General features: G+C 59.4%; 204 protein-coding genes, 1 tRNA gene and 1 pseudogene (2 of these 206 running past the window's edge). 132 read left to right on the forward strand and 74 right to left on the reverse strand.

Going from position 1 to position 230,686, the window contains the following annotated elements; genetic code table 11:
- The 5 genes from NSND_RS18940 to NSND_RS18960 form a co-directional block, all read left to right on the forward strand.
- Positions 1-310, forward strand: the 3' end of a protein-coding gene (locus NSND_RS18940; RefSeq protein WP_080880475.1) for a sigma-54-dependent Fis family transcriptional regulator. The gene continues 1,211 nt to the left of window position 1, outside the view; only the last 310 of its 1,521 coding nucleotides appear in the window; the start codon falls outside the window, past its left edge; the stop codon is at positions 308-310.
- 445 nt (positions 311-755) lie between these two features.
- Positions 756-4,196: a molybdopterin-dependent oxidoreductase gene (locus tag NSND_RS18945; protein WP_080880476.1), complete on the forward strand. Its 3,441-nt coding sequence runs from the start codon at positions 756-758 to the stop codon at positions 4,194-4,196.
- Between the two features lie 239 nt (positions 4,197-4,435).
- Positions 4,436-5,674, forward strand: coding sequence for an IS21 family transposase (istA, locus tag NSND_RS18950; RefSeq protein ID WP_159450537.1), 1,239 nt, complete (start codon positions 4,436-4,438; stop codon positions 5,672-5,674).
- Complete coding sequence (gene istB, locus NSND_RS18955) at positions 5,671-6,462, forward strand: IS21-like element helper ATPase IstB (RefSeq protein ID WP_080877024.1); 792 nt, start codon at positions 5,671-5,673, stop codon at positions 6,460-6,462. The genes istA and istB overlap by 4 nt, the downstream gene beginning before the upstream one ends.
- Positions 6,463-6,778: 316 nt before the next feature.
- Positions 6,779-7,024, forward strand: a complete 246-nt coding sequence (locus NSND_RS18960; RefSeq protein WP_080880477.1) for a DUF2934 domain-containing protein — start codon at positions 6,779-6,781, stop codon at positions 7,022-7,024.
- A gap of 269 nt (positions 7,025-7,293) precedes the next feature.
- Here the strand turns inward: NSND_RS18960 and NSND_RS18965 are convergent, their stop codons facing one another.
- Positions 7,294-9,111, reverse strand: a complete 1,818-nt coding sequence (locus tag NSND_RS18965) for a M3 family oligoendopeptidase (protein ID WP_080880478.1) — start codon at positions 9,109-9,111, stop codon at positions 7,294-7,296.
- A gap of 152 nt (positions 9,112-9,263) precedes the next feature.
- Between NSND_RS18965 and NSND_RS18970 the strand changes: the two genes are divergently transcribed.
- Entirely contained in the window at positions 9,264-9,593 is a 330-nt protein-coding gene (locus NSND_RS18970) for a hypothetical protein (protein ID WP_143833627.1), read from the forward strand.
- 137 nt (positions 9,594-9,730) lie between these two features.
- Here NSND_RS18970 and NSND_RS18975 read toward each other — a convergent pair whose 3' ends face one another.
- Positions 9,731-10,048 carry a tetratricopeptide repeat protein gene (locus tag NSND_RS18975; protein WP_159450883.1) on the reverse strand — a complete coding sequence of 106 codons (318 nt, stop codon included), beginning with the start codon at positions 10,046-10,048 and terminating at the stop codon, positions 9,731-9,733.
- A 145-nt stretch (positions 10,049-10,193) separates the two neighbouring features.
- Here NSND_RS18975 and NSND_RS18980 point away from each other — a divergent pair, with 145 nt between their 5' ends.
- From NSND_RS18980 to NSND_RS19005, 6 genes are all read left to right on the forward strand, one after another.
- Positions 10,194-11,138: a histone deacetylase family protein gene (locus tag NSND_RS18980; protein ID WP_080880481.1), complete on the forward strand. Its 945-nt coding sequence runs from the start codon at positions 10,194-10,196 to the stop codon at positions 11,136-11,138.
- Complete coding sequence (locus tag NSND_RS18985; RefSeq protein WP_080880482.1) at positions 11,135-12,409, forward strand: hypothetical protein; 1,275 nt, start codon at positions 11,135-11,137, stop codon at positions 12,407-12,409. Before NSND_RS18980 ends, NSND_RS18985 begins: the two co-directional genes overlap by 4 nt.
- A 28-nt stretch (positions 12,410-12,437) precedes the next feature.
- Entirely contained in the window at positions 12,438-13,331 is an 894-nt protein-coding gene (locus NSND_RS18990; protein ID WP_159450884.1) for a sulfurtransferase, read from the forward strand.
- A gap of 80 nt (positions 13,332-13,411) precedes the next feature.
- Positions 13,412-13,768, forward strand: a complete 357-nt coding sequence (gene smbP / locus NSND_RS18995; RefSeq protein ID WP_080880484.1) for a small metal-binding protein SmbP — start codon at positions 13,412-13,414, stop codon at positions 13,766-13,768.
- Positions 13,769-13,852: 84 nt separating this feature from the next.
- The gene (locus NSND_RS19000) at positions 13,853-14,644 is read left to right on the forward strand and encodes a nitrilase-related carbon-nitrogen hydrolase (protein WP_080880485.1); all 792 of its coding nucleotides are present in this window, start codon (positions 13,853-13,855) and stop codon (positions 14,642-14,644) included.
- Between the two features lie 64 nt (positions 14,645-14,708).
- Positions 14,709-15,269 carry a YqgE/AlgH family protein gene (locus NSND_RS19005; RefSeq protein WP_080880486.1) on the forward strand — a complete coding sequence of 187 codons (561 nt, stop codon included), beginning with the start codon at positions 14,709-14,711 and terminating at the stop codon, positions 15,267-15,269.
- 315 nt (positions 15,270-15,584) lie between these two features.
- On the opposite strand, the gene uvrA is transcribed toward NSND_RS19005, so the two are convergent.
- The gene (gene uvrA, locus NSND_RS19010) at positions 15,585-18,386 is read right to left on the reverse strand and encodes an excinuclease ABC subunit UvrA (protein WP_080880487.1); all 2,802 of its coding nucleotides are present in this window, start codon (positions 18,384-18,386) and stop codon (positions 15,585-15,587) included.
- 143 nt (positions 18,387-18,529) lie between these two features.
- On the opposite strand from uvrA, the gene NSND_RS19015 reads away from it, so the two are divergent.
- From NSND_RS19015 to NSND_RS19050, 8 genes are all read left to right on the forward strand, one after another.
- Positions 18,530-19,339, forward strand: coding sequence for an arylamine N-acetyltransferase family protein (locus tag NSND_RS19015; protein WP_080880488.1), 810 nt, complete (start codon positions 18,530-18,532; stop codon positions 19,337-19,339).
- Between the two features lie 3 nt (positions 19,340-19,342).
- Complete coding sequence (locus NSND_RS19020; RefSeq protein ID WP_080880489.1) at positions 19,343-20,350, forward strand: helix-turn-helix transcriptional regulator; 1,008 nt, start codon at positions 19,343-19,345, stop codon at positions 20,348-20,350.
- Positions 20,351-20,537: 187 nt separating this feature from the next.
- A complete protein-coding gene (locus tag NSND_RS19025; protein WP_159450885.1) occupies positions 20,538-21,794 on the forward strand; it encodes a hypothetical protein in 1,257 nt (418 codons plus the stop codon).
- 36 nt (positions 21,795-21,830) lie between these two features.
- Complete coding sequence (locus NSND_RS19030) at positions 21,831-22,070, forward strand: hypothetical protein (RefSeq protein WP_080880491.1); 240 nt, start codon at positions 21,831-21,833, stop codon at positions 22,068-22,070.
- 31 nt (positions 22,071-22,101) lie between these two features.
- Positions 22,102-22,893, forward strand: a complete 792-nt coding sequence (locus NSND_RS19035; protein ID WP_080880492.1) for a hypothetical protein — start codon at positions 22,102-22,104, stop codon at positions 22,891-22,893.
- 202 nt (positions 22,894-23,095) lie between these two features.
- Positions 23,096-23,326: a hypothetical protein gene (locus NSND_RS19040; RefSeq protein ID WP_080880493.1), complete on the forward strand. Its 231-nt coding sequence runs from the start codon at positions 23,096-23,098 to the stop codon at positions 23,324-23,326.
- A 336-nt stretch (positions 23,327-23,662) separates the two neighbouring features.
- Complete coding sequence (locus tag NSND_RS19045) at positions 23,663-23,884, forward strand: antitoxin MazE family protein (RefSeq protein ID WP_080880494.1); 222 nt, start codon at positions 23,663-23,665, stop codon at positions 23,882-23,884.
- Positions 23,881-24,207, forward strand: coding sequence for a type II toxin-antitoxin system PemK/MazF family toxin (locus tag NSND_RS19050; RefSeq protein ID WP_080880495.1), 327 nt, complete (start codon positions 23,881-23,883; stop codon positions 24,205-24,207). Before NSND_RS19045 ends, NSND_RS19050 begins: the two co-directional genes overlap by 4 nt.
- A 338-nt stretch (positions 24,208-24,545) precedes the next feature.
- Here the strand turns inward: NSND_RS19050 and NSND_RS19055 are convergent, their stop codons facing one another.
- The 8 genes from NSND_RS19055 to NSND_RS19090 form a co-directional block, all read right to left on the reverse strand.
- A complete protein-coding gene (locus NSND_RS19055; RefSeq protein WP_080880496.1) occupies positions 24,546-24,986 on the reverse strand; it encodes a hypothetical protein in 441 nt (146 codons plus the stop codon).
- Between the two features lie 2 nt (positions 24,987-24,988).
- Complete coding sequence (locus NSND_RS19060) at positions 24,989-26,425, reverse strand: tyrosinase family protein (RefSeq protein ID WP_080880497.1); 1,437 nt, start codon at positions 26,423-26,425, stop codon at positions 24,989-24,991.
- Positions 26,426-27,148: 723 nt separating this feature from the next.
- A complete protein-coding gene (locus tag NSND_RS19065; protein WP_080880498.1) occupies positions 27,149-27,373 on the reverse strand; it encodes a type II toxin-antitoxin system RelE family toxin in 225 nt (74 codons plus the stop codon).
- A 25-nt stretch (positions 27,374-27,398) separates the two neighbouring features.
- Positions 27,399-27,665, reverse strand: coding sequence for a type II toxin-antitoxin system Phd/YefM family antitoxin (locus tag NSND_RS19070; RefSeq protein WP_159450887.1), 267 nt, complete (start codon positions 27,663-27,665; stop codon positions 27,399-27,401).
- Positions 27,666-27,725: 60 nt separating this feature from the next.
- Positions 27,726-28,064: a DUF3147 domain-containing protein gene (locus NSND_RS19075; RefSeq protein WP_080880500.1), complete on the reverse strand. Its 339-nt coding sequence runs from the start codon at positions 28,062-28,064 to the stop codon at positions 27,726-27,728.
- 12 nt (positions 28,065-28,076) lie between these two features.
- Positions 28,077-29,096, reverse strand: a complete 1,020-nt coding sequence (locus NSND_RS19080; RefSeq protein ID WP_080880501.1) for a ribonuclease Z — start codon at positions 29,094-29,096, stop codon at positions 28,077-28,079.
- Between the two features lie 90 nt (positions 29,097-29,186).
- Complete coding sequence (locus NSND_RS19085; RefSeq protein ID WP_143833628.1) at positions 29,187-29,906, reverse strand: CPBP family glutamic-type intramembrane protease; 720 nt, start codon at positions 29,904-29,906, stop codon at positions 29,187-29,189.
- Positions 29,878-31,428 (reverse strand): TolC family protein, encoded by a 1,551-nt coding sequence (locus NSND_RS19090; protein ID WP_159450888.1) that lies wholly within the window; start codon positions 31,426-31,428, stop codon positions 29,878-29,880. The genes NSND_RS19085 and NSND_RS19090 overlap by 29 nt, the downstream gene beginning before the upstream one ends.
- A 105-nt stretch (positions 31,429-31,533) precedes the next feature.
- On the opposite strand from NSND_RS19090, the gene NSND_RS19095 reads away from it, so the two are divergent.
- From NSND_RS19095 to NSND_RS19120, 6 genes are all read left to right on the forward strand, one after another.
- Entirely contained in the window at positions 31,534-31,935 is a 402-nt protein-coding gene (locus NSND_RS19095; protein ID WP_143833629.1) for a hypothetical protein, read from the forward strand.
- A 786-nt stretch (positions 31,936-32,721) separates the two neighbouring features.
- A complete protein-coding gene (locus NSND_RS19100) occupies positions 32,722-33,795 on the forward strand; it encodes a glycosyltransferase family 4 protein (RefSeq protein ID WP_080880505.1) in 1,074 nt (357 codons plus the stop codon).
- 33 nt (positions 33,796-33,828) lie between these two features.
- A complete protein-coding gene (locus tag NSND_RS19105) occupies positions 33,829-35,109 on the forward strand; it encodes an MFS transporter (RefSeq protein ID WP_080880506.1) in 1,281 nt (426 codons plus the stop codon).
- Positions 35,110-35,343: 234 nt separating this feature from the next.
- Positions 35,344-36,348, forward strand: a complete 1,005-nt coding sequence (locus tag NSND_RS19110; RefSeq protein WP_159450889.1) for a BON domain-containing protein — start codon at positions 35,344-35,346, stop codon at positions 36,346-36,348.
- A gap of 69 nt (positions 36,349-36,417) precedes the next feature.
- The gene (locus tag NSND_RS19115) at positions 36,418-37,743 is read left to right on the forward strand and encodes an MFS transporter (protein ID WP_235000314.1); all 1,326 of its coding nucleotides are present in this window, start codon (positions 36,418-36,420) and stop codon (positions 37,741-37,743) included.
- Between the two features lie 151 nt (positions 37,744-37,894).
- Positions 37,895-40,060: an amylo-alpha-1,6-glucosidase gene (locus NSND_RS19120; RefSeq protein WP_080880938.1), complete on the forward strand. Its 2,166-nt coding sequence runs from the start codon at positions 37,895-37,897 to the stop codon at positions 40,058-40,060.
- A gap of 90 nt (positions 40,061-40,150) precedes the next feature.
- Here the strand turns inward: NSND_RS19120 and NSND_RS19125 are convergent, their stop codons facing one another.
- Together NSND_RS19125 and NSND_RS19130 are read right to left on the reverse strand one after the other, a co-directional pair.
- The gene (locus NSND_RS19125; protein WP_159450890.1) at positions 40,151-41,635 is read right to left on the reverse strand and encodes a M28 family peptidase; all 1,485 of its coding nucleotides are present in this window, start codon (positions 41,633-41,635) and stop codon (positions 40,151-40,153) included.
- Between the two features lie 107 nt (positions 41,636-41,742).
- Positions 41,743-42,180 (reverse strand): DUF5069 domain-containing protein, encoded by a 438-nt coding sequence (locus tag NSND_RS19130; protein ID WP_159450891.1) that lies wholly within the window; start codon positions 42,178-42,180, stop codon positions 41,743-41,745.
- A gap of 197 nt (positions 42,181-42,377) precedes the next feature.
- On the opposite strand from NSND_RS19130, the gene NSND_RS19135 reads away from it, so the two are divergent.
- The 7 genes from NSND_RS19135 (at position 42,378) to NSND_RS19165 (ending at position 48,678) form a co-directional block, all read left to right on the forward strand.
- A complete protein-coding gene (locus NSND_RS19135; RefSeq protein ID WP_080880511.1) occupies positions 42,378-42,623 on the forward strand; it encodes a hypothetical protein in 246 nt (81 codons plus the stop codon).
- 26 nt (positions 42,624-42,649) lie between these two features.
- Positions 42,650-43,480: a hypothetical protein gene (locus NSND_RS19140; protein WP_159450892.1), complete on the forward strand. Its 831-nt coding sequence runs from the start codon at positions 42,650-42,652 to the stop codon at positions 43,478-43,480.
- Positions 43,481-43,756: 276 nt separating this feature from the next.
- Entirely contained in the window at positions 43,757-44,056 is a 300-nt protein-coding gene (locus NSND_RS19145; protein WP_080880513.1) for an RNA recognition motif domain-containing protein, read from the forward strand.
- A gap of 148 nt (positions 44,057-44,204) precedes the next feature.
- The gene (locus NSND_RS19150) at positions 44,205-45,557 is read left to right on the forward strand and encodes a DEAD/DEAH box helicase (RefSeq protein ID WP_080880514.1); all 1,353 of its coding nucleotides are present in this window, start codon (positions 44,205-44,207) and stop codon (positions 45,555-45,557) included.
- Between the two features lie 56 nt (positions 45,558-45,613).
- Positions 45,614-46,147: an FKBP-type peptidyl-prolyl cis-trans isomerase gene (locus NSND_RS19155; RefSeq protein ID WP_080880515.1), complete on the forward strand. Its 534-nt coding sequence runs from the start codon at positions 45,614-45,616 to the stop codon at positions 46,145-46,147.
- Positions 46,148-46,407: 260 nt separating this feature from the next.
- The gene (pfp, locus tag NSND_RS19160; protein WP_080880516.1) at positions 46,408-47,673 is read left to right on the forward strand and encodes a diphosphate--fructose-6-phosphate 1-phosphotransferase; all 1,266 of its coding nucleotides are present in this window, start codon (positions 46,408-46,410) and stop codon (positions 47,671-47,673) included.
- Between the two features lie 51 nt (positions 47,674-47,724).
- The gene (locus NSND_RS19165) at positions 47,725-48,678 is read left to right on the forward strand and encodes an aldose 1-epimerase (RefSeq protein ID WP_080880517.1); all 954 of its coding nucleotides are present in this window, start codon (positions 47,725-47,727) and stop codon (positions 48,676-48,678) included.
- An 82-nt stretch (positions 48,679-48,760) separates the two neighbouring features.
- On the opposite strand, the gene NSND_RS19170 is transcribed toward NSND_RS19165, so the two are convergent.
- The gene (locus NSND_RS19170) at positions 48,761-50,515 is read right to left on the reverse strand and encodes a tetratricopeptide repeat protein (RefSeq protein ID WP_159450893.1); all 1,755 of its coding nucleotides are present in this window, start codon (positions 50,513-50,515) and stop codon (positions 48,761-48,763) included.
- 308 nt (positions 50,516-50,823) lie between these two features.
- Complete coding sequence (locus NSND_RS19175; protein WP_080880519.1) at positions 50,824-52,386, reverse strand: AAA family ATPase; 1,563 nt, start codon at positions 52,384-52,386, stop codon at positions 50,824-50,826.
- Between the two features lie 225 nt (positions 52,387-52,611).
- On the opposite strand from NSND_RS19175, the gene NSND_RS19180 reads away from it, so the two are divergent.
- Positions 52,612-53,622 (forward strand): RDD family protein, encoded by a 1,011-nt coding sequence (locus NSND_RS19180; RefSeq protein WP_080880520.1) that lies wholly within the window; start codon positions 52,612-52,614, stop codon positions 53,620-53,622.
- A 119-nt stretch (positions 53,623-53,741) separates the two neighbouring features.
- Here the strand turns inward: NSND_RS19180 and NSND_RS19185 are convergent, their stop codons facing one another.
- The 4 genes from NSND_RS19185 to NSND_RS19195 form a co-directional block, all read right to left on the reverse strand.
- Positions 53,742-54,023, reverse strand: a complete 282-nt coding sequence (locus NSND_RS19185) for a putative toxin-antitoxin system toxin component, PIN family (protein ID WP_369974253.1) — start codon at positions 54,021-54,023, stop codon at positions 53,742-53,744.
- A complete protein-coding gene (locus NSND_RS22245; RefSeq protein WP_369974240.1) occupies positions 53,938-54,159 on the reverse strand; it encodes a PIN domain-containing protein in 222 nt (73 codons plus the stop codon). The genes NSND_RS19185 and NSND_RS22245 overlap by 86 nt, the downstream gene beginning before the upstream one ends.
- 115 nt (positions 54,160-54,274) lie before the next feature.
- Positions 54,275-54,397 carry a hypothetical protein gene (locus NSND_RS21875; protein ID WP_255373895.1) on the reverse strand — a complete coding sequence of 41 codons (123 nt, stop codon included), beginning with the start codon at positions 54,395-54,397 and terminating at the stop codon, positions 54,275-54,277.
- A gap of 69 nt (positions 54,398-54,466) precedes the next feature.
- A complete protein-coding gene (locus tag NSND_RS19195) occupies positions 54,467-55,327 on the reverse strand; it encodes a DnaJ domain-containing protein (protein ID WP_159450894.1) in 861 nt (286 codons plus the stop codon).
- Positions 55,328-55,525: 198 nt separating this feature from the next.
- Here NSND_RS19195 and galE point away from each other — a divergent pair, with 198 nt between their 5' ends.
- The 3 genes from galE (at position 55,526) to NSND_RS19210 (ending at position 59,563) form a co-directional block, all read left to right on the forward strand.
- Entirely contained in the window at positions 55,526-56,545 is a 1,020-nt protein-coding gene (gene galE, locus NSND_RS19200; RefSeq protein WP_080880939.1) for a UDP-glucose 4-epimerase GalE, read from the forward strand.
- Positions 56,546-56,859: 314 nt separating this feature from the next.
- Complete coding sequence (locus tag NSND_RS19205; protein WP_143833631.1) at positions 56,860-57,858, forward strand: hypothetical protein; 999 nt, start codon at positions 56,860-56,862, stop codon at positions 57,856-57,858.
- A 631-nt stretch (positions 57,859-58,489) separates the two neighbouring features.
- Complete coding sequence (locus NSND_RS19210) at positions 58,490-59,563, forward strand: family 20 glycosylhydrolase (RefSeq protein WP_080880523.1); 1,074 nt, start codon at positions 58,490-58,492, stop codon at positions 59,561-59,563.
- 90 nt (positions 59,564-59,653) lie between these two features.
- On the opposite strand, the gene NSND_RS19215 is transcribed toward NSND_RS19210, so the two are convergent.
- Positions 59,654-60,346 carry an LbetaH domain-containing protein gene (locus NSND_RS19215; RefSeq protein WP_080880524.1) on the reverse strand — a complete coding sequence of 231 codons (693 nt, stop codon included), beginning with the start codon at positions 60,344-60,346 and terminating at the stop codon, positions 59,654-59,656.
- A 409-nt stretch (positions 60,347-60,755) separates the two neighbouring features.
- Here NSND_RS19215 and ychF point away from each other — a divergent pair, with 409 nt between their 5' ends.
- The 3 genes from ychF to trmL all read left to right on the forward strand — a co-directional run bounded on the left by ychF (position 60,756) and on the right by trmL (position 62,953).
- Entirely contained in the window at positions 60,756-61,847 is a 1,092-nt protein-coding gene (gene ychF, locus NSND_RS19220) for a redox-regulated ATPase YchF (protein ID WP_080880525.1), read from the forward strand.
- Between the two features lie 57 nt (positions 61,848-61,904).
- Positions 61,905-62,360, forward strand: coding sequence for a ferritin-like domain-containing protein (locus NSND_RS19225; RefSeq protein WP_080880526.1), 456 nt, complete (start codon positions 61,905-61,907; stop codon positions 62,358-62,360).
- Between the two features lie 128 nt (positions 62,361-62,488).
- Positions 62,489-62,953: a tRNA (uridine(34)/cytosine(34)/5-carboxymethylaminomethyluridine(34)-2'-O)-methyltransferase TrmL gene (trmL, locus tag NSND_RS19230; protein WP_080880527.1), complete on the forward strand. Its 465-nt coding sequence runs from the start codon at positions 62,489-62,491 to the stop codon at positions 62,951-62,953.
- Positions 62,954-63,027: 74 nt separating this feature from the next.
- Here the strand turns inward: trmL and NSND_RS19235 are convergent, their stop codons facing one another.
- Positions 63,028-64,911, reverse strand: a complete 1,884-nt coding sequence (locus NSND_RS19235; protein WP_080880528.1) for a potassium transporter Kup — start codon at positions 64,909-64,911, stop codon at positions 63,028-63,030.
- Between the two features lie 323 nt (positions 64,912-65,234).
- On the opposite strand from NSND_RS19235, the gene NSND_RS19240 reads away from it, so the two are divergent.
- On the forward strand, positions 65,235-67,634 hold the full coding sequence (locus tag NSND_RS19240; protein WP_080880529.1) for a Tex family protein: 2,400 nt from the start codon (positions 65,235-65,237) through the stop codon (positions 67,632-67,634).
- A gap of 38 nt (positions 67,635-67,672) precedes the next feature.
- Here the strand turns inward: NSND_RS19240 and NSND_RS19245 are convergent, their stop codons facing one another.
- The 8 genes and pseudogenes from NSND_RS19245 to NSND_RS19280 all read right to left on the reverse strand — a co-directional run bounded on the left by NSND_RS19245 (position 67,673) and on the right by NSND_RS19280 (position 76,170).
- A complete protein-coding gene (locus tag NSND_RS19245) occupies positions 67,673-68,275 on the reverse strand; it encodes a pyridoxamine 5'-phosphate oxidase family protein (protein ID WP_080880530.1) in 603 nt (200 codons plus the stop codon).
- 112 nt (positions 68,276-68,387) lie between these two features.
- A complete protein-coding gene (locus NSND_RS19250; protein WP_159450895.1) occupies positions 68,388-69,746 on the reverse strand; it encodes a sigma-54-dependent transcriptional regulator in 1,359 nt (452 codons plus the stop codon).
- 4 nt (positions 69,747-69,750) lie between these two features.
- On the reverse strand, positions 69,751-71,337 hold the full coding sequence (locus NSND_RS19255) for a sensor histidine kinase (RefSeq protein WP_159450896.1): 1,587 nt from the start codon (positions 71,335-71,337) through the stop codon (positions 69,751-69,753).
- Positions 71,338-71,560: 223 nt separating this feature from the next.
- A pseudogene (locus NSND_RS19260) lies at positions 71,561-72,586 on the reverse strand (sulfate ABC transporter substrate-binding protein).
- Between the two features lie 42 nt (positions 72,587-72,628).
- Positions 72,629-72,931 (reverse strand): DUF2325 domain-containing protein, encoded by a 303-nt coding sequence (locus NSND_RS19265; protein ID WP_080880533.1) that lies wholly within the window; start codon positions 72,929-72,931, stop codon positions 72,629-72,631.
- A 30-nt stretch (positions 72,932-72,961) separates the two neighbouring features.
- On the reverse strand, positions 72,962-73,693 hold the full coding sequence (locus tag NSND_RS19270; RefSeq protein WP_080880534.1) for a hypothetical protein: 732 nt from the start codon (positions 73,691-73,693) through the stop codon (positions 72,962-72,964).
- Positions 73,690-74,514 carry a molybdate ABC transporter substrate-binding protein gene (gene modA, locus NSND_RS19275; RefSeq protein ID WP_080880535.1) on the reverse strand — a complete coding sequence of 275 codons (825 nt, stop codon included), beginning with the start codon at positions 74,512-74,514 and terminating at the stop codon, positions 73,690-73,692. The genes NSND_RS19270 and modA (NSND_RS19275) overlap by 4 nt, the downstream gene beginning before the upstream one ends.
- 36 nt (positions 74,515-74,550) lie before the next feature.
- Complete coding sequence (locus NSND_RS19280; RefSeq protein ID WP_080880536.1) at positions 74,551-76,170, reverse strand: hypothetical protein; 1,620 nt, start codon at positions 76,168-76,170, stop codon at positions 74,551-74,553.
- Between the two features lie 187 nt (positions 76,171-76,357).
- Here NSND_RS19280 and NSND_RS19285 point away from each other — a divergent pair, with 187 nt between their 5' ends.
- The 9 genes from NSND_RS19285 to NSND_RS19325 all read left to right on the forward strand — a co-directional run bounded on the left by NSND_RS19285 (position 76,358) and on the right by NSND_RS19325 (position 84,189).
- Positions 76,358-77,587: a substrate-binding domain-containing protein gene (locus NSND_RS19285; RefSeq protein WP_143833632.1), complete on the forward strand. Its 1,230-nt coding sequence runs from the start codon at positions 76,358-76,360 to the stop codon at positions 77,585-77,587.
- Positions 77,588-77,634: 47 nt separating this feature from the next.
- A complete protein-coding gene (modA, locus tag NSND_RS19290) occupies positions 77,635-78,414 on the forward strand; it encodes a molybdate ABC transporter substrate-binding protein (protein WP_159450897.1) in 780 nt (259 codons plus the stop codon).
- Positions 78,415-78,453: 39 nt separating this feature from the next.
- Entirely contained in the window at positions 78,454-79,104 is a 651-nt protein-coding gene (locus NSND_RS19295) for a hypothetical protein (RefSeq protein WP_080880539.1), read from the forward strand.
- A 105-nt stretch (positions 79,105-79,209) separates the two neighbouring features.
- A complete protein-coding gene (locus NSND_RS19300; RefSeq protein WP_080880540.1) occupies positions 79,210-80,955 on the forward strand; it encodes a porin in 1,746 nt (581 codons plus the stop codon).
- A 12-nt stretch (positions 80,956-80,967) separates the two neighbouring features.
- Positions 80,968-81,729, forward strand: coding sequence for a molybdate ABC transporter substrate-binding protein (gene modA / locus NSND_RS19305; protein WP_080880541.1), 762 nt, complete (start codon positions 80,968-80,970; stop codon positions 81,727-81,729).
- A gap of 7 nt (positions 81,730-81,736) precedes the next feature.
- A complete protein-coding gene (locus NSND_RS19310) occupies positions 81,737-82,069 on the forward strand; it encodes a hypothetical protein (protein ID WP_080880542.1) in 333 nt (110 codons plus the stop codon).
- Between the two features lie 84 nt (positions 82,070-82,153).
- Positions 82,154-82,357, forward strand: coding sequence for a TOBE domain-containing protein (locus tag NSND_RS19315; RefSeq protein ID WP_080880543.1), 204 nt, complete (start codon positions 82,154-82,156; stop codon positions 82,355-82,357).
- Positions 82,358-82,435: 78 nt separating this feature from the next.
- Positions 82,436-83,110 carry a molybdate ABC transporter permease subunit gene (gene modB, locus NSND_RS19320; RefSeq protein ID WP_080880940.1) on the forward strand — a complete coding sequence of 225 codons (675 nt, stop codon included), beginning with the start codon at positions 82,436-82,438 and terminating at the stop codon, positions 83,108-83,110.
- Positions 83,095-84,189 (forward strand): ABC transporter ATP-binding protein, encoded by a 1,095-nt coding sequence (locus NSND_RS19325; protein WP_080880544.1) that lies wholly within the window; start codon positions 83,095-83,097, stop codon positions 84,187-84,189. The genes modB and NSND_RS19325 overlap by 16 nt, the downstream gene beginning before the upstream one ends.
- 336 nt (positions 84,190-84,525) lie before the next feature.
- On the opposite strand, the gene traT (NSND_RS19335) is transcribed toward NSND_RS19325, so the two are convergent.
- Together traT (NSND_RS19335) and traT (NSND_RS19340) are read right to left on the reverse strand one after the other, a co-directional pair.
- The gene (traT, locus tag NSND_RS19335) at positions 84,526-85,275 is read right to left on the reverse strand and encodes a complement resistance protein TraT (protein ID WP_159450898.1); all 750 of its coding nucleotides are present in this window, start codon (positions 85,273-85,275) and stop codon (positions 84,526-84,528) included.
- A 91-nt stretch (positions 85,276-85,366) separates the two neighbouring features.
- Entirely contained in the window at positions 85,367-86,086 is a 720-nt protein-coding gene (gene traT, locus NSND_RS19340) for a complement resistance protein TraT (protein WP_080880547.1), read from the reverse strand.
- Positions 86,087-86,619: 533 nt separating this feature from the next.
- Between traT (NSND_RS19340) and NSND_RS19345 the strand changes: the two genes are divergently transcribed.
- Both NSND_RS19345 and NSND_RS19350 read left to right on the forward strand, forming a co-directional pair.
- Positions 86,620-87,561: an IS1595 family transposase gene (locus NSND_RS19345; protein ID WP_080880548.1), complete on the forward strand. Its 942-nt coding sequence runs from the start codon at positions 86,620-86,622 to the stop codon at positions 87,559-87,561.
- A 59-nt stretch (positions 87,562-87,620) separates the two neighbouring features.
- Entirely contained in the window at positions 87,621-87,812 is a 192-nt protein-coding gene (locus tag NSND_RS19350; protein WP_080880549.1) for a hypothetical protein, read from the forward strand.
- 157 nt (positions 87,813-87,969) lie between these two features.
- Here NSND_RS19350 and NSND_RS19355 read toward each other — a convergent pair whose 3' ends face one another.
- On the reverse strand, positions 87,970-88,809 hold the full coding sequence (locus NSND_RS19355; protein ID WP_080880550.1) for a DUF3800 domain-containing protein: 840 nt from the start codon (positions 88,807-88,809) through the stop codon (positions 87,970-87,972).
- 96 nt (positions 88,810-88,905) lie between these two features.
- On the opposite strand from NSND_RS19355, the gene lexA reads away from it, so the two are divergent.
- From lexA to NSND_RS19390, 8 genes are all read left to right on the forward strand, one after another.
- Positions 88,906-89,457: a transcriptional repressor LexA gene (gene lexA / locus NSND_RS19360; protein WP_080880551.1), complete on the forward strand. Its 552-nt coding sequence runs from the start codon at positions 88,906-88,908 to the stop codon at positions 89,455-89,457.
- 14 nt (positions 89,458-89,471) lie between these two features.
- On the forward strand, positions 89,472-89,723 hold the full coding sequence (locus NSND_RS19365; protein ID WP_080880552.1) for a hypothetical protein: 252 nt from the start codon (positions 89,472-89,474) through the stop codon (positions 89,721-89,723).
- Entirely contained in the window at positions 89,704-89,886 is a 183-nt protein-coding gene (locus NSND_RS21080) for a hypothetical protein (RefSeq protein ID WP_143833635.1), read from the forward strand. Before NSND_RS19365 ends, NSND_RS21080 begins: the two co-directional genes overlap by 20 nt.
- Positions 89,887-90,996: 1,110 nt before the next feature.
- Positions 90,997-92,532: a TolC family protein gene (locus NSND_RS19370; RefSeq protein ID WP_159450899.1), complete on the forward strand. Its 1,536-nt coding sequence runs from the start codon at positions 90,997-90,999 to the stop codon at positions 92,530-92,532.
- Positions 92,510-93,295 (forward strand): efflux RND transporter periplasmic adaptor subunit, encoded by a 786-nt coding sequence (locus NSND_RS19375; protein WP_080880554.1) that lies wholly within the window; start codon positions 92,510-92,512, stop codon positions 93,293-93,295. Before NSND_RS19370 ends, NSND_RS19375 begins: the two co-directional genes overlap by 23 nt.
- Before the next feature lie 4 nt (positions 93,296-93,299).
- Positions 93,300-94,664 carry an efflux RND transporter periplasmic adaptor subunit gene (locus NSND_RS19380; protein WP_080880555.1) on the forward strand — a complete coding sequence of 455 codons (1,365 nt, stop codon included), beginning with the start codon at positions 93,300-93,302 and terminating at the stop codon, positions 94,662-94,664.
- A gap of 3 nt (positions 94,665-94,667) precedes the next feature.
- Positions 94,668-96,806: a site-2 protease family protein gene (locus NSND_RS19385; RefSeq protein ID WP_080880556.1), complete on the forward strand. Its 2,139-nt coding sequence runs from the start codon at positions 94,668-94,670 to the stop codon at positions 96,804-96,806.
- A 78-nt stretch (positions 96,807-96,884) separates the two neighbouring features.
- Positions 96,885-101,702, forward strand: coding sequence for a DUF4347 domain-containing protein (locus NSND_RS19390; RefSeq protein ID WP_080880557.1), 4,818 nt, complete (start codon positions 96,885-96,887; stop codon positions 101,700-101,702).
- A gap of 155 nt (positions 101,703-101,857) precedes the next feature.
- Here the strand turns inward: NSND_RS19390 and NSND_RS19395 are convergent, their stop codons facing one another.
- The 3 genes from NSND_RS19395 to NSND_RS19405 all read right to left on the reverse strand — a co-directional run bounded on the left by NSND_RS19395 (position 101,858) and on the right by NSND_RS19405 (position 104,608).
- A complete protein-coding gene (locus NSND_RS19395) occupies positions 101,858-102,580 on the reverse strand; it encodes a DUF2934 domain-containing protein (RefSeq protein ID WP_080880558.1) in 723 nt (240 codons plus the stop codon).
- 364 nt (positions 102,581-102,944) lie between these two features.
- On the reverse strand, positions 102,945-104,114 hold the full coding sequence (locus NSND_RS19400; RefSeq protein ID WP_080880559.1) for a hypothetical protein: 1,170 nt from the start codon (positions 104,112-104,114) through the stop codon (positions 102,945-102,947).
- 418 nt (positions 104,115-104,532) lie between these two features.
- Positions 104,533-104,608: transfer RNA gene (locus NSND_RS19405), tRNA-Met, on the reverse strand.
- A 259-nt stretch (positions 104,609-104,867) separates the two neighbouring features.
- On the opposite strand from NSND_RS19405, the gene NSND_RS19410 reads away from it, so the two are divergent.
- The 3 genes from NSND_RS19410 to NSND_RS19420 all read left to right on the forward strand — a co-directional run bounded on the left by NSND_RS19410 (position 104,868) and on the right by NSND_RS19420 (position 108,695).
- Positions 104,868-106,238: a tetratricopeptide repeat protein gene (locus tag NSND_RS19410; RefSeq protein ID WP_159450900.1), complete on the forward strand. Its 1,371-nt coding sequence runs from the start codon at positions 104,868-104,870 to the stop codon at positions 106,236-106,238.
- Between the two features lie 7 nt (positions 106,239-106,245).
- Positions 106,246-107,559: a hypothetical protein gene (locus NSND_RS19415; RefSeq protein ID WP_080880561.1), complete on the forward strand. Its 1,314-nt coding sequence runs from the start codon at positions 106,246-106,248 to the stop codon at positions 107,557-107,559.
- A gap of 203 nt (positions 107,560-107,762) precedes the next feature.
- Entirely contained in the window at positions 107,763-108,695 is a 933-nt protein-coding gene (locus NSND_RS19420) for a mechanosensitive ion channel family protein (RefSeq protein ID WP_235000315.1), read from the forward strand.
- Between the two features lie 101 nt (positions 108,696-108,796).
- On the opposite strand, the gene NSND_RS21375 is transcribed toward NSND_RS19420, so the two are convergent.
- The 22 genes from NSND_RS21375 to NSND_RS19525 form a co-directional block, all read right to left on the reverse strand.
- Entirely contained in the window at positions 108,797-108,967 is a 171-nt protein-coding gene (locus tag NSND_RS21375) for a hypothetical protein (protein ID WP_159450901.1), read from the reverse strand.
- Positions 108,968-109,083: 116 nt separating this feature from the next.
- Positions 109,084-110,994 carry an acyl-CoA dehydrogenase family protein gene (locus NSND_RS19425; RefSeq protein ID WP_080880562.1) on the reverse strand — a complete coding sequence of 637 codons (1,911 nt, stop codon included), beginning with the start codon at positions 110,992-110,994 and terminating at the stop codon, positions 109,084-109,086.
- Positions 110,995-111,015: 21 nt separating this feature from the next.
- A complete protein-coding gene (locus NSND_RS19430) occupies positions 111,016-112,737 on the reverse strand; it encodes a class I adenylate-forming enzyme family protein (RefSeq protein ID WP_080880563.1) in 1,722 nt (573 codons plus the stop codon).
- Complete coding sequence (locus NSND_RS19435) at positions 112,712-113,890, reverse strand: citrate/2-methylcitrate synthase (RefSeq protein WP_080880564.1); 1,179 nt, start codon at positions 113,888-113,890, stop codon at positions 112,712-112,714. The genes NSND_RS19430 and NSND_RS19435 overlap by 26 nt, the downstream gene beginning before the upstream one ends.
- The gene (locus tag NSND_RS19440; protein WP_080880565.1) at positions 113,832-114,773 is read right to left on the reverse strand and encodes an isocitrate lyase/PEP mutase family protein; all 942 of its coding nucleotides are present in this window, start codon (positions 114,771-114,773) and stop codon (positions 113,832-113,834) included. The genes NSND_RS19435 and NSND_RS19440 overlap by 59 nt, the downstream gene beginning before the upstream one ends.
- Positions 114,766-116,169 carry an MmgE/PrpD family protein gene (locus NSND_RS19445; protein WP_080880566.1) on the reverse strand — a complete coding sequence of 468 codons (1,404 nt, stop codon included), beginning with the start codon at positions 116,167-116,169 and terminating at the stop codon, positions 114,766-114,768. Before NSND_RS19445 ends, NSND_RS19440 begins: the two co-directional genes overlap by 8 nt.
- Before the next feature lie 29 nt (positions 116,170-116,198).
- Positions 116,199-116,921 carry a methylmalonyl Co-A mutase-associated GTPase MeaB gene (gene meaB / locus NSND_RS19450; protein ID WP_235000316.1) on the reverse strand — a complete coding sequence of 241 codons (723 nt, stop codon included), beginning with the start codon at positions 116,919-116,921 and terminating at the stop codon, positions 116,199-116,201.
- Positions 116,922-116,973: 52 nt separating this feature from the next.
- A complete protein-coding gene (locus tag NSND_RS19455) occupies positions 116,974-117,921 on the reverse strand; it encodes a hydroxymethylglutaryl-CoA lyase (protein ID WP_080880568.1) in 948 nt (315 codons plus the stop codon).
- Positions 117,899-118,741, reverse strand: coding sequence for an enoyl-CoA hydratase-related protein (locus NSND_RS19460; RefSeq protein WP_080880569.1), 843 nt, complete (start codon positions 118,739-118,741; stop codon positions 117,899-117,901). Before NSND_RS19460 ends, NSND_RS19455 begins: the two co-directional genes overlap by 23 nt.
- 26 nt (positions 118,742-118,767) lie before the next feature.
- Entirely contained in the window at positions 118,768-120,372 is a 1,605-nt protein-coding gene (locus NSND_RS19465) for a carboxyl transferase domain-containing protein (RefSeq protein ID WP_080880570.1), read from the reverse strand.
- 13 nt (positions 120,373-120,385) lie between these two features.
- On the reverse strand, positions 120,386-120,793 hold the full coding sequence (locus tag NSND_RS19470) for a cobalamin B12-binding domain-containing protein (RefSeq protein WP_080880571.1): 408 nt from the start codon (positions 120,791-120,793) through the stop codon (positions 120,386-120,388).
- Positions 120,784-121,632, reverse strand: coding sequence for an MBL fold metallo-hydrolase (locus tag NSND_RS19475; RefSeq protein WP_080880572.1), 849 nt, complete (start codon positions 121,630-121,632; stop codon positions 120,784-120,786). Before NSND_RS19475 ends, NSND_RS19470 begins: the two co-directional genes overlap by 10 nt.
- Positions 121,629-123,224 carry an acyl-CoA mutase large subunit family protein gene (locus NSND_RS19480; RefSeq protein WP_080880573.1) on the reverse strand — a complete coding sequence of 532 codons (1,596 nt, stop codon included), beginning with the start codon at positions 123,222-123,224 and terminating at the stop codon, positions 121,629-121,631. Before NSND_RS19480 ends, NSND_RS19475 begins: the two co-directional genes overlap by 4 nt.
- A gap of 30 nt (positions 123,225-123,254) precedes the next feature.
- The gene (locus NSND_RS19485; protein WP_080880574.1) at positions 123,255-124,136 is read right to left on the reverse strand and encodes a 3-hydroxyacyl-CoA dehydrogenase family protein; all 882 of its coding nucleotides are present in this window, start codon (positions 124,134-124,136) and stop codon (positions 123,255-123,257) included.
- A gap of 13 nt (positions 124,137-124,149) precedes the next feature.
- Complete coding sequence (locus NSND_RS19490) at positions 124,150-125,334, reverse strand: thiolase family protein (protein ID WP_080880575.1); 1,185 nt, start codon at positions 125,332-125,334, stop codon at positions 124,150-124,152.
- Positions 125,331-126,488 carry a dihydrolipoamide acetyltransferase family protein gene (locus NSND_RS19495; protein ID WP_200810563.1) on the reverse strand — a complete coding sequence of 386 codons (1,158 nt, stop codon included), beginning with the start codon at positions 126,486-126,488 and terminating at the stop codon, positions 125,331-125,333. Before NSND_RS19495 ends, NSND_RS19490 begins: the two co-directional genes overlap by 4 nt.
- 104 nt (positions 126,489-126,592) lie before the next feature.
- Entirely contained in the window at positions 126,593-127,585 is a 993-nt protein-coding gene (locus tag NSND_RS19500; protein WP_080880576.1) for an alpha-ketoacid dehydrogenase subunit beta, read from the reverse strand.
- Positions 127,582-128,583 (reverse strand): thiamine pyrophosphate-dependent dehydrogenase E1 component subunit alpha, encoded by a 1,002-nt coding sequence (locus NSND_RS19505; protein WP_080880577.1) that lies wholly within the window; start codon positions 128,581-128,583, stop codon positions 127,582-127,584. The genes NSND_RS19500 and NSND_RS19505 overlap by 4 nt, the downstream gene beginning before the upstream one ends.
- Positions 128,584-128,612: 29 nt before the next feature.
- A complete protein-coding gene (locus tag NSND_RS19510) occupies positions 128,613-129,374 on the reverse strand; it encodes a hypothetical protein (RefSeq protein ID WP_080880578.1) in 762 nt (253 codons plus the stop codon).
- A gap of 13 nt (positions 129,375-129,387) precedes the next feature.
- The gene (locus NSND_RS19515; protein ID WP_080880579.1) at positions 129,388-130,371 is read right to left on the reverse strand and encodes a fumarylacetoacetate hydrolase family protein; all 984 of its coding nucleotides are present in this window, start codon (positions 130,369-130,371) and stop codon (positions 129,388-129,390) included.
- On the reverse strand, positions 130,368-131,483 hold the full coding sequence (locus NSND_RS19520; RefSeq protein ID WP_080880580.1) for a homogentisate 1,2-dioxygenase: 1,116 nt from the start codon (positions 131,481-131,483) through the stop codon (positions 130,368-130,370). Before NSND_RS19520 ends, NSND_RS19515 begins: the two co-directional genes overlap by 4 nt.
- Before the next feature lie 37 nt (positions 131,484-131,520).
- Entirely contained in the window at positions 131,521-132,117 is a 597-nt protein-coding gene (locus NSND_RS19525; protein WP_159450902.1) for a VOC family protein, read from the reverse strand.
- A gap of 225 nt (positions 132,118-132,342) precedes the next feature.
- On the opposite strand from NSND_RS19525, the gene NSND_RS19530 reads away from it, so the two are divergent.
- The 11 genes from NSND_RS19530 to NSND_RS19580 all read left to right on the forward strand — a co-directional run bounded on the left by NSND_RS19530 (position 132,343) and on the right by NSND_RS19580 (position 148,908).
- A complete protein-coding gene (locus NSND_RS19530; protein ID WP_080880582.1) occupies positions 132,343-133,110 on the forward strand; it encodes a TenA family transcriptional regulator in 768 nt (255 codons plus the stop codon).
- 24 nt (positions 133,111-133,134) lie between these two features.
- Entirely contained in the window at positions 133,135-134,850 is a 1,716-nt protein-coding gene (locus tag NSND_RS19535) for a long-chain-fatty-acid--CoA ligase (RefSeq protein ID WP_080880583.1), read from the forward strand.
- Positions 134,851-134,868: 18 nt separating this feature from the next.
- A complete protein-coding gene (locus NSND_RS19540; RefSeq protein WP_080880584.1) occupies positions 134,869-136,059 on the forward strand; it encodes a thiolase family protein in 1,191 nt (396 codons plus the stop codon).
- Between the two features lie 31 nt (positions 136,060-136,090).
- A complete protein-coding gene (locus NSND_RS19545) occupies positions 136,091-137,314 on the forward strand; it encodes a 3-hydroxyacyl-CoA dehydrogenase (protein ID WP_080880585.1) in 1,224 nt (407 codons plus the stop codon).
- Positions 137,315-137,406: 92 nt separating this feature from the next.
- The gene (locus tag NSND_RS19550) at positions 137,407-138,195 is read left to right on the forward strand and encodes an enoyl-CoA hydratase (protein ID WP_080880586.1); all 789 of its coding nucleotides are present in this window, start codon (positions 137,407-137,409) and stop codon (positions 138,193-138,195) included.
- 37 nt (positions 138,196-138,232) lie between these two features.
- On the forward strand, positions 138,233-139,453 hold the full coding sequence (locus tag NSND_RS19555; protein ID WP_080880587.1) for a patatin-like phospholipase family protein: 1,221 nt from the start codon (positions 138,233-138,235) through the stop codon (positions 139,451-139,453).
- Positions 139,454-139,473: 20 nt separating this feature from the next.
- Positions 139,474-141,411 (forward strand): acyl-CoA dehydrogenase family protein, encoded by a 1,938-nt coding sequence (locus NSND_RS19560; RefSeq protein WP_080880588.1) that lies wholly within the window; start codon positions 139,474-139,476, stop codon positions 141,409-141,411.
- 54 nt (positions 141,412-141,465) lie between these two features.
- Complete coding sequence (locus tag NSND_RS19565; protein WP_080880589.1) at positions 141,466-142,449, forward strand: hypothetical protein; 984 nt, start codon at positions 141,466-141,468, stop codon at positions 142,447-142,449.
- 733 nt (positions 142,450-143,182) lie between these two features.
- Complete coding sequence (locus NSND_RS19570; protein WP_235000317.1) at positions 143,183-145,000, forward strand: ShlB/FhaC/HecB family hemolysin secretion/activation protein; 1,818 nt, start codon at positions 143,183-143,185, stop codon at positions 144,998-145,000.
- A 136-nt stretch (positions 145,001-145,136) separates the two neighbouring features.
- Positions 145,137-146,414, forward strand: coding sequence for a filamentous hemagglutinin N-terminal domain-containing protein (locus tag NSND_RS19575; protein WP_080880590.1), 1,278 nt, complete (start codon positions 145,137-145,139; stop codon positions 146,412-146,414).
- A gap of 19 nt (positions 146,415-146,433) precedes the next feature.
- Positions 146,434-148,908, forward strand: a complete 2,475-nt coding sequence (locus tag NSND_RS19580; protein WP_080880591.1) for a CHAT domain-containing protein — start codon at positions 146,434-146,436, stop codon at positions 148,906-148,908.
- A gap of 141 nt (positions 148,909-149,049) precedes the next feature.
- Here the strand turns inward: NSND_RS19580 and NSND_RS21380 are convergent, their stop codons facing one another.
- Entirely contained in the window at positions 149,050-149,469 is a 420-nt protein-coding gene (locus NSND_RS21380) for a S16 family serine protease (RefSeq protein ID WP_159450903.1), read from the reverse strand.
- A 532-nt stretch (positions 149,470-150,001) separates the two neighbouring features.
- Between NSND_RS21380 and NSND_RS19590 the strand changes: the two genes are divergently transcribed.
- The 8 genes from NSND_RS19590 to NSND_RS19625 all read left to right on the forward strand — a co-directional run bounded on the left by NSND_RS19590 (position 150,002) and on the right by NSND_RS19625 (position 159,395).
- Complete coding sequence (locus NSND_RS19590) at positions 150,002-150,865, forward strand: SDR family oxidoreductase (RefSeq protein ID WP_080880593.1); 864 nt, start codon at positions 150,002-150,004, stop codon at positions 150,863-150,865.
- A 49-nt stretch (positions 150,866-150,914) separates the two neighbouring features.
- Entirely contained in the window at positions 150,915-151,337 is a 423-nt protein-coding gene (locus NSND_RS19595) for an NUDIX hydrolase (RefSeq protein WP_080880594.1), read from the forward strand.
- Positions 151,338-151,600: 263 nt separating this feature from the next.
- The gene (locus tag NSND_RS19600) at positions 151,601-154,756 is read left to right on the forward strand and encodes a PAS domain-containing sensor histidine kinase (protein WP_080880595.1); all 3,156 of its coding nucleotides are present in this window, start codon (positions 151,601-151,603) and stop codon (positions 154,754-154,756) included.
- A gap of 31 nt (positions 154,757-154,787) precedes the next feature.
- Positions 154,788-155,435 carry a response regulator gene (locus tag NSND_RS19605; RefSeq protein WP_080880596.1) on the forward strand — a complete coding sequence of 216 codons (648 nt, stop codon included), beginning with the start codon at positions 154,788-154,790 and terminating at the stop codon, positions 155,433-155,435.
- A gap of 381 nt (positions 155,436-155,816) precedes the next feature.
- The gene (locus NSND_RS19610; RefSeq protein ID WP_143833636.1) at positions 155,817-156,218 is read left to right on the forward strand and encodes a hypothetical protein; all 402 of its coding nucleotides are present in this window, start codon (positions 155,817-155,819) and stop codon (positions 156,216-156,218) included.
- A 106-nt stretch (positions 156,219-156,324) separates the two neighbouring features.
- Positions 156,325-157,737, forward strand: a complete 1,413-nt coding sequence (locus tag NSND_RS19615) for a sigma-54-dependent transcriptional regulator (protein ID WP_080880598.1) — start codon at positions 156,325-156,327, stop codon at positions 157,735-157,737.
- A 297-nt stretch (positions 157,738-158,034) separates the two neighbouring features.
- Entirely contained in the window at positions 158,035-158,634 is a 600-nt protein-coding gene (locus NSND_RS19620) for a YcbK family protein (protein ID WP_235000318.1), read from the forward strand.
- 281 nt (positions 158,635-158,915) lie between these two features.
- Positions 158,916-159,395, forward strand: coding sequence for an FKBP-type peptidyl-prolyl cis-trans isomerase (locus NSND_RS19625; protein ID WP_080880600.1), 480 nt, complete (start codon positions 158,916-158,918; stop codon positions 159,393-159,395).
- Here the strand turns inward: NSND_RS19625 and NSND_RS19630 are convergent.
- The 5 genes from NSND_RS19630 to NSND_RS19650 all read right to left on the reverse strand — a co-directional run bounded on the left by NSND_RS19630 (position 159,392) and on the right by NSND_RS19650 (position 162,945).
- Entirely contained in the window at positions 159,392-159,754 is a 363-nt protein-coding gene (locus NSND_RS19630) for an OB-fold nucleic acid binding domain-containing protein (RefSeq protein WP_143833637.1), read from the reverse strand. The two genes, NSND_RS19625 and NSND_RS19630, sit on opposite strands and share 4 nt — an antisense overlap.
- Positions 159,755-159,955: 201 nt before the next feature.
- Complete coding sequence (locus NSND_RS19635) at positions 159,956-161,125, reverse strand: hypothetical protein (RefSeq protein WP_080880602.1); 1,170 nt, start codon at positions 161,123-161,125, stop codon at positions 159,956-159,958.
- 33 nt (positions 161,126-161,158) lie between these two features.
- A complete protein-coding gene (locus NSND_RS19640; RefSeq protein ID WP_080880603.1) occupies positions 161,159-161,371 on the reverse strand; it encodes a hypothetical protein in 213 nt (70 codons plus the stop codon).
- A gap of 100 nt (positions 161,372-161,471) precedes the next feature.
- Positions 161,472-162,134, reverse strand: coding sequence for a hypothetical protein (locus NSND_RS19645; protein ID WP_080880604.1), 663 nt, complete (start codon positions 162,132-162,134; stop codon positions 161,472-161,474).
- Between the two features lie 103 nt (positions 162,135-162,237).
- Entirely contained in the window at positions 162,238-162,945 is a 708-nt protein-coding gene (locus NSND_RS19650; protein ID WP_013249598.1) for a chlorite dismutase family protein, read from the reverse strand.
- Between the two features lie 184 nt (positions 162,946-163,129).
- Here NSND_RS19650 and NSND_RS19655 point away from each other — a divergent pair, with 184 nt between their 5' ends.
- From NSND_RS19655 to uvrB, 4 genes are all read left to right on the forward strand, one after another.
- Positions 163,130-163,702 carry a hypothetical protein gene (locus tag NSND_RS19655; protein WP_143833638.1) on the forward strand — a complete coding sequence of 191 codons (573 nt, stop codon included), beginning with the start codon at positions 163,130-163,132 and terminating at the stop codon, positions 163,700-163,702.
- A gap of 47 nt (positions 163,703-163,749) precedes the next feature.
- Complete coding sequence (locus tag NSND_RS19660; RefSeq protein ID WP_080880606.1) at positions 163,750-165,030, forward strand: competence/damage-inducible protein A; 1,281 nt, start codon at positions 163,750-163,752, stop codon at positions 165,028-165,030.
- Positions 165,030-165,647 carry an RNA 2',3'-cyclic phosphodiesterase gene (gene thpR / locus NSND_RS19665; protein WP_080880607.1) on the forward strand — a complete coding sequence of 206 codons (618 nt, stop codon included), beginning with the start codon at positions 165,030-165,032 and terminating at the stop codon, positions 165,645-165,647. The genes NSND_RS19660 and thpR overlap by 1 nt, the downstream gene beginning before the upstream one ends.
- Before the next feature lie 285 nt (positions 165,648-165,932).
- A complete protein-coding gene (gene uvrB, locus NSND_RS19670) occupies positions 165,933-167,930 on the forward strand; it encodes an excinuclease ABC subunit UvrB (RefSeq protein WP_080880608.1) in 1,998 nt (665 codons plus the stop codon).
- 38 nt (positions 167,931-167,968) lie between these two features.
- On the opposite strand, the gene NSND_RS19675 is transcribed toward uvrB, so the two are convergent.
- Positions 167,969-168,229 carry a DUF4321 domain-containing protein gene (locus NSND_RS19675; protein ID WP_080880609.1) on the reverse strand — a complete coding sequence of 87 codons (261 nt, stop codon included), beginning with the start codon at positions 168,227-168,229 and terminating at the stop codon, positions 167,969-167,971.
- Positions 168,230-168,652: 423 nt separating this feature from the next.
- Here NSND_RS19675 and ffh point away from each other — a divergent pair, with 423 nt between their 5' ends.
- The 11 genes from ffh to NSND_RS19730 all read left to right on the forward strand — a co-directional run bounded on the left by ffh (position 168,653) and on the right by NSND_RS19730 (position 177,524).
- Positions 168,653-170,002: a signal recognition particle protein gene (ffh, locus tag NSND_RS19680; RefSeq protein ID WP_080880610.1), complete on the forward strand. Its 1,350-nt coding sequence runs from the start codon at positions 168,653-168,655 to the stop codon at positions 170,000-170,002.
- A gap of 106 nt (positions 170,003-170,108) precedes the next feature.
- Positions 170,109-170,426: a 30S ribosomal protein S16 gene (gene rpsP / locus NSND_RS19685; protein WP_013249590.1), complete on the forward strand. Its 318-nt coding sequence runs from the start codon at positions 170,109-170,111 to the stop codon at positions 170,424-170,426.
- A 10-nt stretch (positions 170,427-170,436) separates the two neighbouring features.
- A complete protein-coding gene (gene rimM / locus NSND_RS19690; RefSeq protein WP_159450904.1) occupies positions 170,437-170,964 on the forward strand; it encodes a ribosome maturation factor RimM in 528 nt (175 codons plus the stop codon).
- A 1-nt stretch (position 170,965) separates the two neighbouring features.
- Positions 170,966-171,739 carry a tRNA (guanosine(37)-N1)-methyltransferase TrmD gene (trmD, locus tag NSND_RS19695; protein WP_080880612.1) on the forward strand — a complete coding sequence of 258 codons (774 nt, stop codon included), beginning with the start codon at positions 170,966-170,968 and terminating at the stop codon, positions 171,737-171,739.
- A 16-nt stretch (positions 171,740-171,755) separates the two neighbouring features.
- Positions 171,756-172,169 (forward strand): 50S ribosomal protein L19, encoded by a 414-nt coding sequence (rplS, locus tag NSND_RS19700; RefSeq protein WP_080880613.1) that lies wholly within the window; start codon positions 171,756-171,758, stop codon positions 172,167-172,169.
- A gap of 100 nt (positions 172,170-172,269) precedes the next feature.
- Positions 172,270-172,932 (forward strand): ribonuclease HII, encoded by a 663-nt coding sequence (locus NSND_RS19705; protein WP_235000319.1) that lies wholly within the window; start codon positions 172,270-172,272, stop codon positions 172,930-172,932.
- Positions 172,908-173,294 carry a YraN family protein gene (locus NSND_RS19710; protein ID WP_080880615.1) on the forward strand — a complete coding sequence of 129 codons (387 nt, stop codon included), beginning with the start codon at positions 172,908-172,910 and terminating at the stop codon, positions 173,292-173,294. The genes NSND_RS19705 and NSND_RS19710 overlap by 25 nt, the downstream gene beginning before the upstream one ends.
- Before the next feature lie 102 nt (positions 173,295-173,396).
- Positions 173,397-174,065, forward strand: a complete 669-nt coding sequence (gene ftsE, locus NSND_RS19715; RefSeq protein ID WP_080880616.1) for a cell division ATP-binding protein FtsE — start codon at positions 173,397-173,399, stop codon at positions 174,063-174,065.
- The gene (locus tag NSND_RS19720; protein WP_080880944.1) at positions 174,062-174,961 is read left to right on the forward strand and encodes a cell division protein FtsX; all 900 of its coding nucleotides are present in this window, start codon (positions 174,062-174,064) and stop codon (positions 174,959-174,961) included. The genes ftsE and NSND_RS19720 overlap by 4 nt, the downstream gene beginning before the upstream one ends.
- The gene (locus NSND_RS19725; RefSeq protein ID WP_080880617.1) at positions 174,958-176,148 is read left to right on the forward strand and encodes a murein hydrolase activator EnvC family protein; all 1,191 of its coding nucleotides are present in this window, start codon (positions 174,958-174,960) and stop codon (positions 176,146-176,148) included. Before NSND_RS19720 ends, NSND_RS19725 begins: the two co-directional genes overlap by 4 nt.
- 26 nt (positions 176,149-176,174) lie before the next feature.
- Positions 176,175-177,524: a S41 family peptidase gene (locus tag NSND_RS19730; RefSeq protein WP_080880618.1), complete on the forward strand. Its 1,350-nt coding sequence runs from the start codon at positions 176,175-176,177 to the stop codon at positions 177,522-177,524.
- On the opposite strand, the gene NSND_RS19735 is transcribed toward NSND_RS19730, so the two are convergent.
- Positions 177,499-177,990 (reverse strand): histidinol-phosphatase, encoded by a 492-nt coding sequence (locus NSND_RS19735; protein WP_080880619.1) that lies wholly within the window; start codon positions 177,988-177,990, stop codon positions 177,499-177,501. The genes NSND_RS19730 and NSND_RS19735 overlap by 26 nt on opposite strands.
- Before the next feature lie 134 nt (positions 177,991-178,124).
- Here NSND_RS19735 and thiS point away from each other — a divergent pair, with 134 nt between their 5' ends.
- The 9 genes from thiS (at position 178,125) to NSND_RS21935 (ending at position 187,357) form a co-directional block, all read left to right on the forward strand.
- The gene (thiS, locus tag NSND_RS19740) at positions 178,125-178,325 is read left to right on the forward strand and encodes a sulfur carrier protein ThiS (protein WP_369974254.1); all 201 of its coding nucleotides are present in this window, start codon (positions 178,125-178,127) and stop codon (positions 178,323-178,325) included.
- Between the two features lie 8 nt (positions 178,326-178,333).
- Positions 178,334-179,113 carry a thiazole synthase gene (locus NSND_RS19745; protein WP_080880621.1) on the forward strand — a complete coding sequence of 260 codons (780 nt, stop codon included), beginning with the start codon at positions 178,334-178,336 and terminating at the stop codon, positions 179,111-179,113.
- A gap of 129 nt (positions 179,114-179,242) precedes the next feature.
- Positions 179,243-179,869, forward strand: a complete 627-nt coding sequence (thiE, locus tag NSND_RS19750; protein WP_080880622.1) for a thiamine phosphate synthase — start codon at positions 179,243-179,245, stop codon at positions 179,867-179,869.
- Positions 179,870-180,024: 155 nt separating this feature from the next.
- Positions 180,025-181,794, forward strand: a complete 1,770-nt coding sequence (gene arc, locus NSND_RS19755) for a proteasome ATPase (RefSeq protein WP_200810564.1) — start codon at positions 180,025-180,027, stop codon at positions 181,792-181,794.
- Between the two features lie 11 nt (positions 181,795-181,805).
- Positions 181,806-183,305, forward strand: coding sequence for a depupylase/deamidase Dop (gene dop, locus NSND_RS19760; RefSeq protein ID WP_080880623.1), 1,500 nt, complete (start codon positions 181,806-181,808; stop codon positions 183,303-183,305).
- 13 nt (positions 183,306-183,318) lie between these two features.
- Complete coding sequence (gene prcB / locus NSND_RS19765) at positions 183,319-184,143, forward strand: proteasome subunit beta (protein ID WP_080880624.1); 825 nt, start codon at positions 183,319-183,321, stop codon at positions 184,141-184,143.
- A 3-nt stretch (positions 184,144-184,146) separates the two neighbouring features.
- Positions 184,147-184,830 carry a proteasome subunit alpha gene (prcA, locus tag NSND_RS19770; RefSeq protein WP_080880625.1) on the forward strand — a complete coding sequence of 228 codons (684 nt, stop codon included), beginning with the start codon at positions 184,147-184,149 and terminating at the stop codon, positions 184,828-184,830.
- A gap of 131 nt (positions 184,831-184,961) precedes the next feature.
- On the forward strand, positions 184,962-186,338 hold the full coding sequence (pafA, locus tag NSND_RS19775; protein ID WP_080880626.1) for a Pup--protein ligase: 1,377 nt from the start codon (positions 184,962-184,964) through the stop codon (positions 186,336-186,338).
- A 32-nt stretch (positions 186,339-186,370) separates the two neighbouring features.
- Positions 186,371-187,357 (forward strand): M23 family metallopeptidase, encoded by a 987-nt coding sequence (locus NSND_RS21935; RefSeq protein WP_080880627.1) that lies wholly within the window; start codon positions 186,371-186,373, stop codon positions 187,355-187,357.
- A gap of 71 nt (positions 187,358-187,428) precedes the next feature.
- On the opposite strand, the gene NSND_RS19785 is transcribed toward NSND_RS21935, so the two are convergent.
- The 8 genes from NSND_RS19785 to galU form a co-directional block, all read right to left on the reverse strand.
- Positions 187,429-189,858 (reverse strand): response regulator, encoded by a 2,430-nt coding sequence (locus NSND_RS19785; protein WP_080880628.1) that lies wholly within the window; start codon positions 189,856-189,858, stop codon positions 187,429-187,431.
- A 3-nt stretch (positions 189,859-189,861) separates the two neighbouring features.
- Positions 189,862-190,302 carry a response regulator gene (locus NSND_RS19790; RefSeq protein WP_080880629.1) on the reverse strand — a complete coding sequence of 147 codons (441 nt, stop codon included), beginning with the start codon at positions 190,300-190,302 and terminating at the stop codon, positions 189,862-189,864.
- Positions 190,299-193,052: a PAS domain-containing sensor histidine kinase gene (locus NSND_RS19795; RefSeq protein WP_080880630.1), complete on the reverse strand. Its 2,754-nt coding sequence runs from the start codon at positions 193,050-193,052 to the stop codon at positions 190,299-190,301. The genes NSND_RS19790 and NSND_RS19795 overlap by 4 nt, the downstream gene beginning before the upstream one ends.
- Before the next feature lie 219 nt (positions 193,053-193,271).
- A complete protein-coding gene (locus NSND_RS19800) occupies positions 193,272-194,693 on the reverse strand; it encodes an HD domain-containing protein (protein ID WP_080880631.1) in 1,422 nt (473 codons plus the stop codon).
- Between the two features lie 21 nt (positions 194,694-194,714).
- Positions 194,715-195,194 (reverse strand): DUF2062 domain-containing protein, encoded by a 480-nt coding sequence (locus tag NSND_RS19805; RefSeq protein WP_080880632.1) that lies wholly within the window; start codon positions 195,192-195,194, stop codon positions 194,715-194,717.
- A gap of 23 nt (positions 195,195-195,217) precedes the next feature.
- Positions 195,218-196,267 (reverse strand): thiamine-phosphate kinase, encoded by a 1,050-nt coding sequence (gene thiL / locus NSND_RS19810; RefSeq protein WP_080880633.1) that lies wholly within the window; start codon positions 196,265-196,267, stop codon positions 195,218-195,220.
- 1 nt (position 196,268) lies between these two features.
- Complete coding sequence (gene lon, locus NSND_RS19815; protein WP_080880634.1) at positions 196,269-198,764, reverse strand: endopeptidase La; 2,496 nt, start codon at positions 198,762-198,764, stop codon at positions 196,269-196,271.
- Positions 198,765-198,850: 86 nt separating this feature from the next.
- Positions 198,851-199,792, reverse strand: a complete 942-nt coding sequence (galU, locus tag NSND_RS19820) for a UTP--glucose-1-phosphate uridylyltransferase GalU (protein ID WP_080880635.1) — start codon at positions 199,790-199,792, stop codon at positions 198,851-198,853.
- 316 nt (positions 199,793-200,108) lie between these two features.
- Here galU and bamA point away from each other — a divergent pair, with 316 nt between their 5' ends.
- The 22 genes from bamA to NSND_RS19930 all read left to right on the forward strand — a co-directional run bounded on the left by bamA (position 200,109) and on the right by NSND_RS19930 (position 225,182).
- A complete protein-coding gene (gene bamA, locus NSND_RS19825) occupies positions 200,109-202,433 on the forward strand; it encodes an outer membrane protein assembly factor BamA (RefSeq protein ID WP_080880636.1) in 2,325 nt (774 codons plus the stop codon).
- A gap of 38 nt (positions 202,434-202,471) precedes the next feature.
- Positions 202,472-203,047: an OmpH/Skp family outer membrane protein gene (locus NSND_RS19830; protein WP_080880637.1), complete on the forward strand. Its 576-nt coding sequence runs from the start codon at positions 202,472-202,474 to the stop codon at positions 203,045-203,047.
- An 11-nt stretch (positions 203,048-203,058) separates the two neighbouring features.
- On the forward strand, positions 203,059-203,595 hold the full coding sequence (locus tag NSND_RS19835) for an OmpH/Skp family outer membrane protein (protein WP_080880638.1): 537 nt from the start codon (positions 203,059-203,061) through the stop codon (positions 203,593-203,595).
- Between the two features lie 42 nt (positions 203,596-203,637).
- Positions 203,638-204,093, forward strand: coding sequence for a 3-hydroxyacyl-ACP dehydratase FabZ (gene fabZ / locus NSND_RS19840; RefSeq protein WP_080880639.1), 456 nt, complete (start codon positions 203,638-203,640; stop codon positions 204,091-204,093).
- Between the two features lie 68 nt (positions 204,094-204,161).
- A complete protein-coding gene (lpxA, locus tag NSND_RS19845; protein WP_080880640.1) occupies positions 204,162-204,971 on the forward strand; it encodes an acyl-ACP--UDP-N-acetylglucosamine O-acyltransferase in 810 nt (269 codons plus the stop codon).
- Between the two features lie 3 nt (positions 204,972-204,974).
- Positions 204,975-205,817, forward strand: a complete 843-nt coding sequence (locus NSND_RS19850; protein ID WP_080880641.1) for an LpxI family protein — start codon at positions 204,975-204,977, stop codon at positions 205,815-205,817.
- Between the two features lie 256 nt (positions 205,818-206,073).
- A complete protein-coding gene (locus tag NSND_RS19855) occupies positions 206,074-207,063 on the forward strand; it encodes a Gfo/Idh/MocA family protein (protein ID WP_080880642.1) in 990 nt (329 codons plus the stop codon).
- A gap of 39 nt (positions 207,064-207,102) precedes the next feature.
- The gene (gene lpxB, locus NSND_RS19860; protein ID WP_080880643.1) at positions 207,103-208,236 is read left to right on the forward strand and encodes a lipid-A-disaccharide synthase; all 1,134 of its coding nucleotides are present in this window, start codon (positions 207,103-207,105) and stop codon (positions 208,234-208,236) included.
- Positions 208,233-209,969 carry a lipid A export permease/ATP-binding protein MsbA gene (msbA, locus tag NSND_RS19865; RefSeq protein ID WP_235000321.1) on the forward strand — a complete coding sequence of 579 codons (1,737 nt, stop codon included), beginning with the start codon at positions 208,233-208,235 and terminating at the stop codon, positions 209,967-209,969. The genes lpxB and msbA overlap by 4 nt, the downstream gene beginning before the upstream one ends.
- Before the next feature lie 32 nt (positions 209,970-210,001).
- Positions 210,002-210,664 carry a lysophospholipid acyltransferase family protein gene (locus tag NSND_RS19870; RefSeq protein WP_080880645.1) on the forward strand — a complete coding sequence of 221 codons (663 nt, stop codon included), beginning with the start codon at positions 210,002-210,004 and terminating at the stop codon, positions 210,662-210,664.
- A 49-nt stretch (positions 210,665-210,713) separates the two neighbouring features.
- Positions 210,714-212,069 (forward strand): 3-deoxy-D-manno-octulosonic acid transferase, encoded by a 1,356-nt coding sequence (locus tag NSND_RS19875; protein WP_080880646.1) that lies wholly within the window; start codon positions 210,714-210,716, stop codon positions 212,067-212,069.
- 11 nt (positions 212,070-212,080) lie between these two features.
- Positions 212,081-213,151: a tetraacyldisaccharide 4'-kinase gene (gene lpxK / locus NSND_RS19880; RefSeq protein WP_159450905.1), complete on the forward strand. Its 1,071-nt coding sequence runs from the start codon at positions 212,081-212,083 to the stop codon at positions 213,149-213,151.
- On the forward strand, positions 213,144-214,835 hold the full coding sequence (gene waaF, locus NSND_RS21385) for a lipopolysaccharide heptosyltransferase II (protein WP_159450906.1): 1,692 nt from the start codon (positions 213,144-213,146) through the stop codon (positions 214,833-214,835). The genes lpxK and waaF overlap by 8 nt, the downstream gene beginning before the upstream one ends.
- 17 nt (positions 214,836-214,852) lie before the next feature.
- Positions 214,853-215,896: a glycosyltransferase family 9 protein gene (locus tag NSND_RS19890; protein WP_080880648.1), complete on the forward strand. Its 1,044-nt coding sequence runs from the start codon at positions 214,853-214,855 to the stop codon at positions 215,894-215,896.
- Positions 215,893-216,996 (forward strand): glycosyltransferase family 4 protein, encoded by a 1,104-nt coding sequence (locus NSND_RS19895; protein ID WP_080880649.1) that lies wholly within the window; start codon positions 215,893-215,895, stop codon positions 216,994-216,996. Before NSND_RS19890 ends, NSND_RS19895 begins: the two co-directional genes overlap by 4 nt.
- The gene (locus tag NSND_RS19900) at positions 216,993-219,134 is read left to right on the forward strand and encodes an LTA synthase family protein (protein ID WP_080880650.1); all 2,142 of its coding nucleotides are present in this window, start codon (positions 216,993-216,995) and stop codon (positions 219,132-219,134) included. Before NSND_RS19895 ends, NSND_RS19900 begins: the two co-directional genes overlap by 4 nt.
- Positions 219,135-219,186: 52 nt before the next feature.
- Positions 219,187-219,984, forward strand: coding sequence for a glycosyltransferase family 2 protein (locus NSND_RS19905; protein ID WP_159450907.1), 798 nt, complete (start codon positions 219,187-219,189; stop codon positions 219,982-219,984).
- Positions 219,985-220,023: 39 nt separating this feature from the next.
- A complete protein-coding gene (locus NSND_RS19910; RefSeq protein ID WP_080880652.1) occupies positions 220,024-220,785 on the forward strand; it encodes a glycosyltransferase family 2 protein in 762 nt (253 codons plus the stop codon).
- 49 nt (positions 220,786-220,834) lie between these two features.
- Positions 220,835-221,938 carry a glycosyltransferase family 4 protein gene (locus tag NSND_RS19915; protein WP_080880653.1) on the forward strand — a complete coding sequence of 368 codons (1,104 nt, stop codon included), beginning with the start codon at positions 220,835-220,837 and terminating at the stop codon, positions 221,936-221,938.
- A 220-nt stretch (positions 221,939-222,158) separates the two neighbouring features.
- Positions 222,159-223,202, forward strand: coding sequence for a putative lipopolysaccharide heptosyltransferase III (gene rfaQ, locus NSND_RS19920; protein WP_235000350.1), 1,044 nt, complete (start codon positions 222,159-222,161; stop codon positions 223,200-223,202).
- Complete coding sequence (locus NSND_RS19925) at positions 223,199-224,098, forward strand: glycosyltransferase family 2 protein (protein ID WP_080880655.1); 900 nt, start codon at positions 223,199-223,201, stop codon at positions 224,096-224,098. The genes rfaQ and NSND_RS19925 overlap by 4 nt, the downstream gene beginning before the upstream one ends.
- 67 nt (positions 224,099-224,165) lie before the next feature.
- Positions 224,166-225,182, forward strand: a complete 1,017-nt coding sequence (locus tag NSND_RS19930) for a class I SAM-dependent methyltransferase (protein WP_080880656.1) — start codon at positions 224,166-224,168, stop codon at positions 225,180-225,182.
- Here the strand turns inward: NSND_RS19930 and NSND_RS19935 are convergent.
- Positions 225,179-226,054, reverse strand: coding sequence for a glycosyltransferase family 2 protein (locus NSND_RS19935; protein ID WP_159450909.1), 876 nt, complete (start codon positions 226,052-226,054; stop codon positions 225,179-225,181). The two genes, NSND_RS19930 and NSND_RS19935, sit on opposite strands and share 4 nt — an antisense overlap.
- 253 nt (positions 226,055-226,307) lie before the next feature.
- Between NSND_RS19935 and NSND_RS19940 the strand changes: the two genes are divergently transcribed.
- The 4 genes from NSND_RS19940 to rfbB all read left to right on the forward strand — a co-directional run.
- Complete coding sequence (locus NSND_RS19940; protein ID WP_080880658.1) at positions 226,308-227,387, forward strand: glycosyltransferase family 4 protein; 1,080 nt, start codon at positions 226,308-226,310, stop codon at positions 227,385-227,387.
- Positions 227,388-227,456: 69 nt separating this feature from the next.
- Entirely contained in the window at positions 227,457-228,713 is a 1,257-nt protein-coding gene (lhgO, locus tag NSND_RS19945; RefSeq protein WP_080880659.1) for an L-2-hydroxyglutarate oxidase, read from the forward strand.
- A gap of 298 nt (positions 228,714-229,011) precedes the next feature.
- Positions 229,012-229,746: a sugar phosphate nucleotidyltransferase gene (locus tag NSND_RS19950; protein WP_080880660.1), complete on the forward strand. Its 735-nt coding sequence runs from the start codon at positions 229,012-229,014 to the stop codon at positions 229,744-229,746.
- Positions 229,747-230,686: the 5' portion of a dTDP-glucose 4,6-dehydratase gene (rfbB, locus tag NSND_RS19955; RefSeq protein WP_080880661.1), read on the forward strand. The gene runs 89 nt beyond the window's last position; 940 of the gene's 1,029 nt are visible here — the first part of the coding sequence; it begins with the start codon at positions 229,747-229,749; its stop codon lies beyond the right edge, outside the window.

Genomic DNA, 230,686 nt, shown 5'->3' on the forward strand with positions numbered 1-230,686 from the left:
GCGGTTGGTGCAATATGCCTGGCCGGGAAATGTGCGGGAGCTTGAGAACATCGTGGAACGTGCATTGATCCTGTGTCACGAGCGCCTGTTGCGTATCGATCCGGCGATGGTGAATGTACGTGTCCCGCCCGAAGCAGGTCCTCGCCGAACGCTGCATGACGAAGAGCGACACCATATTCTTCAAACGCTCACGCTGCTCGACTGGCGGATCGAAGGACCCGGCGGAGCTGCGGACCAGTTGGGGTTGGCCCCGAGCACGCTCCGCAGCCGGATGCAGAAATTGGCCATTCGCCGCCCCTCCCGCATGTAACCAGTTCCTCCGTGCCTCTCTCTCTGATCACGGTATGAATGTTCCAGCCCACGATTGATCGTGGTGGAATCGTGGTATCCCACCACGTGTCTTCGTGGCTGTTTTGTGCCGCCCGCGACCTTCATGAAATCTTCATTTCTGCCGTTCGATTTTTCAACGACATAGACATTCTGTCGGGATCCGTCCTCGTGGCATGTGAGGTGCACAAGGGGTCGTCGTGATTTTTTATTCTTTTCATCTTCTCACTGATGCGCGCGGTTCCTCGGGCAGAGAGCTGAGAATCGCTGCGCCGCCGCACGAGCGGCCGCTCGTGCGGCGGGAACACCACCGGCCTGGAAGGAGGGTTCATTTGCATTGGCCTGTTCCGGTCATGGGGGAAGTGTTGTGCGGACGCCATGAATCGTGGCGTCGGTAGCGTGTCCTGTCTTCTTATGAGGAGGTATTCATGATGCAGTTATCCCGCAGGCAGTTCTTGAAGGTCTCGGCGGGGACGGTCGCAGTGGCAGCTGTAGCCGACAAGGCTCTGGCGTTGACTGCGCTGCAACCGGTCGTCGAGGTCGACAATCCCTTGGGTGAGTATCCGGATCGATCGTGGGAGCGCGTCTACCACGATCAATATCGGTACGACTCATCCTTCACCTGGTGCTGCTCACCGAACGACACCCACGCCTGCCGCATTCGGGCGTTCGTCCGGAACGGTGTCGTGATGCGCGTGGAGCAGAACTATGACCACCAAACCTATGAAGATCTGTACGGCAACCGCGGCACGTTCGCGCATAACCCGCGCATGTGCTTGAAGGGCTTCACGTTCCACCGTCGTGTCTACGGTCCCTATCGTTTGAAGGGGCCGTTGATGCGGAAGGGCTGGAAACAGTGGATGGACGACGGCTCCCCTGAGCTGACGTCGGATGCGAAGCGGAAGTATAAGTTCGACAGCCGGTTCTTGGATGACATGGTCCGCGTGTCCTGGGATACGGCGTTTACCTATGTCGCCAAGGGGTTGATCGTCATCGGCACTCGCTACAGCGGTGAAGCCGGTGCCCGTCGCCTCCGCGAACAGGGCTATGCTCCGGAAATGATCGAGATGATGAAGGGGGCGGGCGTGCGGACGTTCAAGCACCGCGCCGGTATGCCGATCCTCGGCATGATGGGGAAACATGCCAATACCAGGTTCAACAACTGCGTGTTGCCCTTGTTGGATAGCTGGATCCGGAAGGTCAATCCCGATCAGGCGCAAGGCGGCCGCTACTGGAACAACTACACTTGGCACGGCGATCAAGACCCGTCTCAACCCTGGTGGAACGGCACGCAGAATTGCGACGTCGATTTGTCCGACATGCGCTTCACCAAGCTGAATACCAGTTGGGGGAAAAACTTCGTCGAAAACAAGATGCCGGAAGCGCATTGGAAATTGGAGAGCATGGAGCGGGGGGCTCGCCTCGTCGTCATCACTCCTGAGTATAACCCCACTGCGAGCCGCGCGGACTACTGGATTCCCGTGCGTCCTGAGACGGATGGCGCCTTGTTTCTCGGCGCCTCCAAAATCATTCTCGATGAAAACTACCAGGACATTGAGTTTATCAAGGGCTTTACGGACATGCCGTTGCTCGTGCGGACGGATACCCTCCAGTACTTGGATCCGCATGAAGTGCTGAGAGACTATCAGGTGCCGGATTTCACCAAGTCGTACTCCGGACGCGTGCAGGGATTGACCCAGGATCAGGTGCAGCGCCTCGGCGGCATGATGGTCTGGGACCTGGCCAAGGGGAAAGCCGTGCCCCTCCATCGTGAGCAAGTCGGCCTTCACCTGGCCCAGAGCGGCATCGACCCGGCCTTGACGGGCACCTATCGGGTCAAGTTGCTCAACGGGCGAGAAGTCGACGTCATGCCCATCTATCAATTGTATACGATTCACCTTCAGGACTATGACCTGGATACGGTACATCAGGTCAATCGCTCGCCGAAGGATCTCATTGTGCGGTGGGCGCGCGACTGTGGCACGGTGAAACCCGCGGCCATTCACAACGGTGAAGGCGTCTGCCACTATTTCCATATGACATCGATGGGACGAGCGGCGGCGTTGGTGATGATGCTGACGGGCAATATCGGAAAGTTCGGCACCGGTTGTCACACCTGGTCCGGTAACTACAAAGTCGGCATTTGGCAGGCGGCGCCCTGGTCCGGCGCAGGCGCGAGTGTCTATTTGGGCGAAGATCCCTGGAATTTAAATCTCAGGGACGATGTGCACGGCAAGGAAATCAAATATCGCAAATATTATTACGGTGAGGAGCCGGGGTATTGGAACCACGGCGACAATGCGCTGATCGTCAACACACCGAAGTACGGACGCAAGGTGTTTACCGGCAAGACCCACATGCCGAGCCCCAGCAAAGTCCGCTGGGTGGTGAACGTGAACATTCTCAACAACGCCAAGCACCACTATGACATGGTGAAAAACGTCGATCCGAACATCGAGATGCTGATCACGCAGGACATCGAGATGACTTCGGACGTGAACCATGCCGATGTGGCATTCGCCGTGAATTCCTGGATGGAGTTTACCTATCCCGAAATGACGGCCACCGTGTCGAATCCCTGGGTGCAGATCTGGAAGGGCGGCATCCGCCCCCTGTACGACACCAGGAACGATCTCGACTCCTTCGCGGGAGTCGCCGCGAAGCTGAAAGAGATCACCGGTGAACAGCGGATGGCGGATACGTATAAATTTGTGTATCACAATCGGGTGGATATTTACGTGCAGCGCATTCTTGATGCGTCGAGTACGTTCTTCGGGTACAGCGCCGATGTGATGTTGAAGTCGGAAAAAGGCTGGATGGTGATGTGTCGTACCTATCCGCGCCACCCGCTCTGGGAAGAGACCAACGAGTCCAAGCCGCACTGGACGCGATCGGGACGCTTGGAGACCTATCGTATCGAGCCGGAGGCGATCGAATACGGGGAAAACTTCATTTCACACCGGGAAGGCCCGGAGTGTACCCCATATATGCCGAACGCCATCATGACGACCAATCCCTATGTCCGGCCGGAGGATTATGGAATTCCCGTTACGGCGCAGCACCATGACGATAAGACGGTGCGGAATATCAAACTGCCGTGGTCGGAAATCAAGCAGCACGCGAACCCCTTGTGGGAGAAGGGGTACCAGTTCTACTGCGTCACGCCCAAGACCCGGCACCGGGTGCACAGCCAATGGTCGGTGAACGACTGGGTGCAAATTTACGAGTCGAACTTCGGCGATCCGTACCGCATGGATAAACGGACACCGGGTGTCGGCGAGCACCAGATCCACATCAACCCGCAGGCGGCGAAGGATCGCGGGATCAACGACGGTGACTATTGTTATGTGGACGGCAATCCCGTGGACCGGCCCTATCGCGGCTGGAAGCCGTCGGATCCGTTTTACAAGGTCGCGCGTTTGATGATCCGGGCGAAATACAATCCTTCATACCCGTATCATGTGACGATGGCGAAACACGCTCCCTATGTGTCCACGGCCAAGTCGGTGAAGGGGCATGAGACGCGGCCGGACGGACGCGCTATTGCGGTCGATACCGGGTATCAGTCCAACTTCCGGTACGGCGCGCAACAATCATTCACCAGGAGCTGGCTCATGCCGATGCACCAAACCGACTCCCTGCCGGGCAAGCAGGCGAATGCCTTGAAGTTCAAGTGGGGATTCGAAATCGATCACCACGCGGTCAACACGGTGCCGAAGGAGTGTTTGATCCGCATCACCAAGGCGGAAGACGGCGGTATCGGAGCCCGTGGTCCGTGGGAACCGGTCCGGACCGGCTTCACGCCGGGTCAGGAAAACGAGTTCATGATCAAGTGGCTCAAAGGCGAGCACATCAAGATCAAAGTGTAACCGCGTGAAACGTGAGAGGTGAGACGAGGGACGCGATCCCTCGGGCTCACCTCCCTTTTCCGTCTTTCGTTTACCGTTTCACGTCTAACNNTGTCAGTAATCATGCCAAATTGACCCCTGTCATCATGTGAAATGGACCCCTCCCCCACAACCAGGAGAGGACACCCATGGAGCTAGCAGAACCAGTGCGCACCCCACTACCTTCTTCTCGGGAGACGGCTCGAACGGAGGAGGATGGGATGCTGCGAGAAGACGGCGTGCGAGAGGTGCTGGCGCGACTACAGCGCGGCGAGCGTATCAAAGCCATTGCGCGGGATCTCGGCGTGGCCCGCAATACCGTGAAGCGGTGGCAACGGCTGGGGGGCTGGCGCCCGCGGCCGTCGGGACCCCGCCCCAGTCAGATCGATCCCTATCGGCTATTCGTGGAACGCCGCGGCCCCGAAGTGAATTGGAACGGCCGGGTGCTCCATCGGGAACTGCAGACGTTAGGATTCGCGGGGACCTACCAACAAGTGCAACGGGCGATTCAGCCGCTCCGCGTCGATCGCGCCTGGGCGACCGTGGCGACTGTGCGGTTTGAGACGACTCCGGGCCAGCAAGCCCAAGTGGATTTTGGCCAAACCCGTCTCTGGATTGGCGACCGGCTGGAAGTCATCCACATCTTTGTGTTCACCCTCGGGTACTCTCGCCGACTGTGGGCGTCGGCTTATCCGCATGAACGGCTCAGTGCGCTCCTCGATGGGCATGAGCGGGCCTTCCAGCATTTTGGCGGCGTGCCGTTGGAGTGTCTGTACGATAACCCCCGGACCCTGGTCCTGGGCCGGCGCGAGGGCCGCGTGCTCTGGCATCCGGTCTGGGAGGATTTTGCGCGGCGCTATGGGTTTACGCCGCGGGCCTGCCAGCCGTATCGGGCACAGACCAAGGGCAAAGTAGAAAGCGGCGTGAAATATGTGAAGCGCAATGCCCTCGCGGGCCGCCGGTTTGCGTCGTGGGACGCCTTGAACGCCTGGCTGCAGGAGTGGACGGTGACGGTCGCGGATCAGCGCGTCCATGGGACGACGCATGAGCGGCCGATCGAGCGGTTCGCCCGGGAGACGCTCACGCCGCTGGGCTCGCGGTCCCCCTATCACTATGAACGGGTGCGTCTGCGCCGCGTTCCGGCCGATGCGCTCGTCGCCATCGCGGCCGCCCGCTATTCTGTGCCGGTGGAGTATGTCGGCACGACCGTCCACGTGCAGGAGAGCAGTCGTCACTATGAAATCTTCCATGGCGGGGTCTGCATTGCGCGGCATGCCAAGTCCCCGCGCCATGCGGTGGTCGTGGATCGGGCGCACTATCGCGGGCTGCTGCGCGCGGGCGGACCCGCCCCCACGCCCCGGCCGCCCCAGTGGGATCCTGGGTATGGGGACCTCGGCGAGGTGATGGTCCGGGATCTGGCCCTCTATGCCGCCGTGGCCGAACCGGGCGGTGCCTCATGAGCACGCCCCAACTGGAGCGACTCCAGGCACACTGTCAGCGCCTGCGCCTCTATCAAGTTGCCGCCGAACTGCCGAGTTTACTGGAGCAGGCGGCCAAGGCGGAACGCTCCTATACCGACTTTTTAGAGGAGGTACTGCGGCGCGAGGTGCAGGCCAAGACCGACAAGCATCTGGCGATGCGGTTGGCGATGGCGCGGTTCCCGTTCCAGAAGACGCTGGAGACGTTCGACTTTAAGGTCCAGCCCTCCATTGATGTGAAACTGATCCGTGAACTCGGCACCGGGCGCTATCTGGAGCAGGGCGAGAATGCGTTGTTCCTCGGGCCGCCCGGCGTCGGCAAAACGCATCTGGCCGTGGCCCTGGGCATCGCGGCCTGTGAACAGGGCCACCGCGTCTTGTTTACGACCGCCATGGGGCTCCTCGCGACGCTCGGCAAAGCGCTCTCCGAAAACCGGCTGGAGGACCGGCTCAAGGTGCTGGCCCAGCCCCAGCTCTTGATCATTGATGAGATCGGGTATATCCCCATTGATCGGCAAGGCGCCAATCTGTTCTTCCAGCTCATCTCTCGGCGCTATGAGAAGGGCTCGATCCTGCTCACCAGCAATCAGAGCCTCGGCGCCTGGGGCGACGTGTTTGGCGATCCGGTGATCGCCACGGCGATTCTCGACCGGCTCCTCCACCATTCCATCACGATCAATATTAAAGGTGAGAGCTATCGATTGCGAGAGAAGCGGAAGGCGGGGCTCTTCAAGTCCCCTGTCGGTGCCGCGGCCCAGTCGGAGTCATAGCGCCATCACATGCAGATTCAACTCGGGGGAGGGGTCAATTTCACATCAGAATAAAAGGGTCAACTTCGGCTGATGATTGACACCCGAGTTCGATCCCGCGTGAGGGGACGAATAACACCCTCTCAGTAGCGCCTTCCTAGCGGGTGGTCACCTCGAGGAAGGTGTCTGTGCTTGAAGGAGGGAGACGGGGTTGAGGGGCACGTTCTGCCGCCTGATCAGATCCGGCCTGAATATGGTATCGTAGGAACAGATCTCTCGCGAAAAGTATGGTGAGAGGCGGGCCTGATGACTGGATACAAGTGTAGATGGAGAATGCATGAAGAAAAAGACGGCGCCGAAGAAGGCCGCCTCGCGTCCGGCGAAACGGATGACGTCAGTGACCAAAGAAACCAAGGCTCCCGGTCCGGTCCAGGATATCCAGGTACGGATTGCGGCACGGGCGCATGAACTGTATGAACAACGGGGTTGTTTGGATGGTTACCACCTGCATGACTGGCTGGAAGCAGAGCGGGAAATCCTGGGACACCCGGTGGTGAGGGATAAGTCCTCAGAGCGAATCTGACTAGCCCGCATTATTCATGAGCGCTTCTGCTGCAATCGCGGATTCGCAGCTACGACCGGCCTGTCGGCGGGCGGGCTCGCCGCTCGGTCGATCGACATCCTGTTCAAGGATGCCTTCCTCCCTCCCGGCTCCGCGCGCCCGTCTCGCTTTGCGACTCCGCAATTTCGCGACGAACCGTCATGAATAAGGCGGGCTAGATGCGTGAATAATCGGCTGCCGATGTTCGGATAGTCCGCGCCGCCCTTGAAGTCAAGGGTGGCGCCGTCCGATTAGTTCATCGTCTGTTCCAACTGATCGACCATTCCTGAAATCGCATCGAATCCGGATTGCCAGAAGGCGGGGGAGTTCATGTCGACTCCCACCTCCGCAAGGATCGCTTGCGGCGCCTTCGACCCGCCTGCTGCGAGTAGCTCCAGATATTTCGGCACGAACCCGCTGCCTTGTTCCTGATACATGCGATAGAGCGCCAGGACGAGCAGGTTCCCGAAACTATACGCATAACAATAAAACGGGCTGGCGTAGAGGTGAGGGATTGTGAGCCATTCCCATTGGAATTCCTGCGGCACCCGCAGGGACTTTCCGAATTGCTGCCGGAGCAGGGTCATGTAGGTGTGTGCCAGGTCGGTCGTCGTGGCGCCTTGGGCCACCATGTCATGGGCGGTTCGTTCGAAGGCGACAAAATAGGCTTGCCGCATGACCGTGGCATAGATGTCGTCCAGTTGGTTGACGAGCAAGCTCTGCTTGACGGATCGATTGGTTTCGGTGGCCATCAGGGCATCGGAGAGAATCCGTTCGCCGAAGACCGAGGCCGTTTCCGCCAGCGGCAACGTGGAGTGGAAGGTGAAGACATTGTGCTGCTCGGCCATCATTGCGTGGACGGCATGACCTAACTCATGCGCCATGGTGGCGATGTCACGCGCTTCACCGGTGAAATTCAACATGACGTAGGGTGTCAGGTTGGGGGTCACACTGTAACAATAGGCGCCGCCCATTTTCCCCGGCTTCGTGCGGGCATCGATGTGGCGATCGGCGAAGACGCGTTGCGCCAATTCGGCGAGGCGCGGCGAAAAGCCGTAGTAGGCGTCCAGCACCATCCGGACCGCATCCGCGTAGCGGTAGGTCTTTTGTTCGGCCCGGTGTGGCGCATAGATGTGGTAGCGGTTCATGATTTTGATCTTGCAAAGTCGCGCCTTCAATTTGAAATACCGTTGGAAGATCGGCGCATTCTTCATGCAGACGGAGAGGAGCGCATCCACGGCGCGATCCGGAATGTCGTTGCTGAGATTTCGCGACTCCAGCGGCGTCTTGAAGTGCCGCAGCTGAAGATTTTCCGCTTTCCAGTCGTTCGCCAGGGTTTTATAGATTTCCCCCAGGAGATCCTGCTGAGACTCATAAACGCGATACATCTCCCGATAGGCGGCTTCCCGGACGGCGGCTTTCGGGCTACGGAGGTAGGCCGTCAGGGCTTCGCGATTCATCGTTTTCTTTTTCCCGCCGATGCGCATCGTGAAGGTGAAGCCGTTCGTGACGACATCGTAGAGCTGGTGGACGGCGCTTTGTCCGGTGATGTTCTTGATGTTGATGATCTTCTCTTCCGGTTCCGAGAGCGTATGCGGCTTGAAACGGCGGATGGTCTCCAGGTGGTACCGGAAGTCGCCGCTGTTCGCCATGAGGCGCTCTGCATTCCGCTGATCCACACTCTGCCACCACAAATCGAAGAACAGCAGATGGTTTTGGAGGGCGGTGAGATGTTCTTCCACTTTGGTTTTGAAGGACCGGGCCTGGAGCTGTTTTGTATCTTCGGAGAACCACAAGTACGCGTAGGCTCCGAGCCGGCCCGAATCCCTTGCAAGCTGTTCCGAGAGGGTGAGGAGATTGAGGAACGCCTGTTCGGACATAGTGGCAGACAGCTCTGCGCGCGCCGATTCGAAGCGGGAGACTTTCGAGCTCAGGTCTTTCAGATAACGGTCGAACTGTTTCACCGGGTCGGTGACAAGGTCGGAGAGTTCCCAATGATCGGCAAACTCACGGGAGGCGGACGAACGACGTGATGACGTAGCAGCGGCAATCTTGCGCGAAACGGCCATGGTCGAGGCTCCTAGAAAGTAAATGATAGAAGGAATCATACCATCGTCGGAGGTCAAGGGCGTGGAGATTCTTCGAAGACACGCGTCTCCGGAGGCAGAGGCCCCGTTGACAGGTGCGGCTCGAATGTTACAATCCGCCGCAAGGTGAAGACATGACCGAACAGGAAATCAACCGCGCGATTCAATATGTGACAGCCGCCACATCGTACGGACGGGACACGGTGGCGGAGGTACTCCGGACCGGTTTGTCGGAACTAGCGCAATTGTCCACGCAGTCAACCTGCCGTTTTGAGCGGGAAGACCTCATGGGCTATCTCTGTCTCTGGACGATGAAACGCACCGGTCATCCGGAGCCGCTGGTGCGTGAAGTGCTCGATGGCGCGGGCCGCTGGCTGGATGAAGTGGCCACGACGGTGGCCCAGCGGCGCGAGGCGCAGGCGGATGGCGGGGATGACGATGAGCCAGGCGCAGCAACGGCGTAAGTGGCGTGTGGATGACGCCTGTCGTTCGTGACAGGTCCCTCGGTGGATCTGTCATCTCTTACGAAATACGTGTCACGAGAGACGCTTCACGGACTCCGCCAACTCCAAGCGACTGAGTGAGATTGGGGAGTGGTCGGTCAGGCGGGGAGTGCGCTCTTCAGCGCTTCCAGATTTTTCGTCACCATTGCATCGCCGTTCTTGGTAGACACCTCGATGCCCTGATCCGACACTTGCCGGCATTCTTCAACCCGATTCAGCTTCTGGAGCGATTGCGCCAGCGCATAATAAGCGGCGGAGTAGGTGGGCTTGACCGTGATGCACTGTCTCAAGGCCTTGGCGGCCTCTTCGAAATTGGCATCTTCCATATAGGCTTTCCCCAGTCCGAACCAGGCGACATCATCATCGGGTTCGAGGGCCAGCACTCGTTTCAGCGGTTCGATTCTCGGATTCGGCATTGGTTTCTCCAGGGTCGATCGGCACGGTGAAGCGAAACCGTAGCACGCGTTTCCGCTCATTGTCTACGCTCTTTCCTGCATGATAGGGTGAGGAAACTGTTTGTGTCGAAATACGAGATACGAACGACGCTTCACGGACATTGACATGGGAACAACCGGGCTCATTTACGATCCACGTTACCTGGAACACGACATGGGCGCCGGACATCCGGAGTCGCCCAACCGGCTGCGCGCGATTATGCAGCGGCTCGAACAGAGCGGTACGCTCGCCACACTCACCAGGATCGACCCGCGAACAGCCGAAGACGAGTGGGTCACGCTGGTGCATCGGTCGGAGTATGTCGCGATGCTCAATCGACAGGCGCCGACGCATGGCCGGGTCTCGCTCGACGCCGATACCTCCATGTCACCCGGATCGCTCGGCGCCGCCTATCTCGCGGCCGGTGGAACCCTGGCCGGGGTGGATGCGATTATGGCCGGCCGGGTCCAGCATGCTTTCTGTGCGGTCCGTCCGCCGGGGCACCATGCGGAAGCCGATCGGGCGATGGGTTTCTGCCTATTCAACAATGTGGCGATCGCGGCGCGGTATGCGCAGAAACGGTATGGCGTGCAACGGGTCCTGATCGTCGATTGGGACGTTCACCACGGGAACGGGACGCAGCACAGCTTCGAGTCAGATGCGTCGGTGCTGTTTTTCAGTACGCACCAGTATCCGCACTATCCCGGGACCGGGCGCGCCAGCGAGTGCGGCCGCGGAGCCGGGGAAGGGCTCACGATCAATGTGCCGATGGAGGCGGGGGAAGGCGACGACGAATACCGGGCGGTGTTTCAGAAGGTTCTGGTGCCGGCTGCCGATGCCTTCAAGCCGGAGTTTGTCATCATCTCCGCCGGTTTTGACGCCCACCGGGACGATCCGCTCGCGAGCATGGGGTTGACTGAAGAAGGGTATGCCGATCTGACGAATATTGTAGCCGGAATTGCCAGGCAACATTGCCAAGGACGCCTGCTGTCGGCACTCGAAGGCGGGTACAACCTCACGGCGTTGGCCGCGTCGGTCGAGCGACATATTCAGGCGCTGGTGGCGGCATGAACCTGTGGGTGAAAATCCTGCTGGGTGTCGCAGTCCTCGCCGGGGCGATTTACCTCTATTACACCGAGGTGAAACCGGTCGTCATTTTCGGACTCCGGTCGGATTATGCCCATGCCATTCCGTTTCAAAAGGTGCCGGAGGGCCTGACCAGCCTGAAGGCCGAGTCCTGCGGTCAATGCCACCGGGAAATTTATGACGAGTGGAAAACCAGCATCCACGCTCATGCCTACGAAGACCCGTTCTTTCAAGCCTACTGGAAAAAAGACAAAAACATCTGGGTCTGTTTGAATTGCCACACGCCGTTGGAGAACCAACAGCCGACGCTGGTGAAAGACATTCCCCGGGGGCGGGTCGAGAAAGCGACGCAGGAACCGAATCCTCATTTTGATGCCGACCTGCGGAAGGAATCGATCACCTGTGCCGCCTGCCATGTGCGCGACGGAGTGATCCTCGGACCCTTCGACGATTCCGCTGCGCCGCATCCCACAAAATTCGACCCCAGTTTCCGCAACGCGCAGTTCTGTTCGCGTTGCCATAACGTGGTCTCCGGTCCGGCGCAGTTTTACAACGTCGGCCCCTGCGGGACCTACGCCGAATATGAAGGTAAGTATTTCATGCAGGAGCGGGGCTTCATCTGCCAAAGTTGCCATATGCCGGAGGTCGACCGGCCGGTGGCCGAAAACGGGCCGATCAGGCGCGGGCGACGACATCTCTGGCGAGGGGGGCACGATCCCGACATGGTGAAGCGGGCCGTGGCGATTCAGGTGAAGGCCGATCCTCCGGCTCCCAAACCGGGTGAGCAGGTCACTGTGACCCTCTCCCTAATGAACGCCGGGGCGGGGCACAAAATTCCGACCGGCGATCCCGACCGGCACTTTACGGTGGAATTCACGGTTCAAGACCCAAACCGGCAGGTGCTGGCCGAGAAATCCCACACGATGGGCCGCTGGATTATGTGGCAACCGGCCATCGTAGAGTTGTACGATAACCGCTTGCTCCCCTTGGCCAGCCGGGACTATCAATTTGCCTACCGGATGCCGGAGGCGTCCAAGGGGTTGACGTTGAAGACCCGGGTTCGGTACCACATCCTGACCGACGGGCAGCATGAGATGTTGAAGACCAAGTACGGCCTGATGGCGGACGATCCCTACGCCTTCACGGTCTATGAGCGGGAAGTGCCGCTGAATGAAACGCTGGCGGCCGCGTTGGTCGATCCCTTGCCGGAGCCGCCGCCGATGGCCTGTGCGAGTCCGACCGCGTCCAAGGGGTAAGTCATCACCCACCGAGATCGAGGAACCCATGCAACATCCATTACTCATCGATTGTGAAACGCTTCAGAAACGCTTGGGGCAACCGGGCCTTGTCGTGCTCGATGTGCGAGGAAGAGCCGCCTATGAGTTCGGAGGCCATATCCCCGGCGCCGTGCATTCCACGTGGCATGAATACAGCGACCCCGATGCCGTCGCTAAAGGTTTGCTGGATCCGGACCTGAAACGCATCGAGAAGTGCGTGCAGGCGCTCGGCATCAATCAGGAGAGCGAAGTGGTGATCTATTCGAACCCCTTCGATAATTGGGGCGACGAAGGACGCATGTTCTGGATGTTGGAATACTTAGGCCACAAAAACCTCAAAGTGCTGGACGGCGGGTGGGTCAAGTGGATCCATGAACGCCGGCCGTTCGAGCATGGCGCGGTTCGCTGCGCGCCCGGCAACTTCGTCGTGTCCCCTGTAGAGTCGGCGATCATCATGAAGAACGAGTTGAAGGGGATTGCGCGGAAGCCGAACCCGACGACCACGATCGTGGATGCGCGGAGCCTGGAAGAGTATCTGGGGAAAGAAATCTCCGGCATTCCGAGGCCCGGCCATATTCCCGGTGCCGTCCATGTGGCGTGGAGCGGATTTTTGAATGCCGATGCGACGGTCAAGGATATGGCCGCCATCAACGCGCAGTTGGATCTCAAGGGGCTGAACCCGGCGCACGAAACGATCTGCTACTGCACCGGCGGCGTGCGCTCGGCGTGGCTCTATTTTATATTGCGACTGGTCGGTTATCAGCGGTTGCGTAATTATCCGGGCTCCTGGTGGGAGTGGAGTCGCGATTTCGCCTGCCCGGTGGAGAAGGATCTGCTCGCGTTGCAGAAACTTCTCGGCCTGTCGGAGTCGCAGGTTCCGACCGGCATGCGTCCGTCTTGACAGGATGCAGGCCCCTCTTTATGCTGAAATACAGTATCGTTGGAATCATGCGGTGCACATACTTACAGAGGAGGCTGTTCATGCAGACTGCGAAATGGCGGGGAGTCGTGGTAGCCGGTGTGATGATGGCGCTCGTCGGGGCGCCGATGGTTGCCGGGGTGGCTTTCGCGGCAGGAAATAAGCATCAGGCCGAAGCGGTGGAGCATGCCAAGGAAGCCGTGGCGCATGGGAAGCAGGGCCATGCGGACGCCTTGGTGAAGCATGCCGAAGCCGCGCTCAAGCATGCCGAGGGTGCGGTGGCTGAAACCAAGAATCCGCATGTCACTGAAGCCATCAAGGGGCTCAAGGACGGGATCGAGCACGGCAAGGCCGGCCACGCCGATGTGGCGACCAAAGCCGTTGAGAACGCTCTTCCCCATCTGTCGGAAGGTATGTAATCGGTTCTTGCGCGTCGACGGCGTGTAAGATGAAACGGGCAGGGCCGTCCCTGCCCGTTTTTCTTTGAGTAGAAAGGCGACATCATGCGGGTCGGGTATCTCCAATTTGATCCGGTCTTCGGCGAGGTCGCGCACAATCTCGACCTCATCACGGCTCGACTTGAAGAGGCGGAGGCCGACCTTCTTGTGTTGCCTGAATTGTGCGCGTCGGGTTATCAGTTTGTGTCGCAGGAAGAGGTTTTTCGGCTGGCGGAGCCGGTGCCGGACGGGGCGACCACGAAACGGCTTGTGGAAATTGCTGCACGCCGTGGGATGACCATCGTAGCCGGGTTGCCGGAGCGGGACGGACGGCACTGTTTTAATTCGGCGGTCGTGGTCGGACCCAAGGGATTCATCGGCTGCTATCGGAAAACGCATCTCTTTTTCGAGGAGACGCTCTGGTTTACTCCGGGCGACAGCGGGTTTCACGTGTGGGATATCGGCATGGCCAAAGTCGGCGTGATGATCTGCTTCGACTGGTATTATCCGGAATCCGCCCGCACGCTGGCGTTGCAGGGCGCGGATATCATCGCGCATCCGTCGAACCTGGTGCTGCCACATTGTCCTGATTCCATGGTGACCCGCTGTTTGGAAAATCGAGTCTTCAGCGTGACGGCGAATCGGATCGGTAGCGAAGCGCGCGGAGGAAAGGACCGGCTGACGTTTATCGGCATGAGCGAAGTCGTCAGTCCACGCGGCCGGATCCTGCATCGCGCACCGCGTGAAACCGAGGACCTGACGATCGTCGAGATCGACCCCGCCGAGGCCAGGATCAAAGCACTCAATGACTACAACGATCTCCTGCGCGACCGGCGCCCAGCCTTGTATGGCGACTAATCCCGCGTCGTATACGTTTCATGACTCAACTTGCGTCACTTACGAGCACCAGGTAGGATGAACCATGTCAATTCCACTCGGTAAAGGCATTCTCCTCGTGGCCGCGCCGGCGTTGAACGATCCCAACTTCCGGCAGACGGTGGTGCTCCTGTGCGAGCATGGGCCGGAAGGGGCGCTGGGTGTGATCGTCAACCGTCCGACCGCCATGTCCATCTCTGAGGCGCTTCCGCAGGTGCCGATCCTGGAAGGCCAACCGCATGTGTTGTATTCCGGCGGCCCCGTTCAAACCAATCAGGTGATGATGCTCTATCGCATCAATCAGACGCCCGAAAATTCACACCAGGTGTTTGACGGTGTCTGTCTGGGCGGCGACTTAGAGATTATGGAACGGATCCTCATGGAGCAGCCCGGGCAGGAATCGTTTCGAGCGTACCTGGGGTATTCGGGCTGGGGGCCCGGCCAGCTGGAGTCGGAAATGCAGGTTGGTTCCTGGATCACGTTGCCTGCCGATCCCTCGATTGTGTTTGAAAAAGAACCGACCCGCATTTGGTCGGATATCTTCCTCTCGCTGGACGACACCTCCCGCCATTATGCGGATATGCCGTTCGATCCCACCAGCAACTAGGCAGCTCCCATTATCATGGCGGGTTCTACTGCAACCGCAGCTACGCCGCTGCGACAAGCCTGGTCGCCAATTGTTCGCGACCAGGCGGGCGGGCTCGCTGTGCGGTCAGTCAACATCCAGTTCAGGATGCCTCCTTCCCTTACGGCTCCACGCGCCCGTCTCGCTTGGCGTTTCTGCGATTTCGTAACGAACCGCCACGAATAACGGGGACTACCTCGTTGAAGATAGTCTCAATCGTTAAGCGTCGTTGTGTCTCGTACGACCTTGACGATCGAGCTATTGCACCATGGCATCGGACGAGATACGCTTCACGTTTCACGAGGGGCGGGGGGCTCCGCCCAACACCTTCGCGAGAAATTTCCCCGTATGAGACTGCGCGACTTTTGCGACCTGCTCCGGGCGTCCTTCCGCGACGATCTCTCCGCCGGCCTCGCCTCCTTCCGGTCCGAGGTCGATCACCCAATCGGCGGTCTTGATGACATCCAGATTGTGTTCGACGACGATGAGGGTATTCCCGGCGTCTACTAGCTTGTGCAGAACGGTCAGCAGCTTCTTGATGTCGTCCAGGTGCAGGCCGGTGGTCGGCTCATCGAGGATGTAGAGCAGGTTGTGGGCGGACGGATCTTTCAGTTCGGCGGCGATCTTCAGCCGTTGTGCTTCCCCTCCTGACAGCGTGGTGGCCGCTTGGCCCAGCCGCAGATAGCCCAATCCAATCGAGGACAGCAGGTAGAGTTTTTCGGTCAGTTTCGGCGATCCCGAGAAGAAGGCCTGCGCATCTGTCACGGTGAGGTTCAGCACATCGTGGATCGTTTTGCCCCGGTACCGGATGCTCAGCACCTCTGGCTTGAAGCGCTTGCCATCGCACTGTTCGCAGGTGGCGTAGATGTCTTCGAAGAAATACATCTCCAGCTTTTCGTACCCGTTTCCTTCGCAGCGCTCGCAGCGTCCATCGGCGGAATTGAAGGAGAAATGCCCGGGTGTCAGGCCCCGGCGCAGCGCCTCCCGCTCGGAGGCGAACAGAGTGCGGACCTCGTCGAATGCCTTCAGGTAGGTGATGGGGTTGGAGCGCGGCGTCCGGCCGATCGGTTGTTGGTCGATGAGCCGCACGCCTTTCACATGTTCGAGTCCCTTGATGGCCTGAAACTTTCCCATCGGGAGCGACTCGATGCGAAAGGCGCGGGCGGCGGCACGGTACAGCGTCTTTTCGATGAGGGTGCTTTTGCCAGATCCCGAGACGCCGGTGACGCAGACCAGCATGTGGAGCGGAATGCGGACCACGAGATTCTTGAGGTTGTGCTCGGCCGCGCCGGCGATGCTCAGGACCTTGCCGTTGCCCGAGCGTCGGATCTTCGGCAGGGGAATGCGGTTCTCCCCGCGCAGGTACCGGGCGGTGAGCGAGGCCGGATCGGCGAGGAATTGGTCGCGCGGCGCCGAACAGACGATGTGTCCGCCCTGCTCGCCTGAACCGGGTCCCATTTCGACAATGTGATCGGCGGCCTGAATTATCGACGGATCGTGCTCGACCACGACCACGGTGTTGCCATGATTGGCGAGATCGCGAAGGATCCCGGCCAGGGTATCCGTGTCACGGGCATGCAGGCCGATCGTCGGCTCATCCAATACGTAGAGTGTGCCCACAAGGCGAGAGCCGAGCTGGTTGGCCAACGCGATCCGTTGCGCTTCTCCGCCGGAGAGGGTTTTTGTCTGCCGCGACAGGGTGAGGTAGCTCAATCCTACGCGCAGCAGAAAGTTCAGCTTCGCGTGCAGTTGGCGCAGAATATCCTTGGCGACCTCCGCGTCGAAGGCGGGCAGGGCTAAGCGCTCAAACCAGGCGGCTGCCGCTTCAATGGTGAGCTCACCGATTTCCACGATGTCCTGTCCTGCCAGTTTGACGAACCGGGCGGCCGGCTTCAGGCGGCTGCCGTGACAGGTCGGGCAGGTGGCGGGACTGCGGTAGCGGCTGAGCAGCACCCGCACATGCAGCTTGTAGCGTTTGGTTTCCAGATAGTCGAAGTATTGCCGGACTCCTTCAACGTGATCGCTCCCTTCCCAGATCAGCTGTTGCACCTCTTCGGGATGCTCTTGAAACGGGGCCGTCAAATCCACACCCTGTTTTTTCATCGCCAGCAATATTTGCTTCTGCCACCAGTCCGAGCCCGGCTTGCTCCAGGGCTCGATGACGCCGCCGGCGAGCGATTTGCTGCGGTCGGGGATGACCAGATCCTTGTCGTATTGCAGGATATTGCCGAACCCTTTGCACTCCGGGCAGGCTCCGAGTGGGTGGTTGAAGGAGAACAGCAGCGGGCGCAACGGTTCGAAGGTTCGCCCGCATCCCTGACAGCGAAAGTGTGTGCTGTAGGTCCGGAGCCCCTGTCCGATCACCAGGACCTGGCAGGTGCCCTCGGCTTCCTGAAACGCCACCTCGATGGCCTCGATCAACCGGTGGCGGTTATCCGGCCTGAGGACGAGTCGATCCAGCACGACCTGGATGCCCGACTCGCGGGTCTCCGGAAGCACGGCCTGTTCGTGAAGATCCAGGAGTTCCTCGCCGCATCGCAGCCGGGTGAATCCCCGTTTCAGAAGTGAGTCGAGCAGCGAGCGGTCGTGGCCCGGGCCGAGATCCTTGAGGGGAAAGAGCACCATAGCCCGCGCGTCGGGGAATCGTGCCAGCAGTTCCTCGGCGACCAACCCCGGATGGTAACCACGCGCCTCTTGTTTACAATCCGGGCAAACGGGTTTGCCGATTTTCGCGAACAGCAAACGCAGCAGGTCCGCGAGCTCGGTGGCGGTGCCGACGGTCGAACGAGCGGTGCGGATCGGATTTTTCTGTTCGATCGCGATCGCGGGGCGGATGTTGGTGATCCGATCGACGTCGGGCCGGTTCACCTTGTCGAGAAACATCCGCGCGTAGGTCGAGAGCGATTCCACATAGCGCCACTGTCCTTCTGCGAAGAGCGTGTCGAAGGCCAGGGACGATTTGCCGGATCCGGATAGCCCGGTGATGGCGGTGACCCGGTTGTGAGGGATCCGCAGGGAGATGTTCTTGAGATTGTTCTGGCGCGCGCCTTCGACGATCAAGTCGTCGGCTGGTCGATGCGGGGGCGTACGGGATGCCACGGCGGAGCGCTCCTCTCGAAGAATGACCGAGCATCGTAGCAAGTGCAGGAGGCGACCGCAACGAGGTCCATGCGAGGCGGATGAGGCTGTCTGTGATCCTTTGCCGTGACTTCGTATAATGGCCGCCTGAATGAGGAGGGTGCATGTTCGATCGTGACGCGTATCTCGCGCGCATCAAGTATGAAGGGCCGTTGATCCCGTCCCTGGAAACTCTGCAGGGTTTGCACCGGGCCCACGTGATGACCGTGCCGTTTGAAAATCTGGATATTCATCTTGGACGGTCGATTTCGCTGGCCCCGGCCGATCTGTTTCGCAAGATCGTCGTCGAGCGACGGGGCGGCTACTGTTTCGAACTGAACGGACTGTTTGCGCTGCTGCTGGAGGCGTTAGGCATTGCCGTCACGAGGCTGGCTGCCCGGGTCTGTTCCGGGGCGGAGGGTGTGAGACCGCGAAGTCACCAGCTGTTGATGGTCAAGATGGGTACGAGCGTATGGATCGTGGACGTTGGGTTCGGAGGTCAAGGATTACTTGAACCTTTGACGCTGGCCGTTGGGGAAGAAAGGCAGCAGGGGCGTGAGTGCTTCAGGCTGGTGACCGGCGAACGAGGCGAGTATCTGCTGCAAGGCGAACGTGATGGCGCCTGGGCGGATCTCTATTCCTTCGGGCTCGATCCCTGCCTGCCGGTGGATTATCTGTTCGCGAACTACTATCACTCGCACTCGCCGGACTCCATTTTCACGCAGCAGCGCATCTGCACGATGCCGACCCCGGAGGGGAGGAATACTTTGTCAGGGATGGAGCTGAAGATTCGAACCGGCGAGAAGACACGCCAGATCCGCTCGCGTGATATGCGCGAGTACCGATTGCTGCTCAACGATTACTTTAACTTAGTGGTCAAGGGGGATTTCAAGGAACTGCCGGGCATTGTTGGTGAGGACAACGAGGAGGCATAGTCGATGGCCGACCGCATAAAGCCGAAAATGGGGAGGCGACCTAAGGCCTACAGTCAGGCGGACCGCTTTGCGCGAATGCTTCGAGTGTTGTCCACCCGTGCAGTGTCGGTCAGGGACCTTGCTCAGGAACTTGGGATATCGGTGCGGCAGGTCTATCGCGACCTCGACGGCATGCAGGAGGCGGGGCACCCGTTGGAACAGTCGGACGGCGATGGCGAAAAGACCTGGCACCTGCCTCTGGGATACAAGGGCCTGCCGCAGATTGCCGTGACGCCCTATGAGCTCATGGCGCTGCATGGCGCGAAAAGTCATATAGGCTATCTTAAGGGTACGCCCCTGGTCGAGAACCTGGAGGCATTGATTGGGAAGGTGGAGAGCGCCTTGCCTCACAAGGTGACGAACCATCTTGCTCGCATCAACGATGTGTTTCTTCCGCGCCAGGCACCGGTTCGTGACTATTCCCGCCATGGGGAGGTCTTGGCAAAACTGGAGAAAGCGTTGCTGCTCCAGCGGACGGTGACTCTGCACCACATCAGGCCGGGCTATGAAGAACCGGCCGAACATTCCGTGGATCCCTACCGGTTACTATTCCACCAATTCGGTCTCTATGTGCTGGGCTTCTCACATCGTGCGCAGGCTGTTCGGCTGTTTGCTGTCGAGCGCATTGTGGCCCTCGATGTCGCTGACCAGTCCTTCGATATCCCGAGTGATTTGAAGCTCGACATGAACTATGAGCGAGTCTTTGGCCTGATTGAAGAACCGGCTCAGCTCGTTCGAATTCGGTTCACCGCCGAGGTGTCCTATTTGATCCGTGAGCGCCGCTGGCATCCCAGTCAGCAGAATGAAGCTCAGCAGGACGGCTCCATTATCGTTACCATGACCATCGGTGGCATGGAGGAACTGGCTGCCTGGGTGCTCTCTTGGGGGCAGCAGGCCAAGGTGTTGGAACCTCAAGTGCTCGTTGAGACCGTGAAGTGGCAGCTCAGTTGTGCTCTAAGCCGCTATGGCTAGGTTTCCTGTACGAATTCATCGCCGGATGCCGATATGGGCACCGCAACCTGCCCGCGAACCTCCAAAGAGTTGCCACTCGACCCAGTCCGGTCCCAGTAGCGGTCTGCTCCTGCCTCACCCGCTGCGTGACATTTTCTGTCACGCCTGCAAGGTAATGTCCTCTCGTCGACCTTCCGGGAGGATTGTCATGCTGACGAGGCGGAATCTGTTCAAGTTCGCTGCGACATTCGGGTTGGGTGTCTTCGCGCCACGGTTTGAGCAGCTGGCCAGCGGTGCGGCCGTGGAGTCGCGGCAGGGGCAAGACCCATCTCCGGAGCGTGTCCTCTCACAGCACGAACAATCGTTCCTGGATCTGGAATGGTTCGAAAATCTCAAAGATGACCTGGATTGTGTGGAGGTCGTCGCGTATGTGGCCCCGACGTTCAACATGCCTGCTTCGGCTGAAATCAATTTGATCCGGGGAAGTTCCCATTGTCTCTTTTGTGGCGAGGCCGGTTTTCGCGTGGGAGCGGAATCCTTCACGTGCAAGTGGTGCAATGCGGAGGGATCCGCGATTGAGTTGTATGCCAAAGCTGAAGGACTGCCGCATGAGGGAGCGGCGGCGCGCCTTGAAGCACTGTTGAACGACGGGTTGCTCAAGGGCCGTCGTGGGGAAAACGAATATGCGCACAGAATGCTGGCGGAAGCGGCGCGCTTCTACCATGCCTCGCTGTGCGAAAGTCCGGAAGGGGCAGTGGCCAGGGAGTGCCTGGCCGAACAAGGGATCGCGCCGTCCACGATCGAAGGGTTTCGGCTTGGCTATGCGCCGGCTGAGCCGGACGACCTCTTAGGCCGCCACTTGGTGGCGGTAGGGTATGCGATTCCCAGGCTCTTGCAAACGGTTCGCGTGAATGAAGAGGGTGAGGAAAATCTGGTCGATCGATATGGCGGCGGCCACCTGCTCATTCCAATTGGTGATCAGACAGGGCGTAGCTGGGGATTCATGAAACACAGGCTCACCTCGCGGCAGGACTCTCTGCAGGCAGGATGGACGCAGGACACCTTGGCCGTTTCGGAGCGGCGGCTGCGCAGACTCATCTTTCTCCATCCCGCCTGGCCTCAGGATTTCAACCGGCACCAGAGAGTGTTGATTACGGAGACACCTTGGGAGGTCGTCGCCTTGCACAATGCCGGTATTGAGAATGCGGTCTATCTGTTCGACTGCGTGACCGATCCAATTCGTCTTCGGGTGCTGCTGTCTCTCGGCCGAGACTTGATTTGTTGCGTCGACCCCAAAGGGCGAAGGTCGGTGAAGGCCTTGCGCGTCATTGAAGTACTTGAACGTGAGACGCGGCACATTCGCGTGATGTCCGTGCCGTACAAGGGTGGCCTGATGGAACTGCTGCAAGCGAGCGGCCCCCAGGCGGTACGCGAGGCAATGAGTCAGGCTATCCCGTTTCTTTAGTGGCTGGAGGCGTGAGGTCTAGGAGGGAATGTTGTCATGGAATGGCTGGTGCTGCTCATGTTGCAGGTGTTGGTTCCGGCAGACGCGCTGATGCAGGTGACTCTGAACAAATCCCTGGCGCAGGTCATTCAGGAGCAGATCAGTTGCCGCAAGGAGTTCGATGAGGCGAGGCCGGAGTTCGAGCGGGTGACTCGGATCGACGACCCCATGGCGCGTTCAAATGCCATCGACAAATTGCGCACGACCGTGCTACTACGCTGCGGGGTGAGGCCGTGAGTGTAAAACTCTATTGTTGGAGGAGTTGTTCATGACTGAAAGTGAGATGAATAGGTTATTGCTGGACATTAGGAAAGAGTTAGCTGACTACTTACATAGATCAGGATCGATTTTCTACACCGGTCGTCAGGCAATGAGAAAGGGTGATTTTTATTTGATGGGGCTCAACCCTGGTGGTGACCCAGGTATTATGAAAGAAGAGACAATTGAAAAGTCTTTGACTGACTGGCGGAGGAGAGAGCCCGAGGAGTGGTCAGAGTATAAGGATGTGGACTGGGGGAAAAAGAAGTCAGATCCCAAGTATGAGAACCCTGGAAACTCTAGGCATCAAAAAAGGGTGAGGAGCTTTTGCACGAATTGCTTGGGCGAGCCTGATGTGAGGAATGTGTTTTCTGCCAATGCCATTTTTGAGAGGACTAGAAAGGGAGATCACTTGCCAAAGGGTACCAGCCTTGAGCATGTCTGCTGGCAAGTCCATCAGCTCTTGTTTTTGAAAGTTCAGCCGAAATACATCATTTGCCTTGGGCACGGACTGGATAGCTCGTTCGATCGATTGAAGAGTGAGAAATGTCTAGCCGTCGGTGATTTTTGCGAGGAGGCATTTAAGATGCCGAATGGAACCAGAAATTTTTACATCCGCTGGTTTGAGGCGGCGAAAATTCAGAATCCATTGCCGGGTTTGGAACGCTTGGTTCGCATCATAGGTGTTCCTCATCCGAGTTGGTTTGATCTCGGCGCCGACTGGTTCAGCCAGGCGTGCAGAACGCTTCCCCTGTTCGATTCGAACCCACTCAGATGTAAAAATGCGAATAGATACGGCTGACTTTCTAAGGGTTTCAGCCACACGTATGTCCCTACCCTGATGTGACCTTTTCTGTCACGCTTCTGTCGTAGACTTCCCTGATTCATTCTTAATGCTTATCCGCTACCGGAAGTCGGGAACGGCCGCGATATGAGCTCGGAAACCTCGCGTTCGGGACGGCCAATCGACATGAGTGCACAACGCTATGATAGGAGGTTCTTTGATGGACAGATATATTTACACCAACTGGCGCGGCCAGCAATTTGTCATTGATGATAGCTTCATCGACGATATGAAGAAGCGAATTTCCATGGACGATGGGTCTGATTCGAGCGAGCTGGCCGATCTCACACCGGAACTATTGATGGAAATGCTTCCAACGATGGAGGGCATTGAGCGATGCCGGCAATTGGAGGAACTGTGGGCCGCCTCGGTCGACCCCCACGGTTGTTGATGGGGCTACCGTGCCAGGAATGATTTTCTCACATGCCAATGGCATCCTGCTGCGTTTGATTCTCGTAGAGAATGTTCACGCTTGTCGGCATACTCTTCGCTGATGCGCGCCAGGCATCGCTCCATACTTGCCGTCTTGTTCAGCTCCACATCATAAGCCATAGATCAGCTCGCGCTCTTTGCTGTCCCTGAGGATGTCCCGACGTTCCTCCTTCACCCGTGCACAGTTCGAGTAGGCGTACATTTCCATCCACGGCATGCCGCAGAAGAATTTGGTAACATGTTACGAAGGCATGTGGTAACGTGTGATCAGAAGACAGCAGAGGGAGAAAATCCTATGCCCTCCGAGACACATCTGAGCTCGAAAGAGAAGCAGAGCCGATACCGGAGCCGGTTGCGCCAAAAGGGTTTGCGGCCGGTGCAGATCTGGGTTCCGGACACCCGTGCTGCCGGGTTTGCAACTGAATGTCGCAGGCAGGCGCGCCTTGTGGCACGGTCCGCGCAGGAAAGGCCTGTTCTTGACTTCATCTCAGAGATCGCTGATTGGGACAATGGATGAAGCGCGGCGATCTTGTTGCGGTCGCTGCCAAGGGCCACTATAGCGGAAAACCGCGGCCTGCCCTTGTCCTGCAATCCAATCTCTTCTCTGCGCTTGGGAGCGTGACGATCTGCCTCCTGACGACTGAATTTCTTGATGCGCCGCTGTTTCGCCTTGCCGTTGAGCCTTCGCCGAAAAATGGCCTGAAGCAGCCCTCGCAGATTATGATCGATAAGATCGTGACCGTTCCTCATGACGCAATTGGTGCCCGGATCGGCTCGCTCGATCATGAAGCGATGGCCCGCGTCGACCGCTCCCTGGCCGTATTTCTCGGGATCGTCTAACCTTCGCTTCCCAACTGGTGGTTGCCGGTCTTGAAGGCTTCGCTGCTTGGTGTGCTTTCAGGCAGGACGATTCCACCGCCTGCGGACTCTTCACACTGTCTGGGGTCAGGGAACTTCTTGAAGATCAAGTAGGCTGACTGACTGAATCACGCTACCAGGTTCGACGTTGCACCATGACATTTAGAATCGTGAGCAGTTTCCGCGTGCACGCCGTCAGCGCCAACTTCTTGCCTTCTCCGCCTGACGAAATGGTGTCAGGAATGATTTTCTCACCCAGGCGGTGGGGTCATGCCGATCAGGCGATCATCCTGCCCTGAGCCTGTGCGGCGACAGTTCTGCTAGTTGCGCCCGCCTCTTTCCAGCCGGACTGATTGCGCCGACCAGTCGAGCCCTCCCATCCGCACATTGCGGCCATCGACCGCTTCGATGCGGATCGTGATGGCTGGTTGCGTGACCAGGCGGTCGGCCAACGAGCCGAGGGGGCGCGTCACATCGATCAGCAGGGTCGGCAGGCGTCGCGGAGCCGATCCCACCGACCGGTCCCCCACGATGCCCGCCGAGCCCAACATGACCGGATCCGCTCCTTCGATGATTGCAGCCGCTCGCAGCTTGAACGGTTGTCCCCCTGCGACCGTCAAGCCCTCCAGCACCAATCGGACGTGGGAGGCCTGTTGCCACCCGGTCGGTAAGTCGACGGAGAACCGGTGCGGTCCTTCCTCCGCATGAACCGCCAGTGCAGCCAGGATCATGACGCTCGCGAGCCAGGAGATAAGTCCCATGGTTACCGTTCCTCGCGTTCCACTTCTGCGACGGACAGCAAGACGTCCTTCGCCCGTACCGGGATGACTTTTCGGGCCTCAGGTTTAACTCCGCGCTCGACCAGGGCCAAGCGGACCGGACCGAGGGTACCGCTCAGGGCTTCGAGTTTGGCGGTGGAGAGCCTAACGGCGATGTTTCGTGCGTTCTTCGACACATGCCGACGCTCCCGATCGTTCAACACCACCGGCACGGTACCGAGATAGCCCTTGCTACCGGGGCCTTCATCGGCTTTCGCCGCTTCGGGAGTCGCATAGAGTCGATACACAGCGCTCTTATCCGTGGGAACGGCGAGCTCGTTCAGGTGCAGTCTCGCGCGGCCTCCCTGTTCAACGACTTTCATCATCTTAGCACGCGTCTGTCCGGCAAACTTCAGGGTCTGGCTGACCCGCCAATCGGTCTTGATGGGGAACCAATCGAGGAGGCAGGGGAGCTGCTCCAAGAACTTCGACGGCCCATAGGTATAACGCAATTGAGTGTCGTGGTTCAGGACCTGTGAGGCCTTGATCGACCGCCACACTTTATTTTCATCGTAGAAATTCCATGTCAGGTTCAAGAAGGCCGTTGCCGTCGGGTTCGTGTGGATGGACGAGGCCTTGTTCCAGTCCGACCACATCTTGTCCACGTTGGCATGATGCGCGTAGAAGACGGGATCTTTCCCGGCTGAATCGAAGAAGCCCATGTCGCCGCCGACGTCGACGTGGACCGCACCGTGGGGTGTCCCCTCAGGAATGCCGCTGCCGCTCGCCGTACCGCCGAACTCTGTGAAGGTGTCCGCCGTGAGGGCAGCCTCCATGACGTCTTCCCCGACATCTTCTTCCGGGATTTCCTCCGTCGGGTCCATGCTGCGGGTCCCGTTCCACAGTGGGTTGCTGTTGTCGTTCGGATCGCTGTAGGCGCCGGGCAGCTTGCGGTGGCTCGGTGTGTCCCAGTCCCAGTAGGGAAGGCGGAAATTCATGTCGCCGATCAGCTTCCCGAGGATCCGTTCGTGAAAGTAGAGATAGGCGCGGTGCCAGGCGAAGAATTGCCAGGTGAAATGGACCTGAGTGCCGGCGCCGCAGTACCAGCAATGGACGTTGGCCTGCCGCAGGAATCCGCGCGGGTCGTTCGGGGCGCTGGTATCGAGCGCGCGCATGGCCTTATAGGCATCCTTGAGTTGTGTGATCTCCGCCGCACTCAGGGTGCTGGCGGGGCGGCGCGGGAGGATCATTCGACAGTCCTTGCGCCATGGTTTCGGTGTCCCGGGATTGCCTGGAGGTTCGCACACGGCCAGCACCGATTCCGGCAACGCCAGGCCGCCGAACAGGCCCGCGCCTAGCGCCCCGACACCCAATCCCATCCGCTGAAGAAATGACCTCCGCGACGGCATGGTCGCCCACATGCGGTCGTCCAGATTCGACATGACCTACCTCCTTGTGTGTGGCTTCGGCTAGGAAAGCTCCGCGCCGTCCCGAGCGCGACGCCATGGTTGGATGGGGCAACGAGTGATCAATATCCATGCCATGAGCGGATGCGGCCCCCGGTTGCGAGAGATGCGCGGATTCTCGGCCTGGCGTCGAAGGATTCCCTGTCAATCCCGTAGGTGTTCGTATCCAATGGGATACGGTGCCGCCCGAATAGATACAGCTGCGGTGGAATTTTTCGCCCGATGCGATTTTTGCAAACTCTCATTCTTCTAGCGATCTCGGTAAAGGAAAAACAGCGCTGTTTTCTCTCTCCTAGCTGTGGCATCCGGGGTTAATGGATCTGGTCCATCCAGAAATTATCGTTGCGACCTCAGCTGGCGGACCTACCGTCTGCGCTACAACTTTTTGGCAATGGACTGGAAGGTTCTGAAACTTCAGGTGAGCCAAGTCCGACTTATGGCAGATTCGACCTCGAAGGAAAGAGGGGTACGCTGAATCTCCATTCTGGATCGCCGGATGTGTCGATTACCGGGATTCCACATCTGAATAGGTGAAATCCGCTGGCAAAGGAATCATTACCTGAGATTGGGGAGCCGACGTATACAGGACCCGGAATGAAATGTCGAAATGCAGCGGCTCGCCCGAGCTACTCTACCGCGCCGCAACTTCACCGGAAAGACTACGATCTGAGATAGCATCTTGCCTGGAGTGAAGACGGCCTAGCGATAGACATCCTTGCGATGCTCAATTGAGAGGATATCCAACCACTCGACGCCGGTATTCCGGTAGAGGATCCGATAGGGCCAGACTCGGTAGGACCAGACTGTATCTTTCTGAAACTTTTCTTTGAGCGGTTTGCCGTCGAGGGGATGTTCGGCGAGGTGGCAGATGGCGTCTTTGATTGTGTCCCGAGTTCCAGCGTCGAAGGAGGCCACATCCTTGATGGCTTGAGGGTGAGTCTCGCCTGTCTCACGGCTTTTCGTCGAACACGTCCTTGAACGACCGAAGCTTCCCTGCCTTCGCTTCTTTCAGCCCTTGCTCAAGAGCTTTGACCGCTTGGGGATTTGAGAGCAGCTCCAATGTTTCAACCCAGGTTTCAAATTCTTCCGCCCCCATGACCACCGCTTTAGGAGTTCCATTTTTTGTCACGATTACCCGCTCGGACAAACGATCGGCATTGTCCACCAAGGAGGAGAATCTGGACCGGGCCTGCTTGAGCGACATGGTTTTTGTCATCGTCATGCCTCGTTGATGTGGCGTGTACACAATTGTGTCTCGTCCGACAAGGTATCAGCCCTACCGCGCCAGCAGCTTTACCAGCCCCACGCAGCACATGTAGAGGACCATGGAGCCGGCCATGGAGAGCCAGAAGCCGACGCGCTCCACGCCGTAGATCATGCAGCCGACGTAGACGAGCCAGGGCGGCACAAACCAGAGCAGGTTCTTGGCGTAGGTCACGAGGTGTTCGCTGCCGCCGTTGAGATAGATGAGGATGAACGTCGCGCCGGTCATCGCCGGAAAGGTACTGGCGAAGGCGGCGAGAAACGACCGGCCTTGCGATCCCAGATAGGTTGAGATGCTGACAATGGTGCCGCCCAACAAGAAGTACAATCCGTACTTCGCCCACTCGCCCATCCGCGACCTCCTTCAGCTGCCTCGAAATGCCTGTTGCGCTTCCGCCTCGATCCGGTGGCCTAGTCCCGTGTAGCGCGGGGAGAAGTGGAACACGACCAGCTCGCGCACACCGGCTTTCTTCGCCATGACTCCGGCCTGGCGCGCGGTGAGGTGGTAGCGATCCCTCGCCTTGTCCGCATCCTGATCCAGGTAGGGGGCCTCACAGTAAAAGATGTCGGCGCCTTGCGCAAGCTCCACGATCTTGGCTTCATTTTCTTCGTCGTATCGCGCGTCCACCACGTAGGCGAGTTTCTGGCCGCGGCTGATGGTGATGAATCGCTCACGGACCTCGCCCAGGACAAACTCGCGTTCCTCCTTGTGATGTTCATGGTAGAGCGTCGCCTGAAACCGAAAGTCGTCCGACTTGCCCTGCCAGAGATACTGTTTCACTTCCTTCAGCCAATAGCCCACCGGCAGCCCGACTTCGTGCAGCCGCTCCTTGTTGACGTTCACATGAAACTGTTCCTGCAGCGAGTAGGCCAGGGAAGGAATGCGGTGATTGAGTGCGACCGCTTCGACCGTGAACATGGGATCTGCGAGCACGGAAAAACGATGGCCGGCTTGCCGATTGATGGGGGCTCCCTCCGGAGCGTCGTGGCGCTGGAATCCGTCGGTTGCGAGGAAGGTGGCGCGCCGGATTGTCTGTTCGTGGAATTCCTGCACGGTGATGGTGAGCGGATACCCATCCACGAGGTTCCAGGTGTAGCCATGAAGTTTTCCTTGAACATTGGCGATGAGGCCGGGCGGTCCGTGGAGCCGCAGAGTCTTGCCGCGCCCGAGGGCGACGCGGAGCAGCGCATCGAACCCGATAAAGTGGTCCATGTGGGTGTGCGAGATGAAGATGTCGCCGGCGCGCAGCAGGCGGGTTGGCCCGAGCGCATCGTTGTGGCCCAGATCGAAGAGGAAAGCGCGTTTGGACCAGCGCACTTCCACGAACAGGCCGGGATCGCCGAAGACATCATTGACGAGGTGACCTGAGAAGGAAGGGTTCATGGAGTGCTGTATTACTTTGTCAGGAGCGGTGAATCCATTATGAGTGCAACGGTTACTTTAGGTTCTTCCGGCCGCCCGGTAAGGGCAATATTAGGTCAATATCGCTCGCATGACACTGTAGAGGACGATGACTTCGACGGCGTGGGCCACGATCGGCGCGTAGAGGTTTCTGAGCATGACCCATAGGGTACCCCACACCAAGCCGTCCCAGACGGCAATCCAATGCAGATGTTGAAAGGTTGCCACCAGAAAGGGATCGAACGCAAACAGCAGGGCGCTCGCCGGCACGGCAATCGGAGCTGGGAGCCCAAGGGCGAGGAGCCGCCCCAGGAGAAAGCCGCGAAAGTTCAACTCGACCATGGTGGCGATGAGCAGGATGAGCCAGGGCACCATGATCAGCAGGGGAATTTTGGCGTGCGGGGTATCGGCGAGAAATCTGTAGTCTCCCCCAAGAATGGGAACGAGGTAGAGGATGACCAGCACATTGATCGGTCCGAGTGTCAGGCCGGTGAGCAGGCCCCAACGGAGGCCCTGCGGGACAAGCGGGCGAGCGAGCCCGATTCGACGGGCGACGGATCCATTGATCGTGCTCCAGGCCATGAAGGCGGCATAGGCACAGGCCTGGGGGAGAAACTGAAAGAGGTTGTGTTGTTGGAGTGTGGTCGGTGAGCTGTAAAACAGGATTGTGGCAGTCAGGGGGAGCAGCACGAGGGCTGCTCCCCGTTCGCCGGCCTGAGTCGCATGAGTCGAGGACGCGTCGTCAGGCTTGATCATGGACAGGTTAGTCGAGCCGCAGACTGTATCGCTCAAGGGTGGTGGCCTTGTTACGGGCCAGATTCGACAGCGACTTGTTGTAATCCAACACCGCTCGAAGCTCGTTGCCTTGGGCGGTGGCCAGGTCGCGCTGAAAGTCGAGCACGAAGCGCGTCGTACTGAGGCCGACCTTCAGCCGTTCCTGTTCGGCCTGTAGTTGTTTCTCGGCCATGATACGGGCGGAGCGGGTGGTTTCGATGCGCTTGAAATCGGTGTGGACGCGACGGACCGCTTCCCGGACACCGACGATCACCTGCTGGCGAACGCTCTGGAGCGACGACTGGGCGTTACGGGATTCCAATTGCCGTTTGTTGTAGGTGCTGTACGCCGACCGGTTCCCGATGGGGTAACTGAGGACCAGGCCCGCGCCGTAGTTGTAGAAGTCACCGCCTAAATTCCGTCTCGTGGCATCGCCGTAGTCTGCGCCGAGTCCCGACAGTCCCATCGTGCCCTGAACGGACAGGGTCGGGAGGAGTTGGTTCTTGGCGAACTTCACATTCAGGTCGCTGCTCTCCACATTCTTGCTTGCCTGTAACACCTCCGGCCGGCGCTCCATGGCGATATCGATGGCTTCTTGCAAGCTGATCGCCTCCAGTGATGTGACAGGTGGATCGGTGGGGATCAGGCGCAAGTCCTGCCGGAGTTCCTCCTCGACGGGGTTCAGGAGGCGGCGCAACTGGTCCTCCTGATCGCGAATCGATTTTTCCGCGACGAGGATCTGCTCGACTCGCGAGGCGACGGCGGCTTCGGCCTGCAGCACATCGACGATCGACATGACCCCGGCTTTGGCTTTGGCGCGATTGCTGGCCAGCAGTTCTTCCGCCGCCTTGAGCGCCGCTTGCGCAACTTTGAGATTTTCATTCGCGAACACCATCTCCCAAAATGTCTGTTCGACGCTGGCAATGACGGTGAGCACACGGTCGAGAAAGACATGTTGCTCGACCGTGGCATTGTTCTGCGCGATCGAGATGAACGTCTTGTTGATGTCGGTTCCGAAGTTCTTCAACAACGGTTGGGTGACCGTCAAGGCGAGTCCGCCGGTCCAGGCCGGGTTGAAGAGGAAGGTGTTGGGGCCGCTCACGTAGCTGCGTTGGGGACTGTAGTTCAAATCGTAGTTGGCGCCGGTCGGAAGATTCTGTGTGATGTCGGCGGTGAGCGAGTGGGAGTTCTGGTCGAATTTGGTGATCTCCTGCAGGTTTGCCCCGGTGAATCCCAGGATCGGCCGGTTGAGCGGTGAGACCTGACGGTTGTATTGCCCGTTCAAACTGACGGTCGGATCGAATTTCGCCTGCTCGATCACGATGTCGGCCAGGCGGCTCTCTCTCGTTTGGCGACCGATACTGATATCGAGATTGTTCTGCAAGGCTTTCAGGACGGCGTCGGCGAGCGACATGGCCTCCCGGCGTTCCGTCGGGACCGGCTTGTTCACTTCCAGGCCGAAGGAATCGGGTGCCGTCCAGAGGAGGAGCGCCGCTGCGCCCCCGATGAAAAGGCACCCCCGGAGGATTGCATTCGTCATAACAAACTCCTTGATGCGAGGTCTGCGTTGGGCCATACTGAATTCAAAATGATGCTGGCGTGGTACCATAAACAGAAGTCAGTGTCCATGCTGAGGAGCGTGTCGGTGGCTGCGAATCGCGCGAACAGGATCCTGTCGGTGGCTGGTCTGACGCTGCTGCTGACTTCCCCGGCAGCGGCGCAATCCGTCTCGAGTGTACGAGGTCTGGGGGGAGGGGTCGCGCCGCTGTTTGGTCTGGTGGGGCCGGGAAACCTCTATATCGATAACCAGGGGACGCAAGGGTACATATATAACTTCGGGAATAACTTCGAATCGTATAACTTCCGCAATCCGGCGACCGGGCAGGCCTGGAGCGGCGCCCTGATGACGCTCGGTCCGCAACTCTCGGTGGGGCTGATTCAGGGTGCGAATCAAGCTGGATCGCCCGTGGTCTTTCCTCCCGTCCCGCGTGAGGCGGGGCCGCTTTCTCCCGTTCAGTCGGGTCTGCTCGACGACCTCATTCCCTAGTCCGGACTATTCATAAATACCTGCTTCGGCGTCCGATCCTGTCGCCCGGCGAGGCTGTTCTCGTTCGGCCTCCTCGACAAACAGCAAGTACGCCTGTGTCGGCCTGACGTGCGAGCAGCCTTGGCGGGCTTCCGTTCTGGATGCCTCGCGACGGCACTCATGAATAGTCCGGGCTGAGCAGCATGTTGGATCACCCGCTCGGCCGCGTTGGCGGATCATCCCCTGCGGCGGATGGTCTCGCCTTTCGATACTCAATATTTCCCTGAACGAAGGTTTTCTTCTTTGTGGCGCCCCGCGTCTGTCGTACTGGATGCGTGCGCAAGGCTTCGTCGAAGTAGCGGGAATCGGACGGAGGACATTTTCTGAGCGCGAAGCAGGAAATCTCTGTGGCGGTTTGGTTTGTCGACGCAAGCCTGTCACAGCCGATTCGGGTCGAGATCTGAATTATCAACAGAATCCACAGCCCACAAATCCATCGATGTCCAGATGAAATGTTGCGGTGGTTATGCTAAGTTATTGATTAATAATTGTTTTGAATGCTTGTTTGCGTGAGCCTCACTCCTGAGGCACGTGGCGGTACAACGCTTGCTTTGCCCTCCGGTCATCGCGAGCGTTCACTCCATCGGCATCAAGACGACAAAAACAATCAGCCCGTGTCAAAGATGTCAATTGAATCGGATAGGCAGAACAGAAAGAATGCGGCAGATGGTGGTGGGCGTGGTGTAATATTCGACGCCGTTTCCGGCACCGGCCGCTGACCGTTCAAGACTAAAGGAGATTGTCCTTATGAGGATTGCCCAGGTATCGCCGCTGTGGGAGAGCGTCCCTCCAAAGTTGTACGGAGGCACGGAACGCATCGTCTCCTACCTGACGGAAGAACTCGTCCGTCAAGGCCACCAGGTGACGCTGTTCGCCAGCGGTGATTCGGTCACGCGGGCAAAGCTGGAGGCCCCCTGCCAGCAGGCCCTGCGTTTGAACACCGGGATCTTCAACCGCGAAGCCCCGCTCATTCAGATGATGGAACAGGTCTTCGCTTCCGCCGACCAGTTCGATCTGATTCACTCACATCTCGACTTTCTGGCCTTTTCTCTCTCTCGCCGATGTCGGGTGCCCGTCGTGACGACGCTCCATGGCCGGTTGGATTTGCCCGAACTCGTGCCGGTCTTCCGTGACTTTGCGGAGCTGCCGCTGGTCTCCATTTCTGATTCGCAGCGTCGGCCGTTGCCTTGGTGCAATTGGCAAAACACCGTCTATCACGGCCTGCCGCACGACCTCTATAAATTCCATCCTGAACCGGGTAAGTACTTGGCGTTCCTGGGGCGGGTCTCGCCGGAAAAATGTCCGGATCAAGCGATCGAACTGGCTAAACGTGTCGGAATACCTATGAAGATGGCGGCGAAGGTCGACCCGGCGGACCGGGCCTATTTCGAGCGGGTCGTCGAGCCTCTCCTCGACCATCCCTTGATCGAGTTTGTGGGAGAGATTACCGATGCGGAGAAGAGCGATTTTATCGGGAACGCCATCGGCCTGATCTGCCCCTACGATTGGCCGGAACCCTTCGGCCTCGTGTTGATCGAAAGTCTTGCATGCGGCACACCGGTCCTTGCCTACCGACGGGGATCCATCCCGGAAATTATCGGTCACGGTGTCACCGGCTTCATCAGCGAAAACCTCGACGAAATGGTGAGTCAGGTCGACAAGCTCGGCACGATCGATCGCAATCGGTGCCGGCAGATGTTTGACGAGCGATTCACTGCCCAGCGGATGACGACCGACTACGTAAAGATCTACCAGCAGCTAATCACTGATGCCGCTGCGCTCCCTGGCAAGTCCGGGCAGCAGCACGCTTCGAACCTCTAGTCAGCGCGACATTAACCTCGCGGAAGGACAAGCATGGCAGCTGAGTCGCAATCTACCCCTGAGTCGAACGTCGACGGGTGGCGGTTATTAGGCACCCGTGATTTCGGCTGTCTCTGGGCCGGCCAGGTCGTCTCTCAGATCGGTGACGGTTTGAACAAGGTGGCGCTTCTCTGGTTCGTGTATGAAATGACCGGGTCGGCGCTCAAGATGACCGCCATCGGGTTGTTACAGACCATTCCCCCCCTGTTGTTCGGTCCGCTGATCGGCGTCTATCTGGACTACCTCCCCAAGAAGACGGTCATGATCGTGGTCGATTTCTTGCGAGCACTGATGGTGCTCCTGATACCGCTCTTCTATACCTTCGACATGCTGACGCTTGAGCGGTTGTATGTGTTGGTCTTCCTCATCTCCATCGTCTCAACGGTGTTCGGGCCCGCTCTGGCGTCTGCGGTCCCGCTGATCGTTCAGCGGTCGCAACTGACGACGGCGAATGCGTTTCTCCAGAGCACCACCAACATCGGCGTCTTGCTGGGACCGGCCATGAGCGGATTGGGCATCGCGTTGATCGGCGCTCAGAATGTGCTCTATGTGGATGCTGCGACCTTTTTGGTGTCCGCGCTCTTTCTCCTGCCGATTCGTGTGCGGGACAGCCGGACGGTGAAGGGGCTCGATGTGTTGGCGACACCCGTCATGCAGGATATGATGGTCGGATTCCGCTTCGTGTTCCTCCAGCATCGGGTGGTATTCGCGTTGATGATTACCGCCGTGCTCTACAACCTGGCGATCAGCGCCTTCGTATTCCTTCTTCCGGTGGTGGCGAAGGAGTTGTTGCAAGTCGGCCCCATGGAACTGGGCTGGTTGTGGTCGGCCTTGGGTATCGGGATGCTGGCAGCCTCCATTTGGCTGGCGCGGACGCCCCAGGGTACCTTCCAGGATCGCATCGGCAAGATCGGTCGTTCTCTGGCGATCGGCGGTATTGCGGTCTGTGCGTTGGGATTAATTCAGACACCGGTGCTGTTCAGCACGTTCTTGCTGATCGTCATCATCGGCGGAAGTACGTCTCTCTTCTACCCGGTCGTATGGGCGATGCTCCAGGAAGTCACTCCGGAACATTTGCTGGGACGTGTGTTCACCACGTTCAGCGTCGGCGGGATGGCCTCCGCCATGGTCGGGATGGCTGGGTTCGGATGGGCCGCTGATACGCTAGGTCCAGCTGTAAGCCTCATCGGGATCGGACTGCTCCTCTTGCTCACTGCGATGGTCACGGTGCAGGTAAGCCGCCGTGGCCACGTGGTGAGTCCGGCTGTTGCGTAATACTCTCCCTTTACATCCGGTTTTTGTAGGCCTGCAGGTCATCCAGGCGGCGCTTGCAGGTTTTTTCTTGCCCTTGCGCCGGCTGTCTAGCAAGGCATTGTCGGTGTTGCTTTCTGCTCTTCCGTCACGTATGTCTTTGCTTCCGGGGATGTTTCGTTTTCCGAGACGATGGTGAAGACGGGCTCTCGGCGATCGGCTTCGCAGTCTCGGTTTCATTCAATACATGAGGGGCACATGCCTATGCGGGTGATTCGAACCGTCTACGTGACAGGTGTCCTGGCGCTGTTAGCAGCGTCGGGAGTGGGGAATGTGAATGGAACTGCGTTGGCGGAATCGACGCCTGAGGGAAAGTCTGAAACCCCGCCGGTGCAACGACCGAAGGATCCCGATACAAAGCCGAAGGAGCCGGAGCCGAAAGCGAAGGAGGCTGACTCGAAACCCAAGGAATCAGATGCCAAGCCTCCTGAAAAGCCCAAAGAGGCGGAGGCGAAACCCAAGGAGCCGGAGTCGAAAGCAAAGGAACCGGAGACCAAGGCCAAGGAGCCGGAGCCGAAAGCGAAGGAGCCAGCGGCGAAGGCCAAGGAATCCGAACACAAGGTCAAAGAGGTAGAGCCGAAGTCCAAGGAGCCGGAGTCTAAAGCAAAAGAGCCTGATGCGGCGGCTGAACATCCCTGTCCAACGGTGCCCCATGCGGCAGAGGTGAAACCGGCGGCGGAGACGCAGGCACCGCCGGGAGAGCCCGGTGCAGGAGAGCGCCCCAAAGCGGCGGAGCCGGAAGGTAAGAAACCGATACGTTCGTCGATGGTGACGGCCAAGCTGGCGCTCATGGCGGATCCGCACCTGTTTCCTTATGACATCGAGGTCGATGCCAAGGACAAGGATCTTGTCCTGCTCGGAAAGGTGTCGCAGGAATCGGATAAGCGCGCGGCGACGGACATCGTGCGGTGTCTCGACGGCGTGCACGCTGTCGAGAATCGACTCAAAGTTGAACAGGACGCGGCCCATGGGCTCTTCGCGGAACGCGACAAAATCATCACGCAATTGGTGAAAGAACGGTTCGAGAAGAGCAAAACCTTGCAATCGGTCAAGTTCGATGTGAAAACTGAGGACGGCATCGTCACCCTGAACGGGGCGACGCGGTTCCAGATCATCGTACTCGAAGCGGCGCAAGCCGCCCGACAAGTTCCGGGCGTGCGCGCCGTGAATACCGACGCCGTGCGTTTGGTGGCCGGAGAATAGGAACGGTTGTGACGACAGGGGTACAGGAGGTCCGACACGCAGTCTGCTGACACCATGGAGCCACGGCACGTGAACGGAGGAGGAACGGGACGCCCCAACGTGAAGTGGTCGCCGCATCTGCTGACGCGCGACTTCACGCTCGTCTGGTGGGGCCAGATGGTCTCGCAAGTCGGCGATGGTGTGTCGAAGCTCGCGTTGCTCTGGTTCGTCTACTCCATCACAGGTTCTCCTCTCAAGACCACCATGATCGGGCTGTTGCAGACCCTGCCGCCCATTCTGTTCGGTCCTTTCATCGGCGTCATCGTCGATCGCGTTCCCAAGAAACTCTTGCTGATCAGCAGCGACCTGATTCGCGCGCTGGTGTTAGGCGTGCTGCCCTGTTTGTTGCCGGTAGACTCGTTCAGTATCGAGCGGCTGTATCTCATGGTGTTCGTCCATGCGGTCGCCTCCGCGGTGTTTGGTCCGGCATTGACTGCCGCCATTCCGTCGCTGGTCTCCCGCCACGAATTCACCGCCGCCAATGCGCTGCTGCAGACGACGACCAGCATCGGGATCATCGTCGGGCCGGCGCTGAGTGGCGTCGGGATCGCGACCATGAGTTCTCAGGAAGTGCTCTGTGTGAATGCGGTCAGCTATGTCATTTCTGCCGCCTGTTTTGCGTTCATTCGCTTTCCACGGGCCGAGTCTCAGCCGGCCGGCGGCGGCTCCCTGGCGGGAACCTTCAGCGATGTGCTCGATGGCTTCCACTATGTGCTCCATCGCCAACGGGTCATTTTGATGCTCATCGGAGCGGCGTCCATGTATACCTTCGCCACGAGCGCCTTCAGCACGCTCTTTCCGGTGTTCGGCAAGAAGTTGCTGGACCTCGGCCCTATCGAGGTCGGGTACCTCTGGTCGGCATTCGGCATCGGGTTGTTACTGGTGTCGCTGGGGCTCGTGTCCCTGTCGGCCTGGTCGTTGCCTAAGCGGATCCAGTTGATGGCGCTCTCCAGCTTCATCAGCGGCCTGGCGCTGCTCGGTTTAATTGTGACGTCGAATCGGTTGATCGCGGCGGCACTCATGGTCATCATCGGGATGGGGGCCGGGACGCTCACGCCGGTGGCCTGGGGCGTGTTGCAGGAGATTGCCCCGGCATCGCTGCTGGGGCGGGTGCTGGCGATTTATAATCTTGGCGCGATGACCTCCGCCATTGCCGGCATGACGATTTTCGGCTGGGTGACGCAGGATTTCGGCGAGCGTCCCAGCGTGTTCGGGATCGGTGTGGGGTTATTCCTGTCGGCGCTGGTTTCGATGCGGGTGGCGCGCTGGGTGCAGACCAATTGGGCGGGGGCGACTGTTCCTTCTGAGGAGGAGTCGCAGTCTGTGGTCATGGTCACACAGCCCACGAGTCATTAATAGCATTCAGCGGGAGGTCGAGGGGATCGGCCCTCTCTGGAAGGGGAGCCGGACGAGGCGCAGCTTGAGTAGGCGAAAAAACGGGACGAGGGCGTCGTGATGTCGGTCGTCACTCGTCGCGTCGGTGATTCTGGAAGCAGCGGAGGAAGACGTGGAAGAAATTATCAGTGTCAATGATCAGTTCTATATCCTGGCCAGTTCATCGATGGCGGACGATCGCACGCGCGTGCTCAAGCATGGGGAGACGTTCGGCGTCTACGATCGATATGGGGATATTCAGCCGGTGGGCCGGGGAACCCAGGGTGTCTTTCACCAGGGAACGCGGTTTTTGTCGCGCCAGGAGTTGTTTCTGAATAATGACCGGCCGATGCTGCTCAGCTCAACGGTCAAGGAGGACAATGCCTTGCTGGCCGTGGACCTCACGAATCCGGACTTGTATCGGGACGGCCGGATCGCAATTCCGCGCGGGAGTGTGCACGTATTCCGGTCGCGCTTCCTTTGGAACGGGGTGAGTTACGAACGCTTCCGACTGTCCAACTACAGTCTGGCGCCAGTGAAGATGACGTTGTCCATCCGGTTTGAGGCCGACTTTGCGGATATCTTCGAGGTGCGCGGAAAAAAGCGTGAGCGGAAGGGGCGGATGCTGCCGAATGTGCTGCGGAAGGACCTGCTGGTGTTGAGCTACGAAGGCCTCGATGAGGTGACCCGGGAGGCGCGGATTCAGTTTTCTCCGGAGCCGCTGGAGATCACGGCCTCACAAGCCACCTTCGATATTGAACTCGACCCGAAGGGGGAAACGACGGTGGCGGTGATGGTGGCGTGCGATGTGGGGGACAGCCATCGGCCCCTGTTGGCATACGATGCGGCAATGGCCGAAGCGGGCCTGGCCTTTGGTGCGGAGCAGACCGAGGATTGCACGATTCAGACATCCAACGCCCAATTCAATGAATGGTGGAATCGCTCGGTGTTGGATGTCCGTATGATGGTCACCGACACGAATGAGGGCCCCTATCCCTATGCCGGCGTGCCCTGGTTCAGCACACCCTTCGGCCGGGACGGGGTCATCACGGCGCTCGAGTGTCTATGGATCAGGCCGGAATTGGCGCGCGGCGTCCTGGCCTATCTGGCATCGACGCAGGCCAAAGAGGTGAACCCTGGTCAGGATGCCGAGCCGGGGAAGATCCTCCACGAGACCCGCAAGGGTGAGATGGCGGCGTTGAACGAGATTCCCTTCGGCCTCTACTACGGCAGTGTCGATTCCACGCCGCTGTTTGTGATGCTGGCCGGCGCTTATTACGAACGGACGGCCGATCTGGCGTTTATCCAGTCGATATGGGCCAACCTGGAAGCGGCGCTGACCTGGATGGACACCTTCGGCGATCCCGACCGTGACGGGTTTGTAGAATATGTACGGAAATCACCCACCGGGTTGGACAATCAAGGCTGGAAAGATTCCCATGATTCGATTTCGCACGAGGACGGTTCGCTGGCTGAAGGACCGATCGCCTTGTGTGAAGTACAAGGGTATGTGTACGACGCCAAAGTGCAGGCGTCGAAGCTGGCAGATGCGCTCGGCTATATCGATCGTGCCAGTCAGCTTCGGCGTCAGGCGCGGTCGCTCAAGGAACGTTTCGAAGAGGCATTCTGGTGCGAGGAATCGTCAACCTATGCGCTTGCCCTGGATGGCCAGAAACGGCCCTGTCAGGTGAAGACTTCCAACGCCGGCCATTGTCTCTATACGGGGATCGCAAGCGATGAGCATGCCAGGCGTGTGGCGGAAACGCTCATGTCCGATGAACTGTTCAGCGGATGGGGTGTGCGGACCCTCGCTGATTCGGAGCGCCGGTACAATCCGATGTCCTACCACAACGGATCGATCTGGCCGCACGACAACGCCATGATTGCGGTCGGTCTAGCCCGGTACGGCCTCAAGTCCGGTGTGGAAAAAATTATGACCGGCATGTTCGAGGTCAGTCTCGTGCTCGACTTTCATCGCTTGCCGGAACTCTTCTGCGGATTCGTACGCCGGCCCGGCCAGGGCCTGACGCGGTATCCGGTGGCCTGTAACCCTCAAGCCTGGGCGGCTGGCTCGGCCTTCATGGCGCTACAGGCCTGTCTTGGCTTATCGATTATCGCGTCGGAGCAGAAAGTGGTGTTCAATTACCCCATCCTGCCGGAGTTCATCGACAAGATGCAGATCAAGAACCTCAAGGTGGGGACCGCATCGGTCGATTTACTGCTTCGGCGCCATGACCTCGATGTGGGTATCACGGTTATCCGTCGTGCCGGAAAAGTCGAAGTGGTGTCGGTGAAGTAACGGCGCCTGCGTGAAGGCTCGGCCGCGGCGTGCGCGCCGGCTCGATAACATCCGGTTGGGTGTAGAACGGCCAGTGAGTCCGCTGAAGTGTTAGGGCGCGTCGGCGAGTTGCCAGGCTATGGCGAGTATGTAGCGCGCGGCGGCTGAGAGAATATCTGCGTTGACGGTGTCCGCCGTGTCAGTCGGCTGATGGAAGTGCGGATGGATTCCGCCGCTCACCACGGTTACGGTGGGAACTCCCGCTTCCTTAAACGGCACATGGTCTCCCCCCGGGAAAAAACCGAACAGATCGATACGGTCCGCAAGTCCGGCCCGTTCTCCGGCCTGCTGCGCAGCGGGTTTTTCTAAACCGGTTACCCCGATCGTGAGCCGTCCGTTTCCGACTGCCGCATGATCCACATTGATCATGGCCGCGGTAGCGGTCAGCGGCACTATTGGTTGAGTCACGTAGAGCTTCGATCCTAACAAGCCCTGTTCTTCTCCGCTGAACGACACCACTATGATCGAACGTTTCGGGCCGACGGGTATGGAGGTGAGCACCCGGGCGACCTCCAGGATCACGGCGGTGCCTGATGCGTTGTCGTCGGCTCCGGCAAAGAGCAGCCCGCCTTGTTTTCCAAAATGATCGCGGTGAGCTCCGATCACGATGGCGTGGTGTTGATGTGCGGCATCCTGTCCGGGAAGGAGTGCGACGACGTTCTGAAGCGTGCCGTTTTGTTGCGTACTCCGCCACCGCACTCGAATCGAGACGTCGGTGGTCGTGGATTGCGGGGCCATGGTGTCGTTGAGTTGCTGCTGAAGGCGCCGCAACCGGTTGTCCTCGCCGGGCTGTTGTGCGTTGAGGATAGCTGAGGCGAGAGCGGTACTGATCCATGCGCCGGGAATCGTCCGGTGAGGGTCCGTGAGTCCGTAGAAGGCGCTCGGCCGACCCGTGACCCCACGGCGGGTTTCATAGGCATTGAGGATCGGTCCTGTCGCGGTGAGGTAGCCGATGGCGCCATGTGCGTGGGCCATGTGCACTTTATCTGCGTGGGAGACCTGCTTGGCATACCGTTCAGGTTTTCCCCGGAGAAACAGCACGACTTTGTTCCGGACGTCGATCCCCGCATAGTCATCGAGTCCGCCGGCCTGATCGGAGATTCCGTATCCCGCAAAAACAACCGAGGTCTCCAGCTCTGCTGAAGGGGAATCGAGGATTGGTAGGTAGTCGGTGCCGACCACGGCAGGTTGACTCTCAGAGATCGGTCCAATCTGGAGCAGTGAATCATCGTCGATCTGAGTTATGCGGACGGGGGCGGACTGAATCTGGGTGTGCGCGGGGAGTCGATCGGGCGGGGCGGGAGACTCGGAGCCCGGTGAGCGATGCTGTTGTAGCTCCAGGAATCGTTGCCGCACGAACTCCGCGGAAGCAAGGTCGTCAGGCGTCCCGGTCTGGCGTCCGTTGAATGCCGGTCCGCTCAACGCGCGGATATCCGCCAGCATGCGCTCACTGGAAATCTGACTCAATGCCTGCGTCAGCGTCGTGGACGGGGCGCCCGTCTCTGCGGCGATACTCTGGCCGGCGGCCAGGGCCATATATAAGATGAACAGCAGGTAGAACGGGAGTCGATCAATGTATGACGATTCAGTGCGTCTGCTGTTTCGCCGGCAAGGCGCAAGTGATATGGAGCGATCGCAGGGCATCAGATAGACGTGGCAGAGGCCTTTTGTGCCGACCAGCGTTGATACCATCGCCAGAGCGGTGGCTGCAGAAAGCGGGGGATCGGATACCCCAGGCCGCGGACATAGCCGTCATCCCGGTCCAGCACGGCGAATGCCAGCCGGTACTTGTCACGGAAGATCGCGCAGCGGTGTTGCACCTCCTCGTCGCTCAGCTGGATGCGCGCCCGGATCGCGGTTCCGATGGCCTCATCGGATGCCGCTTCACGGACCAGCGGTTCGATGTAGGCAGGCGTCAGCTGGAACCGGCGCATGAAGGACTGGTCCAGTGCGGAGGGGTAGGCATAGGTTCCGAGCGTGCCGGCCTGAAAGGCGCGCACCTTGTCGATCAACCGTGGCAGCCACATTATGCCTGCCAGGGTGTCACTCCATCGTCGCGGCGACTGCTGGGATAGGTCCATGCGGTGCCTCATAATCCTGGGAAGGAGAGGTTTCTTGCGAACCGTTGGCACTATAGCATACCCGGTCGATCCCATTGCAGAGAGCCGGGGGCTCAATGTACTATCGGCCATCAGGTGAGCGTCGGGGCCGTTCCTTCAGGAGCTGATCCTCCGTGAGGGCAGGTCGGGATCACCAAGCGAGGCAAGAGGTAGGATCTATGGCAGAGCAGGGAAAGGGTCTGTACGACCATCAGTACGGACGGTTTCGCGAGAATCAAGGTACGCATCAAGGCTATGAATTTCAGCACGGGCCTGCCGGGAGCGTGCCTCCCCCCGTGGTGACGTTCATGGACAAGATAAAGTGGTGGACGTTGCGCGGCTGGCGACGAAAGAAGATCCTGGCTGAACGCGATCGATTTCAACAGGACATCATCCGGATCAAGCAGACCCAGCCGAAATCGTAAGATCCGCTCGAAGGAGGAGTGCTCCCGTGCAATATGGACACGAGCTGGTAAGGCAGATAGAGTTCCTACGTGACAGTCAGTCGCTTGCTATGGCGCATCTCAGGAATATCAGGAGATACGTCGGTGTCATCGTGTTGACCCTGATGTCGATGAGCGGGGTTGAATCGGTGTTGGCGGTGCCCAAGGAAACGTCTACGGAAAAGGCGGAGCATTTGCGGCAACAGGCGAATCCCCAGCTCTTCAACAATTGGACGTTCGATAAGGATCAGGCGGGAGGGGTTCCAAAGGGGTTTCTCGCCGTGGCTTCGGGCGATCAACCAGGCGGGGACTGGAAAGTTGAAGCGCAATCGGCGGCACCTTCCTCGCCCAATGTCGTGCTGGGGGCATCTTCCTGTCCCGCCTGTGTCGAGTTGTTGGTCGCGCAAGGATTTCAGTATGAATACCCTGAGCTAGTCGTCAGGATTCGTCAGGGAGCCGATGCCACATCCGGGCAGATAGGAGTGGTGTTCGGCCTGAAAGATCCGAAGAATTATTATGCGACCGTGGTGGATTTGTCGCAGAAGTCCATAGAGGTGGTGCGGGTGATCGAAGGCAAAGAGTCGATTTTAGGCCGGGCGGCGATTAAGTCGAAGCCGGTTGAATGGCATACGCTCCGGGTCCAACGGAACACCATCATCAGTAAGGATTTTGTGGAGACCTTCTTCGACGGGAGCCTGGCGCTTTCTGTTGAGGATCAAACGCTTGGCGTCGGACAGGTGGGGATTCTGGTGCGTGGGCAGGCGACTGCGCGATTCGATAATTTCAACGCTTCACCATTATATTCCAGCCGTCCATTGTCGGCGCCGGCGGCCTACTAGGCGCGATGCCGACGGGCCTGCTCGACTCGGAGACCATTTCACGCTTGCCTTTCCTATTTTGGTAGGATACAGTGAAGGTGCTTCATTGCGAAGAGCCTTGGCGGTGGAGTAGAAAAAGAATTACAGGGCTCGATTTCGATGTTGTTTTGGGTTCTTCCCGGGAATTTCGGAAGCCAGAGCTAAGATTGCCGCTGTGTTTGCATCTTCGCCCCATTCCTTCCTCGTTTCTTTCTCGAGTCCCAGACAACACCATTTTATTCTCAAAGGAGGAACCCAATGGGTTCGAAGATCTACGTTGGCGGCTTGCCATATTCAACCACCGAGCAACAGCTGAGTGACCTGTTTGCGGTGCACGGGGCGGTGACGTCGGCGCGCATCATCACGGACAAATTCACCGGCCAGTCACGGGGCTTCGGCTTCGTCGAAATGTCGGGAGATTCCGAGGCGCAGGCGGCGATCAACGCGTTGAACGGGACACAATTCGGGGGCCGCACGTTGACTGTGAATGAAGCCCGCCCGCAGGAGCCCCGCTCCGGTGGTGGCGGAGGACGTGGAATGGGCGGGGGCCGGCACTAAGCTGCGCTCGTTTCGCTATACCTATTCAGGGGCTGCCGACAGGGTAGCCCCTGCGTTTTTCTTACCGTGTTGTCCTCTCTCTGGTCTGCAGGGCCATCAGGTTATCTGCCCCTGTTTTCCCAAGATTGAGATTTAGGAGTGTCGTTGCATGGTGTCGTTTGCCGAATTGTCTCTTACATCGTTTCTCGCTGACCGTTTACAACAGGCCGGGTTTACCGCGCCGACTCCCATTCAGAGCGCGGCGATTCCGCTGGCGTTAGAGGGGCGTGATTTGTTGGCCCAGGCCAAGACTGGCAGCGGGAAAACGCTGGCCTTTCTTATTCCCTTGATCGAACGGGCCGTCAAAGAGGGCTGGAAGCCTGCCGGTCATGCCTCCGCGTCGCATGCCGGATCTTCCAGATCGCCGCGGGCGCTCGTGCTCGCGCCGACCCGTGAGCTGGCCCTTCAAATTGAAATGGAATTGCGCAAGTATGCGCCGCCGTCAGTCACGTCGCTGGCCGTGTACGGTGGTGTCCCCATCGAGCGGCACTACCGCGCCTTGCGCCAACCGCCGTTGATCGTGATTGGAACGCCGGGGCGTTTGTTGGACGTGGCGGGGACCCGCCATTTGGACCTGCGCGGGGTCGAATATGTGGTCATGGATGAAGCGGATCAAATGTTGGATCGCGGATTCCTGCGCGACATTCAGCGTATTCTGCAATTGCTTCCCACCCAACGACAGACCATGCTGTTTTCGGCAACCTTCTCGCCGGAAATTCTGACGCTCGCCGAATCGATGCTGAAGAATCCGGCTCGAACGGCGGTGGATCCCGGCGTGAATACGCCGACCACGATTACCCACGCGTACTACGTGGTGCCAAGCGAATCCTCGCGGGTGCAGTTGATTCACACACTGCTCCAGTCTCCGGAGTCCGGTGATCAGTCGATGGTCTTTTGCGATCAGAAATACAAAGTGAAACGGTTGGCTGCCCGTCTGGGCGGAGAGCCAGCCTCGGTCGGTGCCATCACCGGAAACCACTCGCAGGCCCAGCGGGAACGGACCCTCACGGCGTTCCGATCGGGCCGGTTGCGCACCCTGGTCGCGACCGATGTCGCCGCTCGCGGATTGGATGTGCCGTCGGTGTCGCAGGTCATTCATTACGAACTGCCCGGCAACCCCACGTCCTACGTGCATCGCACCGGCCGAACGGGTCGGGCTGAACGATCCGGCGCGACGCTCTTGATTCTCTCTCCGCAGGAAGAGCATGAATACTTGGCGATGGTGCGCCGTTTGCGAATCCAAACGAAGCGCCTGACGTTGCCCGCACTGGCGGTACTGCCGCCTCCTGCGCATGAGCCTGAGTCGAACGGCCAATCCAGGCATGATGGGCGGGGGCGCGATGCCCGACCGCGACGTGCCGGAGAGCGCCAAAACTCCATGCCTCAGGATGCGAGAGGCGGGCAGGGCCGTCGAGGTTGGCGTGCGGATCGTCCCGCCGCCCCGCGCCGTGGCAACAGTTGAAGAACCGCATGGTTCGGCAGGGATTGCTGGACCGGCATGATTAGGAGGACGCGTCGATGAAAGCTGGACGGAGTCTGTTGCTGGGCATGTTGCTGGCCGTCGGTGGTCAGTTGATGGGGGCGGGCGCCTACGCGCAAGGCGATCTCGCCATTGCCGACGGGGTGAAAGTGTCGTTGGAGTACATTCTGACGCTTCCCGACAAGTCCGTCGCCGATTCGAATGTCGGTCAGGAGCCGATCATCTTCGTGCAGGGGGCGCATGAAATTGTCCCCGGCCTCGAAAAGGCTCTCGACGGCATGAAGGCCGGACAGAAACGGCGCATCGAGGTGGCGGCGCAGGACGCCTACGGTCCCTACAACAACAAGCTACGCCAGAGCGTGGACAAAGAAAAGCTTCCCAAGGACGTCAAGGTCGGGGACATTTTGCAGGCGTCGGATAACCGGCTGGTGAAGGTCCTCGAAGTGAATGACAAGAAGGTGTTGATCGATCTCAACCATCCATTGGCTGGAAAGACGCTCACCTTCGATGTGAATGTCCTCAAGGTCGAAAAGGGCGATGCCGCGGACGCCCCTGCAAGCAAGACCCCCTAAACGCTCTCTCTTCACCAGAGCGGCGAGGCAGCCGGCTTGAAGCCGGCTGGCTTCCGCCGCTCTGTGCTGAATCGTCGTCACGAGTCCTCGAACCACATCGATCGTTCTGTCGCTCAGTAAGGGCGTGTCCCGGTTCTTGACGCGTTCTCCGTCTCCGTGTAGGGTCCCAGCACGAGACGTTCCAGAATGGTGTGAGGGCTGACGCGCTATTGAGTAGGGGCAAGGAAAACCTTCCACGGCTTAGAGGAGATCCAGCGCAGATGGGAACCATCAAGCAACGACCGGTGGTGGCAATTCTGGTGGGTGGCGGTCCGGCGCCCGGCATTAATAGTGTCATCGGGGCCGCCACGATTCGAAGCATTCTTGGTGGGTGCGACGTGATCGGCATTCAAGACGGTTTCAAATGGATCATGGATGGCCAGACCAGCAAGGTGAAGCGCCTGTCGATCGAGGACATTAGCCGGATTCACTTCAGCGGCGGCTCCTGCCTCGGCACGGCGCGCGCGAACCCCACCCAGAAAGTCGAGCATCTTGATGCCTGCCTGACGAGTCTGAACGCACTCGGCGTGACTCGATTGATCACGATCGGAGGGGACGATACCGCGTTCTCCGCGCTGAAGTTGGAGCAGCGGGCCGCCGGTCGCCTCCAGGTCGTGCATGTGCCGAAGACCATCGATAACGATCTGGACCTGCCCCACGGGATTCCGACATTCGGATTCCAGACGGCGCGCCACATCGGCGTGGAGCTCGTGAAGAGTTTGATGGTGGATGCGGAGACGACCTCACGCTGGTATTTCGTGGTGACGATGGGGCGTAAGGCCGGGCATCTGGCACTCGGGATCGGGAAGGCGGCCGGTGCGACGTTGACGGTGATTCCTGAGGAGTTTCGACAGAAGCCTCTTCGTCTGAAAACGCTGGTCGATGTCCTGGCCGGCGCGTTCATCAAGCGGCTCAATGCCGGACGATCGGACGGCGTGGCGGTCCTGGCGGAAGGTCTCGTGGAAATCCTCGATCAGCAGGATCTCGACGGTCTGCAGGATGTGGAGCGAGACCAGCACGGACATGTGCGGCTGGCGGAGATCAACTTCGGCTTCGTGCTCAAGCGGGCGGTCGAGAAGGAATTGCGTTCCTTCGGCATTAAGACCACCATCGTCGAGAAGAACATCGGGTACGAGCTTCGCTGTGCCGATCCCATTTCGTTCGATATGGAATATACCCGCGATCTCGGTTATTGCGCGGCCCAGTTTCTCCTGGAGGGCGGGAATGCCGCGATGGTGTCGATTCAAAACGGCCGGTTCATTCCCATTCCGTTCGGCGACATTCTGGACCCGGCGACCGGCCGTACCAGGGTGCGTATGGTGGATGTGGAGTCTGAGTCGTACGTCATTGCAAGGCGGTACATGATTCGATTGGCTCCGGATGATTTCAATCAGCCTCAGGCGCTGGTCCGCTTGGCCACCACGGCCGGTCTCGCCGCGGATGATTTCCGGAAACGGTTCGAATATCTGATGGGCAAGGATCTGTGAGAGAGGGGCGAGGGATTGGACCTCGTCCCATCCGCTGTGACGTAGGGCGTCATGACGAGTGAAGCGACACCGGATACAGAAATTGCTCTCGCATGTGGACAGCAGCGCGCGCTGCTCTCACCCTGGGGCGCGGCGCTACGCCGGTACTACCTGCTTGAAGAGAACGGGAGCGAAAGCGACATTGTCTGGGGCTATGCAGGCGGCGCGCACAAAAAGGGTGGGCAGGGAGATGTGCTCATTCCCTTTCCCGGACGTGTGTCGGAGGGGCGCTACTCCTTTGATGGGCAGCCGTTGCAGCTTGAACGGAACGACAAAGAAGGTCCGAACGCGATCCATGGATTTGTCCGGACCCTGCCGTGGACCACGCAGCAGGCCGATTCGGAGAGCGTCGCGTTTGAGGTCCAGCTGGAAGCTGCCAACTATGCCTCCAGAGGTTATCCCTTCTCGCTCGCCGTTCGTGTTGCGTATCGGTTGGACAGGCAGGGATTGACCTGCTCGTTCGCCGTTCACAATGTAGGGCGTGAGGCTGCGCCGGTCGGAGTCGGATTTCATCCCTATTTCACGGTCGGGACTGCGCTGGTGGATGAAGCGGAAGCCCGGATTCCCGCTTCCGGGTATCTTGAGTTCAATGACCGGCTTGCGCCGACCGGCAAGGTCCTCGATGCGCAGGATACCGAGTGGGATTTTCGCGAACGTCGCCGGATCGGCAACCTCCGTTTCAATCACTGCTATGTCGGGTTGGAGCGTGATGCGGAGGGAATGGCGACGGCCACACTGCAGCACCAGGGGAGTGGCCGCAGGATCGAGGTGGTGATGGATCGTTCGTTTTCCGCGATCGTAGTCTACACCGGCGATGCGATTGTCGCCGCGCCGCGCCGCGCGCTGGCGATTGAGCCGATGACCTGCGCGACCGATGCCTTCAATCATCCCGAGTGGGGGTTGAAGCGACTGCAGCCCGATGAAACCTTCACCGGACGGTATCGCGTCACTCATTGCCTTCTGTAAGGCTCCTTGCTCGGTGTGTGTCGTCCTCTCCTGTCACCCGCTCTACGCGATCAGCCATGTGCTCTTGTCCGCGCAGACTCCGTTACGACGGCTTCGTCGATTCAACGATGCGGAATCGCACTTCATCCACCTGAGTGTAGGCCGAGGTTTGTTCCCCTGCGAATAACCCGCACCGGTAGAGTCCCGTCGTCCAGCCGGTGGATGGACGTGACAGGACAAAGTAACCGGATTGGTCGTTGGTGGACATGATGAGCTGATCCTGCGCCACCGCCGGCTGCGCGCCGGTCAGCTCCGTGCGTTCTTTGAAACAGCGCGCTGCGAGCGGAACTTCATCGTACGACGCCGTCACCAATCCGAACACCAGGTAAATGTCCTGCTGGGTAGCGGGAAAGCTGATTCCAGGGTCCAGGGGAATGAAGTCATGGGCACCGGTGGGCGAATCGTCCCGCATGACTTTCTTCGCAGGGATGACGAATCGAAACCAGGCAAAATCGGCATCCCGTCCGACCAGGGAGGCCGCCGTATCCAGGGTGTTCTGTGGCTTCAAGTTCTCCATGGCCTTCGCGGCGAGCTCTGCTTCCGAGGGAACGACCGGCGCGGCCGGTGTGACCGAGACGGCGTCCTCCATCTCGATTGCCTTGGCCAGTTCGGGGACATGCGGACGAATCTTGTCCAACCATCGCAGCAGTTTATTTTTATCCAGCACTCTGGTTCCGATCGGAAGTTCGACCTCCCTCGTCGACTGTTCAAATGCCACGGTCGTGTCGTAGAGGATCTTGAATTGAATGTACGCGTCCTCCCATTTTCCCAAATCCACCAGACATTGACCCAGGCGATAGACGGTGGCCGCATAGTCTTCATCGAGAGGATCGAGGCCCTCCATTTTCGGGATGATGCTGATCGCCTCTTTGCACCGGCCCAGGTTCATGAGAATCAGTCCGAGGTGCTGCTTGGCGAGGGGGTCCATCGGATTGAGGAGCAGGAGTTGCCGATACATCGGTTCGGCTTCCTGATAGCGCCCGGCCTCGAAGAGCGCGTAGGCATCGTGGCGAATCATCGACCAGTCTTTGAGTTGTTTCGGGTTCGCGTCCGGGCTCATCATGGGTGCAAAGCGGCGGCCTCGCTCTGTCGATCCGTAGAACACGGTCAGCAGATTCTTGGCGGACAGCTCCAGCGGGGAACCGGGCGAGACCTGTTGCAACACAGATTGCACCTCGCGATCTGCGCCTTCGTAATCCAAAATGTCGAATCGTGCGCGGGCCATCGCTAGTCGCCAGTTGAGCATGTCGGGTCCCAGCTCCACGGCCTGCTGATAGGACTTGAAGGATTCTTCCAGCCGGTCGAGTTTCCGGAGCTCACGGGCTAGTCGCAAATGGATCAGCGGGTTCTGGGGTTCGATGGCGGCAATACGCTGCAATTCGATGACCGCTTCTTCCACCTGCCCGGAACGAACCAGCACGCTCCACTTAGCCCATCGCACGTCCAGTGCCGTGGGAATACTCGCCAGGACGGTTTCATAGGACTGAAGGGCCGCTTCGGTGTGGCGTGAGGTGGCCAGCATGTCGCCACGGAGTTGGTGCAGCGCGAACGCCTGCGGGTTCTCATGAATGCCTTGGTCCAGAATGCCGAGGGCCAGGTCTGTCGTACCCTGCTCCCACGCGGCTTTGGCGCGTTGGGCGACCTGGCTTTCCGAGGGGAGGCCCTGGTCGTTCGCCATGGCTCTGGGTGCGTCGGTCAGCGTGACGGGCAGGAGCAGGAGGAGGAATCCAATGATGTGATAGGTCAGCCGGATGAACGGCTGCGGCGCGCGAACGGGCGAACATGTATGGATCAGCATGAGATAGGTCTCTGGTTGAGGTGAACAAGTCCCTTCCATGGTCAGGCGCGCACGGGTACAGAATAATACCCCACAGCAAGCCTGCTGTGTTCGATTAGAGACACCCTGAGGGAGAAGGATTCGTCGCCCTCAGCGGCCCCAGGCACAATGGATTATCTTACTGTACGATGGCCAGGCTCCGCGAGGTGCCCCGGATGGATCCGGCTGTGAGCGGGGCACGAGGCGCGTCCTGTCGGGAGAGTCCCGGTCAGCCGGTGAATAATGCGGTCACCGAAGCGGTTGTCTCAACGGAGCGGAATCGAATCCGCTTACCGCACGTTGACGAAACGTCCGTGAGCCATGGTTCGAAGCTGATCGATGTCTTCGTGGCGAGTGACCGAGAGCGGCACGGTGCCGGACAATTCTTGAATCAAGAGATCGGTCGTCAGCGGGGTCTTGTAATGTAAGGCCCGGTAGAGTGCGGTGACGACCGCCTGCTCGATTTCCGAGCCGCTGAACCCATCACTGGCGCTGACGATTTTCTCGAGGTCGAATCCCGCGCTGTCCTGTTTGCGGAGCGCCAGGTGGATCTTCCAGATGGCGGTCCGTTCGTGGTCGTCAGGCAAGTCCACGAAGAAGATTTCGTCGAACCGTCCTTTGCGCAGCAATTCAGGCGGGAGGGAGGCGAGGTTGTTTGCCGTGGCGACGACGAACACCTCCTGCTTCTTTTCCTGCAGCCAGGTGAGAAAGGCGCCGAAGAGCCGGCGGCTCAATCCGGCATCGGCATCTCCGCTTCCGCCGCCGGCCACCATCGCCTTCTCTATTTCATCGATCCAGAGCACGATCGGCGAGAGGGATTCGGCCATCTCGATCGCCTTCCGGAAATTCTTCTCCGATTCGCCGACGAATTTGTCGAAGAGCCGCCCGGCATCGAGTTTGAGCAACGGGAGTTGCCACTCGCGTGCAATGGCTTTTGCCGCGAGCGACTTGCCGCAGCCCGGGACACCCACCAGCATGATGCCGCGCGGCGGCGTCAGGTTGAGCGCCTTGGCTTCTGCCGTGAATCCCACCTTCGCCCGTTCCAGCCAGGATTTCAGATTCACGAATCCGCCCAATTCGAACCGGTTGTCTTCGAGGGGATAATATTCCAACAGCCCGCCGTCCTTGATCGCCTGGACCTTGCGTTTCAGGATGGTCTGTACGTCGGCAGCAGACAGTCTGCCGTCCTCGACGAGGCATTGCGTAATGACCTGCCGGGCTTGATGCAACGTCAATCCCTGCAGGGCGCGGAGGATGGCGTCGGATTCTTGTGTCGAGGGGGTTGCCTGGGTCGGTTTGGAGCCGGCGAGCGAGTGAAGCATGCTCTGCACCACGGTGGTGGAGCCGGGGCGGCGCGGCGACGTTCTCGTACCGAGTGACTGCAGCACACTTTGGAGCATGGATTGCAGTTCATTACGATTCGGCAGCTGCAGGTCGAGCCGGACCGCAATCTGTTCAATGTCGGACGGAAGGACGATGGGATGGCCGGTGAGCACACAGGTCGTACGAGAACGGCCGAAATGATGACTGACTTCCCGTAACTGGCGGGCCACAGCGGCGTCCTGCAGGTGTGGCGCAAGATCTTTGAGCCAGAACAGGGCCTCGACGGTCAGTCCATTGAGGTGTTGAAGGACAGCCAGAGGGGTGGCCGTCATCTTGTTGATGCTCTGCCCCTCGTCCTGCCTGGTGAGGCCTCTGGTAATCGACCATTCGAACAGCGGCATGCGTTCCTGCGCCGCCACGGATTGAAGCAACGCCAGCACTCGCTCTTCTTCGACCGTCTCGACGACGATCAGGGGGTGGCAGGAGCGAATCAGTGTGCGGAGATCATGCACGCTCGTCGAGAGTGACATAGGAGTGAAATGCTAGCACGAGGGTTTCACCCCACCAAGCAAAGGGGCGATTGTGACCGGACGGGAAGATGAGCGTAGGGACAGACGCTCATGGCCGATAGCTGATGATAAATAGTGGGAAGGACACTGGCGAGAGTTTGTTCATATTGTGCGGATCAAATTGACAGGTGATTCCACTGAGGCAACAATCACCTGAGCAGAAGAATTCTTTGGAAGGGAATTGGGATGACATCTAATCCGGAAAATCCCTGCGACGACGAAGACAAGCCGGCGCCTCGGATCGCTACATTCTGGCGACGTATTGGAGCTGCTGTGGTGGATGCATCCCTCCTTGGCGCGATCGGAGCGTGTCTAGGTTTTCTGTGGTTCGATCAGTTGGCCGCACTCGGACGAACGGGGCGATTCATTGGTGGTGCCATTGCATTGGTGTATTTCGGCACGTTGAACAGCCGAATTGGACAGGGGCAGACTCTCGGCAAACGTCTCCTGAAGATTCGAGTCACAGATGCCAAGGCCGCGCTGGTTAGCCTACCTCGCTCGGCTTTCCGTGCGACGATCTTATTGTTGCCAGTAGCGCTCAATGGAATGCCCGTGCCTGCGGGGGAACATGAGCAACTTTGGGGCATTGTTCTCAGTATCTTGATTTTTGGTGTCAGTGTGGCAACTGTGTATCTCTATTGTTGTAATCGACGGACAAGACAATCCATTCACGATTTAGCGGGTGGAACATTTGTGAGGAATGCGGAGAGCACTTCAGAGATTCATGAGGAAATTTGGAAGCCCCATTTTGCAATCACTGGGGGGCTTTGTCTTGCAGTGCTTGGGGGAGTGTTGATGCCTCACACTTCTGAACAGCCTGAGTTCATGCAACAGCTGGTTGAGGCACGACGGCTTGTTCAGTCTGCAGTGCCGGGTGCCGAAGTCTCCATGCAGCGGGGCACAACCAAGGCCAGCACTGCAGCGACCGGGCAGACCTCTACCTCATGGATTCTTGTCGGCGTGTCTATGTGGGTAAAACCAGAAAATTTTGAGAGGGTGGCGGACCAAATTGCCATGGCGATGTTTGAGCCGCCGTCCGGCATTCGTGATGTTGGGCAGGTGTCGATAGTGGTTTCCTATGGCTACGACATCATGATCTCACATGTACGAACAACAAAAACGTTCGCGCATTCTCATCGGGAATGGTTGAAGCGACTCAAGAGAGTCGAGCCAATTAGTGCCGGGTCCCCAGGATAGTCGCCGATGGCTAATAGCGATAGCGTCGAGTGGGATAGGAAGTTCGACGATCCGTGCTTCTTCCGAGCTACAAGCTATTTCCCATCGGTTCTTAACTCCGGCTACCAGCCCAACTAGGGTCAGGGTCTCCGTTTAAGTTGTTGAAGGAAGGCTGTGACGGAAAGGATGTCGACCGATTCGACGTGATGAAGGCTGAGGAGATCGTCGTCGCCTCTCACGAGCCATCGGACGCCGGCGGCCACCGCGCAGGTAATGAACTTGGCATCGTCCGGGTCGCGTAAGTCGGGAATGTTCGTTGGGACCGCAGTCACCGTTTCAATGAAGGGGATCAGCTCTTCTTCCAGTAGCCCTCGTATCTCGGTATTCGTCAGCTTGAATTTTGGATAGGCGAGGACGCGGATATAATTCGTCGAGGATAGGAGCGGATACGACCGGACGAAGCCGGCCGGATTGCCAGGCAGAAATAAGTCGTGATGGTGACCCAGAGAATAGCAATGCCGAGACGACGACATTCGTGTCGAGAACGGCTCGAATCACCGGCGGCGACGTCCTCTCGCCCAGGCAATGGCGCGATCCATGTCTTTCATCTCGATCCCGAGCTCTTTTATTTTCTGGCGAACCGCTGTGAGGCGCGAGCTTGGTTCTGCCATGGTCATCGGCTCAGTATCAGGACTCCGCCCTTGGCCGTGACATCAAAATAGTCGGTTTCAGGAATATCTTGCAACGCTTTCTTGGGCAATGTCACCTGATTCTTCGATGTTTTCTTTGCCAACATGGGGGACCCTCACTACAAAGTAAGGATATCTTACATCCTGGCATCCTGGCAAGGCGGCTCTTTTTCCGCCTAGGCGTCGTTCTCCGTGAGGCAGCGACCGAGGCCCTGCTGTTCGGCGAGATGGTAGGCATAGTGCAGGGCCGCCAGGTTCGCAACCCGTTCTTCAGCCTCTTCGCGACTGTCTGAATAGATGATCTGCAGTCCGAATCTGGCCGTCAGGGCATCCAGAAAATCCACCATGCCGTTTCGGTGGTATTGGCCGAGCCGCCCTCCGCCGCTGTTGTATTGAATAGCGCCTTCGATCACTAGAAAGCGATGCGGGTATGCGAGAAGCGGTTCGAGCTCACGGAGAAAGCGCGGACGATTGTCGGACGGGTTGGAGAAGATGGTGTTGAACTCCTCTACGCGACGGCGTTCCACGCAAAAAATGGCCGGGGCTTCTGCAATCGCATAGTCACCGGCCGGCAGTGTCTGTGTGATCGTTCCGGCGATGCGCACGAGTCCCTTGAATTCGTACGGCAGATGTTCGCGGCTGTCGACCAGCATATGGATGGCCGGCACCATGATTTTGGGATGACTGAACCGGGTGACGTTCAGCATCGTTTGGGGCCCGCGCAGTTCCTGGCGCGGTCGTGGAGCGGCTTGCGGACGGGGCGTCGGCGAGGGGCGTGGAGGCGGTGTCGGTGATGAGGGATGTTGTCTGCCGGCGTCGTACCGGGCGCGGGCTGCGGGGTCGCTGAGGGTCTGATAGGCCTGGTTGATCAGCTGCGTGCGGGCCTCGGCTTTCCGGTGTAGGGTCGGCGAATGCACAAAGCGATCGGGATGCCAGACCTGCATGTGTTCATGCCAGGCTCGCTTGATCTCCGCGTCTGACGCGCCGGGAGAGAGTTCCAGGATGGCGTAGTAGTTCGTGGTCCGTTCGTCCCGCATGCGGTGTCCCTGATCAATGTGATGAAGTGTAGCGGAGTGCGACGGCGAAGCGCTAGCCCGCATGATCGGGGTCGGCATGGGTTGGTGGATGGATTCAGCGCGCGCATTGCGGGTTCGGCATTGTGGGAAAATTGTCGGCGGTGTATCGTAGGTCAAGGCAGGTTATTCCTTCTGTAGATTCCATCGGAGGCGATGCTCATGATTTTGGTTACCGGCGGTGCCGGCTATATCGGTTCGCACACCTGTGTGGAACTGCTCAACGCCGGCTGTGCAGTCACGGTCTTTGACAATTTTTCCAACAGCCATCCCGAAGCGTTGGCTCGTGTGGAACGGATTACCGGAAAATCTCTGCGCGTGATACGCGGGGATTGCCGTGATCGCGCAGCCCTGGTAGCGGCCTTGCGTGAGTCCCGGGCGACGGCGGTGATTCACTTCGCCGGTCTGAAGGCGGTGGGGGAGTCGGTACAGCAGCCGTTGGCCTACTACGACAACAATGTCGTCGGGTCACTGCGACTGTTGGACGCCATGGGTGAGTGCGGCGTGAAGCGGCTGGTGTTCAGCTCCTCTGCTACGGTCTATGGCGATCCTCAGCGTCTCCCGCTTACGGAGGACCATCCGTTGTCGGCTACGAATCCCTACGGCAGAACGAAGCTCATGGTGGAGGAGATCTTGCGCGATCTTCAGCGCAGCGATGCCTCCTGGCGAATCTGCATTCTCCGCTATTTCAACCCTGTCGGGGCGCATGCCAGCGGACTGATCGGAGAGGATCCACAGGGGACGCCGAATAATCTCTTGCCCTTCGTGGCGCAGGTGGCGGTGGGGCGGCGGGAATGTTTGAACGTGTGGGGCAATGATTATTCGACTCCGGACGGCACCGGGGTGCGGGATTATATTCATGTGGTCGATTTGGCACTGGGCCACCTCAAGGCGCTGGAAGCGCTCGATCGGCTGGAACGTCCGGGAGAATGTTTGACGGTGAATCTCGGGACTGGAAATGGATACAGTGTGCTGGAGATCGTGCGGGCGTTTGAGGCAGCGAGTGGAAAGCCGGTTCCCTACAAAATCGCCCCCCGCAGACCCGGTGACGTGGCCTCCTGTTATGCCGATCCCAAGCAAGCCTTGAAGTCGTTAGGGTGGGAGGCCGCGCGTGGGCTGAATGAGATGTGTGCCGATGCCTGGCGTTGGCAAAGTTCGAATCCAAGGGGGTATGCGGGCTGAGTGTTCAGCGGGGCGAGCGCTGTGAGTCGGGGGATCTTCGGATGAAAACGATCGGCCTACAGAGTGAGCCAGTGCTCGATTGTCGACAGGTGAGCGTTCTGCATATCACTACCCTTCTACTCCGGGCGGGTCTCATCATCCTGGTGTCCCGGGGTGCGTCATGGGCAATCGGTGCCGGGGCGGTCGCGTGCGCTCTCTTATTCGTGCCGGCGGTTCATGCGAACCACCAAGGGCACGTAAGCCATCCGGATGGCGAGGCTCATATCACGGTGGGAGCGGGGTACTCGATCCCTGGCGCGTCCTTTCAGATTTTCATGGGGCCAGGCAACGATGCCGCAGAAGAGACCGGTCTGACTCAGGCAGACAGGAGCGCCGCCGTTGAAACGGTGAGAGAAGCGTTCGCTGTTCTCGTACAACATCGGACCGACTATCCGCGTTTCGATGAAAGCCTCAAGAAAGAGGCACTGGCCAGGGTCGTAATTGAGACGACCGTGGTGAACGACGAGGGAAGAGCATTTCCGTTCCTCGTCGCTCGAACCACACAGCCGGGACGAGTCATACTGCTGATCAGCGCGTCGTCACTGAAGGAGAACGGGTATCTGCATCACCCCAATACGCTGGCTCCGGTGCTGGCAAGAGAATTTCAATGGGTGGCCAGCAAGGCGGACACCGCGCCGAAGCCAAAAATGGTTGCAGGTGAACGAGCGTTGAAGTCGGCGCCGATTCGCACGGACCAGGACATCGCGGCCCTCTCCGGAGAGGAGCGGGTACGTCTCCTTCAGCAACTACTCGGCTCGTACCTGCGAACCGTAGATGATCAAAGAAGCCTCGACGGCCAGTCCTACTATGAAGTCGGCAGTACCGTATTGGTCGCGCCGACTCATCCGGATTCGACGACCAAGCTCTATGAGATCCGGGTTCGTGAGGCCCTTCAGCGCATCGTCCGGGAACCGTTTTTCTGGGAACGTACGCCGAAGGCGGTCAGAAGCTTGCTGAATGGGAAGGTGTGGACTGTCGCGTTCGTAAACATTGACCAACGTGATTGGGCCACTCGGACCAGGGTACTCCCCGAGGAGAAGGCCGTCATAGTAGGAGCGCGCGACCAACGCGTTCAACCGGCCGCAATTTTGGTGAATACCTATCGAACGGCTGCGCCCGATGACCCGTTTTATCCGGACACGCAGGGGCTGCCCATGGGCGCGCTCTCGGCGGAGCAATTGGCGCGCGTGATCGCCCTGGAAATTCAGCATAATATCCAGGAGAAATCGATGGCCGGCCACGTGGCACAGGATGCACTTACGGCTCCTAAATAGGGATGGAGCGAAACGAGTGATTGAGTATCGTACCGTAATCGACTAGCCCAGCGTCTCATCGCTCCCGCTTGACCCATCGCTCCCGCTTGTCGCACCACGCCCGCTCTGTCCATCCCAAGCGTCCCATCCTACTGCAACGAATCTTCCTGTCTGACCGGTTTGGGACGGCCTGGTCGGCGCGAATCGATCAATAAGTAGAATGTACTGGCATGCATACGTAGTGCAAAATTGCATATGCGTAGTGGTTTGCTCTACGTATGGGGCAGCCGCAGTATTTTTGTGCATATTCCAGAGAGCTTTTCTTGACCTCCGTGAAGTCTGCGTGTAGGTTTCCCCCCTGATTTTTGTGAGAGTGCGTTGCGGGATCGCCATGTATCGGCCACGTGCGGTGTGGACGAAGCCCTGTCGCCCCTGCCTGGCTCAACGTATTATCCGGACGGCATCGCGCGACGTTGACCGGTCTGTGTCTTGCGGGATCAGGTGCGCATGGCACCGCTCCTACGCAGCATGTATTGCGGCTGTGTCGCCATGAGCAGGTTCGGACCCTCTCCCCCGAAGTGAATGTGCGGCTGACGACGGGGCGCAGCTCAGGCTTGGCAAGACGGATCTGCTGTTCAATTGAGGAGGAGACATGTCCCGTTGTGTGTCTGCGCTGTGCGGGGCAGTGCTTGCGCTTCTGGCTGTTCTGCCGGGGAATGCGGCGGCAGCACCATCGTCGGGCTCAAGTTGGGAACCGATGCGGATCATGCATTTCGTCCTGACCGGGACGGTTCCACTGGAGCGTGCGCGCGAGTATGTGAACCAGGCTCAGGCGGCCGGTTTCACGGCTGTGCAGGTGGTGCTCACCGATGGCGTGAGGCTCGATCATGCCCCGTGGAAACCCGTGAAGGGCGCGTGGACTAAAGCCGAGTTTCTCTCTTGGGCTGCCTACGCCCGCGCGCATGGATTGGACGTGATTCCCGAGGTCAAACTCCTGACACATCAGGAGCAGTTCTTTCAGAAGCATTATCCCGGTTTGATGTTCAATGCCGTGTCCTATGATCCGAGGAAGGAAGGGGTCTATCAGGCTGTATTCCGGCTGCTCGACGAACTTATCGACGCCCTGCATCCCCGGGCGATCCATATCGGCCACGACGAAGCATTTGGATGGACGGTGGGCCAGGTGGCGAAATGGCTGAAGTTCGGTGAGCTCATGGTCCCGGCGGACCTCTTTGCCCGGGATGTCGAACGCATTCACGGCTACCTGACTCAAAAGGGGGTGGAGACCTGGATGTGGGCTGACATGCTGCTCGATCCGGCGGAGTTTCCCGGCGCCTCGTCCAAGCATCTGCATGGAATGGCGGCAGGGTATGGGAAAGCGCTTCGCAATCGGCTTCCACGGGATATCGTGATGTGTGACTGGCACTACGGCGACGAGCAGGGGAGTTTTCCCTCGATGTCCGTGATGCAGAGCGAAGGGTTTCGCGTGATCGGAGCCACCTGGAAACGGGAGGAGACCATGCGCAATTTCAGCCGCTATGCGTTGTCCCGGCACGCCTATGGTCTGATGGCGACAACCTGGTTCCACGTGCAGCGGAACGACCGGGACTTGGTCGACTGGATTATTCGCTCGTCCGGTATGTTATTCCGTAACCCCGATGCGGCGGTGCCGCCGAGACCTGCTTCGGCTGCCCCTCCGGAAGGACATGGCTGGACGGCTCCATAACGGCGGGGAAAGGTCGCTCTTGAGTGGGACCGTCAGGGCCCCGGCGCGAGGGGAACGCCTGCCGGTTCCGCTGTGTCATGGTGAGCCGGGCTAGCGGCCGATCTGTTTAGGCTGCCCCGCTTTGGCTAGCTGCACATTCACGGTCACGACTCCCTCATTGAGATTACGATAGGGGTAGGCAGAGGTGATAAGAGGGAGGGTATCGGCTTGTTCCTGTGTGGTCACGAGGGTGAGCGCCGGCACATACCGGCCTGAAGCGACTTTGACCCCGATCAGCTTCGCTCCCGGTTCGACCACCACGTGGTCACCGAGTTCAGTGCGAAATACAAGGGCCTGCATGCCGACAAAGGTATCGTTACCGATTCTGGCGGGGCCATGCACCTGCGATTGGTGGGCCAGTGAGACGCGCTTGCCGATATAGACGGAATAGGTCTTGCCCGAGACCTGCACTTCGTTCTCCGGCAATTCATGGTCCCCTTCGAACGTCTCCAGTCCATGGATGACGACCCCGTCCTGCACGTTACTGTGATCCCCGACATAAATGTTCTGTCCTTCATCGCCGCGGACCGAAGCGCCCGGTGCGATGAAAATCAACTCGCCGATAGTCACGGATCCAATGACCGCCGCCAGGGGATGAATGCGTGCCGATGCGGCAATCGTCGGCACAGCGACGTGGGGATTAAATGTGGCGGGAACGTTGGGGGCTACCCAGCCGACCAGCGTGATGCCGATGAGGAGCAGGTTCAGGCTCAGGCTGAGTGAGAGGGGCAAGGATCGAGGCATCAAGAATTCTCCGGGAAACACGGGCGCTCACCCCTGTATGGATGAGCCTGTCGTTGTGCCCTGCATCACGATCGAGTGAACCTCAGCGTACAAGGCTTGCTGCCACTCGGCTTGCAGGCCCGGCGTCATGTCGGTGTCGTATTCTTTGACGGTGGCTCACGCTGTTGATCCAGTATTCGTCGCGCTGGTTCACGCCTCTTGCCGCATAGGCTCCCCTCGTCTCCATGTCGGCGGATGGCGCCTTAAACTTGAGGTACGCGTCGAGTCTCCTCATCCCGGCACTCGGGAGTGGACCGGACCGGCCTGGAACACGTAGAATGCGCCTCCGCGGTGCTCACCCCCTCCACCCGTGAGGGCGTGGGAAACGACAGGGTTGAAACAACAGTGGGCTGACTAGGAAGGGATCGTCATGAGTGTGAAATGTGGAATCGTCGGGCTGCCGAATGTGGGCAAGTCGACCCTGTTCAATGCGTTGACCAAGTCCGGGATCGCAGCCGAGAACTATCCGTTCTGCACGATCGAGCCGAATATCGGCATCGTGGAGGTGCCGGATGCGCGGATGCAGGCGCTGGCGGACATCGTGAAGCCGCAGCGGATGCAGTATGCGACGACCGAATTCGTGGACATCGCAGGGTTAGTGGCCGGAGCCTCGAAAGGGGAAGGCCTGGGCAACCAGTTTTTGGCCACTATTCGCGAGACCGACGGGATTGTGAATGTCGTGCGCTGTTTTGAAGATGACAACGTCGTCCACGTGGCGGGGAAGGTCGATCCGATTTCCGACATCGCGACCATTGTGACGGAACTCGCGCTGGCCGACCTCACCACAGTGGAAAAAGCTCAGGAGCGGAACGTGAAGCTCGTTCGCTCGGGCGATAAAGATGCCGCAAAGCTAGGCGAGTTGCTGGTGCAGGTGGCCGCCTGTTTGAATGAGGGGAAGCCGGCTCGCACCTTGAAACTCGACCCGGCGCAGCGCGCCTTGTTGAAGCCCTTGTGCCTGCTGACGATGAAGCCTGTGATGTATGTGGCCAATGTGGCTGAAAAAGGGTTTGCCAACAATCCGCTGCTGACGCGGGTGGAAGAATATGCTGCGCATGAAGGGGCGCCGGTCGTCGCCATCTGCGCCGCACTGGAGTCCGAAATCGCGGTGCTCTCAGACGAAGAGAAGCGGGAATTCCTGGCCGACATCGGCATGACCGAACCGGGGCTGAATCGACTGATCCGCGCGGCATACCAACTCCTGGGCTTACAGACGTATTTTACCGCCGGCGTGAAAGAAGTCCGCGCCTGGACGATTCATATCGGCGATACGGCGCCGCAGGCCGCCGGCGTCATTCATGGCGATTTCGAAAAGGGGTTCATTCGCGCCGAGGTGATCGGCTACAACGACTTCATCGCCTGCAAAGGCGAAGCGGGGGCGAAGGAAAAAGGGAAGATGCGGCTGGAAGGGAAGGAGTACGTGGTGCAGGACGGCGACGTGATGCACTTCCGGTTCAACGTCTAGCGACGCTCTTTTACCATGTTACGAGGCAGGGTTTGCTTGCCTGATCGGAGATCCAACGTGAACGAACAAGACACACAGCGAGCTGTAGCGATTCTCAACAGAATTATGGAACATGAGTTGGCCGGCGTAGTTCGGTACACGCACTACGCGCTGATGGTCTACGGGTACAACCGTATCCCGATTGTGTCGTGGCTGAAGGGCAATGCGGATGAAAGTCTAGCCCATGCCCACAAAGCCGGTGAGCTGGTGACTCTATTGGGCGGCCATCCTTCGTTGAAGATCGGTACCCTGCTCGAAACGGAGAAGCATGATGTGGGAGATATTCTGCGGGAGAGTCTGGAGCACGAGAAAGCCGCCGTTGCCTCATATTACGAATTGCTGAAACTGAGTGAGGGCAAGTCCGTGTTGTTGGAAGAGTATGCCCGCGAAATGATCGTCGGGGAAGAACTGCATTTGGACGAAGTGAATAAGATGCTTCGCAAGTCGGGCGATGTGCAGGCGTTCAAGTCTTAACTCTTCACGCTGTGTGACGGCACAGGCCTGGTCCGGAGTTCCGGACCAAGCTCTCGTCATGATCCACTACGCCGATTGCTGCTGCGTATTGAAGCCGGCCACTCATCGTCACCCCTGACCCTGCCTGTATGTTTAACGTGATTTTGTACCAGCCTGAAATTCCTCCGAATACGGGGAACATCATCCGTCTCTGCGCCAACACCGGTGCCTCGTTGCATCTGGTCAAGCCGTTGGGCTTTACGCTGGAAGACAAACAGTTGCTGCGAGCCGGACTGGATTATCACGAATTCGCCTCGATCACGGTGCACGAGGGGTGGGCCGAGTGCCTAGCACGCATGGAAGGGCACCGAATTTTCGCCGTATCCACGAAGGGCAGACAGCGGTACGATCTGGTTCGTTACATCGAAGGCGATGCGTTTGTCTTTGGCCCGGAAAGCCGTGGATTGCCGGCGGAGATTCTTGGCAGCGTCCCTGAACAGCAGTGCCTGCGCGTACCGATGGTGCCGGGAAGCCGCAGCCTCAACCTCTCCAACTCGGTCGCGGTGGTGCTCTACGAAGCCTGGCGGCAGGTCGAATTTTGGAAAGGTGTCTGATCGCCGGTCATTCCTTCGCAGGCACCGCCGGATCCCACCGGGCAGGGCTCGTCACAGACCGCTCAGCGACGCGATCAAATCTCCAGCACCAGTCCGATTTCAACCACCTGTTCCGCCGGTAGGTGGAAATAGGAACTGGCTCTCTGGGTATTTCGTGACAGGAAGACAAATATTTTTTCCCGCCAGATTGCCATCCCCGGTTTCGGCGTCGCCAAAAAGGTCAGTCTGCTCAGGAAGAACGTGGTCTCCTCGACAGGGAGGGTATGGCCGCGGGCTGCGAGGTAGGTGAGTACACGTGGAATGTCCGGCGTTTCCATGAATCCGCATCTGGCGACAACTTGAAACAGGTTTTCCTGGATGGTGGTGATTTCCAGCGGGCCTCCGGATGGAACGTAGGGCACAGGCTCTGTGCGGACTGTGAGGATATAGACCTGCTCGTGCAGAGATTTGTTGTGCCGGACATTTTGCAGCAAGGCGGGCGGGGTGATGTCGGGATGTTGAGATAAAAATACGGCGCGCCCGGCGGTTCTGCATTGCACCTGCGACAAGACTTCCCGGGCGAATTGAAGCAATGGAGGAAACTGCTCGCGCAAGTGGTCTGCCACGATCGCGCGTCCTCGCGCCCAAGTACTCATGACGGTGAACACGGCCGCGCCGAGCAGCAGCGGGAACCATCCGCCATGGGGAATTTTTTGGGCATTCGCGAGAAAGAAGGCGAGATCGATGAGCAGGAAGCCCCCGACTGCCATGGCTGCCGGTAGCGGGCTCCATTGCCAATGGGCCTGGACCACGCGGTACATCAGGAGGGTCGTGATGATCATGGAACCCGAGACGGCGATGCCATAGGCTGCGGCCAGATTACTGGACGATCCGAAGGAAAGGATCAGACCGACGGTGCCGATGAACATGAACCAATTCAACAGGCCAAAGTAGATTTGGCCATGTTGCTCGGCGGATGTGTGGGTGATCCGCAACGGCGGCAGATAGCCCAATTGAACGGCTTGCAAGGTCAACGAGAAGGCCCCGGACAGCATGGCTTGGGATGCGATGACGGTGGCCATGGTCGCCAGCGCGATCAAGGGGTACAGCATCCAGTCGGGGGCCAGGAAGTAAAAGGGATTGGCCAGAGCCGCCGGGGTCCGCATGAGGAGCGCACCCTGGCCGAAGTACTGGAGCAGAAGGGCGGGCAAGGCCACCACAAACCAGCCGAGTTGGATCGGTCGGCGTCCGAAGTGGCCCATGTCGGCATACAGCGCCTCGGCACCTGTGAGGACCAGAAACACACTGCCCAGCACCAGGATGCCGACTCCTGCATGCCGAATCAAAAACTGGATCGCATACAGCGGATTGGCGGCACGCAGAACCTCCGGGGTTTGGATCAAACTGTGGAGCCCGAGGAGGGCCATCGTGACAAACCAGAGCAGCATGATGGGGCCGAAGATGCTCCCGATCGTTCCGGAGCCCCGGCGTTGGATCATGAACAACAAGGCGACCAGCGCGACGGTCAGAGGCAGGATGTAGGGGGTAAACACATCGGTGGTCAGCGTGAGCCCTTCGACCGCGCTAAGGACCGAAATGGCCGGTGTAATGATGCCGTCGCTATAGAGAAACGCCACGCCGATCAAGCCGAGTGTGACGACAACGTTGAGCCCTTTGCGGAGATCGACCGGGCGGGACTGCTGACTGAGCGCCAGGAGCGCCAGCATGCCTCCTTCGCCCTCGTTGTCGGCTTTCATTACGAACAGCAGATATTTCACGGTGACGACGAGCACGAGCGACCACACGATCATGGACAGAATCCCCAGCACGTTGTCGGGAGTGACCGGCAGGCCATGCGATTCGTGAAAACACTCGCGCAGGGCATACAGCGGGCTGGTTCCGATGTCGCCATAGACCACTCCCATGGCGGCCACGGTGAGGGAGACGGAAGAAGATTGGTTGTTGAGATGCTTCGGCATGGATACGTGACAGGGGCCCGACCCGATTCGCGATGGTCCTGTGTTGTGACGGGTCGAACTATACCATGTTGGATGAGGGGATGCCGGTTGGTTCCGCAGGGTGTCGTAAACCTCCGCATCTGTTCCCAGGTGGAGAGAGATGAGTGGCCGCGCATCCGGCCTGGAAGTTGCGCGAATCTTCTGCTAGATTCCCCGTCGGCCCGTGCGAACGATCATAGGAGTCGCGCCGGCCAAGTCTTCGAATTCATCTCACAAGAAAGCCGCTGAGACCGGGAGGGTCGCCTCCGGCCGGATCTCGCTTTCGGAAAGCCCAATACGTACCTATGACTTCTCCAACGACACCGACCATTTCATCCGCAGCCCAGCAACGCATCGTCGATCTCATCGCCAAGGAACTTGGCGTGACCGCCCCGCAGATTGCGGCCGCGGTGACGTTGCTGGACGGTGGAGCGACGGTGCCCTTTATAGCGCGTTATCGCAAAGAGGCCACCAACAACTTGGACGACACGCACCTGCGCACCCTGGAAGAGCGCCTCTTGTATCTCCGTGAATTGGAAGAGCGGCGGCAGACGATTCTCGCGTCGATCGACGAGCAGGGGAAATTGACCGACGAGCTGCGCCGGGCGGTCGAGCAGGCTGCGACGAAACAAGCCGTGGAAGATATCTATCTGCCCTATAAACCCAAACGTCGCACCAAGGCGCAGATTGCGCGCGAGGCCGGACTGGAGCCATTGGCGAACGCGCTCTTCGCCGACCCGACGCTCGATCCGGACCAGGAAGCCGCCAAGTATGTCAAGGTGGTAGCTGCAGCGGAAGGCGTCGAAGCCGTCAACGTACCCGACGCGAAGGCGGCGCTCGAGGGCGCCCGCGATATTCTGGTCGAACGATTCGCTGAAACCGCTGAGCTGCTCGCGACGCTACGCACAAAATTGTGGAACGAGGGCATTGTGACCTCCACGGTCATGCCCGGCAAGGAAACGGCGGAAGAAGAAAAGTTTCGCGATTACTACGCCTATTCAGAAACCATCCGTACCATTCCCTCGCATCGTGCCCTGGCGATGTTTCGCGGCCGCACGTTGGGTGTGTTGAAGCTCGACCTCGGGTTAGGGGAAAGTCTCGAAGCCATCGTGCCGCATCCCTGCGCGGCGATGATTGCCGCCCACTTCGGTATTGAGAATCGCGGGCGCCGTGCCGACAAATGGCTGACCGATGTCTGCTATTGGGCCTGGCGCGTGAAAGTGCATCTGCATCTGAGCACCGAGCTGTTGCTGCAGGTGCGCGAAGCCGCCGAAGCGGAGGCAATCAAGATCTTCGGTCGTAATCTCCATGAGCTGCTGCTGGCGGCGCCCGCCGGTCCGAAGGCCGTGCTCGGTCTCGATCCTGGTCTCCGCACCGGCTGTAAAGTGGCGGTTGTGGATGCGACCGGGAAATTGCTGGACACGGCGACGATCTACCCGCATCAACCGCGTAACGATTGGCAGGGGGCCTTGGCGACGATCACCCAGTTGGTGCTTCGGCACGGTGTCGAATTGATTTCCATCGGCAATGGTACCGCAAGCCGGGAGACCGACAAATTTGCCGCCGAAGTCGTCAAGCTGGTGGCGGAGCAGAAACCGGAACAGAAACTGGCGAAGATTGTGGTAAGTGAAGCCGGCGCCTCCGTCTATTCGGCCTCGGCCTTTGCCGCCGCGGAGTTTCCAGCGCTGGATGTGAGTCTACGCGGCGCCGTGTCGATTGCCAGACGGTTGCAGGATCCGTTGGCCGAACTGGTCAAGATCGATCCCAAATCAATCGGCGTGGGCCAGTACCAACACGATGTCAATCAGCGTGCCCTGGCGCGATCGCTCGATGCGACGGTCGAAGACTGCGTGAATGCGGTGGGTGTGGACGTGAATACCGCGTCGGCTCCGTTGCTGGCGAGGGTATCCGGCTTGAATCGCGTGCTGGCGCAAAACCTCGTGGAGTACCGTGACACCCACGGTCGGTTCCAGAACCGGCACATGATCCTCAAGGTACCGCGCCTCGGCGAAAAAACATTCGAGCAGGCGGCCGGCTTCTTGCGCATCAACGACGGCGACAACCCGTTGGATCGTTCCGCCGTCCACCCGGAAGCCTACCCGGTGGTCGAGCGCATGCTGGCGCGGTTGAATAAAGGCATTGCCGAGGTCATGGGCAAACCGGCCGCGTTGAAGGAACTCTCGCCGGCGGAATTCACCGACGAGACCTTCGGTCTGCCGACGGTGCGCGATATCCTCACGGAGCTGGAAAAACCAGGCCGTGATCCGCGTCCGGAGTTCAAGACGGCCACTTTCCGGGACGGCGTCGAGTCGCTTGCCGATCTGCAAGCCGGGATGGTGCTCGAAGGAGTCGTGACCAACGTCGCGGCCTTCGGCGCATTCGTCGATATCGGCGTGCATCAGGACGGCCTCGTGCATGTGTCTGCGCTGGCGAACAAGTTCGTCAAAGATCCGCATGAAGTCGTGAAACCGGGCCAGATCGTGAAGGTGAAGGTGCTGGCCGTCGATGTACCGCGACAGCGGATTTCGCTGACCATGCGCATGGAGGATGCCGCGACGCCGGCCTCACAGCCTGATCCCCGTGCCGGAGGGCCGCGTGACACGCGCGACCGACGCCCCGCCGATCAGCAGCGGGGTGGATCCCGTGAGCCTCAGCCCATCGGGGCATTTGCACTGGCCCTGGCCCGCGCCAAGGAGAAAAAGTAGCGAGCGGCCTGCTCGCCTCCGGCGCGCTGGTGAGTGGCTCAGGGAGTGACCTTGAAGAAATTCCCGCCTTTGGCCTGCTCGTCGTCGCTGCCCCAAGCAATCTGCTTATCCAGTCGCTTGAGGAGCGGCACATGCTTGGAACAGTGGATGTAGGCTTCTTCCACGCCGATGAGGACCCACGCCTTGGGGTGGCGCCCGCCCTTGATGTGAGCGGCTTCGGCGATGCGCGCCGGAAGCTGGGAGAGGCTCTCCGTTTCGCTCGGGTTGAGTACACGCGCGGTTCCATTGACGTGGAGCCCGACCGTGCTCTGATAGAAGTCGGGAAACATCAACCCGATGTGCGGATTCTCCAGAATGTTCCCCAGACTCGCCAGCACCCCGTTACCCCGGTATTCCGGGTAGACCAGCGTCTTCTCGTCGAGCACCTGCACGAATCCCGGTTCGCCGGCTCGAAAGGAACAATCACACGCACCCTTCCCGTCGGCGGTGGCAATGAAGACCATGTCCATCCGTGCGATGAACTGTTGCATCTGTGGATTCAGGTGGGGCAGGGTTTGGTGGGCATAAAATGCTGCCGCGCGAGCCGAGGTGCCGAATCGCTCTTGTGCGCGCTGTTCGCCTGATGATCCCGGCCTGGTCATATCGAACGCTCCTTGTGGAAGATGTCTAAGACGGTGCTGCAGAGGTGATTGTCCCTCATGCACGCTGGCGCTGTCGATGAGTGTTGTCGTGGAGAAGTGTACAAAGACCCGCTTAGCCCCCGCCTGCGTACTTCTTCAGTTTTGCCAACAGCGTTTTGTAGTCGACCCGGAGGGTTTGGGCGGCTTTGGTTTTGTTGCCGCCGCTGGATTCCAGCACCAGTTGAATATGCAGGCGTTCGATCTCGTCGAGGGGCAGGTGCGACCGGTCGTCGGGTGATGATGCCGATGCCGCCCGAGGGAGCACCTGCAGGACTTCTTCGCTGGTGATCGGTCCGGAGTTCGGACTCATCAGGACAATGCGTTCGATCACATTGCGAAGTTCGCGCACGTTTCCAGGCCAGCGGTAGGTCGCCAGGTGTGCGAGGGCTTCCGGGCTGAGCGTTCTCGTTGCGGTGCCCGGGATGCGAAGGTGGTGCAGAATATGATCGGCCAGCACGGCAAGATCCTCCGGTCGTTCGCGCAACGGCGACACATGCAGCGTCACCGTGTTGATACGATACAGGAGATCGTCTCGAAACCGGCCTTGCAGCACGAGTTCCTGGATGTCCCGATTCGTGGCGCAGATGATCCGGACATCGGCCCGGAGTGTGCGCGTACTGCCGACAGGACGGTATTCCTTCCGGTCGAGAAAGCGCAGCAGGCTGACCTGCATCGGTCCCGGCATTTCGCCGATCTCGTCGAGAAACAACGAGCCGCCTTCGGCGGCGGCGATCAGTCCGGGTTTCGCCTGGGCGGCGCCGGTAAACGCCCCTTTCTCGTAACCGAATAACTCGCTCTCCAGCAACTCTCGACTCACCGCTCCGCAATTGACGGCGATGAAGGGTCCGCCGGCCCGACGGCTGTGCGCGTGCAGCAGCCGCGCGACCACGTCTTTCCCGGAACCGGTTTCCCCCTGAATCAGCACCGGGGCCTGCGACGGCGCCACTTGCGCGATCTGTGTCTTCACCGTCCGCCAGGCCTGGCTGGTCCCCTCGACGATCGCGTCCTGGCGATACCCGCCGTGCCGCGCCGCCAGATTCTCGCGGCGAAGTTCCCGCACCGTGCGAAGTCTTGCGAGAGCGGCCTTCACGGCCGCGCCGTCGAACGGGGTGTCCTTGATGAGGAAATCCCACGCGCCGTCTTTCATCGCAGCCACGGCGTCTTTGACGTCGCCATGGCCGGTCAGGACGATCACATCGACGTCCGGTTGATGCTCCTTCACCCAGCGCAAGATCGCCCGGCCGTCGAGACCGGGCATGCGGAGATCGGTGATGACGCAGTCGAAGGAGGCCGTACGGAGTCGATCGAGGCCTTCCTGCCCGCCACCCGCCGTCTGCGTGTCGCAGCCTTCCTCGCGGAGCGCCTGTTCCACGACGAGACGGACAAATTCTTCGTCGTCGACAATGAGGGCGCGCATGTGTTCCATGGTCATGAGGTCACGCTGAAGCAGGATGAGGTGAAGAGGATGGCCGGTCGACGACGGATTCGGCGCGCTCCGGAAAGGCCAGATAGAATTTACTGCCCGCTCCGGGAGCGGATTCCACCCAGACCCGGCCGTCATGTTTGTCCATGACGAGTTTCACGATCGCGAGGCCCACGCCCGTGCCCTCGTATTCCTGTGGGCTGTGGAGCCGCTCGAAGAGCCCGAAGATCTTGTCGTAGTGAGACGGGTCGAAGCCGATCCCGTTATCCTGAACCCACAGGATGCGTTCGTGTTCCATCCGGGTGCCGCCGATGGTGATGGTCGGCGGTGAGGCGTGGCGGGAGAACTTCGCTGCATTGTCGAGGAGGTTCGCGATCGCTTGACGGATGCTCACCGGTTCACCGTAGAGATCGGCAAACGGCAAGGCGACCTGGATTTTCGGCTTCGGGCCCTGGAGTCCGTTGAAGCGGTCGGTGAGGAGGGTGGTGATCATTTCCAACACATTGAAGCGCTGACGAGGCAGGTCCTGTTGCTCCAGGCGGGAATATTTGAGCAGCGCGTCGATCATATGGGTGAGGCGCAGCGCGGAGCGGCGAATCACATCGATCTGGTGCCGGGTCTGCGCGTCGCCGCCGTCGGCGAATTGTTTTTCCAGCAGGGAGGAGAACCCTTCGATCTCCCTCAACGGACCTTTGAGGTCATGCGCGACGGAATAGGTAAACGCTTCAAGTTCTTTGGTCTTCCGGGCGGTCGCGGCGGTCTGTTCGCGCAGGCTGGTGACCATGGATGAGAGAGAGGCGGCCAAGGTGCCGACTTCGTCACGGCCGGGCCAGGATTCGAATTGCGCGGTCAGGTCGTGGTGAGCGACACGGTCGGCCGTGACGGAGAGACGTTGGAGCGGCTTGGCGATCTGCCGATTGACGGAGACATAGATGACGGTGATCACCAGACCGAGCACGGCGACCAGGCTTAACGCAATCAGCCGCGCCTGTTGGAGCAACAGATCGCCTTCCACTTTCATTTCCACATCGATATCCCGATGGGCGGCGACCAGTTGGTCGAGATTGTTCATCAGTTCCACGATGAGGCCGTCGGTCTTCGCGACCGGTGAGGGTGCCACGCCGGCGCGCTGAGGTCCGGTGAGCGCGGTCTGCCACAAGGCGGACAGCTCCTGGAGGATCAGATCGATCCGGGCGATGGCGCGATCTTCCTGGTCGGCGAGATCCATGCGTTGATGCTGGGTCAGCATGCCCAGGAGAATCGGGTGGGTGCGGGCCGCATGGGTGGAACGATACAGGTCGAGGGAACTGCGGATCTGTTCGGCGTGGCGGCTGAGCCGGGCAAGGGTGTCGGCCGCATCGGCCTTCGTGATCTGCTCCAGAAACAGATGCAGCGTGAGGTTCATTTCATAGGCTGAACGTTGCATGGTGGCCGCGGTCACGATGGCGGGGACCGTAATGCGTTTGTGGCGGTCCACATAGCTGTTGATGCGACTGAGGTACACGAGCAGCGCTGTGAGGCTCAAGGCCAGCAGGCTGAGGATGACTCCGAAGGAGATGAAGAATTTTTGTCCGATCGAGCGGTCGTGGAGCCAGCGCATGCAGGCCTCGTGGTGAGGGCCTACGGTATCACAGTGACTGGTGTGGTGCCAGTAAGGTTCATGCCGAATAGGCGGCCACGGACGGCATCGCCTTCCGTGTATGTCCGCCAATGAACCGCTGTTCGAAAGACTTGCCTCCGAGACGGGCGGGAAGATGGCGTGGCCCGCTTCTACACAGGTGCATGCGCGCGCCACGCGTTTCGAATAGTTGGACAATCCGCGGCTATCGTGTTTCCTCCACCGCTTTCGTCCAGGCTCCTTGCGGACTGAACTGTGCGGCGAAGACCCGATCCCATCCTCCGAGATCTTCGATCGTAAATACATGCGGTGGATGGAGAAAGGCAGATGCAGAGGCCCTGGCGACGGCCTCGTTCGCCGGCCGGAAACCGAATTCCACAAAGGCCTGTTGGGCTTCTTCCCCGTTGAGGAACGAGACGAAGGCATCGGCCAGATCCCGCACATGGTGCTGGTCGGCGTTTCGATCGATCACCGCGATAGGGTTTTCGACCACGACTGTTTCGGCCGGAAAGATCAACTCGTAAGGACGGCCTTGTTTGATCCGCGGCAGTAATTCGTTTTCATAGGTCACAATGACATCGCCCACGCCGCGCTCAAACGTCGTCACCGATTCGCGCCCGCTCTTGTCCATGACCTTGACGTGTCGTTGCACGCACCTGACAAGATCGACGGCATGCTGATCCAGCGCGGGGCCGGCGAGACCCTGTTGTTTCCCGTGATTGAGGCCGGCTCCGTAGATCGCGATGACATCTCACATCGCACCGCCGGATGTTTTCGGGCTCGGATAGAGGACTTCGACGCCTGACTGGGTGAGGTCTTCCCAGCCTTGGATGGCCTTGGGGTTTCCTTTGCGGACACCCAGTGCGACGATTGATGTCGTCACGATGCCTTTCTGGGCACCTTGCTTCCAGTCATGCATCACAAGGCCGGCCTTCACCAACTGCTGCAGGTCACTCTCCAACGACAGGGCGGCGATGTCCGCATCGAGCCCTCCGACGACGGCTCGTGCCTGCGCACCGGACGCGGCAAATGAACTCCGGACCTGAATGGTCTCTCCTGTCTTCTGCTTCCACTGCCGGACAAAGGCGGAAATGATTCGCTTTTCGTAGGCCTCCTTCGGCACGCTGTAGGCTGCGAGCAGGAGCTCTCGGGTCTCGGCGCCGGCGATCGCCGGTAGGATTGCGAACAATGATACAAGTGCCGTGAGGCCGGTGAGGGGCTTGATGTTCATGTTGATAATCACTCCAGTGATCCGTACAAAATCAGTTGCTGACTACTTCCTGTCGAGCCAGTGCATCAGGTCGAGCGGCCGGTCACCGGCCGCCCGGACTTGGCGCCCCCGTTTCTGGAAAAAGACGGGAAGGCCGCGGCGTGACGCTTCGGTCCGGACCTTCCTCGCCAACGTATGGTTCACGCGATCCAGCACCAGCACCACGGCTTCCGTATCCTTGGGAATCGACCTCATTAAATCCCTGGTTTTGCGTCCACTCCAATGTTCGACACATCCGTGGCCGCCGGCGTAAGCCCGTTCTGTGATGGCACTGACCGAATCGCCGCCGACGACCAGGATTGCCATGGGGTGTCCTTTCTCTCATGCCGGATGGCACTAGGGTTGTGAATGCTTCTCGCTTCCGCGTTCCAGCCCTGGCTGTACAGGCATGGACGACAGCGCCTCTCGATAGCGGATCTGGAGCTCTTCCCGTTGATCGGGGGCGAAGAGGCGGCTGCCTGAACTGACCTTGACCAGAAATTCCTCCGGCTCGAATGTCACATCGTGCGCGGCAGATGCTTCCGGAATATTCGGCAGTTGCCGATCGTATTTGCTGATATCGGGACCGGGGCTGTGCCGGTCATGTACCCCGCTGATGGTGAGGTGCAGGATGGGACCTCTGATGGAGATCCAGCCGGTCGTCGTTTCTTCATCCCCCTGGTCCGTGGCCTGGCTCAGGTGGAAGTACACCCTCTCCGTCGGGCCGGCCTGTGCGAGGCCCTTCGCGAGAGGCGGCGCCAAGACGGTAATTTCTTCGTTCCGGAAGGCCCTCGTGCGATCCGCTTCCCCGACAAACAACCGATGAATGACGTTTCGCCGCTCCCATGCGCGGACCCCACGGAGCAGGGTTCCGACCTCGGTTGCCGTCACTGCGGCGGGATGCGCATTGGCCGTCGAGTCCGGATCCTGTTCCACTCGCACCTCGCTCAGACCCGACTGATAGATGGTCTTCGGCGGCGTGACCGGTCTGCCGGCGCAACCGGTGACCAAGGTCAGTCCGATGAGGGCGAGCATCACCCGTTTCGACAAAGGATGTGCCTGCTGTGCTGTGTTCCGGATGCCGTTCATGGTTTCACCTCCTGCCGCTGAACGAGACCGACGTCTCCCGTGACACGATCGAATCCGTATTCCTGAAAAAGGGCTTGGGTCTGGGGCGCGAGCAAGAACTCGATGAAGTCGCCTGCGCCGGAAACGTTCTTCGCCGTCCATACGGCTGCGACGCCGTAGCGGACCGGCGTGTGGGATTCGACTGGGGCCGTATCAAGGATACGAACCTTGTCGTTAGAGGCGGCATCGGTGCGATACACCACGCCGACTTCGGCTTCGCCTTTGGCCACGAGATCGAGCACCGCGCGCGAGTGCTCGCCGAAGACGTATTGGGACTTCAGTTTGGGTTCGAGTTTGCTGTACTTCAAAAACTGAGCGGCGACTTTTCCCACCGATGACGTCTTGGGATCGCCGATCGCAATTCGCCGGACGGGCACGGTTTCGAGGTCATGGATCGTCCGCACCGGAGCCGGAAGCGCGGCCCCGGTGATCAGGACCAGCGAGGTGCCGGCGAAGGCGCGTTTGGTGCCTTGAATGATCAGCCCCTTCGTTTCGAGCTGATCGATTTCGTCAAAGAGCGACGGTAGGAAAATGTCGACCGGCGCGCCCTCTTCGATCTGCTTGCGGAGGCTTTGTGAGGGGCCGTAGATGACCCGCACGTTGATGGCAGGGTGCTCGGCCTCAAATCGTGGCAGCACTTTTCTGAGCGCGTCTTTTAAGCTGTTGGCGGCGGCAATGGTCAATGTCTCCGGCTGGGCCTGCGCCGACGGCACCACTCCGGTGATGCCGATCAGCATACTGAAGAAGAGCCAGATGCCGAAGAATGTGTTTCGTCGTGTCATGATCGTCCTCCCGTGACTGTCGCGTGTTCAGGTTGTCTAGAAAAAGAACTGATATTGGACATTGATTCGATTCTCGATGAGGTCTCGTCCGAATCCCGGCTGGCTCTCGAACGGGAACCGGTCCGGGGCGCGGCCGCCACTCCCCAGGGTGATGTTGGAGTAATCGACGACGAGCCGGTTGTTATAGGTACCGTCGAAACTGTAGTTAATCGCAGCGCCGAACTCCTTCACCAGATCATCGACCTGCTGAGTCGAGGGATCCATAAATCCATATCGTACGGCCACCTCGAGCTTTCGTGGAATGATGTATTTGCCCACCTGGGCGTACCAACCGTAGGCCTGGCCGAGATTGACGGCCGGGCCTAACACGGTTGTGGTGACCGGATCGAACGGGATTGTTCCGGAATCGGCGTTCCGGACCCGTTGGTGGCGATAGTATCCTTCGGCCTGGAAGGACCAGCCCTGATACTTCGCGATAAAATCGGCTTCATAGGTTTGAAAATCCCAGATGCCACCGCCGAGCAGACGTCCGTTGTACGCTTTCGTGACACGTTGACGGTAGGCGCGATCGGTAATATCCGAGCGGATCGAACTCAGGTAGTTTTGGGCAGGGTTGTAAGCATAGCCGAAGGCGATGGCCATCTGCGGCGTGCGTGAATTCAGAATATCTCCCTGGCCATACCCGGGATTGCCGGAAATTTTGTACAGCAGACGGACCGTATACATCATCTCGCCCGTCAGAATGCGGGTGTCGTAATTGAATGTACGGCGCTGGGCGGTCGGAAGGCTTGAATTGTTGGGAAGCGCTTGGCTGACGGCCGTGCCTTCTCGTGCCAGGTTGGCACCGACTCCCCCCCAGATTCCGAAGGTATAGTTGAATTTATACTGGTCTTCATCGCTGGAAATGCTGACGCCGATATCGCGGCTTCCCTGTTGATTGGCTGCAAACGCGTTCTGGACAATCAGATTGTCCGCGAATGTTGAGGTTGCCATGGAACTGATCGTGGCGCGATTGAACCAGACGCGCTGCTGACCTGCCTGGATGGTTAACCAGGGGATGTGCCAGGACGAGATGTAGGCGTCGAGGAGGCCCGCACGTCCGCTGCCTCCCTCTTGATCCCATGTCGTCTGATCGAAGGCCCAGGAAATGTTGTAGCGAAAGTCAGGATCGAAGGCGTAGCCCAGGAACTGAAGGCGGGCGCGCGGCACGCTGAACTGGTTGGAGTCGCTTTGCTTACTGACGGCTCGGTATTCCACCTGACCGCCGAGGATCTCGGGATTTCTCGAATCGCCGACGGTGCCCCATCCCCCATTGTAGGCGCTGTGGCTGTACCGAACCTGGGTGAGCAAGCGCAGTTTCAAAAAGAATTTCGACCCCACGCGGAAGTTCAGCCCGTTGTTGACGTCGATGCTGTAGTTGGGTTTGGCAATCTGTTCCCGGGTCTCCAGGACTCTCAGGCCCTTATCGTATTCTTCCTGGGTGATGATGCCTTTTAAGAAAAGGTATTTGAGCCCCGGGTCTTCGCCTGAATAGTACTTCCACTTCCCATCCTTCTTAACCAGCTGGCCTTCCTCGACCGCTTGAACGGAGGTGATGGTTCCAGCGATCAAGCTGCCGGCCACCACGGCAATTCCAAAAAAAGTGTAGGCTCTCATCTGATCTAACCTCCGAGTTGGTGATATTCAGAACCGTTGATATCTTGTAAAATGTTAATTCATATAGAATTTATTAAATATCTATATTCCGGTGAGAAATTAAATACATCAAGTTATGTAAGATTATCAACAATTATGATTATAATTTATGTGCCCATGAAATACTTCTCCTTGCTGAAATCAATACTTGACTCAGGTAAAGCATTATGTCATTTTTCGTCCCGTCATGAAGAAGGCGCCCGCTGCTGAACAGTCCATTCAGGTAGAGAATCTCTTGGCCCCGACACGCCAAGCCAAGGGTTTGTCACGCGTCGAGCTTGCCTCGCAAGCCGGAATTACGCGCCAAGCCGTCCATGCCATCGAAACGAATCAATACCTTCCCACTACAGCCGTAGCGCTCCGCCTTGCGGATGCTCTGGGCTGCCGCGTGGAAGATCTCTTCCGGCTGCTTCCTCAAGAAGACATCGTTGAGGGTCAATGGTCGGACTCCGCAACGGTTCAGAAGACGCCGCAGGAAGCCGTTCGCGTCAAGGTCGCGCGGGTGGGCGCGCGATACATTGTCCGACCCGTCGTCGATCTGGGAGAGGTGCTCAATTATGCGGTCCCCGCAGACGGCCTTCTGGTTCCCTCCCGTGGGGTCCGGACAGGAGCCGCCGCTTCACCGCGTCGCGTGCAGGTCCGCCTGCTTCGGGACCGCCGTGTCATTGAGCAGGAGATAGCCGTGGCTGGTTGTGACCCCTCGGTCTTTCTGGCCGGTGATTATCTCCGGCGGCATCAGGACAGTTGCACTGTGGTGGGATGGAATCTCGGCAGTACCGCGGCAATTGAAGCGCTCAAGCGGGGAGAGGTGCACATTGCGGGCGTGCACGTTGTGGATGCGCAGTCCGGAGAGTCTAACTTGCCCTATCTGCGCCGCCACCTGAAAGGGAACGACTATCTCGTGGTCACCTTTGCGGTGTGGGAAGAGGGGCTCCTGGCAGCTGCCGGGAATCCCAAATCGGTGCGTGGCGTTGAGGATCTGGTACGACCGGAGATTCGATTCATCAATCGTGAAGCCGGCGCCGGTGCCCGGCTTCTCCTCGATCAGAAGCTCATTGCGGCCGGTATGACTCCCGAGAGTGTCGCCGGGTACGCAACCATCGCCCGCTCCCATTTTCAGGTGGCACGATCGATTGCCGAGGGACATGCCGATGTGGGGCTCGGCGTTCGCGCGGCGGCGCAACTGTTCGGCCTGGAATTCCTTCCGTTGCAACAGGCCCGGTACGATCTCGTGATTCCTCGCGTGCACATCAACGACCATCCGAGTATCGAGAGCTTTCTCAACATTCTCGTCAGTCGCCCGTTTCGAACGGAGATCGATGCGCTCGGCGGGTATGACATGAGTCAAACCGGGACGGTCCACGCATTACGGTCATGAAACGTCAGTACCGCTCACAACCACTGTTGTTATGTGCTGCCTTCCTTATGGGTCTGCTGAGTCTTACCCCCGCACCCTGTGTGTCTGCCGAGCCTCTGGTCATCGCCGCTTCACCGAGTCTTGCCACACCGCTTGAGGCGCTGACGCGGGCTTATGAAGCCGCCCATCCAGATGTACAGGTGAAGCTGTATTTTGATTCCGGGTTGGATCTTCGCCGGATGATCGCCGGTATGGAGAATAGCCCGACGGGGCAGTATTTCATCGGCACGGGGCCGATCCACCTCATTGCACCGGGCGGCGACGAACTCATTACCCGCCTCCAGCAAAAATATTATGTCTTGCCCGGTTCCAAACGACCCTATGCCACCGTCTCTCTGGTGATGATTGTCCCTGAATCGCTGGTCGAGGCGCCTCTGTCTTTCGTGGCCATGGCCCGCGACACGCGTATGCGCGTGGCCGTGGCGGATCCGGATATGACGCTGTTGGGCCAAAAGACCCGTGATCTGTTCAAGGCATTGGGGATTGCCGACGTCTTGAACGACCGGATGGATGTGGCGACGGATGCCCGCGGGGTGGTGGACCATGTGCTGAACGGGCAGGCCGACGTGGGGATTATTTTCGGCCCGGACGCAGTGGAAAAGGCCGATCGAGTTCGAGTGGTCGCGGTGGCATCGGAGAAGGAGGGGCGTCCGATTCTTCATTCGATGGCGATGGAGCGATATTGTCCGAACCGTACGCTGTGCGACGATTTTCTTGCCTATGTGCAGTCGGCTGAGGCCGGCACTATTTTGAAGCGGCTCGGGTATGGCGTGCCGACGAAGCCGTAGCGCGTGCTCAATGTGAGAGTCAGTAGTTGGAGGATGGTCATGCGGGTATCAAGTGAACATACAGGGTTGCTGAATCTGTGCATGGTGGTGTTCGGCATTCTGGTCCTGGGAGGATGTGCCAGGCTGCCTTATACCAAAACGGTTGTGCATGAAGATCAACGGGTGGCCGTGAGGCTTCAGGCCGAAGTCTCGCCGGCCGGATACTCGCATCCGGTCGAGATCCCTCCGCCATATATCGCGGCCATTCTTCGCGGATTGTCTTTGCGGGAGCAGCAGAGTCTGCCGCTTCGCTGGTTTGCCGAGGAGGTGCCTCCACGCCAGGTCTTTCGTGAGGATGAGGTAGAAGTCTTGGCGCCTCACCTTGCCACGGCGCTGCAAAAAGTGGGACCGGAAGAGCGTGTCCAGTTTGAGGTGTTCGCGCCAGGCATGAATCCCCGGTACCGCCGAGACGTGACCGGAGGCTGGCTGGCCGTTCGTGAGCACTATCTACATATCACGATGGACTACTTCCATACGCAACAACCGGTCGAAAAGTCAGACGCCTACGACTACAACTATCCCACTCCCTGGACTCCGCCCAATACCTACCTCCTCTACTTCGAACCGGGCCGTTTTTATCTCACCGACTCCAAGACCCATTCGCGCGCGGTGGACTATCGGGAGTTTCTCAAAACGCTCCCGCCGCCGTAGACCGCCGGGGCCGATTCAATTCAGCGGAACCCTGTTCCATCATCACATCATTGTGTGGGCGAGAGCCTGTGCGGAGGACCTGAGATGCAAAGGATGGCGTCACCCGTGTCACTACTCATTCGATCGTATTCCAGCTTCGGCCTATCCGGTGTGGGCCTGGGGCTCTTGCTGTGTTGCCTGAGTCTGTTCCATTCGACCGACGCGATCTCGGCCGAGGCCGGTCGGTTGGTGGAGAAAGACGGGCGATATGTGTTCGTGGAGAGTATGGATCCGGCGATGAAGCTGCTGTTGGAGCGGGCTGTGAAGCAGGGCACGATCACCCAGGAGGAATATGACGGGGTGGTGCGGGCTTCACAGGAGCGTGCCTATCTCCTTCAGCCGAGTTTTCGGGCCTGGTACGATCGCGGATTCAATTTATCGATGAACGACAACGCGTTTTTTCTCAAGATCCGTGCGAGGTTTGCGACTCGCTACACGCAACGATACCGGAATGACGCCTACCGCGAATCCGGGGACTCCAAGAATTTTCCCGAATTGCTGGGCGTCTTCGGAGATTACCGGGCCAACCGGTCCATCGACCAGTCCTCCACGTTCAATTTGCGGATTGCGCGTCTCTATTTTATGGGGCACCTGTTTAGCCCGGATTTCAGATACTACATTCAATTGGCGGGGGAAACGGCGGAGAATGCCCAGTCACCGGGTGCCTTGTCCGTGCTGGATATGAATGTGACGAGCACTCATCTCCCGTGGATGAATGTCCAAGTTGGTCAGTATAAAGTCTATTTTAACCGGTCGCAGATCAACTCGACCGCTTCCATGCAGTTCGCGAGTCGTGCCCTGGTCATGGATGCCTTTACCGCGAGCGGCATCAATCGCCGGGATGTGGGACTCACGATCATGAACGATGAAGAGGTCTACCCGATCAACTACTACCTGGGAGTCTTTAATGGTGTGGGCCCCCTGGTCAACCGGTTCGCTCAATTTAACAGCGAAGAGGCGACGGTGGGGTGTCCGGGCGGCGCCACCGGAGGCAATCCCTTTCCGTCACCGGCAGGGTGTCCGACGAATACGCGTAACTTGAACGCCAATCTCCGGACCAATGTGAATGAGTTGATGTACGTGGCGCGACTCCAGGCGAATCTCATGGGCCGGCCGGGATACGGTGAGGGCGATCTCGCCTATTCGGAGAGTCCGCAAATGGCGGTGGGCGGCGGGTATGCCTATAATCCCTCGATCGATACGAGCAGCAACAACGCCTTCGTGGGAATCGATCTGGCGAATTTGCACGTGCGGCGGTCCTTGGCGGCGCTGGGCAATGGACGAATGCTCGGCCAGGGGGTGGTGGATTTTTCGACCTGGACCCTGGACTATGTGTTCAAATATCGCGGCTTTTCTCTGCAAGGGGAGTATTGGTATAGAAATGTGACTCGCCACAACAAGGGGCTGCCCTGCATGCAAACCGCCGTGGTGGGAGGGCCCTGTACCGTATTCTCGCCGCAGGAGTTCGGCAATTCGACCGGCTGGACCGTGCAGTCCGGCTACTACCTCATTCCGAGAAAAGTGGAAGTCGCCGCGCGGTACGCCTGGTGGGATCCTGATACTCGCTCCGGCGGCGATCTGATCAAGCAAGTGGATGTCTCCCTGAACTGGTTTCTCAGCGGGACCTATGACCACCAAATCATGTTGACCTATTCCAACATCGCGATGGGCCAGGACGGGTTCGCCATCGGGCGGAGCGCTCCTTTGCCGGCGGTGGGCGCGACCTTCCCTTCCGGGACGGTGCCGCTCGATTCACGAGCCGGAACGTTGATTGAAAATGCCGTCCGCATCCAGTATCAAATCTTTTTCTAAGGAGCCTCGTCTATGGCACGTCTGCTGCTGTGTGTGATGTTCGTGCTGTTGTGTCGGCCCGCCATAGCATTGGTCGATGACATTGCGGTGGCCGCCGCGTCCGACTTACAGTTCGCCATCAAGGAATTGATCGTGGAGTATGAGAAACAAACCGGTCATCATGTAAAACTGTCGCTGGGGTCGTCCGGGAATTTTTACGCGCAGCTTCAGCAGGGTGCGCCGTTCGACCTCTATTTTTCAGCGGACATCGGGTATCCGAAGAAACTCGAGGAGGCCGGTCTGACGGTGCCGGGGTCGCTCTACCGGTATGCCGTGGGCCGAGTCGTGCTGTGGGCGCCGAAGCAGTCGCCGGTTGAGGTGTCGAAGGGGTTGACGGTGCTTCGAGACGCGGCGGTGAGAAAGATTGCGATTGCCAATCCCAAGCATGCGCCCTATGGTCGTGCGGCGGTAGCGGCCATGGAGCAGAGCCAGGTGTATGCAGAGGTGAAGGATCGCCTGGTGCTGGGAGAAAACATTTCCCAGGCGGCGCAGTTCATCGAGTCCGGGGCCTGCGATGTCGGCATCATTGCCCTGTCCCTGGCGATGGCGCCGGTCATGAAGAGCGCCGGCTCGTACTGGCTGATTCCGGCTGAGGCCCATCCGCCGTTGGAACAGGGCGCGGTCATCATGAAACAGTCGAAACAGCAGGACGCGGCCAGGCACTTTCTTCAGTTTATGCAAAGCCCTCAAGGGCAGGAGGTCATGACTCGTTATGGATTCACGCTGCCGAATTAGTTGCTGGATGCCTGCGCTTGCATTGGGCGCAGCCGTGCTGATCGCCGGTTGTTCGGAGGCCGTGTTATTGACCCATGAAACCGGCCAGGGCGGTGTAGTGACCTATCTTTATAAAGATGAGCGAGGTGGTCCGATGGGATCGCCGTACCGGCGAGAAGCCCTGAAGGTCATGGCGGAGAAATGCCCTGCCGGGTACCACGTGGTGAAAGACGGGCAGGTGCAAAGTTACAGCAGCGGGTCGAGTGTGGAGGGGGCTGAGGGCGAGGAGGGGACACGACGGTGGGGGATTCAGTTCGAATGTAAGTCAGGCGGGGACGATAGGACTACGGACAGGAAATAGAGTGTCGCGATGGACCATCCTGCGGTGACTGAGTGTACCCAGAACGGCTGAAATGCCTCAACCGAAACGGACTAGGGGGACGCTATGAAACTCAGCGCGAGAAATCAATTCCAAGGCCAGGTCGTTCGAATCACCGATGGCCAGGCAATGGCAGAAGTCGTGGTGAAGGTCGGCAACTTGGAATTCGTGTCGGCGATTACCGAAGGCTCTGTCAAAAGTATGGGGATCAAAGTCGGCGATGCCGTCACGGTTGCGGTGAAGGCGACCGACGTCATCGTCGGAAAATAATCTTCTGTCGCCTGTCCGTCTGCGGTAGCATCCGGTAGGAGTAGAGCCGGTACAACAGTATCGGTCGTGAACGAGATCATGAACTGGATTGCGATTTGGGTGACGTTCAAGCTGGCTGCTTCCACGGCGCTTGTCCTCATGATCGTCGGCCTCCCGATCGCCTATTGGGTGAGCTTTTCGCGCCGGCGCTGGAAGTTTCTCGTCGAGTCGGTGGTGGCACTCCCATTGGTGCTGCCGCCGACGGTGCTGGGATTTTATATTCTTGTCGCCATCGGGCCGCACAGCCCGCTCGGACGGTTTTACAACGAGCTCATCGGGCATCCGCTGCCCTTTACCTTCGAAGGCCTTCTGCTCGCCTCCATTCTCTATAGCCTCCCGTTTGCCGTGCAGCCGTTCGCTGCGGCGTTCGAGCAGGTGGATCGGCGGTTGATCGAAGCCTCCTGGACGCTGGGCGTGTCGAAGCTCGGCACGTTCTTCAAACTGATCGTGCCGCTGTCTAAAGCCGGATTGCTGACCGGTGCCGTGCTGAGCTTCGCCCATACGATGGGAGAGTTCGGAGTCGTCTTGATGGTCGGAGGAAACCTGGAGGGTGAGACACGCACTGTGTCCATCGATATCTACGATGAGGTGCAGGCCTTAAATTATGCCGGGGCTGCCAAGACCGCGCTCTTTCTCTTAGTCGTCTCATATGCCATCTTGCTCCTCGTGTATGCGGTCAATCGTAATGTGTGGGCAGCATGGCCGCGGAAATAGATATTCAACTCGTGAAGACGTTTCCCGGACGTGCGCCGATCAAGGCGCGGATCCGATATCCGGTCGAGGCGTCGACTGTCTTAATCCTCTTCGGTCCGTCAGGCTCCGGAAAAACGACGATCCTTCGATCGGTGGCCGGGCTGGAATGGCCGGAAGAGGGCACCATTCAATTTGTGTCGCGCACGTGGCTGGATACCGCGTCAGGGGTCAGGGTGGCGCCGCAAGATCGTCACATCGGCTACATGGCGCAGGACTATGCGCTCTTCCCGACCTACACGGTGGCGGGAAACATCGGGTATGGCCTCCACCATCTCTCCGCACAGGATCGCAAAAAGCGCGTCGATGAGATGGTGGAGCTGTTCCAGCTGCGTGGACTGGAGACGGCGAAGCCGCGGGAGCTGTCCGGCGGACAACAACAACGGGTAGCCCTTGCGCGCGCGGTGGCACCTCGTCCGTTGTTGCTCTTGTTGGACGAACCGCTTTCCGCCTTGGATGCGCCGACCCGGGTGCACTTGCGTGATGAACTGCGGAGTCTGCTGAAACAGCTGGCGCTGCCGTCGATCATCGTTACGCATGATTGGACTGAGGCCCTCACCCTCGGCGATGTGATGGCGGTCATCAGTGCAGGGAACGTGCTGCAGGTAGGCCCGCCGATCGAGGTGTTCAGCCGGCCTCAAAACGCGGATGTTGCGCGTGTCGTGGGGATTGAAACCGTTGTGAAGGGGCGGGTGGTCGGATCCTCGGACGGTATGGTGCAGGTGAGCGTGAACGGGACCAGGTTGACCGCCGTGGAAGGTGAATCGGCAGGCCCAGACGTGTTCGTGTGTATCCGATCGGAGGATGTGGTGCTGGAACGTGGGCAAGCCACCGCGAGCAGCGCGCGGAATCATCTGGCCGGGACCGTCGTCTCGGCCACGGTGCTCGGGGCATTGGCGCAAGTGACGATCGATTGTGGGTTTCCCCTTGTCGCCATGGTCACTCGTTCGACGGTCGAAGAGTTCGGGTTGTCATCCGGCGTTCCAGTCGTGGCCGCGATCAAAGCAGGTTCGGTCCACCTGGTGTCAAGGCAGAGCGAGTAGCAGGACGTTGAAAAAGTCCGCCAGCTTCGTTCTCGCAAGGCACTGCCGCCTCACCGGCTCGGCGGCGTTCACAAACGTGACGCGCGTTATTCCGCGCGTCGTGAACCTCAGCGGCTCAACGTACCGCTCACGGGAAAAGAGCTTGTCTCGGCAAGCTCGGGGTAGGGCGGGTAAGAACAATGTGGCCTCGCCGCTTCGCATTGCTGCGGCCTTGCTGGACGGCCTTTTTGAACATCCTGCACGTGCGTTGGTCACTGCCTGTGAAAGAGGTCGGTTCGCTATTTCGAGGCTGTTAGTTGGTTTTTCAACAGCCGGCTAGCTCATAGGGTGTGTGGACTAAAACGCACCGGTGATACTGGCACCGAATTTCTCTCGCACGATGGGCGTCGCTTCCTCGATGTTCAATTTCTTTTGGAGCACGTGGGCGACTGACCGCATTTTGTAGCGTCGCGGTTGGTCGGTTTTCCCCTGTTCGGTGACCAACACGTCTGCCACGCAGAGGTACAGACTGTCGTGATCCTGTTCCGGTGGTGCCATTCCCGGATACCCGCCCCTGCCGCTCATGGCCATCCGCATCATGGCATTGAGGTCCGGTGCCGCACCGCCTCCCATTGCCATTCCGCGCATCGCTTGCAGATTCATCCCGCCACTCCCTGATCCGCCGAACATGCCGCCCAGGGCATCCATATCGAGCCCGCCAGCGCCGGCGAGCGGGGTGCCTCCACTCCCGATCCCCGCACCGAATCCGGCCTTGGCGACCATTTCCGGTCTGACCCCATCTCCCGCTTTGTGGCAGTACACCACCTGGGTCTGCAGCCAGTAGGCAGCACCAAGGGGATCATTCACGACCTGGTATCCCTTGGCCATCAGCCTTGCGGGGATATCTGCAGGGGTCGCGTGTTGATTCTCAGACGTATTGCGGATTTGCACATAAACGGTACGCGCGTTGCTGGGTGGGAGGAGGATGGAGGTGTCGTTGACTAACCCGGAACGTAGGATGTTGCTGCAGCCGGTGAGCAACAGCAGCGCAACAAGCCATCCGCTCGCGATACAAGGAGAGAGGTGTCTGGTTACTTGTCTGGTCATCGACGGTTGCTTAGCAGGCTGCGGAAAAACTCGATTGTTGCGGAGGCTACGATCAATACGCTGTGCAGGTATCACCATAACCCGCATCCTGTTAGAAGTGTCCAGCCACTGCCGCGCTCAATCGCTGCTGCACCAAGGGAGTCGCCTCCTGCTCATCAAGTTTCTTCTGGTACACGCTGGCCGCCAGCCTGGTTTGATAGACACCGGCAGGAGGTGTTGTCCCCGGTGGTGAAACCGGCAGCGTTCCGCCCGTTTTTGCCAGCTCCGTAATCTGGAGATCGGCCACACAGGCGTAATTGATGTTTTCATTGGCATCGGGCCGTGACGGTCCGCCGAACATATTGCCCACGGCGTTTCCGATTCCCTCGGCAGCATTGAGGCCCATTCCTGCCGCGCCTCCTATGAGTGCGCCCTGCGGGCCTGCCATGCCGGCCATCCCCGTCAAGCCATGGAGCCCCGACATGATCGAGCCGCCGATTCCTGAGCCATAGCCGCCTGCGACCAGGTCTTCAACCGGCAGTTCGACCTTAGTTTGATTGCAATAGACGATATTGGTCAGCACGACATAGGCCGCCGCCTGGGGATCTTGAACAACCTCATACCCTTTGAGATTCAGCCGTGCTCTCAGATCGTGGAGCGACACCGCTTGATTGTCTGACGCGTTCCGATTTTGAAGAAAGACGGTTCGCGCCGTCGATGGCGGCAGCATGAGGCTGTTACTGGCCAGTAAGTCGGTATCCCGGACGTTGGCTGCACATCCGGTGGAGAGGAGGATTCCTGCCAACAAGCTGCGGAAGAAGCCTGCGGTCATCTGAGCTTTCTCGGACGTGCCACCACACGTAGGAGTGAGGGGTAGTCGCGGCGCGATTCTAGGTGAACGGATCAGAGGTTTCAATCAAGAAAATGAAGATTCCGTCAAAAAAAATCTCTCCCCAAATTCTGTGGATATCTCTGTTGATAGTCACCCGGTTGACCGCGAATAGACCCGCTAATTCATGCCTCGCACCAGGTTGCCTATTTATTGAGCATAGAGAATGATGGCTGTCAGGACCACAATATCTAGTAGTGGGCCTCTTATGTGTATGTATTAGCATTCATATTTGTCCAGGACTCCAGGAGTTTTGAAAATGAGCTGTGGATAGTGGCTTTATTTTTTTAGACGATCCATATGGCTCTTGACTTATGCACAGAAGGTTTTCGTTTCTGATGAAATTACAGGGGCTCGGATCGCAAAAACCGCACTGGAAGAGGCCGCCAGAATAGTCAAGAAAGATGATGGGCATTAATATACTTGACTCAGTAGAAAGTTTTGGCTAGAATCGCATCATCAACAAGGGGGATGCGATGAAAGACCAAGTCAAGCTGCCGACCACTCTTCAGGAAGCCATCAAGTACTTTGCCGATCCGCAGGCGTGTTTGGATTTCACGGTTGCCCTTCGTTGGCCGCAAGGTCCGGTCTGTCCTCGCTGCAATTCCTTGGAGCATCGGTTTCTAAAGACCCGCTCCGTATGGGAGTGCAAACGCTGCAAGAAGCAGTACAGCGTGAAGGTCGGCACCATTTTCGAGGATAGCGCGGTGAAGCTGGATAAGTGGCTCTGCGCAATCTGGATGATCGTGAACGCCAAGAATGGCGTGTCTTCGTATGAAATCGCCCGTAGCCTTGGTGTCACTCAAAAAACTGCATGGTTCATGATGCATCGTATCCGGTTGGCTCTGCAGCATGGTTCGATTGATCGGAAGTTGATGGGAGAGGTTGAAGTGGATGAGACTTACATCGGCGGGAAAGCGCGCAACATGCACCACGATAAGCGGGCCAAGCTCATGCAAAATGAAGGCGCCTTCCGCAAGGCGGTGGTGGTCGGCATGTTAGAGCGGAAGGGCGAAGTGCGCACCGCTGTTTTGCGAACTGCTTCTGAAAAGTTATTGGGGAAATCTGTGCGTGAACACGTTGTCCCTGGCTCGCACCTCATTACTGATGAAGCGGCGGGGTACACCAAGGTTGGCCGAGAGTATGCCCACAAGGTTATCAATCACGCCGAAACCTATGTGAAGGGCACCGTTCATACCAACAGCATTGAGAACTATTGGAGCTTGTTGAAGCGGGGAATCAAAGGCACCTATATCAGCGTTGAACCGTTCCACTTGTTCCGCTACCTGGATGAGCAATCGTTCCGATTCAATACTCGGAAGGATAACGACCAGGGGAGGTTTATGTTGGCCTTGTCTTCCATCACTGGGAGGCGTGTACAGTATCGCGAACTGATTGGTCGAACGACGTGGCACTAAGCTTGATGGATACAGAAGGCAGGGAAGAGGGAAGAGAAAAGCATGAAAGGGGGTCGCCAATGAGCGTATTTGTTAAGATCAGCAGGTTTTACGTGAATCTTGATTATATTGCGGTTGTTGAAGAAACTGAGGACTTGCTTATTGTGCGCTTTGGCACGACAGCCTCGAATATCCCCCAGGTCAGCATTAAGAAGTCTAGCGCAGAAGGCGTGGATTTATTGAGCGCACTGCATGAACGATTGAAAAAATGATCCGATCATGGATGATGGAACAAATGCAAAAACTAAAAATAGATAAGCCACCAACTGACGACAGATTAACACCTTTTGAACGGTTCAAGCATGCTACGGAGAAAATACTGGCCTTTCCAAGGCCTTCGCCTAAGCAATCAAAGAAGAAAGAGCATTCCTAGTCTGTCCACCCAGTTGGATTAGCCGCTTCGAAACGTTTAGCCCAGTCGGTCAATTCATCTTTGTTGAGTATTTGAAATGTAGATGGCACACCACGGAATTGGCTTAACACGCCGGAATCCTGAAGTGTCCCAGCGGTCACGCTTTTGTCGCACACACTTCGGAGATGCCATGCGTATAAATCAGCGGCCTGAATTGGCAAGAACTCTTTGTCTGAGCGGTGAATAGGGTAGCCTGCTATAACATCAGCCGCTTCGCTAGGCAATAGATGCTGCCTTGCAATGTCGAAGGCGTAAGCGGCATTGTTCCCAAGTAGCCCCTGGTCGTCAAAAATGAATTCAATTCGCTCTCTCGCTGTATGCGCCCTGTAAGCAGCACCAATCATTAAAGACGCAAACATAATTTCGTACGGCTCAAGAGAGAAGCGCGGATATTGAGCCCGTACCTCACGATAATCATCCCACCAAAGCAGGCTATGGATGCCAAAGGATACATGCTCTTTGATTACCGCGATCAGCCTGGAAACGCATTGATCGCGTTCTTCCTCGCTCCACCCCCAGAACTGCTCGCGGCGACTATTCGCCTCAGCCATCTTGAAATAGGAGAGGCGTCTCGGTTCTTCGAGATCTAAAACGGCTTGCCAGGCGTTGGAAAACGAACGCCATTTCTCGGCACTCGCCGCCCATCCAGCCAACACAAAAACAGGGCCATTCCCGTCACTTCCGCTGTCGTCGAAGTAGGCTGCTAGCATCAGTAAGAGCCGGTTTATCCGTGCCTTAGAAGGCAGACCACAAATCAGTACATCGAGAAAGTCTTGAGTCCGTTCAAGATTGCGCATATTAACAGCTTCCCTTTGGCCTGAGTCAAGTACGTTAGTGCCAGATGATGGGCAGATGCTTGACAGAGACTCAATTTATGTGTAACCATCGGTTACATGATGACATCAAGCGAGTTTCGACAGATCCGTGAGCAGTTGGGGCTTACGCAGGAGCAGCTTGCCGCAGCGCTGCGCACCACGCGGGTGTCGGTCGCTCGTTATGAATCCGGCATGCGCCGGATCAGCGGCGCCGTTCAGGTGGCGATCACGCAGCTGGCCAACAGGACTCAGATTCCCATGGCGGGGGTTGTTGCCGCGGGTCTTCCGATCGAGCCGGTAACCCAGTCGGAATGGGTCGAGGTACCTCCCGGCATGGTGCGAAGGGGGGAGACTTTTGCGCTCCGTGTGAAAGGGGAGTCGATGATCGAGGACGGGATTCTCCCGGGCGACTTGGTCGTCGTTCGCAAGCAGGCGACGGCTCACAACGGCCAGACGGTCGTGGCGCTTGTGAACCGGGAAGCGACCATCAAGACCTATTTCAAGCACGCCCGGCACATTGAACTTCATCCGGCCAACGCTGCCATGAAACCGTTTGTTGTCACACCTGAGGATCAATTTTCCATCGAAGGGGTGCTCGTCGGTGTGATTCGTCATTGCGAGAACGCGTAATTCAAGGAGGAATAATGATGATGAGCCATCAGCAACAAGCCATGGTGGAGCGTGTGGACGAACTGGAGCGCATGATCGTTCGTCTCAATGGACGCATCGGGGAACTACAGCGCGAGCTGAAGCATACCAAGGGGATGACGTTCCAGGGGTGGTCCGGCGGCTCGCGCTTGCGAACTCTTCTCGGCGGAATGAAGCCGGTCCTGTCCGCCTCGCATCCCATTCGAGAGAATAGGAGGATTGAACGCCATGATCTCTGTCTCTTCTGACCTTGATGCGGTGACGGCTGGATGTTGCGCTGATTGCGGTCAACTGGTGTTACGACGAACGCCGCTGTTCGATGAGAAGGCGAAGGCAGTGCGGGAGCTGTGCATCCGTTGTCTGGTGCTGACCTACCAGCGCCGGCAATTCGAAGCTGGTTGTTGCGGGTAAATCGCAAAGGCCACGCACGAGGGTCCCGGGTGATCGTAGGCTGAATGGCCGGCCCGTCACAGCTTTCGGCAATATCCTGTTCCCTTCCGAACGCGTCGCGAGTATCTGCTGTGAATTGCTTGCGCGCTGCCTCTGTGCCCTGGCTCGGCCGCTGTTGTTGGCGAGTCGACTCCTGGCTTGGAGTCGAGCCAATCAGACCGTTCGGGGTCTCTGGCTGTCGTGCTCGCTGTCTGGACGATTGAATGGGGAACATGATCGCATGGTTCTCTCCGGTCTATTAATCGCGAGGCAACATTCCAGAATCGTTGGTTGGCGGCGTCAGGCTGTTGGTGTAGGCGGCCTGATGTTCCCTTACCGCTTCAAGCCTGTAGAGTGCTCCGTCAGCAACGCCATCTTTGGCCGGCACTGATCCCTCTCCTAGCGGGTTATTCTAAGAGTTGCCCCAGCATGTGCCCCGCTTGTCTGATTCAATAGGTAGGCCATTCCCCTGCGTCGGGAGACGTGGTCGCGATCGTCACTTCTGTTCTCAGAGGGCACCTTCGTCAGTGTGCCTTCACCCGGTAGCCGTTCTCGTTGCGGGCGTAGATTAAGTCTGGCCTCGGTGAGGCTTGCCACTTCTGAGGCTACTGACTGGGATTGCGGCTGAAGCGCGGAGGCTCAGGAAAAGGTTGAAATACGGAACGACCGGGATTGCAACTTGCTCCTGTCGATATCCTGCGCTGAGGCACCGAACTTCGAAGTTCGCGATGTCGGTTTTCTATTGCCTGTGCGCTTCATGATCACACTGTGCGCCTTCCCAGGATCGATGCCCTCCGGGCTGCGATGCGCAGGCGACGAACGGTGAGGTCTTGCCAGGGCGTGGCTCCGCTCGATTCGCTCTCCACCCGCAGCCGTTCCATAGATTTGTTGAGGCGGTGTCGTCTGGCTCGCCTTAGTACGGACGACTTGCAGTGCGCCATCTAGCGGTCGCCATCGGCATCCCGCTTCAGCCTCTTTCGTCAAGTTCTTGTCGAATTCTACCGATATTCCTGCAGTAAGGGTGTGTCGTGCCCTGAGATGGATCCGTGCGCGCACGAAAGGGATGACGGTGTTTGCGGCATCATGAAGACGATGGCACAAGAACCCCTGCAAGTATTGGCGTTGGTGGGGGCAATAGTGATGACCTCCGGGTGCATGATCAAGCCCTATGTGTTGACCGACGAGGATGTCCGGACCCGCGCCACCAATGATCTTCAGATAGTGTCGACTCTCCGGGAGCCGCTGTCCGGTCCGATCGATCTCTATGAAGCCATAGCGCGTGCATTGAAATTCAATCTGGACGCCAAGGTGAAGGCCATGCAGGCACAGTTGGCGCATCAGCAGCTGAATGTGGCGCATTACACCTTGTTGCCGCAGCTGTCGGCGAATGCGGGATTTGACGGACGCAATTCCTACAGCGGAGGCGGGGCGCAATCGCTCGTTGATGGTCGGCCTGTCCTCGAGCCCTTTACGTCGTCCGATAAGAACGTGGTGTCGGGCAATCTCGCGCTGAGTTGGGACGTGCTGGATTTCGGTCTCTCCTACGTTCGCGCGCAGCAGGCGGCCGATAACGTCATGATTGCCGAAGAGGAGCGGCGGCGGATTGCAGTACGCCTCGTCCAGGATGTCCGGAGCGCGTACTGGCGGGCGGTCAGTGCGGAACGGGTGCTCTATCGGGTGAAATTTCTGGATGAGTCCGTCAACAAGGCGTTGGAGCGCGCGCAGCAAATTGTCGATAAGAAATTGCAGACGCCCTTGACCCCGCTCAACTATCGCCGGGACTTGCTGAACATTCAGCGTGAGGTGCAGCGCCTGTACCGTGAGCTGAGCACGGCACGGGTTCAGCTGGCTTCAATGATGGGGCTGCCTCCGGGAACCGAGTATGACCTGGCCGTGCCTCAGCGGACGGGCACCGTTCCGGTGGTTGACCTGGATACGGGGCGGATGGAGGAGCAGGCCTTGTTGCTTCGTGCCGAGCTTCGCTCTCTCGACTATCAAAAGCGGATCAATGCGAAGGAGGCGCGCACCGTATTCCTGGAAATGTTTCCCAACTTGAAGCTGAGTCTCGGCGGATATTACAGCAGCAACAGCTTCTTCCTCTATCAAAACTGGCTGGGGTATGCCTCTCAGCTCAGTTGGAACCTTCTGTCGGCGTTTCGCGTACCGGCCAAACTCAAAGCGGTGGAGGCGCATCGACAGGTGTTGGATGCCCAAAGTCTCGCGCTGACCATGACGATCTTGACCGAGGTGCATGTCGGCGCGCTGCAGTTCGCCCAGGCGAGCCAGGAATATCTCAATGCTAGGAGCTACCACGAGACGCAATTGGCCATTACCGATCATACCAAGAACCTGTGGCTCACGAAGAGTACCAACGATCTGACCTTCATTCGGGAGCGAGTGAATGACGTGCTGGCTGAAGTCCGCATGGACAGCGCGCAGTCCGGCGTCGAGTCGGCCTATGCCACGTTGATGGCATCGATGGGCGAAGATGCCGCGCCGACCGGCACCGACGCGCAGAGTGTGGCCGCCCTTGCCGATGAACTGAGGAAACAGCGGGTGCCTGCCGTCGACACGGTGTCGGAGTCAGGAAGGAGGCTGGAGTCCCATGCGATCCCATTGGCTAATTAATTCGATGGTCGCACTGACGATCTTCTGCGCGGCGGTGGCCTTTCCGCAGGTCGGCTGGCCGAAAGACGACCGGCCCGTCCAGCTGATGCGGAGTGTCAACGGCGCGTTGCGTGGCATTGTGAAGGCCAGCACGCAGGCCGTGCTCTATTCCCAGATTCAGGGGCGGATCAGCCAGATCCCGGTGAAGGAGGGGCAGCGGTTCGAGAAGGGCGCAACGCTGGTCGCAATCGACTGCGACAAGTATCGGGCGGAATTAGCGGGGGCCCTGGCCGAGCATGAGGCCAAAGACAAAACCTTCCAGAACAACAAAGAACTCACCAAACTCAATGCCGTCAGCACGCTTGAATTGGAAATTTCCGAAGCCGAGGCGAAGAAGGCCATCGCGGCCATTCGCCTGGCCGAGATCAACGTGCGAAGCTGCCATATCGCGGCGCCGTTTTCCGGCCGCGTCGTGGCGGTCATGGTCAATGAGCATGAAAACGTCTTCCCCAACGACAAGCTGCTCAGTCTTCTCGATGACACCAGTCTGGAGATCGAGTTGGTGCTGCCCTCCTCGACCTTAGCCTGGCTCAAGCGAAAGTCACCGTTCACATTCACCATCGACGAGACGCATCGGGAGTATCCGGCGAAGGTGAAGGAAATCGGGGCGAATGTCGATCCCGCCAGTCAGACGGTCAAGGTGGTGGGCAGCTTCGGGGCCCTCCCGGCCGATGTGCTCGCCGGGATGAGCGGCACGGCGCAATTTGCATCGGGACAACCGTAACCCTATGGCGACATCCACCCAACCGAGCGCACAGGAACTCGCGACGCTGGTCCATCTGGCGACCCTCACCCATTTGGAGGCGCAGATCCGTGTCGCGAAGACCGTCCAGGAACTGCAGTTTATCTCCGTCAATGAGACCCGCCGGCTGGTTCCCTATGAACAGGCCTATCTGCTGAGTCATGCCGGTGAAGCGGCCGGCGTCTCCCGAGTGATCTGTGCGTCCAGCGTGGCCGTGGTGGAACGCGATGCGCCGATGATGCGCTGGTTGGAAGAGATGGCTCAGGCTCTGAGGCACGCACTCCCGGGGGATGAACCCGTTACCGTCACGGAGGAAATGTGCCCCGACTCCTGCCGCGAGGGATGGCGGGAGCATGTCAGGGGCCATGTCCTCTGGTGTCCGCTGAAACACCCGGATGAAACGGTGTTGGGGTTCTGGTGGCTCGAGCGGGACTATCCCTGGGAGGAGAATGATCGGGCGATTATGCACCGGCTTGCGGGGAGCTTCGCCTATGCCTGGAAAGCCGTGGCGATGCGCCATCGAACCTGGTCCACGAGGATCAAAACGCCCTCGGTGTGGTTGATGGCTGCAGCGGTTGTCGGGGCGCTGTGTCTGCCGGTTCGCGTGTCGACCGTTGCGCCGGTGAAAGTGATGGCGAAGGAGCCGACGATTGTGAGCGCGCCGATGGACGGCGTGATTGCCGAGGTCCTGGTGCCGCCGAATACGGTGGTCACGCAATATCGGCTGCTGTTCCGCTACGAAGACACGAACCTCCGCAATCAGTTTCGGGTCGCGGAGAAGCAATTGGCGGTGGCGCAGGCCGAACATGTCCAGGCGATTCAGGGCGGCTTTGCCGATCCGCAACGAAAGGCCGAGGTTCCGCTCAAAGCCGCCGAAGCGGCGTTAAAGGAGACGGAGCTGACCTATGCCCAGGAGATGCTGGCGCAGGTGGAAGTCCGTGCCCCGCAGGAAGGATTGCTGCTGTATAGCGACAAAGCCGACTGGGTCGGGAAGCCGGTCTCCGTCGGCGAGCGGATCATGGATATTGCCGATCCGCGTCGCATTGAGTTGCGAATCGATCTCCCCGTGAGCGACGCCCTCCTGTTACGGGACGGCGCCGATGTCGTAGCGTTCTTCGATGCACTCCCGCTGGAATCGTTTGGGGCGACCGTGAGTCGCGCGAGTTACCATGCGGAGGTGTTGCCCGGAGATATGTTGGCGTATCGGATCACGGCTGAATTGGCGACTGCCGATCCCCGTATCCGCATTGGCTGGCAAGGGTCGGCGAAGGTGTATGGAGAACAGGGCCCGTTGGCATTCTTGTTGTTCCGCCGTCCGCTCATGGCCTTGCGCCAACTGGTCGGAGTGTAGCCGATGGCCGGCCTGTCCTCAGTGTCCCCGCCCCAAGAACGCACCTTGCCTCCGCTGAGAAAGAACCTGCAGTTCCTCCGCGGCGCGCCCACACCGGAAGGGGTGCCGACCTGGACGATCGTCGATCCCGTTCGCAACAAATATTTCCAGATCGAGTGGCAGGTCTATCAGCTTCTCCAGCGCTGGTCCTGTGGCACGGTGGAAAAACTCGTCGCGGTGGTCCGGCGCGACACCACCTCCCGGATCCGGGCGGAAGACGTCGAAGACTTAGTGCGGTTCTTGTACGCCAACAGTCTGACGGAGCAATCGGCCAGCGGGCGGGTCAAGGACTACGTCGAGCAGGAAGTGGCACGCCATCAGGCCTGGTGGCAGTGGCTGTTGCATCACTATCTCTTCATCAAAATTCCGCTGATACATCCGCATCGTTTTCTGCACGCCACACTGCCCTTGGTGGCGCCGCTCTACACACCCATGGCGGCGTGGCTGTTCGGAATGATCGGTGCGACCGGGTTGTTCCTGGTGGGACAGCAATGGGACACCTTTTTGTCGACCTTCCTGCATTTTTTCACGTGGCAGGGGGCGCTGATGTACGGCGTGGTGTTGTGTGTCGTCAAGGTCGTGCATGAATTGGGGCATGCCTATACCGCAACGCGATTCGGATGCCGGGTACCCACGATCGGTGTAGCCTTGATGGTGATGATGCCGGTGCTCTATTCGGACATCAGCGACGCCTATCGGCTGAGTTCGAGGCGGAAACGTCTGTGGATCGCCGGAGCCGGGGTCGTGGCCGAACTGGGACTTGCTGCGGTCGCGACCTTGGTGTGGGGCTTCCTGCCGGATGGGGCCATCCGGAGCGTCGTCTTCGTGGCGGCGACGACCAGCTGGGTGATGAGCCTGGCGGTCAACCTCAACCCATTTATGAGGTTTGACGGCTACTATCTTCTGGCCGATGGACTGGGAATTCCGAATCTCCAGGACCGGGCCTTCGCCTTCGGGCAATGGCGGATTCGTGAACTGTTGTTTGCGCCAGGCGCGCCTCCGCCCGAAGCGGTCGGGCTGTCCAACAGGCGGATCCTGATCGCTTATGCCTGGGGTATCTGGCTGTATCGGCTTGTCCTGTTCACCGGGATTGCGCTGGCCGTCTATCACTATTTTTTTAAAGTGCTCGGCCTCCTGCTGTTTCTGGTCGAAATCGTCTTCTTTATCGGTCTGCCGATCTGGCGGGAACTGACGAGCTGGTGGAGTCGCCGTGCTGCCTATGCATCGACGGGCCGGTTTGCCGTCACGATGACGGTCGTCGCCGCGATGCTGTTGCTTGCCTGTCTTCCATGGTCCAGCCGTGTCGCGATCCCAGGGGTGCTGCAGGCAGGGTCCTATGCAACCATCTATCCTCCGGCGCCGGGGCGGATTGCATCGGTGTCGGTGCATGCAGGGCAGTCCGTACGAGCGGGTGACACCGTGCTCGTACTCGAAAACCCGCTATTAGCCAAGGAGGCCCGGTTGGCCCGGACCCAGGTCGAGCTCTTGGATTTCAGGCTGCAACGTCAGGCCGGATACGCAGAGGATCGTCTCCAAGGTCAGGTTCTTGCCGAGTCGTTACGATCGAAACTCGTCGAGCTGGACGGAGTTGCCGAGAAGCAGCAGCGCCTCGTCCTGCAGGCGCCCATCGATGGCGTGGTGGTTGATCAGGCCGATTCGCTCTATCCCGGCCGATGGATCAATGAGAAGCTGGCGGTCGCGTACGTAGTGAACTCTCGAACGGCCATAGTTACGGCCCTTGCGCCGGTTGAGGATCTAGGTGTGCTGGCAGTCGGACAGGAAGCGCTCTTCATCCCAAACGATGTGACGCGTCAGACCACTCGCGCCCGGGTCACCGAAATTCGGGACGTGGACGAACAGGATCTTTCCGTTCCCTACCTGGCATCAATCTATGGGGGTGCCGTGCCCGTACGAAAAGATTCGCATGGTCGATTGCAGGCGGAGCAATCGGTCTATCGCGTAGAACTTGAAGTGCTGGACGAGGTTGTGCGGGCGGATCAGGTCGTGACCGGGCTCATCCACGTCGCCGGGACGCCTCAGAGCCTGGTTGCACGGATGTGGGACCGAGTCGTGGCGGTCATGATCCGGGAGAGCGGGCTCTGAGCAGGAGCGCTGGAATAACTCACCGATAGAGGATCAAGTTCGCCGCGACGATCACTCATTTGGGCTGAGGCAACGAGTATGTTCGATTTTATCAAAAAGTATCTGCGCAGGAATGGTGAGCCATCAGAGCGGCCATCGTCCCTCGCGACTCCGTCTGCCTTCAAGCAATCTCTCCTATCCCTCGAGCAACGATTGATGTTTGACGCGGCGGCCGCGGCGACCGCGGCCGAGGTGCAATCCGAACAGGTGGCTCAAGATCAGGCCGAGGCGGCGGTCTCCTCGGAGGGGACTGCCGAGAGTACGACTCCTGAGCAGCAGGAATCTCAGGAGCTACTCCACGCGATTGGTTCCTACAGTCCCGGCGAATCCTCGACAGAAGTGGTCTTCGTCGACCCCACGGTTCCGGATTATGAATCTCTGCTCGCGGGCATGGGGCCCAATGTAGAGGTCGTTGTCCTGGATGCCTCCCGAGACGGGGTCGAGCAGATCGCCGAGTCGTTAACCGGGCGATCAGGCATCGACGCCATTCATCTGATTTCGCACGGCGACGCTGGAACATTGCAGTTGGGCACCGGCACGTTGAATGCCGAATCGATGTCGACTCATTACGCGGACGAGTTCACAACGATTCAGCAGACCCTGTCGGAGCAGGCTGACATTCTGGTGTACGGCTGTAATTTTGCCGAGGGTGAGGTGGGCCAGGCGGCTGTGGCCCGGCTGGCTGAACTGACCGGAGCCGACGTGGCCGCGAGCAGCGACAGAACCGGCCACATCGATTTGGGCGGCGATTGGAAATTCGAAACCCAGGTTGGATCGATCGAAACCGACCTCGCGATCACCGATGCCGCGCAGATGGACTGGAAGGGGATCCTGACGACCGAGACTGTCGGCGACCAATTCTCCTCAAGTTCCTACGACAATCACGATGGGACTCAGAAGTGGGCCTCAGATTGGACCGAAACCGATGCCGGCGGCGGTGGGGCAAGCGGCGGGGATGTGCATGTCGCTTCATCACAACTGAGGATCGACGCCGGTTCCGTGGGAGACCAAGCTTCGCGGCAGGTTGATCTGTCAGGAACGAGCGGCGCAATCCTCACATTCGATTACACCAACTCGTTGTCCGGCTCCGATCAAATCGAGATTCGCGTGTCAGCCGACGGAAAGACGTATACCACGCTCACCGACGGCGTCTTCTCCCCTAAGTCGAATGCCGGAAGCGGCACCGTCAAGCTCGACATTTCCGGTTATGCCTCCGCGAGTACGACGATCCAATTCATTGTCACTGGGGTGGGCGGGGGCGATCGCCTGTATGTCGATAACGTGCAGGTCGGCTATGACACCGGCGCCGCGAACAGTGCGCCGGCGATCAGCAGCAACGGCGGCGGAACGACGGCGTCGGTCACGGTCGGGGAGAACAGCACGGTCGTCACGACCGTCACGGCTACTGACGTTGATGCAGGGCACACCCTAGGCTATTCGATCGCCGGTGGAGCGGACGCAGCTCGATTCACTATCCACAACAGCACGGGTCAGCTGAGTTTTGTCTCGGCGCCCAGCTATGAAGCCCCGGCGGACAGCGGCGGGAATAACGTGTACGACGTCACGGTGCAGGTGTCTGACGGCCAGGGCGGCACGGATACCCAAGCCCTCGCCGTGACAGTGGCAAACGTCAATGAGGCACCGACAGACCTGGCCTTGTCGGCGAACACGGTGGCGGAGCACGCGGCCAACGGGACCGTCGTCGGCACCGTGAGCGGCAGCGATGTGGATATGGGCGATACGAAGACGTACTCACTGACCGACAACGCCGGCGGACGCTTTGCCATCAACAGCAGCGCGGGCCAGATCACCGTCGCCAACCGATCGCTCATCAATTACGAGAGAGCCACCAGCCACAATCTGACGGTGCGGGTGACGGACAGCGGCGGGCTGACCTATGACGAGACCTTCACCATCAACGTGACGGATGTGAATGAAGCGGCTCCCAGGATCACCAGCAATGGCGGGGGGGCCACAGCCCTCATCAATATTGCGGAGAATGCCACGGCGGTCACCAGGGTCACTGCCTCCGACGCCGATACCAGGCAAACCCTGGCCTACTCGATTGTCGGTGGGGCCGATGCCGCCAAGTTTACGATCAACAGTAGCACCGGTGCCTTGTCGTTTGTGTCCGCCCCGAACTACGAGGCGCCGACCGATAGCGGCGGTAACAACGTCTACGATGTGACGGTCCAAGTGTCAGACGGAAGCGGCGGCGTGGACTCTCAGGCCATCAGCGTGACCGTAACTGCTGTGAACGAGAGGCCGACGGACCTGAGTCTGTCGGCGAACACGGTGGCGGAGCACGCGGCCAATGGGACCGTGGTGGGGACGGTGAGCGGGAGCGACCCCGACGCCGGCGACACGAAGAGCTACAGCTTGACCAATACGGCGGGGGGGCGGTTTGCGATCAACCGGACGACCGGCGCCCTCACGGTCGCCAACAGTACCTTGCTGAACTACGAAGCGGCGACGAGCCATGCCGTGACCGTCCGGGTGACCGATCGGGGCGGGCTGACCTACGACGAGACGTTCACGATCAACCTGACGAACGTGAACGAGGCCCCCAGCGGGACCAATGCGACCGTCACGATCACCGAAGATACGGCGCACATCCTCACGGCGGCCAATTTCGGGTTCAGCGATGTGGACGCCGGCGATGCGCTGAGTGCGGTGCGGATCGACACGTTGCCGACGGCCGGGACTCTGACCCTGTCGGGCACGGCGGTGACGGCGGGCCAGGTGATCACGCCGGCGGACCTCGCGGCGGGCCAGCTGGTCTTTACCCCGGCGGCCAACGCCAACGGGACCGGCTATGCCCGCGTGACCTTCTCGGTCCGCGACAGCACCAATCTGTACGACCCGACGCCCAATACGCTCACGGTCAATGTCACCGCCGTCAATGACCGGCCGACGGACCTGAGCCTGTCGGCCAACACGGTAGCAGAGCATGCCGCCAATGGGACCGTGGTGGGCACGGTGACCGGGAGCGACCCCGACGCCGGTGACACGAAGAGCTACAGCTTGACCAATACGGCAGGGGGGCGGTTTGCGATCAACCGGACGACCGGCGCCCTCACGGTCGCCAACAATACCTTGCTGAACTACGAAGCGGCGACGAGCCATGCCGTGACCGTCCGGGTGACCGATCGGGGCGGCCTGACCTACGACGAGACGTTCACGATCAACCTGACGAACGTGAACGAGGCCCCCACCGGGACCAATGCGACCGTCACGATCACCGAAGATACGTCGCACGTCCTCACGGCGGCGAATTTCGGGTTCAGCGATGTGGATGCCGGGGATGCGCTGAGTGCGGTGCGGATCGACACGCTGCCGACGGCCGGGACTCTGACACTCTCGGGCACGGCGGTGACGGCGGGCCAGGTGATCATGACGGCGGACCTCGCGGCGGGCCAGCTGGTCTTTACCCCGGCGGCCGACGCCAACGGGACCGGCTATGCCCGCATGACCTTCTCGGTGCGCGACAGCACCAATCTGTACGACCCGACGCCCAATACGCTCACGGTCAATGTCACCGCCGTCAATGACCGGCCCGTGATCACCGCCAACAGTGGGAGCAGCGTGGCCGAAGGGGGCACCGACACGATTACGAGCGCAGAGCTTGCGGCGGTGGACGTGGACAACTCTGCCGCCCAGCTCAGATTCTCTGTCGGGACCGGTCCTGCCCATGGTCGTCTGGAGTTGACGACCAGGCCGGGGGCGGCGCTGGCGACTTTTACGCAGGCCGATCTCGCGGCCAACCGCCTGGTCTATCGTCACGATGGATCGGAAACGTTGAGCGATCGCTTTACGTTTACGGTGAGCGACGGGGCGGGAGGTTCGGTGGGCACGACCACAATGACGCTCACGATCACTCCGGTGAACGATGCGCCGACCATCATCAGCAATGGAGGAACGGCGGCCGCCTCGATCCATGTTGCGGAACATGTGACCGGCATTACGGTCGTAACCGGCGCCGATGTGGATCTCCCTGTGCAGGCCTTGATCTACTCAATCAGCGGCGGAGCGGATCAGGCGCAGTTTACGATCGACGCCTCGACCGGTGCGCTGAGTTTCGTGGCTCCTCCTGATTTTGAAGCGGCCGCCGACGCCAATGGCGACAATGTGTATATCGTGCAGGTCCGTGTCACCGACAGCCAGGGCGGCACGGCGATGCAAACCATTCAGGTGAGGGTGACGGATGGGGCGGAGGTACGCCCCTCCGGCCCGGCGCTTCCTCCCTCCCTCATTCCGATGCCTTCGGCACAGGCGGGCACATCCGTTCAGGCTCATGACGAACCACTGTCGTTTACAACGCGACAGGAGTCGGTGAATGCGGTGTCCATGAATGGGACTGATCTCGCCGGGACGATGAGCCGCTATACCGGCAGCATGCCGCCGCGCGTCGCGCCCCATTCAGGTGATGTTCATCATGAGGAAGAGCCACCTGTCGCGTCACGACCCGTTCAGTCGGATGACAGGGAGCCTTGGAACTCATCCCCGATCTCATCTACGGATGCGATCGAGGCGGGCAGGGATGGCGATTCGGGGCCGCAGCCCTCGGCGAATGAACTGGTACTGAATAAATTGGATGAAGTGATCCTGTCGTTGCGGGAGGCGGTCGCGGTGGACCGTGAGCCGCAGTCGTTGATGGCTCAGGTGACTGCGTTGGCGGGGACGACTCTCTCTGTGGGATTTGTGCTGTGGGCCGTTCGCAAAGGAAGGCTCTTGGCCGGTTGCTGCGCGACCATTCCTACATTGTCGGCAGAAGGGCCTGGTCGGGGTCAACACCTTCGCCCACAGCTCTTGACGCCAACGTCTTCTCCGTCGCACGGCCCCGTGAACATTCCCTAGCCGACTTCTCCAACCTGACGTCCCACACAACGGATACAACGCTATACTGCAACTTGGGCCTTGACCATAGGATCCGTGGTTTGATGAAAAAACCGCTGAGTGTAGAAATAGACGCGAACTTGTCTTAGAAGTTTCTTTGGCTGACCCACTGGCAGTTAGGATTCTTGCCGATCTCCTCTTATTTCCGCTGCCATTCCTAGACTCTCACAGAATTCGTCGAGGGCCTTAAGGAACTCGCTCGATAATGCGTCACGAAGTACTATGTCCCTTTCATTAACAGCCCAGCCGATGCATGGTCCTTTTGTGATGGGGTAGGGGAAATTAAAGTCCTTTTCGCTGTATTTTTCGCTAGCTTTCAGTTTTGCTAGAGGCATTCTTATTCTTGCAAACATCCTCTTCGCTTGTATGAGCCGAGGATGTCCTGTTGCTGCTGCAAGCGTTCTGAGTATTTCATAGGCTCCCAATACCCATAAATACGAATGGGTGAGAATATCGTCTAGCTCAAGGGGTTGTTCAGGAATCTGGCGGAGTCGATTTATCCAAAAGGCCGTATCCTTCTTAACAATTTCCAACTCAAACCGAGCGAGTTTTTGAATCGTCATCACACAGCCCATCTGTTCGGGAGCGTTACGAGGAAAAAGATTCGCCAATTTATGGCTGATACGGACCCATTTCGATTGTTGCTCGAAGAGCTGTGAGTGAACCACGGATAGCAGGAAATTCAATACTTCTTTTTCTGCTTGTAACCAATGCTCTAGGCTGTTGCCGTGGTGACGACCACTTTTCTCAAAAATATTGTGGGCACGTTCGGCGATTAGCCGCTCAATTTGAGATGCCCGACCCTGCAACGTTTCCCATTCAGCCTTCCAATCATTCATGAGCAGCAGTTTATACGATCTGTGCTAGACGATACTTCAGAGGAGAGCGCCACGGCACCCCTGGTGTACCCTGCCAATGTTTGGATCAGAGCAGCTGAGTCCTAACCACTGGAAAGTTTGGTGGCGGCGACCCGGATTGAACGGGTGACCCGCGGCTTATGAGTTGATTAAGTAGATGTGCTACAGCTGTGGTTTCGGCATGAATGCCCTCCTATCCGCGCCCTTCGTACCCGCTTCGTAACCAGAAATACGGCTCGGCAGCCCCCCTTCGGGGGCTACCCCTGGGACGATGGTTGGGACGGTCGCCCATTCGGGTACCGGTACTGTGTCATCCGGTCTTATCGCAAGCTCGAGGGTGCAGCCTTCATTGCAATGGGCACGTGCCGACGCACGGAAGGCTCCAGCCGTTCCTACTCAGGAATACGTCTGCGGGATTTATCTTGAGGGGTCCATTCGCAGGGTCGGGGCACTCGGCCTGCCCCGTCGGGCAATCTTTGAATAGGAAGTCAAACGCCTCCGTCGATGGACTGTTGCATTGGGTATCATAGCATTTGTCCCCGATCCAGGCGGGGCCACAGTCGAAATTATTACTCACGGGATAGTTGATGGCACGGTTCGGATAACCCCCACCCATTTGAAAATAGCAGCCCCTAAGATCATTCCTTATCAGCGGAACGACGATATGCCATCGCGTCGGAGATAGGGTCTGCCACAACCACACTGCATAGCTCATTTCCCCGGCGGTACGCATCGCCTTTTGCTGCTCATCGGTTGGCGCAGTGCCTACGATGGGCGCGGCAAACGCTTTCAATTGTGACCAATCGGTGACGAGCCGGTCGTGAGTATCATTGTTGCCGTTCAGCGCCGTGTTGTACATGATCGCGAGCTTGCCTTTCACTTCTCCGACCGCCAGGTTCGGGTCCGAAGGAAAGCCACCGTGCTTACCAATATAGTTAGAGACTTGATTAAAGACATTTGAAAACACTGGCGGGAGACCAACCACCGACCCACCGATGGCCAATCCGACCCCGAGGAACAACTGCGTCAGATTTGCGGCTATTTGGTCGGCAGGGTCCACGTTCTGCAATTTTGCGGAGACTGAATCGACATCGAAATCCGTCTCTGCAAAGATTTGCGTCAGCAGCGTCTGGCTGCCCGTGGGACCCAGTAACCAATCATTGGCGGTTTGGACGTAGCTCAGCTCGGTCTTGATTTGTCCCACGACCGGGGTCCAGTTGGCAGCGGTGCATGTCGATGGAGGCGACAACGCGCGCAAGTTCCCTTGCAGGGTCGCAATAATACTGGAATCCGTCAGTTCGTCGTAGTGGCTGCGGAGGTCTGTGCCATATGTGCCCGGCGACGTGCTGATATTCGTGCTGAGGTACTGATAGCAGGCATTCTGATCTCCGGGAAACGGCGGGAAACTGGACTGTGCGGCGCGAGCGTGCCCGCCAAGCACGGTCGCAAGCATCATCATCCCTGGGAGCAGCAGCTTACGTGTCCAGGCGTTGCCTTGACGTGCGCGCATCAGCATGTTTTAAAGCCCCCTTTTTAGAGCGGGAAGATACAACGATCCCGGTTAGCTGCTAGCGCAACGTATAAGAACGAAAGATCCTTTTTGCGAGAGCAAGTATGGGAGATGGACCCGAGGTAGTCAAATACGCGAGACGTCGGTCTAGGATCGGATCTTGGAGCGATTCATCGGTCCGACACGCCCGCGTGTGGGGCGGTTTACCGGGCTACTGTCAGGTGGCCGCCTGACTGACATATTACGGCGGCATGCCAATGGGCAATGCAATCTCTCTTAAATTGGAAACAGTCATTCTCAGTGAGGGAAAGCTGACATTGCGTTGCATTGCATCGCAAATGATGGTTCCGAGATGACGCGGGACACACTGCGCACTCTGCAAATCAGATGGAAGAGCAGCTGAGTCCTAAACCGCTGGAAAATTTGGTGGCGGTGACCCGGATTGAACGGGTGACCCGCGGCTTATGAGTCCGCTGCTCTACCAACTGAGCTACACCGCCACTGGAGGATGCGTGACCGGTCGAAGTGAACCGCAATAATAGCCGAAGAGGAGTTGAGGTGTCTACCGACTTGCTGATGAAAACTCAGGGCCGAGTTGGAGTGCTCGCGGTATAGCGGGACCTTCCAGGACTTGATTTGCTTTCAAGCGATCTGCAATATACGATCTCTTTCCAACTTTGCAGGTAGGGGACAATGCAAGCACGAGCTGCGGACTCCGGGCAGGGTGATCAAGGTAGTCCTGCAGTCCGGGGGGCGCGTGTGCGTGCTTGTGGGGGGTGGCTTCCTGTCGCCGGGTTGTTCGTGCTCAGCGGTTTTTTCAGTTCGGCCCTGTTTCAGGATGGGCTTGCCGCTCATAAGAAAACCCCGTCCCACCGCCATCGATCCTCTTCCATTCCCCAGATCATTCCGCAGAAGACAGGCCCGGGCTCGCAGGCCGGCGAGGCTGAAGGGCTGTATTATGCCGGGGTCGCGCTGCATGCGAAGGGAAATTACGAGCAGGCGGTGGAGAAGTTCAGATCCGCGCTTCAGAAGCGAAACGATTTCCCCGAGGCTCGGCACGCCATGGGGCTCGCGCTCGCGGCACAGGGTGCGCTGGACGAGGCCATCAACGAATATCGGGCCGCCTTGGACGCCCAACCGGAATTTGCCGCGATTCATAACAATCTGGGCGTGGCGCTGAGCGAGAAGGGGCAGCTCGATGAGGCGATTGCAGCCTATCGGCATGCCATTCGTTTGCAGCCGGGCAACGCCGCCCCTCATCACAATCTCGCGCTCGCCCTGGAGGCCAAGAACGATCTGGATGGCGCGGTCGGCGGATATCGGGAGAGTCTTCGATTGCAGCCGGACAATGCCACCGCTCACAACAACCTGGGCCTCGTGCTGCAGAAAAAAGGTCTGCTCGATGAGGCGATCGGGGAGTATCGAGCCGCATTGCGGCTTCAAGCCGGTGCGTCGGCCGCATTGTACAGTGTGAACCTCAGCGCCGCCTTGCTGGCAAAGGGAGAGGTCGACGGCGCGATCGGCGCCGGCCGCACGGCCATTCGTCTGCAACCGGAGAATGGCGACGCCCACTACAACCTGGGTTTGGCGCTGAAGGCGAAGGGGGAAGTCGAAGGGGCGTTGGCGGCCTTTCGCGAGGTGTTGAAGCTCGATCCCGGGCAAGGCGCGGTGCATTACGACGTGGGGCAGCTCCTCGAACGAGCCGGCGAGAGTGGCGCGGCGATTGCGGAGTATCGCGCCATGTTAACCTACCGGCCGACGCACGGCCCCGCGCAAGAGGCCTTAGCCGTCCTGTTGCAGAAAAACGGCGATCTCGATGGGGCAATTGCGGCCTACCGTGCGGCGTTGCAGACGGCGCCGAAGAGTATTGCCGCCCACAACAACCTCGGCGTCGCGCTCTTAACCAAAGGCCGGGTTGACGAGGCCTTGGCGGCCTTCCGCACGGCAACGGACTTGCAACCCGCCGATCCGATCGCCTACTACAACCTGGGCGAGGCATTCAGTGCCCAACAGCAGCGCGGCGCGGCGATTCAGTCCTACCGCAGTTACGTCAAGCTGGCCGAGGCGCAGCCGGATCACCGAGAGAAGGTCGAAGCGGTGCGAAAGCAGCTCGCGGAATTGGAGCGATAGAACCCCGGTGGTCTTTCGTCAGGTCTCCTCGCCGTCCAGCAGCGCGCCCTCCGTTGTTCCTCCTCGTGCCGATGTCTCCTACAATGGCCTCCGCTCCTTCCGGCGATACGGCAGTGCTGCGGCGCTTTTTCTCCTCTGTGTCATGTCGGTCGGGTGTTTGTCTCCCATCGCGCTCCATCAAGCCGTACTGGAATATGATCGTGCCGTGGGGAGGGTCGAAGCTGAAATGCTCCTGCTCAATATCGCCCGCTCCCGTCATTTTCTCCCGCAGCATTTTACCGGCGTCTCCAGCGTGGCGGCGACGTTCGAATTCCAGGCCAATGCCGGATTGACGAAGACCTTCGCGTTGCCCGGTCCGGATTCACTCGGACTTACACTCGGCGGCAGCATTGCCGAACGTCCGACGATGACGATCGTGCCGATTCAAGGCGAGGAGTTTACGAGCCGCATCCTGACCCCGTTCGACGAAAGCCGCGTGACCTTCATGTTTCAGCAGGGTGTCGAGCCGGCGATCATTCTTCGTCTCATGGCGAGCGGGATCCAGGCCAGCGGGTATGGCGAGTCGGCGTTTTACCGCAATATGCCCTATTTCGAAGACGAGTACCGGGAGTTTCGGCGGCGTGTCATGCATTTGTCTGCATTGAATCTTGAACGAGAGCTGCAAGTGACGCCGCTGATTTTCGAGCAAACCGTCTCGCTACCTTTGTCGGCGCGTTCGGGGTCCGGGGATCTGGTCAGAGGCCTGGATAAAATTCTCGATGCGATGGAACGGGGGTATGCGATCGGCGGTGTCACTGACGAACCCTCCATCACCGTTCGACGGCGTGTCACGGGGCGGACGGTGATTACGAACTACGATCCCATGCAACTGCCGAACGAGGAGCGCCGTCTTCTCCACGAGGAGGCGCAGCGGTATCCGCGCAACTACATTCTGATCGATATCCGGCCCGACGGTCCCGGCGGGGAGTATCCATTGCACGGGTTTCTGGTCATCAGAAGTTTCAACAAGATCATGCGGTTCCTTGCCAACGGCATCGCGGCGGACCGGGAATTCCCTGTCAACCCGGACGATCGCACGGGTGAAGTGGCGCTGAACCCTGTGCAGACGATGAATATCGTGGAATCGGAATCACGCCCGGATGCCGCCGCCTTCGCCGTCAAGTTTGAGAACCGCTGGTATTCGATCGCCAAGGCGTCCCATGAGGACGGCACGTTGGACCCCTGGAATTTGGGTACGTTTCGGGTGTTGGCCCAGCTGTATCAAATGACCGTGACCGACATCTCTAAAACCCCCACACCGGCCATCACCATCGCTAAATAGACATCCCTGCGGGCGGCGTGAAAGGGATTGTGGTCTCCGCCGGAAGTGTCAGCCCGGCAGCTCGTCCCCGGGGCGTCCCTGCCACCCGGGCCCGTGTGCTTGTTACCAAGCCGATCCCGGCACCGACGCAATTCAGCGGCCTGGAATGAAGTGCGGCCCCTCTTGTCAGGGGCTGCATCCGATAATTCGAAAGGAGATCCTCAATGACGATAAGCGGCGTATCCCTGCAGACTGCCCTTCCCTGGCTCCTGAGTATTTCCGCAACCGTGGGAATCGCCCTGTTGCGGGTCGGATTGGTGTTCGTGATCGGGTATATCGCGATTCGATTCGCCCGTTTGGGGTTGCAACAACTTGAACGGGTGATGCTCCTCACCAGTGACGCCAAGGATCAACAGTCCGGAACGGCTCACAAACGCGCCGCGACGCTGACTGGAATTCTCAGGACCATCGCACTCACGGCGATTTGGGCGATTGTCATCATCGAATCACTGCAGGTGGTGGGGTTGGACATTGCGCCGATTCTGGCCGGTGCCGGTATCCTCGGTCTGGCCGTGGGCTTCGGTGCACAGAATCTGGTGCGCGATCTGATCAGCGGATTCTTCATCATCCTTGAAGATCAGATCCGGTTGGGAGATGTGGCCGTGATCAATGGAACCGGCGGACAGGTTGAGACCATCACGTTCAGAACGATTTCCTTGAGGGACTTTTCCGGCGTGGTCCACGTGTTTCCCAACGGCGGCATCAACACCCTGTCCAATATGAGCAAGGACTGGTCGGCCTTCGTGCTGGACATGGGAGTGGCCTATAAAGAGGATACGGATCGGGTGGTGGCGGTGATGCAGGCGGTCGGTGAAGAATTGCGCCACGACGAGGAACTTGGCTCGCTGATGATCGAGCCGATTGAAGTGGTGGGTGTTGAAAATTTTGCCGATAGTGCCGTAACGATTCGCGCGCGCATCAAGACACAGCCGCTCGAACAGTGGAAGGTCGGACGTGAATACCGGCGACGGCTCAAGAAGGCCTTCGACGCGCAGGGTATCGAGATTCCGTTCCCGCATCAGACTTTGTGTATGGGAGAGGCCAGTCCGCCGTTCAAAGTAGAGGTGGTTGCAGGTCTGGGGCTTCAGAAGGTCTAGCAGAATGCGGAAACAGTCCGGTTGAGTCCGATGGCCCTGCTTACCAGGAGCATGAACCAGGCGTCTCCGTGGTTGTCCGGGCAACCGGTGGCCGGCCGCTGTTAGGCCGCCCGGCGAGTCTGCCGCTCAGGCACGATGTCGCTGTGAGTGGGGGAAGCGGCAGACGAGGCGGAGATCAGTTTTCTCCGTTCCGAGTCACTCTCTAATCCCATGGCCCAGGCCAATAACCAAATAAGTGTCACAATTGTGACGAGACCAATGATCGTAACCATGTGGCACCTCACGGCTGAATACTACAGAAGCCGCACCGGCCGTATTCTGTCTCGATACGGCCAGCCGGCTGCTGAGTGACGTCTCTCGAACTCACCGGGCGATGCGTGCTCTTCGCTCACGTCATGTGCTGGTTGCGACGATAGTCTTCTAAGCGCCGGCGAATGATCCCCTCCGACAGCGTGGGATAGTACCCTTTGAGGGCTTGCCGCCCGGTGGTCGCGGCAGTGGTGTCCCGGTGATGCCGGAACTCTCTCAACCGTTGTTCAATTCGCTGTTTCGCCGCAGCAGAGAACGCCTCGGCCAATTCCCACACGCTGGTATGTCCGTCGAGCCTGGTCTGTCGTTCGGCATAGAGCACCGTGGCGAGCATGGCAAGGAGATCTTCACCGACGGATTCGATTTTGTTCTGCAGACGCTGCTCGTCCTTAAATGAGGCCTGGAATCGCAGCAAGGCGTAGAAAATTGCTCGCGCCAGCCGCCGGCTGGTTCGTTCCACATAGAGGGCCGCCGGCCGTACCTGGGGGTGGGTGATTTCTCGACGGTCCGGCAGAGGCCGTTTTCGCCATTGCCGGAGGTACCAGGGCAGGTAGAAGCGCATGAGCGTCATCGCCTGCCGGGCTTGTTCGAGTATGGAAAGACCATCTGCATAGAAGCGCTTGGCACGATCCAGATGAGGGCTCAAGCCTTCGCGGACCACGAAGGGGCGCAAGATATCGGTGGCGCCTTCGCCGATTCGATACATCTCCGCATCGCGAACGAGTTGTTCGATGCCGAAGGCGGCTTCCCCGCGCGCGTGCTTGGAGTCGGCGGTTTCGTACCCCATCCCTCCGAAAATCGTTTGCGCGTCACGGATGAACCGGATCGTGTGTTCCGAACAGAAAATCTTGGCGACCGCGGCTTCGATGCGAATGTCGTAGCGGTGCTGATCGGCCAGGCGCCAGACGAGCAGCGCCAGTGCCTCCATGGCGAACAGGTGGCCGGCCATGTCTCCGATCCGGATCTGCTGCGTCTGCCGCTCTGCCAACGGCTTCTGAAACGTGACCCTGCTATTGGCTCGATCCAAGGTCGGTTGCCAGGCCTGTTTGGCCATGCCCAGGCAGATGGCGGGAATGCTGATGCCGCGTCCCACGTTCAGAATCGTCAAAGCATACTTGAGCCCCTTTCCGATGTCGCCGATCACATGTTCGATCGGTACCTGCACATTCTTCAAGGCGATATGGGCGTTCTCAATCCCGCGACAGCCTTCAAACTGACAGCGTTGACGCACCAGCACGCCTGGTGTCGCCATGTCCAAAATAAAGGCCGTGTGAACGTGATCGTCCGCCCGCTGCCCCTGCGGTGCCGGAATCCATTCGACCTTTCCCTCACACTCCACCCGAAGAGCCGGCACGCGGGCGACGAGCGTGAGGTACCGGGCAATCGGCCCGTTCGTACACCAGAGTTTTTCGCCGTTCACCAGAAAATGGGTGCCGGAGGAATCGAGGACCGCCTCGGTTCGCACGTTGGCCGCATCCGAACCGGTCATCGGTTCGGTGAGGGCAAAGGCCGAAAGGGCCTCCTTCGCGACCAGCGGGAGATATTTTTTCTTCTGGTCTGCGTTTCCGAAGAGGAGGATCGGCATGGCGATGCCGATGGACTGCGGCACTGCCACCGTGAGCGCCAGAATGTTGCTCCAGCTGGCGATCAACGTCAGGACCCGGCCGTAGTTCGTATAGGACAAGCCGAGCCCGCCATATTCTTTGGGAATTTTCATGCCGAAGGCCCCGAGCTTGAACAGCCCCTGGATGACGCGTTCGGGAATTTTTGCCTCGCGTTCGATTTCTTGCGGGTCCACCTCGTGGATTAGAAAGTGTTCGACCTGTTTGCAGAAGGCCTCGCCGGCGGTTTTCTCTTCCGGCGGTTCGGGAGGTGTCAGCAAGAGGTTGAAGTCCGGCCGGCCGTCATAGAGACCGGCCAGGAAACTCTTTCCGGTGAAGCGCTCGCGGGCTTCTTCGATCCGTTCAAAACCTGTAAAGAGGGTGCTCATGTGGTACCTCACCCGATCTGCTCAAGCAGGATCTTTGAATTGTCTGTCACGATATTGGGCCAGGGTGCCCGCCAACCTGGATTTCAGTTCCAGGCGCTTGGGTTTCCCGGTGGAGGTGTAGGGCACCTCCGTACCCATCACCAGCACTTTCGGTTGTTTGGCAAACGGCAACCGTCCTCGGCAATGGTCGCGGATGTCGACCTCTGTCGGGGGCGATGCCGGGTCTTTCGGCACGATATAGGCGGCGATTTCCTCGCCGTAGTAGCGATTCTCGAAGGGGAGGGCCATGGCGAACTGCACGGCCGGGTGTCCCTTCAACACGTCGTCGATTTCCAACGGGGAAATATTGACACCGCCGCGGACGATGAGTTCTTTCAACCGGCCTGAAATGAAAAAAAACGGGCGTCCCCGGTCGTCGGCGATGCAAAAGCCTTCGTCGCCTGAACGGAACCAACCCCATTGAAAGGCGGCTTCGTTGGCGTCGTCCCGTTTGAAATAGCCGGCGCAGACTGTGCGCCCGCGGATGCAGATCTCCCCGCGTGCCTGCTCAGCAACCGCCTTCCCGGATTCGTCGAGAATGGCCATCTCGTTGTGACGCAGGGCCGTTCCGATCGAGGGGAAATCAAAATCTGTGAGCCAGTGACGATGTTCTTCCCCTGTGAGGTCGTTCGGGAGGAAACAGGAATAGCAGGTTGTTTCAGACAGACCGTATCCATGGCGGATGGGGAATCCAAAACGCTCTTCGAAGCGCAAGGCCGTGTCCTTCAGCAGCGGTCCGGCGCCGCAGATCACACCACCAAAGCGATCCAGGCGATAGGCGGCGAGGTCTTCGTCGGCATCCAGAAGAAACTCAAGCAATGTGGGGACCACGCTGACACTGGTCGCCTGCTCATCGTGGAGCCGCCGCCAGAAGCTGCCGGTCTTGAACTTCCGGTTCAAGACGACGCTCCCCTTACAATAAAACGGAGTCATCAGAGTGACGACGATGCCGTTGACATGGTGGACGGGCAGGACGCACATCAAACGATCGGTGAGACCGAATCCATGCCGGTCGGCGATGGCATCCGCATCGATCAGAAGATTGGCCACCGTCAAGATGACGCCTTTCGGCGGCCCGGTTGTCCCGGATGTGTAAATGATCAAGGCAGGATCGTCGAGTCGGGAGGTGCCCGGGGCAAAGCGGGCTCCAACGGCGTGGCTGTTTTTTCGGCTCTTTCCCCTGGTCTCCTTCCCGTCAAGGATGCCACCGTCCCCCAGGGCGACCACTTCGCGCAAGGCCGGCAGCATGGACTGAAGGGCGTTGAGTTCCTCGTAGACATCCTGCCAGCAGAGGGCGACCGAGGCCTCCGAATGTTCGAGGATATACCGCTTCTTCTCGGGTGTTTCTTCGACATTGATCGGCACGACGGCGACTCCCAAGGTCCAGGCTGCGAAGTAGGTCAGCGCCGTCAGATCATGGTTGAACAGCACGGTGGCGATCCGGTCGCCGCGGGTCAGGCCGAACTTCGCATGAAACATCTCCGCCATCCGTTCGACGATCGTGCCGAATTCCGCATAGCTGTAGGTTCGGCGCAGGTTCCGGTCGTCGTCGCAATAGGTCAGGAAATTCCTGGTGACGAGTCGCGGGTCGTACAGGCGCGATCGGAAGAACTCGACGAACGAGGTCCAGTGGAGTTCCGAGGCACATCCCGGCGCCTCGCGGGCCTGTTCGATCCGGTCATGGACGTCGGTCAAGAGGCTCATAGGTCCTCGGTGCCGGCCCTGTGTAGAGGGCTCGTGGTCTGATCAGCCGGTTATGTTCCTGCTGCTCCATTACATGTGCGCACCAGCCGGTGATGCGGGAACAGACGAACAACGGTGTGGACAGTTCACGCGGGATGCCCATCAACAGGTAGGCCACGGCCGTATAGAAGTCGAGATTGGGGTGGAGTCCTTTTTCCTCCCGCATGATGCGGTGGAGGGTGGAGGCGATGTCGTACCAACTGTGGTCGCCGCAGAGGTGGCTGAGCCGTTCGGCGTGGCGCTGGATGATGGCTGATCGTGCGTCGCCTTGCCGAAGCACGCGATGCCCGAATCCCATCACTCGCCGTTTCTGCGCGAGCGCCTCTCGCACCCAGGTCTCGGCTCGCTCAGGGCTGCCGATTTCGATGAGCATCGACGCCACCGCTTCGTTGGCGCCTCCATGGAGCGGTCCTTTCAACGTCGCAACGGCCGCCGTGATCGCGCCATGCAGATCGGTGAGGGTTGAGGCGGTGACGCGAGCGGCAAACGTGGAGGCGTTAAATTCATGCTCCGCGTACAGGATGAGCGACACGTTCAGCGCCTGGGCCATGGCCGTGCCGGTTTCACCGTCCTTGTGGCCTGCCACCAGGTGCAGCAGGTGCTGCGCAAAATCTCGACTCTCGTCCTGTCTCGGCGGGAGTATTCCGGACATGACTCGATAACTATGCGCGATCAGCAGCGGGATCTGGCTCAGCAGTCGCATGGATTTGCGGAGATTGGCCTCATGCGATCCATCCTGCGCGTCAGGATCGCTGAGCCCCAGCAGGGAAATGCCGGTTCGTAACACGTCCATCGGGTGCAGGCCCGGCTGCAGGCTGTCTATAAAACGTTGCACCGGGTCAGGGAGGACTCGATGGCCTCTCAGCAGTGTGGAAAAACTATCCAGTTCGCTCCGGGTGGGGAGATGACCGATCAGCAGCAAATAGGCGACTTCCTCAAAGCGGCTCCATTTTGCTAGATCGCCGATGGCATACCCCCGATAACGAAGTCCTGCCTCTCCTTCATCCACCTGACAGAGGGCCGATTCTCCCGCGATCACCCCTTCAAGTCCGGGGCTATAGAGGGGGCGCTCCGTGGTTTTCGTTCCGGGCTGTTCTTGTATCGCCTGGTTCATAGGGCCTCCCTGTCTGGTTCTGCCCATGCTCGTATCGAAGCAGACTATAGAGCTCCTGTCGCGTCATCATGTGATCGAGCCAAGCCCGTTGAGAGCCGAAGAATCTGAGTTCTCGCAGCAGCTTCTCAACAGCAAGGGCTGCGACCCGGAGCGTGCTGACGGGAAATAACACGCCGCGATATCCCAACGTCTCGAATTCGTCCACGCTCAAGTAAGGTGTCTTGCCGAACTCCGTCATGTTGGCGATCAAGGGCAGGTGGACGCCTGCCCGGTTCATTTCCAACGCAAAGGTGTGGAATTCGTTCGCGGAGAGCAGGGCCTCGGGGAAGAGCGCGTCGGCGCCTGCGTTGGCATAGGCAACGCCTCGCTGAATGGCAGCCTGCAGCCCATCGACCGCCCGTGCGTCCGTGCGCGCCACAAGGACGAAATCCCGATCGCATTTCGCCTCCACGGCTGCGGTGATTTTGGCAACCATGTCAGCCGTTGGAATCAGTCGCTTCCCTGACAGATGGCCGCATTTTTTCGCCTCTTCCTGATCTTCGATCTGCATGCCTGCCAATCCGGCCCGCTCAAATTCCTGAACGGCCTCCCGCACAACCGAAGGCGGCCCATAGCCGGTGTCCGCATCGACGATGGTGGGAAGCGCCACCGACCGGGCAATCGCCGAGGCTTCCCTCGTCATGTCCGTCAAGCTGATCAATCCGATATCGGGCATGCCATGGGCCGCCGAGATGGCGGCTCCCGACACATACACGATCTCGAATCCGGCGCGCTCGATCTGCATGGCCGTCAGGGCATTACAGGCGCCGGGGATGGCCACTGTCCTGCCGGCCAGCAGCTCACGCAGGCGTTGTGCTTTTGACGGCGTGGAGTGGTTACGCATCACGATGGGGCACCCTCAACAGAGGCATCAGTGTGGCGATGTCTTTTTCTCGTTCCAATGTCCACACGAAACCGATGAGCTTCTCGACCTGCGCGAGACCGATTCGTCTCGATGCGAGCCGGCGCAGTTTGTCCTCCACATCCTGGTCCGACATGGGATTGCCGGGATGGCCCAGGGGGACGTCCACATGCCTCATGTACACCGTTCCCGTCGTCGTCCTCAGCGTGAGGCGGGTCGGCATCGCTCCCGGGTAACGGCCCGCGAATTCCGGCTGCGGGACGACACGCACCTTCTTCATGAGCTCGTGCAGCGCAGCATCTCGTAGCCGGTGAGGGTCGAATGAATGCAACGTGACGCGACCATCCAGCAACGCCACCGCGACACAATAGGGGAAGCTGTGATCGGCCGTTTCGCGCGTCGTCGGGTGCCACTTCTCCGGATCGCGCCCGATAATTTCGATCGCGACATCGTAACTGCCGATTTCAATCTCGCTCAGACGCTGGATTGCATCGGCCCCCTCCGCCTTGATCACCTCCGCTCGCAGGGCCAGCGCCGCTTCGACCGCAGTCTGGGCATGGTATTCCACCGGGAAATGTTTGATGTAGGAATCGAGAATCTTGAACGAAGCCAGGGTGTCGTCGGGAGCCCGCTCTCCACCCAGTCTCGACAGCTCGAATGGTCCGGACACCAGCTTCATGAAGCCCTTTTCGCCTTCAAAGATGGGGGCGGGGCCTGTCATGCCTCGTTGGGCCAGGATGGCCGCGAATAGGCCGTTGCGTGCGGCATTCGAGAACGCACAGGCTTTCCACATGGACATTTCACCGACTCTGGTTTGCCGGAGTGCCACGTTCGCCACGGCGGCCAGGTTGATGGCCTGCGTGGTCTGCGCCTCCGTGAGTTTCAGCGTTTTGGCGGCGCCGAGCGCGGAGGAGATCGATCCATAGGTCACATGGTCCCATCCACGGGAGCGTAACGCGGCGGCGTCGCAGAGACGGCATTGGATTTCATAGGCCAAGGCGATGGCCTGGATGACCCGCTTGCCCGAAGCATGGGCTATTTCGCCGGCGGCGAGGATTGCGGCAAGGTTGTCCGAAGGATGGGCCGGCTCTTTTGAGAGATAGGTATCGTTGAAGTCGAGGTAGCGAACCAACGCGCCGTTGGCGAAGGCGGCCAGGTCCGGCAGGGTCTTGTGGGACGTCCCCCAGATTGTCGCACCACCGGGAACTTTGGCGGATTGTGCCACGTGACGCGCGATCCGGCAGGGGGTTGCCTTCCAGGCGCCGAAGGCACAGGCGGCGCTGTCGAGAATCCGTCGCTTGACCTCATGGACCACGTCGCCGGGCAGGTCGTCGTAACAAAGGGCCTGGGTATAACTCGCAAGACGATCCGCCAGCATGATGATCCTCTCGACAACAAGCCGTTCTGTCAGCCCGGTGTGTGTGCGAGATCCTGGAGCCGTTGCTGTTCGGCGATCATGGCGATCAGCTCCGGAATGCCCTCCCCCTTGACGGCCACGGTGCGCAGCACGTGCGGACACCACTCGCGTAGATCGCGTACTGCAGTATCGGCGCCTTCACGATCCCCTTTGTTGACGACCACGATATCCGCGACCTCCAGTAACCCTGCCTTCATGGCTTGCACGTCGTCGCCCAATCCCGGCGCGACCAGGGCAATGACGGTTCCCGCCACAGAGACGACCTCGATGTCGCTCTGGCCGACGCCGACCGTTTCGATCAGGATCACGTCATACGCGGCCGCTTCCAGGACTTGCAGCGCATCGCGAGTCGCCCGCGCGAGCCCACCGGACTGACCGCGGGTTGCCATGCTGCGTATGTAGACCCCCGCATCGTCCGCGTGCCGCTGCATCCTGATCCGGTCACCCAGCACCGCCCCGCCGGTAAGAGGGCTGCTGATATCCACGGCCAGGACGCCGACCGTTTTGCCGAGGCGGCGGTAGGCGGCGATGAGTTGATCGATCAACGTGCTCTTCCCCGTGCCGGGATAACCCGTGATGCCGATTACCATGGCGCGCTTCTCCGGTGGCGTCAGGCGTTTCAACACGACGGCTCCAACCGGCTCCTGGTTCTCAATCCAGGTGATCACGCGTGCCACAGCCCGGACCCCACCGGCCAGCACTTGCCTGGCCATGGTCTCGACATCCTCCCGTTTCGATAATCGACCGACGCACGCGTGATTCATGTCATTCCCGCCACGCAGGCTGTGGCTTTTCACGATGATGGAGTTGCGAAAGCCGTGAGTTCAGCGGATGCCGCACGGCGTCACCGAGTTGTTGCGCACAGGCGGCAACCAGCAGTTCATCCACCGGCACGTTGGCGCCGGAGGCCTTCAGCGCGAAGACCAGATCTTCCGTCGCGACATTTCCGGATGCGCCTGGGGCGTAGGGACAGCCGCCGAGGCCTCCGGCCGAAGCATCGAACGCCGTGATTCCATAATCCCACCAGGCCGTGAGAGCGTTGGCGACGGCCATGCCATAGGTGTCATGGAAATGAAGCGAGAGGCGAGCCGGCTCGACATGCGGCAGCACCGTATCGAGCAATCTCCGTATGTCCGTGGGCGAAGCCTTGCCGATCGTTTCGCCCAACGAGATGTCGTCGACCGCGAGGTCGAGCAGCCGTTCCATCACGTCCCGCACCTGCGCGGGTGCAATACGGCCTTCATAGGGACAGAACACGACCGTGGACAGGTAGGCTCTCACCGCCAAGCCGTCTCGTTTCGCTGCCGCCACAATCGGTCTGAAGCGCACGAGTGACTCCTGCACGGTCGCTTTGATGTTATGGCGGGTAAAGCTGTTCGAGGCAGCCGTGAAGACGGCGATCTTGTCGACGCCTGCCGCCCGCGCCCGTTCGAGGCCGCGTTCGTTCGGAACGAGGGCCGAATAGGTGACACCCGGGATGCGGTCGATGGCGCGGAGGACCTCATCGGAATCCGCAAGCTGCGGGATGGCCGCGGGTGACACGAAGGAGCTCGCTTCAATCTCAGCCACGCCGGTTCGTGACAGGGCATTGATCAACGAGATTTTGCGCAGGGTCGGCACGAATTCCGATTCGTGTTGCAGACCGTCGCGCGGAGACACCTCGGTAATCCGGACGGAGGCTTGCCGCAAGTTATGTAGGCCGGCTTGCAACATGGTGTTCCTTCGCTATCTCCCGTGCTGGCTGCTGTTCCTTGGCCCACTGTGGTGGCCGCTTCTCCGTAAAGGCGCGGAGCCCTTCAATCGCTTCGGAAGCAGCACGAGCGTTTGCGTTGGCCTCTGCGCAGGTCACCCCGCGCTCTTGATCGGGCAACGGGCGTATCCTCAGGATCAACCCTTTTGTTGCCCTGGTTGCGCGGGGAGCCAGCTGCCTGATGGCGTCAATGACTTCCGTGATGCGATCGTCTAGATCGTGTTGAGATACGACGTCATGCACGAGGCCGAATCGATGAGCCACCGATGTGGTGAATGTTTCGCCGGTCAGCGCATACCGTCGAAGAAACGATTCGCCTGCCTTGCGCAGGAGAAAGGGTGCGATGACCGCCGGAATCAAACCGAGCCTGGCCTCGCTGAGCGAAAACATCGCATCTTCCGCCGCGACGACGATATCGCAGACCGCCATTAATCCGAGCCCGCCTCCGAAGGCAGGCCCTTGCACCCGGGCGATGACCGGACAGGGAGATTCGTCGATGGCGCGATACATGCGGGTAAGGCGGTGGGCGTCATCTGTTGCCTGGGCATCCGAGACCGGAGACGTGGATTGCATCCATTGTATATCGGCCCCGGCGCAAAAAACCGGTCCGGCGCTGGATAGCAGTATTCCTCTCAGGGACGGCTCCTGAGCCGATTCGTCGAATGCCTGAGTCAGTTCACTTATCATCCGGCTGTCGAAGGCGTTGCGCCGTTCAGGCCTATCGAGCGTGATGCAGCGGATGTCGCCGCGTGATTCCATCGCCAAGGTCGTATATCGACGCATTCGTGCCTCCTCAGCCGCCGCGAACCTCACATACGAAACACCGGCACATGGGTTTCTCTGGCCGGAACGGACGCGGCCAGATCCAGACAGAGGCCCAGGACTTTTCGCGTCTCCACGGGATCCAGAATGCCGTCGTCCCAGAGTCGCGCGCTGCTGAAATAGGGACTGCCTTCCTGCTCATATTGCTGCCGGGTGGTCTCCGTGATTCGCCGCTGTTCTTCATCCGACAGCCGTCCCTGTTCACGCGCGCGCTGCTGTTGCTTGACGGTGACAAGAACCTGCGCGGCCTGTTGCGCGCCCATCACCGAGGTTCGTGCGTTGGGCCAGGTGAAGAGGAATCGAGGGCCATAGCCACGCCCGCACATGGCATAGTTGCCGGCTCCGTGTGAGGCGCCGATCAGGATCGTGAACTTAGGGACCTCGGCGGTCGCGACGGCCTGCACCATCTTGGCGCCGTCCTTAATGATGCCTCTCGTCTCATAATCTTTTCCGACCATAAACCCGGTGATGTTTTGCAGAAACACCAGTGGAATACGCCGTTGCGCGCAGAGCTGGACAAAGTGCGCGCCTTTCAGCGCGGACTCCGAGAGCAGCACCCCGTTGTTGGCGACGATCCCCACGAGGTGACCCATCCAGTGGGCGAAACCACAGACCAGCGTGGCACCGTACCCTGCTTTGAATTCATGGAAGCGACTGCCGTCCACGAGCCGCGCAATCACCTCCCGGACCTCCCATTTCTGACGCGGATTCGCAGGAATGATTCCGTAGAGTTCTTCGGCCGGGTACAAGGGCTCATCGATTTTTTCTCGACGAAGTCTCGGAGGCCGTCGCCCGAGTGTGGCAATGATCGATCGGCAGATGTCCAACGCATCATGGTCATCCTGCGCCAGATGATCGCTGACACCGGATAGGCGGGTGTGGAGATCGGCCCCCCCGAGCTCTTCACTGGTGACGTCTTCGCCGGTTGCGGCTTTGACCAGCGGCGGTCCTGCCAGGTAAATCGTGCCGGTTCCCTGGACGATCACGTTTTCGTCGCACATGGCCGGCACGTAGGCCCCGCCGGCCGTGCACATGCCCATGACCACGGCAATCTGGGCGATACCGGCTGCGGACATCCGCGCCTGATTGAAGAAGATCCGTCCGAAATGGTCTTTGTCGGCAAAGACCTCAGCCTGCATGGGCAGAAAGATGCCGCCGGAATCGACGAGATAAATCGCCGGCAGCCGGTTCTCCAAGGCGATCTCTTGCGCCCGCAAATGTTTCTTGATGGTCATGGGGAAGTAGGTTCCCCCTTTGACCGTCGCATCGTTGGCCGCAATGACACAGAATCGTCCCGACACGGAGCCGATGCCGGTGATCAGCCCTGCGGCCGGGACCTGATTGTCATACAAGCCGAAGGCGGCGAGGGGGCTGAGTTCGATCCAGGGAGAGCCTCGATCGAGCAGGGCGGCAATGCGCTCGCGGGCCGTCATCTTTCCGCGTTTCTTGTGGAGCGCCACTGCATCGGCCGGTCCGCCCGCTTGCACGATGGCCAGGTGCTTCTTCAAATCGGCTATCAGGCTTTCGTACTGTGCCTGGGCACGACGAAAGTCTTCCGATGTCTTATTCACAGTGGTCTTCAGGACGCGCATCTCGGACATCCTCTCAACGCTCGACTCGAAGTCCCTTCACGAAATCGACGATGTCATGCATCGGCGTGGCCGGGCGAAATAACATCTGCACACCGGCGGCCTTCAGTCGCGGTACGTCGTCATCGGGGATAATGCCTCCGCCGAACAGCGTGACGTCTCCCGCGCCCTGCTCTTTCAGCAACTGCAGCACGCGGGGAAAAAGCGAGTTGTGGGCGCCGGAATGGATACTGAGACCGATGGCCTGCACGTCCTCCTGAATGGCGGTGGTCACGATCTGCTCCGGCGTCTGGTGGAGCCCGGTGTAAATGATCTCCACTCCGGCATCGCGCAACGCCCGGACGACGAGTTTGACCCCCCGGTCATGTCCGTCCAATCCCACTTTGCCAATCAACACTCGAATGGGTGTCGTCGCTATTGCCATACGTTCACCTCTTCCAGCACATATCGTCCTTCCGTATCCCTCCTGAGATGACCGGCCTGGATCAGGGGATCGTGTTCAAATATCAGCAACCAGTCCTCCGCGAACGCTCGATCCAGCACCCAGCGCTTGGTGTCGAGCGTCTGCATGGGGTCGAGGTCGTACCCCATGATGTAGGGGAGGGGCAGATGCGAGACCGTCGGAATAAGATCGCCCAGAAAGAAGGCAATCCGGCCTTCCGACTCGACTTTGACACTCTGATGAAAGGGCGTATGACCGGCCGTCACCATCGTGGTGATGCCCGGCAGCAGTTCCGTATCGCCGCGGAGGAACTCCCACTGATTGAGTTGCGCGACCGGTGAGAAATTGTTCCGCCGGTAACTGGCCCTGGTCCGTTCATTCGCCGCAACGGCATCGTCGTACTCGCCCTGTTGCACATAGTAGGTGGCCTTGGGAAAGGCTGACTGCAGCAGGCCGTTCCCGTTCGCGACCGTATTGCCCCCGGCATGGTCGAAGTGCAGATGGGTGTTGATGACCAGATGAATGTCGTCGTGGGTGAGGCCATGGCGCTGCAGCGAGTCGCGCAGGGACGGCATCCGCTCCACTGCAAACATGGAGTGGAACTTGGCATCCTCCTTATCGCCGAGACCAGTATCCACCAGGACGTTCTTGCCGTGAGCCTGGATCAACAGACAGTTCAAGTGGAGCGGAATACGATTCAGCTCATCCGCCGGGCAGCATTTCTGCCAGAGCGCCTTCGGCACCACCCCGAACATGGCGCCACCATCCAGCCGGAACCGGCCGTCGGTCACTGCATAGATGTCAAAGGCTCCGAGTTTCATAACACCACCGGCTCTCGATAGGTTCCATAGACTTCCTTCAATGCGGCACAGATCTCTCCCAATGTCGCTTTCGCCTTCACGGCATCAATCAGAGCGGGCAGGAGGTTCTGGTGGCAGGCGGCCGTTTCCTGTAACTCCTCTAATGAGCCGGTCATCTTGAAGGGATCACGCGATTTTCTGAGATCGGACAAGCGCGCGACGTGTTCCTGTTCCACTTCCGGTCCGATCTTCAAAATAGGGATGGAGCGTGCTTCCTGTTCCACATAATCGGTGACGCCGACGATGGGCCGCTCCTTGTGTTCAATTTCTTTCTGATACCGTTGCGAGGCATCGAGGATTTCCCGCTGCGGAAATCCGCTTTCGATCGCGGCCACCATTCCACCCATCCGATCTAATGTTCGGAAATAGTCCCGCGCTCCTTCTTCCAATCGGTTCGTCAGCGATTCGACAAAGTAGGAGCCGCCCAACGGATCGACGCAGTTGACGGTTTCACTCTCGGAGGCGATGACCTGTTGTGTCCGCAAGGCCAGCGTCACCGCTTCTTCTGTGGGCAGAGCCAGGGTTTCATCCATCGAGTTGGTGTGCAGCGATTGGGTTCCGCCGAGCACCGCAGCCAGGGCCTGTAGGGTGGTGCGCACCGCGTTGTTCATCGGTTGTTGGGCGGTCAGGGAGCAGCCGGCCGTCTGGGCGTGACAGCGGAGTTGGAGGGAGCGGGGATTCTTCGGGTGGTAACGGTGCTCCATTTCACGCGCCCACAAGCGCCGGGCGGCCCGGAACTTGGCAATCTCTTCGAAGAAGTCATTGTGCACGTTGAAGAAGAAAGAGAGTTGCGGCGCGAAGGCATCCACGTCGAGGCCGGACTTCACGGCCGCATCCACATAGGTAAGTCCGTCGTACAGTGTGAACGCGAGTTCTTGAACGGCTGTCGAGCCTGCCTCCCGGATGTGGTACCCGCTGATGCTGATCGGATGCCACTTGGGGACATGAGCGGCACAGTAGGCGATTGTATCGACGATGATCGCGATGTGCGGTTCGGGCGGGAAGAGCCACTCCTTTTGCGCGATATATTCTTTCAGAATATCGTTTTGAATCGTGCCGCCGAGTCGGTCGAACGGGATGCCGCGTTTTTCTGCCACGGCCAGATACATGGCAAAGAGTACTGCGGCCGGTCCGTTGATCGTCATCGAGGTGGTGACCTGGTCGAGCGGGATGCCGTCGAACAGCCGTTCCATGTCGGCGAGTGAGGAGATGGCCACACCGCAGTGACCCACTTCGCCCCGTGCCATCGGATCATCGGCATCAAGGCCCATGAGCGTCGGCAGGTCGAAGGCGACACTGAGGCCGGTCTGGCCCTGTGCCAGGAGATACTTGAAGCGCCGATTCGTATCGTCCGCGGAGCCGAAACCGGCGAATTGCCGCATGGTCCAGAGGCGGCTGCGGTACATGCTCGGGTAGATGCCGCGGGTGTAGGGGAATGAGCCCGGTTGGCCGAGATCCCGCTCGACGTTCCAACCCTTCAGATGGTCAGAGCTGTAGACCCGTTCGATGTCTAATCCAGAGAGGGAGGAGAAGCGAGATTTCCGCTCGTTCATGATGCGGCCCTCCGGGAAGGAACGAGAACGTCAGCTCACAGTCACCGGCTGGTCTCCATACACATAGAATCCATGTCCGCTCTTTCTCCCCAGCCGACCGGCTTTGACATACTTGCGTAGCAGGGGACAGGGGCGAAACTTCGGGTCTCCCAGGTCCTGATGCAGCACCTCGCAAATTGCGAGCACCGTATCCAGGCCGATGCGGTCGGCCAAGGCCAGAGGACCCACGGGATGGTTGGTCCCTTCCACCATCGCCAGATCAATCGCTTCGGCCGTTGCCACTCCCTCCTCCAGCGCAAAAATGGCCTCGTTAATCATGGGAATGAGAACCCGGTTGACGATGAAGCCGGGGAAATCCTTGCAGACCACCGCGGTTTTCCCTGCGCGGCGAACAAGTTCCAGGGCCAGTTGCACCGTATGCTCGGAGGTCTCGATGGCGCGTACTACTTCGACCAGCCGCATGACCGGCACGGGATTCATAAAATGGATCCCGACGACGCGATCGGGACGACCCGAGGCCATGCCCAGGCTCGCGATCGAAATCGAGGACGTATTGCTGGCCAGCAGGGTCGATGGTTCGCAGACCTGCCCTAATTGCGCGAACAGCGCTCGTTTCATGACGGGATCTTCGGGTATCGCTTCGATCACCACTTGCGCCTCTCGTAATCGTTGCATGTGCCTCATCGGATGAATGATCGCCATGGCCGATCCGGCCTGATCTCCCCGCAGGGCACCTTTCTCGACCGCTTTCGTGACCCCCTGCCAGATTTTCTTGATGGCGTCTTCCAGCGCCTCTTCCGTTGCATCTATGAGGAGGACATTCCATCCCGCCGTGGCCAGCACCTGCGTGATGCCGCGCCCCATCTGTCCCGCGCCTACGACCCCGATGGTTTTGATGTCGTCGATGGTCATAACGATCTCTGGTTCACCGCTCCACGATGAGGGCGAGCGCTTCTCCGCCTCCGATGCAGAGGGCGGCCAGCCCTCGATGGGCATCGCGCGCCTCCATGGCATACAGCAGCGTCGTTACGATCCTGGCTCCGGTGACGCCGATGGGATGACCCAGGGCGACCGCGCCGCCGTTGACGTTGACCTTCTTGGGATCGAGGCCGAGTTCACGATTGATTGCCAGGGAGACGGCCGAAAACGCTTCATTGATCTCGAACAGATCGATGTCACCGATGGAAAGTCCGGTCTGTTTCAACAGCCGCTGGATCGCTTCGACCGGCGCAATGGTGAACCATTCCGGCGCCAGCGCGGCACCGGCATACCCGACGATGCGAGCCATCGGCGTGAGACCAAGCCGAACGGCCTCCTCTTCACCCATGATGACCAATGCTGCCGCTCCATCGTTGCAGGAGGGGGAGTTGCCCACGGTGAGGACTCCGTCGTCCTGAAACACCGGTTTGAGCCGGCGCAACTTGGTCAGATCCACCCGATTCGGTTCCTCGTCGTCCGAGACGAGGACCGAAGCTCCCTTTTTCTGCGGTACTTCGACCGGAACGATCTCTTTTTTGAAGGCACCGCGGGCGATCGCGTCACGGGCCCGGCTGTAACTTTCCAGGGCGAAGTCGTCGACGTCTTGTCTCGACAATCGATACTTGGCCGCGCACAACTCCCCCGCATTCCCCATGTGAAACTGGTTGTAGACATCCCAGAGCCCGTCTTTGATTAAACTGTCGGTCAGCTCACCGTGCCCCAGTCGGTAGCCTTGTCTGGCTTTCTCCAGCAGGAACGGGGCTCGTGTCATGTTTTCCATTCCGCCGGCCACCATGACGTTCGCTTCGCCTAGCGCGATGGCCCTTGTGGCCATCATGACGGCCTGGAGACTGGATCCGCAGACCTTATTGACCGTCACCGCACCGACGGAATGGGGCAGCCCCGCGCCGATGGCCGCTTGTCTGGCCGGTGCCTGACCCAATCCTGCGCTGAGCACGCATCCCATCAGGACTTCGTCGATCCGATCGCCCGGCAGTTGGAGACGTTTCACGGCTTCGGCGATGGCGAGGCTTCCGAGCTTGGTTGCCGGGACTGAGCTGTAGCTTCCGTTGAAGCTGCCCATTGGAGTTCGGACTGCGCTCACGATGACGGCATGGTGTCTGGCGTTCACAACAGTTTCTCCCAGCCGCTCTCTTCTAGATGCTGTTTCACCCTGGCCATGAAGCGGTCGGCGGTGGCGCCATCGATCACCCGATGGTCGAACGAGAGGCTCAGGTAACACATGGGGCGAATCGCGATGGCATCGTTGATGACGACAGCACGCTTCTGCACCGACCCTACTCCGAGGATGGCAGTCTGCGGTTGATTGATGATGGGGGTGCTGAAGAGGCTGCCGAAGCCGCCGTGGTTGGTGATGGTGAAGGTGCCGTCCTGGACTTCTTCGGGTCTTAACCGCTTGCTCCTGGCTCGTTCGGCAAGGTCTGTTATCTCATGGGCAATCTGGTTCAGTCCTTTGCGATCGGCATGCCGAATGACGGGAACCAGCAGGCCGTCGTCGAGTGCCACTGCGATGCCGATATGCATGTCGTTCTTCATCACGAGTCCCTGCTCCCGCCAGGAGGAATTCAGAAGTGGTTGCTCTCTGATAGCGCGCGTGACGGCGCTGATCACGAACGGCAGATACGTGAGGGCGCGGCCCTCGCGGAATCCGGCAATGCCGGTGAAGTCCGCTTCGAAAAAGGTCGCCACATGGGCCGCCGTGTGCCGGCTCTGGACCATGCGCTCGGCGATGGTCTTTCGCATTTGAGACAGGGGCACGATCTCTTCAAGCGTGGAGGCGGGAGGCGGGGATGGCGTTGCGGCGAATGCCCCCTGCACGCTGCCGGTCGACTCACGCTTGCTGATCACGTTCAACAGGTCATGCTTCGTGACTCTCCCGCCCTCTCCGCTTCCTGTGATTGCGGAGAGATCCAGGCCATGTTCTTTCGCCAGTTGTCGAACGGCGGGTGAGTAGTGAGGTTCGCCCTGCGCTGCCTTCATCGGCCGGACCGTCACACCCCCGACACGATTGACGATGCCGGATGCCGGTTGAGTATCGAGCCTGGCCAGCATTGTCCCTACCGGAACGGTTGTTCCTTCAGGCACGAGTACCTCGGTGAGGAACCCTGTCGCGGGTGAGGGAATGTCCAGAGCGACCTTCTCGGTTTCCACTTCCAGGAGCGGCTGATCTTTTTCGACGGCTCCGCCTTGAGGGATCAGCCATTTGACGACGGTCCCTTCCGCGATGCTTTCACCGAGTTGGGGCATCACAATGTCGGTCGCCACTTCAACCTCCGGCGATCACCTCTCAGCGGTTAACCGCCAGCTTCAGAGACCTTAGAAATCACCTTGCTGAAGGCCGATTGTTGACGGCTCCTTTCCCTCTCAACTCAATAGGCCGCCAACTTCTTCGCTCCCGCGACGATGTCGCTCACTTTAGGCAGAAAGAATTCTTCCAGCGGCGTGCTGAACGGTACCGGCGTGTCCGGCGGGGCGATGCGGAGAATCGGCCCATCCAGTGAGTCGAAGCAGTCTTCCGCCAGCAATGCGGAAATTTCGGCCCCGATCCCGCCGGTTTTGTTGTCCTCGTGCAGAAGGATGACCTTGCTGGTCTTGCGCACCGATGCGTACATCGTCTCCTTGTCGAGGGGGATCAAGGTGCGAAGGTCCACTACCTCAAGATCGATTCCTTCTTTGACTAACAGTTCCGCCGCTTCCAGGGCCAGATGGACCATCGCTCCGTATGTGATGAGCGAGGCGTCGCGGCCTGTACGTTTCACCTCGGCTTTTCCGAGGGGAACGATGTAATCCTCCTGAGGCAAGGCAGCTTTGATCCGGCGATAGAGGAACTTGTGTTCAAAGTAGAGAACCGGGTTGGGATCGCGAATTGCCGCCTTCAGCAGTCCCTTTGCGTCATAGGGTGTTGAAGGAGCGACGATCTTGAGTCCGGGAGAATGGAAGAACCAGCCCTCGGGACATTCGGAGTGAAAGGGACCGCCGTGAACGCCTCCGCCGAACGGTGCCCGGATGACCAACGGAACCGCCGCGCCCCAGCGATAATGATTCTTGGCCGCCACTTCGGTGATCTGGTCGAACGCGCAGGAAATGAAGTCCGCAAACTGCATCTCGACCACCGGTCGCAATCCCATCATGGCCGCACCGATGGCCGCGCCCACAATGCCGGATTCGGAAATCGGCGTGTCCAGCACGCGCCATTCGCCATATTTTTTGAGGAACCCTTCCGTGACCTTAAACGCCCCGCCGTAGGCGCCGATGTCTTCGCCCATCAGAAAGACGCGCTCGTCCCGGCTCATCTCTTCATCCAGGGCCTGCGAAATCGCGTCTACGTAGGTAACCTCCTGAGTGAGCGTCGCGGTCGTCATGGGTGCACCTCGTCTTCTATGGCGAACACTCCCACCAGCGTCTCCCGCCCTTCCGGCAGGGGGCTCTGTTCGGCGAACTCCGTCCCTGCGTCGACTTCTTTCTTGGCCCGTTCTCCCACCTCATGAAAATACGATTCATCGCCATACCCTAACTGCGTCACCAGACGTTCGGCTCTCAAGATGGGATCTTTGGTTTTCCATTCCTCCAGCAATTCGCGCGGGACGTACTTGGCCGCGTCATGTTCGGAATGGCCATGCATCCGCATGGTTTTAAATTCGAGAAAGGTCGGGCCGTCGCCGGCCCGGGCCTTGGCGATGGCTCGCTGGGATGCGAGGTAGACGGCCGCCACATCATTGCCGTCCACGATCTCGCCGGGCATCCCGTAGGCTTTCGCCCGCTCGACCACATCGGTAATCGCCATTTGATACCGCACCGGCGTGGAATAGGCATATTGATTGTTGGTGCAGAAGAACACGACCGGCAGCCGCCGTACCGCCGCAAAGTTCATGGCTTCATGAAAGTCGCCTCGACTCGTTCCTCCGTCGCCGGTTCCGGCAAAGGCCACGCGGGACTCTCCTCTGATCTTGAAGGCCAGCGCCGCGCCTGCGGCGACCGGCATGTTGTCGGCCAGATGGCTGACGAATCCGATCATCCCGCGTTTCAAATCGCCCATATGAACATTGCCGTCTTTTCCTTTGGTAGGGCCACCCTGCTTGCCGAGGTACTGGGCGATGATTTCTCCGGGGGAAAAGCCGCGAATGAGAAACGCGCCCATATCGCGGTGAAACGGCGCAATGACGTCATCCGGCCTCAGCGCCGAGGCATAACCGACGGCGATCGCCTCCATCCCATGACTCGTATAGACGCCGCCGACGATGCGGCCCTGCCGGTAGAGCGCGCTGATCCGGTCTTCCAGGCTTCTCGTCAACCGGAGGTAGTAGTACATATCGAGGAGGTCGCCGCGTTTGATTTCATTGGCGATGACCGCAACGTCCATGATGACCTCCGAGTGAGGTGGCCAGGTACTCAGAGTGCCGGAAGATCCCGCCATGACAACAAGGGTTTGTGGTCCTTGCACGAGTGACAATCGGACGCGTCCCACTGCGGCATGTCCAGGTCAACGCTGAAGTAAAAGGGAAAACGCGCCGTGAGTTCGTCCATCAAGGGGAATTGCCCGCTGTCTCGTCTGGCAAAAACCATCATGCCTGCAAGTTGTCCTCCGCGATCCGTCACGACCTTTCCCAATTTGCTGACGCACAGTCCGCGAGTGGTCACGTCGTTCAAGGAGAGAAAGCGTTCTCCCGTTTCGACTGTGCCTTGGATGATGTCGGTGCCGATCTTGCCCGTCTCGTGATTGAACGGGGTCAGGACGACGCGGAGCGGCATCTGTGGAACCAGGATGTCGCTGGTTCGCTCGGCCAGAAATCGCGCGTCGGATGAGGTGGTGAGAATTCCTGTCGGCGGATGGTGTCGAAACGTCTGCAGAATCCATTCCGCCATGTTGGATGCGATGATGGTCACGAGATCGGGGAATCGCGCGATGGATTCAAAGCGCAGATAGATATCCGTGTGGTGGCCGGAGACCACTTCCACATGGCTATCGAAATACACCGCTCGCGAGTCATGCAGCAGGCGCTGAATATCCCATGACGACAGAGTGGGATGCGGGGTGTCGCGAATCAGGTGTTCCAGCCTCACGTCGATCTCAGAACCCTCATAGAGCTTCCTCTGTCGTTCCACCAACTCCAGGGTGGCGGTTTCCGGGGATTTGTCGATTGACGGCATCATGACCCGTACTCCTCTAGTTCTGTGCGGCAATGGTCGTTCTCAGAATGCCGATCGGCAGAATCTCCAATTCGACGACATCGCCTGGTTTCAAATATCGATCAAGCTCCAGGCCGCACCCGCCGCCGACTGTTCCGGAGCCGAACAGATCGCCGGGATATAGGAACTCACCTCGCGACACGTGTTCGATCATTTGCGAAAACGACCAATGGATTGAACCGAAACGCCCCTCAGACCAGACCTCGCCGTTGATACGGGCGATCATCCGTAACGACGCGAGGTCCTGAATGTCATCGGGCGTGACGATGCAGGGACCGATGGCGGTGGCGAAATCTTTCCCTTTTGCCGGTCCTAGGCGGCAAGCCATTTCCTGAAATTGAATGTCTCGCGCGCTGAAGTCGTTCATGATCGTATAACCGGCGATGTAGTTCACGGCATCCCGCTCGGCAATATCGATTCCCTTGCGTCCGATGACGCAGGCCAGCTCCAGTTCGTAATCCAGTTTCTGTGTGTTCAGCGGCCACCGAAGCTCATGATCAGGCCCGATGATCGTCCGGTGGTTGCCTTTGTAGTACACGGGGGCCTTGTACCATTCAGGCGGGATCGGTTGTCCCCGTCGCTTGGAGGTCGCCGCAATGTGCTCCTCGAAGGCAATAAAATCACGCAGGGATGAAGGATTGGGGAGGGGAGCCGTCAATCGGACGCTCGCCGGATCATAAAAGATGGTCTCACCCGCCGGACCTGCGATGGAGGAACCATGGCCTACCGCATAGTCGAATGCGCGACGGGCCGCGTCTGTCGCAGCGGGGCCGCCTTCCAAAAACTCCAACATGGTGGCGGGGACCTGCGCGTCGGCGAGGCGGCGCGGTTGTGTTTCGCCCTGATCGGTGAGTCGTCGCGCCTGCGCCATGTTGAGGTCTACGATCGAGGCATTGTGCAACGCACCGATTCTGGTGAAGGTTCCGACGGGAGTGCGCACCTGGAAGCTGACGAGTTTCATGGGCGGCTCCAACTCATCGCATAGTCCTTCAGTTCAACGGCGTCACATTCGGGCATCACCGTAAAGGCCCGTCGCGATTCGATCATCACGGCGACTTCGTCCGTCTGCTCCTTGGTCTTGCTCGCGGCGATGGCCTGCGGGTGCGGGCCATGATGAATCCCTTGTGGATGCAGCGTGAACATGCCGGGATGAATGCCGGCGCGGCTGAAAAAATCTCCCTGGTGATAAAAGAGCACTTCGTCATAGTCCATGTTGCGATGATAAAACGGAACGCGAAGTGCGCTCGGGTCGCTTTCCAGCGGCCTTGGCGCGAAGGTCGATATCAGCAGTCCGCCGGCTTGAAAGGTCATGTGCACGCTGGGCGGGAGGTGATAGCGCGGGCTGATGACCGGACGAAAATCCCGGACATTCAACTTGGCGACCCAGAGGTCACCCTTCCAGGCCGCGACATCCATGGGATAGAACGGGTAGTACACCCGGGTGTAGTCACCGTCCCGCTTGATGCGCACTTCCCATTCGTGTCGACTATGGGCGTCTTCCGGAGGCAGCGCCAGTTCCGGCGCGGTGAGGACCCCCGGATCAAATAACGCATGGCGGCCGAGCGGGCCTCGATCCGGCACTTCGACAGGCGCCGTAGTCTCGACCATGAGAAACAGCCCCGGCTCTCCCTTCGTATCGACATGGACTCGATATGTTGTGCCTTTCGGGATCACCAGGTAGTCGCCCGGTTCATAACTCAAGAATCCGTAGTCCGTTTCCCACCGACCGCGCCCTCGATGCACAAAGACGATTTCGTCCCCGTCGGCATTGCGCACGAAGTGAGGCATCGTTTCCGCACGTCTGGACAGGGAGACACGGGCATCCGGACTCTGCAAGACCAGGGTTGGGCGTCCGTCGGCGGAATGGTAATCGGCGGTCGGCAGCTCGGTGCAGGTAAACGCCCGGGGGCGGAGCGGACCGTCGATCCTGCTCCACGCAGTCGGTGGATGGTGATGGTAGAGGTGCGAGGAGGGGCCGCTGAACCCCTGACGACCATGCTCTTCCTCGTGGAGTCCGTCGGGAACACCGACGTGTGCCTGATTGGGAGGGGCGCCTTTTTTCACTAAGTACATCACGAACCTCCTGATGCCTCAGGGACGGCTCGATGTTTTACGACGTCGACTGAAACGACTCGGATGGCGTGTCTTTAAAGGGAAGCGGAAGGGTCTCGTAGTCGATGATCGTGTTCTCGATCCCTCTGGTTTGATCTCTCTCAATATCTCTATAGAGCGCTTCGACGGTCGCGCGCACGAAGGTCTTGGATTCCTCCAGCCCGTGCTGCCGTTGGGTCAGTTCCAGGAACAGGCCGCACCCGGGGAAGAGGGGATAGGTGAATCGCTGCTTGAGGGGCCCGAAGCCGTCGCGGCCATTCTTGGTTTCTCCGGAGAATCGGACTCCATGGGATTCCCATTCGCGACAGACCGCTTCGATGTCATCGACCTCTAGGGCGATGTGCTGAACCCCTTCGCCGTATTTATCGATAAAGTCACAGATCTGGGACCGACGTGCTTTATTGCGGCCTTGCATGAGCGCGATCTTCGCATCGCCCCGTTGAACGACCACGGTGTCCATGCTCGACATGTCACTGCCGACATCCTGAGCGGACCAAATCACGTGAAAGCCGAGTACGGTGGTGAAGAGGGATTCGACGGCGGCGAGATTTTTCACGCAGAGCGTGATGTGATCAATACCGATGGCTTCTTTCATGGTGGGTCCTCCTACGCGGCCTCGGAAAACGTGGAAGGGACTCATGCCATTGTCGCGATCGGGAAGAGCAGGATTCACATACGCCCACACTATATAACATAATAGTTGCATCATTCAATATAGATTTTGTATTATTTGCCATGGCGACGAACATGAGAAAGGACATTCGCATGAAGTTCGGTTGGGACGAGACGGGACATCCCGGTATGACCGCGGAGGTGCACGATGTCGTTTTACGAACATGTGCGCGCGGACGTGCTCCGGCATGGAGCGATCAATAATACCTACCTGACACGGTTTCAAGCCGGTGAGGTGACCGACAGAGAGTTCCACGAATTTGCCGTCGAGTTTTATAGTTTTGCGCGATTCTTTCCCCGCATCCTTGCCGCTCAATTAGTCAACACTGAAGATGAGGCCGTGGCCGATGAGCTGACGAAAGTCCTCTACTCGGAACTCGGCGACGGCATCGTCAAGCATCGCCACGAATTGCTGTACCGGAACTTCCTCCGGTCGATTGGCATCGACATTCATGACGCGATGCACACACCCATGAAACCCAGCACAAGGGCGTATATCCAGGGAATGGAACGGCTTTATAGCAGCAGGCACCACGCGACGGCGTTGGGAGCGTCCTTTGGTCTTGAGAACATGGCCATCACGATGTGGGACCATTTGATTCCAGGGTTGACCCGGTTGAAGCAGGTCCGGTATCCGCGCATGGACATGACGTATTTCACCTTCCACCGCCAACTCGAATCCGCGCATGAAAAAGCCATGGAGCATGCCGTGGAAGCTGTCGGAGGAGCGGGGGCGAATGGGTGCGCAACGATGAGCGCACAAGAGCATAGAGATTTTTGCCTGGGAATGAACGCGGTGCTGGACTATCTCGAAGGGTTTTGGATGGGGCTGGAACGAAAGGCGTCCGGTATCCGACGGAGCCGGCCTCAGCCGGCGCGGCAGTTGGCGAGTGAACTGCGCGGACAATCGCATTGACCCGGCTGCGGGTCGGAGGATCACATGGAGCGCGTGTGGATCAGCCGCTACGATGCGGGTGTTCCTCTCTCCTCCGCCTATCCGGAATGGACCGTCCCGGACCTGCTTCGTCGCTCCGCCTCATGTTTTCCCGAATCGACCGCTCTCTTCTTTTATGGCGCGCGTCTTTCCTTCCGTGAACTGAACGATCTGACCACGCGTTTTGCACATGGGTTGCTGCGGCTCGGCGTGAAGAGGGGCGATCGGGTCGCTCTCATGCTGCCGAATATTCCACAGGCGGTCATCGCCTATTACGGCGTACTAAAGGCCGGAGCGATTGTCGCGCCCATGAATCCTCTATACGTCGAACGTGAAATTCACAGTCAGTTGGCCGACGCCGGCAGCGAGATCATCGTTGCGTTGGATCTTTTTTATCCCCGCATTCAGGCCGTCCGCGAGCAGACGGGTCTACCCGAACGGATCATCATCACCAGCCTCGGAGATTTTCTTCCGACCGTGAAGCGGCTGCTCTATCCGCTTAAGGCCCGGTTGGCAAAGCGCTGGGTGGCGGTCGAGAAAACTCCCCCGGTCTATGACTTTCTTGCACTGCTCGACGCGGCATCCCCTCGCACCGAAGATGATTCCCCGCTTCTACCCACGGTGGAGCCGGACGCGCTGGCCCAGATTCAATATACCGGCGGCACGACCGGCACCCCCAAGGGTGTCATGCTCTCGCATCGTAACGTGGTGGTCAATGCGATGCAGGGGCGCCTCTGGTGTTCGGATTTTCAGGAGGGGAAGGAGGTCTTCCTGGGCGCGGTGCCGTTTTTCCATTGTTATGGGCTGAGTACTTGCCAGAATCTCGCCGTCGCGACTGGTTCACAGATCGTCCTGCTCCCGCGATTCCATGCGGAGGAGGCGGTGAAATTGATTCATCAGCACCGGGTCACCATTGTGTCGGGCGTGCCGGTGATGTTCGCCATGATCACAGATTGTCCGAAAGTCGGACGGTACGACTTACATTCGATACGGGTCTGCCTTTGCGGAGCCAGCCCCTTGCCGACCGAGGTGCAGGAACGATTCGAGCGGTTGAGCGGGGTCAAGATTTCAGAAGGATACGGGTTGACCGAGGCGGGTCCCACCACCCATTGCAACCCGATTCAGGGGGATCATCCGCAAGGCTCGATGGGGTTGCCGTTTCCCGATACGGACGCACGGATTGTGGATGAAGAGACGGGCATGCGGGACATCCCTACGGGAGAAGCGGGGGAACTGATCATCCGCGGGCCTCAGGTGATGCAGGGCTACTGGCGGAAAACCGAGGACACGCAAGCGGTGTTGCGCGACGGCTGGCTCTACACCGGAGATATCGTCACGCGTGATGAGCATGGATTTTTCTTTTTTCTGGATCGCAAGAAAGATGTCATCAAGCCATGGGGGGAGACCGTCTATCCGCGAGAGGTTGAAGAAATCCTTTATCAGCATCCCGCCGTGCGTGAGGCGGTGGTGGTAGGCGCTCCCGACCACCATTACGGAGAAGCGGTCAAGGCGTTTGTCGTGCAGAAGGAGGGATGTGCCGTCACGGAGAGAGAGTTGATCGAGCACTGCCGCCGGTCGCTGGCACGGTTCAAGGTCCCGGTGGCTATCGAATTTCGCACTGAATTGCCACGCACCATTATCGGGAAGGTGTTGCGACGCGCCTTGCGCGATGAGGCGGATCCGGTCCCGGCCGGTATGCAGTCGTCGCGCAAGGCGATGTGAGGCTGCGAGGAGGGCACCATGAGAGAGGTCGTCATCGTCGCCGGCGTACGCACCCCTATCGGTAACTTCGGCGGTGCCCTGAAGGACCTTCCGCCTCACAAGATGGGGGAATTGGTCGTGCGTGAAGCCGTCTCGCGTGCCAAGGTGGATCCCCGGCTCATCGACGAAGTGATCGTGGGCTCCGTTGGTCACACGAGTGATGCCTACAACGTCGCTCGTGCGATTGCGCTCATGGCCGGACTGCCCGTGCGTACCCCGGCCTATTCGGTGCAGCGCAACTGCTCCTCCGGCCTCCAGCCGTTCGTCAATGCGTACCAGAACATTCAAAGTGAGGATGCAGACGCACAAGTCGTGGGGGGAGTGGAAAGCATGAGCCGCGCCCCGTTTGTCTCACGGGACATGCGATGGGGAAAACGGCTCCGCAACGCCGAATTGATCGACAGTATCTGGGAGGGATTGACCGATGCGTTTTGTGGCCAATTGATGGGCCGGACGGCCGAGAACCTGGCTGAGGAGTTTGGCATCGGTCGTGAGGAGCAGGATCGATATGCGGTGGAGAGCCACCGCCGGGCGTTCAAAGCCATTCGGGAGGGTCGGCTCAAGGATGAGATTCTGCCTCTGATGGTGCCGAAGTCGGTGGCCGGACGTGATGTCGCACCGGTGGTCGTCTCGCAAGACGAGGGGCCGAATGTCGGGTTGACGGAACAGCAACTCGCGCTCTATCCGCCGCTTTTCAAAGAACAGGGGAGCGTCACGGCGGGGAACAGTTGCCCCCTCAACGATGGCGCCGCTGCAGCGGTCGTCATGTCCTCCGCGCGTGCGCGTGAGTTGGGGTGTCGCCCGCTCGGCCGCATCAGAGGGTATGCCTTCATCGGCGTGGAGCCGACGCGTATGGGGATCGGTCCCGCCGAAGCGCTCCCGTTGGCACTCAAGCGCGCCGGTGTCACCCTCACCGATCTTGAACTCATCGAAGTGAACGAGGCCTTTGCCGTGCAGTACCTCGCGGTGGAACGTGTGTTGGGACTCAAGCGGGAGCTCGTCAATGTGAACGGCGGCGCGATTGCGCTGGGTCATCCGGTCGGCATGACGGGTGCCCGGCTGGTCATCACGATCCTGTACGAGATGCAGCGGCGTGGCGCTGCACTCGGTGCAGTGGCCCTGTGTGTCGGCGGCGGGCAGGGCGCTGCGATGGTGTTGGAACGCATGTGACCGGTGCGTGTCGAGCGACAGGAGTCGTCCCATGTACATCTATAAAGTCGGTGTGGTGGGTGCCGGTACCATGGGCGCGCAGATTGCTGAAGTGGTGAGTTATGCCGGAGTGCCGGTGCTGCTGGCAGACATACAGGAATCACTGGCCAGGAGAGGTGTCGAATCCGTGCGGGCGATATATCAAGCCCGCGTGGACAAAGGCAAGATGACGCCTGAGCAGCTGGAAGAGAAAATGCTGCTGGTGACGGCCTCGCCGAACCTCGAGGCTCTCAATGATGTCGATCTGGTGATCGAGGCGGTCTCAGAAGAGGTCACGCTGAAACAGCGCGTGTTCCGCGAACTGGACCGGGTCTGTGCGCGAAGTGCCATCCTGGCGAGTAACACCTCCGCGCTCTCCATCTCGGCCATCGGGGCTTCAACCACGAGGCCCGGTAAGGTGCTCGGACTTCATTTTTTCAATCCTGCCTATGCGATGCCGCTGGTGGAGGTCATCCCCGGCCTGGCCACCGATCCCCAGACCGTCGATGATGTCGTCGGTTTTGCCGAAAGTCTCCGCAAGACGCCGGTGATCGTGAAGGAATGCGCAGGTTTCCTCGTCAATCGCCTGCTCTCTCCCTATCTGAATGAAGCCGTGTGGTGCTTCCAAGACGGCGATGTGTCCATCAAGGAGATCGATCAGGACATGGTGGCATTCGGCATGCCGGTCGGCCCATTCATGCTGCTGGATACCGTCGGGCTGGATATTGCGTTCGAGGTCGCGCGCATTCTCCACCGATCCTACGGGCCCCGGATGGCGCCGGCGCCGCTCCTCGAAGCCTTGGTCAAGGCGGGGCGATGGGGAATCAAATCAGGGCGGGGGTTCTACGAGTATTCGGAGGGCGAGGAACGGAGCGGCGATCAGGACCTCGATACTCTGCTGCAGCAAGTGCGGCAGGGCGGCGGGCAGACCAGGATGGAATGGACCAAATTACGCCCTCTCCTCGCCATGGTGAATGAGGCTGTGACTGCGTACCAGGAGGGCGTCGCGTCGGCGCGAGATATCGATCTGGCGATGGTGGCGGGAACAGGATTTCCCAACGAGAAGGGAGGACCGCTGCATGTTGCCGACCAGCTTGGGATCGACCATGTGTTGCATGAACTGGAAGCATTGCGGGATACGCTGGGCGTGCGCTTCTGGCCGGCGCCGATGTTGCGCCGAATGGTTGACGCCGGCTTCACCGGACAGCTCGCGGGACGAGGGTTCTTTGCCTATTAACGCTCTTGTCGGCGGGGCAGGATTAGTATGCTCGTCCCTTTCCCGATCGCATCCATGTGGGAATACCCACCATTCAATGCTGTGAGGCTCATATGACGATGACAGCCGGTTCGATGCTTTCTTGCACTGTCGAGGGGGCGGTGGCCACTTTGTTGATCAACCATCCTCCCGCTAACACCCTGACACCTGAACTCCTTGCCGAGCTGAGCACGACGTTCGACCAGGTTGCCAAGGACGAAGCGGTCAAAGTGGTCGTGTTGACCGGCACGGGTCGATTCTTCATTGCCGGGGCAGATATTCGAGTCTTGGCCTCGATCGCTTCGTCGAAGGAAGGGGAGGCCATGGCTCTGCAGGGCCAGGCCATCTTGGATCGGATCGAAGGGGTTGGAAAACCGGTGATCGCTGCCATCAACGGGATTTGCCTGGGGGGAGGATTGGAATTGGCCCTGTGTTGCCATATCAGGCTTGCCGCGGAAGGGAGCCGATTGGGCCAGCCGGAAATCAATCTGGGGATCATGCCTGGATTCGGCGGCACGCAGCGACTTGCCCGGATCCTCGGGCAGTCGAAAGCCATGGAGCTGATCCTGACCGGTGAGCCGATCTCGGCGCAGGAAGCAAAGACGATTGGGCTCGTGTCGCAGGTCGTTTCCCCTGAGGATCTCCTCCGTCAGGCTCAGGGGTTGGCGCGCACGATTGCCTCGAAAGGCCAGATGGCGGTGCGCGCGTCGCTTCGGGCGATCCGCCAGGGTGTCGAGCTGAATCTTCATGACGCCCTGGCCTTGGAAGCGCGCCTGTTCGGAGAGTTGTGCGACACGGCGGACAGACGAGAAGGCCTGTCGGCGTTTCTGGAGAAGCGGCAGCCGCATTTCATGGATCGATGAATGGCCGTTGTGCCGTTGAGTCGATGTGGAGCCCACGATGGCACCGACTTTCAGCAAGCGGGCCCTGGCGTTGGGCGGAGGTGGCTTCACCGGCTACCTCTTCGAAATCGGCGCGTTGACCGCCTTGGACGATCTCTTCGAGGACGGTGTGACGATGAACGATCTCGATCTGTATGTCGGCGTGAGTGCCGGAGCGGCGGCGGCGTCACTGTTGGCCAATGGAGTCAGGCCGCAGGAGATTCTGGACACGAATCTGTCCGGCGCCAGACCCTACTACTTCGATCATCATAACGTGTTTTCTCCTGCCATCGGCGAGGGGCTGAAGACGGTGTGGCGGGTGACCCGGCAACTCGTTCCGCTGCTGAAGCTCTATGTGCGTCACTATGGAGAGATGACGTTCATCGATTTGCTCGATAAGGCGCAGGATGCGCTGCCGAGCGGTATTTACACGCTGGAGCCTTTTGCGAAGTATCTCGAGGCGATCTTCAAAGTCAAAGGGTTGAGCAACCGGTTCGCCGGACTCGCCAAGGAACTGTACATCCCGGCCATCGATTTGGAAACCGGCGATGGCGTTCTGTTCGGCGACGAGGATTGGCGGGACGTTCCGATCTCACGTGCCGTGACGGCCTCCTCCGCAGTGCCGATTTATTTCTGCCCGGTCCGGATCCAGGGCCGGGACTACATCGATGCCGGCATCGGTCGCATGGCCTTCTTCGAGATCGCCGTTCAAAAACACGTGGACTTCATGATCATGATCAATCCGATGGCACGCGCTCCGCAGGCTCGGTCACGGCGGGCGCAGCCGGCCGTCGGCAAGCCCGGAAATCGATTGCGAGACAGGGGCTTTTTGTCCATCGGGGAACAGGCCTCCCGCATCAATTTCGACGCGCGTTTCTCGCAAGCCTTGGAGCGCTTCCAGCAGGACTATCCGGAGAAGGAAGTGCTCGCCATTTCGCCGGTGGAAGCCGATGCGCTGCTGTTCGAACGGAGTTTTCTGAGTTACGACGACCGGATCCATCTCCTTCGGGCCGGATATGTGGCGGTGATGACGCTGGCACGGGATCGGTGGGAGGACCTGTCCGCGCAGTTCTTGCGCCATGGTCTGGTGATGTCGCGGGCCAGGTTCGAGGACCGCGCCGGGCGGCGCCTCGCGCGGCTCGATGAAGTCGCGAGGTTTGCTGATCCGAACACCCTTCAGCCCATGGTCGGACCGGCACGCATCGGCGGTATCGGCGCGGCCTGGCGCAAGGCCAAGTAAGCAACGCCGCAGAGGTACGTATGACGAACGGAGCAGAGATGTTCAAGGGGTCGCTCGCGGCAGCGGAAGCCGCCCGCGACACGCGTGCCTATTCAGGATTTATTGCAGGGTTATTCGAAGGAGTCGTTCGGAGATCGCTGTTTACCTCTGCATCGATTCCGGCGATGAGCGGGGATGCGAAGGAATTTCTCGACACCCTCCGCCTGCTGCTGATCGAGAAGGTAGATCCGGAAGCCATCGATAGAGAAGGCGCGATCGGCGAAGAGGTGATCGAGGCGTTCAGAGCGATCGGCGCCTTCGGGATCAAAATCCCGCGCAGCTACGGCGGGTTGGGGCTTTCGCAGTCGGAGTATCACACAGTGGCGACCCTCCTCGGCAGTCATGACGCGGCGACCAGCGTGTTGCTGTCGGCCCACAATTCGATCGGAGTGGCGGAACCGGTCAAGCTGGTGGGAAATCGTGAGCAACAGCAGCGGTTGCTGCCTCGATTGGCACGGGGAGACATATCCGGATTTGCGCTGACGGAAAAGAGTGCGGGGTGTGATATCTGGGATCTCAAAACCTACGCGATTCCTGTTCATGAAGGCGGCGTCGTGGTGGGCTATCGGCTCACGGGTGAGAAGTTGTACACGACGAACGCGCCTCGCGAGGATCACGAGTTCCTGGCCTCACTCCTTGTCGTCATTGCTCAGATCGTCACGGTGCCTCAGGACGTCGACCGTCCCAAGGAAGAGCGGCGATTCGGGGCGTTTGTCGTGGAGACGCAGTCTGCGGGGTGCCGCTGCACGCGTCTCAACTTTATGGGTGTTCGAGGCATCTATAATGGGCAGGTGCATCTGCGCGATGTTTTTGTGCCGGTGGCCGACCGGCTCGGAGAGGAGGGCGAAGGTCTGCGGCGCGCTTTGGAGAGTCTCACGGTCGGACGATTGACACTGCCTGCCGCCTGCCTGGGCAGTCTGAAACAATGTCTCTGGTTGGCTCGGGCTCGCGCGCAGCAACGTATTCAGTACGACCGCCCGATCGGTGAGCATACGGATATCGGTTCCAAAATTGTTCTGATGGCTTCCCGCGTGCTCGCGCTCGAGGCCATCGTGAAGATCACGGGAATCTGGACCGATGCCAAGGTGGATGTACGGCTGGAGTCGGCGGCGGCGAAAGTCCTCGCGACTGAGTGGCTGTTGGAGTCGTTGCTGGATCTGTTCCGCATCTACGGCGGGCGCGCGTTTGAGAGGCCCGATTCGTTGCGTCTCCATGGGGACTTGCCGGTGCCGATCGAACGGATGATCCGGGACGCGCTCATCAATGTGATCTGGGAAGGGAGCAACGGTATTCTGACGTTGTGGATTGCGCGGGAAGGACTCGGCGAATATGTGACGCAAGGCAGGGCTTTTCTGGAACGCGGGATCGAGGACATGGCTCAGGCTGTGCCATTTTTCGCGAGAATCTCCGCGCGAGCCTTCAATCCGATTGCCTTTCTTGGGCGAGGTGTGCGATCGGGGGCTGATGCGGCTCCGTGGGAGCGGTTTGTGTTTGAAGAGAGTCGTGCGCTCGCGCGGAAATCCCTGTGGGCCAGTGTCCGTCACCGACAGGGGCTCGCGCGCAATCAACGCTTGTTGAGACGTCTGGTGACAGCCGGCCTGCAGCTATTTGCCGTGGAAGCCTTGTTGTGGTACGGATCACAGCCGGAAGTCCGGGAGCATGCCTTGTCGCGGGCGCTGGTTGAAGATTTCTGTCTGCGAGTCAAAGAAACATTTCATCCCACCCCGTTGCTCTCTCTGACGACGCCCTTGTGGGATGACGATCGGAGGTTGTTTCATCTGGCCAAAGACATACTTGCGGGCAAGGCCGGATGGTTGGAGGAGGGCATCATCCCGTCCTGCCCGGGCGGGCGAACCGGTGTTGCCGAACCGGCCGGTGTGGTGACGGGCGCTTCGGTGGAGACCTGGTCAGGGATTTGAGGCGGAGATGAGAGTGGTTGTTGCTTCCCAGTATTCATGTTCAACGGAGTCTCTATGACGGAAATTTCCGGGTACTTCGAGGCGATTAAAGACCGCTACGCGTTGACCAGTGATTATACGCTGGCCGAAAAGCTTGGTATTGCACAACCGGATGCCAACTTGATGCGGCGCGGGCTCAAGGTTCCCAAACCAGAGCTCTGCATCAAAATCGCGAAGCTGCTCGACAGAAATCCGGTGGAACTTCTCCTGATCGCGCAAAAGGACAAGGCCCCGAAACAGGCAAAAGAATACTGGACCCTGGCGCTGACGGCCGTGGATGTCATGTTGCATGTGCCGAAACGTCCCCGGTATCTCCCGAAGAAGGTCGAGGCAATCGGCAGGGAATTGAAACAGCTGGAGTCACAAACCCTGACCTATGAAGGCGCCGCCGCCAATGCCGAGGCGGTCCGTCTGATGGAGACGGCGGAGCAGTCCGTCGACGCGATGATGGAACGGTGGAACATTTGGAAGAAGGGGGAAGCCCTGTATCCCAACTATCTGTTGGCGAATCAGGCTGCCGCGCGGCGCCAGGTCAAAATCAGACGCCTCCTGATCCTCACTCAGGCGCAGATGCAGGACAGCATGACGGTGTCCGATGCGGTGAATGTCATGGACGATCAGCAACGTGCCGGCGTCAAGGTATTCTATGCGTTTCGGGAAGCGCTGGTGCAGTCACCCACCTTTCAGCGGCTCGAAGAGGATTTCAGGATACACGGCGCTGCCGAAGACATGAATACGGCGATGTTCGATCGGGAAATTTTGATCTTCTCGCAAACCTACGGCACGGTCCCGCTCGGCATGGTCGGCACGCCCACGCCCATCACCATGATCAATCGGCTTCAGATTTCATGGAAACCGGAGATGATCCGGGACCTGGATCCGGCCCCGCTGTTCGATATGACCCGCTATGTGTTCGAGTATGAGGGGGTCGGTTCATTCCGGGAACAGCTGGCCCGGTTCACGCGGTCGATGCGGGAGCTTCCCCGCCGAGCCGTCTAGCAGGCTGCGGAACAACTCGATTGTCGTGCAATACGGTGTGATCAACTCGTGTGCCGTGTCGGTATCAGCATCATCCGCAGGATGCGCATAAAGGCCGTCCCCTCGTCCGTTGTTCGTGAAACGTCGTTCGTCTCTCGGCCTCAGAAAAGAGCGTATGGCATAGAGCGCATAGCCTATGGTCAGAAATCGGGAGTGGGCGTCCGTACTCTCAGCTATACGCCACCAGCCATACGCTCTGACCCTGACGAGATACGCTTCACGATTCACGGGTGTCGCGCATCCTGCTAGAGTCACGCCCGCCGCATCCATCCGATATCACCCCACATGACCGACGGCCGTATCGTGCCGCAGGCCGAGCCATGCGCTCACCCATAGTGGGCTGCGGGCGTTCAGACCTGAAACGCAAGGTCTCTCCCGCCGGCCTTCTCTCCGCCGCCCCCTCACGAATCTCCCTTATGAGGATCGACTTCACCCGCACGAAAAAACTTTTCGAGGCAGGAGTATTTTAATTCGAGACATGTTATAAGCAGTTCCTTCGCAGGTAAGACTCTCCAAAGAGATACGTATCGCGCGGCTGTCTCATTGTCGCACAGGTACGGTTCTCCCGAGGAGAGGCACATGGGCGCAACAAGAGACATCGCGCGGATGCAAGGGCAATGAGGGTGGTCTGGATTGTTGCGGGCAGGGGGACAGCCACGCTGTGCCCCGTCATCAAGAAAGAGGGGAGGCCTTGATGGCTGGCGTGAAGAAGTCGGTGGGGCAGGAAGCAGGAATGACGACGTCGGCTGGTGCGGGTGGGGCTGTGTCGGGTGGCTCATCCCATCCTCGGAAGCACTGGCAATTGCTACGGCGATGGCGTCGCACATTTGCGAGTGTGACGGCTCTTCTATTGCTTGGCGCGCTGGCATTGCCGGCCTATTCGCAGACCGGCTCGCAACTCGGTCCGTTGCCCCCGAAATTGCCCCAATTGCCTGTCGTCCCGCCTCCCGCGCAGCCTCCCGCTATTGAGGTGCCGGCACCCCGCCCCCCAAGTGCGCTCGATCAGGCGGCGAAGGGGCCCAAGATCATGGTCAAGGATATCCGGCTGGTCGGCAATACCGCCTTTACGTCGCAACGGCTTTCTGAAATCACCACTCCCTACACGAATCGAGAGTTGACGGCGGAAGATTTAGAATCGTTGCGCCTCGCCCTCACCTCTTATTACGTCAACCACGGCTATTTGACCTCCGGTGCGGTGGTGCCAGAGCAGGATGTCGCGGACGGCACCCTGACCATGCAGATCATCGAAGGAAAAATTACGCAGGTCAACGTCGAGGATACCAAGTGGTTCCGGCCCTCCTATTTTCAGAGCCGCGTCAATTTGGCGGCCGGCCCTCCGCTGCATGTGGAAGCGCTCCAGGAACGGTTGCGCGTGATCCAGGCCAACCCCCGCATCGAACGGATCAATGCCGAATTGTTGCCGGGCGCCGCCATTGCAGAAAGTACGCTGAATATGAAAGTGAAGGAAGCCAACCCGCTCAAGGCCTGGTTGGAATTCAACAACTATCAGTCTCCCGTGGTCGGCGCGGAGCAAGGCTTCGTGACGTTGGCGCATCAGAACCTGCTGGGCTTCGGCGATACGCTGAGTTTGCAATACGGGCGGTCGGCCGGGGTGAACCCGATGCTCAACTTTAAATACGAAATTCCGGTAGGCCCGCGTGACACCACCGTCGCGTTGCAATATCGCCGGTTCGATTTCGGGGTTGAGGAAGCGCCGTTCGATGCGTTGGATATCAAGAATAAGGCTCAGATTTTCGGGCTGTCGGTCAGACATCCCGTCATCCGGACGGCCGACCAGGAGCTGGCCTTTTCCCTCACGGGCGAACATGCCCGGAATGAAAGTACGTTGGGCGGGAATCCGTTCGAGCTCATCACCGGGTCGCCGAACGGGAAGTTCCGCGTGACCTCGCTCCGCTTCGGTCAGGAATATGCCCGGCGTTCTGCCGATCAGGTGATTTCTCTGTTATCACGTTTCTCCGTCGGTGTCGGAGCGATGGGGGCGACTGCCAATGGTGATCCGAATCTGCCGGATGCCCGTTTCTTCTCTTGGTTGGGCGAAGCCCAATGGATCCGCCAGCTCCCCTTGTGGCGGACGCAATTGGTGAGTCGAGGCGTGGTGCAATTGTCCAACGACCACCTGTTCCCCCTCGAACAGATTGCGGTCGGTGGCCGGTACAGCGTGCGTGGCTATCGGGAGTTCACGTTGATTCGTGACAATGCCGCCATGTTGTCGATTGAGGCGCGGGTTCCGGTATATACGACGAAGGCCGGTGTGGATTCAGTCTTTCTCGCGCCCTTTTTCGATTTGGGGCATGGCTGGCAAACGACGGCCCAGACGCCCGGTACCCCCCCGAAAACATTGGCGAGTCTGGGTGCCGGCGTCATCTGGAATTTTTGGCGCGGGAGTCATTTCGAACTCTATTATGGAAAACAGTTGAAGCGGTACGATACCGACCGCAACAACCTGCAGGATCACGGCATCCATCTGCAGCTGGTGGTTGAGGCGTTCTAGGGGCGAATGGCCAGGGCCGATGGATGGTGTCCTACATGTGTCGTCTCACGGAGTAAGGGGTTATGCGTGTTGAAGTTGTGCACCGTTTAGGGTAAGAGAGGAGGCCTTCCTCTCTTATCACACGAGGAGAATTACCATGACGTGTCGCCCCGCAGGTCTGCCGCTGTTCATTCATGGGTTGCTCGCCGTCCTGATGCTTCTGGGCCATACGGGGTCGATCGCCTACGGACAGGCCACGAACATCGTCGCGACCCCCTCCGGGCCTGGCGGTCTGGGTACATCTCTGAGCACTTCGGGCAATACCACGAACATTACCGGCGGAACCAGACCGGGAAGCGGTCCGAACCTCTTTCACAGCTTCAATCAATTCTCCGTCGGCACGGGGGATGTGGCGGCATTCGTGAATCCCGGCGGCGTGTCCAATGTCATCAGTCGGGTGATCGGAGGATCGCCATCCAACATTAATGGTACGGTTCAGGCGCTCAACGCGAACCTGTTCTTCATCAATCCTTCCGGGATCGTATTCGGCCCCAGCGCTTCACTGAACGTGTCCGGGTCCGCCTACTTCAGCACGGCTCAGCAATTGCGTCTGAGCGATGGCGGAATCTTCACGGCCAACACCGGACTCCTGGCCTTCGACTCGACCTTGTCGGTCGGTTCACCTGTTTCCTTCGGGTTTTTCGGCCAGGGCCCTTACGGTTCGATCGTCTTATCTTCTGCCTCGACAGTGCTCCAGACCGGGGCCGTACTCGGCTTGATGGGGGGCGGGATTCAGATCAACGGATCGAAAATCAGCGCGCAGCGAGTTATTCTAGGGAGTACGAGCTCGGCCGGCGAGATGAGTGTCCAGCCATTTGTCGGCAATCCTTTTTCCGGCGCGTCAGGAAACGGACAGGTTCAAGCCCTTCCCGGGACTCTGATTGTTGCGGGTGGCGGAGGAGTGATTCCCGCCTCTATCGATGTGACTCCGAATGTGAGCGTGCCGACAGGAGCGCAGGTCAACACGACGACGAATCCGTTGAATCAACGTGTGACGCAAATCCAGGTCGTGGGTGTGAATCTTGGCGGGCTTCCGCCTCTTCCTACAGCGAATGCGGCAAGTGTGAATACGGCTAATCCCGTCGAGCCTGTGGCGTTCTTGAATCGCGCAGCCATCGTACTTCCTCAGGAGGCTCCGGCCCCACCAGCCCCCTTATTGACCAGTCGGTGCGCGGCCCGAAAAGACGGTGCATTCAGCAGCCTTGTGCAAGCCTCGCGCGACGTTACGCCGTCGCAACCAGGTGCGTCTCTGGCGGCGCCTGTGGTGCTGGAGGAGGTCGGCAGCGAAGGCGAGCCGGGCACTCCGGCGACACAAACAGCACAGAGACTGGGTCAGTCGACGGCACAACTTATGGAATCATGGCAGGGGTGCTAGCTCCCCCAAGGAGGACGTCATGCCTACGAAGCGTAACATGGTCACTCGGCGCGGCATGAAGCGGAGGCATGGATCCGCTGGTCCCTCCGCCACGCGCGCGCTTTCCTCGCCGTTGACGATGCTGGGCGTCGGGGTGCTTGCGTTGAGCGGATTGGCCTGGCCTGTGAGCGGGATCGCGATGGAATTATTTGGCGGTTCGGGTGCGTCGTCGATCTCGCCTTCGCAAGAAATGAGACAGGGGACGACACAGTTTCAGCAGGGTGCGTTTGCCCAGGCCGCCGCGCACTGGATGAATGCTGCGCGCGGGTATGAAGAGAGTGGACAGGCAAAAGAGCAGTGCCAGGCGTTGATCAACCTCGCGCACGCGCTTCAGCAGGAAGGACAGATCCGTCGCGCGCAAGGCACGTTGCAAGCCGCGCTCAAACTCTCGGAACAGAATGGTGAGCGTGGCCTCACGGCGACGATTCTCGCTCAGCTCGGCAACACCTTTCACGTGCTCGGGAAAGACGAACCCGCCACCGAACATTTGACCAGAGCCTTGACGTTGGCACGTGAGGAGAACAAGCCTCTGTTGGTTGCCGGGGTCCTGAACGATCTGGGTAATGCTCTGACGGCCCGTCGGCAGTTTGCCGAAGCGATCGACGTCTATGCGGAAAGCCGGAGCCTTGCCATTGAGACCAAGCAGCCGGCACTGGCGGCTACGGCCCAAATCAACGGCGCGATGGCCTTGCTCCAGAACCAACAACTGAGTGAAGCGCATCGTCATTTGGATCAAGCCTGGTCGGATGTGCGGTCGCTGGGGGATGGTCAGGCGAAGACTGCCGGTCTATTGAATATCGGGCTTGGATACCAGGAATTGTTCGCCGCCACGACTGCGAAATCAGGCGTCGCCAGGAAATCGGATGCGGGGAAGGGCCGCGCGACGGAGGCGGTTGCTTCCGCCGGGCTGGGAGCCGGCCTGTTACGGCAATCGTCCGATGCCTTTATCGCGGCCGGTGAAGTGGCCGGACGCATCGGCGATGCGCGTGGACAATCGTACGCCTGGGGCTATTTGGGTGGATTGCTGGAGCAGGAGCATCGCAATCCCGAGGCGTTGGAGTATTCACGGAAGGCCACCTTCGCAGCTCAAAAGGTGAACGCGCCGGAATCGCTGTACCGTTGGCAATGGCAAACGGCGAGGCTGTTGCGTGCGGACGGCAAAGAAGAAGAAGCACTGGCCGCGTATCAGCGTGCCGTGACGCTGCTGAAGCCGATTCACTACGAATATTCCGTGGGGTATCAGGGACGGCACCACTCGTACTACGAGTCTGTTGCGCCGCTGTTTGTGGAGTATGAAGATGTCTTGTTGCGGAGAGCGGCGGCGGCGAAGACGCCCGACCAGAATGAACAGTTGCTTGTTCAGGTGAAGGATACGGTTGAGGTCTCCCATGCGGCCGAGCTGCAGGATTATTTCCAGGACGATTGTGTGACGACGGTCGCGAGTCATCGAGGCGTCGGCACGTTGGCGCCCGGCACCGCCGTGGTGTATCCGATTTCTTTCCCGGACCGGCTCGAACTGCTCCTGGAAACTGCCAATGGGCTTAAGCAGGTCAGGGTTCCTGTGGCGGGAGAGAGGCTGACGAAGGAAATTCGTTCGTTCAGGCGGCTGATCCAGGATTCCCAATCGCAGAACTACCTGTCTTCCGCGCAGACGTTGCATGGGTGGCTGGTTGCGCCTCTTCAGCAGGATTTGCAGGGAGCCGGGATTCATACGCTCGTGATGGTGGCCGACGGGTCGCTCCGGACTATTCCAATGGGGGCCTTGCATGATGGGCGGCATTATCTCGTGGATTCGCTTGCCGTGGCCGTCACGCCGAGTCTGGCGTTGACCGATCTGAGTGTTGCCCAGCGCCGAAAAGGCAGTCTGCTGTCGGTGGGCCTGACTGAATCGGTCGAGGGCCTGTCTGCTCCGCGGTACGCGGAGTCCGAAGTACAAGCCATCAGAACGCTGTATGGCGGGAAGCTGCTGATGAACAAGCAGTTCTCTGCACCGTCTCTGGAGGAAGAGATCAAGGACCAGGGAGTGGGGATCGTTCATGTGGCGTCCCACACAGTCGTCGGCACCGAGGCCAGAGATTCGTTTGTGCTGGCTCATGACGGCAAGATCACGATGGACCGGTTGTCGCAGCTGGTGGGTCTTCAGCAATACCGGCAGCAGCCCTTGGATCTGTTGACGCTCAGCTCCTGCGAGATTGCTGCCGAGGACGATCGTGCGGCGCTCGGGTTGAGTGGTGTGGCCGTCAAGACAGGGGCGCGGACGGCTTTGGCGAGTTTGTGGACGTCGGATGATGAAACGACCACGGAACTCGTGTCGGAATTCTACAGGCAATTGCAGGATCCCGCGCTGTCAAAGGCCGTTGCGTTGCAACGGGCCCAGCAAAAGATTCTTTCCCAGCGCGGTCACACGCACCCCAGCTTCTGGGCGGCCTTCCTCTTGATCAACAATTGGATGTGATCGGGGCAGGATTCAAGGGCCTCTCGTCAAAACGATAACAAGCCATCGATCCTGTATCGATGGCTTGTTCATTGGCGCGAATCAGGAGTGAGGAGAGCGCTGCCGGAGACGGCACACGGCCCTGGGGGAGAGGGGGAAAGGCTAGAGCTTTTTCCCGGTCATGATTTCGTAGGCTTCCTCGATCGTCCCCACTTCACGCACCAACACATTCGATTCGAGGTTCAGGCTGACTCGATTGACTCGCGGGGCATAAAACTGCCCTCGCGGCACCAGCAGTACGTGGTAGCCAGCCCTCGCCGCCGCCGTCGTTTTTTCAGCCACCTGCGCGACTTGTCCGATCCGGCCATCGCCTTCCAGCGTACCGGTGATCGTAATGTCCTGTTTCAGGTGGTCACCTTTCAGCAGGGCGAGGAAACCGATGGCCAGGGCGGCTTCTGCGGTCGCTCCCTCCGCGTTCAATGGCCCGGAAAATGTCGCATAGAGGGACAAGGTTCCGGTCGGACGGACGGATGGAGCCAGGCGTTCGACGGCAAAGCGAAAGGCCCGCTGAATGGAACTCATCCCGGTCCCTCTGACAGGAACATGACTCCGCCCCCACCGCAATGACAATGGATCCGGTTGGCTTCCTTCATCCCATTTCATCACAAATGTCGGGAAGCCGACTTGGTCGTCAGTGTAGGTGGCGATGGAGATGGGGACTGTGAGGGTTCGACTTGCAGAGGCAGCAGAGGGAAGCAATGAAAGCAGGGCAGTCAGGGAGAGGATGACTCCCGCAACCATGCCTGAAAATGTGCCGCTTCTGGGACATGTTGTTCGCGCGCGCATGAATTAAGTCTAGATGAGGATGCTCGATTGTCAAATCGACCCGGCGCCGTCATTGTGTGCAGTGAGAGCGTGCGGGAATGAGTGGGGTAAGTATCCGAAAACACTCATCTCTTTTTCTGAATTCTAGAATTACCTACTGAAATGCGTGAGGGGGCGGGTCATCCGGACCCATGATGCCTCTTGCCTCAGGCGCGTGATATTCTTGCGTCTTGCTCATCCGCTCGCCCGGGCATGTATGGCAGTCGGTGCTGCGTGGAGAACAGAACGTATGGCCGTGCAGGGACCGATTGTGATCACCGGAGCGTCCTCCGGAATTGGTGCGGCGTGCGCGCGGTATCTCGATGCGTTGGGGTTCACTGTATGGGCGGGTGTCCGGAGCACGCAGGACGGGGAGGCGCTGACACGTCTGACCTCCTCACGACTTCGTGTGTTGATGCTGGACGTGACGGATCCGGCGTCGATCGAGGCGGCCCGCAAGACGTTGGCCGAGGCTACGCGTGACACGGGACTGGCGGGTCTCGTGAACAATGCCGGTATTTCCGTCGCCGGCCCCCTGGAACTCCTGCCTCTCTCAGAGGTGCGAACTCAGTTTGAAGTGAATGTGATCGGCGTCCTTGCGGTGACCCAAGCACTGCTCCCATTGCTGCGGCTGGTGCGCGGGCGGATCGTCAACATCAGTTCGATCGCCGGCCTTGCGGCCACGCCGTTTCTCGGCGCCTACTGCAGCTCGAAGTTTGCGTTGGAGGCGATGAGCGATGCGCTACGGCTCGAATTGGCGCCGTGGGGCATCTCGGTGTCGCTGGTCGAGCCTGGTGCGATCCAGTCGCAGATATGGCAACGGGCTACGATGTCGGCCACGCGCACCCTCGGCGGTGTCGAGCCGGAGGCACTCGCTCTGTATGCTCAGCCGTTGTCCCGGATGCAGGAGGTGATGGCCGCCGCCGCCGCGCGCGCGATTCCGGCCGAGGTGGTGGCACGGGTGGTGGCCGACGCATTGATCGCCGCGCGACCACGTGCGCGTTATCTGGTCGGCAAGGATGCGCGATTCAGAGCCATGCTGAAATGGATCTTGCCCGATCGCGCTCAAGATCGCCTGTTGGCCTGGTTTCTAGGATTGCCCCACCGGGGCTAGATGGAGTAAGTCAGACGGAATATCGAGTGCGGCGGGGGAAGAACGGGTTATGCCTGAAGCAGGATTGGTGCGATCAGCGGGAGGCGTGGTGTTCCGGCAACAGGATGTGTTGCTGATCCGTGTGTCCGATATCAAGGGGCGTCCCGTCTGGTCGTTCCCCAAGGGCCGGCTCGACGCCGGGGAAACGCCTGCGCAGGCTGCGTTGCGTGAGGTGTTGGAAGAAACCGGATGGTGCTGTCGAATCGAGGCGGACCTCTCCACGACCGAATATTGGTTTCAGCGGGAGGGGCGGCGGTTCCGCAAGACGGTCGTGTGGTTCAAGATGTCGGCGCTTGAAGAGGCGGGAGTCCCCGACGGAGAGGTCGAGGAGGTGCAGTGGGTCGATCGCGAAGTAGCACTCGGCCGTCTGACGTATCCATCGGACGTGGCGTTGTTGTCTCAAGCGCTTTCCCAGGGGCCTTCCTCCCGATAGCCGCAATGGTCTGCGTGCGAGACGGGTGTGAGATGCGATCGCTTGAAATGACTCGGGTGTTTCGGTCAGCCTGAGCCCACCTGTCTGCCTTGACATGGCCGGCCCCCTTTACTAGACTCGCCACGAGAGTGACTTTGTGCCTCGCCTTGCAAGGCAGTGCTCTGCAGAGACGCGCCTTCCCTCACGAGCCGTTTTCTCCGGACGAACGTCAACCAGTGGCGCGTTGATCCGTATTCCCCCATCGTTCACCCGAGGGCCCGCCTGTGTATAGTCTGGCTCGCTTTTCCCTGTTGGAAATGACCGAATGCTCTGCCGTGTTGCGTCAGCTTGGCGAGCAATCGAGTTCGCTTCAGGATGCCGCATCGCGAGCGGTGGACTATCTGTTCCGCACCCTCGGCAATCCCGACACAGGCGCTCGCGACTGTGTCCTGGTTCGCTGCTTCAAGACCGTTTCCTACAACCGGTTGAATCCGATGACCCAGCAGAGGGTTCGGGAACAGCTCGGGGGCATCGCTCCGTTCCCCGACCTCAAGTGTTTCACGCTCATGGCCACGGCCGGTGAGGAGGCGGAGTGGAATCAAGTCGAGCGTTCCCATCGCTACCGGGCGATTCCGATGGTCAGCGCCGATTTCGTCAAACAGTTTCCGATGTTTTCCCAGCTGTTGCACCAGTTCGGCCTTTCCTCCAGCTTTGATGTGGCTCCGGAGGGGGAGTGGTTAGTGGATCTGGAGGAGAAGACGTACAACGTATTTTATGTGCCGGACGCGGTGGGGAGCCCCTATGTGCCGGTGCAGGAAGGGTTTGTGCTGAAGTACGGGGTGAAATCGGTGTTGTGTTTCGGTGGGATGTTACCGTCCCGAGATCTCTTCGTCGTGGTTTTATTTTCCAGAACACCGGTGCCCCGTGACACGGCAGCCTTGTGCAAGTCGCTCGCCCTCAGCCTGAAAACGTCGTTGCTGGCTTGCGACGAGACCGTTCCCTTGGAGGCCGGTGTCGATGCGCACTCGTCGTCGGCTCCGGTGTTCGGCGCACCGGAGCAAGGGGCCGGCCTCCGGCATCAGTCCCGCTTGGCGGTGGCCGAACAATTGCTACGGGTCTATGAAAATGCGGTCCGGACGCAATCGGCGGGAATTGCGCAGGCGAAACAGGCCCTTTGGGAGCGCGCTAATGCGCTTGAGCGATCTGAACAGGCGTTGAGTGAGCAAACCAGGATCGTGAACTCCGTCCTGCGGAGTATGGGCGACGGGGTTGTGGTGACCGATGCCGAGGGGCAGCTGGTCGTTGCCAATCCGGCGGTGGAAAGTATTCTGGGCTTTTCGCCCTTTGACATTCCTCTGACGGCATGGGCTGAACGGTATGAGTTTTTTCATGCGGACACGGTGACACCGTTCGGGCAGGATGAGTGGCCGCTGGCGCGCGCGCTGCGAGGCGAAAAAATCGACTGGCTCGAAGTCTACCTACGGGCCTCGCAGGGTATGCCGGGCCGCTGGATCAGCATCAATGCCAGGCCGATCAAGGATGAGGCCGGTGTGCTCTCCGGGACCGTGGTGGTGTTTCACGACATTACGTGGCTCAAGCGGGCGCAGGATGCCTTGTTTGAATCGGAATATCGATTCCGGAGTTTGGTGGAAGGGGCGCGCGATATCATCTTCACGCTCTCGGCGGACATCACGATTACCTCGCTCAACCCGGCTTTTGAGACGGTGACCAACTGGTCGCGTTCGCAATGGATGGGGGAGCCGCTCGTTGCCCTGCTGCATCCCGATGACGCGGGTTTCTGTCAGGATGTGTTGCAGGCGATTCTTGAACGCGGGGCGCCGCTGACCTGTTCGATGCAGATCAGCACGAAGCAGGGCGGGTACGTCACTGGAGAGTTTGTCGGGACTCCGCAAATGCGACAGGGCCGTGTCATCGGGGTCTTGGGCATCATTCGTGATGTGACCGAACGCCGCCGGATCGAGGATGCGCTTCGCGTCAGCGAGGAGCGGTTGCGCTCCATTGTGCAGTCGACGAAAGACGCCATCGTATTGGTCAATGCGCTCATGAAAGTGGCGTTCTGGAACAAGGGTGCTGAAGCGACCTTCGGCTATTCGGCCGAGGAAATCATCGGTCAGCCTGTGACGATGATCATCCCCGAGCGGTACCATGAGGAATTGGAACGGAATGTTCAGCGGGTTCGATTGTTTGAACGGGTGCAGCTGACGAGCAGGACGCTGGAACTCTTCGGCCGTCGGAAAGACGGCGGCGAATTTCCCCTCGAGCTGAGTGTGACCTCCTGGAAGGGGAAATCGGATCTCTTTTTTACGATCATCATGCGCGATATCAGTGAGCGGCGATCGGCGGAAGAGGAACTGGATCGCCTGCATCATCACAACCAAGTCGTTCTCAATTCAGCCGGGGAGGGCATTTACGGGATCGATCGGGACGGGCGGCTGACGTTCGTCAATCCGGCGGCGGCGAAAATGTTCGGCTGGGAGGCGGAGGCATTGATCGGCCAGCCCTTTTCTACGTTGGTTCACCGTCCCGACTTCCGTGAGGGAGCTTCCGGTGAACGCCTCAGTCCCATTGTGGAGACCATTCAGGGCGGGGAGATTCGGGAGGAGGCGGACAGCCGGTTCTGGCGAAGAGACGGAACCAGTTTTCCGGTGGAGTATGTGAGTACGCCGATTCGGGAGCGGGGGGACATCGTCGGGGCGGTCGTCGTATTCAAGGATACGACGGATCGGAAAAGGGCTGAGGAGCAGTTGCAGGACTCATTGCGTCGCCTGCGCAAACTGTCGGGGCGGATGGAGGGGATTCGAGAAGAGGAACGCGGGCGAATTGCACGTGAGTTGCATGATGAATTGGGCGTCGGCCTGACCTGTCTGAAGATCGATCTGTCCCGCCTGGGTGGATTGCTGGGGGAGCGGTTGGAGCCCCGGGATCGCGCAAAGGTCGACGAAAAAATTCGAGGCATGAAGGAGCAGGTGGATAGTACCATCACCTCTGTGCAACGTATCGTGGCGGAGTTGCGCCCCGGCGTGCTCGACGATCTTGGCCTGGTCGCGGCCATCGAATGGCAGTGTCGCGATTTCCAACGCCGCACCGGCGTTGCCTGTCACTGCACCGTCAGTCATGAAGATTTGCGGGTGGACCCGGAACATGCCACCGCGGTTTTTCGGATTTGCCAGGAGGCGCTGACCAACGTGACCCGTCATGCTCAGGCCACGGAGGTTCACGTGCGCTTGGAAGACCAGGGCGGGGGGTTGCTGTTACAGGTCAGCGACAACGGTCGTGGCATTCCATCCGATCGCCTTGCGGATGCCAGGTCGTTCGGCCTGCTGGGGATGCGGGAGCGCGCCGGGCTGCTCGGCGGGGATGTACAGATCGAGACGAAGGAGGGCAGCGGGACGACGATCGCGCTGCAGCTGCCTCGGTAAGACGGAGGACCAGGACATGATGGAGGGCACTATGCGAACAACAGGGACCGTGCGGATACTCGTCGTCGATGATCACCCTTCGTTTCGTCGCGGTGTGAAGGATATTCTGGAAGAAGGATTCGAGGGCGCCAGCATGGCTGAGTGTGGAAATGCGCAGGAGATGCTGGACCATGTTCGCGAGCAGCCCTACGACCTCGTCGTCATGGACATCAGTATGCCGGGACGGAGCGGGCCGGAAGTTTTGAAGGAACTGAAGCAACTGGCGCCGACGCTGCCTGTCTTGATCTTGAGCATGCACCCGGAAGACCAGTATGCCATTCGTATGTTTAAGGCCGGCGCGGCAGGGTATCTCACGAAGGCGAGTGCGCCGGAAGAGCTGGTCCATGCAGCGAAAAAAGTCATGTCGGGCGGGCAGTACGTCAGTGCTTCGGTGGGAGAAGCCTTGGCGTTGACGGTCAGGACCGGGGTCGACAAGTTGGCCCATGAACGGCTGTCGGACCGGGAGTACGAAGTGCTCTGTCTGATTGCTTCCGGACAGACCGTCAGTGACATTGCCGAAAGTATTCATCTCAGCGTGACGACGATCAGTACGTATCGAGCGAGAATTCTGGACAAAATGAATTTGAAAAATAATTCCGAGTTGACGCGCTATGCGTTGCAGCATGGGTTGGTCGTATAAGGGAATGGGGCCGGCTGCCACGCGCATGTCGTTATAACCATGACGTTGAGTCACTGTCTATTTGTGACACAGGAATCGCACCTCTGCCGATAGCATCCTCCTCTTCTCGGGCCTATCCTCATCTTCATGCAGAAGCCGTGGATCTCCACTACGACGACATTGCTTGCGGTCTTTGAGGCTGCGCAGGGACAGGGATCGGCAGAGCGGTCTGGTATTGATCGCCGAACCGGGTCCTTTCGCCCGGGTTGGCCCGGCATCCTCACCGGATTGACCGCCGTGGAAGCCGCGATGTTACAAGACCTCGCCTGGTGGGGTCCTCAAATGGCGCGTCGATTGACACAACTCACAGGCGTTCGAACCACAACCTAAGCCGATCCAGACGTGGGTGAACTGATGGAGCAACCGACTGGTAGAAGCGGACAGCGATCCGGGAAACGACCCACGGTCGCCGTGGTGTACGAAGACGTCACGACCGGCTACAAGTGTGCCGATTGGTTTGCGCTGCACGGGTACCAAGCCACCATGACGTCGGCAGTCCATCACCTGGAGCGCAACCTGAAGGAACTTCGTCCGGATGTGATTGTGGTGAGATTGTCGTCCGCTCCGACGCCGCTGCACAGTACCGTACCCAGACTCAAAATGACCTGCCCGCAAGTGCCGATTATTGCGATGGTGGATCAATCAACGGATGCCCTGGATGGGGTGGCTCCTGATCTGACCAAGGCTTTCGGTGCTGATGTCTTTATGTGTGATTCCCTGGATCCGCCGTCGCCGCCCTCGTAGTACGCCTCCACGCCTGACTTGCTCAGACACCGCCTAGCATAGACAGTGCGACGATGGTCAGCCGTCCCATCGTGCCAGTGTCTCACCAGCTGAAAGGAGTCGAATCGTGGCGAAACCCAAGGTATTTGTTCTCACAGATGATCAGGCAGCCGTTGCCGCCGTGCGCAGCTCGATCGAGAGCGAGTGTGAGGTGTTCGTGGCCGCATGGGATCGGACGGCGGTGGTTCAGATCCACGAACAGGCCCCGTTGGTCGTGCTTCTGGATTTGGGGTCCTCGTCCGATCCCGTTGTCGAGGAGCGTGTGCGGGTTCTGCAGGAAGTGCGACAAACCGGGCATGCCGGAAAGGTCATCGCCTGCACGGAAAGGACGGAGCGCCGCCTCGCCGTCCGCGCGATCCAGTATGGAGCCTACGACGTGTTGTCTAAACCGCTGGATATCACCCTTCTGGCACAACTCATCCGGCGGGCTGCGGGAGTGGCTGATCTGGAGCGAGAGGCCCGAGGCGTCATGGTTGGAGGAGGCCCTGAAGAATTCAGCGGCATGCTCGGCACCAGCGCCAGCATTCACCGTATCTTCGACGCCATACGAAAGGTTTCCACGAACGATGCACCGATCTTGATCACCGGGGAGAGCGGCACCGGTAAGGAGCTGACGGCGCGCGCGATTCACGAGAGAGGGTTACGGCATCAGGGACCGTTCATTCCCATCAACTGCGGGGCGATTCCAGAAAGTTTGCTGGAGTCGGAACTTTTTGGGTACGAACGTGGAGCCTTTACGGGAGCGGTGAGCCAAAAGAAAGGCAAGGTTGAATTCGCTCAAGGGGGGACGCTTTTCCTCGACGAAGTGGGCGAACTCCCGAATGCCTTGCAGGTGAAGTTATTGCGCTTTCTCCAGGACCACACGTTTGAGCGGGTGGGCGGGCATCAGCCGATAGAAATGAACGTGCGAATCATCGCCGCGACGAATGTGAACCTGAAGGAGGCCATTGAAAAAGGAACGTTCCGCGAGGACCTCTATTATCGGCTCGGGGTGGTCCATATCAATGTGCCTCCGCTTCGGGAGCGCGGTGAGGATGTGTCGCTGATGGCCATGGCGTTCCTGCGTCAGGCGGCAGCGCACTATGGTAAACATCTGGAAGGTTTTACCCGCGAAGCGCTGGAGGCGATGCGTGCCTATGCCTGGCCGGGAAATGTGCGTGAACTGTCGAACAGGGCCGGTCGTGCGGTGGTGATGGCGGAAGGCACGCATGTGACTCCGGCGGATCTCGATATCCCGCATGAGGTGGCGCGACCGGACGGTAGCTCGATTTCGCTCAAGGTGAATCAACAGCGGATCGAGACCGATCTGATCATGAAGGCCTTCACGCTGTCGCAGGGCAACTTGAGTCGAGCCGCTCAGGAATTAGGGATTAGCCGTTCGACGTTGTATAGACGGCTGCGTCAGTACGGGATGGACCGGACGCTTGATGCGCGGCGAACCCTCGAGGTGTTCCCGCGCGCCTCGCTGTCAGAGCACTGAGGATATGGCGGCAGGTGGAGCCTGATCGTGGTTGTGTGTGCCGTGTTGAGGCAGCTCTGTCAGTCTCGCCGGTCGAGCGAGCGCGCAGGTGCGTAAAACCGTTGACCGTCGTACGGGTATTTGGTACATACAACAGTCTACGATCACCGCCGACCTTGCTGTTCTCCGAGGCACTGATCCTCATCTCGGCTTGTGGCCCATCCTGTGACAATGGTCCGCGTGAATTGTTTGTTTCACGCATCTCAGGTTGAGAAATCAATGGGCGCAGCCTCGTCGGCGAGGTGCTGAAGGCGCGAAATGGCACGTATGTTTTCGAGGCAGAGTCAATCGATGGTTTCCGATGCACCAGCCCTCTTGAGCCGGCGCGGATTGTTGCGCGCCGCTACGGCCGGGATGGCGCTGGCTGTGGTTCGCCTGGCCCTGCCGTCGGTGACGTGGGCGTCACGGTTACCCGATGGCCGGGTGAGTTTGTACAATCTCCACACCGATGAACGGTTGTCGGTGACGTACCGGGACGAGACAGGCGCGTATGATCAGGACGCGCTCAATGCGCTCAATCATTTTCTGCGTTGCCACCATACGAACGAAACCACCACGATGGATGTGCAGCTCATCGAATTCATCAATCTTGTCCAAAAGCGGGTCGGCGGCCGTCGCGAAGTGCATATCGTATCCGGTTACCGGTCCCCCGAATATAACGCGCAGCTCATCAGAATGGGCACGCGTGCGGCGCGTCACAGTTACCATGTGTCGGGGCAGGCTGTGGATGTGCAGATTCCCGGTGTGCCGCTGCGGACCTTGCGTGAGGTGGCGTTACGGCTCGGTTGTGGCGGGGTGGGATATTACCCGCGTGGCAAGTTTGTCCATCTCGATTCAGGTCCCTTCCGTCACTGGTAACGACCAGTTCTTGCCGTTCCCTTTTCGTTCACGGCGCTTCTCAGAGCATCACCGGATCGCCTGCTCTCGGTGTATAGGTCCGATCACCTGCTGGCATGAGGGGCATTCCTGCTATTCCCATGACCCCATGGCCCCGTCGTGATAGGGTGCTTCTGGATGTCGTCTCTAGCGCATTGCCGTCTGTTTCCCGAGCACGAGCGGAGGCTGCAGGACATGGCGGACTGAGATGGGCCGAAGCGGAAGTGATGGCAACCATGGGGACTGCCGGTGAGGGGGGCTGAATGATGAAGGTATCTAAGGGCGATATCGTTTCAGTCGAGTACACCATTCGCCTGGACGATGACCGTGTGATTGAAACAACCGTTGGTGAGGTGCCGCTGAGCTACACCCATGGGCAGAATGAGATCTTACAGGGACTGGAAGCCGGGCTTGATGGAATGGAGCGTGGAGCGGCCAAGGTCATCACCGTTGAGCCGGTCGATGCCTATGGAGAGATTCACCCCGAGGGATTTTTTGAAGTGCAGCGAGAACGTGTTCCGGCGGAGGCGCAGCGGATCGGAACAAAGTTGGAAACGACGGCTCCGGATGGCCGAGTGGTATTCCCTTATGTCGCCGAGATCAGGCCGGACGTCATTGTGCTTGACCTCAACCACCCGCTTGCCGGACGGACGTTGCGGTTCGATGTGAGAGTGGTGGATATTCAGCGTGGTGAGCGCCAGCTTGTCGCGGGGGGAGCGCGAGGAAGCGAGAAAGAGACTTAACCGACCAGGTCCGGGTTCATGCGGGCCATAGACTGGACCGATGTGGCTTTGATTTCGTTATACACAATGGCGCGGCCGGCCTGACGAAGACGACTGAATATCCCTTCCACCACCACGTAATCACCTTCCCGCACATCTGCTTTTCCGAGGCCTACAACTTTCACCGTTCCTGCGGTGTCCTGCAGGAGAAATCCGAATGCCGGGTGACCGTCACGATTGGTGGCGAGCTGAAAACTGCTTACGCGCCCGCTGACGGTGACGACTTGATGATCATAGTGATCGGGGTGGGCCAGGAGTTCTGTGACTTCGACTAAGGCTGCGGCATATGGGACACCGACCGGCAATGCCCAAGCCATCATCGTCAACGTACCGAGCAGACACAGGGTGCCAATGGCGGTAGGCCGGAAAGACCGTCTGTCTCTACGTTGCAGCATGATAGTTGGATTATACAAAATTCACTCCAGGCTGAGAAGGAGGACGTGAAAAAACTTTTCTGAACAACTGGGACGATGCGCAACCAGTGTCGTAAGCAGGCGCCGGCGCGCTGCCAGAGCACGCGACTATCGCCGCAGATCGTCGTGCAACTCACCCATAAAGCTTGTCAGCACATGCTGTTTCATCTGCCCGACTTCTTCCACGACCGGTTGGGCGGCTTCATCGGGCAGTGCCAAGGATTCCTTGCTGATCGGGGTCGTACGGGTCACCATTTCCTGCTCGAGCGCATCCGGGCTGGTATCGATTTCGGACAGTACTGCCATCAGGCGTTGCAGGCCGAAGAGCGAGCGGGTATTTTCAGAATGGACGGCATTCGAACTGGCGCCATGAACGAGTGACAGCCAGAATTTCCCTTCGAGATCCTCCCCCAGGGTGCCCCACGCGAAGGTTCGAAGCTTCTCCACGAGCGCATCTTCGGTCCGCTCTAACCCGTCATACTGCGCAATGGATCGCTCCACCGGTCGTTCCCCCAGCACGGCGAGGGTTTCTTTCCAGAGGTCAAGTGGCGCAGTCGCCGGAAGGTCCTTTGCCGACGACCGTTGGAGAGAATTTTGAACGGCCTGAAGGTACTGGTGGAGATGTTTGACCTTCCTTGCGGCGAGACTTCCGGCCGGAATGCCCCAGATATGCCCGATTTCGTGATCCTGCAAGGGCGCGGCATTAATCGATTTCCATTCCCGTTCCGAGAGTTCGAACCGTTTCCGGTACTTGTCCAGCAAGCGCAGCTGCGTCTGGACCTCAAGGCCGAGCCGGGCTTCCTGGTACGCTTCGGCAGAAATGTCGTCTTCATCCCATCGACGGTTCAAGAGCCGGATCGCCGGCTTGGGAACTGCAGCACGGGCCTCTTGTTTGAGGGCAGTCACAGCTGCAGCGTCCACCTTATACTGTGTGAGCAACAGGTCCGACCCGGCGCGAATCAACCCCTCGGCGAGCGTGATCATGCGCTTCATGGCTTCCATCTGGAGCCAGAGCCGTTCTCGTCGCAACCGGACCCGGCGGCGATATTCGTCGCGGCGGCTCGTCACATCGCGCAGCGCGTCCTGTTTCACAACTTGGTGGATCGGTTTCGAGCCCGCGACGCAACGTGGATCGGGCCGATCAGCCGCGATGTGGGTGATTTCCTCCTCCGTGATATCGAAATGCTGCAACAGCAGCAGCTTGAGCATGATGCGGCCCTGAATCGGGGCCTGCTCGATGGTCGAGGCGATCAGTTCTGGGGTGAGCAAAGCGGTCATAGTGTGGCCCCTCGTGCGACGTAAAAGGTTCGCTCAGGCCGTGCCCTGATGGCTGTTTTCAAGGTAGACCGCGACATATTCACGGATTTCCTGGATGCTGCCGTTCGCAAACAACTCACGAGGAATCTCGACCCGCACCAGCTTGGCAGGGTCGACGCCCCGGTCGATGGCATATTCTTCGTCGATATACAGAGTCACGGAACCGTCAGGAAAGCGGATGGCATAGACCGCGCTGTTTTCGGCCATGGAGGCTGCTCCGTCTGATGTTGTGGAACGGTATGGCTATTACAGGTAACACAGCCCCAGCCCGAGTGTCAAAACGCGTCGGGGGTTCGAACAGGGGTGTTCAGAGCCGGAAGACCCGTCTCCGTGCGATCACATAAGTCGTAAAGACAATGAGGGCGATGAGGAGTGTGTTCCGGATCCGGCCGGGGCCAAAGCAGGTCAGATTGACGAGGGCATTGGTGGTGCCGTAAGCGGCATAGACCAGATAGATCAGGAGGGACCATTTCTTGATTCGTAAGAAGCCATACCCGACCAGGGTATGGAGAAACGGTGACAGCGCTTTGGTGATGAACCCGGCCGAGCCGTCCAGCCTGGTACAAAAAAACGGCAGCAGGTAATCGGGATTTCTTGCGATCAAGAGGGCATCGTTCCCAGCACTGACCAGAAAGAGAAGTCCGAGAAACCGGATATCGTGTCCCTGCGCCCAGGCGGTGCGGGTGCTGCGAGCAAGGTCCGAACCGCTCTCGGGCGGCCCAAGTGCGGCGTCGTAGCTCTGCAGGGCCCACCAGGGAAGGGCCAACAGCATAAAGAAAAAGACTTCGGCGGCTCGACCGGAGGCACGCCCGAGCGCCAGGCTCAGGAGGATCAGGAGAATGGTGACCAGGCCGTAGAAGAGTCCTGCCCCACATCGTCCCCGAATGAGTTGTCCGAGCCCGGGGAGTAGGGCTGAGTAGACAGCTGCGGCCCGATCCGGGATAGCGTAAGAAAGGGCGTGGGTGGACATTGATCGAGAACGCGTGAGATCAGACGACGTGTCGGGATAGAAACGGCACGGCCTTCGATCAAGGGATCGAAGGCCGTGTCCACAGACTGCTGCTCAACCGTTGTTAGCCGCCTAGGGTGTCCAAGGCTTCTTTCAGGCTCTTACGGATGCAGGTGAAGATTGGGGTGTCGCGCAGAGTGTACCGGCTGCCTTCGGTTTCCCGGAGCGCCATGACGAGGTCCAGGAAGTCTTCCGGCTTGTCGCTCTCGAAGGCCACAACCCATTCCTGATCGTCGAGGCCGAAGGAGTAGGTGGTGTTGAGCTTGACCGAGGGGAAGCGATGGCCGACTTCAATGTGTTCGTCCATCATGCCCTGCCGCGCCGCCTTGGTGAGGAGGAACCATTCGCGGGTTTTCACGAACGGATAGACGAAAATGTACTTGGCTTTGCCGGGGACCACGGTGAGGCGCTTGCTTTCCTGGTTCTCATGCGTGTGGTGGTCGACATAAATTGAACGTTTGGTGATCGCGAGGTACGAATAGGGATTGTACAGATACTTGCCCAATCCGGATGCCATGATCTTCGTGCTCATTTCCTGGAACAGTTCAAGCTCGTAGCTGATGCGCCAGAGCATCAGATCACAGTCGCCTCGAATACCCACCGTGGTGTATGCGATGACGAGCACTTTTCCCTGATACTCTTCGACGGCACGGAGAAACTCCTGCTTTCCGCGTGTGCGTTCATCTTCAGGAAGCCGACGCCATGCGGGATCGATCTTATAGAAGGTAAAATTGACGTATTGACGGCGGGGTGCTTGTTCGGGGCTGGACATGACGAACCCTCCAGGCAACTTCTTGATAATGTAAAAGAATAAGAGTTAGCTCTTTAGCATTTCGTCTCTGGGGCTGTCAACAGAGTCCGGGGTGCGCGGGGCTCGAATTGACAGGCCCACATCGATCTGATACTGCCTGCATACGATGCGCGGCGTTCGAAGATTGCCGGCCGGATTCTGGCTCGTGGGAAGCCTCTTCGTGGTCCTGTGGGGGAGCACCGTCTCCTCATATGCCATCGAGGTGCAGCCGACCACCGAACAAATTCAGGCGCAGGTGGAGCGTGGAAAGCTGGCTGCCGGCCAAGGTGTCTCTCCGGATCAGCTGCACGCCTGGTTCGGTGCGACCGAAGACCTTGCCCCGCGCGGTTTCATCATGACGAAGCTGGGAAGCCTGTTGGTGATGGCCAATCACCTTGCCCTGCGCGCGTTGTCGCCGACCGAACAGGATATTGCCCAGGTACTGGCAAACGAGCATGTGCTGGTCAATGTGGTGTTGTACGGAGACCGTGTCAATTTTGCCGCCGACAGTTACATTGTGCTGGAGCAGGCCGGTCGGACGGTGAAGCCCTCCACCGTTCGATTTGACGCCAGGGGCGATCGCACGACGGCGTGGCCGCAGCAGCCTGCCTACCGTGCGAAGGTGATCGCGCAATTCGCCTACGCGGAACTCGATCCACGTGCGAAGACGACGCTCACGGTATTTCCTTCACGCGGAGGCCAGGTCAGTTTCGAACTGGACTTCTCGCGGATCGAATAGTATCAGTCCCTCTCCATCGCTCTGCCCATCGCAAAGGTGTATCCCGCATGAGTAAGACCAAAACCTGGACGGCTGAAACCATCGCCGTCGGATCGGAGTTGCTGCTCGGCGGCCGCCTCGACACGAATTCACTCTTCATTGCCGATCGTCTCGCCGCCTGCGGAATTGAGCTTCGATATAAGACCACGGTCGGCGACGACCTGTCCGACATCGTGGCTGTGTTGAAGACGGCGTTACGGCGCGCCCGCGTGGTGATTCTCACCGGTGGGTTGGGGCCGACGATCGACGACCTCACGCGGGAAGCCGTGGCGCAAGCGACGGGCCACCGCTTGAGCCGGCGCAAGGCTGCCCTGGATGGGATGATCGCACGGCTGGTCGAATGGGGGCGAACTCCGACCACCACGCAGTTTCGCCAGGCCATGATTCCCGCCCGTGCGGAGATTCTCTTCAATCTGGTCGGAACGGCGCCGGGGTTTTCGCTTGTCTGGAAGGGTACGTTTCTCGCCGCCTTGCCCGGGGTGCCGCGTGAGATGGAACCGATGGTGCGTGATGGCGTGTTGCCGCAGTTGCAGGCGTGGATGCGCACACAGAAGAGGCTCAGCGCGTCGCCCATGATCCGGAGGGTGCTCCACACGTCCGGTGTGCCGGAATCAATCGTGGACCAGGCCCTGGTCGGGCTTGTTCCCAAAGGTTGCACGATTCAACTCGGCATCTATGCTTCCCCAATGGAAGTCATGGTGTCGCTGACGGGACCGGCTGGAGCGGAGGGGGCTGTCACCATCGAGCAGTTGTTGAAGGAAGCCAAGGCGCGGCTCGGTGACATCGTTTATGGAGAAGAAGATGAGACCATGGAATCGGTGGTCGGTCGATTGCTCAACGAGCAGCAGTTGACGCTTGCCGTTGCCGAATCCTGTACCGGTGGACTGATCGGCCATCGGCTGACGCAGGTGCCGGGCGCATCGACATATGTTGATCGAGTGGCCGTCACCTATAGCAATCGTGCCAAGGTTGAGATGTTGGGTGTGCCGTCAGGACTGCTCGAACGGCATGGGGCGGTCAGCGCAGACGTGGCCGCCGCGATGGCGCGGGGCATTCGTGAGCGGAGCGGCGCCTCCGTCGGCGTGAGCGTGACCGGCATCGCCGGGCCCGGTGGCGCGACCGAGAGCAAGCCGGTGGGCCTGGTCTATGTGGGGCTTGACGGCGGGCCGGGCGAGGCGATGACGAAAGAGTTTCGTTTTCACGGCGGTGACCGTACGGTGATCAAGCAACGGTCCTCGCAGGCGGCGCTCGATCTGCTTCGTCGCTGGTTGATCAAGAAGGGGTGCTAATGGTCCGGGCATTCCTGGCCATCGAGTTGCCACAGGAATTGCGCACGACGCTCGCCGCCATTGAGCAGGACATGAAGCGACAACTCGAACGAACGGTCGATCGCCACGTGAGGATCAGCTGGGTTCGGCCGGATTCGATGCACCTCACCCTCAGATTTCTCGGCGACACAGCCGACGAATCGATTGAGCCGCTTCGGGTAGCCATCGAAGAGTCCATGTCAGCGCATCAGGCGATTCCTATTCCTCTCGAACGACTGGGTACGTTTCCGCGCCCGCAGGCACCACGGGTGCTGTGGGTGGGACCCTCAGGGAGTTGGGAGCAGGGCCGTGAGGCGCAACGGCTCACAGGCCTCCATCGTGCGGTGGAGGCCTGTTGCCGGGCAGCGAACTTCGCGCCGGAAGAGCGGCCATTCAGTCCGCATTTGACGCTCGCGCGGATCAAGGAAGGGGAGCGGCAGGTCGGACAGGCGCTGGCTCAGAACGGGTTGTTGGAGCGGCCGGTGGCGATCGGCATGTTGCCGGTCGAGGCAATCGTCCTCATGAAAAGTGAACTGCGTCCCACCGGCTCGGTCTATACGAAACTCTGGGAATGTTCACTGGCCCCTTTTGCGACGTAAGAACCGTAACGCCCTCCCAACTTTGCCGGAAGCGGCATCATGCTTGGGTCGCCCCGCCACTATTGCTAGGCCGGGCCGTCAGCAGGAACGGTCGAGTGCGTCGTTTCTGATTCATGAACAGTCTGGGCATGGAAGTTTTCCGACGCCCAAGGCCCGGAATGGTATGATGATCGGTGATAAACTACGAGCCCATACGCAACGCAATCTACTACCGGTCCGGCGGGAGTCCAGCAAGTCGCCTCAAGCATGTACAGCATGCAGATCTAGAAAGTTGATCTATTCAATATGCCTCCGTTCAAGCTCGAAGCTCCATTCAAACCCTGTGGTGATCAGGGGCAAGCCATTGAGAAGCTGTCATCCGGAATCCTGGCCGGGAAGCAGCATCAGGCGTTGCTCGGGGTCACCGGCTCCGGCAAGACCTTCACGATGGCCAATGTCGTTGAACGCGTCCAGAAGCCGACCCTCGTCCTCGTGCATAACAAAACTCTGGCCGGCCAGCTGTATCAGGAATTCAAGCAGTTCTTCCCTCACAATGCCGTCGAGTACTTCATCAGTTATTACGATTATTACCAACCCGAAGCCTACATCCCGCAGAGCGACACCTACATTGCCAAGGATGCCTCGATCAACGATGCGATCGATCAGATGCGTCACGCGGCGACGACATCCTTGCTGCAGCGCAACGATGTGCTGATCGTGTCCTCGGTCTCCTGCATCTACGGCCTTGGATCGCCGGAGGTGTACCACGACATGTTGGTCTATCTGGAAGAGGGGATGGAGACGCGGCGTGAAAAGATTCTAGCGAAGCTGGTCGACATTCAGTATGCGCGCAACGACGTGGATTTTCACCGCGGCACCTTTCGCGCACGCGGCGATGTCATCGAGATTTTTCCAGCCTCGTCGGAAGCGAAATCGGTGCGTATCGAATTGTTCGGCGATGTGGTGGACGCCATTCATGAGATCGATCCGTTGACCGGTAAATCGCTGGGCAAATTACCGAAGATTGCCATTTACCCGAATACTCACTATCTTATTGCGCCGGACCGGTATGAACGGGCGATCACGGGCATCGAAGAAGAATTGGACGCCCGCGTGGCGGCATTCAAGAAGAACGGTCAGTTGTTGGAAGCGCAACGGATCGAGCAGCGCACCAAGTTCGATCTCGAAATGATCCGTGCCATGGGGTATTGCCACGGAATCGAGAACTATTCGCGCCACTTGAGTGGTCGCGCGCCGGGCGATCCGCCCCCGACCCTTTTGGATTATTTCCCCAAAGACTTCCTGTTGATCATCGACGAATCGCACGCGTCGGTGCCGCAGGTCGGCGGCATGTACGAAGGCGACTTTTCGCGCAAACGGACGCTCGTGGATTATGGATTCCGGCTGCCGTCCGCGGTCGATAATCGTCCGCTGAAGTTTGCCGAGTTCGAGCGGATGCTGAAGCAAGTGATCTACGTCTCGGCGACGCCCGGTCCCTATGAGCTGGAGCATGCCAAGGGTGAGGTCATCGAGCAGATCATTCGCCCGACGGGACTGATGGATCCCCTCATCGATGTGCGATCGGCGAAGGGGCAGGTCGACAATCTGCTGGCCGAAGTGCGGACGGAGGCGGCGAAGGGACATCGGGTGCTGGTGACGACCCTCACCAAGCGAATGGCCGAAGACCTCACGGAGTATTATCACGACCTCGGCGTGAAGGTGCGCTATCTTCACTCCGACATTAAGACGCTGGAACGCGCGGAGATTATTCGCGATCTCCGGCGGGGGGTGTTCGATGTGCTGGTCGGGATCAACCTGTTACGGGAAGGGCTCGACCTTCCCGAGGTCAGTTTAGTGGCGATCTTGGACGCGGATAAGGAGGGCTACCTCCGGTCGCATCGGTCGCTGATTCAGACGGCGGGCCGCGCCGCTAGAAATCTGGATGGGCGCGTGATTTTTTACGGTGATACGATCACGGATTCCATGCGGCGGGCCATGGACGAGACGGCGCGCCGGCGTCATATCCAGGAAGCCTATAATGAGGCCCATGGCATCACCCCCGAGAGCATCAAGAAGCAGATTCCCCTGCTGGACTATGCAACGGGTGGCGGGAATGCGGGGCAACTCGAACTGGCGGCGGAGTCAGTAGGCGATTATGCAACGACGGGCGACACGGAGCAGTTGATTCGCCGTCTTGAGGTTGAGATGAAGGCGGCAGCCAAGAAATTGGAGTTTGAGCGGGCGGCGGAGTTACGGAATCGGATTCGAACGTTGAGGTTGAAGGCGTTGGAATTGGCGCAATAGTGAAGGCGGCTACTGTCCCTCCTGCGCCGGAAATTCTGTTACATCTGTTTGTAGAGATAGGCCCCGAGAAACATCCCCAACACGCTGAGCAGGCTCACCTTGATGCTGAAGCCGAACGTCAGTTTGAGGAGGACCAGATCGACGGTGAGTGGCGGGTTGATTCCGGGAGAGAAATTACTGGCAAAGATGTTTTGAATGGCGCCATTCGGGGCCATGACGCGAAGTATTTCCCCGAAAATCCCGCCCAGCATTCCGCCGATCAGGATAAAGATCAGCAGCACGCCGATCGATTTTCTCATCCGATATCTCTCCTAGTTCCCGCTGGTCGGGGTGCATGTGCCGACTTGAGGCACCATATCGGAAGCGGAAAATGATGTCAACAAAATGCATGCCAGACGCCGCGGTGGATGCATGTGGCTGATTGCAAAGCACCTCTTCTGGAGATCGGTGGGAGAATAGAGGGCACCCTCGGCGCTCGAGGGTGAAGCAGGGAGAACGCTCGACAGTATTTCTGGTGCAACTAAGTCTGGCGCCGTGTGTCACGTGTATCAACAGTGGTGCATTGGAACGGTCCGAGGGCATCGCTTGAATCCCTGCCGAATATCTTGACTTCACGCACACCCCTTCTATAGACTGCCCGATGCTATTTTTTGTGATGTTTTTCCAGGCGATCGGAGCTCTGGCTCGACCCCGGCTTCGATGGCCTTTTTGTTTGGTGATTCGTGCTTGATGCGTTGAGTGAAAAGTTCGAACGAATCCTCAAGAAGCTTCGTGGGCAGGGTGTGCTCACCGAAGACAATATTGCTGAGGCGTTGAAGGAAGTCCGCCTCGCGTTGCTTGAGGCGGACGTCAACTTTAAGGTCGTCAAGGATTTCCTTGACCGCGTTCGCGAGAAGGCGGTCGGGCAGGAAGTTCTGAAAAGCCTGACCCCCGGGCACCAGGTCGTCAAAGTTGTCTGGGACGAGCTCCGCGGCATGATGGGCGGTGAGCGGTCCGGTATCAGTCTCGCCTCCAGACCCCCGACCATTATTATGATGGTTGGGTTGCAGGGAGCCGGGAAAACGACCACGTCCGGCAAACTCGCCCGCTTGTTTAAGAGCCAGGGGAAGCGCGTGTTACTCGTGGCGGCCGACCCGCGTCGTCCTGCCGCAGGTGACCAGTTGGCCAGCCTCGGGCATGATCTTGGAATCGATGTGCATCGATTCGATCAGATCGATGCCTCACGCGCCGATGTGGTGCGTATCTGCCAGCGCGGGGTGGAACGCGGTCAAGAGCAGGGCTACGATCTGATTGTGCTCGATACCGGCGGCCGGTTGCATGTCGATGATGAGTTGATGGCCGAACTCGTGGCGGTCAAGCAGGCTGTGAACCCCCACGAAGTGCTGCTGGTTGCCGATGCCATGACCGGCCAGGATGCGGTCAATATGGCCGGTCAGTTCGATCAGCAGGTCGGCCTCACCGGTGTCATCCTGACTAAAGTCGAGGGCGACGCGCGTGGTGGCGCCGTGCTGTCGATCCGGGCCGTGACCGGCAAGCCGATTAAGTTTCTCGGCATGGGGGAAAAGCTCGATGCCCTGGAGCCGTTCCATCCTGACCGGATGGCGTCACGGATCCTCGGGATGGGTGATGTGCTTTCGTTGATCGAGAAGGCGCAGGAGACGTTTTCACGGGAAGAGGCCGAAGCGGCACAAAAGAAGCTGACCAGCAGCACCTTTACGCTGGAGGATTTCCGGTCACAACTCGGGCAGATGAATCGGTTGGGGTCGTTCGAGCAGATTCTGGGAATGCTGCCCGGCGGCCAAAAGTTGAAAGATCTTGCGAACAGCGGATTGCCCGAAAAAGAAATGAAGCGGGTTGCGGCCATGATCGACTCCATGACCACGCGTGAGCGGCGCGACCATACGCTGATCAACGGGAGCCGGAAGAAGCGGATTGCGCGTGGGAGCGGAACGAGTGTGCAGGAGGTCAACCGCCTGATCAAGCAATTCCTGCAGGCCAGGAAAATTGCCAAGGTCATGTCGGCTGGCGCGGGAGGCCGGCGTCAGTTGGCCCAAATGCTCCGAGGCATGTAGCAGGCCACGAGTGTTTCGAGTGTGCATCGATTCGAGGTGAAGAAGAGAGTCCTAACCGAGCGGACACAGTCTAGGGCTGAACGCTCATTACTCTGAGGAGGTTCTAGTGGCGGTTCATTTACGATTGGCACGGACAGGGCGACATAAGCGGCCGATGTATCGGGTTATTGCGGCCGATTCACGGAAACCGCGCGACGGGCGCTTTTTGGAGATTCTCGGGATTTTCGATCCGCTCAAGAACCCGGCGGTGCCGGTGTTGAAGTCGGAACGGGTGCTGTCATGGTTGCGGCATGGCGCCCAGCCCACTGTGACCGTTCGGACTCTGCTGAAGCGGCATGGGGTCTGGAAAGAGTTCGAGACCGAGAAGTCCGCAAAGGCGGAGAAGACCGAAAAGACCGAGAAGAGCGCAAAGAGCAAGAAGTAGCCGGCATCACATGGCGACGCTCGATCAAGCAGAGCTGGTGACCATTGGAAGGATCGAGCGATCGTTCGGGGTTCGAGGCGAGGCGCGCGTGCGTTCCCTCACAGATGTGCCTGGACGGTTCGAGTCCCTTGGGCAGGTCACGATTGTCGGGCCTGTCGGGAAGACGCTCGACACCCGTGTGACCCACGTGCGGCCAGGCGGGCCGACGTGGATTATGGGGTTCGAGGCGTTTACGACCCCTGAGCAGGTCGCCGAGTTTCGTGGAGCCTTCATTCAAGTTCCCCGCGGAGACTCGCCGGCGCTGCCGGCCGATCAATACTATCAATGTGATTTGATCGGGATGGTCGTGCAGGATGAAGCCGGAACCGTACTGGGCTGTTTGGAAGAGGTCGTGTCTATGTCCGGCAACCAGAACTTTCTGGTGCGTCACGACGGGAAAGAAATGCTGATTCCTGCGGCGAAACAAGTCGTGGTTGCGGTCGACGTAGTGGGGCGGGTCATGACGGTGCGGCTGCCGGAAGGGTTTGGAGATCTGTAAGATGCGGTGTGCCGTTCTGACATTATTTCCGGATATGGTGGCTCCGGTGCTTGGCCAGAGTATCCTTAAGCGCGCCCAGGAAAAGGGGTTGCTGGAGGTCTCTGTGCAGAACCTGCGTGACCATACCTTCGACCGGCATAAGACCGCAGATGATGTGCCGTATGGCGGGGGAGCCGGAATGGTCATGAAGGCCGAACCGGTGCTTCAGGCTGTCGATGCGCTGCGGGCCCATTATCAGGCTTCTCATCCGGAGACGACGTTGCGGGTGATTATTCCGTCTCCGCAAGGGCGGCCCTTTACGCAGGAACTCGCACAGTCCCTGGCGCAGGATGAACGGGTAGTGGTGTTTGTGTGTGGGCACTATGAGGGGATGGATGAGCGCGTCAGGCTGGCGCTGCACCCCGAAGAAATCTCCGTCGGCGATTATGTGTTGACCGGAGGGGAGCTGCCGGCGTTGGTGATGATCGATGCGGCGGCGCGCCTGGTCCCTGGCGTGTTGGGCGATGCGGCGTCGGCGGCCGAGGAATCGTTTACCGAGGGATTGTTGGAGTATCCGCACTACACCAGACCGGCGGAGGTGCGCGGGATGGCGGTTCCGGAGGTACTGGTATCGGGTCACCATGAGGCGATCCGGTTGTGGCGCCGGAAGGAAGCGTTGCGGAACACCTATCTGAAGCGGCCGGATCTCCTGCGGGATCGCGAGCTTGGATCGGAAGATCGACGGTTGTTAAGCGAAGTGATGCAAGAGAGTCTTGTACAGGTACCTGTTCGTTGAGAGGAGGAGAAGGACTATGAATCGGCTAGAACGGATCCAACGATCCTTAACCAAGAAGACGACGCCCAAGTTCGAGATCGGGGATACTGTTCGTGTCCACGTGAAGGTGGTCGAGGGTGAAAAAGAGCGTATCCAGGTGTATGAGGGGACGGTCATCGCCAGGAAAGGCACGCTCAATAGCGAAACCTTCACTGTGCGCAAGCTGTCCTACAACGTCGGCGTTGAGCGGACCTTCCCCATCCACTCGCCCAATGTGGCCAAGGTTGATGTCGTCCGTCAGGGTCGTGTTCGCCGGGCCAAGCTCTATTATTTGCGCACCAAGAAGGGCAAGTTTGCCAAGGTGGAAGATCGCGAGTTTAAGGTCGAGAGCAAGGCGCAAACCGCGGCCAAGCGTGAGGCGGCAGCAGCAGTCACGGCTGCTAAGGCCTGATCGATCAGTTGTGCTGTGTTCCGCTTGAGACCAGGACAGAGGCGCACGTTTGGCTGGTTCTTCGAACCCGACGACAGGGGGCCCCACCGAGGAGTTTGAGGTGGAGGCTCGGTGTCGCGGGTACCGGCATATAGCCGGGCTCGATGAGGCCGGGCGTGGGCCTCTCGCCGGTCCTGTCGTAGCGGCTGCCGTGCTGTTGCCGCGTGGATGCCGCCTGCCCGGACTCAACGATTCGAAGCAGGTCGGCGAGTCAGACCGAGTTCGATTGTTCGCCGAAATCGTTCGCCGGGCAACCGGCGTCGGCATCGGAGCTGCGACGGAGGCGGAGATCGATCGGTTGAATATCCTTCAAGCAACCCGGTTGGCGATGCGTCGTGCTCTGCAGGCATTACCGCTTCAACCGGACTTTTTGTTGTTGGATGCGGTCACTCTTTCCGGGCTCTCAGTTCCTCAACGTTCTATCATCAAGGGCGATGGCCTCTCCTGCTCCATTGCGGCCGCCTCGATCATCGCCAAGGTGACGCGCGACCGTTTGATGGTTGAGTACCACCGTTGGTATCCCCAATATAATTTTGCCGAGCATAAAGGTTACGGGACTCCGGAGCATCTCCGTCTGCTCCGGGAGCACGGGCCCTGTGCGATTCATCGCCGGAGTTTTGCGCCTGTGCAGCAGCTCTGTGTCGGCGATGCTCGAAAATTGTGTTCCTCTGTCGACCAGTCTGAGAGCCCGCTGGACCGATGCGCGACCGACGCCGATTGGTAGGGGATGAAGGAGAGGGGCGAGCCGAGGCCTATCTGCGCCGACAGGGGTTTCGAATCCTTGGACGGAATGTGCGCTCTCCATCGGGTGAACTCGACCTGGTTGCCGATGACCAGGGGGTGCTGGTGTTCGTCGAGGTGAAACGGCGACGGTCTGGGACCTACGGTGGTGCGATTGAAGCGGTGGATGCGCGCAAACGTGCCAAATTGATTCAGCTTGCGGCGCAGTATCTGGCGCAACACCGGATTCATGATCGTGCGTGCCGATTTGATGTCGTCTTGATACAGGATGATTCCGGGACGACTGAACCCGTGCAGCATATTGCGAATGCATTCGACGTCGCGGGGGATGATCTGCGATGGTAGGATGGGAATCGCGCTCCTGATTCATCCAGTCACTGTGTGTCGTGCCGGGCGGCAGGGGCCCGAGAGGTCACTCCGGTCCGGCGGCTGCTCTTGTCACCATCCATGATTCAACTTTTTCACGTCTCAAAATATTACGACCGCCGTTTGGCGCTGTCCGATGTGACCCTTGAAATCGAGAAGGGCGAGTTCGTGCTCTTGATGGGACCGAGCGGCGCCGGAAAATCGACCTTGTTGAAATTGCTGATCGGCGCAGAGCGCCCTGAGGAAGGACAGATCCTGGTGCAGGGCCGTAGTTTGTCGAAATTGCGATCGTCTGAAATTCCCTTACTGCGTCGAAAGATCGGTGTGGTGCTGCAGGATTTCCGCCTGCTGCCAAAGAAAACCGTATTCGACAATGTGTCGTTGCCCTTGTTGGTGCAGGGGGCCTCGACTGTCGAAATCAGGCGGAAAGTGACGGACGCATTACGGTCGGTTGGGCTGGATCACAAGAAGGATCTCTTTCCCCCCGGCCTCTCTACCGGCGAGCAGCAACGGATTTGCATCGCTCGCGCGATCGTCAACGGGCCGATCATGCTGTTGGCCGATGAACCGACGGGGAATCTGGATCCGGAGCTGACCAGCGAAATCATCGAACTGTTCAAGTCGATCAACGCCCGGGGCACGACCATCATCGTGGCGACGCACGATCCCAATGTCTTGGCCCAGGTTAATCGCCGGGTGATCACATTGGACCAGGGCAAGGTGGTCTCGCAGGAACAGGTGTGCTCGTGAGGCGGTTGTTGTACCTGCTGCGGGAAGCGGTCGCCAATGTGTTGACCAATCGAACGACCACGGTGGTCGCGGTGGCTACCACGGCCTTCACGTTTGCCTGCGTCGGCGTGTTTTTGTTGTTGTATGTCAATTTGAGGACCATGGCCTCGTCGCTTGAGCAGGACATCCAGGTTATGGTGTACCTGCAGGACGACCTGACGGAGCAGACGAGAAACGAAATCGAACTGCAACTGAAGGCCGATCGTGCCGTCGGGTCGTTGACCTTCGTGTCCAAGGAACGGGCGTTGGCTGATTTCCAGAGTCAGTTTCCGGCCGAGTCCCATCTGCTGCAGGGGCTCGGGCAGAACCCGCTGCCGGCCTCATTTGTCGTGACGCTTGCGGTGGAGTCCCGTTCATCGGATGCGATGCGGCGGTGGGCCAATCGCACCCAGTCGATCCCGGGAGTTGTGCAGGTGCAATACAATCAGGAATGGGTCGAGGCCTTGGCCGGCATTGTCCGGTATATCGAGGTGGCTGCCATCATTGTCGGCCTCATTTTATCGGCGGCGTCGGTCACGATCATCGCGAACACAATCCGCCTGGCGCTGTATTCACGCCGGGAGGAAATTGAAATTCTGGGGTTGATCGGGGCGAGTACGACTTTTATCCGTGTGCCCTATTTGCTCGAAGGTGCGGCGCTCGGGTTGCTCGGCAGTGCTCTCTCGCTGGTAATCCTCAAAGCCGGGTTTGAGTTGTTCCGCCATGAAATCCGGTCTGCCAGCCGGTTTCTGGGCGTGGACACGCTGCTGACATTTTTCCCCTTCCAAATGTGTGTGGTGCTTGTCTGTGTGGGGCTCTTTCTCGGTTGTGCCGGCAGTTTTCTCTCGCTGCTCCGATTCGGAGAGGGACGGGCATGAAGTGGGCGCGATGGGGATGTGTTGTGGTGGCTGCTCATCTGGTCTTGTGGACTGTCCCTGCCTGGGCGGAGCGCAAGGACTCGTACGCGGACAAGATCGAGCAAGAAAAGAAAACGCTGGAAAAGTTGCGCGGCACGATTGTCGAGAAACGTAAGAAGGCGGACGAGGCGGAAAAGAAACGCGAGTCGGTCCTGCAGGGATTGCAGTCCTTGGACGAACGTCTGGTTCGTTACCGGCAGGAACACCAGGACGTCGTGAAGAAGCTCAAAAAGAAGGATGTGGAAATCGAGCAGATGAGCGTGCAGCTGAGCCGGCTGTCCGAACGCATCGATGAACGGCAGGATGCCATCGCTGCTCGCTTGCGGGTTCAATATGTCGAGGGGCGGTTTTGGCACCTGAGAACGCTCCTGGCGGCCAGTTCTTCCGGAGACTTTCAGCGGCGGTTTCGATATCTCTCGGCCGTGACGCAGCGAGAGTATGAGATCATGGAAACCTACCGGAAAGATGCCGAGCGGATCGCCGAGGTCGAGCGGAGTCGAGAAGAGGCACGCCAGGGCATCCTGGCCTACAAGGCCAGCACCGAGGAAAAGCTGGCTCAGATCCAAGGGTTGAAAAAACAGAAACGGGTGTATCTCGCTAAAATCACTCAAGAAAAGGAATCGCATGATCGGGCCGTAGAGGAACTGGAGCGGTCTGCCAACCGGGTCGACAGCTTGCTGAAGGAACTGGAAACCAGACGTCGGGCAGCGCTGGCGACTCGTCCACCCTCCGCGACAGGAGGCCTTCGCGCATTACGTGGGACGCTCCTATGGCCGACCGAAGGGCAAGTGGTGTCCTACTTCGGCCGGCAGAAGCATCCGACCTTCAATACCTATATCCAGCGAAAAGGGATTGAGATTCGCGCTGCGGAAGGGAGTAATATACGGTCGGTGCTTGCAGGCCAGGTTGTCTACGCGGACTGGTTGAAAGGCTACGGACTCGTTATAATCATGGATCATGCAAACGGAGTTTTTTCGTTGTATGCCCATGCGTCGAAAATATTGACGGCGGTCGGGGCCCGGATCGAAGCCGGAGAAGCGATCGGTGAAACGGGCGACACGGGCATGACGGGTGAGAATACGCTCTATTTTGAGTTGCGCGAGGGGGCAGAGCCGGTGGATCCCCTCGTGTGGCTGTCGAAGCGATAGGCCTCGGAAGGAAGGAAACCTACGTTATGGAACAGCGGCGAAGCCGACGGTGGTTATATCTTTTGCTGATGGTGACGGTAGCCCTGGGTATCGGCATTGTGCTGGAAAAGGGATTGGAACGGACCGGCCACGCCTCCGAGACCTATGAAGAGCTGCGGACCTTCTCCGAGGTCTTGACGCAGGTGCAGAAACACTACGTCGACGATACAAAGGTGAAAGACCTCGTACAGGGTGCGATTCGCGGGATGCTCTCCACGTTGGATCCGCACTCAGCCTATATGACGCCCGAGATGTACAAGGAAATGCAGGTCGAAACGAAAGGCGAATTCGGCGGGGTCGGGATTCAGATCGGCGTGAAGGAGAATCGCCTTGCCGTCATTTCCCCGATCGAAGGCACGCCTGCCCATCGAGCCGGGATCAAGGCGGGTGATTTCATTACTAAGGTGAACGACGAACCCACAAAGGATTTGACGCTGATGGATGCGGTGCAGAAAATGCGCGGCCCCAAAGGCACCAAGGTGAACCTCACGATCCAGCGGGACGGTACGGCAGACCCGCTGGCGTTTTCATTGGTGCGGGACACCATCAAGATCGAAAGCGTGAAGTTCAAGGTGCTCGACAATATCATTGGGTATGTGCGTTTGACGCAGTTCCAGGAAGCCACGGGACGGGACCTCAGCCGGGCGCTCAAGCAGTTCAAGGAGCAGAAGGTTCAGGGGACGATTCTCGACTTGCGGAACAATCCCGGTGGCCTGTTGACGGCGGCCGTCGATGTGTCCGAACAGTTTGTGGGGAACGGGAAGCTGATCGTCTATACCAAGGGTCGTGAGGGGAAGAAGGATGAGTGGTTCTCCAAGACGAAGGAGACGCTGGAAGATTCGCCGATGATCATCCTGGTGAACGAAGGGTCGGCTAGCGCGTCGGAGATTGTGGCCGGTGCGTTGCAGGATTGGGGACGGGCCGTCATTGTCGGGACCACGTCGTTCGGCAAGGGATCCGTCCAGACGATTCTGCCGCTGGGTGACGGGTCGGGACTTCGGCTCACGACTGCCAAGTACTACACGCCGAAGGGGCGCTCGATTCAGTCCACCGGCATCACGCCGGACATTGTGGTCAAACTGCAAACGCAGACCGTCGCAAAGGCCGGCGAGAAAGACGGAAAAGAGTCTGAACCGAAGACGGCCAAAGCGCCTGCAGCCGGAAAGGATCCATCGCCTTCGGCCAAGCCGGGTGAGGAGCCTGCGCACAAGAATGGCGCCGTGTCGGCCGGGGATGGGGCCGGGGATATTTCGCTGGATGATGACGTGCAGCTTCAAAAGGCCGTTGAGCTGTTGAAGACCTGGAAGATCTTTAAGGAGCTGCGGCCGGCGGCGTAGTCGGCACGGTTCCGATCCGTTCGCGGATGGCGGCGAGCAGCGTGTCTTCCGACCCGGAAAAACCTGGTTGTGTTCGTAAGAGATGGGACGCAACCAGGCTTTCCAGGTCGGCCAATGTGCGGATGTTCAGCCGGAAATATAAGTAACTCACCAGGGCATCAGAGAGGCCCGGCAACGAAGCCCAGCCGGCCACTTCCTCCGGCAACGGTGTCTTCAGTTCTTCATAGGCGCGAATCGTTCCTGTCGCCAGAAACTCTTCAATCTTCACTGCCAAGTCCCGCCCGATTCCGGGGATCTCCTGAAGCTGATGGCGCGCGGCTAGATCAGCCAGGTCTCCCGTAACCGTCAGGATCGAATCGGCCGCTTTCCGATACGCGCGGACGCGATAAGGATTGGCGCGTTGGCTTGCCAGCAGGTTGGCCATCGCACGAAAGATCTGCGCAAGTTGATGGGTGCGGTCGTCCATAGTCGTGTGCCCGGCGGTCTTTATCTACATTGTGCGAGTATCGAATCCCAAACGGCAAGGCCTTACCGGGCTTGGTTGACAACCGGTTTTCCCGTTTCATAGGATGATCTGAAGAATTGAGGTGCGCAGTGATCATTCACGTGAATGGTGAATCTCGCGGAATCGGCGATGGGGAGACGGTTGCAGCGCTGTTGCACGAGTTGGAGATCCGCGCGGATCGCGTCGCCGTCGAATTGAATTTGGAGATTCTGGATCGCAAGGATTTTGAAACCCGCGGACTCCGCGAGGGGGATCGGGTGGAGATATTGAGCTTTATTGGTGGCGGAGCGAGGTAACCACATTTATGGATACGATCAACGATCGCTTAGTGATTGCCGGCCGGGAATTTACGTCTCGCCTCTGGGTGGGGACCGGTAAGTATAAAGACTTTGTCGAGACTAAGAAGGCTATCGAGGCGTCCGGTGCGGACGTGGTGACGGTGGCGGTTCGTCGCGTGAACATCACGGATCGGTCCAAGGAAAATCTCCTGGATTATCTCGACCCGAAAAAATACATCATTTTGCCGAACACCGCCGGTTGTTACACGGTGGAAGATGCCGTCCGGTATGCCCGGTTGGCTCGCGCGGCCGGCGTGTCCGATCTGGTCAAGCTGGAAGTCCTGGGCGATGAAAAGACTCTTTTCCCGGACACCGCGGGATTGATCGAGGCGGCCAAGATCCTCATCAAAGAAGGCTTCATCGTCCTGCCCTATACGAACGATGACCCGATCGTTGCCAAGAAGCTGGTGGATATCGGCTGTCCTGCGGTGATGCCGCTGGCTGCTCCGATCGGCTCGGGGCTCGGGATCCGTAATCCATACAATCTCAAGATCATCATGGAAACGGTCAAGGTGCCCATCATCGTGGACGCCGGAGTCGGAACGGCATCCGATGCCGCGCTGGCGATGGAGTACGGAGCGGATGCGGTGCTGATGAACACCGCTATTGCCGGCGCGCAGGACCCCATCGCGATGGCCGAGGCTATGAAGTATGGTGTCTGGGCCGGGCGACTGGCCTACAAGGCCGGGCGCATTCCGCGCAAGCTCTATGCGACAGCCAGTAGCCCGATCGAGGGCATGCTCTAATAGCCAGAGAACCGTCTTTGGTCGGTGTCGGCGAGCCGGGCTGAGTGCGTGTGTGAGTGGTGAACCGGTCCTGATCTCCCGGCATCTCACATTCAACTGGCATCATTCAGCATCCAGAATATTTCCCGAATGCCCTCCGTCGATTTCCGTCTGTATTTAGTGACTGATCGTCAACAGACCGCCGGACGTCCGCTGGTGTCGGTCGTCGGGCGGGCGGTGAGTGCCGGTGTGCGCGCGGTGCAGCTGCGTGAACGTGATCTTCCGATCCGAGAGCTGCTCTCTTTGGCGCTCGACCTGCAGCGCGAGTTGTCGGACATGCAGTTGTTCATCAATGACCGTGTGGATCTGGCGGTGGCACTGGGGTGCCGGGGGGCGCATTTGCGCGAGAGCAGTTTGCCGGCCCCGGTGGTGCGAACGCTGTTGCAGCCCTCGCAGCTGTTGGGTCTGTCCGTCCATTCCATCCAGGATGCGGTGGCGGCAGAACGGCACGGCGCGGATTTTGTGGTGTTGGGTCCGATTTACGACACGCCTTCGAAGCGGGAGTATGGGGCGCCGCTTGGCCTCCAGGTACTCGAACAGGCCGCGCGCGCGGTGAACATTCCAATTTTTGCCATCGGAGGGATGACTGCCTCGCGTACACGTGAGGTGCGGCAGGCGGGAGCATTCGGTGTGGCGGTGTTGTCCTCGATCTTGAGTGCGTCGAATGTCGAAGTAGCGACCGAGAAATTTCTTTCGGCGATCGAGCGCGGATCATGAAGAGGATTGCTGCAGAGGGCGTCTCACGCATCGACACACGTCACGATGTATCGCCGTCTGCTGCTGTTGACCACCCCATAGGCGGGTGATAGAATCCGAAACAGTGTTGATGACCGTCACTGACAGGGATTGTAAGCGATCCAAAGAGTGGGGCGATGGCCGAATCAAAAGGGAGTTCAGGCCGACTCCGGTCCTTCCGTGATTCCGTCAAGCGCCTGACCAAGTCACTTTCTGACGGAGATGGAGTCGTGACACACAAGAACGACGAACAGGCCCGCGAGGTGGAAAAGCTTCGCATCCAAATCCAGTCCATGGAGGAGGAGATTCGGCGGCTCTACCAGTCACGCTATCAGCTCGAACAAACGACGAAGCAGAACGAAAAGCTCGTCGCCACTCTTCAGGAAGCCAAATCTCAAATCGAAACGTTGCGGGCTGAAGTGGAGAAGTTGACCGCTCCGCCCTCGACCTACGGCATTTTCTCCAGCCTCGATACCGATGGCACGGGGAATGTCTACGTATCCGGCCGTAAGATGAAGGTCAGTCTTCATCCCTCCATCAAAGCGAAGTCTCTCCGCAAAGGGCAGGAGGTCATCCTCAACGAAGCGCTCAATGTCATCGAGGTGCGTGGGTTCGATGTGCAAGGGGAAGTCGTCCGTTTGAAGGATGTGCTGGAGGGGAATCGGGCGCTGGTGACGCTGCACTTCGATGAAGAAAAAGTCGCGGAGCTTGGCGAGCCATTGCTCAGTGAGCGCCTCAGCGTCGGCGATCATCTGTTATACGATCCGCGGTCCGGTTGCGTCATCGAAAAGCTGCCGAAATCGGAAGCCGAGGAGCTGGTGCTCGAAGAAGTCCCCGATGTGGACTACGAACATATCGGCGGACTCCAGAAAGAAATCGAGCAGGTGCGTGATGCGGTGGAGTTGCCTTTCCTGTATCCGCACATTTTTGCGAACTACAAACTCAGCGCCCCGAAGGGCGTGTTGCTCTATGGCCCGCCGGGTTGCGGCAAGACGTTGATCGCCAAGGCCGTGGCCAGTTCGATCGCCAAAAAACTGGGGCATCTCAAGGACAAACAACTGCGCAGCTACTTCCTCCATGTGAAGGGGCCTGAACTGTTGAATAAGTATGTCGGCGAGTCGGAGCGGCAGGTGCGCGAGGTGTTCAAAAAAGCCAAGGAACGCGCCGACGACGGTCATCCCGTGATTGTGTTTTTCGACGAGATGGACGCACTGTTCCGCACCCGCGGCACCGGCATCTCCTCGGACATTGAATCGACCATCGTGCCGCAGTTCCTCTCGGAGATCGACGGCGTAGAGCGTCTTACCAATGTCATCGTCATCGGGGCAAGCAACCGACAGGACTTGATCGATCCGGCCGTGCTCCGCGCGGGCCGTCTCGATGTGAAGGTGAAGGTCGGTCGTCCGGACGCCACGGCGGCCCGGGATATTTTCTCCAAGTACGTCTCGACCGATTTGCCGTTTGCCGAGGACGATCTGAAGCGGCATGGCGGGGATGCCCGGGCACTTGTGGATTCCCTCATGAACATGACCGTCGATGCCATGTATGCGACGACGGACGAAAACAAGTTCATTGAAGTGACGTATGCGAACGGCGAGAAGGAAGTGTTGTACTTCAAGGATTTCGCCAGCGGCGCGTTGATCGAGGGCATCGTGTCGCGTGCCAAGAAATTCGCCGTGAAGCGGGCGATTGCGCAAGAAGGAACCGGTCTGCGGGCCGAGGATCTGATCCGCGCGATCCGAGAGGAGTTCAAAGAGCACGAAGACTTGCCCAACACCACGAATCCGGATGATTGGGCAAAGGTCGCCGGCAAGAAAGGCGAGAAGATTGTCCACCTCCGGACGATCAGCGGCGGGCCTGCAGAGGCGCGCCAAATCGAAACGGTCAACACCGGTCACTACCTGTAGCGCGATATTTCATGAGCGACAATCCTACGCACAATCCGTCCCGTGTCATCGGCACGGAGACCGAATTCGGTATCGCCAGTCGTGACCCGAATGCGGCCGACCCGGTGGCCAACTCCATTCACCTCATCGGCTACTACCCGAATCTTCCGGCTCCGCATGCGGTGTGGGACTACGAGAACGAAAATCCCCTGCTGGATGCGCGCGGGTTTGAGGTCGATGGTGAGCGGGAACGGCCGGGACCTGATTACAATCGGCAACTCAATAAAGTCCTGGCGAACGGTGGTCGTCTCTATGTCGATGGCGCGCATCCTGAATATTCCACGCCGGAGTGCCTCAATGCGAGGGAAGTCGTGGCGTTCGAGCGCGTCGGTGAACGCATTGTCGCGCAGGCCCTGGAAGGGATTACCAAGGCGCGCGGGCGTGACCAGTTCGTGTTGTATAAGAATAATTCAGACGGTAAGGGCAACAGCTATGGGTACCACGAGAATTATCTCGTGTCGCGGGCGGTGCCATTTGAACGCATCACCCAGGTCCTCACGCCGTTCTTTGTGACGCGGTCGATTTATGCCGGGTCCGGCAAGGTCGGCGCGGAAAACCAGACCAGCCCCGTCGACTATCAGATTTCGCAGCGGGCGGATTTTTTCGAAACGCTCGTGGATCTGAACACGATGGTTCGGCGGCCGATCATCAATACGCGCGACGAACCGCATTCTGATTCGGCGAAGTACCGGCGGCTCCATGTGATCGTCGGAGACGCCAATATGGCCGAGGTATCGACCTATCTGAAGGTCGGGACCCTCTCGATTGTGTTGGAGTTGCTCGAGGCCGGCGCCGACCTTCCTCGAATCAGCCTGGCAGATCCGGTGAATGCCATCAAGCAGGTCTCCCGGGATGTGCAGGTGAAGGAGAGTGTGAAGCTCAGTGACGGGAGCTCATCCACTGCGATCGCCGTGCAGCGAGCGTACCTCAAGGCCGCCCAGAGCTATTATGCCTGCCACGAGCTCAATCAGGTGACGAAGGACGTGCTGGTGCGGTGGGAAGATGTGCTTGATCGCCTGGAACGGGACCCTCGGTCATTGGTGCGGGAGTTGGATTGGGTCGCGAAGCGGTACTTGATCGAATCCTATATGGAACGCAAATCCTGTGGCTGGGACGATCCGCGCGTCCGTCTGATGGATTTCCAATACCATGATGTCCGTCCCGACAAGGGACTGTATTATACCCTGGAACGGAATCATCGAATTGAGCGGGTGGTATTGGATCATGAGATTGCGCGGGCGGAATTCAATCCGCCTGTTGGGACCAGGGCCTATTTCAGGGGCCAGTGCATCAAGAAGTACCCGACTGTCGTCTACGGGGCAAGTTGGACGTCCGTGCTGTTCGATACCGGACAAAACAAGATCAAGAGAATCCCCTTGATGGATCCCCTGCGGGGTACCGAATCGCTCACGGGGGAACTCCTGGCGCAAGCGGAGACGGCGTCCGCGCTGCTCGCTAAACTTTCGACCTGACTGTGACCATTGAATGAAACATTCCTTCTTCTTTTCACATCACGAGGGGTCCAGCTTCTTCGACTTCCTCACCCAGCACCATCCTGAGTTAAGACCCGGTTTGAGTGAGATCGCCATCCAGCGAGCCGCGCTTCCCGTGGATTTCGGCCGACCCGGAACGATCCCGGTGCCGCATGGGACGACGGTTCTCGCGTTGAAATATCGGGATGGGGCCATTATTGCCGGTGATCGACGCGCGACCGAGGGATTTCAGATTGCCGACCGGCGGATTGAAAAGGTCTTTCGCATCGACGACTATTCCGCGATGGCGATCGCCGGGGCTGCGGGGCCGTGCATCGAGATGGCCAAATTGTTTCAGACGGAGCTTGAGCATTACGAGAAGCTCGAAGGCGTGCAGCTGTCCTGTGAGGGGAAGGCCAACAAGCTGGGGCAGATGGTGAAGGCCAACCTCCCGATGGTATTTCAGGGACTCGTCGTCATGCCGCTTTACGTCGGATACGATCTCAAGCGGAACGAAGGGCGCATTTTTAAGTACGACATTACAGGGGGACGCTACGAGGAGTCCGACCACCATTCCATCGGCTCCGGCGGCAAGGATGCCCGCAACACGATGCGTGAACATTACCGATCCGGCCTCCAGGAAGAAGAGGCGCTGCGGGTCGGGCTGTTGGCCCTCTATAATGCGGCGGATGAGGATGTGGGTACCGGTGGGCCTGATTTAGTCCGCGGTATTTATCCGACGGCGAAAATCGTCAGTAGCGCCGGTATCACTGATGTGCCCGAAGATCGGGTGCGTGCCTTGTTCGAAACCATGATCGCAGAGCGAAGGAGATCCTAGCCGATGCCGTTGCCCTACTACGTCTCGCCTGAACAAATGATGCAGGATAAGGCGGAGTATGCCAAAAAAGGCATTGCCAAAGGACGCTCCATCATTGCGCTTGAATATATCGACGGCATCCTGCTCGCAGCGGACAATCCAAGCTCCTCATTGCATAAAGTGTCAGAGGTCTACGACCGGATCGCGTTTGCCGGAGCCGGAAAATATAGCGAGTTCGAGCATCTCCGGAAGGCCGGCATTCGCCATGCCGATCTGACAGGGTACATGTACAGCCGGGAAGATGTGAGCGCGCGGACTTTGTCCAATGCCTATTCGCAGAGTCTGGGGACGGCCTTCAGCACGGACGTCAAGCCGCTGGAAGTCGAAATCCTTGTCGTGCAGGTCGGTGTGAACGGTCAGGCGAATGAGATCTTCCGTATTTCATTCGACGGCAGCATCGTGGATGAAAAAAATCTCGCGGTGATCGGGGGACGGTCGGAAGCCGTTCAGCAATATTTGCGGGAACATGCGACACCGCAGCCACCCACGTTGAAGGATGGGCTCCGGCGTTGCCTTGCCGCCCTGGAGCAGGTCGCCACTCAAAAGATCCCTTCCGAAAATCTTGAAGTCGCCGTGCTGGACCGGAACCGCCTTGGGCGGAAGTTCAAACGGTTGAGCAGTGCCGACATCTCCCAGCTCTTCGCCTGACATCCCCTCCACGCAACTGCGTGCTTATCCGCTTTCCGGTCGGTGAGACGTTTTTCATTGCCGGGCATCTGTTGAAGCCTCACCCGCAGCGGTGTATCCTGAGAGAAGCGGATTCGAGGAAACGTCTCTCCATGCAGCAACGCATCTTCGGTTTAGAAAACGAGTACGGCCTGATTTTCTCTCCGAACGGGAAGATTTATCTTCCGATGGAGAAAGTGCTGGGCTACATCTTCGAAGGTCTCATTCCGAACAGCTGGCCGTCGAATGCATTCCTGGTCAACGGCGCGCGCTTTTATCAGGATACCGGCTGCCATCCGGAGTACTCCACGCCGGAGTGCGACAATATCCTCGATCTCGTCATCCACGATAAAGCGGGCGAGCGCTTGCTGGAAGCCTGTTTGCCGGCGGCTGAAGAGCGCCTGCGCGAAGAGGGGTTGTCCGGAGAAATTTATATTTTCAAGAACAACACCGATTCGCTCGGCAATACCTACGGGTGCCATGAAAATTATCTCATGCGCCGGGACGTGGATTTTTGGAAAGTCACCGAGCAGCTCATTCCGTTTTTTGTGACCCGGCAGATCTATTCCGGCGCCGGTAAGGTCCTGAAAGTCTCAGGTAAACCGCAGTACTTCATCTCGCAGCGCGCCCAGCATATTCACGAAAAGACCTCCTCCTCGACGACCTCGTCCCGGAGTATCATCAACACCCGCGACGAGCCCCACGCCGATGCGGAGAAGTATCGGCGGCTGCACATCATTGTGGGCGACTCCAATATGTCGGAGTATGCGACGTATCTGAAGGTCGGCACCGCCACGTTGGTGCTCTCGATGATCGAAGCCGGGTACTCGGTCAGCGGGATGGAACTCGAGGATCCTGTGAAAGCCATCCGTGAAATTTCCCGCGATCCGACCCTCAATAAGAAGGTCAAGCTGGATGACGGTCGGCAGATGACTGCCATCGAGATCCAGCGGGTCTACGTCAAGCGCGCGAAAGAGTTTCTGTCGGAGCAGGAACACGATCCGGTGCTGGACGACGTCTGGGAGAAGTGGGTGTCGGTGTTGGATCGTCTGGAAGAGGATCCGATGCAACTCGTGCACGAGGTCGATTGGGTGATGAAAAAGCATCTGATTCAGTCGTACACCGACAAGAAGGATTGCGGTTGGGATGACCCTCGGGTGTTCCTGTTGGATTTGCAATTTCATGACGTGAAACGCACGCGGGGGCTGTATTATCTGATGGAGAATCGAGGGATGGCCGTGCGGGTCGTGGAGGAGGAAGCGGTGCAACGGGCGATGTCCGTGCCGCCTCAGACCACGCGCGCAAAAGTCCGCGGCGACTTTATCCGGTTCGCGCGGGCCAAGAACCGGTCGTACACGGTCGACTGGACCTATTTGAAGTTGAACGGGTACTGGGAAGAGACCATTCTCTGTATGGATCCTTTCAGCGCGGTGAACCGGCGGGTCGAAGAATTGTTATCGCAGGTGTCCGGCGCGCGACTATATCGATGACAGCGGGGCACGGGCAGAGACGAGACAAGACCATGTCGTTCCTGGATCGTTTTCTCATCATTTCGGTCGTGCTGCTGACGAGTGTGTTTCCCGTCGAACTTTTTCCGAACACGGGGCCGGCGCCTCGCGGCGGGGACGGGCAATTCAGCGGCAAGCAGGGCCAGGTGATCCTCATCAACGTGCCGGACATCAAGGATGCGGCCAGCGTCAAAGGTCAGTTTCTTGGGCGTAAAGTGACGCTCTTTCCAGATCCTTCTGCCGGTGGCGGTGCCGGTTATGTCGGATTGCTGGGGATCGACCTACAGGATGAGCCGGGTGCGCATGAGCTCACGATCGATGCCCAACTGGGTGAGCAGACGCGCCATTTTTCCTATCAGGTGTTGGTGCTGAAGGAGAAGTTCGCCGTCGAGCATCTGAAGTTGCCGAAAGACAAAGTCGATCTCGACGAGAAAGCGGCTGCGCGCTGGAAGGCCGAGCAGGAGCAGGTTCGCAAGGCGTTGGCTGAAGAGTCTGCCATGCGGCTCTGGCAGGCCGGGTTCATCGAACCGGTCCATGGTAAGCGGACCGGGATTTTTGGCAGTGTCCGCATCATGAACGGTCAGGCCAGAAACCCGCACAACGGAGAAGATATCGGCGCGCCGATGGGCACCGACGTGATGGCCAGCAATGACGGTGTCGTCCGGCTCATTGTGGACCATATCTTTTCAGGCCGCGGCATCTTTGTGGACCATGGTCTCGGCCTGTACTCGATGTACTTTCACCTCTCCGACGTGCTGGTGAAAGAAGGTGATTTGATCAAGGCCGGGCAGATCATCGGCAAAGTCGGCGCCACCGGTCGCGCCACGGGTCCGCATCTCCATTGGGGCATGAAGGTCAACGGGGCGCGCGTGAATCCCTACGCTCTGCTCGAATTGCCCTTTCCCCAGAACCCCGCTGTTGCACGGCCTGTGTTGGCCTCCCCGACGCGTCCCGCACAGGGCGAATCAAGCGCCACCGCAGTCGGCGGTGATACGCGATAACGCGACTCGCTGCTGACCCGCCGTCCCATTCAGCCGGCGGATCAATTCTCAGGATCCGTGAGCCGTTTCCCTCAGGTCTGATTCGACAACGTTGGATCAAGCGCGGCGTTCACTGCCTTTATCAGCGAGTCGGGGGTATAGGGCTTGGGCAGAAATGTGGTCCGTGCATCAAGCTGTTCCAGCATCGATCCTTCGCGGTCTGAATAGCCGGAGGTGAGGATGATGTTGATCTCCGGTTGCAGCGTCCGGAGTTCGGCGGCGAGTTGTATCCCCCCCATGCCGGGCATCACCATATCGGTTATCAAGAGTGAGATTCTCCCTCCCCGCTGGCGAACCAGCTGGAGCGCTTCCTCGCCGGTTCGCGCGGCCAGTACCGAATGATGCTGTCCGACCAGCACCGTCCGTGCCAGGCCTCGAACCATGTCATTGTCTTCGACGAGGAGAATAGTTTTCGACTGTTCAATGATGCTCCTGGGTTGAGCCACAGGGCGCGGCGATTCGGAATCCTCGTCGATGCACGGCAGATAAATCGTAAATGTGGTGCCACGTCCGGGCTCGCTCTCAATCCCAACCGTCCCTCCGCTCTGCCGGACGATTCCATAGACCGTGGACAATCCGAGGCCGGTACCTTTGCCCAGCTCCTTCGTGGTGAAAAACGGCTCAAACACATGAGCGACCGTGTCGGCATCCATTCCGCATCCTGTATCCCGGACGGCGAGCGTGACGTACGGGCCCGGGGTGAGGGGATCAGGCCAGAGCGGATCGGAGTGAGTGATCGAGACCGATTTCGTCTCCAGGTCCAGGCGGCCTCCCTGCGGCATCGCATCGCGCGCGTTAACCACCAAATTCATCACGACCTGCTCGATTTGGCCGGGATCCGCCTTGATTCGTCCAAGTGCAGGATCCAAGGTGAGGGTGAGTTGAATGTCTTCCCCGATGACACGTTTCATGAGCTCGACAATGTCGGTCACGCGGTCATTCAGGTTGAGCGGTTGGCGTTCCACAATCTGGTGACGTGTGAAGGCCAACAACTGCCGGGTGAGGGCAGTGGCTTTATTGCCGGCTTCCCTGATTTGTGCCATCCCGCGCTGGGTCCGCGTGGTTTGTCCCGGCTCATCCGTCAAGAGCTCAGCCCAGCTATTGATAATCGTCAAAAGATTGTTGAAGTCGTGTGCAATTCCTCCGGCCATGCGTCCCAGGGCTTCCATTTTTTGCGCCTGACGAAGCTGGCGCTCGAGATCCTTTCGGTGAAGAAATTGAGTAATCATGGCCCCCAACTCGGAAGCCCGTTCCAATCGAGATGAGCTGGGCCGCAGCCGTTCGTAGGTGAGAAACTCCATGATCCCCAGGATCTCTTTTCCCGTGTGAATGGGGAACGCGATCCCTCCGTGGAGGTCGGCTTTTTGCGCAGCGTGAAGGATCGGGCAGTCGGCCTCGTTGAGAATATCCGGGCAGAGAGTGGCATCCCCTGTCTTCCAGACCTGGCCCGCCAAACCGGCTCCCTGCCGCAGGGCAAGGCCCCGATAGATCCGGGCGAAGTTCTCGGCAGGGAGGCTTGGTTGGTGCCACAGGGCATTGCAGCGCAAGGTCTTGTCTTGTGAGTGTATCAGCCACAGTGCGCCCAGCGTCCAGCCTTGGAGTTCGCACATGGTGCGAAGAATTTTTGGTACCGCTTCACCGAGAGAGGCGGATTCCTCAAGGGCGAGGCCGACCGCGAGTTGAACGGCATGCATCGTTTCAGCTTGCCGTCGTTCGGTGATATCGGCCTTGGCGCCGATCATGCGGTAGGGGCGGCCCTCGTGGTCACGGAGCACATACCCGTGATCGATGACATAGGCAAAGGTGCCGTCGGCTCGACGAAATCGATATTCGGCTGTCCACAGTTTCTGGTCGGACTGAAGCACTTGAGCGAGGTTGGTGAGAACCGCGGTCTGGTCCTCAGAATGAATCTGCTCGGCCCAGGGAATGTGGCCTCGCCGAAGCTTCTCAGGGGCGGAACCATATACCGATTGGTGCGCCTCGTTGAACCACGTTACGCCGGAGGTGATCTCCCAGTCCCAGATGCCGTCGCGGGTGGCGAGGCAGGTCAGATGAAACCGCTCCTCGCTCTTCCGTAAGGCTTGCTCGACGCGGTGCCGGCCCATGGCATAGCGAATGGCGCGTCGGAGTGCGTCCCCCGTCAGCCGGCCCTTCACGAGATAGTCCTGCGCGCCATGCAGGAGGGATTTCTCAGCCACCACGTCGTTATCCAGCCCTGTCAACACGATGACCGGCGCGTCATGTGCTTGAGCCCGTACCCGATCGAGCGTCTCCAGGCCTTGGCTGTCCGGCAGCGAAAGATCGACCAGGACGGCATCCACCGGGCATTCCGCCAGTTTTTTTATGCCCGTTTGGAGTCTGTCCGCCCAGTTGAGCGTGACAGCGTCCGTCGACCGTTCGCAGAGCGCCTGTTGGATCAGCTCGGCATCATCTTCGTTGTCCTCGATGAGCAACACATGCATGTGTCACCTCTTCAGCGTCGGGACTCGCGAGACCAGCGTCCAATAGAGTTCGAACTCTTTCACGACCGACAGGAACCGGCTGAAGGTGACAGGCTTTCGAATGTACGAGCAGGCGCCCTGTTCAAACGACCGCACGATATCCTCCTCGCGCTCACTGACGGTCAGCATGACGACCGGGAGCGGACGAAAGCGGGGGTCGGACTTAATTTCAATCAGCACCTCGAGTCCGGTTTTCTTCGGCATGTTGATATCGAGGAGCACCAGGCCGGGGAACGGACATTGGCTGAAAGGACCTTCACCCCGCAAATAGGCCAGCGCTTCTTCGCCGTCCCGTACGACGGCCACTCGATTAGCCATGTTCACGGTCTCGAAGGCTTCCCGGATCAGCAAGATGTCGTCTTCATTGTCTTCTGCGATAAGAATATCGAAGGGCCGCATGGTCATCGTTGCACCTTCCTCGGACTAGACTGGTTGACGCCGAATGTAATGAAAAATTCTGATCCGCCACCTTCGCGGGGCTCCACCCAGGCACGGCCACTGTGTCGTTCGGCCACCTGCCGAACGATGGCCAGTCCTGCGCCGGTCCCCTCTATCTCGCGTCCGACCGCCCGTCGGAAGAGTTCGAATATCCGATCGCGTTGCTCAGGAGCCACTCCCGGGCCACGGTCGCGCACGACCAGGCCGATGAGTTCGTTTCCTTCAAGATCCATCCCGGAATGTGGCGCAATCTCAATGTCAGGAGCTTGCCCGGCGGATGCAAACTTGAGCGCATTCGCGACCAGATTATAGATACCCTGGATGGCCCAGGTGGTATTGACCCGCAGGCGGGGAAGGGGGGAGCGAATCGTGATGCTGGCGTCGGTTTCTTTGATGCGCTTCTCCAGCCGATGTAGGACTTCGTGCACCAGCTGTTCCGCGTCGATGTCGTCGACGGGCGGATCCATGCGCTGCGCGCGGGAGAGATCCAGGATGTCCGTGAGCAGTTGATCGAGGCGTTGCGTGGCTCGAACGATGCGCCGCAGAAAATCCTGGCCCTTCTCATCGAGCCGGTTTACATACCGTTCCTGGATGAGGACAGAAAAACTTTCAATTGCCCGTAGCGGTTCCTTCAGATCGTGGGAAGTCACGTGCAGGAGCGTTTCAAGATCCTTATTCTTTTTGAGGATCATGATCTCGGACTGGCGCAGCTGAGTGATATCCCGGTTGGTTTCCAGGACGAGGCTCCGGCCGTTGGTCTTGAGCAATCCCCAGCGGCTGGCCACGAGCACGTCCCGCCCGTCTTTCGTGCGATGGTGAATCTCGCCGGTCCATTCTCCGGTCTGTTCCAATTCGGCCTGGATCGTGCCGAGGGGCGCGGGCAGCCGGCTCTGCAGCAGACGATTGCTGCTGTGCCCCAAGGCTTCCGATCGAGTATAGCCGTACAGCTGTTCGCACCCACGGTTCCACTCCACGATGCCCTGGTCGATCTCCCAGGCGAAAATCGGTTCGTAAGACAATTCGATGAGCCTGCGTTGCTGGGTCATCATCTCTTCGGTCTGCTTTCGCGCCGTGATGTCGTGAGCGATGGTGGAGACGGCGTTGACGAGACCGTTGGCATCCATGATGGGGGACACCGTTAAGGAGACCTGGATAGAACTGCCGCTTTTCCGGATCCGAATGGTTTCGTACTGTTGCACCCGTTTTCCTGTTTTGATCAGTTCTATCAGGGTGGTTTCTTCGAGTTGACGGTCCGGTGGAATGAGAAGGAAAATCGATTGGCCGATGATTTCCTCGCCGGAGTAGCCGAACATCAGCTCGGCGCTCTTGTTCCAGGTCAGAATGCGTCCGTCGAGCGATTTGCTGATGACGGCATCGGAAGAAGATTCGACAATGGCGGCGAGCCTGGCCTGCATGGACTCCGCCTGTTTTCGGTCATGGATCTCCGTGAAGGTCCCTAACCACCTGAGGAGGCAGCCGGCGTTGTCCCGAAGCGGTGACGCGTGCGCATGAAACCAGCGATAGGTGCCGTCCGCCCGTCGAAGACGAAACTCGCTGTCGAACGGCTGTGCACGTGCGATTGCCTCTTGCCACTGCTCGATCGCCATCCGGCGGTCTTCGGAATGCACTTGCCGAGTCCATCCGTGACCGAGCTGCCCCGCCGCCGGCATTCCCGTATAACTCATCCACTGCGGACTCAGATAGTCGCACTCTCCTTCGGGGAGGCAGGTCCAGATCGGTTGCGGGAGGCACTCCACCAACTCTCGAAATCGTCCCTCGCTGTCGGCCAGCGCGGTTTGGATGCGATTGCTCTGGGCCAGCTCCTGCGCCAATCGGTGGTTGGTCTGCTCAAGCGCGGCGGTACGTTCTTTGACGAGGATCTCAAGCGTCTGGTGACTCTGGCGAAGGGCCGCATCGGCTTTTCGGCGTTCCGTGATATCGACGAGGGTAGAGCGGCTGGCGATGAACCGACCGTCGGAATCCTTGAGGGCCGTGGCACTCAGCAGAATCGGCAGCAGCGTACCGTCTTTGCGACGGAGCTCGAACTCCAGGTCCCGCACGATTCCTCTCTCGAGGAAACCTGGGAACTGTTGATGAAACAGTTCGACAGACTCGGGGGTCAGAAGATCTTGGAAGCGCATGACTCCGATGACCTCGTCTTTTTGATAGCCCAGCCAGTCGAGTTCCGTCTGGTTGATGCCGACGAACATGCCTTGTGAGTTCAGTGAATGGTATCCGCAGGGCGCATGGTCGTAAAGGTCCTGTACGTCCTGCGCGTTTTTCAGGAGCAGGCTCTCTTTCAATTGCAGAGCCTTGTGTTCAGCAGCCAGGGCGGCCGTCCGAATTACGCGTTCGGTTGCCGCCCGGTACTGGACGATCAGATGGGCGATGACTGCAAACATGCCCAATCCGGCGGCGCGATTCAAGAGAGGCATCCATGAGGGCATGGTGGTCATGGGGCCGGACGGGACGAGACAAAGCAATGTGAGGATGGCGCACACTCCCGCCGTGAGGTAGGGAATCCATGTGACAGGAGCTTGGTAGGTGAGGATTAACGGGATGAGGTAGAGGATCCAGACAGGAACACCGAGCGGCGTCACCGCGTCGAGGAAGAAGATGATCCCGATTGAGACGGCAATGAGGCTAAGAATGGCCCCTCCACGAGGGAATAGATCACTCGTGCTTGACTCGGGCGCCTCGTTCTCGGCTATAGCCACATCGCTCCTTTACAGGAGTCCCGAATCTCATAAGGAGCCAGTATTACAAGAGGCTATCGCAATCGACGCTACTATGCACCTAATTACCTCATGCGAGTAGAGTCAATCCGACCTAGGCATTTACCTAGGTGCGGTATCTGCGTATAAGAAGACTGCCGGATTCTTGCGCGGCGGCCGTACAGGCACCGGCCGATAGTCTTGCCGGAAGCAGGATGGGACCTAGAAGTTCGTTTCCATGCTCAATGGGGTCTTATTCAGCACGGTCGCGGCGGCGCGGGAGAGGGCTGCGTCCTGATGGTGGTCGAGAGCGTAGATACGGAATTGCACGAGGCGGGTGGGGAGCAGATCCAAAAACTCTTCCAGCGGTTCAGTTGAGACACCTTTCGTGCCGGGATCGAAGACGAGCAGGGGGATGCCGCGCGTATCCTTGGGATCGGGGCGCGGATCGAGCGGGGCCATGTCCACGCGGAACGGCAACGCCTGCAATTTGGCCGGCAACGCCTTCTGAATCTGCTGCTGGAATTGCTGGTGGCTGGGGAAATCCATGCCTCGCTCGATGCCTTTTTCCTTGAGCACCGTGCTGTAGGCCATTTTCCACTTCACGTCGCGTCCCAGGATATGCGCCCATTCCTGATGCAAACGACGCAGGCTGCTTTGGCCGGCTTTCTTCCATCGCCTGACATCCTCCAACAACGACCAGTCGGTCAAGGTCAGGTATTCATCCATGTGCTTGGCTGGGTTGGACGGGAACAACAGCTTCATCGTGTCCCCGAAGATGTCGCGCAGATGAATGTCGATGGCGCGGGTGGTGCGGTGATAGTACACGTTCGAATACAGATACATTCTGGTGTTCAGAAACATCTGCAGGGCCGGCAGCCCGGTCTTATGAATGGTGAAGCCCTTGTCGGTGACGATGGTGTAGTGAATCAGACGGGTCAGGTCCACCGGCCCTACCGCGACACCGCACATGTACGCATCGCGCAAGACGTAATCAAGGTTGTCGGCTGTGTAGCTGCCTGAAATCACTGGCTGGAGCATGTTGATCCAGCGCGGAATGCGGGAGTTATCCTTGCCTTTCTCCTTCAGGATCACATGCGCAATGTGATCCGGATTCAGCTCTTCTCCGCGATCGAACGGGCCCGACGGACTCCGGCGGATTTTCTTGATGAGGGGGCCCAGGTGCTCGCGCACGATGATCTGACCGAGCTTTTCATGCGAGAGACCGAAACCATGCAAAAAGTTATCGTCGAAGAAATGGCAGAACGGACCATGTCCGATGTCATGCACGAGAGCCGTGATGCGTAGAAACTCCTCGACCAAAGCCGCCGAGGGAACGTCGGGCACCGCCTTCTTCAAGAAGGGGTAGAGATGGCGCGCAAAACGGCCCGCTACATGCATGGTGCCGAGCGAGTGCACGAATCGCGTATGTTCCGCTGAGGGGTAGACCCAGCGCGCGCTTTGGAGTTGATAGATGTAGCGCAGTCGCTGCACCCATGGAGAATCGATCAGATCTTTTTCCGTGCGTTCCGAGGGATCCGGCGTCGCGTACGGCACCGTAAACGACACGTATTCGTGGATGGGATCGGCGATGAGGGCTGATCCGTCATAGGGAGCGGGGGGATGTGCGGTTGGTAGTTTCATGCGGTCGGCGGATGCATGATCTTAGCGCAGACCCGATGAAGGGGGCAACGGTTGATGCCCGTCCGTCGGGTTTGCTCTCCGGTACTTGGAGAGCAAGAGATAGGCGAGCGGATAGGCTAACAGGCCGCCTGCGATACTCAGGACCATCCCGCCGACGAAGAACGGCCAGGCGTAGGGCATGACCTGATGATAAATCCCCATGAAGGACAGGTCGCTCCAGTCGAAGGACGGAAAGTCATGCACTCCCAATAGGGTGGCGCCGGTCCAATAGGTGCCTCCGAGGATGGGGATCAGCGTCCAGGGATTGTTGAGGAATGCGCCGGCCAACAGCGCCACCACGTTCAGCCCGAAGGCCCAGGCGCAGAACCCCACCATGACCATATGAAGACCATAGGCCGGAGAAAAGCCGATGAAGCTGCCGATGGCAAAGGCCAGCGCCGTCCGATGCGGTGTTTCATCGAGATGGAGCACTTGGCGAAACAACGATCGTACGTCTGCCATCGATGTTCTTGTCCCGGATATCGCTAAGAGGGCCGCAGAAAATGTTCGTAACTGGTGAGCGGCAGCGGTTGCGCGGTTCCTGCTGCGGTTCGCAAGCGCAGACCGAGCCGCTTGGGAGTGATCGAGCCGATACAGGTGAAGCAAAAGCCGGTCTTCTCCGCCAGCCGTTCGAATTGCTCTTGCTTGCGGCGCGGAACGGTGAACAGGAGCTCGTAGTCCTCGCCGCCCTGTAACCCGATCTGCTGCGGATCACGGCCATGCGCCAGGGCGTAGGCCAAACAGGCCGGAGAAATCGGGAGTGAGCCGGCGAGCACGTCCGCTCCGACGCCGCTCTCTTCGCAGAGGTGTCGGAGGTCACCGGTCAGACCATCGGACAAATCGATCGCCGCACCGGCGAGTCCATGTTTCACCAGCCATTGGCCTTCTGCAATGCGGGCGGACGGCCGGTGGTGACGCGCGAGCAGAAAGCGGGTGTGTGTGGGACGCAGTTTCTCCGCTCCGGCGCGGGCCGTGGCCGTCAGGAGGTCCAGCCCTGCGCGGGAGTCGCCGAGTGTGCCGGTGACGTACAGCCGTTCGCCGACGCGGGCGCCGCTGCGCAGGAGAGCGCGTCGAGGTTGTACGGTTCCGGTGAGCGTGATGCTGAGAAACAGGCCGTACCTGGAGGCGGACGTGTCTCCGCCGACGAGGCAGACCCGATAGGGATCGGCGGCCTGCATCATGCCGCGATAGAGTCGTTGAATCTGTTCCGTCGAGCAGGTCGGCGGAATTGCAATGGCCACGAGCATGAATCGGGGGGTGCCGCCCATGGCGGCGATATCGCTCAAGTTGGCGATGGCCGCCCGGTATCCGATGTCTTCATAGGAGGAGGTGGCAGGGTTGAAGTGCACACCCTCAGCCAGGAGGTCCGTGGTGATGAGAGTCCATTCGTCGGACGAGGTCTTGAGGATGGCCGTGTCATCGCCGATTCCCTTGAACACCTGCCGGTCTGGTCGGGCGGCCTGCGCTTGCAGCAGCCGGATCAGGCCGAACTCGCTACCGACAGAACTGGTCCGGCGGGATCGGCCTGACGGCATATTAGAGAATCAACGATGGCGAAGCCGTCGGAAGGCGGAGGCTTTTCCGGGGCGAGCCGGTTGTTCGCTTGGATGTGGTCGCGCGCGCCGATTTCTTGACCGGAGTCTTCGGGGCCGATGCGCGCGGTTTGCGGGACGATGATCGCCGCAGGGCCGCCTTGATGACATCGTCGACCGTATCGACAAAGATCAACTCGATGCCCTTGAGGATATGTTTAGGAATTTCCTCCAGGTCCTTCTTGTTGCGCTTCGGAAGGACGACGGTCGCGAGTTTCGCCCGTTTGGCCGCGAGGATTTTTTCCTTCAAGCCTCCGATCGGCAAGACGCGCCCGCGCAGGGTGATTTCTCCGGTCATCGCGAGATCGCGCCGTACGGGGATCTGGGCCAGCGCCGAAGCGATGGCCGTGGCCATGGTGATGCCGGCAGACGGTCCGTCTTTCGGTGTGGCGCCGGCAGGCACGTGAATGTGAATGTCGTTCTTGGCGAAGATGTCGGGGCTGATGCCCAGGGTCTTCTCGCGCGAGCGGACATAGCTCAGGGCGGCCTGCGCGGATTCTTTCATGACGTCGCCGAGATGCCCGGTGAGGGTGAGTTGCCCCTTGCCCTTCATGACGGTCGCTTCGATATACAGCACGTCGCCGCCGCTTTCCGTCCAGGCAAGGCCTGTGGCGACGCCGATTTCGTCTTTTTCAAGCTCCGCCTCGGGAACGAACTTCGCCACACCCAGAAACTTGTTCAAATTGGTCTGGTCGATGGTGTGACACTCGGATTTGCCCTCGGCCACCTTCTTGGCCACTTTCCGCATGAGGTTGGCGATTTCCCGTTCGAGGTTCCGGACTCCGGCCTCGCGCGTGTAGTGCGAGATGACGTGGCGGATGGTCGCCTCGTTCACGCGGATATGTTTTTCGGTAATGCCGTGCTCGTTCATCTGTCTGGGAATTAAGTACTTCTGCGCGATCCCGAGTTTCTCTTCTTCCGTATATCCCGGGATGTCGATGACTTCCATGCGATCCCGTAACGCGGGCAGAATCGGATCCATGAGGTTGGCCGTCGTGACGAACATGACTTCGGTCAGGTCGAAGGGCACCCCGAGATAGTGATCGGTGAAGGTGCTGTTTTGTTCGGGATCCAGCACTTCCAGCAGCGCGGCCGAAGGATCGCCGCGGAAATCCATGCCGACTTTGTCGACCTCGTCGAGCATGAACACGGGATTGTTCGTGCCGGCTTGTTTCATGCCCTGGATAATACGTCCCGGCAGTGCGCCGACGTAGGTCCTGCGATGGCCGCGGATTTCGGCCTCGTCGCGGACTCCGCCCAGACTGATCCGGACGAACTCGCGGCCGAGCGCGCGGGCGATGGATTTGCCGAGCGAGGTTTTGCCGACGCCGGGCGGTCCCACGAAACAGAGGATGGGCCCCTTCATTTTCTCTTTGAGCTTGCGCACGGCGAGGTATTCGACGATGCGTTCTTTCACCTTTTCCAAGTCGTAGTGGTCCTCGTTCAGGACCTTCATCGCGGCTTTCAGGTCGAGATTGTCTTTCGATTTTTTATTCCACGGGAGCTCGACCATCCATTCCAGATAGGTCCGGACCGTGGCTGACTCCGCCGTGTCCGGATGCATTTTTTCGAGCCGCTTGAGCTGCTTCTCGGTTTCCTTGAGCACCTTCTCGGGCATCTTGGCGTCTTTGATGCGCTTGCGGAATTCCGCCACTTCCTCCGCCCGTTCGTCCAACTCGCCGAGTTCTTTCTGGATGGCTTTCAACTGCTCGCGCAGAAAGTATTCGCGCTGGGTCTTGTCCATCTCCCCTTTGGCTTGCGCCTGGATCTTCTGCTGCATGGAGAGGACATCGATTTCCTTGGAGAGAATTTCGCTGATCTGGCGCAGCCGCTGAATCGGGTCCACGATCTCCAGGACGGCCTGCGTGATGTCGACCTTCAGTCCGAGATTGGAGGCCACCATGTCGGCGAGCCGGCCGGGGTCTTCCAGATTTTCGATGACCACCATCACGTCGGGAATCAGCACCTTGCCGAGGCTGACGATCTTCTCGATCTGCTCCTTGACCGTGCGCATGACGGCCTCGGTCTCCAGTGTGGATCCGGCCTGCTTCGTCTCGACGAGTTTCTCGATGCGAACCGAATAATAGGGGTCGTTCTGGATGTATTCTTCGATCCGTCCCTTGGCGAGTCCCTGGACTAAAATCTTGATCCGCTCGTCGGGTAGCTTGAGCATCCGCATGATGATGCCCACGGTGCCGACGGCGTGAATGTCGTCCGGTTGCGGGTTTTCCACATCCAGGGATTTCTGGGTGGCGAGGAACAACATGCGGTTGCCCGCGAGCGCGGCTTCGATCGCCTTGATCGACATCTCGCGTCCGACAAACAGCGGGAGCACCATGTAAGGAAACACGACGATATCTCGGACAGGCAGCAGGGGCAGCTGGTCCGGCGGTTCGAGGTTCTGGTTGCTTGAGAAGTCTTGTTCTACTGCTTCAGCCATGAGGCTCCAGTCTGCTGCTGTAGGGTCTCAGTGATGGTGACGTGCTGTGGCACGGTCTGGGTGACGGTAGTCCGTCATGCCCAAGGCTAGCTGGTGGTGCGTGTTCGACCTTGGCCGGATCGGCTTGGGCCGCGGCGACGCACGTCGGCGGCGGTCGGTCGGAGTCGTTGTTGTAGGAACTCGCCGAACGCAGGTCCCAAAGATGGGTTCTTGAGCGCCAATTCCACGGTGGCAATGAGGAATCCGAGTTTGTCGCCCGCATCGTGCCGCTGTCCCTCGATTTCGTGGGCGAACATCGGGGTGTGCTTGACGAGTTGCCGCAGGGCGTCGGTCAGCTGAATTTCTCCGTTCTTACCTGGAGGCGTCTTGCGGAGGATCGGGAAGATCTCCGGCGGCAAGACATACCGGCCGATGACGGCGAGATTCGACGGCGCATCGGCGGGCGCGGGTTTCTCGACCAGGTCATCGACCCGGTGCAGCCCCTTGCCCAGGCGTCGGGCGGAGATGATGCCGTATCGGCTCACCTCTTGGGGTGGAACTTCCTGTACGCCTAAGACGGCGCCTTTGCGTTGCTTGTAAATATGAATGAGTTGCGCGAGGCCGGGGACCGCCGCGTCGATGATTTCATCGCCCAAAATGACGGCGAACGGCTCATCGCCGATCAGGTGCTGGGCGCAGAGCACGGCGTGCCCGAGGCCCATGGCTTCCGGCTGGCGGACGTAACAGAAGTTCGCCAGATTCGAAATGTGCCGCATCTGGTTGAGCACCTGCCCCTTGCCGCTGCCCTTGAGATTTTCTTCCAGTTCCAGGGAGCGGTCGAAGTGGTCTTCGATCGCGCGCTTGCCGCGGCCCGTGATGACGATGATGTCTTCGATACCGGATGCGACGGCTTCCTCCACGACATACTGAATCAGCGGTTTGTCGACCAGCGGCAGCATCTCTTTGGGAGAGGCTTTGGTGGCGGGAAGGAAGCGAGTGCCCAGTCCGGCAGCGGGAATAATAGCTTTACGTACATCTGTTCTCGTCATAGGGGGATAGTATGTGATGGGGTAAGTGAAGTCAAGATTTCCTCCGGTCTTTTCGGCGCGGCGCGTGCGTCGTTGCGCGGGGAAACTCCTTTACATTGAAAAATGTGGTCAATATAATCCGAGAGTTTTTCTGCACATGTGCGGTGGTGCTGCAACGAAAGCGGCGCATCGGTGATGGTAACGAAAACAGTTCGTGAGTGCCTGCGCAAGGCCGGTCGGCCCGACGCACGAGACGCGACACGGAACGCGGTGGTTTCCTATCTCGAACTTCAGGACAACCAGTGCTTGCATTCCGAAGTGGTACGGAAGGATTGCGGTGACCAAGTCGGGAGGCAGGCGGTGGGTGCCGATTCTTATTCTCGCGCTGGTGGCGCTCTACGCGTTCGGTGTAGGGGCGCCTCTGTACGCCCAGGACGGCGTGCCGACAGTCACGTCGGTCACCATTCGTGGGCAGAAGCGCATTGAACTCCAGGCGATCGAGGGGCGTCTCACGCTCAAGGCCAACGATCGTTTTACGGCCGACGCGCTCCGCGAGCAGGTCAAGATCCTGTACGGCACCGGCTACTTCGAAGACGTACAGGTGGAGACAGAACCGGCCGCGGGAGGTGTGTCCGTCGGTTTTGTCGTTCGGGAGAAACCCTTCATCACGGAGATCGTGTTCGACGGCAACGAGGAATTGAGCGACGACAAGCTCAAGGAAAAGGTCACGATCAAGAGCCAGACGTTCCTCGACCAGCAGCAGGCCAAAGAGAGCGCGGAAAAAATCCGGCTCGCCTATCAAGAGGACGGCTACTACAACTGTCAGGTCATTCCCGTCATCCAGGCGGTGGATGAGGACCGGAAACGGTTGACCTACTTCATCAAGGAAGGCACCAAGGCCAAAGTCCTCCATATCAATTTCGAGGGCATGCGGGCGGTGACCAAGGAAGAAATCTTTAAGGTGACGGCGACCCGGGAATGGATTCCCTGGTATGGACTCATCACGCAGTTGAAGGTGCCGTCGCTGCTGTCCGATGCCGGCGTGCTGAAACGCGAGGAACTGGGCAACGATATCGAACGCATGCGGGAAGTCTATTTGAACAAGGGCTATCTGAACGTGCAGATCAGCCAGCCGACGCTGGAACTGAGCGAGGACAAGAAGTGGTTCGAAATCAACTATTCGATCGTTGAGGGCGAGCCGTTCATCGTGCAGGAGGTCGGGTTCCGCGGGAATACGGTGTTCGAGGATCATGAATTGCGCGAAGGGCTGAACATCAGACCGGGCGAAATTTTTCAGCGGGCCAAGATCCGGGGAGAAATCACCCGCATCACGGATCTGTACGGCGCGAAGGGGTATGTGTTCGCCGACGTCGTGCCCAACGTGACGCCCGACAACAATTCGCGCACGGCCACGATTCTCCTCAATGTAAAAGAGGGAGAAATGATGCGGATCCGCGAGATCCACGTCCACGGCAACGACAAGACCCGCGACAATGTGGTGCGCCGCGAGCTGCGGTTGGATGAGCAGGACGTGGTCGACACCCTGGCATTGAAACGCAGTTTCCAGCGATTGAACAATCTCAACTTTTTCGAGACCGTCGAAATTCTGCCGCAGCAGGTCGATGTGGACAAGGTCGACCTCAATGTGAAAGTGAAGGAGAAGCCCACCGGCCAGTTCAGCATCGGCGGCGGATTCAGCACATTGGATAAGCTGGTGGCGATCGCGGATATCACCGAAGGAAATCTCGGCGGGAACGGCTGGTTGGGTCGTATCCGCGGGCAATTGGGCCAGCAACGGTCGTTGGGATTGGTGACGTTCCGCAATCCCTATGTGAACGACTCGTACAATGCCCTGCAGCTGGATATTTATCGGTCGATGACCAACTACATTTCCTACTTCGAGTCGAAGTCGGGTGTCAGTGCGACGTGGAGCCGATGGTTGTCGGAGTATGTGAACGGGAGCATCAGTCTGTTCGGCGAGCAACTCAAATACAGCGACCCCGAAGCAGGGCTGTGCCCGGATTTCATTCCGCTCATTTGCCGCCAGCTCGGGACGCAATCGTCGACGGGTGTTCGTACCTCGATTTTTCGCGACACGCGCGACTATTACCTGGATCCGCGCACCGGCTGGCGCTTCAGTCTCGGGGTCGACTACGGAACGCCTGCGCTGGGCGGCAGCAATCACTTTTTCAAGTATTATGCGGACGTGATCAAGTATACGCCGCTGATCTACGATACGCGGTTCTCGGTGCACGTTCGGTACGGCTCGACGGAGGGGATCGGGGGCCGGCCCATTCCCCTCACCGAGCGGTTCTTCGTCGGCGGTATCAACACCATGCGCGGATTCGTGTTCGGGCGGGCGGGGCCTGTGACGCCGAACGGATCCCTCTTGGGTTCCGCGAAGGAACTCATTTTCAACAACGATTTTATCTTCACCATTTCGTCCGAAGCGAAGCTGAACGGCGTGTTCTTCTTCGATTACGGAAATGGATTCGACGACAACGAACCGGTCCAGTTCAACAAACTGCGGAGCGCAGCCGGGTTCGAAGCCAGGTGGATTTCTCCGTTCGGCCCCTTGCGGGCGGCCTACGGAATCAACCTGGATCCCAGGCCGACAGAGCGAATGGGTGTGTTCGAGTTTACGATCGGGTCGTTGTTCTAAGGCAGTCCGTGTCGGTGCGTGAGAAAGGAATCGCCGGAATGGGTGGACCAGTGGGCCGCAGTGGATCGAGGGGAGCCGGTCGGGCCGGGTTGTGCCTGGCGCTTGTGACCGTGGCGTTGGTTGTCGGCGGGTGCCGGTCCGGTCACTCGACGGTGCCGACTTCGACACGTATCGGTGTGGTCGACCCCCAGCGTGTGTTGAGCGACACCAATGCCGGGAGGAAGGCAAAGGACATGCTGGCGTCTTTTGCCAAGAACCGGCAGGCCTTGATCGAGTTGGAGGAAAAAGAGTTGCGGCGGATGGAAGAAGACTTCATGAAGCAGGGCAGCGTGTTGAGCGCCAACGCCAAGCGCGAGCGGGAGGAACAATTCCGTCGTCGCATGTCGGAGTATCAGCAGAAGGTCACCGACTTGAATCGTGAAGTGCAGGATAAGCAGAAAGAGGTGTTGGACGGATTCCGTGAAAAAATTGAAACCTTGTCGGGCCGAGTGGCCAAACGGTTGGAACTCCAGGCCGTGTTCGATCGCGGGCGCGGCGGACCCACTCTGTACTTCGACGAGGCGGTGGATGTGTCGTCGCAGGTGATCGAAGAATTCAATAAAACGTATCCATGATGAGGGGGCCCATGAACGTACGTACTTGGATCGTAGCGGGTGCGGTGCCGGTGGTGTTGGCGTGGTTGGCGCAGCCCGTGCAGGCAGCGGACCGCATCAAGGTCGCGATGATGGACCAGCAACAGGTCGTCGAGCGGAGCGTGGCCGGGAAACGCGCCCTTGAAGATCTCAAAAGTTATTCCACGACGCGCCAGAAGATCATCGATTCCGACGACCAGGAATTGAAGGAGCTTGAGAAGGCGCTCCAGGACAGCGCGCTCACCGAAGAAGTCCGCAAGGAGAAACAGGAGCAATTCAGGGCGAAGCTGGAGGCCTATCAGCGCCGGATTCAAGACTTCAACCGTGAGGTGCAGGAGAAGCAAAAGGGCATGGTCCTGGATTTTGCGCAGCGCATCCATGCCGCGGTATCCGCCGTGGCCCAGAAGGAAGGGTATACCGCCGTCATCGACCGGGGCAGCGAGTCCACCGTCAAGATCGTCGTCTACGGCCACCCGTCGGTCGACCTGACGGAGCAGATCGTCAAGGAGTTCGACCGGCAAAACAAATAGCCGGGATGTGTAATCGTCTACGCAACACAGGAGGCGGGGCTGATGTCAGTGATGGACAATGTTGAGATTCAATCGATCCTTCCCCACCGGTATCCGTTTTTGCTGGTCGATCGTATTCGCGAACTCGATCCGGACCGCCGGATCGTCGGCATTAAGAATGTGACGATCAACGAGCCGTTTTTTCAGGGGCATTTCCCCGGCCGTCCGGTCATGCCCGGGGTGTTGATTCTTGAGGCGCTGGCCCAGGTGGGCGGGGTGCTGGCGTTCAAGTCGTTGGGGTCGGTCGGCCGGCCGGTCGTGTATTTGACCGGCATCGACGGGGCCAAATTCAGGAAGCCGGTGGTCCCGGGTGACATTCTCCGCTTGGAAGTGGATGTGCTGAAGAAGCGCGCGCCGTTCTGGAAGATGCAAGGCAGGGCCTTCGTCGAGTCCGAACTGGTGTGTGAAGCGGAAGTCACGGCCATGGTCACGGATGAACAGGCCGGCGGGGACAAGTAGCCGGGGCTCTGTGTCGGCCGGTGGCGTGGCGTTGAACAGCATAGCAGTCGATGGTGAGGAGGTTTTGAGTGAACATACATCCGACCGCGGTGGTCCATCCCAAAGCGGTGCTCGCAGACGATGTGGAAGTGGGCGCCTATTCCGTCGTCGGTGAACACGTCCGGATCGGCGCAGGCACTCGCGTATTGTCCCACGTGTGCATCGATGGGTGGACCGACATCGGAGAGCGGTGCGAATTGCATCCCTTTGTATCGGTCGGCGGACCGCCCCAACATATGCAGTATAAGGGCGAACCGACCAAGGTCGTGATCGGTCACGACAATATCCTGCGGGAGTACGTGACGGTCAACCGGGCGACGGTGCAAGGCGGTGGAGTCACCAGTATCGGCGACGCCAACTTCCTGATGGCCTACGTCCATGTCGCGCACGATTGCCACCTCGGCAATCATCTCATTCTTGCGAATGCAGCAAGTCTGGCCGGCCATATTACGATCGGCGATCACGCCATCATCGGCGGACTTTCGGGCATCCACCAGTTCGTGCGGATCGGCGCCTATGCGATGGTCGGCGGTTGCTGCGCACTCGGCCAGGACCTGCCGCCGTTCATGCGGGCTGCCGGCGGGTATCGCGCCCGTATGTACGGGCTGAACTCCATCGGTCTGCGACGGCATGGTTTCTCCTCCGAGCGCATCGCGGCGCTGAAGAAGTCCTACGAAGTTCTGTTTCGTTCCGGGCACCGGGTGGCGGAGGCTGTCAAACTGGCGCGTGAGAACTTCAGTGCCAGCCCGGATGTCATGCAGGTGGCCGCGTTTATGGAAGGGACCAAACGGGGGATTTGCCGGTCGGTCGGTAAGGATCAAGAGGGCGAAGAGGAGTAGCGGGTGGGGAAGCAGGTGGCCGAGCATAGGCAGGCATCCGATGGACAGCGGATCGGACTGATTGCGGGTAACGGCCGGTTCCCGATCATTTTTGCCGATAATGCGAAGCGGCTCGGATATTCCGTGTCCGCGGTGGCGCATGAGGGCGAAACCGACCCGGAACTCGCGCGGCACGTTGATCACATTCACTGGATCAAGATCGGCCAGTTCGGCAAATTGATCGAGGCGCTCAAGGGCGACGGCGTGCAGCGCGCAGTCATGCTGGGCGGTATCAAGAAGACGCACGTATTTTCCACGGTCAGGCCGGACTTTCGCGCCTTGGCCCTGGCCGCTAAACTGATTCATCTCAAGGACGACGACATCCTGCGCCGGGTCGCCGAGGAGATCGAACAGGAAGGTATTCAGATCTGTGAATCCACCTTTGGGCTGGAAGGGATCCTTGTCGAGGAAGGCACGTTGACAAGGCGCGAGCCGAGCAAAAAGGAATGGGAAGACATCCGGTACGGCTGGGATGTCGGAAAACAGGTCGGAGCGTTGGATATCGGCCAGTGCGTCGTGGTGAAGGACCGGGTGATTGTGGCCGTCGAAGCCGTGGAAGGAACCGATGGCGCGATCCGCCGGGGCGGTGAACTGGCGCATGGCGGCGCCGTGGTGGTGAAACGGTGCAAACCCCAGCAGGATCTCCGGTTCGATCTTCCTGCCGTCGGCCCGCGCACCATCGAGGTGATGGAGTCCGTGAAGGCGTCGGTGCTGGCGTTGGAAGCGGGACGCGGGATTCTCCTGGACCGTGACGAAACGATCGCGAAGGCGAACCGTGCCGGCATCGCGATTATCGGAATGACGTAACAGGCTGCGGAAAAACTCGATTCGTGCACCTACGCAGCGATCAGCGTCTGTAAGGTGTCGGCATTGAATATAATACACAGGTTGCGAAAAAAGGCCGTCCGGCAAGGCCGCAGCAAGCGACGAGGTGAATCGTACTCGGGCTGTACGGTGAGCCCCGGCGCGATGCGAGAACGCCGCTGGCGGACTTTTTCCGCATCCTGCTCATGTCGTTCGGCATTGGAACGGAGGCCTGCCTCGTGAGACAGGATTGGGCGCGATGAAACAGCTTCGAGCCGGCGTGATCGGTGTCGGTCACCTGGGGCAGCACCATGCCCGCCACTACGCGACTCTTCCCGGCGCAACGTTGGTCGGTGTGTGCGATGCCTCGCCGACCCGTGCCAAGTTGATCGCCGATCGGCATGGCGTCCAGTTCTGGACGGACCTCGACGACCTCCTCAAGCAGGTCGATATCGTCAGTGTCGCCGCTCCTACCTCTGCGCATTTTTCGGCGACCAAGGCCTGCCTGGAAGCCGGCAAGCATGTGCTGGTCGAAAAACCGATCGCCGTGACGTCGGCGGAAGCCCGTGAACTGGTCGAACTGGCTGCGCGCCGTGGGTGCCTGTTACAGGTCGGACATAGCGAGCGGTTCAATCCGATCATGCAGCGCATGCGTCCCTTCATCGAACGCCCGGCCTTTATCGAATGTCACCGCTTGAGCGCCTTCGGTGAGCGGGGGACCGACGTCGATGTCGTGCTGGATCTGATGATTCACGATCTGGATCTGGTGTTGTCGTTCAATCCTGGGCCGGTCGAAGAGGTGCGGGCGGCTGGCGTGCCGGTGCTCTCGTCGAACATCGATATCGCCAATGCCCGAATTGCCTTTGCGAGCGGTTGCGTCGCGAATGTGACGGCGAGTCGCGTATCGACCAACAAGATGCGCCGGCTGCGTGTCTTCCAGCGCGACCGTTACGTCTCGATCGATTTTCAAACGCGCCAGGCTGTCGTGTCCCGTCGCGTGCAGGCGGCCGGCGCCAAGCCGACCATCGACATCGAATCTTACCAGGCCGGAGATGAGGAGCCGTTGCGGCTCGAGCTGGATTCGTTCATTCACGCGGTGAATACCGGGACCCGTCCCGTCGTGTCCGGTGAAGACGGAGAAGCGGCGCTCAATCTGGCGACCCTGGTCCTGGAGGCCATCGGCCGGTTTACGCAACGCCATTCGGCGGATGAGGCTGCGGCGGTGGCCTTTGGCCGGGAGAATGTGTAAGGGTATGACCTCTGTGCCGATCTGCACGAGACGAGCAGCATGCCACGCATCTTAATCGTCACCGGCGAGGCTTCCGGCGACCTCCATGGAGCTCACTTGGTCAAGGCGCTCAAGGAGCTGTCCCCCGCCCTTCAGATTGTGGGTGTCGGCGGCGCGTCGATGCTGGCGGCCGGCGCGGAACTCGTGAAAGACATTCCCCAGCTGGACGTGATGGGGCTCATCGGCCTGTCTGCCGTCAAAACGATGCTGCAGCGGATTTCGCGTATCCGGACACTGATCAAGGGTGAACGCTGGGATCTCGTCGTGTTGATCGACAACCCGGGCCTCAATTTTCATTTTGCGCGAGTGGCCAGGGCCTGCGGTCTCAAGGTGCTCTATTACATTGCGCCGCAAGTATGGGCCTGGCGGCGGGGGCGGATGCGCTGGATCCAGCAGCGCGTCGATCATGTGCTCGCGATTCTGCCGTTCGAGGAACCGCTCTACAAAAAGGCCGGCGTGCGGTGTACGTTTGTCGGCAATCCGCTGCTCGACGAAGTCGCGCCGTCGTACGATCGGCAGGCCTTGCGCCGGCAGTTCGGACTGTCGGATGCAGGCCCCGTGATCGGCTTGTTTCCGGGCAGTCGAAAAGGTGAACTGCTCGAGCATATTCCGCTCCTCCTGGAGACGGTGAAGCGTCTTGCGCAACGGCACCCGGCGATTCAGTTCATCCTGGCCCAGGCGTCATCGATTCAAGACCAGTTCCTTGCCGATCTCTTGAAAGATAGCCCGGTTCCCATTCGGGTCTTTCGCAATCAGGCCAGTGAAGTCATGGCGGCCTCGGACCTGCTGGTCGTCAAGTCGGGCACGTCTACCTTGCAGGCTGCGGTGGTGGGAACGCCCATGATTTTGTTCTATCGGGCCTCATCCTGGCTCACCTACCGGTTGGCGCGTCTCCTGATTCGGGTGCCCTGGATCGGTCTCGCGAATCTGGTCGCCGGACGGGGGATTGTGCCGGAACTGATTCACGATGAGGCGACGCCGGAGCGGCTCATACAGGAAACCGAACGGCTGTTGGGGGATCCTCGCGCGTATGAAGAAATGAAGGCTGCGCTCTTGACGGTACGCCAGGCGTTGGGCACACCCGGTGCGTCGCGTCGTGCCGCGGAAGCCGTCTTGGCCGAGTGTCGGGCATGAAACATTATCTTCGTTTACTTACATATCTGAATCCCTACCGGTTTCGACTGGGCGCGGCGTTTCTTTGCGCGCTGCTCGTGGCCGGACTCTCCGCCGCCTATGCCTGGTTGGTCCGCCCGGTCCTCGACGGCCTGTTCATCAGCAAGGATGAAAGCCTGCTGCTCGTGCTTCCCATCGCGATCCTGGCGGTGGCGGTGCTCAAGGGGGTGTTCAACTACGGACAGAACTATCTGATGAACTATGTCGGGAACCAGGTCATCGGCGACATCAGAGAGCAGCTCTTTTCAAAACTTGTTCGACTGCCGGTTCATTTTCACGACACGAATACGTCGGGCCGGTTGGTCTCGCGGGTCATTAACGATGTAAACCAGATGGCCAATGCCGTGGCGGGGGTGCTGAAAGATCTGTTTCAGCAGGGACTGACGTTTCTGGCCATGATCGGCGTGATCATTTACCAGAACTGGAAACTGGCGGCGGTCTCGATGATCGTGGTGCCGCTTTCCGTGGTCACCATGGCGAGAATGGGAAAACGGTTGAGGAATCTGGCGACGCGCGGCCAGGAACGCATGGGCGACATGGCCTCGACGCTGCAGGAAACGCTGGCCGGTATCCGCATGGTGAAATCGTTCGGCCGGGAAGAGGAAGAAGCCAAGCGATTTCGTTTGAGCAACGACGCCTTCATCCATACGACGATGAAGGCCATTCAGGTCTCCTCGCTGGGTTCTTCCCACATGGAGGTCATCGGTGTGCTCGGGGTCGCGGGGATCATCTGGTACGGCGGGTATCTGGTCATCCATGATGAGATGACTCCCGGCGCCTTCTTCTCGTTCCTGGCGGCCATGTTCATGGCCTACACGCCGATCAGAAGATTGTCCGGCGCGAACAACACGGTTCAGCAGGCGCTGGCGGCCGCCGAGCGGGTATTCGATGTACTGGACTTGCCGACGGAGCCGGAGGCCAACGGCGGCCAGACGGACCTGCCGGCCATTTCCAGGTCCCTCGAATTCAGGCAGGTTGCGTTCCAGTACGAAGGCCAGGGTGAGCCTGCGCTGAGCGGTATCGATCTGACGATCCGGGCGGGCGAGATCATTGCCTTTGTCGGCAGCAGCGGGAGTGGAAAGACCACGCTGGTGAGTCTGCTCCCGAGATTCTACGATCCGACCGGAGGGCAGATTCTGATCGACGGGGTGGATCTTCAGACCTGCAGTTTGCGGTCGGTACGCGGGCAGATCGGAATCGTCTCCCAGGAAGTCGTGCTGTTCGACGATACGGTGCGCAACAATATCGGCTACGGGCGGCAGGGTGCCACGCCCGACGATGTGATGCGAGCGGCCCAGCTGGCCTACGCGCATGAGTTCATTGTCCGGATGCCGGCCGGGTATGATACGTTGATCGGAGAGCGCGGGCTCAAGCTCTCGGGCGGTGAGCGGCAGCGGTTGGCGATCGCGCGGGCGATTCTCCGCGACCCGCCGATCCTGATTCTGGATGAAGCGACGTCGGCGCTGGACACCCAATCGGAGCGCATCGTGCAGCTGGCCCTGACCAATTTGATGCATAACCGAACGACCCTGGTCGTGGCTCACCGGCTGTCGACCATTCAGAATGCCAACCGCATCGTGGTGTTGGACCGGGGCAGGGTCGCGGAAGTCGGCTCGCACGAAGAGCTCCTGCGCAAGGGCGGCATGTATAAGCGCCTGCACGCGATGCAGTTTGCCGATGCGATCTCGGAGTAGGGACGCAGACGAAGGTGAGGGATGGCAGTCCTATGACAACTGATCGATCAGCGGCGGCCCCTCAGCCGCAGCCCTTGCTGAAGCGAGTCGTCAACGCGCTCAAGGTCGCGGTGGTGCCGCCCGTCGGCTACCGGATCATTCAGATGCTACGCCGCACGATGACCTGGCGCACCGAAGGCTCAGAGCATGTGAACCGCTTGTTTGCAGAAGAGAAGCGGGTGATCCTGGCCTTCTGGCATGCTCAGCAGTTGATGATGCCGCTTGCCATTCCGGGGCTTGAAGCCCATGTGTTGATCAGTCAGCATCGCGACGGCGAATTGATCCGCCGCATCGTGGCACGGTTCGGGTTGGACGCCGTTCGCGGGTCCAGTACCAGAGGGGGTGCGGAAGCCTTTCGGCAGCTGATTCGCCTCGGGCGGTCCGGCGGCAATCTCGTGTTGACGCCGGACGGACCGAAGGGCCCGCGGCAGGTGGTCAAGGTGGGCGTAGTGCAGCTGGCGAGGGCCACCGGCCTGCCGATCATCCCGATGGCCTTCGGCTGCTCAAAAAAAAACTCTTCGCGAGCTGGGACCGGTTCATCATGCCCTATCCGTTCTCGCGGGGCCTCTTTCTCCTGGGGCCGCCGATCAGCGTGCCGCCCGACGCCTCGTCCGACGACCTTGAGCGTGTCCGCCGGGAGTTGGAAGACACGCTGAACCGCATGACCATCAAGGCCGATGAGGCCGTCCTGCGGGCTGGCCCGTGATGTGGTATCTGCTTTACAACAGTCTTCTACTCCTGGTTTCCCCGATTATCCTGTTCGTCTTGTTGGCCAAGCAGCGTTGTCGCCGGGGGTTGCCCAAACGGCTGGGACTGCGGGCGGAGATGCCCACGACTGATCCAGCCGGCAGGTCGGGTTGCATCTGGATTCATGCCGTGTCTTTGGGCGAGGTGGTCGCCGTGGCGCCGCTTGTGCGGGATTTGCGTCGGCGGTACCCTGAGACGAGGTTGGTGGTCTCGACCGTAACCGAAACCGGGCGTGAAGCGGTGGAGCAACGGCTGGAGGGCGTGGCCGAGCACCGGTACGCGCCGCTCGATTTTCCCTGGGTCGTCAATCAGGCGATCGATCGTCTCCAGCCGAGTCTGTATATTTTTGTCGAAACGGAACTCTGGCCGAATATCCTGCGGAGTTTGCGGCGTCGAAATGTGCCGTCGATTCTGGTCAACGGGCGATTGTCCACCCGTTCCTTTGAGCGGCAACGCCTGCCGGTCATCCGGGATTTCTACAGGACCATGCTGAACATGATCAGCTGTTGCCTCATGCAATCGGAGCGGGATGCGCAGCGCATGATCGACTTAGGGGCCGAACCGTCACGAGTTCGATGCACCGGCAACATCAAGTTCGATCAACCGGTTCCGCAGGCTGCCGCCGGTGGCACGGCTGTCTCGAAAGCGGCGCTCGGGCTGACCGACCGGGAACTGTTGCTGGTAGCCGGAAGTACACATCCCGGCGAGGAAGAAACGATCGTCAATGCCTATCGGATCCTGAGTCCTGAGTTCCCTGAGCTCCGCTTGGTCCTGGCCCCCCGCCATATCGAACGGGCGGCGCAGGTGGAGCAGATGATCCAGGCGAAAGGCCTTACGGTGACCCGGCGTAGCACCGGCGGACAAGTGCCGATGGCGAGCACGGGGGCGCGGGTGTTGGTCCTGGATACGCGCGGGGAATTGGCCTTGTTATATCGAGACGCAGTGGTGGCCTTTGTCGGGGGCACCCTGGCGCCGGTGGGAGGGCATAATCTCTTGGAGCCGGCGGTCTGGGGGAAACCGGTGCTGTTCGGTCCGCATACCGACCATTGTGCCGAAGTGGCGACGCTCCTGCTGAATGCGCAGGGAGGACTGGTGGTGCAGGACGAACAGGACCTTGCGCAAGGCCTTCAGGCGCTCCTTCGCGATCCCGCCGCGTTGCTGCGGATGGGGCAGGCGGCGCAGCGGGTCGTGGCGGACAACCAGGGCGCGCTCCAGCGTAGCGCGGACATCATCGCCACGTTTCTGCCGGCACGAGGGACCTCGAAGAACGCGCTGGTTGAACAGGGGCGGGAGTTGTCGAGTCGGCAATCGTAATGGCGGCGACCATGTCGAGAGGGCTGCGGTCCTGGTTGCGGTGGGTCGGGTATCCCTACGAACTCGCGGCTCGCCTCCGGCTGTGGGGTTACACCCATGGCTGGTTCTCCACGCGTCGGTTACCTCGTCCCGTCATCAGCGTCGGGAACCTCACCGTCGGTGGCACAGGCAAAACGCCGGTCGTCATGTACCTGGTGGAGCGACTGACGGCACATGGCAAACGCGTGGCGATTCTGAGCCGCGGGTATCGGCGTCGCAGCAACGCTCCGCAATTGCTGGTCTCCGACGGACAACAGGTGTTGGTGGGGCCGGACGAGGCCGGAGACGAGCCCTATTTGATCGCGCGCCGCTGCCCTCAGGCCGTCGTGGCGGTGGGGGCGAACCGGTATGCGCTCGGCCAATGGGTCTTGGGGCGACTGCCGGTGGATTGTTTTTTGCTGGACGACGGGTTTCAGCATGTCCAACTCCATCGCGATCTGAATCTACTCCTGGTGGACGCGACGGACGCGGCGGGCATCCAGGCGGCGTTGCCGGTCGGACGTTTACGGGAACCCCTCTCGGCGGCCGCGCGCGCCTCGGCCATCCTTATCACCCGGGTCGATGAGGCGCATGGAGGGGAGTCGGTGCGGTGTCTGTTGCTCGACGCCTGCGGCTCACTTCCGTCGCTGGTGCGTGTGGGATTCCGGGCGGAGGAGTTCCGGCGCGTAGGGACGGGCGAACGGCTTCCGTTGGATGCGTTTCGCGGCCGGTCGGCTGTGCTCTTCAGCGGGATCGGCAATGCGGAATCCTTTCGCGCCCTGGTGGCCGGATTGGGTATCACCGTGGTTGAGATGCTGGCATTTCCCGATCATGTGCACTATACCCGTGGCATGATAGACACTATTCGAGCCAAGGCGAAAGCCTGTGGCGCCGATCTGCTGGTGACGACGGAGAAAGATGCCGACAAGGTTGCGCCGTTGTTAGTTGCGGAGGATGCCTGCTGGGCCGTGAGACTCCGCACCGAAATTGTGTCGGGGCAGGAGGATTTGGAGCGATTGTTGCGACTCGACTCCGCACGAGGCAGGACGGGAGGCCATGCGTAAGGAAGGCATCCGTCGCATCGTCATCCGCGGCCCCAATTGGCTCGGGGATGCCGTCATGTGCGAGCCGGCCTTGAGTCAGGTGCGCACCCTGTTCCCGCAGGCCGAGATTACCCTGCTGGTGAAGCCCGGCATTGCGGATCTGCTGGCGCAACATCCGGAGGTGAACCGGACGCTGGTGTATGACGATCGGGGACGCCATGCCGGGCTGGTTGGAAAATGGACCCTCGCCGCGGTGCTGCGCCGTCACCGATTCGATCTGGCCATCCTGTTTCAGAATGCCTTTGAGGCGGCGCTGATCAGTTTCCTGGCGGGCATTCCCAGACGATTCGGATATGCGACGGACGGGCGAACGCTGTTGCTGACCGACCCGGTGACCGTGCCGCCACGCACTGCGCAACGACATCAGGTCGAGTATTATTGGGATCTCCTGAAGCCGCTGGGCGGGCACGGTCCTGCGCCTGCGCCTCGTTTGTTTGTCACGCCGGATGAATCGGCGTTGATCGCCGGGCGGTTGGCGGGTGCCGGAATCGGGCCTTCGGATCCGGTGATCGGGGTGAACCCCGGCTCGACCTATGGCCACGCCAAGCGATGGTTGCCGGATCGGTACGCCGAGGTCGTCAACCGTGCGGTGACGGATGTGCAGGGGCGATCGGGTGCCAGAGTCGGCGTGGCGATCTTGGGAGCCAAGGGTGAGGAGCCGTTGGGAAAAGCCATCGCCGACCAGATCAAGACGCGCACGGTCGTGTGTTCCGGCCAGACCACGGTACGGGAATTGATGGCGCTGGTGAAGCGCTGCCAGTTGTTTCTCACGAACGACACGGGGCCCATGCACGTCGCGGCCGCCTTCAAGGTTCCGCTGGTAGCCGTATTCGGCCCGACCGATTGGCAAACCACGTCGCCGTTCGGCGTCGATGCCCAGCTGGTCCGGCAGCCGGTGTCCTGCGCGCCCTGTCTCTTGAGGGAATGTCCCATCGATCACCGGTGCATGACCGGGGTGACGGTGGAGCAGGTCTACGATGCAGTGGTGCAGCACCTGCCGCTGGTGGCCCCTCCTCCGGCAGTCGACCCCGCGCCACCGACGCCAGGTCTCACTTCCACGTCGCTGGCGGGTGTGACCGTATTTCTCGATCGCGACGGCACATTGAATGTCGATACGGGTTATGTGAAATCTCCGGATGACTTCACGGTTCTGCCCGGCGTGGGAGCGGCGTTGGCCCGGTTGAAACAGGCCGGCGCGCGCCTGGTTGTCGTCACGAATCAGTCGGGGCTCGGGCGGGGATATTTTTCATCCAGAGATCTCGAAGCGATTCACAGCAAGTTGCGGCTGGTGCTGGCTGAGGATGGGGTGACGCTCGATGGACTGTATTTTTGTCCCCACCATCCCGACGATCACTGCAACTGCCGCAAACCGGCCAGGGGCATGATCGACCGTGCTCATGCCGAATTGAAAGTGGATCTGAGCCGCGCCTATGTGATCGGCGACAGTATTCGTGATGTCGAACTGGCCAAACAGGTCGGGGCGCGGAGCCTGCTGGTCATGACCGGCCCGTCCGGTGCGGAGGCCTTGGCCGATCTGATGGCCCGCGATCTGCCTCCGGACTATGTGGCCGAGGAGTTGTCGCAGGCGGTGGACTGGATCGTCGCCCATGCGACGCACAGGCCCGCCGCCGACCTGCAGCGCTGATCATCTCTGGTGGCCGAATGACCGATCCCGTACGCCGACTCCTGTTGATCAAACCGAGTTCGCTGGGCGACATCGTCCATGCGATGCCGACCCTGGCGGCGTTGCGCGAGCAGTTTCCCCAAGCCCGTGTCACCTGGCTGGTGAAGCGACAATGGGCGCCGCTGGTGGAAGTCATTGCCGGGGTCGACCAGGTCTGTTCGGTATCGGAAGGACTCAGGGGCTGGTTGGGGCGGGTGCCCGATCTCCGGGCGGCCGGCTTCGATCTGGTCGTCGATCTTCAAGGACTCTTCCGGAGCGGGGCGATGGCTCGGTTGAGCGGTTGCGACCGTCGGATCGGGTTTGCCAATGCGCGGGAGGGCAGCTCTCTGTTCTATACCCAGCGGGTGGCGGTTCCTCCCGCGCCCATGCACGCGGTCGATCGCTACCTGCTCGTCGCCGAGGCGCTAGGCGCGACACGACCCACGCAGCCGCGGTTCGAATTCGTCGATCGATCGGAAGACCGACAGGCCGTGGAGACCATGTTGTCCCGGGCCGGAGTTGCCCCTCATCAACCCTGGGTTGCCATGAACGTGTCCGCGCGTTGGGAGACCAAGCGCTGGCCGCCGCAACATTTTGCTGAGGCAGCAGACCGGCTTTCTCAGGCGCATGCGCTGCCTGTGGTCCTGATCGGCGGGCCGGCCGAGCGGGCGGAGTCGCTCGCGGTGACGGCGCTCATGCGTACGAAAGCGATTGATCTGACAGGACAGACCCCTGTAGGCTTGCTCCCCGGTTTACTCCGTCGCGCGTCCTTGTTGGTGACGAACGATTCCGGGCCTATGCACATCGCTGCGGCGGTGGGGACGCCGGTGGTGGCCCTGTTCGGCCCGACGGATCCGGTCAAAACCGGGCCCTATGGCAAGGGCCATGTGGTCCTGTCGCATGCAGTGGAATGCAGACCCTGTTTTCGCCGTGACTGTGCCCGTGCCGTGCCCCTCGAATGTCTGACCGCCGTGCGACCGGAACAGGTCGTTCGTGCCGTCGAACAACAACTTGAGCGATCACAGAAACCAGGATCATTGTGAACATCATCATTGCGGAATCCAGCACGGCGGTCGGCGGACAGGAACTGGCTGTTCTGCTGCACGCGGAGCGCCTGTTGAAGCGCGGCCATCGCATTCGATTGGTCCTGGAGCCGCGCAGCCCGATCATGGCCATGGCCAGGGAACGAGGGCTTCCGGTCGAACCCTTTGTCATGCGGCAATGGCGGCTGCCGCTGTCGATTCTGGCTTTCCGCGCGTTGCTCAAGCGGGAGCGTCCCGAGATCGTCCACGTCAACAGTTCACGCGATAGCTGGATCGCGGCGCTGTCGTCGCGCCTGCTCGATCCGCGCCCCAAAGTCATTCGCACGCGGCATATTTCGGCGCCGCTCAATAACAACGCCACCACGCATTGGCTGTATCGTCGTCTCTTCGACATGGTCATCGTGACTGGGAGCGAACGGAATCGGCAGGACCTCATCCATCGGGACGGATTGGCGCCGGACCGTGTCGCTTCGTTTCCCATCGGCTTGGATGTGGAGCACTTTTCGCCGGCCAAGCCTCAGCACGATATCCGGTCCGAGCTGGGGATTCCCACCGGGCATCTGCTGGTCGGGATGATTTCCTATCTGCGGGACTATAAAGGCCACCGGTATCTTGTAGAGGCGGCCGCCAAGGTGCTGAAGCAACGCCAGGGAGTGGCCTTTCTCATCGTGGGTGAAGGGCCGGAAGAGCAGAACATCCGCGCGCAAATCGAACGCCTCGGCTTGACCGCCGGCGTGCGCATGTTGGGATTCCGAGATGACCTCCTGGATGTGTTCCGGTCGTTGAATCTCTTTGTGATTCCCACGGTCGAAGGCGATACCATTCCTCAGGTGTTGATGCAGGCCCTGGCGATCGGACTCCCGGTTGTCTCGACGACCACCGGATCGATTCCCGATGTGCTGGCCGACGGGGAGTCGGGGTTCATCGTCCCGCCGCGGGATGCCGATGCGTTGGCCGATCGGATCGGTCGCCTGCTGGTCGATCCCGAGCTTCGCGCCGCGATGGGGCGACGGGGCCGTCAGACGGTGGAGCAGTCCTATTCGATCGACCGGATGGTGGATGAGCTGGAGCGTGTCTATCGACGGGTGATCGCATCATGATGCAACGATGGGCGGAAGCCCGCGCCTCCATCCGCAAAAGCGTGCTGTTCTGGTGGATTCTCTTCGTCGTGATGCAAATGGCGGAGCGGGTGTTTCTGTTGCGCGACGCGTTTGAGCAGGAAGCTCCCAGCCTGCCGCTGCTGCTCAAGACCCTTGTCGTCGGCGTGCGGGGGGATTTCATTACCGCCACCTTTGCGTTGGTACTGGCCGGGGTCGGGGCAGGGGCATGGGCCCTGCGGGGGCATGGCTGGAGCGGATTGAGACGTCTGACCCAGCCCTTCCTCCTGTCGTTTCGATCTGGGCTGCACGTGGGGTCTGTGCTGACCGGCTTGTTGTTGTTTGTCCTGCTGTGTGTGGACATGGGGTACTACGGGTTCAACCGGCAGCATATGGACTTCGTGTTTCTCGAATATGTCGGCGACCTCTTTGCGCCTGCGGCGACATCGGACAGCACCAATGTGCAGGCGATGCAGCAAACCAGCGCAGAGTTAGGCGCGGCAGGTAAATGGGCGGGAAGGCTGGCGCTCTTTCTGGGCATCCAGGCTGTGGCCATGGGGCTGTGGTGGTGGAGTTTTTCCTGCGCCATTGTGCCGGCGTTGGCTCGCTGGCGGCCGGGCTCGGGGTTTCAGGCGAACACGTTCCTCCTTGTTGCGCTGGTGGCGGGCGGCGCCGGGTTCCATCATTCCGGCCCCTACGGGATTCGGATCGCGCCGATCGGAAGCATGGTCTATTACACGCTGGCGCAGAATCCCGTCCTCTTTGCGGCTGAAGCCCTGCGAATCGCGGTGGTATCGCGAGGGTCGATGGAGCAACGGGCAAGTGCCGAGGCGATGCCCTATGAGGTCGCCGTTCAGACCGTGCAGCGATTGCTCGGCCCGGGTGAAGCATTTGTGGATCAGCGGTATCCCCTGGTCAGAACCATGGCCGCCTCTTCTGATAGTGTTCGGTTACCCGGGCAGGCGAACATCCTGTTGGTATTTCTCGAAGGGCTGGATCGCCGGTATCTCGAGCAGAAGTACGGCGAGATTCAGGGGACACCTTTTTTGGATCGCCTGAAGCAGGAGAGCGTCTACTTCGAGAACTTTTTCTCCAACGGCGTTCAAACGTCACGGGGGCTGTTTGCGACCCTCTGCAGCGCCTTTCCGCGGCAAGGGGCCGCCGCAATGAAAACGCGCTATGCCCACGATTACCTCTGTCTGCCGTCTTTGTTACAGCGTCAGGGCTACCGAACGGAGATGGTGATCGGGCAGCATCGGGACTTGAACCGGCTTCAGTCGTTCGTGGCGCGCAATGGTTTGCAGCAGCTGATCGACGAGGGAGATTTTCCCAAGGATGCGGAGCGGATGGGCCTCGGCATCGTGGACGGCGCCCTGTTCGATCTCTGTTACGAACGCATCAAGCAACGCCAGGCGGAGGACAAACCGTTTTTTCTGACGACCCTCACGTTGTCGACCCATCATCCCTTCGCGGCCCCGCAGAACCATCCCGACGTGCGTCTGCTGCAGGAGCAGGTGCAAGACAAGTATGTCGGCGCTCTGCGATATACGGATCTCGAATTCGAGCGGGTGTTTACCAGACTCGTTCGCGAGGGACTCTTGCGGAATACGGTTGTCGTCGTCCTGGGTGACCATGGCCGGCACGAACCGGTCGGGAGCACAGATATGGAGCGAAAGGCGGGTCATTTTGCATCGCCGCTGTTTATCTGGATGGACGAGTCGTTGCGCACTCCGGCCACCTATCGCCCGCGGACCGTGTCGGCCATTGCCAGCCAGGTCGATGTGGCTCCGACCCTGCTGGCGCTCAACGGCATTCTACCTGCCGTGGGGGCGTTCGCCGGACATGATTTGACCTGTCTGTTGGTGCGGGATTGTTTGCCGAACCAGGTGGCCTATCTCACCAGTGTCTACGACAATCTGGTCGGCCTGGCCAGTCCGGACGGGCTGTTATTGTATTCGTTCTCGACCGAGTCGTTTCAAGAGGCCACGCTCAATTTCGACGCGGTATCCGACAGCGAGTCGGGCCGGCGACGACGGTTCGCTACTCACGACCGGGAGTTGATGGCTCTCTACGAGGTGGCGAATGTCGCGCTCGATTCGAATCGCCTCTGGTCCTGGCGCGAGTTCGGGACACGATTATGATCGTGTGGGGCACAATTTCTTGTTCGTCGTTGTTCGAGAAGGATCTGCTGCTGTGAATCACATTCCGGTGTCGGCCGTGGTCATCGCCTACAATGACGAGCCCAATATGCGGGCTTGTCTGGAGTCCATTACTTGGGCGGATGAAATCATCGTGGTGGATTCCCACAGTACCGACGCCACCGAGCGCATCAGCCGGGAATTTACCGACCAGGTCTATCAGCATGACTTTCATGGATTCGGGCGCCTGCGGAACGAGGCCCTGACCCATGCCACGCACGACTGGGTGTTCAGTCTGGATACCGATGAACGGGCGACGCCGGAGTTGCGCGAGGAGATCCGGCGCGTGCTGGCTGCCGGCCCGGAGGCCGATGCCTACTTCGTCCCCCGCAAGAATTACTTTCTCGGGCGCTGGATCAAACATTGCGGCTGGTTTCCTGACTACCGGCAGCCGCAGTTGTTTCGGAAGAGCCGGCTGCGTTATCGGGAGGAACTTGTCCATGAAAGTTTCGATCTGGACGGGAAAATCGGCTACTTGACGGCCGCTGCGCTGCAGTACCCCTTCCGGGATATCGACCATTACTTAGCGAAGCAGGAGCGCTATTCCGATCTCATGGCGCGGCGCATGGTCGAGCAGGGGCGTGCATTCTCCCCGCATCAGCTGGTCTCACATCCCTGTTTCACATTTCTGAAAATGTATGTCGGGCGGAAAGGTTGTCTGGACGGGGTGCCCGGACTCATCTTGTCCGGACTCTATGCCTATTATACGTTCATCAAGTACGCGCGTTTCTGGGAGTTGCGGTCCCGGGTGCTGCCTGAGGGCAGCCAGGCTGCGCCGGTGAAGCAGGGCTAAGCGTGACGGGTTACTGACGATGGAGCGAGACGCAGCACCATGACGATTGCGGCGGTGGTCATCAGCAAGGATGAAGAGAAGAATATTGCCGACTGTCTCGAGTCCCTGCGCTGGGCCGACGAACTGATCGTCGTGGATGCGGAAAGTCGGGACCGGACGGTGGAGTTGGCAAAGCAGTACACCCCGAAAGTGTTTGTCCGCCCGTGGCCCGGGTATGGCCCGCAAAAAAACTTCGGCATCGATCAGGCCGCTGCGGAGTGGATTCTCGTGGTGGATGCCGATGAGCGCGTGACCGTGGGATTGCGAAGGGAAATCGAAACGTTACTGGCGACGGCCCCGGCCGCCGACATCGGAGGGTATGAGATTCCCCGGCGGAATTTTTTCTACGGGAAATGGATTCAAGGCGGCGGGCTCTATCCGGACTATCAGCTGCGGCTCTTCCGAAACACTGCCGGCCGGTACGACGATGTGAAGCTGCATGAAAACTTCACGCTCAGCGGGCGTCGGGAGCGGCTTCAGGAGCCCTTCGATCACTACAGCATGCCCACCGTCAACCATCACATCCGCAAGATGATGCGGTATACGACTCTCGGTGCCGATGAGAAACTCAAGCGGGTCACCCATATCAGCGGCTGGGTCATTGCCACGCACCATCTTGGTACGATCCTCAAAACCCTGTTCTCCCGCGGCGGGTATCGCGACGGGGTGCACGGATTGGTGGTGGCGATGTTTGCCGGCCTCCACACATTCGTCAAATATGCCAAGGCCTGGGAGCGTGTGAACGTGAGGCGGGACGCATGATCGATCCAACCTTGCCCGGCATGAACCTGGCGGAGGTCCCGTTCCCCTGATGCGTATCGGGATCGACGCAGCGTCAATCGTGGGGGACAAGGGCGGCGTCGGCTGGCATACCTATCATCTGCTCCGGTCGCTGCTGGCCTTGGATGAGCAGGTCGAGTATGTCGGATATCTCCGGCCCGGGTCTCTGCAAGCGGGCCGGCTCGAAGGCTGGCCGGTCCACGATCGTCTGCGATGGGTGGAAACGCCGCGGTGGTTGATGCCATGCCGGGGCGCGTGGGACAGGCTCGATCTCTATCACGGCCCCAACTTCAAGATGCATACGACGGGACGATCGGGCGGCATCGTCACCATCCATGACCTGTGGCTGGTCCGGCACCCGGAATATTCGAGGAAGCTGTTGGGGCAGGCCGGTTCCTCCAGGCGGGCCATCGCCACGGCCAACCGGGCGCGACGGGTCGTGACGGTGTCGGAGTTTTCAGCCCGTGAAATAGAAGCCTTGTATGGAATTCCGCGTGAACGGGTGGTCGTCATCCATAACGGCGTGACCGAGGAATTCTCTCCGGTTCAGGATGAGCAGGGGATGGCAGTGTTGAGGGCACGGTGGGCGATTCCATCTGCCGGATTTATCCTGTTCGTCGGCGGAGCAGATCCACGAAAAAACCACCGTGTTTTTCTGCAGGCCGTGGCACAGTCGCGTTCGCAGCTTGGAGGGCGGGCCATTCTGCTCGTGGGAGATGCGGAGCATCCGCAGGGAAGTTATCTCGCGACGGCCCGGTCGCTCGGGTTGGAGCAGGACGTGCGTTGCACCGGTCGCCTCAATCGGGAGGATCTGTGCCGGCTCTACTCTTACGCCGAGGTGTTTGTCTTTCCGTCGCTCTATGAGGGCTTCGGCATGCCGGTGCTGGAGGCGATGGCTTGTGGAGCGCCGACGATTACCTCCTCGACGTCGTCTCTTCCGGAAGTGGCAGGGGATGCGGCGTTGCTGGTGAACCCAGAGGATGCCGAGGCGTTAGGAGCGGCGATGGTGAAGGTGCTCTCCGAGCAGGCGCTGCAACAGCAGCTTCGGGATCGTGGCTTTGAGCGGACGCGACTCTTTACCTGGCAACGTGCGGCGTTGCGCACCAGCGCCTTGTATCGTGAACTCTGTGCCTGAGGCAGGCTGTTGAAAAAAACCGCCAGCATCGTTCTCACTTCGCTCAGAGGTTCAGCGTACGGCCGAGAGTACGCTGAACCTCTTCGCTTGCTGCGGCCTTGCTGGGCGGTCTTTTTGAACAGCCTGCAGGCTATGAGTGCCCCATATGCGATTCTCAGTAGTTCTGAATTCCACAGGTATTGGGATAGTGTTGCAGCGAGCTGCTAAGAGCGACGGCGTGATGGATCTTCAGAATATTCTGATCATCAAATTGCGGCATATCGGCGATGTGCTCCTATCTACGCCGGTGTTGCGCGGACTGCGGACTGCCTTTCCCCTGGCGCGGCTGACCATGTTAGTCAATCGCGGAACGGAAGGAGTGTTGGCGCATAACCCGGATGTGAACGAAGTCTTGTGCCTCGAGAAGGGCTCCTTGAAGGCCCAGCTGAAATTTGTGCAGATGCTCAGGCAACGAGCGTTTGACGGCGTCGTCGATCTGACCGATGGCGATCGCTCGGCCGTCATCGGTCTGGCGACCGGTGCGCCCGTCCGTATCGGATTTAATGCCGAACATCGCTGGCGCGGGCTCTTGTACAGCACCGTGGCTAAACCACGCCAGGCGGATCAGCATCGAGTGGACTATGATCTCTGCGCCTTGCGGGCTCTGGGGCTGGACACGAAGCCGGGTACCCCGGCATTGTACCCGTCGCCGACGGATGAGCAGACGGTGGAGGCCTGGATGCAGGAGGCCGGCCTGTTGTCTGCGCAGGCCTCGCCGTTGTTGGTGCTGTTGCAACCGGGAGCGCGTTATTCGCTGAAAGTCTGGCCGCATGAACGTTTCGCTCAGCTGGCCGATCGGCTCGCCGACAGGTTTGTCTGCCGGATTCTCCTGGGCGGCGATCAACGTGAACGCGAGGTGGCTGAGCAGGTCGCCCGCAAGACGCGCTGTGCGCCCATTGTAGTGGCGGGGAAGTTTTCGCTCCTGCAGTTTGCCGCGTTGGTCAAACGTTGTGCGCTGTTCGTCGGAAACGACGGTGGCGCCATGCACATTGCCGCAACGATGGGAACGCCGGTTGTGGCTATTTTCGGGCCGACCTATCCGCAACGGTGGGGGCCGCGCGGCGGACCGGCGCAGGTGATTTACAAAGGCCTGGATTGCCGGGCCTGCTATCATCCGACCTGCTTGCGCGGGGACGATAGCTGTATGCAACAGATTGCGGTGGATGAGGTGTTTACGGCGGCCAGCCGGATGTTGGAACGCACGCCGGCGAGGACAGAGACATGAGCGACGAACTGGTCAGCGTGGTCATTCCGGTGTTCAACGGTGCGCCGTTCGTCGCCAAGGCCGTGGCCAGCGTGCGGGCGCAGGGGCACGGTGCCGTGGAAATCCTAGTAGTGGATGACGGATCGACAGACGGAACGCAGGAGGTGTTGAAACGTCTTGAGCAAAGCGACGGCATTCGATGGTTTCAGCGCAGCCACGGCGGACCGGCCCGTTCCCGGAATTACGGCATCGCCGCAGCGCAGGGACAGTTCATCGCGTTGTTGGATTGTGACGATATCTGGTTGCCGGGCAAACTCGCCGCCCAGTTGGCTGTCATGCGTGCGCGACCGGACGTGGGGCTGGTTCATACGGACTTCGAGGTACGATTTGAGGACGGCACCTTGGAGGAGCGCGTGTCGGCACGATCGAGCCGTGAGCCGATGGTGCAGGCGTTTGCCGGCGGTCATGTTGCGCTGCCGTCGACACTGCTGATTCGGAAATCGGTGCTCGATCAGATCGGGAGTCTGGACCCTGAACTGTACGGGTCGGAAGATTCCGATCTCACGATCCGGCTGTTTCGTGTGACCAGGTTCGAGTGCATCGATGAAGTGTTGGTGCATAAGTTGCAACGGGGGCACGGCTATCGGGACATGGCCTTCGATGAGCAGACCCACCGGGAGCGGGTGTTGGCCAGCCGCGACCGCTTTCTCATGCGCCTTGAGGGGTTTGCTCCCCTGACGGCGACGCAACGCGCCGCATTGGACCGGGAATGGGCGAACTACTTTCTATTAAAAGGGGCGGCGGCAGAACGGGCCGGCCGTCGGAGTGACGCGCGGCGGCACTATTGGGAGGCGATCTGCAAGGCCCCGACCCGCGTGCGATGTTATACGCGCTGGCTTCGCACCCTGAAGCCCTAGCGACAGCGCCGGGTATGCCCCACAGGCCTTGCGCCGAGCACTTCGCAAAGAGATCGCCAAAGGAACTATGGAAACCATCAGTTGCGACGTATGCGGAGAGGCCTCGAACACCGCCATCTTTTGCCAATACGATCTCACACATCACGTCACCGACGACCTATTTACGGTCGTTCGTTGTCAGGGCTGCCGCTTGTTGTTCCTGAATCCTCGTCCCACTCGCGAGGAGATCGGCGGCTACTATCCTTCCACCTACTATCCCGAGGCAGCACCTCGGCAGGCCGGCGATCTCCGCCGCACTGCCAAACGATGGTCGGGAAAAATCCGGCGATGGATCGCCCAGGATTTTTACGGTTACCCGGCGCCGGAATCGGCCCGTCGCTGGCAATGGGCGCGCCGGCTTCTGTTATGGCCTGAGTTCCTGTGGCGCCGTTGGCGGGGGCGCGGGCTGCTCCCCTGGGCTGGGCAGGGGCGGGTGTTGGATGTCGGGTGCGGTTCGGGAGGCAATCTGGCGGTCTTGCAAGAGCAAGGATGGAAGGTGTCGGGGGTGGATGCCAGTGCCGTGGCCGTGGCGCAGGCGCAGGCTCGTTTCGGCGAGCGGGTCCGGCAGGGTGATCTGGCGTCGATGGCCTATCAGGAACGGACGTTCGATACGGTCCTGTTTAGTCATGTCCTGGAGCATTTACACGATCCGCTGTCTCTACTCAAAGAGGTCTGGCGAATATTGGATTGGGAGGGGCGGGTCGTGATCCTCTGTCCGAATGCCGGCAGCCTGGAAGCGAGAATGTTTGGACGATGGTGGTTTCCATGGGAACTGCCACGCCACTTATTTCACTATGAACGCGCCACGCTGACGCGGCTGTTGGAGGCTGCCGGGTTCCAGATTGAGTCGGTCAGTACCGGTTTGGGATCGCTCTACTTTATGGCGAGCCTGGACCGGTTGTGTGAAGAGCGGTTCAAGCGAGCGGTCCCCTGTCGCCGGTTGATCGAGAAAGTGCTCATCCGCCCGTTTTGTTTCTGCGTCGGCCATCTAGGGCATGGGACTGAGTTGAAGGTGTATGCCAGGAAAGGTCGGAGTGCGGGCTAGACAAAATACGATCTGACCAGACGCGACCATGTTTTGACATTGTAGGGATCGTGGCGGAGGGCTGACTGGAACGCCTGACGAGCGGCGGTGGGCGTGTTGGCCCGCAGGTGGTGTTTGCCGAGGTCGGCATAATAGATCGCCCAATCGTGCGAGAGGGCATCGCCTTCGGGGGTGCCGGGTCGGCAAGAGGCGGCGTGTTTGTCGAGGAACCGGCGCCGACCGTCCAGCGCGCGTAACGAGGGGATATTCCGCGACGCATTGTGTCCGTAGAGCCGGTGCCGATAGAGCGGTTTGGGAAGATGAATGAATCGGCCCGGACCGTAGAGCCGGATGATCAGATCGATGTCCTCCCAAATCGAAAGGGCCGCATCGTAGCCGCCCACGGCATCGAAACAGGTCTTGCGGAAAAGCGAGCCCGATGTGGCGGCGTCGTGTCCTCCCCGCAGCAATTGCGTGATGCTGCGTTGCTGTTTCATCGCGGCATCGTATTCAAGAATCTCGTTCCGTTCATTGACTTGGTACCCGTCGCAGTGCACGAGTGTTGCCTGCGGGGCGCTCTCGAGGATGCCGAGCGTCGCTTCCAGGAAGGTGGGCTCCCACAGATCGTCCTGATCGAGAAATGCCAGATAGGGGGTTTGGGCCAGGCGCGCGCCGGTATTTCTGGCGGCGGCTTGTCCGCTGTTCTGTGGGTGACGCACGTAGCGGACCTGCTGGATGGCTTGCACCAACGCGCCTGTGCCGTCCGTCGAGGCATCGTCTACGACGATGATCTCACCGGCGGCCAGCGTTTGTGCGCGCACGGAATCGATGGCCTCCTTCAGATATCTGGAGGTGCCGTTGTAGGCGGGAATAACGACGCTGATCTGTGCCACGGGCCTGGGTTCCTTGGAGGCGTCAATCGGTAACATAGGCAGTGAACCCAGTCAACCGGCGCTGCTGCCGACCCATCCAGACGACATCGGTTCGACTGTCTTGACTTGCCGGGTAGGCTGTGATTCCATGCGCGCCGATTGTGTGCAGGCGGTTATTCGTGATGCCATCGCACCCAATCGTTCATGTGATGGCCCCTGTGCGTGATCGCGAGCCGGTCCTTTCCTTCACCATAGGTCTATTCCGCGCAATATTGTGAAGATCGTCATTGCCGCATGGCATCTCAAGAATCTCAACGTCGGGATCGGGCGATATGCCCGGGAACTGATTGAGGCCCTGGGGCGCGTCGATCAGACGAATCACTACGAGATTCTGATCCCTCACGCGGAGCATCCGTTCACCGCGCGTCCGAATATGCGATATCGCCTGATCCGGTTCCCGCTGTTCCGTCGCCGTTTCTGGGAGCAGGTGGCTCCGCTCCTGGTCGGCCCGTACGATGTGCTCCACTTCCCGTACGATTCCTGCGTGGCCTGGAAACGCGGAAAGTTCGTGGCCACCATCCATGACGTCAAGCCGTTGCTGTTTCCGGTGCTCCGTGCCCGTACCAATCTCAATAGTCGCATCGAACAGTGGCTGGTCGGGGATCGCTGGAAGAAGCTCGACCACGTCATTACGATCTCCGAACATTCGCGGCGCGATCTCCTGGCGCACGTTCCGCTTCGCCCCGAGCAGGTGACCGTGACCTCCCTGGGCCTCGATGCCGAGCGGTTTCGGCCCGCCGAGCATCCGGGGGAGCGCAAGCCCTACGTGTTCTGTGTGGCCGGAGCCGATCCGACCAAGAACGTCGGCGTCCTCATCGACGCGTTCGCGAAACTTCCTGAGATGCTGCGCAGCCGGTTCGACCTAATCCTGGCGGGTGATGTCTGCAAACGCCAGGATATTCGCGCGGCCGTCGAGAACCATGGCCTCAGCGCGCATACGACACTGGTCGGCGTGGTGTCGGACCGGGAACTCGTCGCCTATTATCAGCAGGCCACGCTGTTTGTGTTTCCTTCGCTCTACGAGGGGTTCGGGTTGCCGGTGTTGGAGGCCATGGGTTGCGGCTGTCCGGTGATCTGTTCGAACGCCTCTTCGCTGCCTGAAGTGGCCGGCGATGCGGCGGTGCTGTTCGATCCGCGTGACGGCGGTCGATTGGCCCTTGAACTCTCCCGTGTCCTGGCGTCACCCGCGCTGCGGGACGAATTGAGGGCCCGCGGAGTGGCTCGGGCGCGCGAATTCTCCTGGGATCGCACCGCGATTGAGACGGTGGCGGTCTATCGACGTCTGGCAGGCTGAGTCAGTGACCCTCGATGGGCGAGCCGTATCGGCGGCAACACGGATGGTGCTCGACAGGTTGCAGCTCCTGTGTTGTCATGGGTCTCAGACCGGTTCTTGCCCGATGTCGAGGGGATGCACGATATGGCGGAAGAGACGTGCGATGTTTTAATCGCCGGGGCCGGAGTGATCGGCGTGGCCATCGCGAGGGAGCTCAGGCGTCGATATGGCGTCAAGGTGGTCGTGCTGGAGAAGGAATCCACGGCCGGCCGGCATGCGAGCGGTCGCAACAGCGGGGTGCTGCACGCGGGCGTGTATTACAAGGCGGGGACACTCAAGGCTCGGTTGTGTGTGGAGGGGAACAGGCGGTTGCGGGCCTATTGTCGGCAGCAGGCCATTCCGCTCAACGAGCATGGCAAGGTGATTGTGGCGCGGACGGAAGCGGAGTTGCCGGCCCTGCGTGAATTGTATGCACGATCCCAGGCCAATGGAGTTCGTGCGAGCCTGCTCGATCAACAGGCGCTCAAAGAGGTGGAACCTTGCGCGAAGACCGTACAGCAGGCCCTGTATGTGCACGATACCGCGGTGGTCAACCCTCGGCTGGTCATGGCCGCCATGGTGGCGGATGCCGAGCGCGAGGGCGTAGAGTTTCGTTTCGGCTGCGCCTGGCAAGGGCGGGACGGCGATGGGGTGGCGCGCACCGATCGAGGCCGTGTGACCTACGGACATTTCGTGAACTGCGGCGGACTCTTTGCCGACCGAATTGCGCATGCCCACGAAGTCGGTCTGCACTTCAAAATCTTACCGTTTCGCGGACAGTTCTATCAGCTGCGTCCCGGGTCCGCAATGCAGGTCCGTGGCAACATCTATCCGGTCCCGGACCTGCGGAACCCTTTCCTGGGCGTGCACTTTACGCGACGGCCTGAAGGCGATGTGACGATCGGACCTTCGGCCCTCCCGCTGCTGGGTCGTGAGCAGTATCGAGGCCTGGTCGGGGCCACGCTCGGCGGTACTGTCACGATGCTGGCCTATTTGATGCGACTCTTCGGTCGCAACCGGGACCATTTTCGCTCGATTGCCTGGACCGAGATGATTAAGCTGACGCGCACGGGGTTTTTTCGTGAGGCGGAAGATCTCGGACGGGGATTTGAGAAAGCCGATTTGCTGCCGGGGCAAGCGCCCGGCATTCGGGCGCAGTTGGTCGATACGAGAACGGCGGAACTGGTTAGCGATTTTGTGATTGAGCCGGGGGCGCGCTCCACGCATGTGTTGAATGCCGTCTCGCCCGCATTTACCTCGTCGCTGCCGTTTGCCGAGCACGTCGTCGACACGATGAGGCTCGCCTAGCCAGGACTCTTCATGAATGCCTGCTCAGGCGTCCGATCCTCGCGCCCGGTGAGGCCTTTCTCGTTCGGCTTCCTCCATGGACTGCGCGTGCACCTGCGTCGGTATGCGGTCTCGAACGCCTCGCGACGGCATTCATGAGGAGTCCGGGTTGGCGTTTCCCCGGCTGTATGAACGAATTTTCTGGTCTGAACCCGTCGCGAGACGTTACGATTCGATTCGTAGATGATCGGGGCACGTGCCTTCTCCTGGGAGGGCCGGCCCGCTGAATTCGATGATCCTGTTACCGTGGGGGTGATGGATGAAAGGTGTCGTACTTGCCGGAGGGCTCGGCTCGCGATTGCTGCCGCTCACGAAGGTGACGAACAAACATCTCCTGCCTGTCTATGACAAGCCGATGATTTATTATCCGATCCGAACGCTGGTCAACGCGGGCATTACGGAAGTGATGTTGGTGACGGGCGGGAACAGCGCCGGGGATTTCCTGAAGTTGTTGGGGAACGGGCGCGATTTCGGCCTCAAGCATCTCAGCTATACGTATCAGCAGGGAGAAGGCGGTATCGCCGATGCGCTACGGTTGGCGGAGCATTTTGCCGACGAAGGCCCGATCTGCGTGGTGCTGGGTGACAATTTGATCCAGGGCAATATTGCGAAGGCGGCTGAGGCGTTTCGAGCGCAGAAACGCGGCGCAAAGATTCTTCTGAAGGAAGTAAAAGATCCACAACGGTTCGGCGTGCCGCATCTCGAAGGGGACCGGGTGCTGAGCATTGAAGAAAAGCCGGCGCATCCCCGCTCGTCCTATGCGGTGACCGGGATCTACTTTTACGATGCGCGCGTGTTCGAGATCACCCGGACGTTGAAGCCTTCCGGCCGTGGTGAACTTGAAATTACGGATGTCAACAATGCGTACATTGCCTCAGGGGAACTGACCTGGAATGTGCTGGACGGCTGGTGGACGGATGCCGGCACGATCGAATCGTTGTTGGCTGCCAATCAACTCGTCGCGCAGACCGGGGCGAACAGGATGGAGTTCTAAATGCGTATTCTCGTGACGGGCGGGGCCGGCTTTATCGGATCGCATCTGGTGCGTGGCTTGATTCAGAGCGGCCATCATTCGGTCGTGAACCTGGATGCGCTGAAGTATTCCGGCAATCTTGAAAATCTCGCCGATCTGGCCGGCCATCCGCAATACACCTTTGTGCATGCCGACATCGGTGATCGGCAGGCGGTACATGCCGCGTTGCAGACGCACCGCATTGAGGGCATCATCAATTGCGCGGCGGAAACGCACGTCGATCGGTCGATTCTCGATCCCGGGGCCTTTGCCCGCACGGATGTCGTGGGTACCGGTATTCTGTTGGAGGAAGCGCGTCAGGCCGGGGTGCAACGATTTCTCCAGGTCAGCACCGACGAGGTCTACGGCAGTGTCGAACAGGGCAGTTCCACGGAGGGAGATCGGCTGGAACCGCGGAGTCCCTATTCGGCGAGCAAGGCCGGAGGAGATCTGCTGGTGCTGAGTTATTGGACCACTTACCGGTTTCCGGTCGTGGTCACGCGCGGCAGCAATACTTACGGCCCCAACCAGTATCCGGAAAAATTCATTCCGCTGTTTGCGACCAACGCGATCGATGGGGAGCCGCTTCCGTTGTACGGTGACGGCAGGCAATGCCGGGACTGGTTGTCGGTCTACGACCATGCGGCAGGGATTCAGCATGTGTTCGAACAGGGGGAGCCTGGGACCGTCTACAATGTCGGGGGCGGCAATGAACGGGAGAATATCACGGTGGCCGAACAGATCGTGGCGACGCTGGGGAAGTCCCGCTCGCTGATTCGTTTTGTGCAGGACCGCCCGGGGCACGATCGTCGCTATTCGATCGATTGTCGCCGCCTGCGCGCCTTGGGTTGGTCGCCGCAAGTGCCCTTCGAGGAGGGGCTGAAGCAGACCGTCGAGTGGTATCGCACGCATGAGAGCTGGT

The sequence above is a fragment of the Nitrospira sp. ND1 genome (genome assembly GCF_900170025.1).
Taxonomy (GTDB): domain Bacteria; phylum Nitrospirota; class Nitrospiria; order Nitrospirales; family Nitrospiraceae; genus Nitrospira_A.

Coding starts and splice junctions, on each gene's coding strand:
- NSND_RS19365 (WP_080880552.1), top strand. CDS start 89,472: ATGATGATGAGCCATCAGCAACAAGCCATGGTGGAGCGTGTGGACGAA.
- NSND_RS18960 (WP_080880477.1), top strand. CDS start 6,779: ATGAAGAAAAAGACGGCGCCGAAGAAGGCCGCCTCGCGTCCGGCGAAA.
- NSND_RS19175 (WP_080880519.1), bottom strand. CDS start 52,386: ATGTCACTCTCGACGAGCGTGCATGATCTCCGCACACTGATTCGCTCC.
- NSND_RS18980 (WP_080880481.1), top strand. CDS start 10,194: ATGGGAACAACCGGGCTCATTTACGATCCACGTTACCTGGAACACGAC.
- ftsE (WP_080880616.1), top strand. CDS start 173,397: ATGATTCAACTTTTTCACGTCTCAAAATATTACGACCGCCGTTTGGCG.
- NSND_RS19785 (WP_080880628.1), bottom strand. CDS start 189,858: ATGCATGTGTTGCTCATCGAGGACAACGAAGATGATGCCGAGCTGATC.
- NSND_RS19135 (WP_080880511.1), top strand. CDS start 42,378: ATGGCAGAGCAGGGAAAGGGTCTGTACGACCATCAGTACGGACGGTTT.
- NSND_RS19125 (WP_159450890.1), bottom strand. CDS start 41,635: ATGGCCCTGGCCGCCGGCCAGAGTATCGCCGCAGAGACGGGCGCCCCG.
- NSND_RS19870 (WP_080880645.1), top strand. CDS start 210,002: ATGACAACTGATCGATCAGCGGCGGCCCCTCAGCCGCAGCCCTTGCTG.
- NSND_RS19925 (WP_080880655.1), top strand. CDS start 223,199: ATGAGCGACGAACTGGTCAGCGTGGTCATTCCGGTGTTCAACGGTGCG.
- NSND_RS19215 (WP_080880524.1), bottom strand. CDS start 60,346: ATGCCTCGATCCTTGCCCCTCTCACTCAGCCTGAGCCTGAACCTGCTC.
- NSND_RS19080 (WP_080880501.1), bottom strand. CDS start 29,096: ATGAACCCTTCCTTCTCAGGTCACCTCGTCAATGATGTCTTCGGCGAT.
- NSND_RS19455 (WP_080880568.1), bottom strand. CDS start 117,921: ATGTTGCAAGCCGGCCTACATAACTTGCGGCAAGCCTCCGTCCGGATT.
- NSND_RS19735 (WP_080880619.1), bottom strand. CDS start 177,990: ATGGACGACCGCACCCATCAACTTGCGCAGATCTTTCGTGCGATGGCC.
- NSND_RS19620 (WP_235000318.1), top strand. CDS start 158,035: ATGGCACGTATGTTTTCGAGGCAGAGTCAATCGATGGTTTCCGATGCA.
- NSND_RS19465 (WP_080880570.1), bottom strand. CDS start 120,372: ATGCGCGTCCTGAAGACCACTGTGAATAAGACATCGGAAGACTTTCGT.
- NSND_RS19045 (WP_080880494.1), top strand. CDS start 23,663: ATGCCCTCCGAGACACATCTGAGCTCGAAAGAGAAGCAGAGCCGATAC.
- NSND_RS19500 (WP_080880576.1), bottom strand. CDS start 127,585: ATGACGACCGCGACGCTCACTCAGGAGGTTACCTACGTAGACGCGATT.
- NSND_RS19480 (WP_080880573.1), bottom strand. CDS start 123,224: ATGAACGAGCGGAAATCTCGCTTCTCCTCCCTCTCTGGATTAGACATC.
- NSND_RS19315 (WP_080880543.1), top strand. CDS start 82,154: ATGAAACTCAGCGCGAGAAATCAATTCCAAGGCCAGGTCGTTCGAATC.
- NSND_RS19265 (WP_080880533.1), bottom strand. CDS start 72,931: ATGGCAATCCTGGTCGTCGGCGGCGATTCGGTCAGTGCCATCACAGAA.
- NSND_RS19730 (WP_080880618.1), top strand. CDS start 176,175: ATGGAACAGCGGCGAAGCCGACGGTGGTTATATCTTTTGCTGATGGTG.
- NSND_RS19505 (WP_080880577.1), bottom strand. CDS start 128,583: ATGGACGTTGCGGTCATCGCCAATGAAATCAAACGCGGCGACCTCCTC.
- NSND_RS19440 (WP_080880565.1), bottom strand. CDS start 114,773: ATGCGTAACCACTCCACGCCGTCAAAAGCACAACGCCTGCGTGAGCTG.
- arc (WP_200810564.1), top strand. CDS start 180,025: ATGGCCGAATCAAAAGGGAGTTCAGGCCGACTCCGGTCCTTCCGTGAT.
- ychF (WP_080880525.1), top strand. CDS start 60,756: ATGAGTGTGAAATGTGGAATCGTCGGGCTGCCGAATGTGGGCAAGTCG.
- NSND_RS19325 (WP_080880544.1), top strand. CDS start 83,095: ATGGCCGCGGAAATAGATATTCAACTCGTGAAGACGTTTCCCGGACGT.
- NSND_RS19830 (WP_080880637.1), top strand. CDS start 202,472: ATGGGTGGACCAGTGGGCCGCAGTGGATCGAGGGGAGCCGGTCGGGCC.
- NSND_RS19385 (WP_080880556.1), top strand. CDS start 94,668: ATGGCCGGCCTGTCCTCAGTGTCCCCGCCCCAAGAACGCACCTTGCCT.
- NSND_RS19150 (WP_080880514.1), top strand. CDS start 44,205: ATGGTGTCGTTTGCCGAATTGTCTCTTACATCGTTTCTCGCTGACCGT.
- NSND_RS19790 (WP_080880629.1), bottom strand. CDS start 190,302: ATGACCATGCGGCCCTTCGATATTCTTATCGCAGAAGACAATGAAGAC.
- NSND_RS19390 (WP_080880557.1), top strand. CDS start 96,885: ATGTTCGATTTTATCAAAAAGTATCTGCGCAGGAATGGTGAGCCATCA.
- NSND_RS19515 (WP_080880579.1), bottom strand. CDS start 130,371: ATGAAACTCGTCAGCTTCCAGGTGCGCACTCCCGTCGGAACCTTCACC.
- NSND_RS19235 (WP_080880528.1), bottom strand. CDS start 64,911: ATGCCGAAGCATCTCAACAACCAATCTTCTTCCGTCTCCCTCACCGTG.
- trmD (WP_080880612.1), top strand. CDS start 170,966: ATGCGGTGTGCCGTTCTGACATTATTTCCGGATATGGTGGCTCCGGTG.
- NSND_RS19105 (WP_080880506.1), top strand. CDS start 33,829: ATGGCAGCTGAGTCGCAATCTACCCCTGAGTCGAACGTCGACGGGTGG.
- NSND_RS19100 (WP_080880505.1), top strand. CDS start 32,722: ATGAGGATTGCCCAGGTATCGCCGCTGTGGGAGAGCGTCCCTCCAAAG.
- NSND_RS18975 (WP_159450883.1), bottom strand. CDS start 10,048: ATGCCGAATCCGAGAATCGAACCGCTGAAACGAGTGCTGGCCCTCGAA.
- NSND_RS19210 (WP_080880523.1), top strand. CDS start 58,490: ATGTCCCGTTGTGTGTCTGCGCTGTGCGGGGCAGTGCTTGCGCTTCTG.
- NSND_RS19890 (WP_080880648.1), top strand. CDS start 214,853: ATGACCGATCCCGTACGCCGACTCCTGTTGATCAAACCGAGTTCGCTG.
- NSND_RS19640 (WP_080880603.1), bottom strand. CDS start 161,371: ATGGCCGAAAACAGCGCGGTCTATGCCATCCGCTTTCCTGACGGTTCC.
- istA (WP_159450537.1), top strand. CDS start 4,436: ATGCTGCGAGAAGACGGCGTGCGAGAGGTGCTGGCGCGACTACAGCGC.
- NSND_RS19445 (WP_080880566.1), bottom strand. CDS start 116,169: ATGCTGGCGGATCGTCTTGCGAGTTATACCCAGGCCCTTTGTTACGAC.
- modA (WP_080880541.1), top strand. CDS start 80,968: ATGGCACGTCTGCTGCTGTGTGTGATGTTCGTGCTGTTGTGTCGGCCC.
- NSND_RS19635 (WP_080880602.1), bottom strand. CDS start 161,125: ATGACCGCTTTGCTCACCCCAGAACTGATCGCCTCGACCATCGAGCAG.
- NSND_RS19400 (WP_080880559.1), bottom strand. CDS start 104,114: ATGCTGATGCGCGCACGTCAAGGCAACGCCTGGACACGTAAGCTGCTG.
- istB (WP_080877024.1), top strand. CDS start 5,671: ATGAGCACGCCCCAACTGGAGCGACTCCAGGCACACTGTCAGCGCCTG.
- lpxK (WP_159450905.1), top strand. CDS start 212,081: ATGTCGAGAGGGCTGCGGTCCTGGTTGCGGTGGGTCGGGTATCCCTAC.
- NSND_RS19710 (WP_080880615.1), top strand. CDS start 172,908: ATGCGCGACCGACGCCGATTGGTAGGGGATGAAGGAGAGGGGCGAGCC.
- NSND_RS19030 (WP_080880491.1), top strand. CDS start 21,831: ATGGAATGGCTGGTGCTGCTCATGTTGCAGGTGTTGGTTCCGGCAGAC.
- NSND_RS19485 (WP_080880574.1), bottom strand. CDS start 124,136: ATGACCATCGACGACATCAAAACCATCGGGGTCGTAGGCGCGGGACAG.
- NSND_RS19900 (WP_080880650.1), top strand. CDS start 216,993: ATGATGCAACGATGGGCGGAAGCCCGCGCCTCCATCCGCAAAAGCGTG.
- NSND_RS19420 (WP_235000315.1), top strand. CDS start 107,763: ATGACGATAAGCGGCGTATCCCTGCAGACTGCCCTTCCCTGGCTCCTG.
- waaF (WP_159450906.1), top strand. CDS start 213,144: ATGCGTAAGGAAGGCATCCGTCGCATCGTCATCCGCGGCCCCAATTGG.
- NSND_RS19660 (WP_080880606.1), top strand. CDS start 163,750: ATGAGTAAGACCAAAACCTGGACGGCTGAAACCATCGCCGTCGGATCG.
- NSND_RS19545 (WP_080880585.1), top strand. CDS start 136,091: ATGTACATCTATAAAGTCGGTGTGGTGGGTGCCGGTACCATGGGCGCG.
- modB (WP_080880940.1), top strand. CDS start 82,436: ATGAACTGGATTGCGATTTGGGTGACGTTCAAGCTGGCTGCTTCCACG.
- NSND_RS19380 (WP_080880555.1), top strand. CDS start 93,300: ATGGCGACATCCACCCAACCGAGCGCACAGGAACTCGCGACGCTGGTC.
- NSND_RS19460 (WP_080880569.1), bottom strand. CDS start 118,741: ATGCGTCGATATACGACCTTGGCGATGGAATCACGCGGCGACATCCGC.
- NSND_RS19205 (WP_143833631.1), top strand. CDS start 56,860: ATGGGGCCAGGCAACGATGCCGCAGAAGAGACCGGTCTGACTCAGGCA.
- NSND_RS19530 (WP_080880582.1), top strand. CDS start 132,343: ATGTCGTTTTACGAACATGTGCGCGCGGACGTGCTCCGGCATGGAGCG.
- NSND_RS19130 (WP_159450891.1), bottom strand. CDS start 42,180: ATGGACCTATCCCAGCAGTCGCCGCGACGATGGAGTGACACCCTGGCA.
- NSND_RS19550 (WP_080880586.1), top strand. CDS start 137,407: ATGACGATGACAGCCGGTTCGATGCTTTCTTGCACTGTCGAGGGGGCG.
- NSND_RS19355 (WP_080880550.1), bottom strand. CDS start 88,809: ATGCGCAATCTTGAACGGACTCAAGACTTTCTCGATGTACTGATTTGT.
- uvrB (WP_080880608.1), top strand. CDS start 165,933: ATGCCTCCGTTCAAGCTCGAAGCTCCATTCAAACCCTGTGGTGATCAG.
- NSND_RS19165 (WP_080880517.1), top strand. CDS start 47,725: ATGACGAGTGAAGCGACACCGGATACAGAAATTGCTCTCGCATGTGGA.
- NSND_RS19000 (WP_080880485.1), top strand. CDS start 13,853: ATGCGGGTCGGGTATCTCCAATTTGATCCGGTCTTCGGCGAGGTCGCG.
- lexA (WP_080880551.1), top strand. CDS start 88,906: ATGATGACATCAAGCGAGTTTCGACAGATCCGTGAGCAGTTGGGGCTT.
- NSND_RS19075 (WP_080880500.1), bottom strand. CDS start 28,064: ATGGGCGAGTGGGCGAAGTACGGATTGTACTTCTTGTTGGGCGGCACC.
- NSND_RS19540 (WP_080880584.1), top strand. CDS start 134,869: ATGAGAGAGGTCGTCATCGTCGCCGGCGTACGCACCCCTATCGGTAAC.
- NSND_RS19240 (WP_080880529.1), top strand. CDS start 65,235: ATGACTTCTCCAACGACACCGACCATTTCATCCGCAGCCCAGCAACGC.
- NSND_RS18990 (WP_159450884.1), top strand. CDS start 12,438: ATGCAACATCCATTACTCATCGATTGTGAAACGCTTCAGAAACGCTTG.
- NSND_RS19055 (WP_080880496.1), bottom strand. CDS start 24,986: ATGGGACTTATCTCCTGGCTCGCGAGCGTCATGATCCTGGCTGCACTG.
- NSND_RS19280 (WP_080880536.1), bottom strand. CDS start 76,170: ATGAGAGCCTACACTTTTTTTGGAATTGCCGTGGTGGCCGGCAGCTTG.
- rplS (WP_080880613.1), top strand. CDS start 171,756: ATGAATCGGCTAGAACGGATCCAACGATCCTTAACCAAGAAGACGACG.
- msbA (WP_235000321.1), top strand. CDS start 208,233: ATGAAACATTATCTTCGTTTACTTACATATCTGAATCCCTACCGGTTT.
- traT (WP_080880547.1), bottom strand. CDS start 86,086: ATGACCGCAGGCTTCTTCCGCAGCTTGTTGGCAGGAATCCTCCTCTCC.
- thiE (WP_080880622.1), top strand. CDS start 179,243: ATGCCCTCCGTCGATTTCCGTCTGTATTTAGTGACTGATCGTCAACAG.
- galE (WP_080880939.1), top strand. CDS start 55,526: ATGATTTTGGTTACCGGCGGTGCCGGCTATATCGGTTCGCACACCTGT.
- NSND_RS19350 (WP_080880549.1), top strand. CDS start 87,621: ATGAGCGTATTTGTTAAGATCAGCAGGTTTTACGTGAATCTTGATTAT.
- traT (WP_159450898.1), bottom strand. CDS start 85,275: ATGACCAGACAAGTAACCAGACACCTCTCTCCTTGTATCGCGAGCGGA.
- NSND_RS19050 (WP_080880495.1), top strand. CDS start 23,881: ATGAAGCGCGGCGATCTTGTTGCGGTCGCTGCCAAGGGCCACTATAGC.
- prcA (WP_080880625.1), top strand. CDS start 184,147: ATGCCGTTGCCCTACTACGTCTCGCCTGAACAAATGATGCAGGATAAG.
- NSND_RS19035 (WP_080880492.1), top strand. CDS start 22,102: ATGACTGAAAGTGAGATGAATAGGTTATTGCTGGACATTAGGAAAGAG.
- NSND_RS19025 (WP_159450885.1), top strand. CDS start 20,538: ATGCTGACGAGGCGGAATCTGTTCAAGTTCGCTGCGACATTCGGGTTG.
- NSND_RS19070 (WP_159450887.1), bottom strand. CDS start 27,665: ATGACAAAAACCATGTCGCTCAAGCAGGCCCGGTCCAGATTCTCCTCC.
- rimM (WP_159450904.1), top strand. CDS start 170,437: ATGGCGACGCTCGATCAAGCAGAGCTGGTGACCATTGGAAGGATCGAG.
- NSND_RS19245 (WP_080880530.1), bottom strand. CDS start 68,275: ATGACCAGGCCGGGATCATCAGGCGAACAGCGCGCACAAGAGCGATTC.
- NSND_RS19370 (WP_159450899.1), top strand. CDS start 90,997: ATGGCACAAGAACCCCTGCAAGTATTGGCGTTGGTGGGGGCAATAGTG.
- meaB (WP_235000316.1), bottom strand. CDS start 116,921: ATGGCCAGGCAAGTGCTGGCCGGTGGGGTCCGGGCTGTGGCACGCGTG.
- NSND_RS19015 (WP_080880488.1), top strand. CDS start 18,530: ATGTTCGATCGTGACGCGTATCTCGCGCGCATCAAGTATGAAGGGCCG.
- rfaQ (WP_235000350.1), top strand. CDS start 222,159: ATGGATCTTCAGAATATTCTGATCATCAAATTGCGGCATATCGGCGAT.
- NSND_RS19725 (WP_080880617.1), top strand. CDS start 174,958: ATGAAGTGGGCGCGATGGGGATGTGTTGTGGTGGCTGCTCATCTGGTC.
- NSND_RS19155 (WP_080880515.1), top strand. CDS start 45,614: ATGAAAGCTGGACGGAGTCTGTTGCTGGGCATGTTGCTGGCCGTCGGT.
- NSND_RS19345 (WP_080880548.1), top strand. CDS start 86,620: ATGAAAGACCAAGTCAAGCTGCCGACCACTCTTCAGGAAGCCATCAAG.
- NSND_RS19430 (WP_080880563.1), bottom strand. CDS start 112,737: ATGAGCCTCTTGACCGACGTCCATGACCGGATCGAACAGGCCCGCGAG.
- lpxB (WP_080880643.1), top strand. CDS start 207,103: ATGCCACGCATCTTAATCGTCACCGGCGAGGCTTCCGGCGACCTCCAT.
- galU (WP_080880635.1), bottom strand. CDS start 199,792: ATGACGAGAACAGATGTACGTAAAGCTATTATTCCCGCTGCCGGACTG.
- NSND_RS19595 (WP_080880594.1), top strand. CDS start 150,915: ATGCCTGAAGCAGGATTGGTGCGATCAGCGGGAGGCGTGGTGTTCCGG.
- NSND_RS18985 (WP_080880482.1), top strand. CDS start 11,135: ATGAACCTGTGGGTGAAAATCCTGCTGGGTGTCGCAGTCCTCGCCGGG.
- modA (WP_080880535.1), bottom strand. CDS start 74,514: ATGACACGACGAAACACATTCTTCGGCATCTGGCTCTTCTTCAGTATG.
- NSND_RS19475 (WP_080880572.1), bottom strand. CDS start 121,632: ATGAAACTCGGAGCCTTTGACATCTATGCAGTGACCGACGGCCGGTTC.
- pfp (WP_080880516.1), top strand. CDS start 46,408: ATGGGAACCATCAAGCAACGACCGGTGGTGGCAATTCTGGTGGGTGGC.
- NSND_RS19580 (WP_080880591.1), top strand. CDS start 146,434: ATGCCTACGAAGCGTAACATGGTCACTCGGCGCGGCATGAAGCGGAGG.
- lon (WP_080880634.1), bottom strand. CDS start 198,764: ATGGCTGAAGCAGTAGAACAAGACTTCTCAAGCAACCAGAACCTCGAA.
- NSND_RS19250 (WP_159450895.1), bottom strand. CDS start 69,746: ATGACCATGGAACACATGCGCGCCCTCATTGTCGACGACGAAGAATTT.
- NSND_RS19170 (WP_159450893.1), bottom strand. CDS start 50,515: ATGCTGATCCATACATGTTCGCCCGTTCGCGCGCCGCAGCCGTTCATC.
- smbP (WP_080880484.1), top strand. CDS start 13,412: ATGCAGACTGCGAAATGGCGGGGAGTCGTGGTAGCCGGTGTGATGATG.
- NSND_RS19555 (WP_080880587.1), top strand. CDS start 138,233: ATGGCACCGACTTTCAGCAAGCGGGCCCTGGCGTTGGGCGGAGGTGGC.
- NSND_RS19525 (WP_159450902.1), bottom strand. CDS start 132,117: ATGAAAGAAGCCATCGGTATTGATCACATCACGCTCTGCGTGAAAAAT.
- NSND_RS19745 (WP_080880621.1), top strand. CDS start 178,334: ATGGATACGATCAACGATCGCTTAGTGATTGCCGGCCGGGAATTTACG.
- NSND_RS19915 (WP_080880653.1), top strand. CDS start 220,835: ATGCGTATCGGGATCGACGCAGCGTCAATCGTGGGGGACAAGGGCGGC.
- NSND_RS19560 (WP_080880588.1), top strand. CDS start 139,474: ATGACGAACGGAGCAGAGATGTTCAAGGGGTCGCTCGCGGCAGCGGAA.
- NSND_RS19590 (WP_080880593.1), top strand. CDS start 150,002: ATGGCCGTGCAGGGACCGATTGTGATCACCGGAGCGTCCTCCGGAATT.
- NSND_RS21080 (WP_143833635.1), top strand. CDS start 89,704: ATGATCTCTGTCTCTTCTGACCTTGATGCGGTGACGGCTGGATGTTGC.
- modA (WP_159450897.1), top strand. CDS start 77,635: ATGGGTCTGCTGAGTCTTACCCCCGCACCCTGTGTGTCTGCCGAGCCT.
- NSND_RS19145 (WP_080880513.1), top strand. CDS start 43,757: ATGGGTTCGAAGATCTACGTTGGCGGCTTGCCATATTCAACCACCGAG.
- NSND_RS19510 (WP_080880578.1), bottom strand. CDS start 129,374: ATGATGCCGTCAATCGACAAATCCCCGGAAACCGCCACCCTGGAGTTG.
- fabZ (WP_080880639.1), top strand. CDS start 203,638: ATGTCAGTGATGGACAATGTTGAGATTCAATCGATCCTTCCCCACCGG.
- NSND_RS19295 (WP_080880539.1), top strand. CDS start 78,454: ATGCGGGTATCAAGTGAACATACAGGGTTGCTGAATCTGTGCATGGTG.
- thpR (WP_080880607.1), top strand. CDS start 165,030: ATGGTCCGGGCATTCCTGGCCATCGAGTTGCCACAGGAATTGCGCACG.
- NSND_RS19675 (WP_080880609.1), bottom strand. CDS start 168,229: ATGAGAAAATCGATCGGCGTGCTGCTGATCTTTATCCTGATCGGCGGA.
- NSND_RS19395 (WP_080880558.1), bottom strand. CDS start 102,580: ATGAATGATTGGAAGGCTGAATGGGAAACGTTGCAGGGTCGGGCATCT.
- NSND_RS19520 (WP_080880580.1), bottom strand. CDS start 131,483: ATGTACTTAGTGAAAAAAGGCGCCCCTCCCAATCAGGCACACGTCGGT.
- NSND_RS19855 (WP_080880642.1), top strand. CDS start 206,074: ATGAAACAGCTTCGAGCCGGCGTGATCGGTGTCGGTCACCTGGGGCAG.
- NSND_RS19910 (WP_080880652.1), top strand. CDS start 220,024: ATGACGATTGCGGCGGTGGTCATCAGCAAGGATGAAGAGAAGAATATT.
- NSND_RS19020 (WP_080880489.1), top strand. CDS start 19,343: ATGGCCGACCGCATAAAGCCGAAAATGGGGAGGCGACCTAAGGCCTAC.
- dop (WP_080880623.1), top strand. CDS start 181,806: ATGAGCGACAATCCTACGCACAATCCGTCCCGTGTCATCGGCACGGAG.
- thiL (WP_080880633.1), bottom strand. CDS start 196,267: ATGCCGTCAGGCCGATCCCGCCGGACCAGTTCTGTCGGTAGCGAGTTC.
- NSND_RS19575 (WP_080880590.1), top strand. CDS start 145,137: ATGACGTGTCGCCCCGCAGGTCTGCCGCTGTTCATTCATGGGTTGCTC.
- NSND_RS19950 (WP_080880660.1), top strand. CDS start 229,012: ATGAAAGGTGTCGTACTTGCCGGAGGGCTCGGCTCGCGATTGCTGCCG.
- NSND_RS18965 (WP_080880478.1), bottom strand. CDS start 9,111: ATGGCCGTTTCGCGCAAGATTGCCGCTGCTACGTCATCACGTCGTTCG.
- NSND_RS19060 (WP_080880497.1), bottom strand. CDS start 26,425: ATGTCGAATCTGGACGACCGCATGTGGGCGACCATGCCGTCGCGGAGG.
- NSND_RS19195 (WP_159450894.1), bottom strand. CDS start 55,327: ATGCGGGACGAACGGACCACGAACTACTACGCCATCCTGGAACTCTCT.
- NSND_RS19650 (WP_013249598.1), bottom strand. CDS start 162,945: ATGTCCAGCCCCGAACAAGCACCCCGCCGTCAATACGTCAATTTTACC.
- NSND_RS19255 (WP_159450896.1), bottom strand. CDS start 71,337: ATGCGCTGGCTCCACGACCGCTCGATCGGACAAAAATTCTTCATCTCC.
- NSND_RS21935 (WP_080880627.1), top strand. CDS start 186,371: ATGTCGTTCCTGGATCGTTTTCTCATCATTTCGGTCGTGCTGCTGACG.
- NSND_RS18945 (WP_080880476.1), top strand. CDS start 756: ATGATGCAGTTATCCCGCAGGCAGTTCTTGAAGGTCTCGGCGGGGACG.
- NSND_RS19005 (WP_080880486.1), top strand. CDS start 14,709: ATGTCAATTCCACTCGGTAAAGGCATTCTCCTCGTGGCCGCGCCGGCG.
- NSND_RS19625 (WP_080880600.1), top strand. CDS start 158,916: ATGATGAAGGTATCTAAGGGCGATATCGTTTCAGTCGAGTACACCATT.
- NSND_RS19110 (WP_159450889.1), top strand. CDS start 35,344: ATGCCTATGCGGGTGATTCGAACCGTCTACGTGACAGGTGTCCTGGCG.
- NSND_RS19570 (WP_235000317.1), top strand. CDS start 143,183: ATGGCTGGCGTGAAGAAGTCGGTGGGGCAGGAAGCAGGAATGACGACG.
- NSND_RS19090 (WP_159450888.1), bottom strand. CDS start 31,428: ATGACGAATGCAATCCTCCGGGGGTGCCTTTTCATCGGGGGCGCAGCG.
- NSND_RS19805 (WP_080880632.1), bottom strand. CDS start 195,194: ATGGCAGACGTACGATCGTTGTTTCGCCAAGTGCTCCATCTCGATGAA.
- NSND_RS19835 (WP_080880638.1), top strand. CDS start 203,059: ATGAACGTACGTACTTGGATCGTAGCGGGTGCGGTGCCGGTGGTGTTG.
- NSND_RS19930 (WP_080880656.1), top strand. CDS start 224,166: ATGGAAACCATCAGTTGCGACGTATGCGGAGAGGCCTCGAACACCGCC.
- trmL (WP_080880527.1), top strand. CDS start 62,489: ATGTTTAACGTGATTTTGTACCAGCCTGAAATTCCTCCGAATACGGGG.
- NSND_RS19040 (WP_080880493.1), top strand. CDS start 23,096: ATGGACAGATATATTTACACCAACTGGCGCGGCCAGCAATTTGTCATT.
- NSND_RS19565 (WP_080880589.1), top strand. CDS start 141,466: ATGACGGAAATTTCCGGGTACTTCGAGGCGATTAAAGACCGCTACGCG.
- NSND_RS19375 (WP_080880554.1), top strand. CDS start 92,510: ATGCGATCCCATTGGCTAATTAATTCGATGGTCGCACTGACGATCTTC.
- NSND_RS19535 (WP_080880583.1), top strand. CDS start 133,135: ATGGAGCGCGTGTGGATCAGCCGCTACGATGCGGGTGTTCCTCTCTCC.
- NSND_RS18970 (WP_143833627.1), top strand. CDS start 9,264: ATGACCGAACAGGAAATCAACCGCGCGATTCAATATGTGACAGCCGCC.
- NSND_RS19310 (WP_080880542.1), top strand. CDS start 81,737: ATGCCTGCGCTTGCATTGGGCGCAGCCGTGCTGATCGCCGGTTGTTCG.
- NSND_RS19605 (WP_080880596.1), top strand. CDS start 154,788: ATGCGAACAACAGGGACCGTGCGGATACTCGTCGTCGATGATCACCCT.
- NSND_RS19875 (WP_080880646.1), top strand. CDS start 210,714: ATGTGGTATCTGCTTTACAACAGTCTTCTACTCCTGGTTTCCCCGATT.
- NSND_RS21380 (WP_159450903.1), bottom strand. CDS start 149,469: ATGAGTTCCATTCAGCGGGCCTTTCGCTTTGCCGTCGAACGCCTGGCT.
- NSND_RS19645 (WP_080880604.1), bottom strand. CDS start 162,134: ATGTCCACCCACGCCCTTTCTTACGCTATCCCGGATCGGGCCGCAGCT.
- NSND_RS21375 (WP_159450901.1), bottom strand. CDS start 108,967: ATGGTTACGATCATTGGTCTCGTCACAATTGTGACACTTATTTGGTTA.
- NSND_RS19270 (WP_080880534.1), bottom strand. CDS start 73,693: ATGAACGGCATCCGGAACACAGCACAGCAGGCACATCCTTTGTCGAAA.
- pafA (WP_080880626.1), top strand. CDS start 184,962: ATGCAGCAACGCATCTTCGGTTTAGAAAACGAGTACGGCCTGATTTTC.
- NSND_RS19425 (WP_080880562.1), bottom strand. CDS start 110,994: ATGAGCACCCTCTTTACAGGTTTTGAACGGATCGAAGAAGCCCGCGAG.
- NSND_RS19800 (WP_080880631.1), bottom strand. CDS start 194,693: ATGAAACTACCAACCGCACATCCCCCCGCTCCCTATGACGGATCAGCC.
- prcB (WP_080880624.1), top strand. CDS start 183,319: ATGAAACATTCCTTCTTCTTTTCACATCACGAGGGGTCCAGCTTCTTC.
- NSND_RS19435 (WP_080880564.1), bottom strand. CDS start 113,890: ATGAACCAGGCGATACAAGAACAGCCCGGAACGAAAACCACGGAGCGC.
- NSND_RS19470 (WP_080880571.1), bottom strand. CDS start 120,793: ATGGCAATAGCGACGACACCCATTCGAGTGTTGATTGGCAAAGTGGGA.
- NSND_RS19630 (WP_143833637.1), bottom strand. CDS start 159,754: ATGATGGCTTGGGCATTGCCGGTCGGTGTCCCATATGCCGCAGCCTTA.
- NSND_RS21875 (WP_255373895.1), bottom strand. CDS start 54,397: ATGTTGGCAAAGAAAACATCGAAGAATCAGGTGACATTGCCCAAGAAA.
- NSND_RS19180 (WP_080880520.1), top strand. CDS start 52,612: ATGACATCTAATCCGGAAAATCCCTGCGACGACGAAGACAAGCCGGCG.